202 protein-coding genes, 5 tRNA genes and 13 pseudogenes (2 of these 220 running past the window's edge) are annotated in these 224,667 nt (G+C 70.0%); 71 read left to right on the top strand and 149 right to left on the bottom strand.

The window, feature by feature from the left end; all coding sequences use genetic code 11:
• The 9 genes from typA to RDV84_RS14130 form a co-directional block, all read left to right on the top strand.
• On the top strand, positions 1-635 hold the 3' portion of the coding sequence (typA, locus tag RDV84_RS14165; protein WP_057948524.1) for a translational GTPase TypA. The gene continues 1,216 nt to the left of window position 1, outside the view; the window shows 635 of its 1,851 coding nt (coding positions 1,217-1,851); its start codon lies beyond the left edge, outside the window; its stop codon occupies positions 633-635.
• A gap of 249 nt (positions 636-884) precedes the next feature.
• A complete protein-coding gene (locus RDV84_RS14160) occupies positions 885-1,421 on the top strand; it encodes a hypothetical protein (RefSeq protein WP_309150702.1) in 537 nt (178 codons plus the stop codon).
• Positions 1,418-1,891, top strand: coding sequence for a DUF2127 domain-containing protein (locus tag RDV84_RS14155; RefSeq protein ID WP_250449447.1), 474 nt, complete (start codon positions 1,418-1,420; stop codon positions 1,889-1,891). Before RDV84_RS14160 ends, RDV84_RS14155 begins: the two co-directional genes overlap by 4 nt.
• 354 nt (positions 1,892-2,245) lie before the next feature.
• Positions 2,246-2,329, top strand: a complete 84-nt coding sequence (gene pqqA, locus RDV84_RS26510) for a pyrroloquinoline quinone precursor peptide PqqA (RefSeq protein ID WP_057948527.1) — start codon at positions 2,246-2,248, stop codon at positions 2,327-2,329.
• Between the two features lie 79 nt (positions 2,330-2,408).
• Positions 2,409-3,338 carry a pyrroloquinoline quinone biosynthesis protein PqqB gene (pqqB, locus tag RDV84_RS14150; protein WP_057950223.1) on the top strand — a complete coding sequence of 310 codons (930 nt, stop codon included), beginning with the start codon at positions 2,409-2,411 and terminating at the stop codon, positions 3,336-3,338.
• Positions 3,335-4,138 carry a pyrroloquinoline-quinone synthase PqqC gene (gene pqqC, locus RDV84_RS14145; protein WP_309150701.1) on the top strand — a complete coding sequence of 268 codons (804 nt, stop codon included), beginning with the start codon at positions 3,335-3,337 and terminating at the stop codon, positions 4,136-4,138. The genes pqqB and pqqC overlap by 4 nt, the downstream gene beginning before the upstream one ends.
• Positions 4,135-4,431, top strand: coding sequence for a pyrroloquinoline quinone biosynthesis peptide chaperone PqqD (gene pqqD / locus RDV84_RS14140; protein WP_057948528.1), 297 nt, complete (start codon positions 4,135-4,137; stop codon positions 4,429-4,431). Before pqqC ends, pqqD begins: the two co-directional genes overlap by 4 nt.
• A 121-nt stretch (positions 4,432-4,552) precedes the next feature.
• Positions 4,553-5,662: a pyrroloquinoline quinone biosynthesis protein PqqE gene (pqqE, locus tag RDV84_RS14135; protein WP_309150700.1), complete on the top strand. Its 1,110-nt coding sequence runs from the start codon at positions 4,553-4,555 to the stop codon at positions 5,660-5,662.
• Between the two features lie 780 nt (positions 5,663-6,442).
• Positions 6,443-7,894 (top strand): amidase, encoded by a 1,452-nt coding sequence (locus tag RDV84_RS14130; RefSeq protein WP_309153734.1) that lies wholly within the window; start codon positions 6,443-6,445, stop codon positions 7,892-7,894.
• A gap of 83 nt (positions 7,895-7,977) precedes the next feature.
• Here RDV84_RS14130 and RDV84_RS14125 read toward each other — a convergent pair whose 3' ends face one another.
• The 55 genes from RDV84_RS14125 to RDV84_RS13855 form a co-directional block, all read right to left on the bottom strand.
• Entirely contained in the window at positions 7,978-8,391 is a 414-nt protein-coding gene (locus RDV84_RS14125) for a hypothetical protein (RefSeq protein WP_309150699.1), read from the bottom strand.
• A gap of 58 nt (positions 8,392-8,449) precedes the next feature.
• A complete protein-coding gene (locus RDV84_RS14120; RefSeq protein WP_057948530.1) occupies positions 8,450-9,841 on the bottom strand; it encodes a class II 3-deoxy-7-phosphoheptulonate synthase in 1,392 nt (463 codons plus the stop codon).
• An 84-nt stretch (positions 9,842-9,925) separates the two neighbouring features.
• Positions 9,926-10,435 (bottom strand): disulfide bond formation protein B, encoded by a 510-nt coding sequence (locus tag RDV84_RS14115; protein ID WP_057948531.1) that lies wholly within the window; start codon positions 10,433-10,435, stop codon positions 9,926-9,928.
• 393 nt (positions 10,436-10,828) lie between these two features.
• A complete protein-coding gene (rplQ, locus tag RDV84_RS14110; protein WP_057948532.1) occupies positions 10,829-11,203 on the bottom strand; it encodes a 50S ribosomal protein L17 in 375 nt (124 codons plus the stop codon).
• A gap of 292 nt (positions 11,204-11,495) precedes the next feature.
• Positions 11,496-12,494: a DNA-directed RNA polymerase subunit alpha gene (locus tag RDV84_RS14105; protein WP_057948533.1), complete on the bottom strand. Its 999-nt coding sequence runs from the start codon at positions 12,492-12,494 to the stop codon at positions 11,496-11,498.
• Positions 12,495-12,652: 158 nt separating this feature from the next.
• Positions 12,653-13,282 carry a 30S ribosomal protein S4 gene (gene rpsD / locus RDV84_RS14100; RefSeq protein WP_057948534.1) on the bottom strand — a complete coding sequence of 210 codons (630 nt, stop codon included), beginning with the start codon at positions 13,280-13,282 and terminating at the stop codon, positions 12,653-12,655.
• A gap of 14 nt (positions 13,283-13,296) precedes the next feature.
• Complete coding sequence (gene rpsK / locus RDV84_RS14095) at positions 13,297-13,689, bottom strand: 30S ribosomal protein S11 (RefSeq protein ID WP_057948535.1); 393 nt, start codon at positions 13,687-13,689, stop codon at positions 13,297-13,299.
• Between the two features lie 13 nt (positions 13,690-13,702).
• Positions 13,703-14,059 carry a 30S ribosomal protein S13 gene (gene rpsM, locus RDV84_RS14090; protein ID WP_057948536.1) on the bottom strand — a complete coding sequence of 119 codons (357 nt, stop codon included), beginning with the start codon at positions 14,057-14,059 and terminating at the stop codon, positions 13,703-13,705.
• 231 nt (positions 14,060-14,290) lie between these two features.
• A complete protein-coding gene (gene secY / locus RDV84_RS14085) occupies positions 14,291-15,643 on the bottom strand; it encodes a preprotein translocase subunit SecY (RefSeq protein ID WP_394540476.1) in 1,353 nt (450 codons plus the stop codon).
• Positions 15,644-15,671: 28 nt separating this feature from the next.
• On the bottom strand, positions 15,672-16,115 hold the full coding sequence (rplO, locus tag RDV84_RS14080) for a 50S ribosomal protein L15 (protein ID WP_309153733.1): 444 nt from the start codon (positions 16,113-16,115) through the stop codon (positions 15,672-15,674).
• Positions 16,115-16,312: a 50S ribosomal protein L30 gene (gene rpmD, locus RDV84_RS14075; protein ID WP_057948539.1), complete on the bottom strand. Its 198-nt coding sequence runs from the start codon at positions 16,310-16,312 to the stop codon at positions 16,115-16,117. Before rpmD ends, rplO begins: the two co-directional genes overlap by 1 nt.
• The gene (rpsE, locus tag RDV84_RS14070) at positions 16,305-16,844 is read right to left on the bottom strand and encodes a 30S ribosomal protein S5 (protein WP_057948540.1); all 540 of its coding nucleotides are present in this window, start codon (positions 16,842-16,844) and stop codon (positions 16,305-16,307) included. The genes rpmD and rpsE overlap by 8 nt, the downstream gene beginning before the upstream one ends.
• 190 nt (positions 16,845-17,034) lie before the next feature.
• Positions 17,035-17,388, bottom strand: coding sequence for a 50S ribosomal protein L18 (rplR, locus tag RDV84_RS14065; protein WP_057948541.1), 354 nt, complete (start codon positions 17,386-17,388; stop codon positions 17,035-17,037).
• 66 nt (positions 17,389-17,454) lie between these two features.
• Positions 17,455-17,982, bottom strand: a complete 528-nt coding sequence (gene rplF, locus RDV84_RS14060; RefSeq protein ID WP_057948542.1) for a 50S ribosomal protein L6 — start codon at positions 17,980-17,982, stop codon at positions 17,455-17,457.
• Between the two features lie 15 nt (positions 17,983-17,997).
• Positions 17,998-18,396, bottom strand: a complete 399-nt coding sequence (rpsH, locus tag RDV84_RS14055) for a 30S ribosomal protein S8 (RefSeq protein WP_057948543.1) — start codon at positions 18,394-18,396, stop codon at positions 17,998-18,000.
• Positions 18,397-18,587: 191 nt separating this feature from the next.
• Positions 18,588-18,893: a 30S ribosomal protein S14 gene (gene rpsN / locus RDV84_RS14050; protein WP_057948544.1), complete on the bottom strand. Its 306-nt coding sequence runs from the start codon at positions 18,891-18,893 to the stop codon at positions 18,588-18,590.
• A gap of 15 nt (positions 18,894-18,908) precedes the next feature.
• On the bottom strand, positions 18,909-19,451 hold the full coding sequence (gene rplE, locus RDV84_RS14045) for a 50S ribosomal protein L5 (protein WP_057948545.1): 543 nt from the start codon (positions 19,449-19,451) through the stop codon (positions 18,909-18,911).
• An 11-nt stretch (positions 19,452-19,462) separates the two neighbouring features.
• Positions 19,463-19,777 (bottom strand): 50S ribosomal protein L24, encoded by a 315-nt coding sequence (gene rplX / locus RDV84_RS14040; protein WP_057948546.1) that lies wholly within the window; start codon positions 19,775-19,777, stop codon positions 19,463-19,465.
• Positions 19,778-19,793: 16 nt separating this feature from the next.
• The gene (gene rplN, locus RDV84_RS14035) at positions 19,794-20,162 is read right to left on the bottom strand and encodes a 50S ribosomal protein L14 (RefSeq protein ID WP_031373826.1); all 369 of its coding nucleotides are present in this window, start codon (positions 20,160-20,162) and stop codon (positions 19,794-19,796) included.
• 14 nt (positions 20,163-20,176) lie between these two features.
• Positions 20,177-20,446, bottom strand: coding sequence for a 30S ribosomal protein S17 (gene rpsQ / locus RDV84_RS14030; protein ID WP_057948547.1), 270 nt, complete (start codon positions 20,444-20,446; stop codon positions 20,177-20,179).
• A gap of 10 nt (positions 20,447-20,456) precedes the next feature.
• Complete coding sequence (gene rpmC / locus RDV84_RS14025; RefSeq protein ID WP_057948548.1) at positions 20,457-20,642, bottom strand: 50S ribosomal protein L29; 186 nt, start codon at positions 20,640-20,642, stop codon at positions 20,457-20,459.
• Complete coding sequence (gene rplP, locus RDV84_RS14020) at positions 20,642-21,055, bottom strand: 50S ribosomal protein L16 (protein WP_057948549.1); 414 nt, start codon at positions 21,053-21,055, stop codon at positions 20,642-20,644. The genes rpmC and rplP overlap by 1 nt, the downstream gene beginning before the upstream one ends.
• Before the next feature lie 6 nt (positions 21,056-21,061).
• On the bottom strand, positions 21,062-21,823 hold the full coding sequence (rpsC, locus tag RDV84_RS14015; RefSeq protein WP_057948550.1) for a 30S ribosomal protein S3: 762 nt from the start codon (positions 21,821-21,823) through the stop codon (positions 21,062-21,064).
• Between the two features lie 13 nt (positions 21,824-21,836).
• Positions 21,837-22,172, bottom strand: coding sequence for a 50S ribosomal protein L22 (gene rplV, locus RDV84_RS14010; RefSeq protein WP_055902442.1), 336 nt, complete (start codon positions 22,170-22,172; stop codon positions 21,837-21,839).
• Between the two features lie 10 nt (positions 22,173-22,182).
• The gene (gene rpsS, locus RDV84_RS14005; RefSeq protein WP_057948551.1) at positions 22,183-22,452 is read right to left on the bottom strand and encodes a 30S ribosomal protein S19; all 270 of its coding nucleotides are present in this window, start codon (positions 22,450-22,452) and stop codon (positions 22,183-22,185) included.
• A gap of 6 nt (positions 22,453-22,458) precedes the next feature.
• Positions 22,459-23,286 (bottom strand): 50S ribosomal protein L2, encoded by an 828-nt coding sequence (gene rplB / locus RDV84_RS14000; RefSeq protein ID WP_057948552.1) that lies wholly within the window; start codon positions 23,284-23,286, stop codon positions 22,459-22,461.
• Between the two features lie 10 nt (positions 23,287-23,296).
• Positions 23,297-23,593 (bottom strand): 50S ribosomal protein L23, encoded by a 297-nt coding sequence (gene rplW, locus RDV84_RS13995; RefSeq protein WP_057948553.1) that lies wholly within the window; start codon positions 23,591-23,593, stop codon positions 23,297-23,299.
• Positions 23,590-24,195, bottom strand: a complete 606-nt coding sequence (gene rplD, locus RDV84_RS13990; protein WP_057948554.1) for a 50S ribosomal protein L4 — start codon at positions 24,193-24,195, stop codon at positions 23,590-23,592. Before rplD ends, rplW begins: the two co-directional genes overlap by 4 nt.
• A gap of 12 nt (positions 24,196-24,207) precedes the next feature.
• Positions 24,208-24,861 carry a 50S ribosomal protein L3 gene (gene rplC / locus RDV84_RS13985; RefSeq protein ID WP_057948555.1) on the bottom strand — a complete coding sequence of 218 codons (654 nt, stop codon included), beginning with the start codon at positions 24,859-24,861 and terminating at the stop codon, positions 24,208-24,210.
• A 10-nt stretch (positions 24,862-24,871) separates the two neighbouring features.
• On the bottom strand, positions 24,872-25,183 hold the full coding sequence (gene rpsJ, locus RDV84_RS13980; protein WP_022968186.1) for a 30S ribosomal protein S10: 312 nt from the start codon (positions 25,181-25,183) through the stop codon (positions 24,872-24,874).
• A gap of 553 nt (positions 25,184-25,736) precedes the next feature.
• A complete protein-coding gene (gene tuf, locus RDV84_RS13975) occupies positions 25,737-26,927 on the bottom strand; it encodes an elongation factor Tu (protein WP_057948556.1) in 1,191 nt (396 codons plus the stop codon).
• A 92-nt stretch (positions 26,928-27,019) separates the two neighbouring features.
• Complete coding sequence (fusA, locus tag RDV84_RS13970) at positions 27,020-29,140, bottom strand: elongation factor G (RefSeq protein WP_057948557.1); 2,121 nt, start codon at positions 29,138-29,140, stop codon at positions 27,020-27,022.
• 141 nt (positions 29,141-29,281) lie between these two features.
• The gene (gene rpsG, locus RDV84_RS13965; protein ID WP_057948558.1) at positions 29,282-29,749 is read right to left on the bottom strand and encodes a 30S ribosomal protein S7; all 468 of its coding nucleotides are present in this window, start codon (positions 29,747-29,749) and stop codon (positions 29,282-29,284) included.
• 80 nt (positions 29,750-29,829) lie between these two features.
• Entirely contained in the window at positions 29,830-30,204 is a 375-nt protein-coding gene (gene rpsL / locus RDV84_RS13960; protein ID WP_057948559.1) for a 30S ribosomal protein S12, read from the bottom strand.
• Between the two features lie 451 nt (positions 30,205-30,655).
• On the bottom strand, positions 30,656-34,879 hold the full coding sequence (gene rpoC, locus RDV84_RS13955; RefSeq protein WP_057948560.1) for a DNA-directed RNA polymerase subunit beta': 4,224 nt from the start codon (positions 34,877-34,879) through the stop codon (positions 30,656-30,658).
• A 142-nt stretch (positions 34,880-35,021) separates the two neighbouring features.
• On the bottom strand, positions 35,022-39,185 hold the full coding sequence (gene rpoB, locus RDV84_RS13950) for a DNA-directed RNA polymerase subunit beta (protein WP_057948561.1): 4,164 nt from the start codon (positions 39,183-39,185) through the stop codon (positions 35,022-35,024).
• 318 nt (positions 39,186-39,503) lie between these two features.
• Positions 39,504-39,875, bottom strand: a complete 372-nt coding sequence (rplL, locus tag RDV84_RS13945; protein WP_057948562.1) for a 50S ribosomal protein L7/L12 — start codon at positions 39,873-39,875, stop codon at positions 39,504-39,506.
• A 72-nt stretch (positions 39,876-39,947) separates the two neighbouring features.
• Complete coding sequence (gene rplJ, locus RDV84_RS13940) at positions 39,948-40,481, bottom strand: 50S ribosomal protein L10 (RefSeq protein WP_309150697.1); 534 nt, start codon at positions 40,479-40,481, stop codon at positions 39,948-39,950.
• A gap of 568 nt (positions 40,482-41,049) precedes the next feature.
• On the bottom strand, positions 41,050-41,748 hold the full coding sequence (rplA, locus tag RDV84_RS13935; protein ID WP_057948564.1) for a 50S ribosomal protein L1: 699 nt from the start codon (positions 41,746-41,748) through the stop codon (positions 41,050-41,052).
• A gap of 3 nt (positions 41,749-41,751) precedes the next feature.
• The gene (gene rplK / locus RDV84_RS13930) at positions 41,752-42,180 is read right to left on the bottom strand and encodes a 50S ribosomal protein L11 (RefSeq protein WP_057948565.1); all 429 of its coding nucleotides are present in this window, start codon (positions 42,178-42,180) and stop codon (positions 41,752-41,754) included.
• 233 nt (positions 42,181-42,413) lie between these two features.
• Positions 42,414-42,998: a transcription termination/antitermination protein NusG gene (nusG, locus tag RDV84_RS13925; RefSeq protein ID WP_057948566.1), complete on the bottom strand. Its 585-nt coding sequence runs from the start codon at positions 42,996-42,998 to the stop codon at positions 42,414-42,416.
• Positions 42,999-43,011: 13 nt separating this feature from the next.
• Positions 43,012-43,395, bottom strand: coding sequence for a preprotein translocase subunit SecE (secE, locus tag RDV84_RS13920; protein WP_057948567.1), 384 nt, complete (start codon positions 43,393-43,395; stop codon positions 43,012-43,014).
• 96 nt (positions 43,396-43,491) lie between these two features.
• Positions 43,492-43,567: transfer RNA gene (locus RDV84_RS13915), tRNA-Trp, on the bottom strand.
• 178 nt (positions 43,568-43,745) lie between these two features.
• Positions 43,746-44,936: an elongation factor Tu gene (gene tuf / locus RDV84_RS13910; protein ID WP_057948556.1), complete on the bottom strand. Its 1,191-nt coding sequence runs from the start codon at positions 44,934-44,936 to the stop codon at positions 43,746-43,748.
• A 72-nt stretch (positions 44,937-45,008) separates the two neighbouring features.
• Positions 45,009-45,084 (bottom strand) — tRNA-Thr (locus RDV84_RS13905).
• A gap of 35 nt (positions 45,085-45,119) precedes the next feature.
• A tRNA-Gly gene (locus tag RDV84_RS13900) sits at positions 45,120-45,193 on the bottom strand.
• Between the two features lie 115 nt (positions 45,194-45,308).
• Positions 45,309-45,394: transfer RNA gene (locus tag RDV84_RS13895), tRNA-Tyr, on the bottom strand.
• 125 nt (positions 45,395-45,519) lie between these two features.
• On the bottom strand, positions 45,520-46,611 hold the full coding sequence (gene ychF, locus RDV84_RS13890) for a redox-regulated ATPase YchF (protein WP_057948568.1): 1,092 nt from the start codon (positions 46,609-46,611) through the stop codon (positions 45,520-45,522).
• 156 nt (positions 46,612-46,767) lie between these two features.
• Entirely contained in the window at positions 46,768-47,346 is a 579-nt protein-coding gene (gene pth, locus RDV84_RS13885) for an aminoacyl-tRNA hydrolase (RefSeq protein ID WP_057948569.1), read from the bottom strand.
• A gap of 60 nt (positions 47,347-47,406) precedes the next feature.
• A complete protein-coding gene (locus RDV84_RS13880) occupies positions 47,407-48,066 on the bottom strand; it encodes a 50S ribosomal protein L25/general stress protein Ctc (RefSeq protein WP_057948570.1) in 660 nt (219 codons plus the stop codon).
• 95 nt (positions 48,067-48,161) lie between these two features.
• Positions 48,162-49,121, bottom strand: coding sequence for a ribose-phosphate diphosphokinase (locus RDV84_RS13875; protein WP_057948571.1), 960 nt, complete (start codon positions 49,119-49,121; stop codon positions 48,162-48,164).
• Positions 49,122-49,227: 106 nt separating this feature from the next.
• Positions 49,228-49,304, bottom strand: a tRNA-Gln gene (locus tag RDV84_RS13870).
• A 66-nt stretch (positions 49,305-49,370) separates the two neighbouring features.
• Positions 49,371-50,258: a 4-(cytidine 5'-diphospho)-2-C-methyl-D-erythritol kinase gene (gene ispE, locus RDV84_RS13865; protein WP_309150696.1), complete on the bottom strand. Its 888-nt coding sequence runs from the start codon at positions 50,256-50,258 to the stop codon at positions 49,371-49,373.
• Between the two features lie 58 nt (positions 50,259-50,316).
• Positions 50,317-50,988 carry a lipoprotein insertase outer membrane protein LolB gene (lolB, locus tag RDV84_RS13860; protein WP_309150695.1) on the bottom strand — a complete coding sequence of 224 codons (672 nt, stop codon included), beginning with the start codon at positions 50,986-50,988 and terminating at the stop codon, positions 50,317-50,319.
• On the bottom strand, positions 50,985-52,679 hold the full coding sequence (locus RDV84_RS13855) for a tetratricopeptide repeat protein (protein ID WP_425606389.1): 1,695 nt from the start codon (positions 52,677-52,679) through the stop codon (positions 50,985-50,987). Before RDV84_RS13855 ends, lolB begins: the two co-directional genes overlap by 4 nt.
• A 266-nt stretch (positions 52,680-52,945) precedes the next feature.
• On the opposite strand from RDV84_RS13855, the gene hemA reads away from it, so the two are divergent.
• The 10 genes from hemA to RDV84_RS13805 all read left to right on the top strand — a co-directional run bounded on the left by hemA (position 52,946) and on the right by RDV84_RS13805 (position 62,672).
• Entirely contained in the window at positions 52,946-54,268 is a 1,323-nt protein-coding gene (gene hemA, locus RDV84_RS13850; RefSeq protein ID WP_309150694.1) for a glutamyl-tRNA reductase, read from the top strand.
• 67 nt (positions 54,269-54,335) lie between these two features.
• On the top strand, positions 54,336-55,421 hold the full coding sequence (gene prfA / locus RDV84_RS13845) for a peptide chain release factor 1 (protein WP_309150693.1): 1,086 nt from the start codon (positions 54,336-54,338) through the stop codon (positions 55,419-55,421).
• Between the two features lie 334 nt (positions 55,422-55,755).
• Positions 55,756-56,214 (top strand): GNAT family N-acetyltransferase, encoded by a 459-nt coding sequence (locus RDV84_RS13840; RefSeq protein WP_078999560.1) that lies wholly within the window; start codon positions 55,756-55,758, stop codon positions 56,212-56,214.
• Positions 56,211-57,947: an O-linked N-acetylglucosamine transferase, SPINDLY family protein gene (locus RDV84_RS13835; RefSeq protein WP_425606390.1), complete on the top strand. Its 1,737-nt coding sequence runs from the start codon at positions 56,211-56,213 to the stop codon at positions 57,945-57,947. Before RDV84_RS13840 ends, RDV84_RS13835 begins: the two co-directional genes overlap by 4 nt.
• A gap of 176 nt (positions 57,948-58,123) precedes the next feature.
• Positions 58,124-58,669: a biliverdin-producing heme oxygenase gene (locus tag RDV84_RS13830; RefSeq protein WP_250449439.1), complete on the top strand. Its 546-nt coding sequence runs from the start codon at positions 58,124-58,126 to the stop codon at positions 58,667-58,669.
• Entirely contained in the window at positions 58,666-60,366 is a 1,701-nt protein-coding gene (locus RDV84_RS13825) for a GAF domain-containing protein (protein WP_309150691.1), read from the top strand. Before RDV84_RS13830 ends, RDV84_RS13825 begins: the two co-directional genes overlap by 4 nt.
• Before the next feature lie 282 nt (positions 60,367-60,648).
• Positions 60,649-61,167 (top strand): molybdenum cofactor biosynthesis protein B, encoded by a 519-nt coding sequence (moaB, locus tag RDV84_RS13820; protein WP_309150690.1) that lies wholly within the window; start codon positions 60,649-60,651, stop codon positions 61,165-61,167.
• Positions 61,168-61,172: 5 nt separating this feature from the next.
• Positions 61,173-61,565 (top strand): helix-turn-helix domain-containing protein, encoded by a 393-nt coding sequence (locus RDV84_RS13815; protein WP_309150689.1) that lies wholly within the window; start codon positions 61,173-61,175, stop codon positions 61,563-61,565.
• The gene (gene ppk2, locus RDV84_RS13810; RefSeq protein WP_309150688.1) at positions 61,562-62,359 is read left to right on the top strand and encodes a polyphosphate kinase 2; all 798 of its coding nucleotides are present in this window, start codon (positions 61,562-61,564) and stop codon (positions 62,357-62,359) included. Before RDV84_RS13815 ends, ppk2 begins: the two co-directional genes overlap by 4 nt.
• Positions 62,360-62,378: 19 nt before the next feature.
• A complete protein-coding gene (locus RDV84_RS13805; RefSeq protein ID WP_057948578.1) occupies positions 62,379-62,672 on the top strand; it encodes a hypothetical protein in 294 nt (97 codons plus the stop codon).
• 147 nt (positions 62,673-62,819) lie between these two features.
• Here RDV84_RS13805 and RDV84_RS13800 read toward each other — a convergent pair whose 3' ends face one another.
• Positions 62,820-63,560, bottom strand: coding sequence for a helix-turn-helix domain-containing protein (locus tag RDV84_RS13800; RefSeq protein ID WP_057948579.1), 741 nt, complete (start codon positions 63,558-63,560; stop codon positions 62,820-62,822).
• 203 nt (positions 63,561-63,763) lie between these two features.
• Between RDV84_RS13800 and RDV84_RS13795 the strand changes: the two genes are divergently transcribed.
• A complete protein-coding gene (locus RDV84_RS13795; protein ID WP_078999573.1) occupies positions 63,764-64,114 on the top strand; it encodes a hypothetical protein in 351 nt (116 codons plus the stop codon).
• A 148-nt stretch (positions 64,115-64,262) separates the two neighbouring features.
• Complete coding sequence (locus RDV84_RS13790; protein ID WP_309150687.1) at positions 64,263-65,099, top strand: DUF2145 domain-containing protein; 837 nt, start codon at positions 64,263-64,265, stop codon at positions 65,097-65,099.
• A 183-nt stretch (positions 65,100-65,282) separates the two neighbouring features.
• Here RDV84_RS13790 and RDV84_RS13785 read toward each other — a convergent pair whose 3' ends face one another.
• The 4 genes and pseudogenes from RDV84_RS13785 to RDV84_RS13770 form a co-directional block, all read right to left on the bottom strand.
• Positions 65,283-66,362, bottom strand: coding sequence for a hypothetical protein (locus RDV84_RS13785; RefSeq protein ID WP_057948582.1), 1,080 nt, complete (start codon positions 66,360-66,362; stop codon positions 65,283-65,285).
• A gap of 232 nt (positions 66,363-66,594) precedes the next feature.
• Positions 66,595-66,864, bottom strand: coding sequence for an acylphosphatase (locus RDV84_RS13780; RefSeq protein WP_309150686.1), 270 nt, complete (start codon positions 66,862-66,864; stop codon positions 66,595-66,597).
• Between the two features lie 98 nt (positions 66,865-66,962).
• Positions 66,963-67,486 (bottom strand): annotated as a pseudogene (locus RDV84_RS13775) (TlpA family protein disulfide reductase); the annotation flags it as partial.
• A gap of 78 nt (positions 67,487-67,564) precedes the next feature.
• Positions 67,565-68,836: a YihY family inner membrane protein gene (locus RDV84_RS13770; protein ID WP_057948585.1), complete on the bottom strand. Its 1,272-nt coding sequence runs from the start codon at positions 68,834-68,836 to the stop codon at positions 67,565-67,567.
• 220 nt (positions 68,837-69,056) lie between these two features.
• On the opposite strand from RDV84_RS13770, the gene wrbA reads away from it, so the two are divergent.
• From wrbA to RDV84_RS13750, 5 genes and pseudogenes are all read left to right on the top strand, one after another.
• Entirely contained in the window at positions 69,057-69,650 is a 594-nt protein-coding gene (gene wrbA / locus RDV84_RS13765) for an NAD(P)H:quinone oxidoreductase (RefSeq protein WP_309150685.1), read from the top strand.
• Positions 69,647-70,177, top strand: coding sequence for a DUF2069 domain-containing protein (locus RDV84_RS26505; RefSeq protein WP_425606261.1), 531 nt, complete (start codon positions 69,647-69,649; stop codon positions 70,175-70,177). Before wrbA ends, RDV84_RS26505 begins: the two co-directional genes overlap by 4 nt.
• Before the next feature lie 7 nt (positions 70,178-70,184).
• A pseudogene (locus RDV84_RS26500) lies at positions 70,185-70,268 on the top strand (DUF6053 domain-containing protein); the annotation flags it as partial.
• 121 nt (positions 70,269-70,389) lie between these two features.
• Positions 70,390-70,875 carry an asparaginase domain-containing protein gene (locus tag RDV84_RS13755; protein WP_057948587.1) on the top strand — a complete coding sequence of 162 codons (486 nt, stop codon included), beginning with the start codon at positions 70,390-70,392 and terminating at the stop codon, positions 70,873-70,875.
• Between the two features lie 280 nt (positions 70,876-71,155).
• Entirely contained in the window at positions 71,156-71,824 is a 669-nt protein-coding gene (locus RDV84_RS13750) for a hypothetical protein (protein WP_139382084.1), read from the top strand.
• 153 nt (positions 71,825-71,977) lie between these two features.
• Here RDV84_RS13750 and RDV84_RS13745 read toward each other — a convergent pair whose 3' ends face one another.
• Positions 71,978-73,228, bottom strand: coding sequence for a M20/M25/M40 family metallo-hydrolase (locus RDV84_RS13745; protein WP_309150684.1), 1,251 nt, complete (start codon positions 73,226-73,228; stop codon positions 71,978-71,980).
• Positions 73,229-73,667: 439 nt separating this feature from the next.
• The gene (locus RDV84_RS13740; protein ID WP_309150683.1) at positions 73,668-75,344 is read right to left on the bottom strand and encodes a M20/M25/M40 family metallo-hydrolase; all 1,677 of its coding nucleotides are present in this window, start codon (positions 75,342-75,344) and stop codon (positions 73,668-73,670) included.
• Positions 75,345-75,811: 467 nt separating this feature from the next.
• Here RDV84_RS13740 and RDV84_RS26495 point away from each other — a divergent pair, with 467 nt between their 5' ends.
• A complete protein-coding gene (locus RDV84_RS26495; protein ID WP_425606391.1) occupies positions 75,812-76,060 on the top strand; it encodes a DUF6053 domain-containing protein in 249 nt (82 codons plus the stop codon).
• Positions 76,061-76,130: 70 nt separating this feature from the next.
• Here the strand turns inward: RDV84_RS26495 and RDV84_RS13735 are convergent, their stop codons facing one another.
• From RDV84_RS13735 to RDV84_RS26490, 3 genes are all read right to left on the bottom strand, one after another.
• Complete coding sequence (locus RDV84_RS13735; RefSeq protein ID WP_309150682.1) at positions 76,131-78,416, bottom strand: M14 family zinc carboxypeptidase; 2,286 nt, start codon at positions 78,414-78,416, stop codon at positions 76,131-76,133.
• Positions 78,417-78,825: 409 nt separating this feature from the next.
• Positions 78,826-80,841: a proprotein convertase P-domain-containing protein gene (locus RDV84_RS13730; protein WP_078999591.1), complete on the bottom strand. Its 2,016-nt coding sequence runs from the start codon at positions 80,839-80,841 to the stop codon at positions 78,826-78,828.
• A gap of 446 nt (positions 80,842-81,287) precedes the next feature.
• Complete coding sequence (locus RDV84_RS26490; protein WP_425606262.1) at positions 81,288-81,740, bottom strand: DUF6053 domain-containing protein; 453 nt, start codon at positions 81,738-81,740, stop codon at positions 81,288-81,290.
• A 50-nt stretch (positions 81,741-81,790) separates the two neighbouring features.
• Between RDV84_RS26490 and RDV84_RS27350 the strand changes: the two are divergent.
• Positions 81,791-81,880: pseudogene (locus RDV84_RS27350) on the top strand (DUF6053 domain-containing protein); the annotation flags it as partial.
• A gap of 102 nt (positions 81,881-81,982) precedes the next feature.
• Here the strand turns inward: RDV84_RS27350 and RDV84_RS13725 are convergent.
• The 12 genes and pseudogenes from RDV84_RS13725 to sufT all read right to left on the bottom strand — a co-directional run bounded on the left by RDV84_RS13725 (position 81,983) and on the right by sufT (position 102,248).
• Positions 81,983-84,019 (bottom strand): PKD domain-containing protein, encoded by a 2,037-nt coding sequence (locus tag RDV84_RS13725; RefSeq protein WP_309150681.1) that lies wholly within the window; start codon positions 84,017-84,019, stop codon positions 81,983-81,985.
• A gap of 510 nt (positions 84,020-84,529) precedes the next feature.
• The gene (locus RDV84_RS13720) at positions 84,530-86,458 is read right to left on the bottom strand and encodes a M12 family metallo-peptidase (RefSeq protein ID WP_267272082.1); all 1,929 of its coding nucleotides are present in this window, start codon (positions 86,456-86,458) and stop codon (positions 84,530-84,532) included.
• A gap of 344 nt (positions 86,459-86,802) precedes the next feature.
• Positions 86,803-87,360, bottom strand: a complete 558-nt coding sequence (locus RDV84_RS13715) for a hypothetical protein (protein ID WP_309150680.1) — start codon at positions 87,358-87,360, stop codon at positions 86,803-86,805.
• A gap of 260 nt (positions 87,361-87,620) precedes the next feature.
• The gene (locus RDV84_RS13710; RefSeq protein WP_309150679.1) at positions 87,621-89,495 is read right to left on the bottom strand and encodes a S8 family serine peptidase; all 1,875 of its coding nucleotides are present in this window, start codon (positions 89,493-89,495) and stop codon (positions 87,621-87,623) included.
• A gap of 454 nt (positions 89,496-89,949) precedes the next feature.
• Positions 89,950-91,341 carry a S8 family serine peptidase gene (locus tag RDV84_RS13705; protein ID WP_309150678.1) on the bottom strand — a complete coding sequence of 464 codons (1,392 nt, stop codon included), beginning with the start codon at positions 91,339-91,341 and terminating at the stop codon, positions 89,950-89,952.
• Between the two features lie 523 nt (positions 91,342-91,864).
• Positions 91,865-92,095: pseudogene (locus RDV84_RS26480) on the bottom strand (proprotein convertase P-domain-containing protein); the annotation flags it as partial.
• Positions 92,096-92,239: 144 nt separating this feature from the next.
• Positions 92,240-93,925 (bottom strand): annotated as a pseudogene (locus RDV84_RS13700) (S8 family serine peptidase); the annotation flags it as partial.
• Between the two features lie 125 nt (positions 93,926-94,050).
• Positions 94,051-94,389: a hypothetical protein gene (locus RDV84_RS13695; RefSeq protein WP_309150676.1), complete on the bottom strand. Its 339-nt coding sequence runs from the start codon at positions 94,387-94,389 to the stop codon at positions 94,051-94,053.
• A gap of 85 nt (positions 94,390-94,474) precedes the next feature.
• Entirely contained in the window at positions 94,475-96,253 is a 1,779-nt protein-coding gene (locus RDV84_RS13690; protein ID WP_057948596.1) for a S8 family peptidase, read from the bottom strand.
• Between the two features lie 355 nt (positions 96,254-96,608).
• A complete protein-coding gene (locus RDV84_RS13685) occupies positions 96,609-98,606 on the bottom strand; it encodes a S8 family serine peptidase (RefSeq protein ID WP_309150675.1) in 1,998 nt (665 codons plus the stop codon).
• 518 nt (positions 98,607-99,124) lie between these two features.
• Complete coding sequence (locus RDV84_RS13680; protein ID WP_309150674.1) at positions 99,125-100,936, bottom strand: S8 family peptidase; 1,812 nt, start codon at positions 100,934-100,936, stop codon at positions 99,125-99,127.
• Positions 100,937-101,696: 760 nt separating this feature from the next.
• Positions 101,697-102,248 (bottom strand): putative Fe-S cluster assembly protein SufT, encoded by a 552-nt coding sequence (gene sufT, locus RDV84_RS13675; RefSeq protein WP_057948599.1) that lies wholly within the window; start codon positions 102,246-102,248, stop codon positions 101,697-101,699.
• A gap of 102 nt (positions 102,249-102,350) precedes the next feature.
• Between sufT and RDV84_RS13670 the strand changes: the two genes are divergently transcribed.
• On the top strand, positions 102,351-102,791 hold the full coding sequence (locus RDV84_RS13670; protein ID WP_309150673.1) for a hypothetical protein: 441 nt from the start codon (positions 102,351-102,353) through the stop codon (positions 102,789-102,791).
• Positions 102,792-103,130: 339 nt separating this feature from the next.
• Here RDV84_RS13670 and pdxR read toward each other — a convergent pair whose 3' ends face one another.
• Positions 103,131-104,588 (bottom strand): MocR-like pyridoxine biosynthesis transcription factor PdxR, encoded by a 1,458-nt coding sequence (gene pdxR, locus RDV84_RS13665; RefSeq protein WP_078997799.1) that lies wholly within the window; start codon positions 104,586-104,588, stop codon positions 103,131-103,133.
• Positions 104,589-104,889: 301 nt separating this feature from the next.
• On the opposite strand from pdxR, the gene RDV84_RS13660 reads away from it, so the two are divergent.
• From RDV84_RS13660 to RDV84_RS13645, 4 genes are all read left to right on the top strand, one after another.
• A complete protein-coding gene (locus RDV84_RS13660; protein ID WP_309150672.1) occupies positions 104,890-105,819 on the top strand; it encodes a helix-turn-helix domain-containing protein in 930 nt (309 codons plus the stop codon).
• A gap of 95 nt (positions 105,820-105,914) precedes the next feature.
• Positions 105,915-106,421 carry a hypothetical protein gene (locus RDV84_RS13655; protein WP_309150671.1) on the top strand — a complete coding sequence of 169 codons (507 nt, stop codon included), beginning with the start codon at positions 105,915-105,917 and terminating at the stop codon, positions 106,419-106,421.
• Positions 106,358-106,681 (top strand): hypothetical protein, encoded by a 324-nt coding sequence (locus RDV84_RS13650; protein WP_309150670.1) that lies wholly within the window; start codon positions 106,358-106,360, stop codon positions 106,679-106,681. The genes RDV84_RS13655 and RDV84_RS13650 overlap by 64 nt, the downstream gene beginning before the upstream one ends.
• 348 nt (positions 106,682-107,029) lie before the next feature.
• Positions 107,030-107,503 (top strand): YehS family protein, encoded by a 474-nt coding sequence (locus RDV84_RS13645; protein ID WP_309150669.1) that lies wholly within the window; start codon positions 107,030-107,032, stop codon positions 107,501-107,503.
• Between the two features lie 69 nt (positions 107,504-107,572).
• Here the strand turns inward: RDV84_RS13645 and RDV84_RS13640 are convergent, their stop codons facing one another.
• Positions 107,573-109,006, bottom strand: a complete 1,434-nt coding sequence (locus RDV84_RS13640) for an NAD(P)(+) transhydrogenase (Re/Si-specific) subunit beta (RefSeq protein ID WP_057950231.1) — start codon at positions 109,004-109,006, stop codon at positions 107,573-107,575.
• 140 nt (positions 109,007-109,146) lie between these two features.
• A complete protein-coding gene (locus RDV84_RS13635; RefSeq protein WP_057948605.1) occupies positions 109,147-109,452 on the bottom strand; it encodes an NAD(P) transhydrogenase subunit alpha part 2 in 306 nt (101 codons plus the stop codon).
• Positions 109,453-109,894: 442 nt separating this feature from the next.
• Here RDV84_RS13635 and RDV84_RS13630 point away from each other — a divergent pair, with 442 nt between their 5' ends.
• The 4 genes from RDV84_RS13630 to RDV84_RS26475 all read left to right on the top strand — a co-directional run bounded on the left by RDV84_RS13630 (position 109,895) and on the right by RDV84_RS26475 (position 111,837).
• Positions 109,895-110,443: an RNA polymerase sigma factor gene (locus tag RDV84_RS13630; protein WP_309153731.1), complete on the top strand. Its 549-nt coding sequence runs from the start codon at positions 109,895-109,897 to the stop codon at positions 110,441-110,443.
• Entirely contained in the window at positions 110,440-110,907 is a 468-nt protein-coding gene (locus RDV84_RS13625; RefSeq protein WP_309150668.1) for a hypothetical protein, read from the top strand. Before RDV84_RS13630 ends, RDV84_RS13625 begins: the two co-directional genes overlap by 4 nt.
• 6 nt (positions 110,908-110,913) lie before the next feature.
• A complete protein-coding gene (locus tag RDV84_RS13620; RefSeq protein WP_309150667.1) occupies positions 110,914-111,411 on the top strand; it encodes a DUF3106 domain-containing protein in 498 nt (165 codons plus the stop codon).
• Between the two features lie 324 nt (positions 111,412-111,735).
• Positions 111,736-111,837 (top strand): DUF6053 domain-containing protein, encoded by a 102-nt coding sequence (locus RDV84_RS26475; protein ID WP_425606263.1) that lies wholly within the window; start codon positions 111,736-111,738, stop codon positions 111,835-111,837.
• 48 nt (positions 111,838-111,885) lie between these two features.
• Here RDV84_RS26475 and RDV84_RS13615 read toward each other — a convergent pair whose 3' ends face one another.
• Together RDV84_RS13615 and RDV84_RS13610 are read right to left on the bottom strand one after the other, a co-directional pair.
• The gene (locus RDV84_RS13615; protein ID WP_309150666.1) at positions 111,886-113,004 is read right to left on the bottom strand and encodes an NAD(P) transhydrogenase subunit alpha; all 1,119 of its coding nucleotides are present in this window, start codon (positions 113,002-113,004) and stop codon (positions 111,886-111,888) included.
• Positions 113,005-113,146: 142 nt separating this feature from the next.
• A complete protein-coding gene (locus RDV84_RS13610) occupies positions 113,147-115,432 on the bottom strand; it encodes a DUF1631 family protein (protein WP_309150664.1) in 2,286 nt (761 codons plus the stop codon).
• 121 nt (positions 115,433-115,553) lie between these two features.
• On the opposite strand from RDV84_RS13610, the gene RDV84_RS13605 reads away from it, so the two are divergent.
• From RDV84_RS13605 to RDV84_RS13595, 3 genes are all read left to right on the top strand, one after another.
• Complete coding sequence (locus RDV84_RS13605; RefSeq protein ID WP_057948610.1) at positions 115,554-116,135, top strand: nitroreductase family protein; 582 nt, start codon at positions 115,554-115,556, stop codon at positions 116,133-116,135.
• Between the two features lie 73 nt (positions 116,136-116,208).
• The gene (locus RDV84_RS13600) at positions 116,209-117,150 is read left to right on the top strand and encodes a 5'-3' exonuclease (RefSeq protein ID WP_309150663.1); all 942 of its coding nucleotides are present in this window, start codon (positions 116,209-116,211) and stop codon (positions 117,148-117,150) included.
• Between the two features lie 136 nt (positions 117,151-117,286).
• Positions 117,287-117,874, top strand: a complete 588-nt coding sequence (locus tag RDV84_RS13595) for an NUDIX hydrolase (protein ID WP_309150662.1) — start codon at positions 117,287-117,289, stop codon at positions 117,872-117,874.
• A gap of 16 nt (positions 117,875-117,890) precedes the next feature.
• Here the strand turns inward: RDV84_RS13595 and galE are convergent, their stop codons facing one another.
• The 8 genes from galE to prmC form a co-directional block, all read right to left on the bottom strand.
• Entirely contained in the window at positions 117,891-118,907 is a 1,017-nt protein-coding gene (galE, locus tag RDV84_RS13590; protein WP_309150661.1) for a UDP-glucose 4-epimerase GalE, read from the bottom strand.
• Positions 118,904-120,181, bottom strand: a complete 1,278-nt coding sequence (locus RDV84_RS13585) for a polysaccharide pyruvyl transferase family protein (protein WP_309150660.1) — start codon at positions 120,179-120,181, stop codon at positions 118,904-118,906. Before RDV84_RS13585 ends, galE begins: the two co-directional genes overlap by 4 nt.
• 22 nt (positions 120,182-120,203) lie before the next feature.
• A complete protein-coding gene (locus RDV84_RS13580; protein WP_309153730.1) occupies positions 120,204-123,026 on the bottom strand; it encodes a glycosyltransferase in 2,823 nt (940 codons plus the stop codon).
• A gap of 87 nt (positions 123,027-123,113) precedes the next feature.
• On the bottom strand, positions 123,114-124,202 hold the full coding sequence (locus tag RDV84_RS13575) for an ABC transporter ATP-binding protein (RefSeq protein ID WP_425608214.1): 1,089 nt from the start codon (positions 124,200-124,202) through the stop codon (positions 123,114-123,116).
• Between the two features lie 62 nt (positions 124,203-124,264).
• Positions 124,265-125,050, bottom strand: coding sequence for an ABC transporter permease (locus RDV84_RS13570; protein ID WP_309150658.1), 786 nt, complete (start codon positions 125,048-125,050; stop codon positions 124,265-124,267).
• 25 nt (positions 125,051-125,075) lie between these two features.
• Complete coding sequence (locus RDV84_RS13565; protein WP_309150657.1) at positions 125,076-127,388, bottom strand: glycosyltransferase family 2 protein; 2,313 nt, start codon at positions 127,386-127,388, stop codon at positions 125,076-125,078.
• 625 nt (positions 127,389-128,013) lie between these two features.
• Positions 128,014-128,955 carry a prolyl aminopeptidase gene (gene pip / locus RDV84_RS13560; RefSeq protein WP_057948619.1) on the bottom strand — a complete coding sequence of 314 codons (942 nt, stop codon included), beginning with the start codon at positions 128,953-128,955 and terminating at the stop codon, positions 128,014-128,016.
• 241 nt (positions 128,956-129,196) lie between these two features.
• Positions 129,197-130,045: a peptide chain release factor N(5)-glutamine methyltransferase gene (gene prmC / locus RDV84_RS13555; protein ID WP_309150656.1), complete on the bottom strand. Its 849-nt coding sequence runs from the start codon at positions 130,043-130,045 to the stop codon at positions 129,197-129,199.
• Between the two features lie 613 nt (positions 130,046-130,658).
• On the opposite strand from prmC, the gene RDV84_RS13550 reads away from it, so the two are divergent.
• Complete coding sequence (locus RDV84_RS13550; protein ID WP_309150655.1) at positions 130,659-132,278, top strand: PKD domain-containing protein; 1,620 nt, start codon at positions 130,659-130,661, stop codon at positions 132,276-132,278.
• A 312-nt stretch (positions 132,279-132,590) separates the two neighbouring features.
• Here the strand turns inward: RDV84_RS13550 and ahpD are convergent, their stop codons facing one another.
• Complete coding sequence (gene ahpD, locus RDV84_RS13545; RefSeq protein ID WP_057948622.1) at positions 132,591-133,118, bottom strand: alkylhydroperoxidase, AhpD family; 528 nt, start codon at positions 133,116-133,118, stop codon at positions 132,591-132,593.
• Positions 133,119-133,494: 376 nt separating this feature from the next.
• A complete protein-coding gene (locus tag RDV84_RS13540) occupies positions 133,495-134,034 on the bottom strand; it encodes a peroxiredoxin (RefSeq protein WP_057948623.1) in 540 nt (179 codons plus the stop codon).
• 165 nt (positions 134,035-134,199) lie between these two features.
• Between RDV84_RS13540 and oxyR the strand changes: the two genes are divergently transcribed.
• A complete protein-coding gene (gene oxyR, locus RDV84_RS13535; protein ID WP_309150654.1) occupies positions 134,200-135,144 on the top strand; it encodes a DNA-binding transcriptional regulator OxyR in 945 nt (314 codons plus the stop codon).
• Positions 135,145-135,395: 251 nt separating this feature from the next.
• A complete protein-coding gene (locus RDV84_RS13530) occupies positions 135,396-135,968 on the top strand; it encodes a DJ-1/PfpI family protein (protein WP_309150653.1) in 573 nt (190 codons plus the stop codon).
• A 164-nt stretch (positions 135,969-136,132) separates the two neighbouring features.
• Here RDV84_RS13530 and msrA read toward each other — a convergent pair whose 3' ends face one another.
• Positions 136,133-136,783, bottom strand: a complete 651-nt coding sequence (gene msrA, locus RDV84_RS13525; RefSeq protein ID WP_309153729.1) for a peptide-methionine (S)-S-oxide reductase MsrA — start codon at positions 136,781-136,783, stop codon at positions 136,133-136,135.
• Between the two features lie 206 nt (positions 136,784-136,989).
• On the opposite strand from msrA, the gene RDV84_RS13520 reads away from it, so the two are divergent.
• Positions 136,990-138,687, top strand: a complete 1,698-nt coding sequence (locus RDV84_RS13520; protein WP_309150652.1) for a peptide-N4-asparagine amidase — start codon at positions 136,990-136,992, stop codon at positions 138,685-138,687.
• 188 nt (positions 138,688-138,875) lie between these two features.
• Here the strand turns inward: RDV84_RS13520 and RDV84_RS13515 are convergent, their stop codons facing one another.
• From RDV84_RS13515 to RDV84_RS13505, 3 genes are all read right to left on the bottom strand, one after another.
• Positions 138,876-139,406 (bottom strand): adenine phosphoribosyltransferase, encoded by a 531-nt coding sequence (locus tag RDV84_RS13515; protein WP_057948626.1) that lies wholly within the window; start codon positions 139,404-139,406, stop codon positions 138,876-138,878.
• 59 nt (positions 139,407-139,465) lie between these two features.
• Positions 139,466-140,416, bottom strand: a complete 951-nt coding sequence (locus RDV84_RS13510; protein ID WP_309150651.1) for an EamA family transporter — start codon at positions 140,414-140,416, stop codon at positions 139,466-139,468.
• A gap of 320 nt (positions 140,417-140,736) precedes the next feature.
• The gene (locus RDV84_RS13505; protein WP_309150650.1) at positions 140,737-141,009 is read right to left on the bottom strand and encodes a putative signal transducing protein; all 273 of its coding nucleotides are present in this window, start codon (positions 141,007-141,009) and stop codon (positions 140,737-140,739) included.
• Positions 141,010-141,253: 244 nt separating this feature from the next.
• On the opposite strand from RDV84_RS13505, the gene RDV84_RS13500 reads away from it, so the two are divergent.
• The 4 genes from RDV84_RS13500 (at position 141,254) to RDV84_RS13485 (ending at position 146,061) form a co-directional block, all read left to right on the top strand.
• Positions 141,254-143,017: a glutamine--tRNA ligase/YqeY domain fusion protein gene (locus RDV84_RS13500; RefSeq protein ID WP_057950235.1), complete on the top strand. Its 1,764-nt coding sequence runs from the start codon at positions 141,254-141,256 to the stop codon at positions 143,015-143,017.
• 10 nt (positions 143,018-143,027) lie between these two features.
• A complete protein-coding gene (locus tag RDV84_RS13495) occupies positions 143,028-143,603 on the top strand; it encodes a nucleoside deaminase (RefSeq protein WP_078998235.1) in 576 nt (191 codons plus the stop codon).
• Positions 143,604-144,009: 406 nt separating this feature from the next.
• Positions 144,010-145,068 (top strand): 23S rRNA (cytidine(2498)-2'-O)-methyltransferase RlmM, encoded by a 1,059-nt coding sequence (gene rlmM / locus RDV84_RS13490; protein WP_309150649.1) that lies wholly within the window; start codon positions 144,010-144,012, stop codon positions 145,066-145,068.
• Positions 145,069-145,371: 303 nt separating this feature from the next.
• The gene (locus RDV84_RS13485; RefSeq protein ID WP_078998237.1) at positions 145,372-146,061 is read left to right on the top strand and encodes an EF-hand domain-containing protein; all 690 of its coding nucleotides are present in this window, start codon (positions 145,372-145,374) and stop codon (positions 146,059-146,061) included.
• A 457-nt stretch (positions 146,062-146,518) separates the two neighbouring features.
• On the opposite strand, the gene RDV84_RS13480 is transcribed toward RDV84_RS13485, so the two are convergent.
• Entirely contained in the window at positions 146,519-148,444 is a 1,926-nt protein-coding gene (locus RDV84_RS13480; protein ID WP_309150648.1) for a DUF1302 domain-containing protein, read from the bottom strand.
• A gap of 173 nt (positions 148,445-148,617) precedes the next feature.
• Here RDV84_RS13480 and RDV84_RS13475 point away from each other — a divergent pair, with 173 nt between their 5' ends.
• Positions 148,618-149,934: an MFS transporter gene (locus RDV84_RS13475; protein ID WP_101943961.1), complete on the top strand. Its 1,317-nt coding sequence runs from the start codon at positions 148,618-148,620 to the stop codon at positions 149,932-149,934.
• 7 nt (positions 149,935-149,941) lie between these two features.
• On the opposite strand, the gene RDV84_RS13470 is transcribed toward RDV84_RS13475, so the two are convergent.
• The 3 genes from RDV84_RS13470 to ubiH all read right to left on the bottom strand — a co-directional run bounded on the left by RDV84_RS13470 (position 149,942) and on the right by ubiH (position 152,861).
• Positions 149,942-150,319 (bottom strand): hypothetical protein, encoded by a 378-nt coding sequence (locus RDV84_RS13470; protein ID WP_309150647.1) that lies wholly within the window; start codon positions 150,317-150,319, stop codon positions 149,942-149,944.
• A gap of 86 nt (positions 150,320-150,405) precedes the next feature.
• Positions 150,406-151,605, bottom strand: a complete 1,200-nt coding sequence (locus tag RDV84_RS13465; protein ID WP_309150646.1) for an FAD-dependent oxidoreductase — start codon at positions 151,603-151,605, stop codon at positions 150,406-150,408.
• The gene (gene ubiH / locus RDV84_RS13460; RefSeq protein WP_309153728.1) at positions 151,602-152,861 is read right to left on the bottom strand and encodes a 2-octaprenyl-6-methoxyphenyl hydroxylase; all 1,260 of its coding nucleotides are present in this window, start codon (positions 152,859-152,861) and stop codon (positions 151,602-151,604) included. The genes RDV84_RS13465 and ubiH overlap by 4 nt, the downstream gene beginning before the upstream one ends.
• Before the next feature lie 350 nt (positions 152,862-153,211).
• Here ubiH and RDV84_RS13455 point away from each other — a divergent pair, with 350 nt between their 5' ends.
• From RDV84_RS13455 to RDV84_RS13445, 3 genes are read left to right on the top strand one after another with little or no spacing between them, the layout of a single operon-like run.
• On the top strand, positions 153,212-153,802 hold the full coding sequence (locus RDV84_RS13455) for a hypothetical protein (protein WP_309150645.1): 591 nt from the start codon (positions 153,212-153,214) through the stop codon (positions 153,800-153,802).
• A gap of 28 nt (positions 153,803-153,830) precedes the next feature.
• A complete protein-coding gene (locus RDV84_RS13450) occupies positions 153,831-154,385 on the top strand; it encodes a cob(I)yrinic acid a,c-diamide adenosyltransferase (protein WP_309150644.1) in 555 nt (184 codons plus the stop codon).
• 7 nt (positions 154,386-154,392) lie between these two features.
• Positions 154,393-155,307, top strand: a complete 915-nt coding sequence (locus RDV84_RS13445) for a histone deacetylase family protein (RefSeq protein WP_309150643.1) — start codon at positions 154,393-154,395, stop codon at positions 155,305-155,307.
• A 114-nt stretch (positions 155,308-155,421) separates the two neighbouring features.
• Here RDV84_RS13445 and msrB read toward each other — a convergent pair whose 3' ends face one another.
• A complete protein-coding gene (msrB, locus tag RDV84_RS13440) occupies positions 155,422-155,850 on the bottom strand; it encodes a peptide-methionine (R)-S-oxide reductase MsrB (RefSeq protein WP_078998257.1) in 429 nt (142 codons plus the stop codon).
• Positions 155,851-156,025: 175 nt separating this feature from the next.
• Here msrB and lptD point away from each other — a divergent pair, with 175 nt between their 5' ends.
• From lptD to RDV84_RS13400, 8 genes and pseudogenes are all read left to right on the top strand, one after another.
• Positions 156,026-158,587 (top strand): LPS assembly protein LptD, encoded by a 2,562-nt coding sequence (lptD, locus tag RDV84_RS13435; protein ID WP_309150642.1) that lies wholly within the window; start codon positions 156,026-156,028, stop codon positions 158,585-158,587.
• Positions 158,584-159,942 carry a peptidylprolyl isomerase gene (locus RDV84_RS13430; protein WP_057948640.1) on the top strand — a complete coding sequence of 453 codons (1,359 nt, stop codon included), beginning with the start codon at positions 158,584-158,586 and terminating at the stop codon, positions 159,940-159,942. The genes lptD and RDV84_RS13430 overlap by 4 nt, the downstream gene beginning before the upstream one ends.
• Before the next feature lies 1 nt (position 159,943).
• Entirely contained in the window at positions 159,944-160,951 is a 1,008-nt protein-coding gene (gene pdxA, locus RDV84_RS13425; protein WP_309150641.1) for a 4-hydroxythreonine-4-phosphate dehydrogenase PdxA, read from the top strand.
• The gene (rsmA, locus tag RDV84_RS13420; protein ID WP_078998245.1) at positions 160,948-161,793 is read left to right on the top strand and encodes a 16S rRNA (adenine(1518)-N(6)/adenine(1519)-N(6))-dimethyltransferase RsmA; all 846 of its coding nucleotides are present in this window, start codon (positions 160,948-160,950) and stop codon (positions 161,791-161,793) included. Before pdxA ends, rsmA begins: the two co-directional genes overlap by 4 nt.
• A 138-nt stretch (positions 161,794-161,931) precedes the next feature.
• Entirely contained in the window at positions 161,932-162,315 is a 384-nt protein-coding gene (gene apaG / locus RDV84_RS13415; RefSeq protein ID WP_057948643.1) for a Co2+/Mg2+ efflux protein ApaG, read from the top strand.
• 13 nt (positions 162,316-162,328) lie between these two features.
• Positions 162,329-163,306 (top strand): annotated as a pseudogene (locus RDV84_RS13410) (symmetrical bis(5'-nucleosyl)-tetraphosphatase).
• Positions 163,307-163,389: 83 nt separating this feature from the next.
• Positions 163,390-164,031, top strand: coding sequence for a DUF1287 domain-containing protein (locus tag RDV84_RS13405; RefSeq protein WP_309150640.1), 642 nt, complete (start codon positions 163,390-163,392; stop codon positions 164,029-164,031).
• The gene (locus tag RDV84_RS13400) at positions 164,028-164,705 is read left to right on the top strand and encodes a hypothetical protein (protein ID WP_309150639.1); all 678 of its coding nucleotides are present in this window, start codon (positions 164,028-164,030) and stop codon (positions 164,703-164,705) included. Before RDV84_RS13405 ends, RDV84_RS13400 begins: the two co-directional genes overlap by 4 nt.
• Positions 164,706-164,726: 21 nt before the next feature.
• Here the strand turns inward: RDV84_RS13400 and RDV84_RS13395 are convergent, their stop codons facing one another.
• The 9 genes from RDV84_RS13395 to RDV84_RS13355 all read right to left on the bottom strand — a co-directional run bounded on the left by RDV84_RS13395 (position 164,727) and on the right by RDV84_RS13355 (position 172,387).
• On the bottom strand, positions 164,727-165,230 hold the full coding sequence (locus RDV84_RS13395; RefSeq protein ID WP_309153727.1) for a dihydrofolate reductase: 504 nt from the start codon (positions 165,228-165,230) through the stop codon (positions 164,727-164,729).
• A gap of 121 nt (positions 165,231-165,351) precedes the next feature.
• Positions 165,352-165,879 (bottom strand): YqhG/Tai3 family protein, encoded by a 528-nt coding sequence (locus RDV84_RS13390; protein ID WP_157490421.1) that lies wholly within the window; start codon positions 165,877-165,879, stop codon positions 165,352-165,354.
• A gap of 155 nt (positions 165,880-166,034) precedes the next feature.
• Entirely contained in the window at positions 166,035-166,829 is a 795-nt protein-coding gene (locus RDV84_RS13385; protein ID WP_309150638.1) for a thymidylate synthase, read from the bottom strand.
• A 3-nt stretch (positions 166,830-166,832) separates the two neighbouring features.
• On the bottom strand, positions 166,833-167,726 hold the full coding sequence (lgt, locus tag RDV84_RS13380; RefSeq protein ID WP_057948648.1) for a prolipoprotein diacylglyceryl transferase: 894 nt from the start codon (positions 167,724-167,726) through the stop codon (positions 166,833-166,835).
• A gap of 193 nt (positions 167,727-167,919) precedes the next feature.
• The gene (locus tag RDV84_RS13375; protein WP_057948649.1) at positions 167,920-168,405 is read right to left on the bottom strand and encodes a TPM domain-containing protein; all 486 of its coding nucleotides are present in this window, start codon (positions 168,403-168,405) and stop codon (positions 167,920-167,922) included.
• The gene (locus tag RDV84_RS13370; protein WP_425606265.1) at positions 168,405-169,316 is read right to left on the bottom strand and encodes a TPM domain-containing protein; all 912 of its coding nucleotides are present in this window, start codon (positions 169,314-169,316) and stop codon (positions 168,405-168,407) included. Before RDV84_RS13370 ends, RDV84_RS13375 begins: the two co-directional genes overlap by 1 nt.
• Positions 169,310-170,635, bottom strand: a complete 1,326-nt coding sequence (locus RDV84_RS13365; RefSeq protein ID WP_309150637.1) for a TPM domain-containing protein — start codon at positions 170,633-170,635, stop codon at positions 169,310-169,312. Before RDV84_RS13365 ends, RDV84_RS13370 begins: the two co-directional genes overlap by 7 nt.
• A gap of 50 nt (positions 170,636-170,685) precedes the next feature.
• Entirely contained in the window at positions 170,686-171,714 is a 1,029-nt protein-coding gene (locus tag RDV84_RS13360) for a TPM domain-containing protein (RefSeq protein ID WP_309150636.1), read from the bottom strand.
• Between the two features lie 16 nt (positions 171,715-171,730).
• Entirely contained in the window at positions 171,731-172,387 is a 657-nt protein-coding gene (locus RDV84_RS13355; RefSeq protein ID WP_309150635.1) for a LemA family protein, read from the bottom strand.
• On the opposite strand from RDV84_RS13355, the pseudogene RDV84_RS26460 reads away from it, so the two are divergent.
• A pseudogene (locus RDV84_RS26460) lies at positions 172,386-172,577 on the top strand (DUF6053 domain-containing protein); the annotation flags it as partial. The gene RDV84_RS13355 and the pseudogene RDV84_RS26460 sit on opposite strands and share 2 nt — an antisense overlap.
• Here RDV84_RS26460 and RDV84_RS26455 read toward each other — a convergent pair.
• The 7 genes and pseudogenes from RDV84_RS26455 to RDV84_RS13325 form a co-directional block, all read right to left on the bottom strand.
• Positions 172,496-172,708, bottom strand: a pseudogene (locus RDV84_RS26455) (DUF6053 domain-containing protein); the annotation flags it as partial. The pseudogenes RDV84_RS26460 and RDV84_RS26455 overlap by 82 nt on opposite strands.
• Positions 172,654-173,397: a TerC family protein gene (locus RDV84_RS13350; RefSeq protein ID WP_231736179.1), complete on the bottom strand. Its 744-nt coding sequence runs from the start codon at positions 173,395-173,397 to the stop codon at positions 172,654-172,656. The gene RDV84_RS13350 and the pseudogene RDV84_RS26455, both read right to left, overlap by 55 nt.
• Positions 173,398-173,527: 130 nt before the next feature.
• Positions 173,528-173,923 (bottom strand): diacylglycerol kinase, encoded by a 396-nt coding sequence (locus RDV84_RS13345; protein WP_057948653.1) that lies wholly within the window; start codon positions 173,921-173,923, stop codon positions 173,528-173,530.
• A gap of 393 nt (positions 173,924-174,316) precedes the next feature.
• Positions 174,317-175,528 (bottom strand): hypothetical protein, encoded by a 1,212-nt coding sequence (locus RDV84_RS13340; RefSeq protein ID WP_309150634.1) that lies wholly within the window; start codon positions 175,526-175,528, stop codon positions 174,317-174,319.
• Between the two features lie 348 nt (positions 175,529-175,876).
• Positions 175,877-177,115 (bottom strand): ABC transporter permease, encoded by a 1,239-nt coding sequence (locus RDV84_RS13335; protein ID WP_250449371.1) that lies wholly within the window; start codon positions 177,113-177,115, stop codon positions 175,877-175,879.
• Positions 177,112-177,855: an ABC transporter ATP-binding protein gene (locus RDV84_RS13330; protein ID WP_057948656.1), complete on the bottom strand. Its 744-nt coding sequence runs from the start codon at positions 177,853-177,855 to the stop codon at positions 177,112-177,114. The genes RDV84_RS13335 and RDV84_RS13330 overlap by 4 nt, the downstream gene beginning before the upstream one ends.
• Positions 177,852-179,444, bottom strand: a complete 1,593-nt coding sequence (locus tag RDV84_RS13325; protein ID WP_309150633.1) for an efflux RND transporter periplasmic adaptor subunit — start codon at positions 179,442-179,444, stop codon at positions 177,852-177,854. The genes RDV84_RS13330 and RDV84_RS13325 overlap by 4 nt, the downstream gene beginning before the upstream one ends.
• A 45-nt stretch (positions 179,445-179,489) precedes the next feature.
• Between RDV84_RS13325 and RDV84_RS26450 the strand changes: the two genes are divergently transcribed.
• Complete coding sequence (locus tag RDV84_RS26450) at positions 179,490-179,822, top strand: DUF6053 domain-containing protein (protein ID WP_425608173.1); 333 nt, start codon at positions 179,490-179,492, stop codon at positions 179,820-179,822.
• On the opposite strand, the gene RDV84_RS13320 is transcribed toward RDV84_RS26450, so the two are convergent.
• Positions 179,749-181,086: a sensor histidine kinase gene (locus RDV84_RS13320; RefSeq protein ID WP_078997600.1), complete on the bottom strand. Its 1,338-nt coding sequence runs from the start codon at positions 181,084-181,086 to the stop codon at positions 179,749-179,751. The two genes, RDV84_RS26450 and RDV84_RS13320, sit on opposite strands and share 74 nt — an antisense overlap.
• A gap of 24 nt (positions 181,087-181,110) precedes the next feature.
• Positions 181,111-181,821, bottom strand: coding sequence for a response regulator transcription factor (locus RDV84_RS13315; protein WP_057948657.1), 711 nt, complete (start codon positions 181,819-181,821; stop codon positions 181,111-181,113).
• A gap of 109 nt (positions 181,822-181,930) precedes the next feature.
• On the opposite strand from RDV84_RS13315, the gene RDV84_RS13310 reads away from it, so the two are divergent.
• The 3 genes from RDV84_RS13310 (at position 181,931) to RDV84_RS13300 (ending at position 183,672) form a co-directional block, all read left to right on the top strand.
• Positions 181,931-182,284: a DMT family protein gene (locus RDV84_RS13310; RefSeq protein ID WP_057948658.1), complete on the top strand. Its 354-nt coding sequence runs from the start codon at positions 181,931-181,933 to the stop codon at positions 182,282-182,284.
• Positions 182,285-182,362: 78 nt separating this feature from the next.
• Complete coding sequence (locus RDV84_RS13305; RefSeq protein ID WP_309150632.1) at positions 182,363-183,016, top strand: hypothetical protein; 654 nt, start codon at positions 182,363-182,365, stop codon at positions 183,014-183,016.
• The gene (locus RDV84_RS13300; protein WP_078997578.1) at positions 183,013-183,672 is read left to right on the top strand and encodes a hypothetical protein; all 660 of its coding nucleotides are present in this window, start codon (positions 183,013-183,015) and stop codon (positions 183,670-183,672) included. The genes RDV84_RS13305 and RDV84_RS13300 overlap by 4 nt, the downstream gene beginning before the upstream one ends.
• A 43-nt stretch (positions 183,673-183,715) precedes the next feature.
• On the opposite strand, the gene RDV84_RS13295 is transcribed toward RDV84_RS13300, so the two are convergent.
• From RDV84_RS13295 to nudE, 8 genes and pseudogenes are all read right to left on the bottom strand, one after another.
• Positions 183,716-184,327 carry a hypothetical protein gene (locus RDV84_RS13295; protein ID WP_309150631.1) on the bottom strand — a complete coding sequence of 204 codons (612 nt, stop codon included), beginning with the start codon at positions 184,325-184,327 and terminating at the stop codon, positions 183,716-183,718.
• Positions 184,328-184,379: 52 nt separating this feature from the next.
• A complete protein-coding gene (locus RDV84_RS13290) occupies positions 184,380-184,685 on the bottom strand; it encodes an Mpo1-like protein (protein WP_309150630.1) in 306 nt (101 codons plus the stop codon).
• A 188-nt stretch (positions 184,686-184,873) separates the two neighbouring features.
• The gene (locus tag RDV84_RS13285; RefSeq protein ID WP_309150629.1) at positions 184,874-185,530 is read right to left on the bottom strand and encodes a hypothetical protein; all 657 of its coding nucleotides are present in this window, start codon (positions 185,528-185,530) and stop codon (positions 184,874-184,876) included.
• A 70-nt stretch (positions 185,531-185,600) separates the two neighbouring features.
• Positions 185,601-185,873 (bottom strand): annotated as a pseudogene (locus tag RDV84_RS26445) (DUF6053 domain-containing protein); the annotation flags it as partial.
• Positions 185,801-186,127 carry a YnfA family protein gene (locus RDV84_RS13280; RefSeq protein ID WP_078997581.1) on the bottom strand — a complete coding sequence of 109 codons (327 nt, stop codon included), beginning with the start codon at positions 186,125-186,127 and terminating at the stop codon, positions 185,801-185,803. The pseudogene RDV84_RS26445 and the gene RDV84_RS13280, both read right to left, overlap by 73 nt.
• 203 nt (positions 186,128-186,330) lie before the next feature.
• Positions 186,331-187,167 carry a nucleoside triphosphate pyrophosphohydrolase gene (gene mazG / locus RDV84_RS13275; protein ID WP_078997582.1) on the bottom strand — a complete coding sequence of 279 codons (837 nt, stop codon included), beginning with the start codon at positions 187,165-187,167 and terminating at the stop codon, positions 186,331-186,333.
• On the bottom strand, positions 187,160-187,999 hold the full coding sequence (gene cysQ, locus RDV84_RS13270; protein ID WP_078997583.1) for a 3'(2'),5'-bisphosphate nucleotidase CysQ: 840 nt from the start codon (positions 187,997-187,999) through the stop codon (positions 187,160-187,162). The genes mazG and cysQ overlap by 8 nt, the downstream gene beginning before the upstream one ends.
• 68 nt (positions 188,000-188,067) lie before the next feature.
• Positions 188,068-188,613, bottom strand: a pseudogene (nudE, locus tag RDV84_RS13265) (ADP compounds hydrolase NudE); the annotation flags it as partial.
• 101 nt (positions 188,614-188,714) lie between these two features.
• Between nudE and bioA the strand changes: the two are divergent.
• Both bioA and RDV84_RS13255 read left to right on the top strand, forming a co-directional pair.
• A complete protein-coding gene (gene bioA / locus RDV84_RS13260) occupies positions 188,715-190,109 on the top strand; it encodes an adenosylmethionine--8-amino-7-oxononanoate transaminase (protein ID WP_309153725.1) in 1,395 nt (464 codons plus the stop codon).
• Positions 190,106-190,843: a 16S rRNA (uracil(1498)-N(3))-methyltransferase gene (locus RDV84_RS13255; RefSeq protein WP_309150628.1), complete on the top strand. Its 738-nt coding sequence runs from the start codon at positions 190,106-190,108 to the stop codon at positions 190,841-190,843. Before bioA ends, RDV84_RS13255 begins: the two co-directional genes overlap by 4 nt.
• 274 nt (positions 190,844-191,117) lie before the next feature.
• Here the strand turns inward: RDV84_RS13255 and RDV84_RS13250 are convergent, their stop codons facing one another.
• From RDV84_RS13250 to RDV84_RS26440, 9 genes and pseudogenes are all read right to left on the bottom strand, one after another.
• Positions 191,118-192,836, bottom strand: coding sequence for an ATP-binding protein (locus tag RDV84_RS13250; protein WP_309150627.1), 1,719 nt, complete (start codon positions 192,834-192,836; stop codon positions 191,118-191,120).
• Positions 192,837-193,784: 948 nt separating this feature from the next.
• A complete protein-coding gene (locus tag RDV84_RS13245; protein ID WP_057948670.1) occupies positions 193,785-194,246 on the bottom strand; it encodes a chemotaxis protein CheX in 462 nt (153 codons plus the stop codon).
• On the bottom strand, positions 194,243-194,611 hold the full coding sequence (locus RDV84_RS13240) for a response regulator (protein WP_078997588.1): 369 nt from the start codon (positions 194,609-194,611) through the stop codon (positions 194,243-194,245). Before RDV84_RS13240 ends, RDV84_RS13245 begins: the two co-directional genes overlap by 4 nt.
• A 13-nt stretch (positions 194,612-194,624) precedes the next feature.
• Positions 194,625-196,769 carry an ATP-binding protein gene (locus RDV84_RS13235; protein WP_309150626.1) on the bottom strand — a complete coding sequence of 715 codons (2,145 nt, stop codon included), beginning with the start codon at positions 196,767-196,769 and terminating at the stop codon, positions 194,625-194,627.
• A 65-nt stretch (positions 196,770-196,834) separates the two neighbouring features.
• Complete coding sequence (locus RDV84_RS13230) at positions 196,835-197,977, bottom strand: OprO/OprP family phosphate-selective porin (protein WP_158229858.1); 1,143 nt, start codon at positions 197,975-197,977, stop codon at positions 196,835-196,837.
• Positions 197,978-198,660: 683 nt separating this feature from the next.
• Positions 198,661-199,779, bottom strand: a complete 1,119-nt coding sequence (locus tag RDV84_RS13225) for an acyltransferase family protein (RefSeq protein ID WP_309150625.1) — start codon at positions 199,777-199,779, stop codon at positions 198,661-198,663.
• The gene (locus RDV84_RS13220; protein WP_123647086.1) at positions 199,776-200,216 is read right to left on the bottom strand and encodes a chemotaxis protein CheW; all 441 of its coding nucleotides are present in this window, start codon (positions 200,214-200,216) and stop codon (positions 199,776-199,778) included. The genes RDV84_RS13225 and RDV84_RS13220 overlap by 4 nt, the downstream gene beginning before the upstream one ends.
• Before the next feature lie 387 nt (positions 200,217-200,603).
• Positions 200,604-202,952: a chemotaxis protein CheB gene (locus RDV84_RS13215; protein WP_309150624.1), complete on the bottom strand. Its 2,349-nt coding sequence runs from the start codon at positions 202,950-202,952 to the stop codon at positions 200,604-200,606.
• Positions 202,945-205,218 (bottom strand): annotated as a pseudogene (locus RDV84_RS26440) (response regulator); the annotation flags it as partial. The gene RDV84_RS13215 and the pseudogene RDV84_RS26440, both read right to left, overlap by 8 nt.
• Positions 205,219-205,535: 317 nt before the next feature.
• Between RDV84_RS26440 and RDV84_RS26435 the strand changes: the two are divergent.
• The gene (locus RDV84_RS26435; RefSeq protein WP_425608213.1) at positions 205,536-206,765 is read left to right on the top strand and encodes a pentapeptide repeat-containing protein; all 1,230 of its coding nucleotides are present in this window, start codon (positions 205,536-205,538) and stop codon (positions 206,763-206,765) included.
• Positions 206,766-207,558: 793 nt separating this feature from the next.
• On the opposite strand, the pseudogene RDV84_RS26430 reads toward RDV84_RS26435, so the two are convergent.
• The 5 genes and pseudogenes from RDV84_RS26430 to pilG form a co-directional block, all read right to left on the bottom strand.
• Positions 207,559-209,886: pseudogene (locus tag RDV84_RS26430) on the bottom strand (FimL-related protein); the annotation flags it as partial.
• A gap of 166 nt (positions 209,887-210,052) precedes the next feature.
• Positions 210,053-212,071, bottom strand: a complete 2,019-nt coding sequence (locus tag RDV84_RS13205; RefSeq protein WP_057948676.1) for a methyl-accepting chemotaxis protein — start codon at positions 212,069-212,071, stop codon at positions 210,053-210,055.
• 55 nt (positions 212,072-212,126) lie between these two features.
• Entirely contained in the window at positions 212,127-212,666 is a 540-nt protein-coding gene (locus RDV84_RS13200) for a chemotaxis protein CheW (protein WP_057950245.1), read from the bottom strand.
• A 10-nt stretch (positions 212,667-212,676) separates the two neighbouring features.
• A complete protein-coding gene (locus tag RDV84_RS13195; protein ID WP_057948677.1) occupies positions 212,677-213,042 on the bottom strand; it encodes a response regulator in 366 nt (121 codons plus the stop codon).
• Between the two features lie 17 nt (positions 213,043-213,059).
• A complete protein-coding gene (gene pilG / locus RDV84_RS13190) occupies positions 213,060-213,458 on the bottom strand; it encodes a twitching motility response regulator PilG (RefSeq protein ID WP_057948678.1) in 399 nt (132 codons plus the stop codon).
• A 334-nt stretch (positions 213,459-213,792) separates the two neighbouring features.
• On the opposite strand from pilG, the gene gshB reads away from it, so the two are divergent.
• Both gshB and RDV84_RS13180 read left to right on the top strand, forming a co-directional pair.
• On the top strand, positions 213,793-214,746 hold the full coding sequence (gene gshB, locus RDV84_RS13185) for a glutathione synthase (RefSeq protein WP_057948679.1): 954 nt from the start codon (positions 213,793-213,795) through the stop codon (positions 214,744-214,746).
• The gene (locus RDV84_RS13180; protein WP_057948680.1) at positions 214,743-215,624 is read left to right on the top strand and encodes an energy transducer TonB; all 882 of its coding nucleotides are present in this window, start codon (positions 214,743-214,745) and stop codon (positions 215,622-215,624) included. Before gshB ends, RDV84_RS13180 begins: the two co-directional genes overlap by 4 nt.
• 12 nt (positions 215,625-215,636) lie before the next feature.
• Here RDV84_RS13180 and RDV84_RS13175 read toward each other — a convergent pair whose 3' ends face one another.
• From RDV84_RS13175 to tsaB, 3 genes are read right to left on the bottom strand one after another with little or no spacing between them, the layout of a single operon-like run.
• Entirely contained in the window at positions 215,637-216,131 is a 495-nt protein-coding gene (locus RDV84_RS13175) for a hypothetical protein (protein WP_309150622.1), read from the bottom strand.
• Positions 216,128-217,273 carry a hypothetical protein gene (locus RDV84_RS13170; RefSeq protein ID WP_309150621.1) on the bottom strand — a complete coding sequence of 382 codons (1,146 nt, stop codon included), beginning with the start codon at positions 217,271-217,273 and terminating at the stop codon, positions 216,128-216,130. The genes RDV84_RS13175 and RDV84_RS13170 overlap by 4 nt, the downstream gene beginning before the upstream one ends.
• A 55-nt stretch (positions 217,274-217,328) precedes the next feature.
• On the bottom strand, positions 217,329-218,057 hold the full coding sequence (gene tsaB, locus RDV84_RS13165; RefSeq protein ID WP_309150620.1) for a tRNA (adenosine(37)-N6)-threonylcarbamoyltransferase complex dimerization subunit type 1 TsaB: 729 nt from the start codon (positions 218,055-218,057) through the stop codon (positions 217,329-217,331).
• Positions 218,058-218,076: 19 nt separating this feature from the next.
• Here tsaB and RDV84_RS26425 point away from each other — a divergent pair.
• A pseudogene (locus tag RDV84_RS26425) lies at positions 218,077-218,193 on the top strand (DUF6053 domain-containing protein); the annotation flags it as partial.
• A 13-nt stretch (positions 218,194-218,206) separates the two neighbouring features.
• On the opposite strand, the gene RDV84_RS13160 reads toward RDV84_RS26425, so the two are convergent.
• The 5 genes from RDV84_RS13160 to RDV84_RS13140 form a co-directional block, all read right to left on the bottom strand.
• A complete protein-coding gene (locus RDV84_RS13160; RefSeq protein WP_057948684.1) occupies positions 218,207-218,614 on the bottom strand; it encodes a VOC family protein in 408 nt (135 codons plus the stop codon).
• Between the two features lie 27 nt (positions 218,615-218,641).
• Complete coding sequence (gene yoaA / locus RDV84_RS13155) at positions 218,642-220,783, bottom strand: DNA repair helicase YoaA (RefSeq protein WP_309150619.1); 2,142 nt, start codon at positions 220,781-220,783, stop codon at positions 218,642-218,644.
• Positions 220,784-220,790: 7 nt separating this feature from the next.
• Positions 220,791-221,417, bottom strand: coding sequence for a hypothetical protein (locus RDV84_RS13150; RefSeq protein WP_309150618.1), 627 nt, complete (start codon positions 221,415-221,417; stop codon positions 220,791-220,793).
• 3 nt (positions 221,418-221,420) lie between these two features.
• Positions 221,421-223,820, bottom strand: coding sequence for a penicillin-binding protein 1B (gene mrcB, locus RDV84_RS13145; RefSeq protein ID WP_101943847.1), 2,400 nt, complete (start codon positions 223,818-223,820; stop codon positions 221,421-221,423).
• 720 nt (positions 223,821-224,540) lie between these two features.
• Positions 224,541-224,667, bottom strand: partial view of a glycosyltransferase family 2 protein gene (locus RDV84_RS13140; protein ID WP_309150617.1) — the final stretch only. 806 nt of this gene lie beyond the right edge of the window; the window shows 127 of its 933 coding nt (coding positions 807-933); its start codon lies off the right edge, out of view; its stop codon occupies positions 224,541-224,543.

Raw genomic sequence — 224,667 nt, 5'->3', positions numbered from 1 at the left:
GCATCATGCAGGAGCCGTACGAGTCCCTCGTCGTCGACATGGAAGAGCAGTTCCAGGGCGGCGTGATGGGCCGCCTCGGCGAGCGCAAGGCGCTGCTGCAGAACATGGAACCCGACGGCAAGGGCCGCGTGCGCCTGGACTACATCATCCCGGCGCGCGGCCTGATCGGCTTCCAGACCGAGTTCCGCACCCTCACCGCCGGCACCGGCCTGCTGTTCCACGTGTTCGACCATTACGGCCCGAAGGCCGACGGCCAGATCGGCCAGCGCCAGAACGGCGTGCTGATCTCCAACGGCACCGGCCCGTCGCCGGCCTACGCGCAGATCGCCATGCAGGAGCGCGGCCGCTTGTTCATCGAGCCGGGCGAGGAGATCTACGAAGGCCAGATCGTCGGCATCAACAGCAAGGACAACGACCTCACCGTCAACGCCCTGCGCGGCAAGCAGCTGACCAACTTCCGCGCGTCCGGCAAGGACGACGACGAAGGCCTGATCCCGCCGATCAAGTTCTCGCTGGAGCAGGCGCTGGAGTTCATCGACGACGACGAACTGGTCGAGATCACCCCCAAGGCGATCCGCCTGCGCAAGAAGTTCCGCAGCGAGACCGACCGCAAGCGCGCCTCGCGCGCGGCCTGATCGCGATGAGGGCGCGGACCGCAACCGCCGGTCCGCGTCCCGCTCCGCACGCCGCGCAACGCGGCGTCGCGCGTCGGTTCCGAGTCTTTTCCGCCTCGCCCCCCGCTTCGATCTTCGATTCCGGCCGCGCCGTCGCAGTTGCGCCGCGCCGCCGCGTGCCTGGGCGGTTGCAAAAATGTCCGCGCACGGGGAACCTGCGCGCGTGAGCGAGATCGAAGCGAAATGGACTTGCATTCCCTGATCTGGTGGTTGGCCGGCCTGGTGCCGGGACTGGCCTTGGGCTGGTGGCTGCGCGCGCGCATCGCGGCGAAGCAACCGATCCGGCAAATCTCCGACGCGCCCGCGCCGCAGCCGCTGCGGCCCGCATCCGAACCGGCGCCACAGCCGGTCGCGGCGCCCTCGACGCCGGCAGCGGTGTCCGCGCCTGCACCCGCCGATTCCACGCCGACGGCGTCACCCCTTGAGCCTGTGCCGACCGAGCCTGCACCAGCCGAGCCAGCGCCGCCGGCGTGGCCCGAAGCCGTGCAGGAACTGTTCGACCGCGGCCAGGCGGTCGAGGCGATCGTGCTGATCCGCCGCACCCTCGGCGCCCCGCTCGCGCGCAAGGCCGCGCGCGAGCGGTTCGCCGACCCCGGCGCGTCCGCGCCGCTGCCCGCCGAGGTGCGCAAGCTCGCCGACGACGGCAAGAAGCTCGACGCGATCCGGCGGCTGTGCGATCTCACCCACATGGACCTGCCGCTCGCGCAGCGGCTGGTCGAACACTACGTCGCCCACCCGCGTCGATGACCGATCCCGGCCCGCACTACGACACCGATCCCAATGCCCACCCCGGACTGCACGCGATCGCCGCGGTCGAAGCCGGCAAGGGCCTGCTCGCGCTGTCGGCGGCCAGCGGCCTGGAACTGCTCGGCCCGGCGCCGCTGCAGCGCTGGATCGAGCTGCTGATCCACCGCTTCCACCTCGATCCCGAGCACGGCTCGATGGCCTGGCTCGCGCACAGCATCAGCCCCGGCTCGGTGCACCTGGCGGCCGGCATCGTGTTCGCCTACGCCGCGCTGCACCTGCTGGAAGCCTGGGGCCTGTGGAAGGCCAAGGCCTGGGCGTCGTGGTTGGGCTGCCTCGGCGCGGCGCTGTACCTGCCGTTCGATCTCTACGCCCTGGCGCGCCATCCCGGCTGGCTCGCGATCGCCGTTCTCATAATCAACGTGATCGTGGTTTGGGTTCTCGCCCGCGACATCCTCAAGCGCCGGCGCTAGGCCGCGCGCCGGTGCATCGATGACAGCGGCAACCGCGTGCAAGGCGCGTGCGGCAACGCTGTACGCTTGGCATGCGTCGCCGCCGCCGAACGACGCGCGCGACCGCGCACGCCGTCTCATGCGCATTGCGCAATAGCGATCACGGCCGCGCCGCGCCCGCCCGCGCGGAACCCGCATCCGCGCCGGACAACGCGCGCATCCGTGGCGCGTTTCGCGTCCGTACCGGTCTCCAATCACAGGCCGCGCGGCGCGGGCCGGTGTATCGTGGTCCGGTCGCGGCCGCACGCCGCGACGGCGTCGACGATACGGGCGGTTCGTCCGCTATCGACGCCCTCCCCAGCCAGAGGAACGCTCATGAAGACCTGGTCCAAGCCTCAGATCCGCGAAATCCCGTGCGGCTGCGAAATCAATTCGTACTCGTCCGGCGACCTGTTCTGAGCATGCCCGCTTCCGCCGTCGCCACGCGCGCGCGGCCGCGCCCCGCCTCGACGGACCGTCGTCCGACGGAACCTCGATGATGCGCATCCTCGTGCTCGGAGCGGCGGCCGGAGGCGGCTATCCGCAGTGGAACTGCAACACGCCCGGCAGCCGCCGGGCGTGGCGCGGGGAAGACGGCGCCAAGCGCCGCAGCCAGGCCAGCATCGCGGTCAGCGCCGACGGCGAACGCTGGCTGCTGGTCAACGCCTCGCCCGACTTCCGCCAGCAGGTGCTGGCGTTGCCGCCGCTGTGGCCGCGCCACGGCCTGCGCCACTCGCCGATCGAGGCGGTGCTGCTCAGCAGCGGCGAGATCGACCACATCGCCGGCCTGCTGTCGATGCGCGAACGCCAGCGCTTCGACCTGTGGGCCAGCGCGCGCGTGCACGCGCTGCTCGCGCAGAACCCCATCTTCGACGCCCTGCATCCCGACTACGTCACGCGCAAGCCGCTGGCGCTGGACACGCCGACCGATATCGTCGGCCTGGACTCGCTGCTGGGCCTGCGGGTGACCGCGTTCTCCGTGCCCGGCAAGGTGCCGTTGTTCATGGAATCGCGCAGCCCGGACCTGCGCGGCGGCGACGAGGAAACCCTGGGCCTGGAGATCACCGACGGCCGCGAGCGCTTCTATTACATTCCCGGCTGCGCGGCGCTGACCCAGTCGCTGCGCGAGCGCCTGCGCGGCGCGGCGCTGGTGTTCTTCGACGGCACCTTGTGGCGCGACGACGAAATGCAGCGCGCCGGCGTCGGTGGCAAGACCGGCGCGCGCATGGGCCACATGAGCATCGCCGGCGGCAACGGCGCCGACGACGCCGGCACGCTCGCCGCGTTCGCCGGCCTGGATGTGCGGCGCAAGCTGTTCATCCACCTCAACACCACCAACCCCGTGCTCGACGAGGCCTCGCCCGAGCGCGCGCAGGTGCGCGCGCAGGGCTGGGAAGTCGCCGAGGACGGCATGGAACTGACGATATGAACGCCGCCACCGCGCCGGACGCGCGCGCCGCCCAGGCCGAACGCGCGCCGCGCATCGACGCCGACGCGCCGCTGTCGCCCGACGAACTCGAAGCGCGGCTGCGCGCGATCGGCGCCGAGCGCTACCACGACAAGCATCCCTTCCACATCCTGCTGCACGGCGGCCGCCTCGGCCGCGCCCAGGTCCAGGCCTGGGCGTTGAACCGGTTCGAGTACCAGCGCTGCATCCCGCTCAAGGACGCCGCCCTGCTCGCCCGCATCGAGGACCCGCAACTGCGCCGGGTGTGGCGCCAGCGCATCGTCGACCACGACGGCGAGCGCGAGGGCGAGGGCGGCATCGCCCGCTGGCTGCGCCTGACCGACGCGCTGGGCCTGGACCGCGAACTGGTCGAATCCGGGCGCGCGCTGCTGCCGGCCACGCGCTTCGCGGTGCAGGCCTACCTGCAGTTCGTGCGCGAGCGCAGCCTGCTGGAAGCCATCGCCTCCTCGCTGACCGAACTGTTCGCGCCGGCGATCATCGGCCAGCGCGTGGCCGGCATGCTCGCCAACTACGACTTCGTGTCCCGGGACGCGCTGGCCTATTTCGATTCGCGCCTGCAGCAGGCGCCGCAGGACGCGGACTTCGCCCTGGACTACGTCAAGCGCCACGCCGCCACGCGCGCGCAGCAGGAATCGGTATTGGCCGCGCTGCGCTTCAAGTGCGACGTGCTGTGGTCGATGCTCGACGCGCTGCACCTGGCCTATGTCGAGCCGCGCCTGGTCCCGCCGGGCGCGTTCCATCCCGCGCAGGCGCGGCCATGAGCGCGACCATCGACGCCGGCAGCGTGCTGCGCTTTCCGGTCGGCGTGCGCCTGCAGCACGACCGCGCGCGCGAACGCTGGGTGTTGCAGGCGCCGGAGCGGGTGGTCGAACTCGACGAGATCGCGCATGCGGTGCTGACCCACGTCGACGGCCGCTGCGACGTCGAGGCCATCGTCGCCGCGCTCGCCGCCGAGTACGGCGCCGACGCCGGCGAGATCTACGGCGATGTGATCGAGCTGTTCTCCAGCCTGCTGGAGAAACGCATGCTGGCGTTCGCGCCCAGGCTGTCGTGAGCGCGCGCCGCGAGCGCGGCGCGAACGCGCCGGCGGCGAGGGCGTTCGCCGCGACCGCCTCGACCACCGCCTCGACCACCGCATCGCGCCGCCGCGCCGCGGCCTCCGCGATCGCGCCGCGATGAACGCGCAGCCAGCCGCCGTCGTCGCGCCCGAACCGCCGCTGGCGGTGCTGCTCGAACTCACCCATCGCTGCCCGCTGGCCTGTCCGTACTGCTCCAACCCGCTGCAACTGGTCGGCCTGCGCCAGGAACTGGACACCGCGCAGTGGCAGCGCGTGCTCGAACAGGCGGCCGAACTCGGCGTGCTGCAAGCGCATTTCTCCGGCGGCGAACCGACCCTGCGCAAGGACCTGGCCGACCTGCTCAGGCACGCCCGCGACCACGGCCTGTACTGCAACCTGATCACCTCCGGCGTCGGCGTGACCCGCGAGCGCCTGCAGGAATTGCAGCGCGCCGGCCTCGATCACCTGCAGCTGAGCCTGCAGGACAGCCGCGCCGACGGCGCCGACCGCATCGCCGGTTACGCCGGCGCGCACGCGCGCAAGCTCGCCCTGGCGCGCTGGTGCGGCGAGCTGGAACTGCCGCTGACCCTCAACGCGGTGATCCACCGCCACAACGCCGAACGCGTCGGCGAGATGATCGAGTTGGCGGTCGAACTCGGCGCCGGCCGGCTCGAGGTCGCCCACACCCAGTACTACGGCTGGGGCCTGAAGAACCGCGCCGCGCTGCTGCCGACGCGCGCGCAGTTCGACGCGGCCAGCGCCGCGGTCGCCGCCGCGCGCGAACGCCTGCGCGGACGCCTGACCATCGACTACGTCACCCCCGACTACTACGCGCGCCGGCCCAAGCCGTGCATGGGCGGCTGGGCACAGCGCTTCGTCAACATCACCCCCGAAGGCAAGGTGTTGCCTTGCCACGCCGCCGAGACCATCGACGGACTGCAGTTCGACAGCGTGCTGGAACGCGGCCTGGGCGAGATCTGGCGCGACTCCGACGCCTTCAACCGCTACCGCGGCACCGCCTGGATGCCCGACCCCTGCCGCGGCTGCGAACACCGCGAACGCGACTGGGGCGGCTGCCGCTGCCAGGCGCTGGCGCTGAGCGGACGCGCCGACACGCTCGATCCGGTGTGCGAGAAATCGCCCGACCACGCCGGCCTGCGCGCGCTGGCCGAACGCGAATCGCAGGCCCCCGCGCCGGAATTCGTCTACCGCCGCCCCGGGCGCTGACGCCGGAACTCCGGCGGCATCCCCTCTCTCTGTAGGAGCGGCGCGAGCCGCGACCGCGCCGCCTCCGTTCGCCGCGCGAGCCCGATTCGCGCCGACTCGCGGATCGATTCGCACCGATTCGCACCGACTCGCGGATCGATTCGCACCGATTCGCACCGATTCGCACCGACTCGCGGATCGACTCGATTCGGCGAGTCCGACGCGGCCGCTCCGACATCGGCCGGCTCTTGTGGGAGGGGCTTCAGCCCCGACGCTGTCCGCTCAGGTCGCCATGCGGCATCGCATCGCATCGCATCGCATCGGATCGGATCGGATCGGATCGGATCGGATCGGATCGGATCGGAAAGCGTCGGGCCTGAAGGCCCTCCCACAAAGCACCGCGACCGCCGACGCCACGCGATCCCCCGTCCACGCCGCGACCGGCTTCCGCCCGCCAGCGCCGCAGGCATACTCGCCTCGCCCTGCCTTCTCGACCGGAACCGGCCATGCCCGCCCTGCCTCCCGCGCCGCGCCCGAGCGCGCCCGTCCGCGTCCATGCCCTGCTCCGCAGCGCCCAGCGTTACGGCGCACAGCGCTGCAGGGCCCGGCTTTACGGAACCCAGCTATACAGGGCGCTCTGCAGCACCCTCGCCTGCCTAGTCCTCGCCGGCTGCGCCGGCGGGCGCCGCGCCGCGGCCGCCGCAGCCCATCGCCGCCACCGCCGCGGCCGCGCCGCGCGATTTCGTGCCCGGCGACCCGTTGCGCATCGCCGAGGCCGACACCGCCTCGCTGGCCGCGCGCATGGCCGGCGGCGAACTCACCAGCGCGCGCCTGACCCAGGCCTACCTCGACCGCATCGCCGCGCTCGACGACGCCGGCCCGCAGCTCAACGCGGTGATCGAACTCAATCCCAATGCGCTCAGCGAGGCGCGCGCGCGCGACGAGGAACGCAAGGCCGGACGCGTGCGCGGCCCGCTGCACGGCATCGCGGTGCTGATCAAGGACAACATCGACGCGGTGCCGATGGTCAACTCGGCCGGCTCGCTGGCGCTGGCCGCGCACCGGCCCAAGCAGGACGCGCCGCTGGTGGCCGCGCTGCGCGACGCCGGCGCGGTGATCCTGGGCAAGACCAACCTCAGCGAATGGGCGAACTTCCGCTCCGACCGCTCGATTTCCGGCTGGAGCGGGCGCGGCGGCCTGACCCGCAATCCCTACGCGCTCGACCGCAGCGCCTGCGGCTCCAGCAGCGGCACCGGCGCCGCCATCGCCGCCAGCCTGGCCGCGGTCGGCGTGGGCACCGAGACCGACGGCAGCATCCTGTGCCCGGCGGCGATGAACGGCCTGGTCGGGTTCAAGCCCAGCGTCGGCCTGGTCAGCCGCGCCGGCATCATCCCGATCTCGCACAGCCAGGACACCGCCGGGCCGATGGCGCGCAGCGTCGCCGACGCGGCGCAGTTGCTCAACGTCCTGGCTGCGGCCGAGGCCGGCGGCGACGCGGCGGCGCAGGCGGCCGCCGGCAAGCGCGCGCAGGACTTCGCCGCCGCGCTCGACGCCGACGCCCTGCACGGCGCGCGCCTGGGCCTGCTGCGCGACACCGGGGTCAAGACCCATCCCGACCAGGACGCGGCGCTGCAACGCGCGCTCAAGTCCATGCGCGACGCCGGCGCCACCGTGGTCGAGGTGCGCATGCCGACCGAAGGCAAATGGAACGCGGCCGAGTTCCAGGTGCTGCTGTACGAATTCAAGGACGGCCTGCAGCGCTATCTGCAAAACAGCGACGCGCCGGTGAAGAGCCTGGACGAACTGATCGCCTTCAACCGCGCCAACGCTGCGCGCGAGATGCCGTTCTTCGGCCAGGAACTGCTGGAGCAGGCGGCCAGGAAAGGTCCGCTGACCGATCCCGCTTACCGCAAGGCCGCCGCGCAGGCGCGCCAGCTCGCCGGCGCGCAAGGCATCGACGCGCTGATGAAGAAACACAAGCTCGATGCGCTGATCGCCCCGGCCACCGCGCCGGCGTTCATGGTCGACCCGGTCAACGGCGATCAATTCGGCGGTTCCAGCTGGGGCGCCGCGGCGGTCGCCGGTTACCCGAGCCTGACCGTGCCGATGGGCGAAGCCCACGGCCTGCCGGTCGGCCTGGTGTTCATGGCGCGGCGCTGGGACGACGCCAAGCTGCTGTCGCTGGGCTACGCATTCGAACAGCTCACCCAGGCGCGCACGGCGCCGAAGTATCGGGTGACGTTGAGCCCGTAAGTGGGCCCGCAAGTTGGGCCCGTAAGTTGAGCCTGCAAGCGCGCGCGACGACTACGCCGCGAAGACCTGCGCCGTCGCCGCGCTCAGCGGCGGCGCAGCGAGGGCCAGGCCTGGATCAGGCCGGCCAGATGGACCAGCCCGATCGCCAGACAGATGCCCGAACTCCACCACCAGAACGCCGTGCTGCGTCCCGGGAACGCCGCCATCACCGGCGCCACGACCAGTCCGCGGGCCAGATACACCGCGGTGATCGCGCACAACGCCGTGCGCAGCAACGGCAAGCGCCGCACCGCGCCGGCCGCGGAGAGCGCGTACAGCGACCAGAGCGCCAACACCGCCGCGATGGCCAGCGCCATCGACGCAGGATAAAGATGGCCGGCGGCCGCGGCCCGGGCCATCGGCTCGCCGGCGCCGAGCGCGCGATACCACGGCGCGCCGAACGCGATGCACCCCAGGTGCGCAAGCGCGGCGAGCGCGCTGAGCGCGCCCGCCGCCATCAAAGTCCGATTGACGCGCCGGGATTCCGGCGCTGTCGCGTCTGTGCGGTGCACCCGATCAAGCCGGCGCCGCGATCTGCGCCTGCTTGCGCACGATCAGCATCGCCACTTCCAGCGCCTGCTCGTAGTTCAGGCGCGGATCGACGGTCGAACGGTACGCGCGTTCCAGATCGCTCTCGGTCAACTCGCGCGCGCCGCCCAGGCATTCGGTCACGTCCTCGCCGGTCAGCTCCAGGTGCACGCCGCCCAGGCGGGTGCCGGCCGCGGCGTGCAGTTCGAAGCTCTGCTCGATCTCGGCGCGGATGTTGCGGAAGCGGCGGGTCTTGTAGCCGTTGCTGGTGCTCTCGGTGTTGCCGTGCATCGGATCGCACACCCACAACACGCGGCGGCCGTCGCGGCGCATCGCGTCGAGCAGCGGCGGCAGCTTGTCGGCGACCGTGCTCGCGCCCATGCGGTGGATGAAGGTCAACCGGCCCGGCTCGTCCTCCGGATTGAGCAGGTCGATCGTGCGCAGCAGTTGGTCCGGCGTCACCGACGGGCCGACCTTGAGCGCGATCGGGTTGCGGATGCCGCGGAAGTATTCGGCGTGGGCGCCGTCCACCGCCGCGGTGCGCATGCCGATCCACGGGTAATGGGTGCTGAGGTTGAAGTGGCCCCAGTGGCGCGGCACCTGCCGGGTCAGCGACTCCTCGTACGGCAGCAGCAGCGCTTCGTGCGAGGTGTAGAAGTCGACCCGGTTGAGGTTGTGCACCTCGGCGCCCGACAGCGTCTCCATGAAGCGCACCGCATCGCCGATGGCGTTGACCATGCGCCGGTACTCGTCGGCCAGCGGCGAGTGGCCGACCCAGCTGAGGTTCCAGTACTCGGGATGGTGCAGGTCGGCGAAACCGCCGTCGATCAACGCGCGCACGAAGTTCATCGTCATCGACGAACGCGCGTGCGCCTTGATCATGCGGCGCGGGTCGGGCTTGCGCGCGACCTCGGTGAAGGCCGGGCCGTTGACCATGTCGCCGCGGTAGCTCGGCAGGGTCACCCCGTCGATGGTCTCGGTGTCGGCCGAGCGCGGCTTGGCGTACTGGCCGGCGAAGCGGCCCACGCGCACCACCGGCTTGCGCATGCCGTGCACCAGCACCAGGCTCATCTGCAGCAGCACCTTGAGCCGGTTGGAGATGACGTCGGAGGAGCACTGGTCGAAGCTCTCCGCGCAATCGCCGCCCTGCAGCAAAAATCGCTTGCCTTCCTGCGCCTCGGCCAACTGTTGCTTGAGCGAGAGGATCTCCCACGACGTCACCAGCGGCGGCAGATGGCGCAGCTCGGCCAATGCGCTCTCGAGCTCGGCCTGGTCCGGATAAGTCGGCAGCTGCAGTGCGGTGCGCTCGCGCCAGGAGGTCGGGCTCCAGTCGGCGGGCAGGTTGACGGCACGGAGGTTGCTGCGATCGGAGGCGCTCATTTGCTTGGTTCCGTTGGGTGTCGCGGTGTGTGGGAGGTTTGCGGTGGATGGGAAGGGTGGCGAAGCGGGAGTGCGGTGCGGCGCTTACTTGGGCGAACGGGCGCGGAACGCGGCATAGGCCGCCCACAGCGCCAGCACGATGAAACAGATCAGGCTCCAGGCCGGCATCGCCAGGCCGAGGAAGCTCCAGTCGACGTTGGCGCATTCGCCCGAGCCGGTCATGACCTTGCGGATCACGCCGCCGATCGGCATCGCCTGCATCATGTAATCGAGGCCGGGACCGCAGGCCGGAACCTGGTCCGGCGGCAGGTGCTGCAAGCGCACGTGGTTGCCGGCCACGGCCATGCCGGCGCCGGCGGCGATCAGGGCGAGCACGCCCCAGATCCTGCGGCCCAGCGGCTTGCCCGGGCCGTGGATCGCGCCGAGCAGGAACATCAGGCCCAGCGCGGCGAACGCCACGCGCTGGAAGATGCACAACGGGCAGGGTTCGAGGTGCTGATAGAACTGCAGGTAGAGCGCATACGCGAGCAAGCCCGCGCAGGCCAGGAAGCCGAGCAGGAACTGGATCCGGAAGGAGGCTTTGAAGGGGTTCATGTACACACCATACGGGGCGGGGTTGGGTCGTGCCAATGTCGAATCGGCATGTGGTCGGGCAACGCTGCATCGCGTCGCAGCCCACATGGACTGCGCCGGCGACGCGAAAGTTGCCGCCCTGCGACGATTCGTCTGCGCGACGATCTCAAGACTCCTGCCGGTCCCGGTTCGTACCGGTCCGACCTCGCTGCCCGCCCGCGTCCTCCTCGATGCCTGGGCCCGACCCTACCGGTTCGGGACGTTTACCGCGGTAACCGTTGCCGGCGTAACCGTCGCCGGAAAGCAAAAACCCCGACCTCTCGGCCGGGGTTTCGCTCGCAGGGACCCCGACCGCGAAGGCCGAGACCCAGTGTGCTGGCTGTCCGTCGCGCCGGTTGCGGCGCGAACGGGGAATTACTCGGCCGCCGCTTCCGGACGGTCCACCAGCTCGACGTAGGCCATCGGCGCATTGTCGCCGGCGCGGAAACCGCACTTGAGGATGCGCAGGTAGCCGCCCGGACGGGTCGCATAGCGCGGGCCCAGGGTGGTGAACAGGGTGCCGACGGCTTCCTTGTCGCGCAGGCGCGAGAAGGCCAGGCGGCGGTTGGCGACGCCATCGACCTTGGCCAGGGTGATCAGCGGCTCGGCGACGCGGCGCAGTTCCTTGGCCTTGGGCAGGGTGGTGCGGATGAGGCCGTGCTTGATCAGCGAGGCGGCCATGTTGGTGAACATGGCATCGCGGTGGGCGCTGGTACGGCTGAACTTACGACCGGCTTTCTGGTGGCGCATGACGGTGATTCCTGTGAATGTTGTGACGGTTGGGTTTCGCTGTCGCCATCCAGGCGTTGGAGCATTGGACTGCGGATGGTCCGAACCGGGCTTCCTTGACCGGTTGGCCGCGGACCTTGGGGGCCGTCGGCTGGGTGTTGCGTGGAGCGAGTGTTGCGGGTTGCATCAGTACGGGTGAATCAAGAGCCCACGCCTCGGCTGACTTCGGCGTGGACTCTTTTCGCCCCCTGCCCGGCGCAGCGCGCCGGGCGTTCGCCCAAGCGCGCGGCAGTGCCGCGCAAGCGGCTTGGGCTCACCCCATCATCCCGTGCGAGGCGATGCCGGCCGGCGGCCAGTTTTCGAGCTTCATGCCGAGGGACAGGCCGCGCTGAGCCAGCACTTCCTTGATCTCGGTGAGCGACTTCTTGCCCAGGTTCGGGGTCTTGAGCAGCTCGACCTCGGTCTTCTGGATCAGGTCGCCGACGTAGTAGATGCTCTCGGCCTTGAGGCAGTTGGCCGAACGCACGGTCAGCTCCAGATCGTCGATCGGGCGCAGCAGGATCGGATCGATGCCGCTGGTGGCCGGCTTCTGCGCGCCGCGGTCGCGGTGGGTGAAGTCGCCGAACACCGACAGCTGGTCGGTGAGGATGTCGGCGGCGGTGCGCACGGCTTCCTCGGCGTCGATCGTGCCGTTGGTCTCGATGTCCAGGACCAGCTTGTCCAGGTCGGTGCGCTGCTCGACGCGCGCGGCTTCCACGGCGTAGGCGACGCGGCGGACCGGCGAGAAGCTGGCGTCCAGGACCAGGCGGCCGATCGCGCGGCTCTCTTCGTCCGGACGACGGCGCGAGGCCGCCGGCTGGTAGCCGAAGCCGCGCTCGATCTTCAGACGCATGTTGATCGCCGTGTCCTTGGTCAGGTGGCAGATCACGTGGTCGGTGTTGAGGATTTCGACGTTGTGGTCGGTCTTGATGTCGCCGGCGGTGACGATGCCGGGGCCCTGCTTGGCCAGCGACAGCGTCGACGACTCGCCGGTGTGCATGCGGATGGCCACGTCCTTAAGGTTCAGCAGGACTTCCAGCACGTCCTCTTCCAGACCTTCGACCGTGGTGTACTCATGCAGCACGCCGTCGATTTCGACCTCGGTGATGGCGAAACCCGGGATCGACGACAGCAGCACGCGGCGCAGCGCGTTGCCCAGCGTGTGGCCGTAACCGCGCTCCAACGGCTCGATCACGACTTTGGCGCGATTGCCGGCGAGGCGTTCGATCTGCGGGCCACGCGGGCGCAGTACCTGGTTGGCGGTAACCGTCATGTTTCGGTGTCTCCAATGACCTTCGCCGGGGGGCGACGGAAGGCTTTAGCTCTTGGAGCCCCCTCGAATCGAGGGAGCGGCCGCCGCGGCTGGCGCCACGGCGGCCTGGGGTGCACAGCGCGCCGGCCTCGCGAAAGACCGGCGCCGGGCTTGCACTATTACTTGCTGTACAACTCGACGATCAGCGCTTCGTTGATGTCGGCCGGCAGATCCGCGCGGTCCGGGATCGCCTTGAACACGCCGCTGAACTTCTTGCTGTCGACTTCGACCCACGACGGCGACAGGTCCATCTGCGACGAGACGGTCAGCGACTCCTGCACGCGCAGCTGCTTCTGGGCGCGTTCGGACAGGGCGATGATGTCGCCGGCCTTGACCTGGTACGACGGCAGGTTGACCGACTTGCCGTTGACGGTGACGCCGCGGTGCGAGACCAGCTGGCGGGCGGCGGGACGGGTCACGGCGAAGCCCATGCGGTAGACGACGTTGTCCAGGCGGGTTTCGAGGAACTGCAGCAGGTTCTCGCCGGTGTTGCCCTTCTTGGTCGAGGCCTTCTTGTAGTAGTTGCGGAACTGACGTTCCAGCAGACCGTAGATGCGCTTGACCTTCTGCTTCTCGCGCAGCTGGGTGGCATAGTCCGACAGCTTGCCCTTGCGGGCGGTCGGGCCGTGCTGGCCGGGCTTCTGCTCGAGCTTGCACTTGGAGTCGAGGGCGCGGGCCGACGACTTCAGGCTGAGGTCGGCGCCTTCGCGACGGGCGAGCTTACAGGTGGGACCGATATAACGAGCCATGTTCTTTCAGCTCCTCAGACGCGACGCTTCTTCGGCGGACGGCACCCGTTGTGCGGGATCGGCGTCACGTCGATGATGTTGATGATCTTGTATCCGACGTTGTTCAGCGAACGCACGGCGGACTCACGGCCCGGACCCGGACCCTTGATGCGCACTTCCAGCGACTTGACGCCGTAGTCGAGCGCAGCACGGCCGGCCTTTTCGGCGGCGACCTGGGCGGCGAACGGGGTCGACTTGCGCGAGCCGCGGAAACCGGCGCCGCCCGAAGTCGCCCACGACAGCGCATTGCCCTGGCGGTCGGTGATCGTGATGATGGTGTTGTTGAAAGAAGCGTGGACGTGGGCGATGCCGTCGGTGACGACGCGCTTGATCTTCTTCTTGGTCTTGACTGCTGCCGGCTTGGCCATGGTCTAGGTCCCCTTACTTCTTGATGGCCTTGCGCGGACCCTTGCGGGTACGAGCATTGGTCCGGGTACGCTGACCACGCAGCGGCAGGCCGCGACGGTGACGCAGGCCGCGGTAGCAGCCCAAGTCCATCAGACGCTTGATGGCGATGCCGATTTCGCGGCGCAGATCGCCTTCGACCACGAACTTGCCGACCTCGGCGCGCAGGCGCTCGACTTCCGGTTCGGACAAGTCACGGATCTTGGTGCTCGAAGTCACACCTGCGGTTTCGCAGATCTGCTTCGAACGGGTACGGCCGATGCCGTAGATGCTCTGGAGCCCAACCCAGACATGCTTCTGGGCAGGCAGATTGACGCCCGCAATACGCGCCATAACGCGATCTCCAACTGGTTTGGCGGCCGAGACGGATTAATCCCGGCGGAGTGAACTGGAAATTGTATCTAGGTCTCGGGTTAATAGGAAGCCCCGCGGCACCCGAAGGTGCCACGGCGCTCCGGCATGGGGAGTGTGCCCATGCTCCGGCGACGAGTCGGAACTGGCTGAACGGGCGATGCCCTGCCCCTCAGCCCCGCGCGCTACTCTGGCGCGCGTACTGGTTCTGACTCACCCGCGCGCGAGACCGCCGCGCGAGCCGCCCTTCAGGTTCGCTTTCTTCAACAGGCTTTCGTACTGATGCGACATCAGATGCGCCTGGATTTGAGCGATGAAATCCATCACCACGACCACCACGATCAGCAGCGAAGTGCCGCCGAAGTAGAACGAGGTGCCCAGTTGGGTCCGCATGACCTCCGGAAGGAGGCAGACGATCACCAGGTAAATCGCGCCGGCCGCCGTCAGGCGGGTCAGCACGCCATCCACATAATCCGCCGTGGCCTTGCCCGGACGGATGCCCGGAATCAGCGCGCCCGACTTCTTGAGGTTGTCGGCGGTTTCCTGCGAGTTGAACACCAGCGCCGTGTAGAAGAACGCGAAGCCGATGATCAAACCAGCATACAGGATCATGTGCACCGGCTCGCCCGGGGCCAGCCACTGGCTGAGCCGCTGGAGGAAGCCGGAGAAACCCGAACCGCTGTTGCTCTGGGCGAACCAGGTCGCGGCGGTGGCGGGGAACATCACGATGCTCGAGGCGAAGATCGCGGGGATCACGCCCGACATGTTGAGCTTCAGGGGCAGGAACGACGCCTGGTTCATATAGGCGTTGCGACCGCCCTGACGGCGCGCGTAGTTGACCGTGATCCGGCGCTGGCCGCGTTCGACGAAGACCACCAGGTAGGTGAAGCCGAACACCAGCAGGATCACCACGATCGCCGCGATCGCGCTCATGTCGCCGTTGCGGATCTGCTCGAACATGTGCAGGACCGCGGCCGGCAACCCGGCGACGATGCCGGCGAAGATGATCAGCGACACGCCGTTGCCGACGCCACGCTCGGTGATCTGCTCGCCCAGCCACATCAGGAACATGGTGCCCGCGGTCAACGCGATCACCGCGGTCAGGATGAAGCCCATGCCCGGCGCGTACACCACCGGCACGCCATCGGGCGCCACGCTGGACTGCAGGCCGGCGGCGATGCCCCAGGCCTGGAATACCGCCAGCGGAATGGCGCCCATGCGCGACCACTGGTTGATCTTGCGCCGGCCCGACTCGCCTTCCTTCTGGATGGCCTTCAGGCTGGGCACGATCTGCACCAGCAACTGCACGATGATCGATGCCGAAATGTACGGCATCACGTTCAGGGCGAACAGGCTGAAGCGATGCAGGGCGCCGCCGGTGAACATGTTGAACATGTCCACGATGGTGCCCTGCTTGGTCTCCATGAACTTGACCATCGCCTCCGGGTTGATACCCGGCACCGGGATGTAGCTGCCGATGCGGTAGACGATCAACGCGCCGATGACGAACAGCAGACGCTGGCGCAACTCGGTGAACTTACCGAGCCCGCCGCCGATACCAGCCATTGCGTTGCCGCTGCGCGCCATTCGTCAGTTACTCCTCGACCTTGCCGCCGGCCGCTTCGACCGCGGCCTTGGCGCCGGCGGTAGCCAGCACGCCCTTGAGCACGAACTTCTTGGTCAGCTCGCCCTTCTTCACGATCTTGGCCTGCTTGGCCGTGCTCGGAACGAGCTTGGCGGCCTTCAGCGCGGCGAAATCGATGTCGCCGGCGTCCAGCTTGTCCAGCTGGTACAGCAGCACTTCGGCGGTGTCCTTGGCCAGCTTCGAACGGAAGCCGATCTTGGGCAGGCGACGCTGCATGGGCATCTGGCCGCCTTCGAAACCGGCCTTGATCTTGCCCTTGCCCGAGCGCGCGAACGAGCCCTTGTGGCCGCGACCGGCGGTCTTACCCAGGCCGGAACCGATGCCGCGACCGACGCGGGTACGTTCCTGGCGGGCGCCGTCGGCGGGCTTGAGAGTGTTGAGACGCATGGTGATTACTCCTCGACCTGGACGAGGTAGTGAACCTTGTTGATCAGGCCGCGAACCTGCGGGCTGTCCTTGAGTTCACGCACATCGTTGAGCTTGTTCAGGCCCAGCGCGCGCACCGACAGGCGGTGACGCGACTGGGTGCCACGCAGACCCTTGACCAGACGCACCTTGACGGTGCCGGTACCGGCTTCGTTCTTAGCCATTGAGGAGGTCCTCCACCTTCTTGCCGCGCTTGGCCGCGATCTTGGCCGGCGAGTGCATGTCGGTCAGGCCCTTCACGGTGGCGCGGACCAGGTTGATCGGATTGCGCGAACCGGTGGCCTTGGCCAGCACGTTCTTCACGCCCACCGCTTCCAGCACGGCGCGCATCGCGCCGCCGGCGATCACACCGGTACCTTCCGAGGCCGGCTGCATGAACACATGCGCCGCGCCGTGGCCGGACTTGACCGCGTGCCACAGGGTGCCGTTGTTGAGCTCGACGGTGTTCATCGCCTTGCGGGCGTATTCCATCGACTTCTGGATCGCGACCGGCACTTCGCGCGCCTTGCCGTAGCCGAAGCCGACCTTGCCGTTGCCGTCGCCCACCACCGTCAGCGCGGTGAAGGTGAACTGGCGACCGCCCTTGACGGTCTTGCTGACGCGGTTGACCGCGATCAGCTTCTCGATCATGCCGTCGTCGATTTCTTCGCGGTTGCGATCGCGATCGCGGCCCCGCGGCGCTCTGTCGTCTGCCATTTCGATATCTCGTTGATTGAAGGGATTTGCGGCCTGGCCGCTTATGATTGTGAAGTGCTTCGGATGCAGCATCGACCGCGGCAACCCGCGATCGCGCCCGACGCAACCCGCGTCGGCGGGTGAAACGGTTCGGCGCGTAAAGCGTGGAGACGGATCTCCACGCTTTCAACCCTGAATACGGCGAGCCGTATCAGAACTGCAGGCCGCCTTCGCGCGCGGCGTCGGCGAGGGCCTTGATGCGGCCGTGGTAGCGGTAACCCGACCGGTCGAACGCGACCTTCTCGATGCCGGCGGCCTTGGCGCGCTCGGCGATCATCTTGCCGACCTTGACGGCGGCATCGGCGTTCTTGCCGTTCTTCAGACCTTCCTTGACGTCGGCCTGCACGGTCGAGGCGGTGGCCAGGACCTTGGAGCCGTCGGCGGTGAAGATCTGGGCGTACAGGTGCTGACCGGTGCGCAGCACGGTCAGACGGGCGACGCCGAGGTTGCGGATGTGCGAGCGGGTCGACTTGGCGCGACGCAGGCGAGCGGTGTTCTTGTTCATGTTCTGGTCTCCGAAAGCTGAAAGCCTGGTGATCCGGGGCCGGCACGCGGGCCGGCGCCCTACCCGTTAGGCCTTCTTGGCTTCCTTACGGATGATGACTTCGCCGGCGTACTTCACACCCTTGCCCTTGTAGGGCTCCGGCGGACGGAAACCGCGGATCTTGGCGGCGACTTCGCCCACGCGCTGCTTGTCCGCGCCCTGGACCAGGATCTCGGTCTGGGTCGGAGCGGCGAGGGTGATGCCTTCGGGGGCCTGGAACACGACCGGGTGCGAGAAACCCAGCGACAGGCTGAGGTCCTTGCCCTGCATCGCGGCGCGGTAGCCGACGCCGACCAGCTCGAGCTTGCGCTCGAAGCCTTCCGACACGCCCTTGACCATGTTGGCCAGGATCGCGCGCAGGGTGCCGGTCAGCGGGATCAGCGCGGCGTCTTCGGTAGCGAAGACGGCCTCGTTGTTCTCGACCTTGAGGTTGATGGCGGCCGGCTTGGCGATGCTCAGCGAGCCCTTCGGGCCCTTGGCGACGATCGCGTCGGCCTGCACGTTGATTTCGACGCCCTTCGGCAGGGCGATCGGCTTCTTGGCAACTCGGGACATGGTTCGTTTACTCCCTTAAGCCACGAAGCACAGGACTTCACCGCCGACGCCCTGCTGGCGCGCCTGCGCATCGGTCATGATGCCCTTGGAGGTGGAGATGATGGCCACGCCGAGGCCGCCGAGGACCTTGGGCAGCGCGTCCTTGCCGCGGTACTGGCGCAGGCCCGAACGGGAGTAGCGCTCCAGGCGCTCGATCACCGGCTTGCCTTCGTAGTACTTCAGCGAGATTTCGAGTTCGGACTTGCCGGCGGACGTGGGGGTCACGCGCGAGTCCAGGATGTAACCCTCTTCCTTCAGCACGGCGGCGATGGCCACCTTCACCTTGGACGAAGGCATCTTCACCGTCTGCTTGCGCACAGCGGCCGCATTCTTGATGCGGACCAGCATGTCGGCGATGGGATCAGTCATGCTCATTAAAAGTCACCTATGAGTAGCACCGATATCCGCGGGATTGCGAATTTCAGTTGTATTCGACGCTTTACAACAACGCCAGCGCGGCCCGAAGGCCGCGCTGGGAACCCGGGCCGAGGCCCGGGGAGCCGGCAACTATAACAGACTTTGAAGCCATGAGCTCCCAAGCCTGGCCGGTTGCCGGCGTGGACCGCTTACCAGCTGGCCTTGCGCAGGCCCGGCACGTCGCCGCGCATGGTGGCTTCGCGCAGCTTGTTGCGGCCGAGGCCGAACTTCTGGTACACGCCGCGCGAACGGCCGGTCAGGGCGCAACGGTTGCGCTGGCGGCTCGGCGACGAGTCGCGCGGCAGCTTCTGCAGCTTGACCACGGCGTCCATCTTGTCCTCGTAGGAGGACGCGTCGGACGAGATGATCTTCTTCAGCGCGTCGCGCTTGGCCGCGAACTTCTTCGCCAGCTTGGCCCGCTTGAGGTCGCGGTTGACCATGGAGGTCTTAGCCATTGTTCAATCCTAGCCTCAGTTACGGAACGGGAAGCGGAAGGCTTCGAGCAGGGCCTTGGCCTCGGCGTCGGTCTTCGCGGTCGTGGTGATCGCGATGTCCATGCCGCGCAGGGCGTCGACCTGGTCGAAGTCGATTTCCGGGAAGATGATCTGTTCCTTGACGCCCATGTTGTAGTTGCCGCGGCCGTCGAACGAACGGCCCGACACGCCGCGGAAGTCGCGGACGCGCGGCAGCGAGATGTTGATCAGGCGGTCCAGGAACTCGAACATCTTGGCGCGGCGCAGGGTGACCTTGGCGCCGATCGGCCAGCCGTCGCGGATCTTGAACGAAGCCACCGACACGCGGGACTTGGTCACGATCGGCTTCTGGCCGGCGATCTTGGTCATGTCCGCAACGGCATTTTCCAGGATCTTCTTGTTGGTGGCGGCTTCGCCCACGCCCATGTTCAGCGTGATCTTGACGAGGCGCGGCACTTCCATCGGGTTCTTGTAACCGAACTTCTCGGTCAGCGCGGGAACCACTTCTTTCTTGTAAAACTCTTCGAGCCGGGTGGTCATCTCAGCATTCCTCAGGCGTCGACCGCCTCACCGCTGGAGCGGAACACACGCAGTTTGCGTCCATCCTCCAGCACCTTGAAACCGATGCGTTCGCCCTTGCCGGTGGCCGGGTTGAACAGCATGACGTTGGAAATGTGGATCGGCGCTTCGCGCTCCACCACGCCGCCCGGCTGGTTGGCCTGCGGATTCGGCTTGGTGTGGCGCTTGACGATGTTGATGTTCGACACGACGACCTTGTCGCCGAGCACGCGCACCACATCGCCCTTCTTGCCCTTGTCCTTGCCGGCGGTGACGATCACCTGATCGCCCTTCTTGATACGGTTCATGGTCTAGTTCCTCCGCTCAGAGCACTTCGGGCGCGAGCGAAACGATCTTCATGAACTTCTCCGAGCGCAGCTCGCGAGTCACGGGCCCGAAGATACGGGTGCCGATCGGCTCATGCTTGTTGTTGAGCAACACCGCAGCGTTGCCGTCGAAGCGGATCAGCGAGCCGTCCGGACGGCGCACGCCCTTGCGGGTGCGCACCACGACGGCGTCGTAGACGTCGCCCTTCTTGACCTTGCCGCGCGGAATCGCATCCTTCACGGTGACCTTGATGATGTCGCCAATGTGCGCGTAACGGCGCTTGGAGCCGCCGAGCACTTTGATGCACATCACTTCCTTGGCACCGGAGTTGTCGGCCACGCCGAGGTAGCTTTGCATCTGGATCATGGTTCAGCCTCCTCTTATTCGGCCACGCGGCTGACGATCTCAACCACGCTCCAGTTCTTGGTCTTGGAAAGGGGAGCAATCTCCTTCACGCGCACGATGTCGCCTTCCTTGCAGGCGTTGTCGGCGTCGTGGGCGTGGAGCTTGGTCGAGCGGCGGATGTACTTGCCGTACAGCGCGTGCTTGACCTGGCGCTCGACGAGCACGGTGACGGTCTTGTCCATCTTGTTGCTGACGACCCGGCCTTCAACCGTGCGCACAGCCTTCTCTGTCTTGTTGTCGGTCATGGCAGGGTCCTTACTTCTTCTCGCCCAGCAGCATGTTCACGCGAGCGATCTCGCGGCGAACGCGGCGGGCGTCGTGGGTCTTGGCGAGCTGGCCGGTGGCCTTCTGCATGCGCAGGGCGAAGCCCTCCTTGTGCAGTTCGACCAGATGAGCCTTGAGCTCATCGGCAGACTTCTCGCGCAGTTGCTTGAGTTCCATTAGCGCACCGTCCGGGTAACGAAAGTGGTGGTCACCGAGAGCTTGGCGGCGGCCAGACGGAACGCTTCGCGCGCCACGTCTTCCGGAACGCCCTCGATCTCGTAAATCATGCGACCGGGCTGGATCTGCGCGACCCAGTACTCGACGTTGCCCTTACCGGAGCCCATTCGGACTTCGATCGGCTTCTTGGTGATCGGCTTGTCCGGGAACACGCGGATCCACATCTTGCCGCCGCGCTTGACGTAGCGGCTGATCGAGCGGCGGGCCGCTTCGATCTGGCGAGCGGTCAGCTGGCCGTGCGCGGTCGCCTTGAGGCCGTACTCGCCGAAGCTGACGGCGTTGCCGCTCCAGCTCAGGCCCTCGTTACGGCCCTTGTGTACCTTGCGGTACTTGGTTCGCTTGGGTTGCAGCATGGCGGATTACCTCTGTTCGCGGGCAGGACGGCCCGAGCGGTCGTTGCGATCGCCGCGGTCGCCGCGATCGCCGCGGTCGCCACGGTCACCACGCTCGTTGCGCGGCGAGTCGTCCTGCTTCTCCTGGCCGACCTGGGCGAAATCGAACACCTCGCCCTTGTAGATCCAGGTCTTGATGCCGATGATGCCGTAGGTCGTCTTGGCTTCGGCGAAGCCGTAGTCGATGTCGGCGCGCAGGGTATGCAGCGGCACGCGGCCTTCGCGATACCACTCCGAACGCGCGATCTCGGCGCCGTTGAGGCGGCCGGCGACGTTGACCTTGATGCCCAGCGCGCCGAGGCGCATCGCGTTGCCGACCGCGCGCTTCATCGCGCGGCGGAACATGATGCGGCGCTCGAGCTGCTGCGCGATCGATTCGGCGACCAGCTGCGCGTCGAGTTCCGGCTTGCGGACCTCGGTCACGTTGATGTGCGCCGGAACGCCCATCAGGTTGCTGACTTCCTTACGCAGCTTCTCGATGTCCTCGCCGCGCTTGCCGATCACCACGCCCGGACGGGCGGTGTGGATCGTCACGCGGGCGTTGTTCGCCGGACGTTCGATGAAGATCTTCGAGATGCCGGCCTGAGCCAGCTTCTTGCGAAGCATCTCGCGAACCTTCAGGTCGGCCGCCAGGTACTCGGCGTACTGCTTCTTGTTGGCGAACCACTTGGAATTCCAATCCTTGGCGATGCCCAGGCGGATTCCGGTCGGATGAACTTTATGACCCATTGTCTACTCCGCCTTACTTGCCGGCGCCCACAACCACAGTGATGTGGCTGGTGCGCTTGAGGATGCGGGTGCCGCGGCCCTTCGCACGCGCCATGAAGCGCTTCAGTGCGGGACCCTCGTCAACCATGATGGTCTTGACCTTGAGATCGTCGACGTCGGCGCCCTGGTTGTTCTCGGCGTTGGCGATGGCGGACTCCACGACCTTGCGGATCAGTGCAGCAGCCTTCTTGTCCGAGAACTTCAGCAGGTTGACGGCGCGCTCGGCGGACAGACCGCGCACCTGGTCGGCGACCAGGCGGGCCTTCTGCGGGGAGATGCGCGCGGTGCGCAGGATGGCTTTCGCTTCCATGGTCATCTCCTTACTTGCCCGACTTCTTGTCGCCGCCGTGACCCTTGAACGTACGGGTCAGGGCGAATTCGCCAAGCTTGTGGCCGACCATGTTCTCGTTGACCAGCACCGGGATGTGGTTCTTGCCGTTGTGGATGGCGATCGTGAAACCGACCATCTCCGGCAGGACCATCGAGCGGCGCGACCAGGTCTTGATCGGCTTCTTGTTGTTGCCCGCGGTCTCCACCTTCTTGATCAGATGGTGGTCGACGAAGGGACCTTTCTTCAGTGAACGTGCCATGGCCGATTAACCCCTGCGATCGCGCACGATGAATTGCGTGGTGCGCTTGTTCTTGCGCGTCTTGTAACCCTTGGTCGGAACACCCCACGGGGTGACCGGATGCGGGTTGCCCTGGCCGGCCTTCGCCTCGCCACCACCGTGCGGGTGGTCGACGGGGTTCATGGCGGCGCCGCGGACGGTCGGCTTGATGCCGCGCCAACGCTTGGCGCCGGCCTTGCCGAGCTTCTCGAGGTTGTGCTCGTCGTTGCCGACTTCGCCGACGGTGGCGCGGCACTCGACCGGCACCTTGCGCATTTCGCCGGAGCGAAGGCGCAGCGTGGCGTAGCCCTGCTCGCGAGCCACCAGGTAGGCGCTGGCGCCGGCCGCGCGGGCCAGCTGGGCGCCCTTGCCCGGCTTCATCTCGACGCAGCACACGGTGGTGCCGACCGGGACGTTGCTCAGCGGCAGCGTGTTGCCGACGCGGATCGGGGCGTCGCGGCCCGCGATCACCTGGTCGCCGTCCTTCAGGCCCTTGGGGGCGATGATGTAACGGCGCTCGCCATCGACGTAGCACAGCAGCGCGATGTGCGCGGTGCGGTTGGGATCGTATTCGATCCGCTCCACGCGCGCCGGAATGCCTTCCTTGTCGCGCTTGAAGTCGATGATGCGGTAGTGCTGCTTGTGACCGCCGCCGATGTGGCGGGTGGTGATGCGGCCGTGGTGGTTACGGCCGCCGGTCTTGCCCTGCTTTTCGATCAGGGCCGCGTGCGGCGCGCCCTTGTGCAGGCCCGGGGTCACGACGCGGACCGCGTTGCGGCGGCCGGCGGAGGTGGGCTTGAAAGTCATCAATGCCATGGGTCTTTCCTCAGGCCTTGGCCATCACGTCGATCGACTGGCCTTCGGCCAGCGTCACGTACGCCTTGCGCCAGTCGCCGCGGCGGCCCATGCGGTTGCGGAAGGCCTTGTTCTTGCCCTTCACGTTGACCACATTGACAGCCTCGACCTTGACGTCGAACAGCTTCTCAACGGCGACCTTGATGTCGCCCTTGGTCGCTTCGTTCGAAACTTCGAAGACGTATTGGTTGGAAACTTCCTGCAGGCGCGCGGTCTTTTCGGACACGCGCGGCGCGCGGATGATGCTGTAGAGCTTGGCGTCGTTCATGCCAGCCACTCCTCGATCTTCTTGACCGCGTCGCTGGTGAGCACGACCGAGTCGGCGCCGACGAGGGCGACCGGATCCAGGCCCTGGACATCACGGACTTCGACGTACGGCAGGTTGCGGGCCGAGAGGTACAGATTCTCGGTGGCCTCTTCGGTCACGATCAGCGGACGACGGCCGACTTCCAGGCTCTTGAGCTTTTCGATCAGGCCCTTGGTCTTCGGCGCGTCGATGTCGAAGCTCTCGACGACCGTGATGCGGCCCTGGCGGTTGAGCTCGGACAGGATCGCGGCGATCGCGGCGCGGTACATCTTGCGGTTGACCTTCTGCGCGAAGCTGCGCGGCTTGGCCGCGAAGGTCACGCCGCCGCCGACGAAGATCGGAGCGGTGAGCGCGCCGTGACGGGCGCCGCCGCCCTTCTGCTTCTTCGACTTCTTGGTCGTGCCGTTGACTTCCGAACGGGTCTTCTGCGCCTTGGTGCCGGCGCGACCGGCGTTGCGATAGGCGACGACGACCTGATGGACCAGGTCTTCGCTGAATTCGCGGCCGAAGATCTCGTCGGAGACCGACAGCGTCTTGCTGCTGTTATTGATGGCGAGTTCCATCGTCATCTCTCCTTATGCCTTGCTCGAGGGACGGACGATCACGTCGCCACCCGGCGCGCCCGGCACGGCGCCCTTGATCGCGATCAGGCCGCGCTCGGCGTCGACCTTGACCACTTCAAGACGCTGGGTGCTCTGCTGGACGGCGCCCATGTGGCCCGACATCTTCTTGCCCGGAAACACGCGGCCCGGCGTCTGGCGCTGGCCGATGGAGCCCGGCGAACGGTGCGACAGCGAGTTGCCGTGCGTCGCGTCGCCCATGCGGAAGTTCCAGCGCTTGATCGTGCCCTGGAAGCCCTTGCCCTTGGTCACGCCCTGGACGTCGACCAGCTGGCCGGCGCTGAAGATGTCGGCCTTGATCTCGCCGCCGACTTCGAACGCGCCGATCTGGTCGGCTTCCACGCGCAGCTCCCACAGGCCGCGACCGGCTTCGACCTTCGCCTTGGCGAGGTGACCGGCTTCGGGCTTGTTGACGAGCGCGGCGCGGCGCACGCCGACCGTCACCTGCACGGCGCTGTAGCCGTCGGTGTCTTCGGTCTTGATCTGGGTGATGCGGTTCGGGGTCGCCTCGATGAGGGTCACCGGAACCGACTTGCCGTCTTCGGTGAAGAAACGGCTCATGCCGGCCTTGCGACCGACGATGCCCAACGAATACTTCTTCGCGGTCATGGTGGTCGCCTCAGGTCAGCTTGATCTGGACATCGACGCCAGCCGCGAGTTCGAGCTTCATCAGCGCGTCCACGGTCTTGTCGTTGGGGTCCACGATATCGAGCACGCGCTTGTGCGTGCGGGTCTCGTACTGGTCGCGCGCGTCCTTGTCGACGTGCGGGGAGACGAGAACGGTGTAACGCTCGATCTTGGTCGGCAGCGGGATCGGGCCGCGCACTTGCGCGCCGGTCCGCTTGGCCGTCTCGACGATCTCGCTGGCCGAGCGGTCGATCAGACGATGATCGTACGCCTTGAGCCGGATCCGGATCTTTTGGTCCGCCATGAACGGAATTCCTTGGTTGAAAGAGCGACGGGACGGCTTCTGGGTGCGCCGGCCCCACGAAAACGCAAACACTCCAGGGCAACACCCTCGCCCCGGAGCTTCCTTGCCTGGAAAAGCTAAGGCGGCCCGGCTTCCCGGCCCGCCCCAGACTGAGCAGAACGCACGAAGGGCCCCGTTACTGTTCCTTGGATGCCTTGTGGGCCCGGAACGTACGGAGCTGCCGTGCGACATATCCCTGTCTGGCGAATACGAGGGACGTCCTGTTCCTCATTTCGCTGGTTGTGCCGGCTCGAAAACCGAGCCTGGCACGGTGGTCGCGCATTCTAGCCGTATTGGCGGGGGCGATGCAACACCCCTGCCTTGCGGGATTGCGGACCGGGCCTGAGCTCTGTTCACAGAGCCGGCGACCCTGAAAAAGCCGCGGCGGCCGGGAGGCCGCCGCGGGATCTTTCGCCGGAGACTTCGGAGTCGAGTCCTCGTCTCTGGATCCCCGCTTTCGCGGGGATGACGATTCGGCAAAGCCGTGCGCGCTATGCGCGCACGGGCCGAATCGTCACTTGACGATCTTCGACACCACGCCGGCGCCGACGGTGCGGCCGCCTTCGCGGATCGCGAAGCGCAGGCCTTCGTCCATCGCCACCGGGTTGATCAGCGTGACCACCATCTTCACGTTGTCGCCCGGCATCACCATCTCGACGCCTTCCGGCAGCTGGCACGCGCCGGTGATGTCGGTGGTGCGGAAGTAGAACTGCGGACGGTAGCCCTTGAAGAACGGGGTGTGGCGGCCGCCTTCGTCCTTCGACAGCACGTACACCTCGCCCTCGAACTCGGTGTGCGGGGTGATCGAACCCGGCTTCGCCAGCACCTGGCCGCGCTCCACGTCGTCGCGCTTGGTGCCGCGCAGCAGCAGGCCCGCGTTGTCGCCCGCCTGGCCCTGGTCCAGCAGCTTGCGGAACATCTCGACGCCGGTGACCGTGGTCTTCTGGGTCGGACGGATGCCGACGATTTCGATTTCGTCGCCCACCTTGATGATGCCGCGCTCGATACGGCCGGTCACCACGGTGCCGCGGCCCGAGATCGAGAACACGTCTTCCACCGGCATCAGGAACGGCTTGTCGATCGCGCGCTCCGGCTCCGGAATGAAGCTGTCCAGCGCCTCGACCAGCTTGATGATCGCCGGCACGCCGATGTCGCTCTGGTCGCCTTCCAGCGCCAGACGGGCCGAACCGTGGATGATCGGGGTGTCGTCGCCCGGGAACTCGTACTTCGACAGCAGCTCGCGCACTTCCATCTCGACCAGCTCGAGCAACTCGGCGTCGTCCACCATGTCGGCCTTGTTCAGGAACACGACGATGTACGGCACGCCGACCTGACGCGACAGCAGGATGTGTTCGCGCGTCTGCGGCATCGGGCCGTCAGCGGCCGAGCACACCAGGATCGCGCCGTCCATCTGCGCCGCACCCGTGATCATGTTCTTCACGTAGTCGGCGTGGCCCGGGCAGTCCACGTGGGCGTAGTGACGGTTCGGGCTTTCGTACTCGACGTGAGCCGTCGAGATCGTGATGCCGCGAGCCTTCTCTTCCGGCGCCGCGTCGATCGCGTCGTACGCCTTGAACTCGCCACCGAAACGCTCGGCGCCGACCTTGGTCAGAGCGGCCGTCAGCGTGGTCTTGCCGTGGTCGACGTGACCGATCGTGCCGACGTTCACGTGCGGCTTGGTGCGCTCGAATTTACCCTTAGCCATGATTGTCTCTCTTTAATTAATGCAGTGATTCGTTATTCGGAGCGGACGGAAGCCGCGAGCGGCGGCTCCCATCCGGGGGCGCAAGCATCGGCTTAGCCGCCCTTCTTGATGACCGTCTCGGCGATGTTGGTCGGCGCCTCGGCGTAATGGTCGAATTCCATCGTGAAGGTCGCGCGGCCCTGGGTCAGCGAACGGATCGTGGTCGCGTAACCGAACATCTCGCCCAGCGGCACCATCGCGTTGATGGTCTTGCCCGACGGCGTGTCGTCCTGGCCCTGCAGCAAGCCGCGACGACGGCTCAAGTCGCCCATCACGTCGCCGACGTACTCTTCCGGGGTCACCACTTCGACCTTCATCATCGGCTCCAGCAGGACCGGATCGGCCTTGCGGAAGCCTTCCTTGAAGGCCATCGACGCGGCGAGCTTGAACGCCATTTCCGACGAGTCGACGTCGTGGTACGAACCGAACACGAGCTTGACCTTCACGCCCACGACCGGGAAGCCGGCCAGCGGACCGCTGGTGATGGTCTCGCGCAGGCCCTTCTCGACCGCCGGGATGAATTCCTTCGGAATCACGCCGCCGGTGATGTCGTTGACGAACAGGAAATCGTTCTCGACGTCCTCGTTGGCGCGGTCGGCTTCGTTCATCGGCGACAGCTCGATCACGACGTGACCGTACTGGCCCTTACCGCCGGACTGCTTGGCGTGCTTGTAGTCCGACTTGACGTCCGACTTGCGGATGGTCTCGCGGTACGCCACCTGCGGCTTGCCGACGTTGGCCTCGACGTTGAACTCGCGACGCATGCGGTCGACGATGATGTCCAGGTGCAGCTCGCCCATGCCCGAGATGATGGTCTGGCCGGACTCTTCGTCGGTACGCACGCGGAACGAGGGATCTTCCTGAGCCAGGCGGCCCAGCGCGATGCCCATCTTTTCCTGGTCCGACTTGGTCTTCGGCTCGACCGCCATCGAGATGACGGGCTCCGGGAACACCATGCGCTCGAGGGTGATGACGTGGTCCTGGGCGCACAGGGTGTCGCCGGTGGTCACGTCCTTCAGGCCCACGGCCGCGGCGATGTCGCCGGCGCGGACTTCCTTGATTTCGTCGCGCTGGTTGGCGTGCATCTGCAGGATGCGGCCGATGCGCTCCTTCTTCATCTTGACCGGGTTGTAGACCTGGTCGCCCGAGTTCAGCACGCCCGAGTAGACGCGGAAGAAGGTCAGCGCGCCCACGAACGGGTCGGTCATGATCTTGAACGCCAGCGCCGAGAACGGCTCGGAATCCGAAGCCTTGCGGCTGTCTTCCTTTTCGTTCTCGTCGATGCCCTGCACCGGCGGACGGTCGGCCGGCGACGGCAGCAGGTTGATGACGCCGTCGAGCATGGCCTGCACGCCCTTGTTCTTGAACGCAGAGCCGCAGAACACCGGCACGATCTCGACCTTCAGGGTGCGCGCGCGCAGACCGGAGACGATCTCTTCCTCGGTCAGCTCTTCGCCGCCCAGGTACTTCTCCATCAGTTCTTCGGTCGCTTCGGCGGCGGCTTCGATCATGAAGCTGCGCGCTTCCTCGGCCTTGGACTGCAGCTCGGCCGGGATGTCCTTGTATTCGAACTTGGTGCCCTGCGAGGCGACGTCCCAATGGATCGCCTTCATCTTGAGCAGGTCGACCACGCCCTCGAAGCCGTCTTCGGCGCCGATCGGCACCTGCATCGGAACGGCGTACGCGCCCAGGCGCGCCTTCAGCTGTTCGACGACCTTATCGAAGTTGGCGCCGGTGCGATCCATCTTGTTGACGAACGCCATGCGCGGCACCGAGTACTTGTTGGCCTGGCGCCAAACGGTCTCGGACTGCGGCTGCACGCCGCCCACGGCGCACAGCACGAACACCGCGCCGTCGAGCACGCGCAGCGAACGCTCCACTTCGATGGTGAAGTCGACGTGGCCGGGGGTGTCGATGATGTTGAAGCGGTGCTCGGGCAGCGACTTGTCCATGCCCTTCCAGAACGCGGTGGTCGCGGCGGAAGTGATGGTGATGCCGCGCTCCTGCTCCTGCTCCATCCAGTCCATCGTCGCGGCACCTTCGTGCACTTCGCCGATCTTGTGGCTGACGCCGGTGTAGAACAGGATGCGTTCGGACGTGGTGGTCTTGCCGGCATCGATGTGGGCCATGATGCCGAAGTTGCGGTAACGCTCGATGGGAGTGGTGCGAGCCACGGGACCCTCTCGTAAGTTTTCGAATTCCAGATGGCCGGACGCCGCCTTATCGGCGGCCTCCGGTTCGCAAGGCGGCTGTCACGCCGCCGCGGCAACATCACATGCGGATGTTGCGAAGACCCTGTCGCCAGGGCGACTAGATCACCAGCGGTAGTGCGCGAACGCGCGGTTCGCTTCCGCCATGCGATGAGTCTCTTCGCGCTTCTTGATCGCCGCGCCGCGGTTCTCGGAAGCGTCCAGCAGCTCGGCGGCCAGCTTGCGCGGCATCGAGCTCTCGCCGCGCTTGCGCGCGGAGTCGATCAGCCAGCGCATCGCCAGGGCGACGCGGCGCGAGGAGCGCACTTCGACCGGCACCTGGTAGGTGGCGCCGCCGACGCGGCGGGACTTCACCTCGACCGACGGGGAAACGTTGGTCAGGGCCTTCTCGACCAGTTCCAGGGCGTTGGGATTCTTCTCGCCGATGACGTCCATCGCGCCGTAGACGATCTTCTCGGCGACCGACTTCTTGCCGCTCTGCATGACCATATTGATGAAACGCGCGATCGTTTCGCTGCCGTGCTTGGGATCGGGCAGGATCGAACGCTGCGGGGCGGAGCCTTTACGCGACATGGTGCGTACCTATTCTCGTGATTCTTGAACGTGCGTGGTTGCGGGTGGCGGCGCCTTGGGCGCGCCGGGCATCGACGCGATTAGGACTTCGGACGCTTGGCGCCGTACTTGGAACGGCTCTGGCGACGCTTGGCGACGCCGGCGGCGTCGAGCGAGCCGCGCACGGTGTGGTAGCGCACGCCCGGCAGGTCCTTCACGCGGCCGCCGCGGATCAGCACGACCGAGTGCTCCTGCAGGTTGTGGCCTTCGCCGCCGATGTACGAAATGACTTCGTAACCGTTGGTCAGGCGCACCTTGGCGACCTTGCGCAGAGCCGAGTTCGGCTTCTTCGGGGTGGTGGTGTACACGCGGGTGCAGACGCCGCGGCGCTGCGGGCAGTTGGCGAGCGCCGGCGAGGTGCTCTTGTAGGTAGCTGCCTGCCGCGGCTTGCGGACGAGCTGATTGATGGTTGCCATCTGGAACTCTTGTTTAAGGGCCGGGCGGCCGCTTCGTGAGAAACGAACGGCAAGCCGATAGCACCCGACCTGCCGAGACGAAAAAGCATAGCCCGCGCTTAACGTTTCCGTCAACGCAGGCAGCGCGAACAGGCGGAACCAACGCCGGAGGCGTCAGTTTCGTTTCCTTATTCGATGATCCCGCCCTACCCTGGGCCGAACACTAGGCGCTCCCTGCGCCTAATTTCGTGATCTGGGATGCGACCCATACGGGCCCAATCCGATCCGCGAGTCTAGCATGTTTTGCCGGACTTGCCAGCCCCGACCCGCCTGGCCCGCCGTCATGTCCACGCGGGCGACGCGCGACGCGCGGGCAAAAAACAAGGCGGGCATCGCTGCCCGCCTTGCCTGGAACCTCGTTGCCGGCCCCGATCCGGCCTGACGGCCGGACCGGGATGCGGCGGACGCTTGCTTACTCGGCGTCGTCGCCGGCGACCGTCTCGGCCGCGGCCGGAGCCTCGACCGCCACGCTCACCGGACCGGCCAGCGCTTCCATCTCCGAGTCGGTCAGGCCCGACGCGTTCTTGCGGCGCTGGGTGTGGTACGCCAGGCCGGTACCGGCCGGGATCAGGCGACCGACGATCACGTTCTCCTTGAGGCCGCGCAGGCTGTCGCGGGTACCGCGCACGGCGGCCTCGGTCAGCACGCGGGTGGTCTCCTGGAACGAGGCCGCCGAGATGAACGACTCGGTCGCCAGCGAGGCCTTGGTGATGCCGAGCAGGACCGGATCGAACTTGGCCAGGATCTCGCTGCGGGCCTGCAGGCGCACGTTCTCCTCGATCAGGCGCTGACGCTCGACCTGCTCGCCGTTGAGGAACTTGCTGTCGCCGCCGTCGACGATCTCGACCTTGCGCAGCATCTGGCGAACGATCACCTCGATGTGCTTGTCGTTGATCTTCACGCCCTGCAGGCGGTAGACGTCCTGGATTTCCTTGGTCAGGTACACGGCCAAGGGCTCCACGCCCAGCAGGCGCAGGATGTCCTGCGGGCTCGGCTCGCCGTCCACGACCGTCTCGCCCTTCTCCACGTGTTCGCCTTCGAACACGATGATCTGGCGGTACTTCGGGATCAGCTCTTCGTGCTCCTCGCCGTCGGCCTGCTTGATGATCAAGCGCTGCTTGCCCTTGGTGTCCTTGCCGAAGCTGACGATGCCGGAGACCTCGGCCAGGACCGCCGGGTCCTTGGGCTTGCGGGCTTCGAACAGGTCGGCCACGCGCGGCAGACCGCCGGTGATGTCGCGGGTCTTCGACGCTTCCTGCGGGATCTTGGCGACCACGTCGCCCACGCCGACCGGCGCGCCGTCCTGCAGGTTGACGATCGAGCGCGGCGGCAGCAGGTACTGCGCCGGCAGGTCGGTACCCGGGATCGACAGGTCCTTGCCGTTCTTGTCGACGATGCGCACGATCGGACGCAGGTCCTTGCCCTGCGAGCCGCGACGCTTGGGATCGGTGATCTCGCGCGAGGCCAGGCCGGTCAGGTCGTCGGTCTTCTCGATCACGGTCACGCCATCGACGAAGTCGATGAAGCGAACGAAACCGGCGACTTCCGAAACGATCGGGTGGTTGTGCGGATCCCAGTTCGCGACCGTGTTGCCGGCCTTGATCTCGGCGCCGTCGCGGAAGTTGATGGTCGCGCCGTAGGGCACCTTGTAGCGCTCGCGCTCGCGGCCGTGCGGGTCGAGCACCGACAGTTCGCCCGAACGCGAGACCGCGACCAGGTGGCCGCCGGCGTGCGCGACGTGCTTGAGGTTGTTGAACTTCAGCGAACCGGTGGTCTTGACGGTGACGTTGTCGATCGCCGCCGCTCGCGACGCCGCGCCGCCGATGTGGAAGGTACGCATGGTCAGCTGCGTGCCCGGCTCGCCGATCGACTGCGCGGCGACGACACCGACCGCTTCGCCGTGGTTGACCAGGTGGCCGCGGCCGAGGTCGCGGCCGTAGCAGCGCGCGCACACGCCGAAGCTGCTGGCGCAGGTGATGGTCGAACGCACCTTGATCGACTGGACGCTGGCGTCCTCGAGCTTCTGCACCCAGGCTTCGTCGAGCAGGGTGTTGCGGGTGACGATCGGTTCCTCGTCGTTGCCCGGCAGGAACACGTCCTCGGCCACGACGCGGCCCAGCACTCGGTCGCGCAGCGGCTCGACCACGTCGCCGCCTTCGACGATCGGGGTCATGGTCAGACCCTCGACGGTGCCGCAGTCGGTTTCGGTGATGACCACGTCCTGCGCGACGTCGACCAGACGGCGGGTCAGGTAACCCGAGTTCGCGGTCTTCAGCGCGGTATCCGCCAGGCCCTTACGGGCGCCGTGGGTCGAGATGAAGTACTGCAGAACGTTGAGGCCTTCGCGGAAGTTCGCGGTGATCGGCGTCTCGATGATCGAGCCGTCCGGACGCGCCATCAGGCCGCGCATGCCGGCGAGCTGACGGATCTGCGCCTGCGAACCGCGCGCGCCGGAGTCGGCCATGATGTAGATCGAGTTCATCGACTTCTGCGGGACCTGGTCGCCCTTGGCGTTGGTCACGGTGTCGGTGCCGATCGCGTCCATCATCGCCTTGGCCACGCGCTCGTTGGTGCGCGACCAGATGTCGACGACCTTGTTGTAGCGCTCGCCCGCGGTGACCAGGCCGGACTGGTACTGCTGCTGGATTTCCAGCACTTCCGACTCGGCCTCGGCCAGGATGCCCTTCTTCTCGCCCGGGATGATCATGTCGTCGATGCCGATCGACACGCCGGCGCGGGTCGCGTAACCGAAGCCGGTGTACATCAGGCGGTCGGCGAACACGACGGTGTCCTTCAGCCCCAGCATGCGGTAGCAGGAGTTGATCAGGCGGCTGATGTTCTTCTTGGTCAGCTCGGTGTTGGCCAGCGCGTACGGCAGGCCTTCCGGCAGGATCTCGCGCAGTAGGGCGCGGCCGACGGTGGTGTCGACCACCGAGGTCTTCTGCGAACGGGTGCCGTCCTCGGCGATCACGGTCTCGGTGATGCGGACCTTGACCTTGGCGTGCAGCTGCACGGCGCGGTTGTCGTAGGCGCGCTTGACCTCGGCCACGTTGGCGAACGCCATGCCCTCGCCCGCCTTGTTCTCCAGGGCGCGGGTCATGTAGTACAGGCCGAGCACGACGTCCTGCGACGGCACGATGATCGGCTCGCCGTTGGCCGGCGACAGGATGTTGTTCGACGCCATCATCAGCGCGCGCGCTTCCAGCTGGGCCTCGAGGCTCAGCGGGACGTGCACGGCCATCTGGTCGCCGTCGAAGTCGGCGTTGAACGCGGTGCAGACCAGCGGGTGCAGCTGGATTGCCTTGCCTTCGATCAGCACCGGTTCGAACGCCTGGATGCCCAGGCGGTGCAGGGTCGGGGCGCGGTTCAGCAGCACCGGGTGCTCGCGGATCACCTCTTCGAGGATGTCCCACACCTCGGCTTCTTCGCGCTCGACCAGCTTCTTGGCGGCCTTGATCGTGGTCGCGAGACCGCGGCGCTGCAGCTTGGCGAAGATGAAGGGCTTGAACAGCTCCAGCGCCATCTTCTTCGGCAGGCCGCACTCGTGCAGGCGCAGGGTCGGGCCGACCACGATGACCGAACGGCCCGAGTAGTCCACGCGCTTGCCGAGCAGGTTCTGGCGGAACCGGCCCTGCTTGCCCTTGATCATGTCGGCCAGCGACTTGAGCGGGCGCTTGTTGGTGCCGGTGATGGCGCGGCCGCGGCGGCCGTTGTCCATCAGGGCGTCGACCGATTCCTGCAGCATGCGCTTCTCGTTGCGCACGATGATGTCGGGCGCGTTGAGTTCGAGCAGGCGGCGCAGGCGGTTGTTGCGGTTGATGACGCGGCGGTACAGATCGTTCAGATCCGAGGTCGCGAAGCGGCCGCCTTCCAGCGGCACCAGCGGACGCAGGTCCGGCGGCAGCACCGGCAGCACGGTCATGACCATCCACTCCGGACGGTTGCCGGATTCGAGGAAGGCTTCGACCAGCTTGATCCGCTTGGTCAGGCGCTTGAGCTTGGTCTCGCTGTTGGTCGAGGCGATCTCTTCCTTCAGCTGCAGCATCTCGGCCTGCAGGTCGATGGTGCGCAGCAGGTCGTAGACCGCCTCGGCGCCCATCGCGGCCTCGAAGTCGTCGCCGTGCTCCTGGCGCGCCTGCAGGTACTGCTCTTCGGTCAGCAGGTTGCCGCGTTCCATCGGGGTCAGGCCCGGCTCGGTCACGACGTACGCTTCGAAGTACAGGATGCGCTCGATGTCGCGCAGGGTCATGTCCAGCATCAGGCCGATGCGCGAGGGCAGCGACTTGAGGAACCAGATGTGCGCGACCGGCGAGGCCAGGTCGATGTGGCCCATGCGCTCGCGGCGGACCTTGGCCAGGGTGACCTCGGTGCCGCACTTCTCGCACACCACGCCGCGGTGCTTCATGCGCTTGTACTTGCCGCACAGGCACTCGTAGTCCTTGATCGGACCGAAGATCGCGGCGCAGAACAGGCCGTCGCGCTCGGGCTTGAAGGTGCGGTAGTTGATGGTTTCCGGCTTCTTCACTTCGCCGAACGACCACGAGCGCACCAGGTCCGGGGAGGCCAGGGCGATCTTGATGGCGTCGAAGTCCAGCGCGGGACGCTGCTGGTTGAAGAGATTGAGCAAGTCTTTCATTTCTTTACTCCAATCGGAGGAATTCGTCGGGGAGAAGCGAGGGAAAAACCAGGGCGGGAGAGAGGGAGCCGGGAGGAGCGGAGGGATCGCGCGTTACGCCGCCATTCCCTTCGCCGCCGGCTCTCTGTCGCCTGCGCTTGCCTCAGTTCTCTTCCAGCTCCATGTTGATCGCGAGCGAGCGGATTTCCTTGACCAGCACGTTGAAGGACTCCGGCATGCCGGCGACCATTTCGTACTCGCCGTCGACGATGTTCTTGTACATCTGGTTGCGGCCCTGCACGTCGTCGGACTTCACCGTCAGCATTTCCTGCAGGGTGTAGGCCGCGCCGTAGGCTTCCAGCGCCCATACTTCCATTTCGCCGAAACGCTGGCCGCCGAACTGCGCCTTGCCGCCCAGCGGCTGCTGGGTGACGAGCGAGTACGGACCGGTCGAGCGCGCGTGCATCTTGTCGTCGACCAGGTGGTTCAGCTTCAGCATGTGCATGTAGCCGATGGTCACCGGACGCTCGAACGCCTCGCCGGTGCGGCCGTCGTGCAGCACGGTCTGGCCGCTGCTCGGCAGTTCCGCGAGTTCGAGCATGCGCTTGATCTCGGACTCGGCCGCGCCGTCGAACACCGGCGTCGCCATCGGCACGCCGTCGGTCAGGTTGCGCGCCAGACGCAGCAGTTCCTCATCGGTGAACTGCTTCAGGTCGACGCGCTGGCCGTGCACCTTGGTGTCGTGGTTGTAGACGTCGTCGAGGAACTTGCGCAGATCGGCGATCTTCTGCTGCGCCTCCAGCATGCGCTGGATCTTCTGGCCCAGGCCCTTGGCGGCCCAGCCCAGATGCACTTCGAGGATCTGGCCGATGTTCATACGCGACGGCACGCCGAGCGGGTTCAGCACGATGTCGACGGTCTGGCCGTCGGCCGCGTACGGCATGTCCTCGACCGGAACGATGGTCGAGACCACGCCCTTGTTGCCGTGACGGCCGGCCATCTTGTCGCCCGGCTGGATGCGGCGCTTGACCGCCAGGAACACCTTGACCGTCTTGAGGATGCCCGGAGCCAGGTCGTCGCCCTGGGTGATCTTGGCGCGCTTGTCGGCGAAACGGCGTTCGAATTCCTTGGCGTGAACGTCGATCTGCTTCTGCGCGCGCTCGATCGCCTCGATCGCTTCCTCGTCCTTCATGCGCAGGGTGAACCAGTCGGTCTTCTTCAGGCCGTCCAGCACCAGCGAGGTGACGGTGTCGCCCTTCTTCAGGCCGGCGCCGCCGTTGGCGGTCTTGCCGATCAGCTGCGAGCGCAGGCGGTCGTAGATCGCCGCTTCGAGGATGCGGAACTGGTCGTCGAAGTCCTTCTTGACCCGGCGGATTTCCGACTCTTCGATCTGGCGGGCGCGCTTGTCCTTCTCGATGCCGTCGCGGGTGAAGACCTGCACGTCGATGACGGTGCCGTCCATGCCCGGCGGCACGCGCAGCGAGCTGTCCTTAACGTCGGACGCCTTCTCGCCGAAGATCGCGCGCAGCAGCTTCTCTTCCGGAGTCAGCTGCGACTCGCCCTTCGGGGTGACCTTGCCGACCAGGATGTCGCCGGCGCGGACCTCGGCGCCGATGTACACCACGCCCGACTCGTCGAGGCGGTTCAGCGCCTGCTCGGAGACGTTCGGGATGTCGGCGGAGATCTCTTCCGGCCCCAGCTTGGTGTCGCGCGCCGAACAGGTCAGCTCTTCGATGTGGATCGTGGTGTAGCGATCCTCTTCGACCACGCGCTCGGAGAGCAGGATCGAGTCTTCGAAGTTGTAGCCGTTCCACGGCATGAACGCGACCAGCATGTTCTGGCCGAGCGCGAGCTCGCCGATGTCGGTCGAGGGACCGTCGGCCAGCACGTCGCCGCGCGCGATCACGTCGCCCACCTTCACCAGCGGACGCTGGTTGATGCAGGTGTTCTGGTTCGAACGCGTGTACTTGATCAGGTTGTAGATGTCGACGCCGGCGTCGGTCACCGCGGAGATCTCCTCCTCGTTGACCTTGACCACGATGCGGCCCGCGTCGACCTGCTCGATCACGCCGCCGCGCAGCGCGTTGACGGTCACGCCCGAGTCGCGCGCCACGGCGCGCTCGATGCCGGTGCCGACCAGCGGCTTCTGCGAACGCAGGGTCGGAACGGCCTGGCGCTGCATGTTCGCGCCCATCAGCGCGCGGTTGGCGTCGTCGTGCTCCAGGAACGGAACCAGCGCGGCCGCGACCGACACGGTCTGCATCGGCGAGACGTCCATGAAGTGGATCTCGCTCGGCGGCTTCAGCAGGGTTTCGCCCTGGAAGCGGCAGGCGACGAACTGGGCGGTGATCATGCCCTTGTCGTCCTGCGGCGCGTTGGCCTGGGCGATGACGTACTCGTTCTCTTCGATCGCCGACAGGAACTCGACGTCCTCGGTGACCTTGCCGTCCACGACCTTGCGGTACGGCGTCTCGAGGAAGCCGTACTTGTTGGTGCGGGCGAACACCGCCAGCGAGTTGATCAGGCCGATGTTCGGGCCTTCCGGCGTTTCGATGGTGCAGACGCGGCCGTAGTGGGTCGGGTGCACGTCGCGCACTTCGAAGCCGGCGCGCTCGCGGGTCAGGCCGCCCGGGCCCAGCGCGGAGACGCGGCGCTTGTGGGTGACTTCCGACAGCGGGTTGTTCTGGTCCATGAACTGCGACAGCTGCGAAGAGCCGAAGAACTCCTTGATCGCGGCGGCCACCGGCTTGGCGTTGATCAGCTCCTGCGGGGTCAGGCCTTCGGACTCGGCCATCGACAGGCGCTCCTTGACCGCGCGCTCGACGCGGACCAGGCCGACGCGGAAGGTGTTCTCGGCCATTTCGCCGACCGAACGCACGCGGCGGTTGCCGAGGTGGTCGATGTCGTCGACTACGCCGCGACCGTTGCGGATCTCGGTCAGGGTGCGGATGACGTCGAGGATGTCGGAGGTGTCGCCCAGCTCGTTGCGCAGGCGCGCGGACTCGTCGTCCTTGCGATCGGCGAAGTACTTCGCGTCGTACAGCACCGAGGCGCCGATGGTTTCCTTGCGGCCGATGCGGCGGTTGAACTTCATCCGGCCCACGGCCGAGAGGTCGTAGCGCTCGAAGGTGAAGAACAGGTTGTGGAACAGGTTCTGCGCGGCGTCCTTGGTCGGCGGCTCGCCCGGACGCATCATGCGGTAGATCTCGACCAGGGCCTCGAGCTGGGTCTTGGTCGGGTCGATGCGCAGGGTGTTGGAGATGTACGGACCGCGGTCGAGGTCGTTGACCCAGATCGTGCCGATCTGGTCGATGCCGGCCTTACGGAAGGCCTGCAGGTGGTCTTCGTTGATCTCGTCGTTGGCCGAGGCCAGCGGCTCGCCGGTCTTGGTGTCGACGACGTCGTGCGACAGGATGCGGCCCATCAGGTAGCTGTCCGGCACGGCCAGGGCGGAGATGCCCGACTGCTCCATCTGCTTGACGTGGCGCGCGGTCACGCGCTTGCCGGCCTCGACGATCACGCGGTCGCCGTCGGCCAGGTCGAAGTCCAGGGTTTCGCCGCGCAGGCGCTCGGAGACCAGCTCCCACTGCACGCCCTCGGGCATGATGTGGAAGGTGTTGATCTCGAAGAACTTGTTCAGCATCTCCTCGTTGCCGTAACCGAGCGCGCGCAGCAGCACGGTGACCGGCAGCTTGCGGCGGCGGTCGATACGGGTGAACACCGCGTCCTTCGGGTCGAACTCGAAGTCCAGCCAGGAGCCGCGGTAGGGGATGATTCGGGCGCTGTACAGCAGCTTGCCCGAGCTGTGGGTCTTGCCGCGGTCGTGGTCGAAGAACACGCCCGGCGAACGGTGCAGCTGCGAGACGATGACGCGCTCGGTGCCGTTGACGATGAAGGTGCCGTTGTCGGTCATGAGCGGGATCTCGCCCATGTAGACCTCTTGCTCCTTGACGTACTTGATCGCCTTGGTCGAGGACTCGCGGTCGTAGATCACCAGGCGCACGGTCACGCGCAGCGGAGCGCCGTAGGACAGCCCGCGGTTGCGGCATTCGCGCTCGTCGAACACCGGGTCGCCGAGCTTGTAGCCCACGTACTCGAGCGCGGCGTTGCCGCTGTAGCTGGAGATCGGGAACACCGACTTCAGCGCGGCGTGCAGGCCGCGGTCGGCGCGCTTGGCCGGGTCGGTGTGCTCTTGCAGGAATTCGCGATAGGAATCGACCTGGATCGCGAGCAGGAAGGGTACTTCGAGGATGGACTTGCGCTTGCCGAAGTCCTTGCGGATGCGCTTCTTTTCGGTGAACGAATAGTTCTGGGAAGCTGTGGTCATGGTGAGCTACCGCCTCGATTAGCTAATGGGCCGGGAAAGCCGCTTGCCGGCGCCTTCCGGGCGAACCGCGCGTCCGCGGTTCGGGGGACTAATGACTGAAAAGCAAAAATTGCCAGTGGGAAGTCGCTGGTATTGCCGGCACCAGCACGCCTTCTCCCGCTACTTCCGACTGACAACTCACGACGACGGGACGCGGATCGCGGAAAAAAACCCGAACCGATCCGGAATGCGCGATCCCGCTACAACGGCCAAAGGCCGGGGGCTTTCGCCCCCAGCCTTCGGTTGGTCGCCAATACGAACCGGCGACGCAAGTACGGCTTACTTGACTTCGACGGTCGCACCAGCGGCTTCGAGGTCCTTCTTCATCTTGGCAGCGTCGTCCTTGGAGACGGCTTCCTTGACGTTCTGCGGAGCGCCTTCGACCAGGTCCTTGGCTTCCTTCAGGCCCAGGCCGGTGATGGCGCGGACGGCCTTGATGACTTCGACCTTCTTCTCGCCGGCGGCCTTCAGCACGACGGTGAACTCGGTCTGCTCTTCGACCGGCGCGGCGGCTTCGGCGGCGACGCCGGCGACGACCGGAGCGGCGGCGGAGACGCCGAACTTCTCTTCGATCGCGCGGACGAGTTCCATGACTTCCATCAGGCTCTTTTCGGCGATGGCGTCGACGATCTGTTCGTTGGACAGGGACATTGTGTTTAACCTCAGGAAAATTTGATCTTACGAATCGGGTTCAGTGAAGCGGTCGCGAAGACGGTGCGGCGATTACGCCGGTTCCGCTTCGGCCGGAGCTTCGGCTGCGACTTCGCCGCCGCCCTGCTGGTCGGCCACGGCCTTGACGGCGCGGGCGAACATCGCGGCGGGTTCGGACAGCACGCGGGCGAGCATCGCCAGCGCCTGGTCCAGGGTCGGCAGCGAGGCCAGGACTTCGACGTGGCTGGCCGGATAGACCTGACCGCCCACGGCGACGACCTGAGCCTTGAGCTTGTCGTTGCCCTTGGCGAATTCCTTGATCAGACGGCCGGCGGCGCCGGGTTCGTCCACCGAGAACGCATACAGCAGCGGACCGACGAGCTTGTCTTGGACGCACTCGAATTCGGTACCGGCGACGGCGCGCGAGGCCAGGGTGTTCTTGACGACACGCAAGTACACACCGGTTTCGCGAGCCTTCTTGCGCATCGCGGTCAGCTGGCCGACCGTGATGCCCGCGTACTCGGCTGCAATCAAGGAGTGGGCCTTCGCGGCGACTTCTGCCAGCTCGGCGACTACTTCTTGCTTCTGAGACAGATTGAGAGCCATTGCACTCCTCCGAAAGCCGGGAATCGAGGGCGGGAGCCGGACGCCGGGGACTGAGCTTTCGCTCCGCCCGACGTCCCGATCCGTGTTCCCCATTCCCAGCCTTATTGACTCCGCTCGCGGCTCCTGCCGCTTGCGGTCCTGGGCGGCGACCGTCCTTGTCGCCGGGGACGCCCGCAGGCGTCCCGGGTGGTGGCCTTTCCTGAAAAAATTCCAGTAAGGGGCACCATCTGCGCCGGCCCGGCTCCGAAGAGTCCGAATTAAGCGGTCTCGCTTGCACCGACGGCGACTCCTTGCCGTGTCGAGCTTCCGTGCCCGTCGTCGGTACGCGCTGACCGCGCCTGCGGTCTTTGACGGCTATCGCTTCGGGTTGCCCCGAGGCGATGCCCTCAAAATTTCGGCTAACGGCGGTGATGCGGCCGGTCGCCTGTGTTTCGGTCGGGGGCCGCGGTGAGGCGGGCCCCGGGTATTCGTCGCTTGCTACCAGAGTTCGGCGGCTCTGGATCCCCGCTTTCGCGGGGATGACGCAATGGCAAAGGCGCTCGCGCTTATGCGCGAGCGCGCCATTGCGTCACTTGAGCGTCAGCGAAGCCTGGTCGACGATCACGCCCGGACCCATGGTCGAGCTGATCGAGACCTTCTGCAGGTACTGGCCCTTGGAGGTCGACGGCTTGGCCTTGATCAGGTCCATCAGCAGCGCCTGCAGGTTGTCCTTCAGCGAACCGTCTTCGAACGAGACCTTGCCGATGGTGCAGTGGATGATGCCGGCCTTGTCGGTGCGGTAACGGACCTGGCCGCCCTTGGCGTTCTTGACCGCCTCGGCCGGGTTCGGCGACACGGTGCCGACCTTCGGGTTCGGCATCAGGCCGCGCGGGCCGAGCACCTGGCCGAGCTTACCGACCACGCGCATCGCGTCCGGGGTGGCGATGACCACGTCGTAGTTCAGGTCGCCGGCCTGCATCTTCTCGGCCAGGTCGTCCATGCCGACGGCTTCGGCGCCCGCGGCCAGGGCCTCGTCGGCCTTGGCGCCGGCGGGCGCGAACACCGCCACGCGCACGGTCTTGCCGGTGCCGGCCGGCAGCACGGTCGAACCGCGCACCTGCTGGTCGGACTTCTTCGCATCCACGCCCAGGCGCACGGCGACGTCGACGGACTCGACGAACTTGGCCTTGGTGGTGGTCTTGACGATCTTCACCGCGTCTTCGAAGGCGTACGCCTTACCCGGAACGACGGCTGCCTTGATGGCCTTTTCGCGCTTGTTCATTGCCATGTCTTAACCCTCCACCACCAGGCCCATGCTGCGGGCCGAGCCCGCGATCGTCTTCACCGCGGCATCCAGGTCGGCCGCCGTCAGGTCGGCTTCCTTCTGCTTGGCGATGGCTTCCAGCTGGGCGCGGGTGACCTTGCCCACCTTGTCGGTGTTCGGGCGCTTGGAGCCGGAGGTGATGCCGGCGGCCTTCTTCAGCAGCACCGAAGCCGGGGTCGACTTGGTGACGAAGGTGAAGGTACGGTCCGAGTAGGCCGTGATGATGACCGGGGTCGGCAGACCCGGCTCGAGCTTGGAGGTCGCGGCGTTGAACGCCTTGCAGAACTCCATGATGTTCAGGCCGCGCTGACCCAGCGCAGGACCGACCGGCGGCGAGGGGTTGGCCTGACCGGCCTTGACCTGCAGCTTGATGTAGCCGACTACTTTCTTTGCCATTGATGTGCTCTCCGGGTGCTAGCGCCTTAAGACCCCAGGCTCCCCATCGGGCCGGAAATCGCGCGTTCCGGCATCGCGTTTTCTGTCGCGCGAACAGCCGCCCGTGGATTGATCCGGGGCGGCTGGTCGGTTGAGGCTGCCACCCTGCCGGGTAGCGAGCCGCACACTATATCAGGTTTTGGGGGCGTGGGGCGCAGCCGGCCGGCGGGGCCGGCGCAGGCACCCCACCCGGCTCAGGTGGCTTTTTCGACCTGGCCGAATTCCAGCTCGACCGGGGTCGAGCGGCCGAAAATGAGCACCGCGACGCGCAGGCGGCTCTTTTCGTAGTTGATCTCTTCGACCACGCCGTTGAAGTCGACGAACGGGCCGTCGATGACGCGGACCATCTCGCCCGGCTCGAACAGCACCTTCGGACGCGGCTTCTCGACGCCTTCCTGAACGCGCTGCAGGATGCGGTCGGCCTCGACGTCCTGGATCGGCAGCGGGCGGTCGGCGGTGCCGCCGATGAAGCCCATGACCTTCGGGGTTTCCTTGATCAGGTGCCAGCTCTCGCTGTCGATGCGGGGAATGCCCGCCTCGTCGTGGGTGGCGATCTGGACCAGGACATAGCCCGGGAAGAACTTGCGCTCGGAGCGGCGCTTCTGGCCGGAGCGCATTTCCACGACCTCTTCGGTCGGGACCAGCACTTCGCCGAAGCGGTCGGTCATCTCGAAGCGGACGATGCGGTCGCGCAGGGCCTGGGCCACCGACTTCTCGAAGCCGGAATAGGCGTGGACCACGTACCAGCGCTTGTTTTCTTGCGTATTCAACTCGGTCATCTCCTCAGCGTCCTCAGCGCGCCAGCAGGAACTTGACCGCCGCCTGGATCACCCAGTCGAAACCGGACAGGATCAGGCTCAGGATCAGCACCGCAACCATGACCACCCAGGTGGTCTTAAGGGCCTCGTCGCGGGTCGGCCAGACCACCTTGCGCAGCTCGAAGCGCGACTCGGACAGGAACTCGCGGGTCTGGGCGCCCTTGGCCGACAGCATGAACACCGCGGCGCCCGCGACCAGACCGGCCACGACCACGGCGGCGCGCAGCGGGCCGCTCCAGTTCTCGAACCAGATATAAGCGAACACCCCGCCGGCGGCCAGCGCGAGGGCCAGCACGTACTTGACGAGGTCGCCGGCGTTGCCGCCGCTGGATTTGTGCTGTTCGGCCTTGCTGTTCATTCTCGGGGCGATTCCCTCGCGAAAGCCCGCCCATCCTGCGCGGCCCTTTCAATGGCTTGCCAGTCGCCGGGTCGTCCGAACCGGCTCGGTAATAGGTGGCACGCCAGGAGGGACTCGAACCCCCAACCTGCGGTTTTGGAGACCGCTGCTCTGCCAATTGAGCTACTGGCGTACGTCTGAAATCTCGGGTCCGGATCGGCGCCCTTCAAGGGGCAGAGCCGCCGGCCGGCCATTGTCATCGAAAACCGGTCGCCACGAAACAGGGCGCCCTAAACAACGAAGGCGGACCGGGTTGCCGGCCCGCCGTTCGCGGCCTGCGGCGACCCTGAGGCCGCCGCGGGGTGCAACGATTACTTGACGATCTTCGACACCACGCCGGCGCCGACGGTGCGGCCGCCTTCGCGGATCGCGAAGCGCAGGCCTTCGTCCATCGCCACCGGGTTGATCAGCGTGACCACCATCTTCACGTTGTCGCCCGGCATCACCATCTCGACGCCTTCCGGCAGCTGGCACGCGCCGGTGATGTCGGTGGTGCGGAAGTAGAACTGCGGACGGTAGCCCTTGAAGAACGGGGTGTGGCGGCCGCCTTCGTCCTTCGACAGCACGTACACCTCGCCCTCGAACTCGGTGTGCGGGGTGATCGAACCCGGCTTCGCCAGCACCTGGCCGCGCTCCACGTCGTCGCGCTTGGTGCCGCGCAGCAGCAGGCCCGCGTTGTCGCCCGCCTGGCCCTGGTCCAGCAGCTTGCGGAACATCTCGACGCCGGTGACCGTGGTCTTCTGGGTCGGACGGATGCCGACGATTTCGATTTCGTCGCCCACCTTGATGATGCCGCGCTCGATACGGCCGGTCACCACGGTGCCGCGGCCCGAGATCGAGAACACGTCTTCCACCGGCATCAGGAACGGCTTGTCGATCGCGCGCTCCGGCTCCGGAATGAAGCTGTCCAGCGCCTCGACCAGCTTGATGATCGCCGGCACGCCGATGTCGCTCTGGTCGCCTTCCAGCGCCAGACGGGCCGAACCGTGGATGATCGGGGTGTCGTCGCCCGGGAACTCGTACTTCGACAGCAGCTCGCGCACTTCCATCTCGACCAGCTCGAGCAACTCGGCGTCGTCCACCATGTCGGCCTTGTTCAGGAACACGACGATGTACGGCACGCCGACCTGACGCGACAGCAGGATGTGTTCGCGCGTCTGCGGCATCGGGCCGTCAGCGGCCGAGCACACCAGGATCGCGCCGTCCATCTGCGCCGCACCCGTGATCATGTTCTTCACGTAGTCGGCGTGGCCCGGGCAGTCCACGTGGGCGTAGTGACGGTTCGGGCTTTCGTACTCGACGTGAGCCGTCGAGATCGTGATGCCGCGAGCCTTCTCTTCCGGCGCCGCGTCGATCGCGTCGTACGCCTTGAACTCGCCACCGAAACGCTCGGCGCCGACCTTGGTCAGAGCGGCCGTCAGCGTGGTCTTGCCGTGGTCGACGTGACCGATCGTGCCGACGTTCACGTGCGGCTTGGTGCGCTCGAACTTACCCTTGGCCATGGCTATCGCTTCTCGTGTTTGGTCTATGTGTCGCGTTGGCTGCCGGTAAAGCAGCCGGGTACCGCTTGAAGATGGTGCTCACGAAAGGAATCGAACCTTCGACCTCCTCCTTACCAAGGAGGTGCTCTACCGACTGAGCTACGTGAGCGAAACTTGTTGCTGCGCTGGACGGCGTTGATTCAATGGAGCGGGAGACGGGGATCGAACCCGCACCATCAGCTTGGAAGGCTGAGGTTCTACCATTGAACTACTCCCGCGCCGCGTACAGCCATTACAGCGTTGGAACTTGCAATCTTGGAGCTTGCAACCTTGAAACTTTACCGCTTTGCCTGAGCGCCGCATCGATGAAACCGATCGTCGCACCGGCCAACCTGGTGGAGGGAGGTGGATTCGAACCACCGAAGGCGTAAGCCAGCAGATTTACAGTCTGCCCCCGTTGGCCGCTTGGGTATCCCTCCGAAGAGCCCGTAATTTTGAAGTGCGATCTTCAGCTTGTCAACGCACTTTCACGAAATCTTGCGGGATTTTTTTCGCCCCCGCCGTCGGCGCGTTCCAGCCGTCGGCAGCGGGGCGCGTAGTCTACTCAAACATTGAACCGGAAGTGCAAGACATCGCCTTCCTGGACGCGATATTCCTTGCCTTCCAGGCGCAGACGGCCGGCGTCGCGGGCGCCGGACTCGCCCTTGTACTTGATGAAATCGTCGTAGGCGATGGTTTCGGCGCGGATGAAGCCCTTCTCGAAGTCGGTGTGGATGACCGCGGCGGCCTGCGGCGCGGTCGAACCGGCCCGGACCGTCCAGGCGCGCACTTCCTTGACCCCGGCGGTGAAGTAGGTCTGCAGGCCCAGCAGGGCGTAGCCGGCGCGGATCAGGCGGTTGAGGCCCGGCTCTTCCAGGCCCAGGTCGGCCAGGAAGGCGTCGCGGTCGGCGTCGTCGAGCTGGCTCAGCTCCTCCTCAATGGCCGCCGAGACCGGCACCACCTGGGCGCCCTCGGTCACGGCGCGGGCGCGCACGGCGTCGAGGTGCGGATTGTTCTCAAAGCCGTCCTCGAGCACGTTGGCCACGTACATAACCGGCTTGAGGGTCAGCAGGAACAGGTCGCGCAGCGCGGCCTTGTCGTCCTCGGACAGGTCCAGCGCGCGCGCCGGCTTGCCGGCGTCCAAGCCGACGCGGACGCGGCCGAGGATGTCCTTGCGCGCAATCGCTTCCTTGTCGCCGGTCTTGGCCGAGCGCTCGGCGCGCTGCAGGGCCTTCTCGACGCTTTCCAGGTCGGCCAGGGCCAGCTCGGTGTCGATGGTCTCGATGTCGGCGATCGGATCGACCTTGTTATTGACGTGGATCACGTCCGGGTGCTCGAAGCAGCGCACCACGTGGGTGATCGCGTCGACCTCGCGGATGTGGGCCAGGAACTTGTTGCCCAGGCCCTGCCCGCTGGCGGCGCCGGCGACCAGGCCGGCGATGTCGACGAACTCGACCGCGGTCGGGATCAGCTTCTGCGGCTTGACGATCTCGGCCAGCGCGTTGAGCCGCGGATCCGGCACCGGCACCGCGCCGACGTTGGGCTCGATCGTGCAGAACGGGAAGTTGGCCGCGGCGATGCCCGCCTTGGTCAGCGCGTTGAACAGGGTCGACTTGCCGACGTTAGGCAGGCCGACGATGCCGCATTTGATGCCCATGGGTGCTGAGTCCGGGAATAGAGAGAAGGATTGGGGAGTGGGAGCCGCGCGAGGAACCGCGCGTATCGCTGCGAGCGCGCAGCTCCCGCCAGGAAATCTTGTGGGCGAGGCCGGGAACCGGGGAGCCTGCGCTCCGCGCCCTGCCCCGCGCCCGCTTCATTTCGCGGTGTGCAACCGCGTCATCGCATCCATGAAGTTGCCCTGCGCCGCCAGCGGCATGACGTCGATGGCCTCGTCGATGGCGCGAAGGATCGTGGCCTCGTCGTCCTTGCCGGGACGGCCGAGCACCCACGGGGTGACCTTGTCCTTGTGGCCGGGATGGCCGATGCCCAGGCGCAGGCGGTGGAACTTGCCGTGGCCGAGCAACTGGATGGTGTCGCGCAGGCCGTTCTGGCCGCCGTGGCCGCCGTCGAACTTGAGCCGGGCGGTGCCGGGCGCGAGGTCGAGCTCGTCGTGCGCCAGCAGCGCTTCCTCGGGCTCGATCTTCCAGTAGCGCAGCGCGGCGGTGACCGACTTGCCGGAGAGGTTCATGAAGGTGGCCGGCTTCAGCAGCCACACCGGCTTGCCGGCGATCTCGATCTTCGAGGTCTCGCCGAACAGCTTGGACTCCAGGCCGAAGCGGCCGCCGAACTTCTCGTTCAGGGCGTCCACAAACCAGAACCCGGCGTTGTGCCGGGTCCGGGTGTATTCGGCACCGGGGTTGCCCAGGCCGACGATCAGGCGCAATCCCGCCATGAACTCAGGACAGTCCGCAAACGCGGACCGGCGCGCCGGCTACGGCGCGCCGGCCGGCGATCACTTCTTGTCTTCGTCCTTCTTGGCGACCTTGGCGGCCGGCACGTCCGCGGCCGGCGCGTCTTCGGCCGGCTCGGCCTCTTCCTTGCCGTGCTTGGCGATGACGATGGCGACGTCGTGTTCCTTGCCCAGCTTCAGCTCGGGGATCTCGACGCCCTTCGGCAGCTTGAGGTCCGACAGGTGGACGATGTCGCCGACCTTCAGCTCGGACAGGTCGATCTCGATGAACTCCGGCAGGTCCTTCGGCAGGCAGGACACTTCGACTTCGTTGAGCTCGTGGGTGACCACGACGTCGGCGGACTTGCCGGCCGGCGACTTGTCTTCGTTGAGGAAGTGCAGCGGCACCGCCACGCGCAGCGCCTGGTTGGCGTCCACGCGCTGGAAGTCCAGGTGCATGATGATCTGCTTGAACGGGTGGCGCTGCATGTCGCGCAGCAGGACCTGCTCGACCTTGCCGTCGACGTCGAGGTTCAGGATCGACGAGTAGAACCACTCGTGCTGGCTGGCCAGCCAGATCTTCTCGTGCTCAAGCTGGATCGGCTGCGGCGCGGCGCTGCCGCCGTAGACGATGGCCGGGATGCTGGCGGCATGACGCAGGCGGCGGCTCGCACCCTTCCCCTCGACATTGCGGCCAGTGGCCTTGATGGTGTGTTCGGACATTTGCGTGTACTCGGTGTTTACAGCGTTGGAACCGCCTCGCGGCGGCGGGGAAGCTCATCCGCGACCAGATGAGCCTTGAAACGAATCGGGGTGGATCAGTCGACGTAGAGCGAGCTGACCGACTCGCCGAAGGCGATGCGGCGGATCGTCTCGGCCAGCAGCTCGGCCACGCTGAGCTGGCGGATGCGGCCGGTGGCCCGGGCCGCGGCGGTCAGCGGGATGGTGTCGGTCACCACCAGCTCGTCCAGCTGCGACTTGGTCACGTTGTCGATGGCCGCGCCCGACAGCACCGGGTGGGTGCAGTAGGCCACGACCTTCTGCGCGCCCTGCGCCTTGAGCGCCGCCGCGGCGGCGCACAGGGTGCCGGCGGTGTCGACGATGTCGTCGACCAGCACGCAGGTCTTGCCCGACACGTCGCCGATGATGTTCATCACCGTGGCGACGTTGGCGCGCGGGCGGCGCTTGTCGATGATCGCCAGGTCCGCGTCGTCCAGGCGCTTGGCGATCGCTCGCGCGCGCACCACGCCGCCGACGTCCGGGGACACCACGATCAGGTTGTCGGTACCGTGCGCGCGCCAGATGTCGGCGAGCAGCAGCGGCGAGGCGTAGACGTTGTCGACCGGGATGTCGAAGAAGCCCTGGATCTGATCCGCATGCAGATCGACCGTGAGCACCCGGTCGGCGCCGACCGCGCCGAACATCTTGGCCGCGACCTTGGCGGTGATCGGCACGCGCGAGGAGCGCGGGCGGCGATCCTGGCGGGCGTAGCCGAAGTACGGCACCACCGCGGTCACGCTGGCCACCGAGGCGCGCTTGAGCGCGTCGATCAGGACCAGCAGTTCCATGAAATTCTCGGCCGTCGGCGCGTTCGTCGGCTGGATGACGAACACTTCCTGGCGGCGCACGTTCTCTTCGATCTCGACCTGCACTTCGCCGTCGGAGAAGCGCCCGACCAGGGCCTTGCCGAGCCGGATGCCCAGCTCCTTGCACACGGCTTGCGCGAGCGGGCGGTTGGCGTTGCCGCTGAAAACCAGCAGGTTGCGATCGTTTTGCACTGTCTTGAGACCGGGACTCGGGATTTGGGATTCGGGATTCGTAGCGGCGGCTGCGAGGTCCTGCCTTTTACGAATCGCGAATCCCAAATCTCCAATCCCTTGTGTGTGGCAGGGGCGGTAGGATTCGAACCTACGAATGCCGGGATCAAAACCCGGTGCCTTGGGCCTCTTGGCGACGCCCCTGCGGAAACCTGATTTGCAACGCGAGCTGGAACCGAACGTGCCGCGCGACGGGAGCGAACCTGCGGTTCAGCCGCGCCGGCGGGCTTCGAGCGCGATGCGCAGCGGCGAACGCTGCGCCCCGGCCGCCGTCCAGGCGCGCAGGCCCGGCGGCAGTTCCGCCAGCGCCGCTTCGGCGGATTCGCGCGTGGCGAACTCGACGAAACAGCCGCTGCCGGACCCGGTCAGGCGTGGCGAGCCGATCCGCGCCAAAGCGGCGAAGGCGGCCTCGACGGCGGCCTCGCGCTGGCGCAGCACCAGCTCGAACGCATTCCCGAGCGGTCTACCCGAAACGAAGTCCGACATTGTCGCGGGCGCGGCATCGCGCGTCAATTCAGGGGATCGAAAAAGCGCCGCGGTCGGGGCGTGGACGCCGGGGTCGGCGAGCACATACCAGGCCGGGGCCAGCGCGACCGGGCGCAGGTCTTCGCCCACGCCCTCGGCCCAGGCATTGTCGCCGCGCACGAACACCGGCACATCGGCGCCCAGGCGCAGGCCCAGTTCGGCCAGCGTTTCGACGCCCAGATCGGTGCCCCAGAGCACGTCCAGGGCCACCAGGACGGTCGCAGCATCGGACGAACCGCCACCAAAACCACCCCCAGCCGGAATGCGCTTTTCGATGACGATGTCGACACCTTGTCCGCAATTAGACGCCGTTTGCAACGCCAGTGCGGCGCGCACGGTGAGATCGTCGGCCTCGGCCACGCCGGCCACCGAGCCGCCGTGGCGGACGATGCGGCCATCGCTGCGCGGACGCAGGCGGATGGTGTCGCCCCAGTCGAGGAGACGGAACACGGTCTGCAGCAGGTGGTAGCCGTCGGCGCGGCGGCCGACGATGCGCAGGAACAGGTTCAGCTTGGCCGGAGCCGGCCAGGCCGACCAGGCGGGATCGTTGAAATCGTGGGGCATCGTCGGCATCGCTGGGACGGCCGCGCCGTCCGGGTTCGGTTCAGTAAGTCGCCGCCGCGGCGGCGGCTCAGGGCGTCGCGGCTTCGGCCGCCCCGCCCTGCCATCGATCGACGATCAGCCGCACCCGCGCCGAGTCGCGGCGCGCGTCCAGGCGCGTGGGCAGGTCGCCGGTGGCGGGCCATTCGTAGGCGATGGTCCAGCCGCCCTGGGCGATCGATTGCGGACGGCCGTCGGGGCCGGGAACGATGCGGGCATCGCCGCCGTCGCCGCCCGCGGGCAGGCCGCGCAGCCAATCGCCGAGCGCGGCGACCGGAATGTCCCAGCCGGTGGCCTGGAACAGCAGCTCGGCCGCATCCGCGCCTTCGCGCGGGCCGCCGTCGAGACCTTCCAGGCGGGCACCGCCGGGCGCGCCGCTCAGGCGCCAGCTCTGACGGGTGACCGGCGCGCTCAGGGCGACATCGAAGCCGGCGCCGCGCTGGCTCCATTCGATCCGGCCGCTGCCGCCCTTGCCGGCGTTGGACACCGCGATGCGGCCGGTCAGCGACCAGTCGGCCGCGGCGCGCACGCGGGCCGAGCGCGCGGCCTCGCGTTCGGCCGCGTCCGCGGCCGGCACCACCTGCCCCGCCGGCGCGCCGGGACGAACGCCCGGCCCGGCGCAGGCCGCCAGCACGGCGGTCAGCAGCAGTCCCGCGACCAGGCGGACGCGGGCGGCGACCGCCGTCTCTGCCATCGCACTCATACCCCGTACTTCTTCAGCGCCCGCTGCAGCGAGCGGTTTTCGGCATCGATCTTGCGGCCCTGCTCGAAGTACTTGCGCGCTTCGTCGCGGCGGCCGGTCTCCCACAGCAGTTCGGCCAGGTGCGCGGCGATCTCGGCGTCCTTCTGCATGGTCAGGGCGCGGCGCAGTTCGACTTCGGCCTCCTTGACCCGGCCCAGGCGATACAGCACCCAGCCGTAGCTGTCGACGATGGCGGCGTTGTCCGGCTCGGCGGCGCGCGCGCGCTCGATCAATTCCAGCGCTTCCTGGTAACGGTTGGTGCGGTCGGCCAGGGTGTAGCCGAGCGCGTTGAGCGCGGCGACGCTGTCGGGCTCGGCGACCAGGATGCGGCGGAAATCGGCTTCGGCGCGGGCGACGTCGTCGCGGCGTTCCCAGCTCAGGGCGCGCGCGTAGAGGATCTCCGGCTCGTCCGGGAACGCGGCCAGGCCGCGGGCGAAGGCCTCGTTCTCGCCGCCGATGTTCTTGTCCTCGGCGCGCAGGTTGGCTTCCAGGATGTAGGCGTCGCGGCGGGTGTCGTCCTCGGCCGAGGCGTCGGACTGGATCGCGCGCAGCGCGCCGTAGGCTTCGTCGGCGCGCTTGAGCTTGTGCAGCATGTTGGCCGCGCGCAGCCGCGCCAGCTCGCGCTGCGGGCCGCCGGGCACGCCGCGGTACCAGCCCAGCGCTTCGTCGTAGCGCTCCAGGTACTCGGCCAGCTGGCCCAGCAGCAGGCGCCGGGCCGGGTCGGGCTTGGTCGCGCTGGCGCTGAGTTCGTCGTACAGCGCGGTCAGGGTCGGCTTGTCGTCGGCGCGGGCCAGGTAGGACGCGCGCAGGGCGTAGGTCTGGTCGTCCTGCGGGCCGCGCGCGAGCACCGCGGCGACGTTCTGGAAATCGTTGAGGCCTTCGTACTGCTCGGCGATCAGCGCGCGCAGGTTGTTGTCGCCGTCGGCCAGCGGCACCAGGGTCGCCAGCAGTTTGGCGGCCTCGTCGCTCTTGCCTTCGTCGCGCATCTGGCTGACCCGCAGCAGCGCCACCCGCGGCTCGCCGGGGAAGCGCTTGACCACTTCCTCGACGATGCGGTCGGTGAGCTTGGGCTGGTCCAGGCGCTGGGACAGGCCGCCGAAGGCGACCCAGGCCATCAGGTTGCGCGGCGGCAGGCGCCCGCCCGCGACGATCTTCTCGACCATCCGCGCGGTCTGCTTGGGGTCCTTGGAACCGGCGGTGAGCACGCCCAGCGCCTGGCGCCAGCCGGTCTCGGGCTCGGAGGTCATCAGCGCGTTGAGCTGGCGCAGCGCGGCGCGTTCGTCGCCGCGGCGCAGCGACAGGGTCGCCTCGGCCGCGGCGTAGACCGAGCCCTGGCCGCCGAGCTTGCGCCACAGCGCCAGCGAATCGGCGGCCACCGCGTCCTGGCGCGCGACCAGGGCGATGGTGGTGGCGCGTTCGGCCAGGACCGGGTCGGCTGCCGCGCGCGCGGCCTGCAGGTAGGACTCGGCGGCTTCGTTCAACCGGCCCGCCTGCAGCGCGAACTCGCCGGCCAGCAGCGGCTCCAGCGAGGCGCCGACCGGGTCCTTGGCGGCCTGCGCCTGGACCGTGGCGCGGGTCGCGGCCAGCGCCGCGGCACTGGGCTCGGCGGCCGGCGCCGCGGCGGACGCGGCGCCGGCGCTCCAGCCGCACACGGCCAGCAACAGCGCCGCGGCGAGGCGGCCGGCGCGGCCGTGCTGGGGTCTGTCTTCGGCGCTGCCTATCGGACCGATCGAGCAAATCGAATCGTGGGAAGACACGGGGGGACCAGTGGGCCGGTAGAATGGCGGCCTTCAGCAGCCCGCAGCTTATCGCAAGCGCCTGAACCGATGTCCCGCGCACGCCGCCGTCCGATGGAACTTTCCCGCCGCCGCGGGACGGCCGCGCGCGCGTGCGCCCCGGTAGCGCGACGCCCCCGTCCATGAGCCTGTTCGTCCTCGGCCTCAACCACCAGACCGCGCCGGTCAGCCTGCGCGAACGGGTGGCGTTCGCCGGCGACGCGGTGCCGGCGGCGCTGGCGTCGCTGCGCGCGCTGGCGCCGGTGCGCGAGGTGGCGCTGTTGTCGACCTGCAACCGCACCGAGATCTACGCGGTCGCCGAGGACGACGGCCGTGCCCTGGCCGACTGGCTGGCCCGTCATCCCGACGATGCCGGCGACCTGCACGGCTACCTCTACCGCCATCGCGACGCCGAGGCCGTGCGCCATCTGTTCCGGGTCGCCACCGGCCTGGATTCGCTGGTGCTCGGCGAGCCGCAGATCCTCGGCCAGGTCAAGGACGCCTGGGCCGCCGCGCGCGGCGCAGGCACCCTCGGCGGCCAACTCGACCGGCTGTTCCAGCAGGCGTTCTCGACCGCCAAGCGCGCGCGCACCGACACCCGCATCGGCGCCAATCCGGTGTCGGTGGCCTCGGCCGCGGTGCGGCTGGCGCAGGAATCGTTCGCGCGCCTGGAAGATTCCAGCGTGCTGCTGGTCGGCGCCGGCGAGACCGTCGAACTGGCCGCGCGCCACTTGGTCCAGGCCAAGGCGAAGCGCCTGCTGATCGCCAACCGCACCCTCGCCCACGCCCAGGACCTGGCCACCCGCCACGGCGGCGTGGCGCTGCCGCTGAGCGAACTCGAACGCCATCTGGCCGAGGCCGACATCGTGTTGTCGGCCACCGCCAGCCGCGAACCGATCCTGCGCAAGCCGCAGGTCGCCGCGGCGCTGGCCGCGCGCAAGCACCGGCCGATGCTGCTGCTGGACCTGGCCGTGCCGCGCGACATCGCCGCCGACGTGGCCGAGTTGAAGGACGTGTTCCTGTACACCGTGGACGACCTGGAACGCGCGATCGAGGACAACCGCCGCAGCCGCCGCGAGGCGGCGACCGAGGCCGAGGCCATCGTCGAGCTGCAGGTGGCGCGCTTCGTCGAGACCCTGGCGGCGAGCACCCGCACCGCGCCGATCAAGCGCCTGCGCGACCACGGCGAGGCCGCGCGCGAGGAAGTGCTGGCCAAGGCGCAGGCGCAGCTCGCCGCGGGCCAGGACCCCGGCGAAGTGCTCAACTTCCTCGCCCATACCCTGACCAACCGCTTGCTGCACGCGCCGACGATCGCGCTGCGCGAAGCGGCGCTGACCGGCAATCCGGAACTCGCGCGCGCGGCCGACAAACTGTTCCCCGCGGCCGGCGGGATGGGAATCCGGAGCCAGGAACCGGGAACCGGAGACAGCGAAACGGCGCAAGCCGAATCGCTGCGCGATCGTTAGCGACTTCCAGTCGCCGACGTCCGCGTTGTTTCTGTTTCCTATCTCCTGCTCCCTATCTCCTGCCCCAATGACTCCCAGCCTGCGCCGCAAACTCGAAGCCCTGGCCGAGCGCCGCGAAGAGCTCGAACGCCTGCTCGCCGACCCCGGCGTGATCGGCGACAACGAGCGCTTCCGCAAATGCTCGCGCGAGTTCGCCCAGCTCGAACCGGTGGCGCTGGCGCTGGCCGCCGAGGCGCAGGCCAAGGCCGACCTCGCCGCGGCCGAAGCGATGCGCGCCGACCCGGAACTGCGCGAGCTGGCCGAGGAAGAAATCGCCTCCGCGCAGGAACGGCTGCAACGGCTCGACGTCGAGCTGATGGCGCACCTGATCCCCAGGGACCCGCGCGACGACGGCGACCTGTACCTGGAAGTGCGCGCCGGCACCGGCGGCGACGAGGCGGCGATCTTCGCCGGCGACCTGTTCCGGATGTATTCGCGTTACGCCGAACGCCAGGGCTGGAAGGTCGAGGTCGAGTCGACCAATCCCGGCGAGCACGGCGGCTACAAGGAAGTCATTGCCCGGGTCGAAGGCCGCGGCGCGTATTCCAGGCTCAAGTTCGAATCCGGCACCCACCGCGTGCAGCGCGTGCCGGAGACCGAATCGCAGGGCCGCATCCACACCTCGGCCGCGACCGTGGCGATCATCGCGGTGGAGCCGGAAGGCGAGCCGATCGAGATCAACCCGGCCGACCTGAAAATCGACACCTTCCGTTCCTCCGGCGCCGGCGGCCAGCACGTCAACAAGACCGAATCGGCGATCCGCATCACCCACGTCCCCAGCGGCGTGGTGGTCGAGAACCAGACCGAGCGCAGCCAGCACGCCAACCGCGACAAGGCGCTCAAGCGCCTGCAGGCGATGCTCGCCGACGCCGCCGCGGCCAAGGCCGCCGCCGCGCAGGCGCAGGACCGACGCCTGCAGGTCGGCAGCGGCGACCGCAGCCAGCGCATCCGCACCTACAACTTCCCGCAGGGCCGGATCACCGACCACCGGGTCGAGGGGCTGACCTTGTACGACCTGCCGAATGTGATCGCCGGCGACCTGGACGGCCTGATCGGACGCTTGCTGCACGAGCACCAGGCCGACGAACTGGCGCGGCTGTCGGCCAACACGTAATCCCGGCGTCCACCTGTAGGAGCGGCGCGAGCCGCGACCGCGACAACACAACCACATCGAAACCTGCGCAGCAGTCGCGGAGCGGCCACGCCTCATCCGCCGACCGACACTGCGGCGCCCCCCCTGCAGGAGCGGCGCGACCGCGACCGCGACAACGCAAGCATTGCGCAGGCTTCGGCGTAATTGCATTGTCGCGGTCGCGGCTCGCGCCGCTCCTACAGGTAGATCGCGCGCATCGACGGCGCCCGGGCCGCCGCGACCGGCCGTCGCAAGTCATGACGCTGCCCCCGGCCTGCGGCCATAATCGGCCCTTCCCCGCCGCGCCGACGTCCGCATGAGCCTCGCCATCCGCCGCGCCCGTTCCGCCGATCTCGACCTGGTCGCGCCGCTGTTCGACCGCTACCGGCATTTCTATACCCGGCGCGACGACGCCGCGGTCTCGCGCGCCTTCATCGGCGAACGCCTGCAGCGCGGCGATTCGGTGCTGCTGCTGGCCGCGCTCGACGGCGCCGACGGCGCCGGCTTCGTCCAGCTGTATCCGACCTTCTCCTCGGTGCGCGCGGCGCGGGTGTGGGTGCTCAACGATCTGTTCGTCGAGCCGCACGCGCGCCGCCGCGGCGTCGCCCGCGCCCTGCTCGACGCCGCCGCCGCGTTCGCGCGCGCCGACGGCGCCGCGCGCCTGGAACTGGAAACCGACCACGACAACGCCCAGGCCCAGGCGCTGTACGACGCCGCCGGCTGGCGGCGCTTCGACGGCACCCAGCGTTACCAGCTGCCGCTGGCGCAGGCCTGAGCGCCGTGACCGATCCGCGCCCCGCCCTGCGCCAGGCCCTGCGCGCGCGTCCCGACGACGCGATGGGCTGGGTGATGCTGGCCGAGCATGAACTCGACGCCGGCGACGCCGCCTCCGGCGAAGCCGCCGCGCGGCGCGCGCTGGCGCTGCGTCCCGGCCATCCCGAGGCGCTCGCGCGGCTGGGCCGCGCGCACTGGATGCTCGGCCGCCGCGAGGACGCGGTGCAGAGCCTGCGCGCAGCCGCGCGCGCGGCGCCGCAGCATCCCGGCATCGCAGTGTGGCTGGCGCACGCGCTGGAAGACATCGGCGACGCCGAGGGCGCACTCGCCGCCTACGCCCACGCCTATGCACTGGCGCCGCAGGAGCCGCAGCTGGCGTCCTATCTGTTGGCCTGGCGCCGGCGCCTGTGCGATTGGCGCGATCTCGACCGCCTCGCGCGCCAGGTGCGCGACGCGGTGGCGCGCGCGCAGGCCTCGGTGGAGCCGTTCGCGTTCCTCAGCGAAGACGCCAGCGCCGCCGAACAGCGCCGCTGCGCCGCGCTGCGCGCCGCGGTGATCGCGCGCGCGGTGCGGCCGCTGCCGCCGGCGCCCGCGCGCGACGCGCAAGCGCCGGTGCGCGCCGGCTTCCTGTCCAACGGCTTCGGCAACCATCCCACCGGCTTGCTGACGGTGGCCCTGTTCGAAGCGCTGCGCCGCCGCGGCGGCCTGGAGCTGCACCTGTTCGCGCTCAACCGCGACGACGGCAGCGCGATCCGGCGCCGCCTCGGCGCCGCCGCCGACGTCCTGCACGAGGTCGCGCAACAGCCGCACGCCATGGTCGCCGACGCGATCCGCCGCGCCGGCGTCGACGTGCTGTTCGACCTGCGCGGCTGGGGCGGCGGCGGCGCGCCGGAGGTGCTGGCGATGCGGCCGGCGCCGGTGCAGGTCAACTGGCTGGCCTACCCCGGCACCAGCGCGGCGCCGTGGATCGACTACGTGCTGGCCGACCGCTTCGTCCTGCCCGACGCGCTGGCCGCCGATTTCAGCGAGACCGCGGCGTGGCTGCCGCGCTGCTTCCAGCCCTCCGACACCGCCCGCGTCGTCGCCGAACCGCCCGGGCGCGCCGCCTGCGGCCTGCCGGCGCAGGACGTGGTGTTCTGCTGCTTCAACAACAGCTACAAACTCAACCCGCGCAGCGTGGCGCGCGCGCTGGAGGTATTGCGCGGCGTGCCCGGCAGCGTGCTGTGGCTGCTGTCGGGCCCCGGCAACGCCGATGCGCGGCTGCGCGAGTTCGCCGCCGGCCGCGGCCTCGATCCGGCGCGGCTGGTGTTCATGCGCAAGCAGCCGCATCCGGACTATCTGGCGCGCCTGCGCCACGCCGACCTGTTCCTCGACACCGATCCCTACAACGCCCACACCACCGCCTCCGACGCGCTGTGGGCCGGCTGCCCGGTGTTGACCGTGCCCGGCGCGACCTTCGCCGCGCGCGTGGCCGGCAGCCTCAACCACCACCTCGGCCTGGCCCACATGAACGTCGCCGACGACGCCGCCTTCGTCGCCCGCGCGATCGCGCTCGGCAACGACCGCGCCGCGCTGGCGGCGCTGCGCGCGGAGCTGGCGGCGCGGCGCGCGGACAGCGGCGTGTTCGACATGGACGGCTTCGCGGTCGACTTCGCCGCGATGACCCTGGCGATGGCGCGGCGCCAGCGCAAGGGCGAAGCGCCGGCGCCGCTGCAGGGGCCGGCCCGTCCCTAGCTGCGCTTGTTAACGCCGCCTGGACCTCGCGTTCACCTGCGCCGTGCGCAAACGCGGCTAACGTCGCGGCTTGCAACTTAACGATTCAGCGACCGCGCGCGCCGCCGCGCGCGGTCCTGGCACGGAGGAGCGCAATGCGTAGACTGGCCGTCTTTTCGCCGTTCGCAGGACCGTCCTTGGATACGCTGCACCAGCAACTGCGTAGCGCCACCGCCGCCCAGCACCGCGACCTCGACGCCATGCTGGCCGACAGCCTCGACGATCGGCGCGGCTATCTGCGCTACCTGCTCGGCATGCTGTCGCTGGTGGAACTGCTGGCGCCGCCGCCGGCCGCGGTCGACGCGCGCTCGGCCTGGACCGAATGGTTCGATCCGCAACGCCGCGCGCTGTTGCACCAGGACCTGCGCGAGCTGGGCCTGCTGCCGCTGGCGTACCGCCCGGCGGCGCTGCCGGCGTCGTGCTGGATGGGCGCCAACTACGTGCTGGAAGGATCCGCGCTCGGCGCGCGGGTGCTGCTGCGCGCGGCCGAGCGCCTGCGCCTGCGCGATCCGCGCGTGCCGCTCGCGTTCCTGCGCCACCATGCCCGGCCCGGCGACCGCTGGCCGCGCTTTCTCGACGAACTGCAAACGCTCGACGGCGGCTTGCGCGACGACGCCGCGCGCGGCGCGCGGCATGCGTTCGCCCTGGTCGCCGATGCGCTGATCGAAAAGGAGTCCGCGTGACCGATCCGAAGCTGCAGGCCGCCTACGACGCTTGCGCGCGCGAGCCGATCCACCTCAGCGGCGCGATCCAGCCGCACGGCGTCCTGCTGGCGTTCGCGCCGCGCAGCGGCGAGATCGTGGCGGCGTCCGACAATGCCGGCGAACTGTTCGCGACCGACGCGCAGGCGCTGCTCGGCCAGGCCATCGACGAATTGTTCGACTCGCACGCGCTGGAACTGGTCCGGGCCAATGCCGCGGCCTCGCAGCCCGGCGACTTCCCGCGCCTGGCCGGCCTGGTCAACGCCGGCGCCTGGGGCGAACTGCACTATCTGTCGGTGCATGTGCGCGCGCAGCTGATCCACGTCGAACTGGAACCGGCCGCGCGCGACAGCGGCGAACCGCTCGACGCGCACGCGATGATCGCCCGGCTCGAGACCGGCGCGCAGGCCGCGTCCTTCTTCCAGGCCGTCGCCACGCAGGTGCGCGAGCTCACCGGCTACGACCGGGTCATGGTCTACGCGTTCCGCCGCGACCATTCCGGCGAAGTCGTGGCGCAGGCGCTCGGCGGGGAACTCAGCTCCTACCTGGGCCTGCGCTTTCCCGCGTCCGACATCCCGCCGCAGGCGCGCGCGCTGTACCTGGCCAACCGCGTGCGGGTGATCCCCGACGCCGGCTACGCGCCGGTGCCGGTGCATACCGCGGCGCACGCAGCGCCGCTGGACATGAGCTTCGACCTGCTGCGCAGCGTCTCGCCGATCCATCTGGAGTACCTGCGCAACATGGGCGTGCGCGCGTCGATGTCGATCTCGCTGATCGTCGACGGCCGGCTGTGGGGGCTGATCGCCTGCCACCATCCGCAGCCGCGTCCGGTCGGGCCGCGCGAGCGCATCGCCGCCGACGTGTTCGGCCGTTACGTGTCGCTGCTGCTGGGCACCCGCAACCTCAAGCAGATCGGCGCCGCCGAGGCGGCCGCGCGCCTGCATCGCGACCGCCTGGAGCAGGCGCTGGCGCGTTCGCCGTCGCCGTGGGCGACGCTGCGCGAACAGTCCGAGGCGCTGCTCGGCGCGCTCGGCGCCGACGCCGCGGCGCTGGTCTCCGGCGACGGCGCGCTGCTGGCCGGGGCCGACTTCGATCCGGCGGCGCTGGCGCCGGCCCTGGCCTGGGCGCGGACGCACGCGCGCCACGCCCCCGCCGGCACCGCCGAGCGCGCCGACTGGAACGACACCGGGCACGGGCCGGCCGGCCTGTTCGCGACGCCGCTCGACGCCGGCACCGGCGGCTGGCTGCTGCTGTTGCGCAACGAACAGATCGAACACGTGCGCTGGGCCGGCTCGCCGGACGATGCCTACCAGCTCGACGCCGGCCGCCTGACCATCGGCCCGCGCACCAGCTTCGCCGAATGGAACCAGACCGTCAGCGGCACCGCCGAGCCGTGGTCGGAGGAAGACGCCGAGCGCGCCGAACGCGTGCGCCTGCTGCTGTCTCGCCACTTGGACGCCGGCGCGCAGCGCGAGGCCGCGCACGGCGAAGCCGGCGGGCGCCTGGTGCGGCTGGACCTGCACGGCCACCGCCGGCGCCTGGTGCGGCTGGCCAACCTGCTGACGGATGCGGCCGATCACCTGGATGCGTCGCGGCGCGCGCAGCTCGAGGACGCGATCGCGGCGATGGAAGCCGCGCTGGCATCGCCCGCCGACACGGAGCGACGCGCGGCCGGTTGAGCGGATCGGGACGCCGGACCGCGGCCGCGCGGATTGACGCCGGTGCGTGCCTACCGATCCGTACCGACAGACCCGTGCCGACAGATCCGTGCTGATCGACACGCGCCGACCGGCCCGTGCCGACTCAGCCCGATCGGGGCCGATCCGCTCCTGGCCGCCCGATCCGCACCGGTCGCCCGATGCGCGCGGATCCGTGCCCGCGCGCGCAATCGCGTTCGCGGCGCGCGCGCCTTCGCTGCGCCGCAACCCCGGCCGGCCGCGGTTTGCGCTAGTCTCGGCGGCATGACCGCAGAACGCGATTTCATCCCCCTGAACCTGTGCGTGCTGACCGTCTCCGACAGCCGCACCCTCGCCAACGACAGCTCCGGCGACTACCTGATCCAGTCGCTGACCGACGCCGGCCACCGCCTGGTCGAACGCAAGCTGCTGCCGGACGATCGCTACAAGCTGCGCGCGGCGGTGTCGCAGTGGATCGCCGACGACGGCGTCGACGGCATCCTGGTCACCGGCGGCACCGGCTTCACCGGCCGCGATTCCACCCCCGAGGCGCTGCTGCCGCTGCTGGACAAGGAAATGCCGGGCTTCGGCGAACTGTTCCGCGCGATCAGCTTCGACGAGATCGGCACCTCGACCCTGCAGTCGCGCGCCTTCGCCGGGCTGGCCAACGCCACGTTCCTGTTCTGCCTGCCGGGTTCGACCTCGGCCTGCCGCACCGCCTGGGAAAAGATCGTCGGCGCGCAGCTCGACGCGCGCACCCGGCCGTGCAACCTCGCCACTTTGCGTCCCCGCCTCAAGGAGTGATGCGCATGTCGCTGGACACCACCCTGCGCCTGCTGGCCAAGGCCAGCGGCCTCAGCGTGACCGACCTGGCCACCGCAATCCCGCGCGCCGGCGCCAGCACCGTCAGCGCCTGGCTGCGCGGCGAGAAGCTGCCCGGCCGCGACCAGCTCGACGCGCTCGCGCGCGCCTTCGGCGTCCCCGCCGGCGCGTTGCTGGCCGAACTGGCCAGCACCCTCGACCCGGCCCGCACCCAGGGCGAGCACGACCTGCTCGCCGCCTACCGCGCGCTCGACACCCGCCAGCAGGGCGCCCTGCTCGAAGTCGCCGCGAGCATGGCCGGCACCCGCCGCGCCGCGCCGGCGCGCGCGCGCAAGGCCCCGGCGAAGAAGGCTTCCGCCCGCAAGAAGGCCGCCCGATGAGCAAGCTCAAGCGCAAGGACTACGAAGCGCAGCTGGAACCGCTGCAACTGGAACTGGCGGCGATGGGCCGCTGGCTGCAGCACAGCGGCAAGCGGCTGATGGTGATCTTCGAAGGCCGCGACACCGCCGGCAAGGGCGGCGCGATCGGCTCGATCTCGGAGAACCTCAACCCGCGCCAATGCCACATCGCCGCCCTGTCCAAGCCGAGCGAACGCGAAGCCGGGCAATGGTATTTCCAGCGCTACGTGCCGCACCTGCCGGCGGCCGGCGAGATCGTCCTGTTCGACCGCAGCTGGTACAACCGCGCCGGCGTCGAGCAGGTCATGGGCTTCGCCAAGCCCGAGCAGGTCAAGGCCTTCCTCAAGCAGGCGCCGGTGTTCGAGAAGCTGCTGGTCGACGACGGCATCCTGCTGTTCAAGTACTGGCTGTGCTGCGACCAGGCGCAACAGGAAGAGCGTTTCGCCGAGCGCCTCAACGATCCGCTCAAGCGCTGGAAACTCTCGCCGATCGACCTGCAGGCGCGCGCCCATTACGACGACTACACCCGCGCCCGCGAGGCGATGCTCGAAGCCACCCACACCAAGCATGCGCCGTGGACGCTGGTGGACTTCAACGACCAGCGCCAGGGCCGGCTGAGCTTGATCCGCGACCTGCTCTCGCGCCTGCCCGACACCGAGGTGGCGCCGGCCAAGCTCGACTTCCCGCCGCTCAAGGGCAAGCCGGCGAAGGAGAGGTTCGGCGTGCTGAAACCCATCGGCGGCAAGTCGGGCGGCAAGTCGGGCGACAAGGGCTGACCAGCACACGGGAGGCGATATGGACCGCGAACAGGCCGAGCGCACCAGCCTGTTGTTGGCGAGCATGAACGCCACGCTCAACCGACACCTGCTGCAACTGCAGCCGCAGCTGCCGCACGACGAATTCCGCGCCCTGTGCGAGGACATCGGCCGGGTGACCGGCGAACTGCTGAGCGTGACCGCCCCGCTCTACCGGCAGTTCCCGCAGCTCAAGCCCGAAGAGCTCGGCGGGCCGTACCGGATGGAATTCGTCGAAGTCCCCGAGGCGATGTTCGCGCGCAAGGCGATCGCGCCGAGCGCCGAGTTCGGCTGAGCGCGACTATCGGTCGCCCCCTGTAGGAGCGACGCGAGTCGCGACCGCGACAACGCAACTACGCCGAACCTTTCGATGCAGTTGCGTTGTCGCGGTCGCGGCTCGCGCCGCTCCTACAAGAAGCCGGGTCGCGCGTTCGAAAGGACCTCAGCCCTGCGAGCGCCGGTACGGCTGGAACAACTGCAGCAACCACGGCTTCTGCGCCAGCACCAGGCTCACGCCGACCCGCTCCTGCGCGGTCAGCGCGGCATCGCGCGCCAGCAGGGCGTCGAATTCGCGCGCGACCTCGCCCAGCCGCTGCTTGAGCTGGCGGATGCCGGCCGGGCTCAGCGAGCCGCTGAGCAGCAGCAACACGTCCTGCTCGCCGTCGAACGGATCGGCGAAGTAGTCCTGCAGCAGCTTGAGCCGGAAATAGCGCTCCATCGGCCCGTCGGCGCGCCAGCGGAAGTTGCGCGCGGTCAGCGGGCGGCCGCGGTTACCGGGCATCAGTTCGATGATGCCGAGCCGGTCCAGCCGCACCAGCAAGCCGGTCCAGCGCGCGTTGTCGAAGTTGAAGTGGGCCTGCACGTCGGCCTGCTTCCAGCGGTTCAAGGTCAGGAACAAGGCCAGCAGCAGCGCCGGCTCGTCGACCAGGGCCTGCTCCTGGGCTTCGCTGAGCGTGGCCATCGGCGCGCGACCGCGGCCGGCCTCGGCGCTGAGTTCGGCCAGGCCGATGTCGAGCACATCGCAGATCTCTTCCAGCCGCGCCAGGCTCATCGCCCGCCGCGAGAACATGCGCTTGACCGCCGCCTCGCTGAGCTTGAGCCGGCCGGCGAGGTCGCGGTAGGTGAGGTCCTGGGCACGCAGGAAGCGCTTCAGGGCGTCGACGAGTTCGAGTGACAGGGCCATGGGTAGCAAAATACGCTACCTAGCAGGGAAATCCGAGACACCTTGTCGATGATCGTTGCCAGCCCGCGGAACCGTCGGGAAGGTAGCCCGCAGGTCCCGACGAGGTGGCACGAATGCCAAGGAATGCCGAACGCCTGCTCCTCCTCGCCGCGGCCTGCGTCGCCGCCATCGCGCTGCCGGCAGGGAGGCCGGCACGCGCGGCGGTGCAATCCGACGCCGCCAGCCGGCAATCGGCGACCAGCCTGGACGCCTCGGTCGAGGTGCCGGTGGCCGCCGCCCACGCCCTGTCGCAGGGCGCCAAATTTTCCGTCACCGCGATCCAGGCCAGCGGCAACGCCGTCGCGGTGACCGTGTCCGCGGTCGGCGCGGGCACCTCGCTGGTGGTCAAGCTCTCGGCCGAACAGGCACGCGACCTGGGCTTGTCGGTCGGCGCTTCGGTGGCGATCACCGCGGTCGCCGCCGGTTGGCTGATCAGCGACGCCGCCGGCCACGTGTTCTGCTTCGTGCCCGACGAACGCGCGCGCCGGCATGTGCACAGCCGCAAGTTGAGCTGAGGACGGCGCGGCCATGGACAGGCAGGGTTCGCAGCGCGCGCGATCGGAACAACGGGGGTCGCGAAAGCAGTGGTTGGGAAGGCAGTGGTTGCAGGGGCAGACGGTGGGCAAGGACCCGGCGCAGGGATGCGCCGCGCGAACGAGCGCCATGGCATCGACCGCGTTCGGCAGGACGCTGGCGGCGGCGATGTTGGCGGCGATGCTGGGGCTGCTGCCCGCACAGGGACGTGCGGGCACCGGGTGCGGCAGCGAACCGCTGGCGCCGCGCAAGCTCGCCGACGCCGCGCAGACCGCGCTGATCGTGGCCGACGCGCTCGACCGCCGCGACGCGCCGCTGGCGCTGGTGGCGCGGGTCGGCAGCGACCTGTCGGCGCAGGGCCTGGTCTACAGCCACGTCGGCTTCGTCGTGCGCGACCACCCCGCCGGCCGCTGGACCGCGGTGCACCTGCTCAACGAATGCGGCAGCGACCGCTCCAATCTCTACAGCCAGGGCCTGGTCAATTTCTTCGCCGACGACCTGGTCAACCAGGACGCGCGCATCGTCTGGCTCGAACCCGAACTCGCCCAGCGCCTGGCCGAACGGCTGCGCGCGCTGCCAAGCGGCGCGCTGCACCAGCCCCGCTACAACCTGATCGCGCGGCCGGGCAGCGCCGATTACCAGAACTCGACCGCGTGGGTGCTGGAAACCCTCGGCGCCGCGCTGACGCAGGCGCAGGCGCCCAGCCGCAACGCCGCGTTCGCGGCCGCGCAGCGCGACGGCTTCCGCGCCGACCGCGTGCACATCCCCTATTCCAAGCGCGTGCTCGGCGGTCTGTTCAGCGCCAATGTCGCCTTCACCGACCACCCGATCTCGACCCGGCTCGGCGGCGACTATCCGGTGGTGACGGTGCGCTCGATCGTCGAGTACCTCGACCGCAGCGGCCATGTGCAGGCGCAGAGCGAGTGGCGCAACGGCCGCGCGATGCGGACGCCGGGCGCGCTGTAGTCCGCGTCGGCGCGCCCGCGAAACAGGTTCCGCTTTGTGTAGGAGCGGCGCGAGCCGCGACCGCGACAATGCAACCGCGCCGGAGCTTGCGCCGTAGTTGCGTTGTCGCGGTCGCGGCTTGCGCCGCTCCTGCAGGGAGCATCCGGTGTTCGCCGCGGCCCGCCGAGGATGGCGGGCGGGCGCTCAGAACACGAAGTCGATGACGTCGCCGACCTTGTCGGCGGTGGCGCTGATGCCGTCGCCGACCGCGTCGGTGACATCGCGCACCACGCCGCCGCCGGGAATGCCGGCCCAGTCCATGAAGTCGCCGGCCCAGCCGCCCCAGTGGTCGATGGTCTCGTTGGCCAGTTCGCCGCCGCTGTCGAGCAGCACGTCGCCGGCGCGGCCGGGATCGGCGGCGATGTTGAGCAGCATCTGGCCCCAACCCTTGATCAGTTCCGGGCTCACCGCCGAGGTGCCGATGCCGGTGTAGTCCTGGTCGCCGTTGAACTGGCCGTAGATCTCGCGGTGCGCGTTCTGCCAGGCGTTGTGCTGGCCGGCCGACACCGAGGCCAGTTCCTGGATGTCGCCGACCAGCGGCGTGCTGCCCTGGAAGCTCGCGTCCTGGGTCAGGGTGGTGCCGCCGCTGCAGTTGTCGGTGAAGGTGAAGGTCTGGGTGCCGCGCAGGACGTGGCCGTCGAGGGTGTTGATGGTGATGGCGCGGTTGTCCGCATCCAGGCGGATCTCGACCGGCAGCCAGGTCGGCGGCGGGCCGCCGGTTTCGAGCATGTAGCGGCCGCCGTCTTCCAGGTTCTGCGTCGGCGGGCGGATTTCCATGCCGCCGGCGCCGAACACTTCGCCCGGGTTCTGCACGAAGTGGTCGTAGGCTTCCTGCGGCGTGGCGTTGGGAATGTCGCTCTGGTACACGGCGCGGGTGACCTCGCGGCCGACTTCGCCGATCGGCGGGTTCGGCTGCAAGTCCTGCAGGATGTTGCGCACGTCGCCGTCGCCGGGATAGCGCGGGGTGCCGGGCGTGTGTCCGGTCAGGTAGCTGGCGAAGCCGCGGCTGGCCAGGGCGAGCATGAAGTCGCGCTGGCTTTCCTGCTGGTCGTGGCTGCCGCCGACGGCGAGGTCGGGATCGGGGCCCTGCACGCCGATCTCGAAATCGTTGGGGCCGGAGTCGGCCTGGACCGGCTTGAGTTCCGGCGCGCGCGGATCGGCCGGAGGGGGCGTCGGCGTGCAGACGGGGAAGTTGGTCGGGCGGTAGGCGTCGATCGGCAGCACGGGAGAACTCCTTTTCCGCGGGGGCCGGGCCATTGCACTCCCAAGCCGCGCGCGCGCCAATCCGGGGCGTCCCGAGCTAGGGGTTGCCCTAGGCCGCTTCAGGCGTTGGGCAGGAGCGGCGCGAGCCGCGACCGCGACAACGCAACTGCGCCGCCGGTTTCGCCGTGGTTGCGTTGTCGCGGTCGCGGCTCGCGCCGCTCCTACCTAAGCCTGGCGGGTAGTGGCTGGCCCTTCAGCCGCAGACGAAGCCGTCGCCTGCCTCGTTCTCGCCGGCCGGTTCGCGCTCGATGCGGTCGATCCGCGCATTCGGCGGCCCCTGCCGCAACCACTGCGCGAGGCGCTCGATCGCCGCCGCGTCGCCGACCGCGAGCACCTCCACCCGGCCGTCGCGCAGGTTGTTGGCGTAGCCGCGCAAGTCCAGCGCCAACGCCTGTTCGCGGGCGCTCGCGCGGAACCACACGCCTTGCACCTTGCCGGCGACGTAGAAGCGCGCGGCGCTCAAGTGTTGCCGCCGCTCGGACCGCCCTTGCTCGAATCGTCCTTGTTCGAACCGTTCTTGCCTGCGCCGCCCTGGCCCGCCGGCTCGCCCGGCTTCGGTCCACCGGCCTTGGCGATGGCGTCCTCGAGCTTCTTCGCGTCGACCGGGCCGAGGAACTTCTCCACCACCTTGCCGTCCGGCCCGATCAGGTAGGTCATCGGCAGGCCCTTGGGCGTGTCGAAGGACTTCGGCGGATCGGTCACGTCGAGCACCGCGATCGGGTACGACACCGGATGTTGCTTGAGGAAGGCCTGCATGTCGGCCTTGTCGATTTCCTCGTAGGCCAGGCCGATCACTTCGATGTGCTCGCGCATCGCGTCCAGCGCCGACAGCTCGGGCATTTCCTTGATGCACGGCGCGCACCAGGTGGCCCAGAAGTTCACCACCACCCACTTGCCGCGGTGCTCGGCCAGATCGTAGGTCTTGCCGTCGAGAGTGGCGATGCGCAGTTCGGGAACATCGGACGCGGCGTGCGCCTCGGCCGGCTTGTCGGCGGGCGCCGGCGCGGCGGCTTGCGCGGCGATGCGCTCGGCGTCGGCGCGCTTGATCTCGTCGGTCCGGTCGATCGACCGGGGGTCGTCGGACTTCTGGCAGGCGCCGAGCAGGGTCGCGGCGATCGCGACGGCGAGCAGCGGCAGCGCGCGGCGGGTGCGGGCGGTGGAAATCATGGTGCGTCCTCTTCGGCATGAATGCTGGACACGCGCCGTTTCATCAGCGCGCGCAGCGGTACGCGCAGTTCGTCCATCGCCGCCACCGCCGACTGGCCGAGCGAGTCGTCGCGGCAGGGCAGCATTGCCTCGGCGATGGGGATGCGCAGGTTGCAGGCTTCGTACAGTTCGCCCAGCGAGAGTTCGTCGAGATCGCGCGAGAGCAGCCATTCGCCGCTCTCGGCGCGGCTCACCACCTGGATCTCGCCGAGCTGTTCGAGCATCTGCTGGACCAGCGAGTCGGTCAGCATCGGTTCGAGCTGCTGGATGTCGTCGATGTGCAGCCCGCGCCCGCGCTTGCGCGCCTGGGCGAAGCGCGCGAGCAGGCGCAGCAGGCCGTACATCTCGAAGCCCAGCGGCAGGCGCATCGCCGCGGGCTGGTAGCGGAACGCGGCGATGGACGAGGCCAGCGAGGCGCCCAGCAGCACCGCGATCCAGCTCAGGTAGATCCACAGCAGGAAGATCGGCACGAACGCCAGGGTGCCGTAGATCTTGGAATACGAGCCGAAGCTGCCCAGGTACAGGCCGATGCCGCCCTTGATCACCTCGAACAGCACCATCGCCAGGAACGCGCCGGCCACGGCGTGGCGCCACTTCACCGTGCGGTGCGGCACTACGACATAAATCGCCGCGAACGCCAGCCACTCCAGCGCCATCGGTGCGCCGCGTAGCAGCAGGCTTTCCAACCAGCGTCCGGGCTGGGTGGCGAACACGTCCAGGGCGAAAAAGCGCGCCGAGATCGCCAGGCTGGCCGCGGCCAGCAGCGCGCCGAGGGTCAGCACGGTCCAGTAGATCAGGAAGCGGCCGATGCGCGGGCGCGCGGAGTGCACGCGCCAGATCTGGTTGAACGCCGACTCCACCCCGTTGAGGGTGATCAGCAGCGACACCACCAGCGCGATCACGCCGGCGGCGGTGAGCTGGCCGGCGTTGGCCGAGAACTGCTTGAGGTAGGACTCCACCGAGCGCGCCGCCGAAGGCACGAAGTTGGAGAAGATGTAGTCGCTGAGCTTGTCGCTCCATTCGCCGAACATCGGGAACGCCGAGAGCACGCCGAACACCACCATCGACAGCGGCACCAGCGCGAACACCGTGGTGTACGACAACGCGCCGGCGGCCTGGAACAGGTTGTCGTCGAGGAAGCGGCGGGCGAGGAAGCGGAAGAACGTGCCCACGCGCGCGCGGTCGCGCACGCGGTCGCTCCAGCGATAGATCGAATCCAATGGCTCCATCGGGCGCAGGGTAACCGATGGGGCGTTAGGCGGCATGCATAGTCCTCGTTCGGCCCTTCGGGGCGCCTTCTTCAGCAAGCGGGTGAGCGGCCGCGCTTGCGAGCCATCGGCTCGCGCGGCCGCGAACGCCCGGACGCTCTGCGCCCGGGCCGGGGAACGCGCCCGCAAAAGGCCGCGCCGCGCGCATTCCTCTATCCTGTCCAGCGCAAAGGAGACCCCGATGACCGAAGTGTTGGTGCTCTACTACAGCCGCGGCGGTTCCGTCGCCCGCCTCGCCCGCCAGATCGCGCGCGGCATCGGCGAGGTCGAGGGCGTTAGCGCGCGGCTGCGCACGGTGCCGCCGGTGGCCGCGATCACCCAGACCGCGGCGCCGCCGGTGCCCGAGGACGGCGCGCCCTACGTCGAGCCGCGCGACCTGGACGAATGCGCCGGCCTGGTGCTCGGCAGCCCGACCCGCTTCGGCAACATGGCCGCGCCGGTCAAGCACTGGCTCGACGGCCTCGGCGCGCAGTGGGCCAGCGGCGCCCTGGTCGGCAAGCCGGCGGCGGTGTTCACCTCCACCGCCAGCATGCACGGCGGCCAGGAATCGACCCTGCTGAGCATGATGGTGCCGCTGCTGCACCACGGCTGCGTGATCCTCGGCATTCCCTACACCGAGCCGGCGCTGAGCCGCACCCGCGGCGGCGGCACGCCGTACGGCGCCAGCCACGTCGCCGGGGCGCAGGACGATCCCGAACTCAGCGACGACGAGGCCGCGCTGGCGCGCGCGCTGGGGCGCCGGGTCGCGGCGCTGACCGCGAAGGTGAACCGTTGAGCGCGTCGGGCCCCGGTGCCCACGGTCCCGGCCGCGACGCAGCCGGGCCCGACGAAGCAGGCCCCGACAACGCCGGCCCGGGCGAGCGCGCGCCGGCCGCGCGCGTCGCGGACGGCGGCGCCCACGAGCGCAGCGTTATCGATGACGGCACTGCGCAAGGCCACGCCGGGCATGGCGCGACGACCGCGCGGCCGGGCTCGCAATGGGTGCTGCTGGTCTGCCTGCTCGCCCTGGCCGCGCTGTTCGCGCTGTGGTACCTGCTGCCGGGCCGGCACTGGATCGCCGGGCTGACCGTGTTCGTGCTGCCGCCGGCGCTGCTGGCCGCCGGCGTGGCCCTGCGCAGCCGCCTGGCCGGGTACTGGGCTGGGGTGCTGGCGCTGTTCTGGTTCTGCCACGGGGTGATGCTGGCGTGGTCCTCGCCGGGCGAGCGGCTGTACGCCTGGATCGAGGTGGTGCTGGCGCTGGCGGTGATCTTCTCGGCCAACCTGGCCGGGTTGAAGGCGCGGTTGGGGCGCAAGCGCGGGTAAAGCCCTTGTGGGAGGGCCTTCAGGCCCGACGCCCTGCGTTCGGATCGCCGCGCCCTGGCACGAAAGCGTCGGGCCTGAAGTCCCTCCCACAACAGCCGCGGCCCCGTTGCGGCGGCGGCCGGGCCGCGCAACGCCAAGCCCCGGCCGGGAACTCCCCGCCCAGGGGTCCTATAATCGACCCCCCTCCCACCCGACCACGCGACCCACCCGAGATGGACAAGCTCTGCATCGTCACCACCGGCGGCACGATCGACAAGATCTACTTCGACGACAAGTCGGACTACCAGATCGGCGAACCGCAGATCGGCCATATCCTCGAAGAGCTCGGCGTGGGCTTCCGCTACAACGTCATTCCGATCATCCGCAAGGACTCGCTGCACATCAGCGCGCAGGACCGCGAACTGATCCGCGCCACCATCGCCGCCCAGGACGCGCGCCACGTGCTGGTCACCCACGGCACCGACAGCATGGTCGAGACCGCCAAGGTGCTGGCGACCATCGCCGACAAGACCATCGTCCTGACCGGCGCGCTGAATCCGGCGCGGTTCCGCGGCTCGGACGCCGAGTTCAACATCGGCACCGCGGTCGGCGCGGTGCAGTCGCTGCCGCCGGGCGTGTACATCGCGATGAACGGGCGGATCTGGGATCCGGCCAAGGTGCGCAAGAACGTCGAGGCCAATCGCTTCGAAGCCCTCTGATCCGGGCGGCCGGCGCGGCGGGACGATCCCGCCGCGATGCGGGCGCGAGAACGAGGCCCGGTCCGCATGCGGACCGGGCCTCGTCGTTTCGGCGCCCGGCCGCGCCGCGCCGAATCGCCCGCCGGCCGGACGCGGCGTGCGCGCCGGCGCGTCCGCAGCGTGACCGGGTTCGCGAACCCGGTCCGGATTTCGATCCACACCCGATGTGGAAACCGCCCTTGCGCCGCCGCCCGATCGATTAGCATCGGCGCTTCGTCCCGAAAACCAGCGGTGATCCAAGATGCGTCGATCCGTTCCGGCCCTGGCGGCTTCCGCGTTGGCGTTGCTCGTCCTGGCGGCCTGCCAGAAACCCGCCGAGCCGGCCCAGTCCGCGCAGGCGGCGGCCGCCGACACCGGCAAGGCGCCCGCCGCGGGCGCGGCCGCGAGCGACAATCCGCTGGAACCGCCGGAGCGCGCGGTGCGCGGCGACGCGATCGGCTACGACGGCTTCAGCGGCGGCGCCGAGCCCGGCGGCCCGGTCACCGCGCGCTTCGGCGCCGACGCCGCCAGCGTGCGCGGCGCCTGGGGCGGGGAAATGAAGGACAACAACGGCCAGCGCCCGGACGCCCACTGCTTCCTGCTGTACCCGGTGCGCGGCGCGATCACCCACCAGTACGGCTTCCTGATGGGCAAGGACGGCCTGGCCGGCATCGACGTCTACGATCCCAAGGCGCAGGCGCCGGGCGGCGGCCGCATCGGCCTGAGCATCGACGAGATCAACAAGGCATACGCCGGCAAGGTCAAGCAGGTGCCGAACCCGACCTTCGAAGGCGCCGCGTTCCTGGAAGTGGAAGCGCCGCAGGGCAAGGACACCCAGCTGACCTTCGAGACCGACGCGCTCGGCAACGTCACCAACTGGCGCATCGCCCGCAAGGGTGCGATGGCGCACGAGGAAAGCTGCACGCGCTGAGGCCGTTGCGGCCGCAGCCGGCGACATCGCGGGCCTGAAAGCCCCCGCATCGCGGGAGGCCTTCAGGCCCGAAGCTTTTCGAGTCGGAGGACCTTCAGGCCCGATGCTTTCCGACCGGCTCGCGGCGCTCCCGCATGCGGGCCCGCTGCGACATCACATCCCCGAGGTCTTGCCCAGCTCGCCCAGGAACGCCAGCCCGAGCTTGGCGAACGGCACGCTGTTGGCCGCCGAGTTGCCCATGTTGGCCAGGGTGTCGTTGCGGGTGTGGATGTGCGGCGAGTAGCCGCCGGTCGCGGTGCCTCCCTCGAACAGCATCGCCGCCGGATAGCCGGCCGAGGTCCACGACGCGTGGTCGGAGCAGCCGTAGCCGCAACGGTACTCGGCCAAGGTGCCGCCGCCGAGGTAGCGCGAGTACAACTGGCGCACCAGCCCCTGCAGCCCGGCGTTGGAATTGTCGCTGATCAGGCGCAGGTCGGCCGCGCCCGCGGTGCGGTAGTTGGTCATGTCCAGCTGCAGCACGCCGACCACGTTGACGCCGCGGTTGCGGTGATCGACGGCGATGGCGTTGGAGCCGCGCAGGCCGATCTCCTCGGCCGCATAGGCCATGAACTTGACCGTGCGGCGCGGCTTCCAGCCGCTGCCCAGAGCGACCCGCAGCACCTCGGTCAGCGTGGCCACGCCCGAGGCGTCGTCGTCCGCGCCCGGCGCGCTCGCGCTGCTGCCGCCGCTGGCGATCGAATCCATGTGCGCGCCCAGCACCGCCACTTCGTCGGGCAGTTCGTTGCCGCGCACGGTCAGCACCACCGACGGCTGCTGGCCGCAGTTGCTACAGGCCACCTGTTCGACGCTGACGTCCGCGCGGTTGGCGGCGAGGCGCTTCCAGCTGTCGCGGATCCAGTCCGATGCGGCGCGGCCGCTGGCGGTGGCGGCGTGGCGCGTGGTCCAGTTGCCCGACAGGCTGCGGATCGTGGCGCGGATGTCGGCCTCCCTGACCTGCCCCAGCCATGGCGTCACCGTGGCCTGATTGTCGACCGTGTACTCGACCGCCTGCGCCGACACCGCCAATGCGCTGAGATCGTCGCGGACGAACGCCTCGGCCTGCTCGCGACTGTCGAAGGCGAAGAACCCGCCGCAGCGCTTTTCCTTTTCGTGCACGTGCCGCACCAGTTCGGGCAGGCGCCCGGCCGGCACGCGGGAAATCGCCAGCGCTTCGCCGTCGCGGCCCGCGAGCGTGCGCAGGCGGGTCCCGGCGTCGGCGAGCGCGGCGCGATGGGTGCGCTCGGCGGCGACCACGTACACCGGCTTGAGCGGATCGTCGCCGGCGGCGGCCGGACCGGAGGCGATGGCGGGAGCCGCGACGGACGCGGCCAGGGACAGCAGCAATTGCGGAGCGAAGCGGGACACGGCGATCTCCAGGAACGGCGCCTCGCGGCGCGGGACGGGCGGCGCGCGGCGGACGCCGCGGCGGAAACGGCCGATCGCACGCACGCGATCGGCCGTGCCTCCACGCTAAGCCGCGGCCGCGGCGGCCTGGCGCGCGACGCGCACGGCCTCGACGCCGACGCGCGTGACCGGGGTCATGCAACGCGCCGAATCGGACGCGTCCCAAGCGAATCGGTATCGCGTTCGCGCGTCCGCCGTCCTGGCCTGCGTGCCGCATGCGAAAAAGAAAACCCCGGCCGGGGCCGGGGCGCGAACGTCTTCGCCAAGTTGGGAAGCGTCGCCGCGCGACGCATGCCCGCGCGGCGAAGCGGTGCGGCGAGCTACGGCCCGGCCAGCGCCGGCGCGAAACGCACCGGATCGCGACAGGCCGGGCCGCAACCGCCGGTTCGGCGGCGCACCGTCAGAACGTGATGCTCCACTTGACGATGCGGCCGGTGTCGCCCGGGCCGTTGTCGTTGACCCGCAGCTTCCACTGGCCGTTGAGCGCCTCGCTCGACACGTCCACGGTGTAGGTCTGCTCCAGGTTGTCGGCGCTGCCGCCGCTGCGGTTGTGCAGGTTGTAGAGCGAGCCGTCCGGCGCGACCAGGTCGACCTTCAGATCGCCGCGATAGGTGTGCACGATGCTGACGTACACCTGCGCGTTGGCCGGCCCGTTGCCGGTGCGGCCGGACACCGGGATCGGGCTGTCGACGGTGGCGTTGTCGTTGATCGCATACGCGGTGGCGTTGCTGTAGGTCTGGGTGCCCGGCCCCGGCCCGGGGCCGCTGCCGGCGGTCTTGCCGAGTTCGCCGACGAAGGCCAGGCCGAGCTTGGCGAACGGCACGCTGTTGGCCGCCGAGTTACCCATATTGGCCAGCGTGTCCGAGGGCGAGTGGATGTACGGCGAGTAGCCGCCGCCGGAGGTGCCGCTCTCGAAGTAGATCGCCGCCGGGAAACCGGACGAGGTCCACGACGCGTGGTCGGAGCAACCGTAGCCGCAGGTGTAGCTGCCCAGCGTGCCGCCGAGGTAGGTCGCGTGCAGGTCGCGCAGGAACTGCTGCAGCGCCGAGTTGGAGTAGTCGGTGACCAGACGCACCGGGTTGGCGCCGCCGTTGCGGTAGTTGGTCATGTCCAGCTGCAGCACGCCGACCACGTTGACGCCGCGGTTCTTGAAATCGGTGGCGATCGCCTTGGAACCGCGCAGGCCCACTTCCTCGGCGGCGTAGCCCATGAACTTGATCGTGCGCTTGGGCTTGTAGCCGCTGGCCAGTGCCACGCGCAGCACTTCGGTCAGGGTGGCGATGCCGGAGGCGTCGTCGTCGGCGCCCGGCGCGTTCATCGCATCGCCGCTGCCGCTGCTGGAGATCGAGTCCAGGTGCGCGCCGAGCACGACCACTTCGTTGGGCAGTTCGCTGCCCTGGATGGTCAGGATCGCCGAGGGCTGGGTCGAGCAGTTGGTGCAGCCGGTGTAGAGCTCGGCGCTGACATCGCTGCGGCCGTTGGCCAGCGCCAGCCAGGTGTCCTTGATCCAGGTCGCCGAGGTGCGGCCGTGGGTGGAGGCGTAGTAGCGGTTCGGATACTGCGTGGACAGATGGTTGATGGTGCCGCGGATGTTCGCCTCGCTGACCTGGCTCAACCACGGATTGACCGTGGCCTGGTTGTCGACGGTGTAGGTCGCGAACAGGGTCTCGATGGCCTCGCGGCTGCGGTCGGCCTTGACGAAGTCCTCGGCCTCGCGACGGCTGTCGAAGGCGAAATAGCCGCCGCAGCGCTTCTCGTTTTCGTGGACGTGGCGGATCAGGTCCGGCAACTGGTGGGTCTTGAGTTCGGCGATCACCAGCGGCTTGCCGATCGCGTTGCTCAGGCCGCTAGCGTTCTTGGCCAGGCTCTGCACGCCGGCGTCGAAGGTCTGGCGCGAGGTGACGATGTAGACCGGCTTGAACGGATCGTCGCTGGCGTCGGCGGGGCGCGCATGGTCGTGGCCATGGTTTTGCGCGTACGCCGGCGGGAGCGCGGCGGCGAGCGCCAGCGCGAGCGCGACGGGTGCGAGGCGGAAGCAGGCGGACCGGGCGTACGGGGAAGCGGATTGCGGTTTCACGGAAAACGCTCCTGGATCGGGCGTCTGCGGCGGATGCTCCGGCATCGGCGCGCGACGCGGTGGACGGAACGGCGTGCGCGTCGCGCACGTCGCGAGGACTTGCTGCGCGTGAAAGCGCGTTCGAGCCGTACGGGGGAGAACGATCCGATGCGCCCGGGATTCGACGCTAAGCGCGCGGGCGCGCAGCGACAAGCGACAAGCGAAGCGAACGCACATTCGCGATCGTGACTGGGGTCATGCAACCGCGCAGTAAACGCTTACGGCTTGCGTTCGCCGGCATATGCATGCAGGAAATCCCTATATTTTCAGTGTTTCGCCGACTGAAACTCCGTGCCGATGCCGAAGCGGCGTTCGCGGCGGCGCGGTTGCATGCGAGGCGGTATGGACAGAAGACCTCGTAATTCCAGCCCCTTTCTGCATCGACAGCGCTCGCATCGTGGGAGGGGCTTCAGCCCCGATGCTTTTCGATCCGAGGCGGCGCCGCAACCGGAAACAAGAGCATCGGGCCTGAAGGCCCTCCCACAAAAGCAAAAAGCCTCGGCGCTCGTGGTATCGGTTCTTGTGGGCCAGTTCGTGCGCCGCCGGCTCTCGCAACAGCCGCTCTTGTGAGAGCAGCACCAGCTCTTGAAGACCCGCTCTTGTGGGAGGGGCTTCAGCCCCGACGCTTTCCGATCCGATGCGACAACCGCGACAACAAACAAGAGCCGCGGACCTGAAACCCTTTCCGGAAAAACGAAGCCCCGGCATGCGCCGGGGCTTCGCAAGCGCAGCATCCGCAACGATCGATCAGAAGGTGAGGCTCCAGCTGTCGATCCGCCCGGTGTCGCCGTTGGCGTTGTCGTTGACCCGCAGCTTCCAGGTGCCGTTGAGCGCCTCGCTCGACAGGTCCTTGTTGAAGGTGCCGATGACGTTGTCGGCGCTGCCGCCGGTACGGTTGTGGATGTTGTAGACGGTACCGTCCGGCGCGACCAGATCGACCTTCAGGTCGCTCTTGTAGGTGTGGTAGATGGTCACCTGCACCGGCGTGCTGGCCGCGCCGTTGCCGCTGCGGCCGGACACCACGATCGGGCTTTCCACCGTGGCGCTGTCGGCGATCGCCACGTCGGTGTCGTTGCGATAGGTCTGCGCGCCGCCGCTGCTCACCGTCACCGAGGCGGTCTTGGTGTTGGTGCTGCCGTCGTCGTCGGTCACGGTCAGGGCGACGCTGTAGGTGCCGGCGGCCGCATACGTCTTGCTCGGATTGGTCGCGGTCGATGTGCTGCCGTCGCCGAAGCTCCAGCTGCGCGAGACGATGGTCCCGTCGCTGTCGCTGGAGGTGTCGGTGAAGCTCGCGCTGAGCCCGCTGGTGGTGCTGCTGAAGTTCGCCACCGGCGGATTGTTGGTACCGGGGCCGCCACCGGTCACGGTGAAGCGCGCGGCGTTGGGCGTGCCCGGCTTGCCCGAGGCGTCGGTGCCCTGCACATAGACCGTATGCACGCCGGCGGCGAGGCCGCTGGTGGGAATCGAGCCGGTGACGTTCTCGTTGCTGCTGTTGAAGCTGCCGTCGCTCGCGCTCAGCGCGATGCCGACCGCCCCGCTCGCCCACGGCGGCGTGTCGATGTAGGCGCGCGCCGAGGCGATGTTCTGCACCGGCTCGCTGCCGTTGCTCTGGTTGAACACGCCATCGTTGACGTTGGCGGTGACCGTCACCGGGGTGCCCGCCGGCACCGAGGCCGACGAGACGCCGACCGAGGTGGTGTCCGGGCCGCTCGGCAGCGTGTAAGGCGCCCACAAGGCGCGGGCGACATAGCGCAGCGTCCTGAGGTTGTTCGGCAAGGTAGTGCCGGTGAAGCTGCTGCAGCTTTCGAAGAAGCTGCCGCCCAGTTCGATGGTGTAGCCCGGCACGCCGAGCAGACCGTACATGGTGTCGTCGGTGGTGCCGTCGGTCCCGTACAGTTCGTTGGACTGCTGCGGCCGGTAGCCGTTGAAGTAGGCCATGCGCCGGCCGAAGGTCTGCAGCGCGTCGCGGTTCGGCGCCGGGTTGACGGTGTCGCCCCACGACCACAGCACCAGATCGGCCGCGCTGTGGATGTCGATGAACACGCCTTGATAGTCCGCCGGCGCCGGCGTGGTCACGTCGTCGCTGCGGCGGTCGGGGAAGATGCCGCCGCTGTAGACGCCGTTGCTGCCGCGGGTGCCGGCGACCAGGCGCATCAGGTTCTGGGTTTCCGGGTCCGAGCTCGGGGTCGGGCCGCGATAGGTCTCGGCGCACTGGTTGCCGCTGGAGCCGCCGGACACGGTATTCCAGTGATACGGGAAGTTGCGGTTGAGGTCGGTGCCGTAGCTGCTCGCGCTGCAGCTGCCGCCGTTGCTGTTGTTGACGTTCTTGCGCCACGACGAGCCGGCCTCGGCTTTCTTGCGTCCGTCGGGATTGGCGTTGAGCACCAGCTGGAAGGCGAAGTTGTCGAGCAGCCAGGTCGCTTCGGCGTCGGTACCGTAGCCATTGACCAAACCTTCGGCGAAGCGGGTGACCAGTTCCGCCGGCGCGTATTCGCGCGCGTGGATCGAACCGAACAGCACCAGGGTCGGCTTGTTCGGCAGCGCCGCGTCGGTAGCCGAGTTGGTGATCTTGAACACCTTCATGTCGTAGCCGGTGCCGGCGTTCTGGGTCTTCTGCCAGCTCGGGCCGATCACGCGCACGCTGGCCAGGTTCGGCTTGCTCGCCGCCAGCTGGTCCATGGTCTGGTAGGTCTCTTCGACCGTGCGGAAGCAAGCGTAGCCGGGGATGCTCTTGGCGCCGGGGAGCGCGGACTTCAGCGCGCTTTGCAGGCGCTGCATCTGCGCGGTGGACTCCTGGTCGAGCTCGTACTTGAAGCCGGCGGCGCGCAGCGCGGCCAGATCCTCGGGCATGGCCTCGACTTTCACGGTCCTGGCCTGGCGGTCGACGATCAAGTGCTGGAAGCGCGATGCGATGCGCTGCAGTTGCTTGGGGTTGTCGTACTTGGCGGTGACGAACACGGGTTGCTCGTCGGCGGCCGCGGCGCTGGCGGACAGGGCCAGCAACAGCGGCAGCGCGGCAATTTGGAAGCGCATTGGGAGACTCTCCATGGACCGGTGCGGTGTGGGCAGCGACGCGGAGGCGTGCCGGAGTCATGCTTGGATGCGGCGTGCGCGCTGGCAAGCGCCGTGCGGCGCGCAATGGCAGCGCTTTCGTGAAGCAGACCAGCAGAATGCAGCTGTGCGAATCAGCGCACAGTTCCGTGCGTTGCGACGAAGCCGTCCCTGCAGGAGCGGCGCGAGCCGCGGCCGCGAATCCACAATGAGAGCGCAAGCATCCGCGGCCCGCGACAGCGGCAGTCGTCGCGCACCAGTGCCGGGTTCGTCGCAGGCGCGGATTCGCGGTCGCGGCTCGCGCCGCTCCTACAGGGGGAACCGAAACTTCATCGCCGCAAAAAAGCCGCGGCCCGAAGGCCGCGGCGTGGTGCGGGTCAAACCGGCTGCATCAGAAGGTGATGCTCCACTTGTCGATGCGGCCGGTATCGGCAGTGGCGTTGTCGTTCACCCGCAGCTTCCAGGTGCCGTTGAGCGCCTCGCTCGACAGGTCCTTGGTGTAGGTCTGGATGATGTTGTCGGCGCTGCCGCCGGTGCGGTTGTGCAGGTTGTAGACCGTGCCGTCCGGCGCGACCAGGTCGACCTTCAGGTCGCTGCGGTAGGTGTGGTAGATCGTCACCTGGATCGGCGTGGTCGCCGAACCGTTGCCGCTGCGGCCGGACACGGTGATCGGGCTTTCCACCGTCGCGTTGTCGGTGATCGCCACATCGGTGTCGTTGGTGTAGGTCTGCGCACCCGGGCCGCCGGACACCGTGACCGAACCGGTCTTGGTGTTGGTGGCGCCGCCGTTGTCGGTCACCGTCAGGGTGACGGTGTAGGTGCCCGCCGCGGCGTAAGTGCGGGTCGGGTTGGTCGCGGTCGAGGTACTGCCGTCGCCGAAGTTCCAGCTGCGCGAGGCGATCGAGCCGTCGCTGTCGGTGGAGCTGTCGGTGAAGGTCGCGGTCAGGCCGCTGGTGGTGGAGGTGAAGTTCGCCACCGGCGGGTTGTTCGGGGTGCCGCCGCCCGAATCCACGCCGTCGATGAACTGCGCGCCGGTGCCGGCCGGGTCGAGCCAGTCGCTCAGGCGCGAGGCCGCGGCGCCGCCGCCGGTCCACGAGGTGAACACGCGGCCGTAGTAGTCGCTGCGGTTGGTGCCGGTGGCGCTGCAGCTCGACGGACCGCCGTGCAGCTGGCCCAGCACGCGCTTATCGGGGCTGTAGATCGGCGAACCCGAGGAACCCGGCTCGGTCACGCCGCCGGTCGGCTGCCACTGCACGCGCAGGTGGGTGGTGCCGGCGCCGCCGCCCCAGGCCACGAACGACGTCGGCTCGGTGACGTTGCTGATGCGCTTCTCGGCGACGTTGGGATGGTGGATGCCGATCGCGCCGGGATAGTTCTGGTCGCGACGGTCCCAACCGGCCCAGAACAGGTTGAACGCCGGATTGGCCGGGGTGTTCAGTTCGAGCAGGGTGAAGTCGGAGGTGGCGTAGGTCGCCTTGACCGTCGAACCGGTCTGGGTCTGGCTCATCGAGCCGTCGCCGTTGGCGCCGCTGGCCGGCGTGTTGGGCGCGCGGCAGGTCGAGTTCTGGTAGTTCCAGTAGACCACGATGCTGGCCGCGGTCGACGCCGTACCCATGCCGCAGTGGTGCGCGGTCAGGAAGTACATCTTCTTGTCGTTGGCGGTGTTGTTGACCAGCGAACCGGTGCACGCCAGGGTGCCGTTCTTCGAGTACGCGCCGACCGAGCGGATGATGTCGCGGCGGCCGTCGCCCTCGGGGCAGACCACGTCGATGTTGCACGAACCCGACACGCCCTTCTCGCCGGACGCGGCGGCCAGGCGGCGCGCGAGCGGACCGAAGCCGACGTAGTCGTGGTTGACCTTGGTCAGGCGCAGCTTGAGTTCGCCGACCTTGTCGCGCGGCACCACCACTTCGATGACCGCCTCGGCGCCCGGCACCACGGCCGTCCACAGCTGGTTCATCGGGTTGTTGTTGCTGGCGTCGTACTGGCTGATCAGGCCGCGATCGCCGGCCGGCGCCTGGGTCGCCGGATACACCAGCAGGCGGCCGCCCGCGGGCATGTGGTAGTCGGTGAAGCCGAAGTTCAGCGACAGCGCCTTCTCCGAGCGCACGCGCTGGCGCCACACGGCGAACTGGCCGTCGGCGGTGTATTCCCACGCGCCGGAATTCTGCGGCGTCATGTCCACGTCCATCGCCAGGGCGAAGCGCGGAATGTCGCCGCGCTTGTCGCGCTTCAGGTCTTCGGCCTTGGCCTTGGCGACGTCGACCGCCGGCATGGTGCGCAAGGCGACCTTGTCGACGCTGGAAAGATTGGCGTTATCGAACGCCGCCGGGCGCGAGGCCGGCGCGGCGAGCGCGGCGCTGATCGACAAACCAAGCAACACCAGGGAACCACAAATGCGTTTCATTGCGTCTCTCCGTCCGTGATGTGGGCATGACCGCGACGCCCGGCTTGGCCGGTGCTGGATGGCGAACGACGTCGGGTCAGGCGGTGGGAACTGGATGCTCCAGTGAGTGAGGCGGGCGTTGCCGCATGCTTCCCCCTACAGCGTGCGTGTACGGCAGGCTTGCGTGTACGGCGGCTTGCGCGACCGAATGCATGCCTTTGAAGCGCTTCGTCGTAGCGATTGCGGTGTTACGCCGCAGTGCCCTGCCGGCGTGTCGTTGCGCGTGGCGTCGGAGTTCGTCGAAGTGGCCACGGCGCGACTGTGAATCACCCTCGTCGCGCACAACAAGACGCAAATCCGCCAGTTCCACATCGCATCCGTGCATCGCGTCACGCATACGACGAAGATTTGTTGCGGATGAAATCGGTGGCCGAAACGGGAAATCGGAATTGAGAACGCGCGCGAATTCAGAATGGGTTGAAGCGCACGGGATGCCGGAACTTCGGGGTGGGGAGGTGGCGATGGCGCGTTTTTCGGCGGGGCGGCAGGCGCGTCGGGGCTTCGATGTTGTTGTTTCGGGCGGGGTCGTCGCGACCTGAGCGCAAAGCGTCGGGACTGAAGTCCCTCCCACAGAAGCCGGAGATCCAAGTTGCGGAATCGAACGGGCAGTCGGCTTTTGCGATGCCCGCTGTTGTGGGAGGGGCTTCAGCCCCGATGCCTTTGTATCCGCTCGCCGCGACCTGAGCGGAAATCATCGGGACTGAAATCCCTCCTACAAGACACGAAGACCGTGCTGCGGAATCTGACGAGCGGTCGGCATTTGCGGTGCTTGTCATTGTGGGAGGGGCTTCAGCCCCGACGCCTTTGTATCCGGTCGCAGCGATCTGATCGGAAAGCGTCGGGACTGAAGTCCCTCCCACATAAGCCGAAGACCTGCGCTGGGGGATCGAACGAGCGGTCGGCGTTTTCGGTGCTTGCTGTTGTGGGAGGGGGGGCTTCAGCCCCGACGCTTCTGTATCAGCTCGCCGCGATCCGATCGAAAAGCATCGGGACTGAAGTCCCTCCCACGCGGCTTCCGCTGCAACGATCGCCACAAAAAACCCCGGCCGAAGCCGGGGTTTGGGGTCTTCATCGCAAGACGGCGCGAATCAGACGGCGCGCATCAGAAGGTGACGCTCCAGCTGTCGATCTTGCCGGTGTCCTGCCCGGCGCGGTCGGCGACGCGCAGCTTCCAGGCGCCGTTGAGCGCTTCGCTCGACAGGTTCTTGGTGTAGGTCTGGTCGATGTTGTCGGTGCTCGAACCGCTGCGGTTGTGCAGGTTGTAGACCGAACCGTCCGGCGCGACCAGGTCGACGATCAAATCGCCCTTGTAGGTGTGGACGATCTTGACCGCGATCTGCGCATTGCTCGGCGCGTTGCCGCTACGGCCGGACACATTGATCGTGCTGGTGACGCCGGTGGCGTTGTTGTCCGGGATGTTGACGTCGGTGCCGTTGGTGTAGGTCTGCACGCCGCTGGCATTAACGGTGACGGTCGCGGTCTTGGTGTTGCTGGCGCCGCCGTTGTCGGTGACCGTCAGCTTGACCGTATAGGTGCCCGCCGCGCTGTAGGTCTTGCTCGGATTGGTCGCGGTCGAGGTGGTGCCGTCGCCGAAGTCCCAGCTGCGCGAGGCGATCGAACCGTCGCTGTCGCTCGACGAATCGGTGAAGCTCACCGTCAGCCCGCTCGCCGACGACGCGAAGTTCGCCACCGGCGGCTGGTTGCCCGGAGTGCCGCCCGAATCCAGGCCGTTGACGAACTGCGCGCCGGTGCCGGAAGCGTCGAGCCAGTCGCTCAGGCGCGTGGCCGCGGTGCCGCCGCCGGTCCACGAGGTGAACACGCGACCGTAGTAGTCGGCCTTCTGCTCCTGCGGCACGGTGCAGCTCGACGGGCCGCCGTGCAGCTGGCCGATCACGCGCTTGTCCGGGCTGTACAGCGGCGAGCCCGAGGAACCCGGCTCGGTCACGCCGCGGTTGACGCCCCACTTCACGAACAGATGGGTGCCGTTGGCCACCGTCGGCGGGTTGTAGTCGGCGCCGCCGTAGCCGGTCTTGCGCGAGGCGCTGTCGGAGAAGCTGATGCGCTTGTCGGCGACGTTGGGATGGTGGATGGCGATCGAGCTCGGATAGTCCTGGTCGCGGCGGTCCCAGCCGGCCCAGTACAGGTTGAACGCCGAGTTGGCCGGGGTGTTGAGTTCGAGCAGGGTGAAGTCGGAAGCGGCGTTGGTCGCGCGCAGGGTCGCGCCGGTCTGGGTTTGCGTCAGCGAACCGTCGCCGTTGCTGCCGTTGGCGGCGGAACCCGGCGCGCGGCAGGTGGAGTTTTGGTAGTTCCAGTACACCACCATCGAATTGTTGGCCGCGGCGCTGGTCATGCCGCAGTGGTTGGCGGTGAGGAAGTACATCTTCTTGTCGTTCGCGGTGTTGTTCACCAGCGAACCGGTGCACCACATCGTGCCTTCCTTGGAATAGGCGCCGACCGCGCGGATGATGTCGCGGAAGCCGTTGCCCTCGGGGCAGACCACGTCGATCTCGCAGCTGCCCGAAGCGCCCGGCGTGCCGCCCGGCCGCTTGACCGCATTGACCAGATCGCTGAAGCCGACGTAGTCGTGGTTGACCTTGGCCAGGTGCAGCTTGAGCTCGCCGAGCTTGGCCTTCGGCACCACCACTTCGATCACCGCTTCGTCGCCCAGCACCACCGGCGTCCACAGCTCGCCGCGGGCGTTGTTGTCGGCGCTGGTGAAGCTGCGCACGCGGCCGGCGGCCGAGGCCGGCGCCTGGTCGGCCGGGTAGATCAGCATGCGCGCGCCGTCGGGCAGCTTGAACTTGTCGAAATGGAAGTTCAGCGAAAACGCGTCCTTGGACTCGATGCGGGTGCGCCAGATCGCGGTGTTGGCGTCGAGGTCTTCCCACACGCCGTCCTTGAGCGTGTCGATGTCGGCGCTCAGCGCGGTGGCGAAGCGCGGGATCTCGCGGCGCTGCTCGCGCTTGGCGTCCTCGACGCGCAGCTTGGCGACGTCCACCGCCGGCATGCTGCGCAGGGCGATGCGGTCGACGCGCGACAGGCGCGCGTGGTCGAACGCGGCCGGACGCAGGTTGGGGGCGGCCAGCGCGCTGCCGATGGACAGCGCGAGCAGGCCGAGAGCGAGGCAGGTACGTTTCATGTCGATCTCCATCGAAGTGGAATGCGGGCGAGGTGGAATGCGAGCAGGGTGGAAGGCCGGGCGTCGCGCAGGGCGACGGGCAGGCGGTGCGGCGTAACGGTGCGGCGGACGGTTGCAAGCGACTCACGGGCGCGAACGGCGGGGGAACCGGCGCTGCGCGGAAAACGGCAAAACAAATCGATGCGCGGTTCGAAGCGGCGACGCGCGATGACGCCCGCCACCGGCGACGCAGCGGAGCGGCGACGCGCGGTCCGAGGCGGAACCGCGCGCGGCCGCGCCCGCGACGGTCCGCGTCCGGACCGCCTGGCGTCGTCGCGTCTGCGTCGTGGCGCCGCAAGCCTGCAGGTTCGTACCGACACATGCAGCCGCGGCCGACGCGGTGGCGTTGCGCTCCCCTCGGCGCTGGAACCCGGCGACGCGCGCCTCCGGGCGGTCGGACCGGCCTTGCGGCCGTGAAGCGAACGCTTGCCGGGCCCGCGCGTCGCGATCGCGACGCGCGGGCGGACGGCATCAGAAGGTGACGCTCCAGCTGTCGATCTTGCCGGTGTCCTGCCCGGCGCGGTCGGCGACGCGCAGCTTCCAGGCGCCGTTGAGCGCTTCGCTCGACAGGTTCTTGGTGTAGGTCTGGTCGATGTTGTCGGCGCTGCCGCCGCTGCGGTTGTGCAGGTTGTAGACCGAGCCGTCCGGCGCGACCAGGTCGACGATCAGGTCGCCCTTGTAGGTGTGGACGATCTTGACCGCGATCTGCGCATTGCTCGGCGCGTTGCCGCTGCGGCCGGACACGTTGATCGTGCTGGTGACGCCGGTGGCGTTGTTGTCCGGGATGTTGACGTCGGTGCCGTTGGTGTAGGTCTGCACGCCGCTGGCGTTGACGGTGACGGTCGCGGTCTTGGTGTTGCTGGCGCCGCCGTTGTCGGTGACCGTCAGCTTGACCGTGTAGGTGCCCGCCGCGCTGTAGGTCTTGCTCGGGTTGGTCGCAGTCGAGGTGGTGCCGTCGCCGAAGTCCCAGCTGCGCGAGGCGATCGAGCCGTCGCTGTCGGTCGACGAATCGGTGAAGCTCACCGTCAACCCGCTCGCCGACGACGCGAAGTTCGCCACCGGCGCGGTGTTGCCGCCCGGCGCGCCGCGGAACGCCGCCACCGCGGCCTTGGTCTGCACCAGCACGCGCTGGTTGTGGTTGCGGTCGGCCGTGCCCATGGCGATGCCGTTGTAGGTCACGTCCGGGTTCGACCAGTAGTTCAGGCGCGGGCAACCGCCGCTGCAGGCGTAGGCCATGATCGTGCGCCACTTGCTGCCGCCGGCCGGCTCGTAGCGGTAGCCGTGGCCGTAGGCGTAGGGCGTGTTGGTCGGATCGGCGGCGGGATCGTGGCGTGCCGACAGGAGGTGGCCGATCTCGTGGGCGAAGCTGTAGTAGCCGGTGGCGCAGTCGTAATGCACGGTCGCGAACGCGGTCGCCGCGGTCGAGCCGATCGAATGGGCCAGGCCGCAGTTGCCGGCGTCGTCGATGATCAGCACGCTGACGTCGGCGGCGTTGGCGTCGCGCGAGGCGTGGATGTCGTCCATGTAGCCGTCGGCGGGATCGGCGAAGCGCTCTTCGTCGGTGAAGTGGCCATCGCCGGCCGAGGTGTACTCGACGGTGCGGTAGTTGGCCAGTTCCAGCTGGATGCCGACGTTGGAGTTGGCGTAGCCCTGGTTGCTCTCGGCGATGGCCAGGTCGACCAGCGCGCGCATGTCGCCGCCGTAGGCGGTCACCGCCTGGTTGGTGGCGACCACCTGCACGCGGATGGTCGCGGTCGCGCCGGGATCGACCGCGGCGGGACCGACCGCGGCGAGCGCGGCGCGGCTGGCGGCGCGCATGTCGATCTGCGGCAGGTCCGAATCGCGATAGCCCTGCGGATGGTCCGGCGGCATGCGGCTCTCGTCGACCTCGACCACCGCGTGGGTGCCGTCGGCGAGCGGACGGATGCGGTAGAGCCTGCCGTCCACGCGCACGTTGCCGGTGACGCCGTCGCCGCGGCGCACCAGCGCGACCGAGTTGCGCTCGTCGCGGCGTACTTCGCGCGCGTCGTGGCCGACAGACTTGGCATTCTCTTTCAAATGCCCCAACCACACCGTAGCGCCGTCGCCGGTATCGCGCGCGCTGTCGAGCACGGCATCGACGAGCCTGGAACCCAGGCGCAGTTCGATCTCGCGCGTGGCCTTGGACACCACGGCCGCATCGGCGCGCTTGAGCTGCAGCGACATCGTCGCCGGCGCGGCGGCGAGTCGGTTGGCGCCGGCCACGGCGGCGGATTGCGCGCCGGCGAGGCTCGCTCGTGCGGCGGGCGCATCGGCGACGAACAACGGCTGGGCGGCGAAAGCCGGGAATACCGAGACGGCGGACAACAGTACGGCGGCACGCGCGGCGTTGCGCGCGCGCAGGCGAGTGATGGTGCGCATTTTGTTCAACCCCCGAGGTCGAAGGCCGCGGACGCGGCCGAAAGGATGGCTATAGCGCCGGTGCGTCGTCCGCGCATGCGTCGGGCTGCGCGGACGCGACCGGTCTTGCTGCGGATCGGTTCGTCGTTCCGGCCGCATCACGAAGCTAGCGGCATCGCACCGGCAGCGGCAACGGTTGGCAAGCGATTGCCGGGCTCACCTTCGTGATGCCGGTCATGCATCGTAAAACTGCTTCGGAAGTGTGATTTCGCGCGTCTCACGCGGCGATACGCACACAATAAAAAACCCCGGACAAGCCGGGGTTTTTCGTAATTCCTGGCGCGACGCGCGCCGGCGCTACGCGATCACTTGTCGACCGGCGCGGGGCTGCGAATGATCGGCCCGAGCGAGATGTGGTTGTCCGGTTCGATGAACTGCACATCGGGATCGGCGGCGAAGGCTTGCATCAACGCGACCGCCTCGGCGCGATCGAGCGCGGGCGCGACGCTGAAGACATCGGCGTTGATGCCCATGCGGTGCTTCCAGGTCAGCTTGAGCCCGCGCTTGCCCAACTGCCCGGCGGTGCGGTCCAGGCGCGGCTGCACCGCGCCGAGCTGCTTGAGCGGCTGCGAATCGTCGCGGTACTTGACGATGAACTGGCCGAACGGGCCGGCGCCGGCCGGTTCGCCGACCTCGGCCTTGGGCTTGCGGGGATCGGCGGCGCGATCGGACGGCATGGGCTGGGGCTCCGGCGTGGGGACGGCATCGACCGAGGCTTCGCTCGGCGGGTTAGGCGCGGACTCCGGCGTGGGCGACGCGGCGGCATCCGACGAGGCGCTGCCGGAGGCCATGCAGGCGCCGACCGCCAGGCACAGCGAGACCGCGATGACCGAGGGGACGAAGCGGCGGGACAGAGGCGACATGCGGGCGGCTCCTTCGAGGTACGGAATAATCTGCAACGCGCCAGCGCGCGCGCCGGGGTCGATGGGGGTCGCGGGAACCCCGCGGTCGGACTTGGACCGGCCGCCGCTGTGCATTCTCCCACGCCCGCGACGCTCGGGGGTGCGCAGCCCCGCCTGCCTCGCGCCCTGCAAGCGAAAGGCCCCGGCCGAAGCCGGGGCCCTGATTCAGCCGGGAAACTCGCAACGGCGGCAGCGCCCGCGGCCGCCGAAGTTCATCCGAGTCAGAAGTTCAGGCTCCAGCTCTGGATCTGGCCGGTATCCTGCGCGGCGCGATCCGCCGCGCGCAGCCGCCAAGTGCCGTTGAGCGCTTCGCTGGACAGATTCACGGTGAACGTGCCGGTCACATTGTCCGCACCGGCGCCGCTGCGGTTGTGCAAGTTGTAGACCGAACCGTCCGGTGCGAGCAGATCGACGATCAGGTCGCCGCGATAGCTGTGGACGATGTTCAACGTCACCTTCGAATCGCTGGGCGCATTGCCGCTGCGGCCGGAGACCACGATGCTGCTGGTGGCGCCAGCGGCATTGTTGTCCGGAATCGCGACCGCCCCGGTGCTGTTGTAGGTCTGCGCGCCAGTGCCCGGGCCGGGACCGGTGGAACCGGCCGCCGCGACGACCGCGGCCGCTGCGTCGACCAGGCCGGGGCCGCAACCGCCCGGGCACTGGCCGGCCGGGATCGGACGCGCGGTGCTGGCGAGGAGTTGGCGCACCTGCTCGAACGTCTTGGGCGTGGGCGACGCGGCCTGGATCAGCGCCACCACGCCGGCGACGTGCGGGGCCGCCATCGAGGTGCCCTGCATGAAGCCATAACCGTTGCCGTTCACCGTCGACAGGATGCCCTGGGCGGGATGGCTGCGCGTGCAGCTCGGCGCGGCGCCCAACGGCAGGAACTCGGTGTCCGGCGAGCAGGTCTCGCCGCCCGGCGCGGTGATGTCGATCGCGCCGCCGTAGCTGGAATAGAACGCGCGGTTGCCGGCCTGGTCGCTGGCCGCCACGCCGATGACGTTGTTGCAGCCGACCGGAGTGGCGCCGGCGGAGTCGATGTTGCTGTTGCCGGCCGCGGCGACCACGATCGCGCCGTTGGCGGTCGCGGTGTTGATCGCCTGCTGGTACGCCGGCATCTGCGAACACGGCAGGTCGAGACCGAGCGAAAGATTGATCACTTCGGCCGGATTCGCGTTGGCCGGCGCACCGGGCACGCTGCCGCCGGAGGCCCACACGATGGCGTCGACGATATCCGAGGTGGCACCCGAACCGTACTTGCCCAGGGCGCGAATCGGCACCACGCGCGCGCCATAGGCGACGCCGGCGACGCCGGTGGCGTTGTTGGTCACGGCACCGACGGTGCCGGCCACGTGGGTGCCGTGCACGCTGCTGGTCGCGGCCGAACTATCGAGCGGATCGCCGTCGCGGCCGTTGCCGTCCTCGGAGGCGCCGCAGTCCGATCCCCTCGAACAGGCCCCGCCGGCGATCGAGCTGACGAAGTCGTAGCCCGGCAAAACGTTGCCGTTGAGATCGGTGTGGGAAACGATGCCGCTGTCGACGACCGCGACCACCACGCCCGTGCCGGTCGTGGTGTTCCAGGCCGTGGGCGCGCGGATGCCGGCAGCGCTGTCGGCATAATGCCACTGCTCGCCGAAACGGGTGTCGTTGGGCACCGCCCAGGCCTGCATGATGTAGTCCGGCTGCACCCAGTCCACGCTCGAATCGCTGGCGAGCTGCTGGATCAGCGCGCGCGCTTCCTCGCTGTTCATGCCCTGGTCGGTGACGATCACGTCGGCGCCCAGCGTCATGCGGCGCAAACGCTGCAAGCCCAGCTTCTTGCCCTTGGATGCGGCCGGCAGGACGACGCGCGCGGCGGCGCGGTCCAGCACCGCGTCGATCGCGCCCAGCGCCGAAGCCGAGCGCGCGACGGACGCCGTCGCAGGCGCGGAATCCTTGAACTTGACTATCAGCCGACCATAGGACTGCCCGGCCTTGAGCCCGGCGACCTCGGCTTGGCCGGCGAAGGCCGGCGCGGCGGCGATGGCACCCAGAGCGAACGCGGTGGCGGCCGCGAGCACATGCACACGGTGGCGGCGGTTGGAATGCAACGACATGTTGGTGATTACCCCTTTGAACGCCGCAATGCGGCTGAAGAGGCGATGCCCGACGCGCCAACGTACGTTGTCGGCGCCTGCGCGCATCGCCATTCGCTGCGAACACCCCCTGCAGCGCAGCCTTTAAGCTGCAGCGACCGCACCGATCGCAACAAGCGCCGCTCCGACTCGAAAAGGTCGAGCTTGTGTGATTCGTATCACGAAAAAATAGAACTAGGACGCGTCCTAATCGATAACGATCAGCGGGATTTCCCCCTGCTCGCCACGATCGAGCACGCGGCCGAATACACCGTTTGTATTCCTTGAATATGCAGTCCTCACTGATCCGATCACCCTAGCCTGTCGACGGGATCGCATCGCCGCGCGCCATGATCGGTAGCGATCCACGCCGGGAGCGCAGCGCGTGGCTGCGCATCCCGGCGTTGCGACCGGCCTGCGCGCGGCCGCGCCGCGCTCAGCGAGACGACTGCGCCGCCGCGACCGCCGCGGCCGCGTCCACCAGACCGGCGCCGCAACCGCGCGAGCACTTGCTCGCCGGGATCGGCCGCGCCGTGCTCTTGAGCAACGCCTCGACCTGCGCCGGCGTCTTGCCCGGCGCCAGCGAGCGCACCAGCGCGGCGACGCCGGCGACGTGCGGGCTGGCCATCGAGGTGCCCGACATCGCGCCGTAGCCGTTGTTGGCGACGGTGGACTGCACCTGGTTGAACAAGCCGTCGCCGCCCGGCGCGGCGAGGTCGATCTTCGCGCCCCAGGCCGAGAACGAGGACTTCGCGCCGTTCTTGTCGGTCGCGGCGACCGCGACGACGTTGTTGCAGCCGGCCGGCACGTTGCCGCTCACGTCGTTGTTGCCGTTGCCGGCCGCGACCACCACCAGTGCGCCGTTCGCCGCCGCCGCATCGACGCCGGCCTGCCACGCCGGCGTGCAGGCGATGTCGCTGCCGAGCGAGACGTTGATGACTTCGGCCGGATTGAGGTTGTCCGGCACGCCGGCGACATGCCCGCCGGAGGCCCAGACGATCGCGTCGATGGTGTCGGAATGGGCGTTGTAGCCCTGCGAACCGGCGGCGCGCACCGGCACGATCTTGGCGGCGTGGGCGATGCCGGCCACGCCGAGGCCGTTGTTGGTCACCGCGGCGATGGTGCCGGCGACGTGGTTGCCGTGCGGGATGTTGCCGGCGTCGTGCGGGTTGGCGTCGCGGCCGTCGCCGTCGAGCGACTTGCCGCAGCCGGCCGAGAGGCCGTCGATCGCGCATTCGGCGGCGTTGCGGCCGTTGACCGCGCTGACGAAGTCGTAGCCCGGCAGCACGTTGGCGTTGAGGTCGGTGTGCGACAGGATGCCGCTGTCGACCACCGCCACCACCACGCCGGCGCCGGCGGTGGCGTTCCAGGCGGTCGGCGCGCGGATGCCGGCGGCGGTGTCGGCGTAATGCCACTGGCGCGAGAACTGCGGATCGTTCGGGGTCATCTTCACCGTCACCCCGCCGTCGACCTGGACGAATTCGACGTTCGGATCGGCGGCGAGCTGGCGCATCAGCGCCGTCGCCTGCGCGCGCTTGAGCGGCCCCGGCGTCGCCACCACGCGCATGCCCGGCAGGGCCATCGCGCGCAGCGCGCTGAGCGTCGGCGCGCCGGCGCGGACGGCGGCGGCGTCCAGCGCCGCCTTCATCGCCGCGACCTCGCGCGACGGCGCGCTGCCGCCGCGGAACTTGACGATGTACTGGTGGTTGCCGTCGTCGCCGAGGCCGGCGAGGTGGGCCTGGCCGGCGCAGGCGGGCGCGGCCGCGCCGAGCAGCGCGAGCGCGGTGGCGGCGGCGAGTGCGTTCAGACGATGGGACGATGCGGGCATGGTCTGGCTCCTGGGAGGTGGCATAGCGGCTACGGGGCGCCGTGCGCGCATCCAACGGCGACGATGCGGCGGCGGCGTGGCGACGACCGAACAGCGAGCCGCGACGGCCCGACCGCTTCAATCTAGGCAAGAACGCCGCGGAAACAGCCCCGGAATGAGCGATGCGACCGGTGCAAACTGCGATTGCCGCTAAAGATCCGGATTGTTTAGGTCGCGTCCGAGTACGGGTTCTGCCTACGGGTTCCGCGTCGCCGAAGCCGCGGCCGCGGGATACGCCGCCCGCCCCCGCGGCCGCCACGCGATCTACCTGTAGGAGCGGCGCGAGCCGCGACCGCGGGCGCGCCGCTCGCATCGAAGGTTCGTCGCAAGCGCGTTGTCGCGGTCGCGGCTCGCGCCGCTCCTACAGTCGCTTCGGCCGCAACGCGTTCCATCCGTGGCGACGACGCACACAACGAAAAAGCCCCGGCCGAAGCCGGGGCTGAGTTCGCATCGGCGCCTGCGGCCTCGCGGCCGCGGCGGGCGATCAGAAGGTAACGCTCCAGCTGTTGATGTAGCCGGTGTCTACCGCCGCGCGATCGGCCGCACGCAGCTTCCAGCTGCCGTTGAGCGCCTCGCTCGACAGGTTCACCGTATAGGTCTTCTTGATGTTGTCGGTGCTCGAACCGGTGCGGTTGTGCAGGTTGTAGACCGAACCGTCCGGCGCGATCAGATCGACGATCAGGTCGCCCTGGTAGGTGTGGACGATGTCGACCGCGACCTGGGCATTGCTCGGAGCATTGCCGCTACGGCCGGTCACGCTGATCGAGCTGGTGATGCCGGTGGCGTTGTTGTCGGGGATGTTGGCATCGGTGCCGTTGGTGTAGGTCTGCACGCCGCCGCTGCTGCCGACGGTGACGGTCGCGGTCTTGGTGTTGCTCGCGCCGGCGTTGTCGACGACCGTCAGCTTGACCGTGTAGGTGCCGGCCGCGCTGTAGGTCTTGCTCGGGCTGGTCGCGGTCGAAGTGGTGCCGTCGCCGAAGTCCCAGCTGCGCGAGGCGATGGAGCCGTCGCTGTCGGTCGACGAATCGGTGAAGCTCACCGTCAGCCCGTTCGCCGACGACGCGAAGTTCGCCACCGGCGCCTGGTTGCCCGGCGTGCCGCCGCCGGCCGCGGCCACCGCCGCCGCTGCGTCGACCAGGCCCGAACCGCAACCGCCGGAGCACTTGTTGGCGGCGATCGGGCGCGCGGTGCTCTGCAGGATCTGCAGGATCTGCGCCGGCGTGCGCGGGCTCGACGCCGCGGCCTGGATCAGCGCGGCGATGCCGGCCACGTGCGGCGCCGCCATCGAGGTGCCGGCCATCGGGCCATAGGCGTTGCCGGACACGGTCGAGATGATGCCCTCGGTCGAGCTCGGCCCGAAGATGCCGTTCTCGCCGCCCGGCGCGGTGACGTGGATGGTCGCGCCGTAGTTCGAGTACGACGCGCGCGAGCCGGCCTTGTTGCTGGCGGCGACGCGGATCACGCCGTTGCAGCTGGCCGGGGTGAAGCCGGCGACATCGATATTGCTGTTGCCGGCAGCGACCACCACGGTCGAGCCGTTGGCGATCGCGGCGTCGATCGCCGCCTGCCACGCCGGCGTGTCGGTGCACGGCGCCGGGCCGCCGAGCGAGAGATTGATGATCTCGGCCGGGTTGGCGTTGGCCGGCACGCCGGCGACGGTGCCGCCGGAGGCCCACACCACCGCGTCGGCGATGTCCGAATCCGAACCGAAGCCCTGGTTGCCGAGCGTGCGGATCGGAACGACCTTGGCGTTGTAGGCCACGCCGGCGCCGCCGGCGCCGTTGTTGGTCACCGCCGCGATCGTGCCGGCGACGTGAGTGCCGTGGACGATGTTGGACGAGTCGTTGGGATTGGAATCGCGGCCGTCGCCGTCGTCGGACTTGCCGCAGCCCGGCGACCCGCCGGCTTCGCGGCACTCGGCGTCGGAGAAGCCGGTGGTCGAGCTGATCATGTCGTAGCCGGGCAGGATGTTGGCGTTGAGATCGGTGTGCGACAGGATGCCGCTGTCGATCACCGCGACCACGATGCCGGTGCCGGTGCTGCTGTTCCACGCGGTCGGCGCGCGGATGCCGACGGCGCTGTCGGCGTAATGCCACTGATTGCTGAAGGTGGGATCGTTCGGCGTCGCCAGCGCGCGGCGGAGGCCGTCGACCTGGACGAACTGCACGTTCGGATCGGCGGCGATCTGGCGCATCACCGCGGCGGCCTCGTCGCGGCCGAGCGCGCGGTCGGAGGCGATCACGCTGGCGCCGGGCACCAGCATGCGGCGGACCTGGCGCAGGCCCACGCGCGCGCCCTTGGACGCGGCCGGCAGCGCGAGCTTGGCCGCGGCGGCGTCGAGCGAACGCGTCAGCGCCGCGCCGCCGGACGCGGCGGCGCTGTCGTTCTTGTACTTGACGATGAAGCGGCTGTAGCTGCCGTCGGCTTTCAACGCGCCCAGGTGGGCTTCGCCGGCGAACGAAGGCGCGGCCAGCGAGGCCAGGGCCAGCGCGGTGGCGGCGGCGAGCAGGTGCGGGCGGTGACGGATGGCGGAACGCAACGACATGGTGGACCCCTCAAAAGATAAGCGCCGCAATGCGACGAAAAGAGCGCCGGCGCGCCGCCGTGGCGGGTGCGGGACACAAGACGCGGCTGGAAGGACGCGTGTGGGGTTCGCGTCCGGACCACACGCTAGCCGTCGGGGAAAAGCCTGGACAAGATGCCGCCGCCATCGATCGCGTGCGAGTAATCGATGTCGATCACAGTACGCGCATTGGTAATGAGCATCGTGCGGAGGGCGGGATTCTCGCTCACTGAGGCTTGCTCGTATTTTTTATGTGTTTTTTGTGATTGATTCTGGCAGTCGGATACGCATCGATCGTCTGCATCGCGGGGTTCGTCGTGGTCGACGCTTCGCGGTCGCGGCTTGCGCCGCTCCTGCAGGGAGATCGCGCGACCGCCGTAGCGACCGTGGGGCGGCACGAGCCGCGACCGCGCCGCGCCCTCACCGACCGCGGCGCCCTTCCCCATCCGTCGTCCCCGCAACGAAAAGCCCCGGCCGAAGCCGGGGCTGTGCTTGCATCCGCTCACGCGGCCCGCGGGCCGCGCCGCAGGATCAGAACGTGAGGCTCCAGCTGTTGATGTAGCCGGTATCGAGCGACGCGCGATCGGACACGCGCAGCTTCCAGGTGCCGTTCAACGGTTCGCTCGACAGGTTCACCGTGTAGGTCTGGACGATGTTGTCGGCACCGCCGCCGGCGCGGTTGTGCAGGTTGTAGACCGAACCGTCCGGCGCGATCAGATCGACCACGAGGTCGCCCTGGTAGGTGTGGACGATGTTGACCGCGACCTGGGCGCTGCTGGTGGCGTTGCCGGAACGGCCGGAGACCACGATGCTGCTGGTCACGCCGACCGAGCTGTTGTCCGGGATGCTGACGTCGCCGGCGTTGCTGTAGGTCTGCGTGCCCGGGTTCGGGGTGCCGCCGCCGAGCGAGTCCAGCGCCGCCTTGGCGTCGACGATGCCCACGCCGATCGGCTGGTCCGGGGTGGTCGGGAACGCGCGTGCGGTGGTCTTGAGGATGCTCTCGATCTGCGCCGGGGTCTTCGGCGTCGCCGACTTGGCCTGCAGCAGCGCGACCACGCCGGCCACGTGCGGCGTCGCCATCGAGGTGCCGCCGTAGGACGCATAGCTCTCCGAACCCGGCGTGGTGGTGCCCGAGTTGAGCGTGGACAGGATGTTCGAACCCGGCGCGGCCACATCGACCACGGTACCGTAGTTCGACTTCTGCGTGCTGCTCCACACCGAACGCTTGCCGGCGCTGTCGACCGCGCCGACGGTGATCACGTTGTTGCAGTTGGCCGGACGCGCGTTGGAGGCGTTGCCGTTGTTGTTGCCGGCCGCCACCACCACGGTCACGCCGCGCGAGACCGCGCCGTCGATCGCCGCCTGGTAGGTCGAGCCGCAGGCGCCGCTGCCGCCGAGCGACATGTTGATCACTTCGGCCGGGTTGGCGTTGGCCGGAATGCCCGACACGGTGCCGCCCGAGGCCCAGGTGATCGCGTCGGCGATGTCGGCCAGGGTGCCGCCGCACTTGCCGAGCACGCGCACCGGCACGACCTTGGCGTTGTACGCGGTGCCGGCCACGCCCTTGGCGTTGTTGGTCACCGCCGCCACCGTGCCGGCGACGTGGGTGCCGTGCCAGCTGGAGTTGCTGCTGTAGCTCACGCCGCATTCGCCGGCGGCGAACCAGTCGCCCTGATCGGCCGGGTTGGAATCGCGGCCGTTGCTGTCGCGCGCGGCGGTCGAATCGCTGATGAAGTCGTAGCCGGGCAGGATGTTGCCGTTGAGGTCGCTGTGGCTGGCGATGCCGGTGTCGATCACCGCGACGACCACGCCGGTACCGGTGCTGACGTCCCAGGCCTGGGTGGCGTTGACGCCCGAGGCGCCGTAGCCCCACTGCTCGCCGAAGCGGGTGTCGTTGGGGGTGAAGAACGCGGTCATGCGCGCGTTCTCTTCCACGTATTCCACGTTCGGGTCGAGCGCGATCTGCTGCATCAACGACTGCGCCTCGGCGCGGTCGAGCTTGCGCCCGGCCTGGACCACGTCGGCGCCGGTGCCGATGCGGCGCAGGTGCTTGAGGCCCAGCGCGCGGCCCTTGCCGGAGAAACCGGCGGCGGCGCTGTCGAGCGAGCGGCTCAGGTTGGCGGGGTTGCTGCGCGCGGCGCTGCCGTCGCGGTACTTGACGATGAACTGGTCGTGCGCGTCGGCATTCGCCAGCGCGGCCAGATTGACGCGGTCGGCGGCGGACGCCGACATCGCCACGCACGACAGCGCGGCCAGGGTGGCGGCGGCAAGCGCGTGCTGGCGCGGAGCGCCCTTGAAGCGATAGGACATGGTGAAACCCCCAAAATCGAAGTGCCGCGTCGCGGCGTATCAACGCGTGGTGGTCTGGCGGCCACGTCCTTGTCTGCACACCCAGCGTCCACGCTGTTTGTGTACGGACTCGTTGCTGCCCGGTCCGCCATAACACGCTACGTGTGTAACTGAACCGTCAACAAGGTGGATGAAAGCCTCAGCAACGCGCAGAGTCGCGAGCGGTATCACAGTTCTGGATTTCCATCGGTCTCGCAGGGGTGGGAACCGCGCCCTGTTGCGTCGTCGTAAGCCGACGCGGCCGGGCGTGGCGGACGGCAAAGAAAAACCCCGGCCGAAGCCGGGGTTTTTCGTGACGCTTATAGCAAATCAAGATTTAGAACGTGACACTCCAGCTGTCGATGCGGCCGACGTCCTGCGCCGCGCGGTCGGCGGCGCGCAGCTTCCAGGTGCCGTTGAGCGCTTCGCTCGACAGGTTCACGGTGAAGGTCTGGTTGATGTTGTCGGTGCTCGAACCGGTGCGGTTGTGCAGGTTGTAGACCGAGCCGTCCGGGGCGACCAGATCGACGATCAGGTCGCCCTTGTAGCTGTGGACGATGTTGACCGCGACCTGGGCGTTGCTCGGCGCGTTGCCGCTGCGGCCGGTCACGCTGATCGAGCTGGTGATGCCGGTGGCGTTGTTGTCGGGGATGTTGGCGTCGGTGCCGTTGGTGTAGGTCTGCACGCCGCCGCTGCTGCCGACGGTGACGGTCGCGGTCTTGGTGTTGCTGGCGCCGGCGTTGTCGACGACCGTCAGCTTGACCGTGTAGGTGCCGGCCGCGGCGTAGGTCTTGCTCGGGTTGGCCGCGGTCGAGGTGGTGCCGTCGCCGAAGTCCCAGCTGCGCGAGGCGATCGAGCCGTCGCTGTCGCTCGACGAATCGGTGAAGCTCACCGTCAGCCCGTTCGCCGACGACGCGAAGTTCGCCACCGGCGCCTGGTTGCCCGGCGTGCCGCCGCCGGCCGCGAGCACCGCCGCGTTGGCGTCGACGATGCCGGCGCCGATCGGGCGATCCGGCGTGACCGGGAACGCGCGCGCGGTGTTCTTCAGCAGGGTCGACATCTGCGCCTGGGTCAGCGGCGTCGACGCCGCCGACTGCACCAGCGCGGCGACGCCGGCGACGTGCGGCGAGGCCATCGAGGTGCCGCTCAACGACTGGTACAGGTTGTTGGCGCCGTTGAAGCCGTTGGAGGTCGAGACGATGTCCGAACCCGGCGCGGCCACGTCGACGCGCGTGCCGTGGTTGGAGAAGCTCGAACGCGCGCCGGTGTTGGTGACCGAGCCGACCGAGATCACCGGGGCGCAGTTGTTGAGCGTGTAGCTGTTGGCGTCGCCGTTGCTGTTGCCGGCGGCCACCACCACGATGGTGCCGCGGCTGATCGCGAAGTTCAGCGCGTCGCGGGTGGCGTTGTCGCAGGTCGCCGGAAAGCGGCTGCCCAGGCTCAGGTTGATGACGTCGGCCGGATTGGCGTTGGCCGGCACGCCCGGTACCGAGCCGCCGACCGCCCAGGTGATGCCGTTGACGATGGCCGAAGTGCTGCCGCTGGGGCCGTTGAACACGCGCACCGGCAGGATCTTGGCGCCCGGCGCGGTGCCGGCCACGCCGAGGCTGTTGTTGGTCACCGCGGCGACGGTGCCGGCGACATGGGTGCCGTGGAAGCTCGCGGCATCGGTCGGATCGCTGGGATCGTTGTCGTTCTGGGCGAAATCCCAGCCCGCCACCAGGTTGGCGGCGAGGTCGGCATGGCGATTGACGCCGGAGTCGATCACGCCGACCACCACGCCGGCGCCGGTGCTGCGGTCCCAGGCCTGTCCGGCGCGGATGCCGCCGGGGCCGGTGCCGTAGCCGTACTGGCGCGGGAATTCGGGATCGTTGGGGGTCATGTACAGCACCATCTCCCGATCCACTTCGACGTACTCCACGTTCGGGTTCTCGGCGATCCGGCGCATCAGCGCCTCGGCTTCGGCCGGGGCCAGCTTGCGGTTGGCGGTCACCAGTTCGGCGCCCAGCGCCAGCGCCTGCGCGCGGCGCAGGCCGATCGCCGGCGCGGCCTTGGCGCCGGCGCCGTTCGCTCCGAGCGTGCGCGCAGCGGCGTTGGCGGCCGCGCTCAGCGAACGCTGCAACTCGCCGGCGTCGCGGCGCTCGACGCTGTCGCTGCGGTACTTGACGATGAAACGGTCGGTGGACGCGCCCGAATCCAGCGCGCTGGTGTTGACGCGCACGTACTGGATCGGACCGGCGGCGGAGGCGGCGGTGGCGAACACGGAAGCGACGACGAAGGCGGTGGCGGCGGACAGCGCGCACAGGCGTGGGTGACGCGACGAAATACGATGCATCGGGCTTTTCTCTCCAACAGGCAACGGCCGCACAGCGCGGCGAGTGCGGCGCGCGGCGGCGCGGTCCCTGTCCGCGCCGGCGTGCGCGTATCCGTCGGATAGGCGCGCGCATGGCGCTGGATCGACCTGCCGGCGGCGACGCGGCGGTTGCGCGACCTTGCGGCGGCGCAAGCGGCAGTCTGGGTTCCGGGCCGAACGCTTCGTTGGTCGAATCCGGACGCGGTCACGCTTGTTCCTGCCTGCGGATGTCCGCTTTTCCGGATTTTCAGACAAGTCCTAAATCACTCGCCGTGCCTGCTCACTCCCCGCCCGCTGATGCCGTCGAGCGTCCCTGGCCGCGACTCGACGGGTCGGCCGTCGCTGGCGCGAGGCCCGGCGCACGTCCGATAGCCGCCGGCATCGCCCGACCGCCGGGGCTGGCGCGCATAAAAAAACCGCCGCCCGGCAAGCCGGGCGGCGGCGGTGTAGCGCTCTGTTGCGCCGCTAGCTGCGCGGCGCTCGGGTCGCGATGCGGCCGCTCAGAAGGTGATGCTCCAGGTATCGATCCGGCCGACGTCCAGCGGCCCCAGGTCGCGCGCGCGCAGGCGCCAGTTGCCGTTGAGCGCTTCGGTCGACAGGTTGCGGGTGAAGGTGCCGGTGACGTTGTCGGCGCTGCCGCCGCTGCGGTTGTGCAGGTTGTAGACCGAGCCGTCCGGCGCGATCAGGTCGACGATCAGGTCGCCCTTGTACGGATGCACGATGTTGACCGAGATCTGCGCGTTGCTCGGCGCGTTGCCGGTGCGGCCGGACACCGCGATCGCGCTGCTGGCGCCGGTGGCGTTGTTGTCGGGAATCGCGACGTCGGTGCCGTTGGTGTAGGTCTGCGCGCCGCCGCTGCCGACCGTGACGGTCGCGGTCTTGGTGTTGCTCGCGCCGTCGTCGTCGGTGACGGTCAGGGTGACGGTGTAGGTGCCGGCCGCGGCGTAAGTCTTGCTCGGGTTGGTCGCGGTCGAGCTGGTGCCGTCGCCGAAGTTCCAGCTGCGCGAGGCGATGGTGCCGTCGCTGTCGCTGGAGCTGTCGGTGAAATTGACCGTCAAGCCGCTGGCGCTGGAGCTGAAGTTCGCCGTCGGCGCCTGGTTGCCCGGGCCGGGGCCGCCGGAGAACAGCGTGTACAGCAGCCGGTTCGGCGAGCCGCGCAGGTCGGTGATCTTGCCCGGGGTGCTGTTGTCGACGATGGCGGCGTGCACTTCGTCCGGCGTGGCCGCCGGATGGGTCGCCAGGTACAGCGCGGCGGCGCCGGCCACGTGCGGCGAGGCCATCGAGGTGCCGCTGTTGGGCGCCGACGCGGTCGCGCTGCCGATGCCGGCCGAAACGATGTCGGTGCCCGGCGCGAACAGATCCAGGCAGGCGCCCCAGCTCGAGGCCTGGCCGAACTGCCAGATCGAACGCGCGTCGTTGCGGTCGCTGGCACCGACGGTGATCGCGCGCGGCACCCGCGACGGCGACTCGGTGCAGGCGTCGATGTTGCCGTTGCCGGCCGCGACCACCGCGACCACGCCGGCGTTGATGAGGTTGGTGACCGCGGTGTCGGTCGCGGCCGAGGCCGGGCCGCCCAGGCTCATGTTGGCGACCGCGGGCTTGACGTGGTTCGCCGTCACCCAATCGATGCCGGCGATGATCTGCGAATTGGGCGCGCTGGAACCGCAGCCGAACACGCGCACCGGGTGCACGGTGGCCTTCTTGGCGATGCCCCAGGTGGTGCCGGCGACGGTACCGGCGACGTGGGTGCCGTGGCCGTGGCAGTCGGTGGTGCTGCTGTCGTTGGGCACCGAGGAATAACCGTTGCCGATGCGGCCGGTGAATTCGGTGTGATCGGCGCGCAGGCCGGTGTCGACGACGTAGGCGTGCACGCCGGTGGCGTCGGTGTCGTAGGTGTAGGTCGTGCTCAGCGGCAGGTTGCGCTGGTCGGCGCGGTCCAGGCCCCAGGTGGCGTTGTTCTGGGTCGCCTCGACCGACATGTAGCCGTCTTCTTCGACGAAGGCCACGCGCGGGTCCTTGAGCAATCCGCTCAGGGCCGCGTCGTCGGCCTCGACCACGAAGCCGCGCAATGCGTGCTGGTAGCTGCGCACCACCGTGGCGCGATGCTGGCCGGCGATGCCGCGCGCGACCGCGGGCACGTCGGCGACGCCGCGTGCGTTTTCGGCCGACAAGCGCGCGGCCTGTTCCTTCAGCACGACGATGTAGCGTCCTTCGATCGGCCGGTCCACGGTCAACAACTCCGCGGCCAGGCCCGGCAGCGCGGTGCAGACGAGGGAAGCACCGATGGCTACCGACAAGATACGACGATTCATGCGCGTCTCCTGAGTGAGATTGCGGAACCGTTCGCGACGACCGCGGTGCGCGGCGGGGCGCTGCGCGCAACGCATGGCCCCCCGGCCTGCGCGCAGCCCCGACACCGGCGCCGGCCGCGCGCACTGTCGCCGCGCGCAGCCGTCCGCCGCCGATGCCTGTACGGCACCGACTGTCGTTCGCGATACGAATTCCAACCCGAGCGATGCCGCGTTGTGCGGCGGATACCGTGGCGTCTCGCGCGTGGCGTTGCGTGCAGTGCGCGAGCCGTGCGGTGTTCGCGGCCGCTGCGTTCGTTGTGGCCGCGGTCAACAACCTATGCAGGCGCCTACGCGAAGTCCATGCGATGGAAACGGTTAATTCGTGGGCAAAGCGTGAACCCGACTGGCACTTTCGTGATCGCGCCGCGACACCGCGCGCGTGACAGCCAGATAGCACGAGCGTGCAGGTGATTCGATGCGTCGGCGTACTGCGCGCACGCGCGCCGCGCCGTTGCGCGCGTGGCGAACGTTCGTGCCGGATGGGGTTTCATGTCGCGCGCGGTGCGGGATCGCGTGTGCGCGGCGGCGCGTCCGGGCGGCCTCGACGACACCGGCCGATCCGCTGCGCCCGCTCCGCGTTCGGCGTCGCGCATCGCGCGGCGACGCTTCCGCGCAGGTCGCGCGCAAACGAAAAACCCCGGCCGGGGCCGGGGTTCGATGCGCCGCGGTCGCGGCGGTGCGGCCGCGGCGGTGCGGCGACCGCGATGGCGGATGCCGTCGCTTACAACATTCCGGTTTCGAGCCGCGCCGCCTCGGACATCATGTTGCGGTTCCACGGCGGGTCGAACACCAGCTCGACGTCGGCCTCGGCCACGGTCGGGATCATCTCCAGCTTGCTGCGCACGTCGTCGACCAGGATGTCGCCCATGCCGCAGCCCGGCGCGGTCAGGGTCATGCGCACCTCGACCGTGCGCTGGCCGTCGTCGCGGTGCTTGACCGCGGCCTCGTAGACCAGGCCCAGCTCGACCACGTTGATCGGGATCTCCGGATCGAAGCAGGTGCGCAGCTGCTGCCACACCAGCCGCTCGACGGCTTCGTCGTCGGCGCCCTCGGGCAGCTCCAGCGGCTCCGGCGGCTCCTTGCCGATGGCGTCGGCGTCGCGGCCGTGGATGCGGAACAGGTTGCCTTCGACGAAGACGGTGTAACTGCCGCCCAGGGCCTGGGTGATGTAGCCGACACTGCCGGCCGGCAGGGTCACCTGCTCGCCTTGCGGCACCATGACCACGGCGCAATCGCGCTCGAAACGGACGGGTTCGCTGCTGCGGGAATACATGCGGGAGAAATGGGGGTGCCGTGCCGCAGCACAAGACCGGCGATTGTACCGGGCCCGGCCGGCTATGCTGTAGGGCTTGCCCCCGTCCACAGTGTTCCGCCGATGACCGTCGCCGCCCCGCCCGACCGCCCCGCTCCGCCCGTCGCGGGCCGCGTCCGCCTGTACTCCTGGCTGCTGCTGGCCCTGGGCACGTTCGGCTTCGCCGCGTTCTGGACCCTGGCGGCGGTGAGCCTGGACCGGCAACTGGCCTGGCTGGCGGTGCTGGGAGCGCTGGACATCGCCTGGATGCTGCGCCTGGGCGGCTGGCGCCGCGGCTGGACCCGCGCCGCCCTGGGCCTGATCGCGACCGCGCTGATCGTGCTGGTCGCCAACTGGGGCATCGTCGCCGGCCAGCTCAGCGGCCCGTTCGGCCTGGACCTGGCCAGTTCGGCGACCAAGCTCGGCCCGAACCTGTTCTGGACCCTGTTCCACCTCGCCAACGCCGGACCGGAACTGATCTGGATCGCGATCGGCCTGGTGGTCGCGGCGGTGGCGTCGCGCTGATCGGCCGCCCGCGTCGGAAGGCCCGCCGCAGCTGAATTGTCGCGGTCGCAGCTCCCACAGCCGCCCCGGCCGCCACGCGATCTATCTGTAGGAGCGGCGCAAGCCGCGACCGCGGGGTAACCGCTCGCACCGAAAGCCTCGCCGTAGCCGCATTGTCGCGGTCGCAGCTCGCGCAGCTCCTACAGGGGCTCGGCCGCCACGCGACCTACCTGTAGGAGCGGCGCAAGCCGCGACCGCGGGGCTGCCGCTCGCGCCGAAAGCTTCGTCGTAGCCGCATTGCCGCGGTCGCAGCTCGCGCCGCTCCTACAGGAGGCTTCGGCTGCCGCCCGCGCATCCGGCTCACGCCGCCGGCGCGGCGGCGAACTCCATCTCGTCCAGGCAGGCCGCGAACAGCCGCGCCGCTTCTTCGATCTCGGCCACCGACAGCGCGCCGTAGCCGAACAGCAGACCCGCGCGCACGGGCGCCTGCATGTAGCACGGCGCGACCGAGTACAGCCCCAGCCCGCGCGCCTGGGCATGGGCGACGAACGCGTCGCCCTGCGCCGGGGTGCAGCCGCGCAGCCACACCAGCAGGTGCATGCCGGCGCGCGAATCCTGGATCTCCAGCGCGTCGCCGGCGAGCCGGCGCAGCGCCGCCAGCAGGGCCTCGCGGCGCTGGCGCAGGGTCTTGGCGGTGCGGCGCAGGTGGCGCTCGAAGCCGCCGTCGGCGAGGAAGTGGGCCAGCGCCGCCTGCTCGATCCCCGGCGAGCCGAAATCGTCGGCCCACTTGGCCGAGACGAAGTCCTCGCGCAGCCCCGGCGGCACCACCAGGTAGCCCAGCCGCAGCGAGGGGAACAGCACTTTCGAGAACGTGCCCACGTACAGGGTGCGGCGCGCGTCGTCGAGGCCGTACAGCGCCGCGTGCGGCTGCGCGTCGAAGCGGAACTCGCCGTCGTAGTCGTCCTCGAAGATCCAGCACTCGTGGCGGCGCGCGTAGTCCAGCAGCGCGCGCCGGCGCGGCAGCGACATCAGCGCGCCGGTCGGGAACTGGTGCGAGGGCGTCACGCAGATCAGCCGCGGCGGCCGCTCGGGCAGCAGGTCGGTGCGCAGGCCTTCGCGGTCGACCGGGATCGGCAGCAGCCGCGCGCCGTGGATCTGCAGCGCTTCGCGCACGGCGAAGTACTGCGGGTCCTCGAGCGCGACCTCGTCGCCTTCGTCGAGCAGCACCCGCGCGGCGAGGCTGATCGCCTGCTGGGTGCCGGCGACGATCACCACGTCCTCGGGCGCGGCGCGCACGCCGCGGCGCAGCGACAGGTACTCGCACACCGCCGCGCGCAACGCCGGCAGGCCCTGCGCGGCCGGGTAGTTCGGCGGCGTATAGGCGGCCGCGTGCGACAGCGCGCGCGCCCAGGCCGAGGTCAGCAGCGGATTGGTGAACGGCACTCCGTACTGGAAGCTGTGCACGGTGCCGGGCAGGCGCCGGCCGGGGATGTTGGCGTGGTCGTGGTAGCGGCGCAGGCGGCGCGCGTAGTCGCTCTGCGCCGGGATCCGCGCCGGCGGCTCGCTGCGCGGCTGCGCCGGCGCGCCGGGCAGGACCACGAAACTGCCCGAACCGACCCGCGCCTGCATGAAGCCCTCCGCGCGCAGTTGCTCGTAGGCGGCCAGCACGGTGTTGCGCGACAGCCCCAGCTCCTGGGCCAGCAGCCGGCTCGGCGGGAAGCGCATCCCGGCCGGCAGCCGGCCGGCCAGCACCGCGTCCTTGAGCGAGCGGACCAATTGGCCGTGCAACGGACCGCGGCCATCCAACGGCAGGTACATCCGCGCACTCCCGATTGGCCCCCTCGGGCCGCGCTCGCCGCGAGTGTGCCAAGCCCACCGCCGGCTGGCGAGCCGTCGGCGCGGCCTGCCGGTCGCGGCACATCGAGCCCGCGCTGGCCGCGCAACCGCGGCCGTCCCAGGCCCCGAATCCGTTGCCGGGCGCGTCGGCGCAGGCACCGGTCTCGTCGGATTGGCTCCTTCGTCGCCCTGGAAATTGGCCCTCCTGATGGACGACCGAGGTGGCTAGCTTAGGAACCAACCGCGGCATTCACGCCGCACCGCGACGACGCCGAGGGCCGCAATGAGCGTGCACCATCACCGCATCCGTTTCGCCGAGCATCTGGACCTGGGAGCGGGCGCGAACCCGGGCACGCCACTGGACCTGAACAGGCCGTGGTCGCCCACGCCCGCCGGCTTGCACCTGGTCTGCGCGTCCGGCCGCGCCGTGCAGCTGGACCTGCCGCCGGGCTGGCTGTCGCTGTGGCTGCCGCTGCAGGGTCCGCTGCGGCTGGAAGCGGCCGACAGCGCCTGGGACCTCGCCCCCGGCCATCTGCAGGTCTGGCGCGACGGCCGCGTGCGCAGCGGCGCGCGCGGCCCGTGCTGGTGGCTGTGCCTGTGCGGCCCGGAAGCGGCCTGGAAACCGCACCTGGCCGGGGCGCCGCAGGCGCTGGGCAGCGAACTGTTCCCCTGGGAAGGCGTCGCCGCGCGCGACGCGCGCCGGCTGCTGGTGCGGTTGGCGCGACTGGGCGCGCGGCCGACCGAACTGGCCGCCAGCGGCCCGACCTTGCTGCGCACCCTCGCCGAGTTGCTGCGCGAAGAACAGCGCGAATTGCTGGAACGGCTGGCGCGCTGCAGCGGCCGCACCCTGCGCCGGCGCCAGCAGACCCTGCTGCGGCTGCTGCGCGTGCAACACCTGATCCGCCGCCATCCCGACGTGCGCCTGGACCTGGGCCGGCTCGCGCGCAGCGCCAGCTACTCGCCCTGCCACCTGATCCGGATCTACCGCGACGTGTTCGACGAGACCCCGACCGAATACGCCGCGCGGCTGCGCTCGGACCGCGCCTGGCGCATGGTCCGCGACACCCGCATGCCGGTGTGCGAGATCACCGAGGCGCTCGGCTTCGAAAGCCAGAGCGCGTTCTGCCGCGCGTTCAAGAACTCGTTCGGCGTCACCGCGACCCAGGCGCGGCGCGCGGAAGGCGCGCGCCTCGCCCGCGGCCGCGCGGCGTGAGCGCCGTATCTTCGCGCGCCGACGCCGCGTAGCGCCGGCAATCCCTTCCGCCGCAGCGGCCCCGCCGGCGCGGCCCACCCGCCACCGAGCCCGCCATGACCGCCGCCCTCCGCTCCGCCCGCTCCTTGCCGCTGTGGACCCTGATCGGCGGGCTTATCGCCGCCATCCTCGATATCGGTTATGCGATCGGTTACTGGGGCCTGACCAAGGGCGTGCCGGCCGAACGCGTGCTGCACAGCGTCGCTTCCGGCCTGATCGGGCGCGAGGCCGCGCTCGCCGGCGGCGCCGGCACCGCCGCGTTGGGGCTGTTGTTGCACTGCTTCATCGCGGTGCTGATGGCCGCGGCCTATGCCATCGGCGCGAGCCGGCTGGCGTGGATGCGGCGCAGCCCGTGGCGGGCAGCGACCTTGTACGGCCTGTGGCTGTTCGTGGCGATGAACTTCATCGTCGTGCCGCTCTCGCGCGCCGGCATGAAGGGGCTGCCGCCGGATCCGGTATGGATCGGGCTGAGCATCCTGGTCCATGTCGTGTTCGTGGCTTGGCCGATCGCCTGGGCGGTCAACCGCGCCCTGAACGCGAAGGGCGGCCGGCATGCGCGCTGATTCCGGCAAGACCCGCCTGCCGCGTCTACGCCAATCCGGCCGTGTTGCGGGGCCTGCGCGGCGGCGCCTATCCCGACGCCGCGGCGCTCGTCTACGACCTGTTCGAAACCCGCGACAACGCCGGCATCGTCGAGCCCGGCATCGTCGAGCAAGGCTCGCGCAGGCGTATCGACGTGACGGCAGGGACAGCGCGCGCTTCAAGCACTGCGGCGGCCGGGGTTACACCGGATTCGCCGCGGGCGAGCGCAGCGATCGGCTGAACAGCGTCGAGTGCGACGGCTGCGCGGCCTGCCATGCGAGCCGGTGCAAGCGCGGCGATGCGTTCAGCGAACGGGGCCATGCCGGCGAGGGCGATGCTTCAAGCCCGTCAGCGCTCGTTGCCGCTGATCGGAAAGCGTCGGGGCTGAAGCCCCTCCCACAAAATCCGCGCCTGGGCCGGTTTCGACCGCTGCGCGTCTCGTCGCGGGGCCGGAAAACCCGATCCGCCCAAGCCTCGCCCCGCCCGAAATGCGAGAATCCGTCCTCGCCCCCCTACCGTCCCGGCCGCCGCATGCGGCGCCGGCACGGCACTATCGCCGCGCTCCGCCAAGCGGCCGGCAGGACAGACCATGATCGCCAACGACGTACTGCGCAGCATCCGTTACATGCTCGACCTGAGCGACCAGAAGGTGGTCGATCTCGTCCATCTGGCCGACCCGGCGTTCGCGATCGAGAAAGCCGACGTGCAGGCCTTCCTCAAGAAAGACGAGGACGAAGGCTACGCGCCGTGCGACGACGCCGTGCTCGCGCGCTTCCTCGACGGCCTGGTGTTCCACTATCGCGGCCGCGACGAAAGCCTGCCGCCGCGCCCGCTGGAAAAGCGCGTCAGCAACAATCTGGTGCTGAAGAAATTGCGCGTCGCCTTCGAGCTCAAGGACCTCGACATGCATCAGGCCTTCGCCGATGCCGGCTTCCCGGTTTCGAAACCGGAGTTGAGCGCGCTGTTCCGCCAGAGCGACCACAAGAACTTCCGCCTCTGCGGCGATCAGATGCTGCGCAATTTCCTCAAAGGCTTGACCTTGCGGATTCGCGGCGGCCATTGAGCCGCGGCGCTGTCCGCCGCGATGCGGGCGCGTGCGTGATCGCGCCCGCTTCCGCTCGCGAAAGACGGCTCAATGCCCGCCGTCGAGCGCCTTGAGCTCCGACACCAGCGCGCTCGCCATCTCCGCGCCGTCGCCGTACAGCATGCGCGTGTTGTCGGCGTAGAACAGCGCGTTCTCGATGCCGGCGAAACCCGTGCCCTTGCCGCGCTTGATCACGATGGTGTTGCGCGAGTTGATCACGTCGAGGATCGGCATGCCGTAGATCGGCGAGGCCGGGTCGGTCTTGGCGACCGGGTTGACCACGTCGTTGGCGCCGATCACCAGCGACACGTCGGTGGTGGCGAACTCGGGGTTGATGTCGTCCATGTCGGCGATCATGTCGTACGGCACGCCGGCCTCGGCCAGCAGCACGTTCATATGGCCGGGCATGCGCCCGGCGACCGGGTGGATCGCGAACTTCACCTTGACCCCGCGCTCGGTCAGCTTCTGGGTCAGCTCCCAGATCTTGTGCTGCGCCTGCGCCACCGCCAGGCCGTAGCCGGGCACGATCACCACGCGCTCGGCGAAGGCCATCATTGCGGCGACGTCGCCGGCTTCGATCGGCTTCTGGGTGCCGGCGATCTCCTGCGCCTGGCCGCCGCCGCCGAAGTTGGAGAACAGCACGCCGCTGATCGGCCGGTTCATCGCCTTGGCCATCAGGCGGGTCAGCAGCATGCCGGCCGCGCCGACCATGGTGCCGGCGATGATCAGCGCCTCGTTGCCGAGCACATAGCCTTCGAACGCCACCGCCAGGCCGGTGAAGGCGTTGTACAGCGAGATCACCACCGGCATGTCGGCGCCGCCGATCGGCAGGGTCATCAGTACGCCCAGCGCCAGCGCCACCAGGATGAAGGCGATGATGATGCCGCTGTTCAAGGTCATCACCGCGGCCACGCCCAGCACCACCATCGCCAGCGCGACCAGGGCGTTGAACGCCTGCTGGCCGGGGAACACCACGCGCTTGTCCAGGCGGCCGTCGAGCTTGGCCCAGGCGATCACCGAACCCGACAGCGACACCGCGCCGATCGCCGCGCCGACCATCGCCAGCACCAGCGCGATGCTCGGCGTGTGCATCGCGACCACGCCGTGCTCGAGCTGCGCCTGCAGCGGGTCGGCCGGCAGCTTCCACGACAGCCGCAGCAGTTCCACCGCGCCGATCGCCGCGGCCGAGCCGCCGCCCATGCCGTTGTACAGCGCGACCATCTGCGGCATGTCGGTGATCGCCACCTTCTTGCCCGAGACCCACGCCGCCGCCGTGCCCAGCAGCACCGCCGTCGCGATCAGGCCGAGGTTGTGCAGGCCCGGCAGGAAGAACGTCGCCACGGTGGCGATGATCATGCCCGCGCCGGCCCAGCGGATGCCGCTGCGCGCGGTCACCGGCGAGGCCATGCGCTGCAGGCCGAGCAGGAACAGGGTCGCCGCGACCAGATAGCTGGCCTTCACCAAAGTCGAAAGAACGTCCATCAGCGCGCGCGCTCCATAGAACGACAGCTGCCCCACGGGCAGCGCCCAGCCGAGAAAAGCGAGGAGGAAAGGAACGGCGAGCAGGGCCGCGCCGAAGACGGCGGCCACGGCCGCCGCGAGGTACCGCAGGTGCGGCGCATTCAGCCGCCCGCCTTGCCGGCGGGCTTCTTGCTGGACTTGAACATCTCCAGCATGCGCTCGGTCACCACGTAGCCGCCGGCGGCGTTGCCGGCGCCGAGCAGCACCGCGACGAAGCCGATGACCTTCTCCGTCAGGTTGTCGGCGTGGCCCAGGACGATGATCGCGCCGATCAGCACGATGCCGTGGATGAAGTTGGAGCCGGACATCAGCGGGGTGTGCAGGATCACCGGCACCCGCGAGATGATCACGTGGCCGGCGATGGCCGCCAGCATGAAGATATACAGCGCCACAAAACCGTCGTTCATCCGGATCTGTCCCCATGCGTTGTCCGCGCCATCATAACCGTCCGTGAATGCAGCGCCACCGTTGTCAACCGATCCCGGGGGCGGACGTTTGCGGATTGTGTAAGCGCCGCACATTCCGGTGCAGGAACCGTCCGCATGCCCAAGCCCGCCCATGCCCATCGCCGCCACCGCCGGCCGGCCGCGCGCGGCTGAGGGCGCGCGCGTGCTGCAACCGCCCGCCACCCGTATGCTGGACGCCGTGAGCGTCGAGTCCGAGCCGCTGCCGCCGAACGATCCGCTGGAGCATCGCTACGACGCCCGCCAGCCCGCGCGCCCGGCCGGTGCCGGCGCGGCGGCCGCGGCCGGGCCGGATTCGGCTGGGCCCACGCCACCCGGGCCGAACGCGCCCGCACCCGCGGCGACGGCCGGCGAGCACGAGGACGACTTCGACGCCGCGACCGCGCTGCCGCCGCCGGAGCGCGACCCGGCCCCGGCGCGGCTGCCGGCCAGCCTGGAGGAATTCCTCGCCGGCCTGGGCACGCGCGCGTTCCGCTTCGCCGAACTGGGCCTGCGCCACCGCGAGGACGCGCTCGACGCGGTGCAGGACGCGATGATGAAGATGCTCGGTTACCGCGACCGCCCGCCGCAGGAATGGACGCCGCTGTTCTGGAGCATCCTGCGCAGCCGCATCGTCGATGTGCAGCGGCGGCGCGCGTTCCGCCTGCGCTGGCTGCTGCCGGCCGCACGCGGCGAGGACGACGCGCCGGCCGACTGGGCCGACGACGGCCCCGACCCGCAACGCACCCACGACGGGCGCGAGGCCTACGGCCGACTGGCACAGGCGCTGCAAACACTGCCGCGGCGGCAACGCGAGGCGTTCTCGCTGCGGATACTGGAAGAACTCGACGTCGCCACGACCGCGCGGGCGATGGGCTGCAGCGAAGGCGCGGTGAAGACGCATCTGTCGCGGGCGCGCGAAGCGCTGCAGCGGCAATTGGAGGAATGGCGATGAACACCGACCCGCGCAGCGCCGACGGCCGCACCCCGGCGCCGCACCGCGCAAGCCCGGCGGACGAAGCGGACGCGCGTTTCGACGCGACCCTGCGCGATCTGCACGCGCAGTCGCTCGAACGGCTGAGCCCGCAGGTCCGCCAGCGGCTGCGCACGATCCGCAGCGAGGCCGCCGCCCAGCCCCGACGGGGCCGCGGCGGCCTCCTCGGCTGGACCCTGGCCAGTTCCGGCGTGGCCGCGGTCGCGCTGGCGCTGGGCCTGCAGTTCGCCGGCGGCGGCGCGCCGCTGCCGGCGGCCGCGCCGGCGCAGGTCGCGCAGCAGCCGGTAATGGCCGCGCCGTCCGCGGTCGCGGCCGAGGCGAGCTACGACCCGGACACCGCCGTGGCCGCGCTCGACGAGAATCCCGATCTGTACCTGTGGCTGGCGTCCAACACCGACGCGCTGCCGCAGACCCACCTGGAGTAACCCGCCATGCGCCGCCCCTTCTTCCGCCGCGCCGAACCGCTGCTGGCCCTGGCCCTCGCCGTGGCCGCGCTGGCCGCGCCCGCGCTCGCCGCCGCGCAAACCGCTCCGGCCGGCGCCGCCCTGCCCAGCTGGGACCAACTCAGCCAGGCCCAGCGCGAACAGTTGATCGCGCCGATGCGCGACCGCTGGAACACCCAGCCCGAAGAGCGCCAGCGCATGCTCGACCGCGCGCGCCGCTGGCAGCAGATGACCCCGGACGAACGCCGCGAGGCGCGCAACGGGATGAAGCGCTGGGAAGGCCTGAATCCGGAGGAGCGCGGGCAGATGCGCGCGCTGTACGGCAAGATGCGCGGCCTCGACGAGAACGGCAAGCGCGCGCTGATGGAGAAGTGGCGGACGATGACGCCCGACCAACGCCGCGCCTGGGCCGAGTCCAACCCGCCGCCGCCGAAACAGCGCGGCGACCACCATTTCCCGCCGCCTCCGCCGCCGCCGCGCAATTGACGACGAGTCGCCGCGAAAGCCGCGCCGGCTCCCTGTAGGAGCGACGCGAGTCGCGACCGCGAAACCGCAACAACGACGCAACGAGCCGCAGGCCTGCGCAATCGATCGCAGTGACGACGTGATTGAGGTTGCGCGGTCGCGACTTGCGTCGCTCCTACAGGGCGCGGCCGACTGTTCGCTGCAGGACTCAGCCTCCGCGCGAACGCGGAGATCCAATGCTGCGGGGCAGGAACCTGAGCAGCGTTCGGATCTCCGCGTTCGCCGGTTCTGTTTCACCGGCGATGCGATCCGTACCGCCATGCCATGGCAGGACTTTGAGGCCCGATGCCCGCCGTTGTGGGAGGGCCTTCAGGCCCGACGCTTTTCTCTCAGGTCACCGCGATCCGAAACCAGAGCATCGGGCCTGAAGGCCCTCCCACAAAATAGCCCTCTCACCGAAAGGGTCCGCAAAAGCGGCCCTTTCAAAGAACGCGGCTACGCGGCCGCGCTCTGCGCCTGCGCCTTGCGCTCCGGCCACACCGTCTTGGCCAGCAACTCGTCGTCCCAGTCGTACTTGAGCTCGCCGCCGTCGACGAACAGGCTGACGAAGTTGAGCACGTTGCGCGCGAACATCTCGCTGGCATGGACCGCGCCGGCGCTGGCGAGGTTCAGCGGGCCGGCGATGGTCACGCCGTTGGCGTCGACGGTCTCGCCCGGGCGGGTCAGTTCGCAGTTGCCGCCGGTCTCGGCGGCGAGGTCGACCAGCACGCTGCCGGGCTTCATCCCGGCGATCATCGCCGCGGTCACGATCTTCGGCGCCGGACGGCCCGGCACCGCGGCGGTGCAGACGATCACGTCGACGTTCTTGAGGTGCTCGCCGAGCCGGCGCTGTTGTTCGGCGCGCTCTTCGTCGGTGAGCTGGCGGGCGTAGCCTCCCTCGCCCGCGGCGCTGACGCCGAGGTCGAGGAACTTGCCGCCGAGCGATTCGATCTGCTCGCGCGTCTCCGGCCGCACGTCGAAGCCTTCGACCTGCGCGCCCAGGCGCTTGGCCGTCGCCACCGCCTGCAGGCCGGCCACGCCGGCGCCGACGATCAGCACGCGCGAGGGCCGGATGGTGCCGGCGGCGGTGGTCAGCATCGGGAAGAAGCGCGGCGCCAGTTGGGCGGCGATCAGCACCGCCTTGTAGCCGGCCATGCCGGCCTGCGAGCTGAGCACGTCCATGGCCTGGGCGCGGGTGGTGCGCGGCAGGCGCTCCAGCGGGAACGCCAACAGCTGGCGCGCGACGATGGCCTCGGCGCGCGCGGCCTCGGCCTGCGGCTGCAGCAGGCCGACCAGGGCCGCGCCTTCGCGCAGCAGGTTCAGCCGCTCGCCGTCGGGCGCCTGCACGCACAGCACCACGTCGGCCTGGGCGGTGGCGCCGGCGGCGTCGTCGGCCAGTTCGGCGCCGGCCTGGACGTAGGCCTCGTCGGTGAAGCTCGCGCCGCGTCCGGCCCCGCGCTGGATGCGCACGCGCGCACCGCGGGCGATCAGTTTCTTGCAGGTCTCCGGCGTCAGCGCCACGCGCTGTTCGCCGGCCGCGGTCTCGCTGGCCACGCCAATCGTGATGCCCGACATGCTCTGCTCCGTGCCCGGTTTGGCTGATCGTAGCGGATGCCGGGGGCAGGAGCGAGAAGTGAGCGTGGAGGAGTGAGAAGTGAGCAAAGGCGGTTAGCGCCGCTCTTTCTCACTTCTCACTCCTCTGCGCTCGCTTCTCGCTTCAAATAACGCGATCCAGATGCCGCCGCACCTGCCGCATCGCCTCATCGAACGCGGTGCGCTCGGCGCCGACCACCAGCCGGCCGGAGGCGGCCAGCATCGCCAGCTCCTCGGCCGAGGCGACCAGGGCGCGCACGCCGCGGCGGTTGACCAGCAGCAGGCGCGAGGTCAGCGGGCTGAGCCAGGCCACCTTCACCGCGACGGTCTCGCCCTGCAGGCTGGTCAGGCGCAGCCAGTCGCCGGGTTCGAGCTGGCGCATGCGTTCGGCCAGCAGCGGGTCGTGGCCGCCCTGGGCGGCGTCGTCGGCGAGGTAGCGGCGGCGTTCCTCGGCCACGTCCTCCTCGACTTCGGCAGCGCTGGGCTGCGGATGATCGGCGCGCTCCTTGTCCGGCGTCGCCAGCGCCCGCACCAGCCCGGCCATGGCGTGCTGGGCGGCGCTTTCGTCCAGGCCCGAGGACGACAGGCACTGGATGATGATCGGCTGCAACGCCAGCAACTGATCGGCGAGCTCGCGGCCGCGGTTCTCGGCGGCGAGCTTGTCGGCCATCACCAACGCGTCGCCCAGCGCCATCGCCTGGGCGCGGCGCTTGGGGTCTTCGTTCTCGCGCAGCAGCACCTGCACCAGGTGGTGGCGCCACGGCGTGGAAATGAAATCGGCCACCGCCGAGGTCAGCTTGCCGTCGGCGATGCGCTCGCGCACCGCCTGGTCGGCCTGGCTGCGCGCGGCGCCGAGGCGCTCGCGGCCGTAGGTGGCCTTGGCCGCGCGCTGTTCCTGCAATTCGATCCGGCGGCGGTGCTGGGCCAGCATCGCGTCGAGCTCGGCGTGGGCCAGCTCGAACACCGCCAAGTCTTCGTTGTAGTCGGAAACGATGCGCTGGGAGATGTCGGACGCGCGTTCGAGCAGGTCGCGGTCCTGCGGCGTCTCGCCGTCGTTGCCTTCGCAGGCCTCGGTGATCGCGTCGAGCAGGCGCCGCGCGGGATGTTCGCGCTTGACGAACACCGCGTTGTCGGTCAGCGCGACCTTGACGTAGGGCATCACCAGCCGCGCGTAGACGCGGCGGGCGCGGTCCTGCAGGGCGTGGTTGCGGAACAGCGAGTCGAACAGCAGCGCGACCAGGTCGATCGCGTCGTCTTCCTCGGGACTGAAGCAGGTCTGGTCGGGATTGAAGCCGAGCCGGCGCGCGCCGTCGAAGAGCTGGTCGCGGATGGTCTCGCCCAAACGCCCGGACACCGCCAGCGCGCGCGCGAACGCGTCCGGCGGCTCGGGTTGCAGCAGCGAGGCCATGCCGACCACTTCGTCCACGCGCAGCTCGCGGCGCTGGGCCATGGTGCGCTGCGGCTGCTGTCCGGGCGGCAGGCCGCCGCCCTTGATCAGCCCCTCGCGCCAGGCATGCAGTTGGGTGCGCAGTTCGGCCAGTTCGGCCGCCATCGCCGCCACTTCCACCTGCGACACCGCCCCGCCCTGCGCCGCGTAGCCGGAGCCCTGGCCCGGTGCGGGCGGATACGATCCTTGTTGATAGTCGTGCGGCACGGACGCTGCGGCCTCGCGATGCGGAACGGTGTCGAACACGCCGTCGAGCGTGTTGCGGTCGCGGCGCTCTTCGGCCGCCGCGCGCGCCGGGCCGGCCGGCGGCGCGCCGGTGGCCATGCCGTAGCCGGCGGTGGCGAGCACCTGGTTGAGGCGCGCGTACATGTCGCCGAGCAGGCGCGCCAGCTCCTGTTCGTATTGGCGGAACAGCCGCATGCGCAGGCTTTCGGTGACCTGGGCTTCGGTGTAGACCGAGGTGAAGGCCTTGATCAGGCGATACGGGCCGACCGGGTTGACGCCTTCCGGCGCGCCCATCGCCTGGGCCAGCATCTGCAGGCGCGCGCGCACCATTTCCAGCGGACGCTGGTAGCGCTGCTCCAGCAGTTCGACCAGGCGCTCGCCGTCGAGATCGAACGCCAGTTGCTGCTCGCCGACCAGTTGCAGCGGCGAACCGCCGACCCCGCCGACCGCCGCGCCGGGCGCGCGGAACGCCTCGAAGCCCTGGCCGATCTGCTGGCGGAACGCCATGACATGGCTGGCCTGTTGCTGGCGCAGGATCCACAATGCGGCCTGGTCTTCGAACTGGTGGTTGCGGCCGTCGCCCTTGAGCGAATCGGCCTTGAGGGCATCCTCGATCGGTCCGTACAGGGAACCGGGCAGCCCCCCGAGTTGCTCGAGCGTCTGTCGTTTGAGTTCTTCGAGCACGCGTGCAGGATCTGCCCGCGTGTTGTGAACGACGCCGTGCAAGTGACCGGACACTCGCGTTCCCCCTGATGATTGCGGCTACGTCTTTTTGCGACCGCGAACGTCAGGATAGTGCCTAGATGCGACCATTCATGTGTCGCCGTTCATTTTTGTGACCGACATTCAGATTCCTTAAATGCCTACCTCCGACCCCGCCCTCCTCGCCGCCCTCGACCGCCGCCGTTCGGTGCCCGCCAAGCAGTTGTCCGAGCCCGGACCGGACGAATCCGACCTCCAGCGTATGTTGGCGGCGGCAGTGCGCGTGCCCGACCACGGCAAGCGCGTGCCGTTCCGCTTCCTGACCCTGCAAGGCGACGCCCGCCATGTGCTCGGCGAGCGCGTCGCCGCGCGCGGCATCGAGCGTTTTCCCGATGCCGGCCCGGCCGCGGTGGAGAAAGACCGCGGCCGTTTCTCGTACGCGCCGCTGATCGTCGCCGTCATCGCCCAGCTCGGCCCGGACGAGAAGATCCCCGAGCTCGAACGCACCCTCACCGCCGGCTGCGTCTGCTTCGCCCTGCTGCAGGCCGCGCAGGCCCTCGGTTACGGCGCGGTGTGGCTGACCGGCTGGCCGGCCTACGACGAACAAGTCGAGCGCTGGCTCGGCGTGCAGGCGCACGAGCGCATCGTCGGCTTCATCCACATCGGCACCGCCAAGCTCGAAGCGCCCGAGCGCGAACGTCCGGACCCGCTCGCGCTGACCCAGGCCTGGTCGCCGTGAGCGCGCCCGCCGCGTCCGCCGCGCGCTACCGCCGGCGGTATCCGCGCGGCGCCGCGCGTGCTGGAATGCGGGCATGACTTCCCCGCCCGCCCCGGCCGCGCAAACGCCGGTCTACCTCGTCGACGCCAGCCTGTACGTGTTCCGCGCCTGGCATTCGATCCCCGACGACTTCCAGGACGCCGAAGGCTGGCCGAGCAACGCCGTGCACGGCTTCGCCCGCTTCCTGCTGGAGCTGATCGAGCGCGAACGGCCGCAGCACATCGCCGTCGCGTTCGACGAGGCGCTGGATTCGTGCTTCCGCAACGCGCTCTATCCGGCCTACAAGGCCAACCGCGAGCCGGCGCCGGACGCGCTCAAGCGCCAGTTCGGCCACTGCAAGGCGCTGTGCTCGGCGCTGGGCCTGAGCGTGCTGGCCGACGCGCAGTACGAGGCCGACGACCTGATCGGCAGCGCGCTGCTGCGCATGCGCGGCTACGGCTACCGCGGGGTGATCGTGTCCGCCGACAAGGATCTCTCGCAGTTGCTCGACGCCGCCGACGAGCAATGGGACTTCGCCCGCGGCGTGCGCTGGACCGCCGCCGGCGTGCCCGAGCGCCACGGCGTGCAGGCGACCCAGATCGCCGACTATCTGGCGCTGTGCGGCGACGCGGTCGACAACATCCCCGGCGTGCCAGGCATCGGCGCCAAGACCGCGGCCGCGCTGCTCGGCCACTTCGGCAGCCTCGACGCGCTGCTGGCGCGGGTCGAGGAAGTCCCGTTCCTGCGCCTGCGCGGCGCCGCCAGCGCCGCGGCCAAGCTGCGCGCGCACCGCGATCAGGCGCTGCTGTGCCGGCAGCTGACCACGATCGCGCTGGACGCGCCGCTGGCCGACGACGGCGGCCGCTACCGCCGCGGCGGCGCCGACGCCGACACCCTGCAAGCGCTGTGCGACCGTCTGCGCTTCGGCCCGATGACCCGGCGCCGGCTGTACGCCGCGGTCGGGCTCGACTTCGCTGCGTCACAGGTTCCGTCGTAGCATCGTTGCCATCCCACGGGAACGCGCGACGCGCGTCCCGCCGCCGCGCCGCCGCGGACCTCGCGCGGCCCGGCGCCACCGCATCCCATCACACCGCCCGCCGCCGTAGCGGCCGCGGGCACCGGCGAGGAACCCCATGACCGCAGATCGAGATCATTCCGCCCAGCACGAACCCGTGGAAACCATCTACAACGGCCAGTGGCTGCGGATGATGCGGCGCGGCCATTGGGAGTACGCCGAGCGCACCCACGGCAAGGGCATGGCGGTGATCATCATCGCGGTCACTCCCGACGACAACATCCTGTTCGTCGAACAGTTCCGCGTCCCGCTCAACGCCCGCACCATCGAAATGCCGGCCGGCCTGGTCGGCGACGACCACGCCCACGACACCCTGGAATCGGCCGCCGCGCGCGAATTGATCGAGGAAACCGGCTGGGAACCGCGCCGGGTCGAAGTCCTGCTGACCGGCCCGACCTCGGCCGGCATGAGCAGCGAACGCATCGCCTTCGTCCGCGCCAGCGACCTGCACCGCGTCGGCCCCGGCGGCGGCGTCGCCGGCGAGGACATCGTCGTCCACGAAGTCCCGCGCGCGGACGCGCCGGCCTGGCTGATGGCGCGGCAGGCCGAGGGGTATGAGTTGGATCTGAAGCTGTGGGCGGGGCTTTGGATGATCGAGCGCAATCCGGATGGGTCGGCGGCGGCGGCGCCGCCCGCGGCCGGGTAAGACCGGCGAAGGCGCCTCAGCGATAGCCCTGCGGGTTGTCGCGCTGCCAACGCCAGCTGTCTTCGCACATCTGCGCCAGCGAGCGCCGCGCCTGCCAGCCCAGCAGGCTGCGCGCCAGCGCGACCTCGGCCCAGCATTGGGCCACGTCGCCGGCGCGGCGCGGCGCGACCTGGAACGCGATCGTCCGACCGCTGGCGCGTTCGTATTCGCGCAGCATTTCCAGCACCGATACGCCGCGCCCGGTGCCGAGATTGATGGCCGCGTGGCCACCTGCGCGCTGCAGGTAGTCCAAGGCCTTGACGTGGCCTTCGGCCACGTCGAGCACGTGCACATAGTCGCGCACGCCGGTGCCGTCGAGGGTGTCGTAGTCGGCGCCGAACACGCTCAGGCGCTCGCGCTGCCCGACCGCGACCTGAGCGATGTAAGGCATCAGGTTGTTCGGCACGCCGCGCGGACTTTCGCCGATGCGCGCGCTGGGATGGGCGCCGACCGGATTGAAGTAGCGCAGGCAGGCGACCGCCCAGGCCGGATCGGAACCGCACAGGTCGGCCAGCATGTGCTCGACGAACAGCTTGCTGCGGCCGTACGGACTGGACGCGCCGAGCGCCGCGGACTCGGCCAGCGGCATGCGCCCGGACTGCGCGTACACGGTCGCCGACGAGGAGAAGATCAGGGTCCGCACGCCGGTCGCGGCCATCGCCGCCAGCAGCGCCATGCTGCCGCCGACGTTGTTGTCGTAGTACGACAGCGGCCGCCCGACCGATTCGCCGACGGCCTTGCTGCCGGCGAAATGGATCACGCTGCCGACCTCGTGCTCGCGCATGGTCGCGGCGAGCAAGCCGACGTCGCGGATGTCGCCATGCACGAACGCCGGCGCGCGGCCGGTCAGCCCGGCGATGCGGTCGAGCACCGCGCTGGAACTGTTGGCCAGGTTGTCGACGACGACCACGTCGCGGCCGGCTTCGGCCAGAGCCACGCAGGTATGCGCGCCGATATAGCCCAACCCGCCGGTGACCAGCACCGTCGCGCTCATGCCGCCGGCTCCTCGCCTGCGCCGTCGCGCAGGTCGAACCGGCCGCTTTCGGCGAGCTTCATGACCCGCTCGCTGCGGTCGTCAGCGAGCCGCAAGGCCAATTCGCGTTGCCACACACGCCGGTCCACGGCCTCAGGCGCGGCCGAACGCAACAGTTCGGCCGCCGATGCCGCCCGCACCCGGCCGACCACGTCCGTATCGGCAACCGCACCGTCGCCGAGCCGATGGCGCAGCCCGTTTCGCTCCAGGAAGCCGCGATAACGGTCGTACTTGCGCGCGAATCCGGCATTGAACACAGAGAAGTCGGTCGATTCGTAGAGTTCCGCGGCGCTGGCGCGTCCGTCGAAATCCTGCAGCAACGCATAGGGCAGGTTGAGGTACTCGCACAGCTCTCTCGTGCGCGAATCGCAGGCCAGGTTCAATGCCGGCACGCCGGCCTGCAGCGCCGCCATGCTGCCGTGGAAACGGGCGCCGACGGAAAACTCCATGCCGGCCATGTAGTCCAGCCACGAATCCATGTCGAAGAACCAGCGCGCATGCCCGCGCATCCAGCCCTCCAGTTCCGCATCGGAACGATCGCCGTTGTTGTAGTAGTGGAAGAAATACGCGCGCGCCGCCGCGCTTTCCTCGTCGAACAACAGCTGGGTCTCGCTTTGCGCGATGTAGGCCTCGCATTCGCGCACGGCGAAACTCAGCAGATGGCCGACGGCGTCGCGATAATTGCCGTAGGGCGTGCAATGCGCCACCGTGCGCGGCCGGCGCCCGCCCAGGTCGGGCTTGTCGATGCGGAAGCCGCGGTCGCAGGCGTAGAACAGCGACGGACAGCCGATCACCTCGACATTGCGCACACCGATGCGGGCGAGCACCTCGGCGGTGAAGTGGCCGCGCACGCCGATCGAATCGCTGCGGTGCGACAGCAGCGAAACGAAACGCCGGGTACCCTCGCTCAACTCGACCGGATGTGCATAGGACTCGGCTTGCGCGCCCGCGCCGATCATCACCACCCTGGGCACCGCCAAGCGTTCCAGCAGGTCGGCCAGCCAGCCCAGGTCGGTGGACGGACTGATGAAGTTCGACATCGACAGCACCAGCGTCTCGGCGTCGGGCGGCAAGGCCTCGAGGGCGTGACACTCGCGATGGTCGTCGAGCTGGCGCGCCACCGCCTGTTCGAAAAAGAAGTTGCCGGTATTGCGGACCGAGGCCTCCAGACGCTCGCGCCCGCTCGCGCCGGTCGCAGGGGCGGCATGGACGGTGCGCAGGAAATAAGTGCTCATGCGGGGTCCCTTCGCGCGGTGCTCATGCCGCGCGCGCCGCGTCGATCAGGTCTGCGACTTCGACGTCGATGCCGTTCGCCTGAAGGATCGAGGCGAGCCGACCGAGCGCCACGAAGCCCGCACGGCCTTCGCGCAGGCCGAACGCGGCGTAATGTTCGACGCCGCGCGCCAGCGAGCCGGATTCGACCGCCCTGGCAACATCAGCATGCAGGGACAGATAAGCCTCTTCCTCGGCGGCGACGATCTCGCCCAGCAGCGCCGCCGGCACCGTCGTCGCCGACAGGTACTCCAGCGCCGCCAGCAACACCCTGCCCTCCGCGGCCTCGCTGCGCGGCATGCGCTTGCCCGCGAGCGCGACGCTCAACGCACGGCAGCGCGCCTGCTGCCGCTGCGGCTCGCAGCGCCGCAGCACCGCCAGCGCCACCGCGCAAAACTCCGGCGGTACGCTGGCGGCCGCTTGCGCCAGTGCGATCAGCTTGTCCAGTGCGATCTCGCCGCGGCCCAGTTCGGCCTCCAGCCGGACGTCGGCCAGGCGCGGATCGTAGAGCCGCGCCGTCGCCGCCGGCACCGCCGCCGGCGCGGCATGCAACGCGATCAGATCTTCATCGCCCGACGACGCGTCGGGCGGCGTCGACGCCGAGCGCAGATCCTCGGCGAACGCCAGCGCCATGCGCTGGTTGCCTTCGGCCAGCGCCAGCTTGATCAACAACGCCAGCATGTCCTCGCGCGACAGCCCCTGCGCCATCGTCTGGTGCCTGAGCGCCGCGGTCGGCAGCAGCGAGTACTGCCACCACAGCCGGTTGTGCGCGTCGATGGCGACTTTCTTGCCCAACGCCAGCGACAGCAGGTCGCGCGAAGCCGCGCCGTCGGCGGGCAGCCGGCAGGCGTCGAAGCAGCGGCGGAAATTGCGCACCAGGCTGGTCCGCGAGAGCATGCTCGGCCGGCCGACCTCGTACAGGTACAACGGCCGCGGCACGATCTCCAGGCGCATGCCGGCCTGCAGCAGGCGCAGGAACAGTTCGTAGTCCTCGTGGCCGACGCCGCGCAGTTCGGTGTAGCCGCCGACCGCGCGCAGGGCGTCGGTACGGATCAGCGCGGTCGCCGCGCCGAGGCAGTTCTCCATCGCCGCCACCGATTGCGGGCCACCGATGGGCACATAGCAGACCTTGGCGTGGCGCCCGCCGCCCTGGGCGATCGTTTCGGCCCGGTTCGCCTCGGGCATGAACACATTGAGGCAGTTGACGACTTCGGCGCCGGTCGCGAGCGCGGCCGTTACCAGGGTCTGGACCAGTTCGGGCAACGCATAATCGTCGTCGTCGAGGAAGCAGATGTAGGGCGCGTCGGTCGCCGCCAGCGCGGTGTTGCGCGCCGCGCCGAGATAGCCGTTCTCGCGCCGGATCAGGCGCCCGCCGATCCGCTCGATGAACGGCTCGAGCTGGGCCAGCGCCTGGCGTGCGGACTCGCTGGCCGAGCCGTCGTCGACGACGATGACCTCCAGGTTCGGATAGGTCTGCCGCGCCGCCGAGATCAGTGCATCGACCAGCTTGCCCGGCCGTTCGTAGTGGGTGATGGCGAACGCCACCTTCGGCAACGGCGTCGCGGGCGCCGCCGGCTCCGGCTGCGTCCGCGCCGGCGCGCACTGGCGATGGAAATCCAGCCAGGCCCGCTCGATCTCCTCCAGCGATTGCGCCGGACGCGGCGGCGGCAACGCGTTCTCCACCGCCCAGCGGATCTTGTCGGCCAGGGCTTGCGCCTGCATCGGGCAAGTACCCGGATAACCCGGCTCCAGCAGTTCCGGCCCGCCGCCCTCGACCGAGGACACCAGCGGCATCCCCAGCGCCGCCGCTTCCAGCACCGTGTAGGGGCTGTTCTCGGCCGGCGACGGCACCACCACCAGCGGCGAGTCGAGGCCGGTCAGGTAATCGGCCGCGCCGGAGCGGTCCAGCCCGGTCCGCAGCTTGCATTCCACCCGCCAGCCGCGGCTGCGGTCGGCGAGGTAGGGGCCGGACGGCTGCGCGTCGACCAGACCGAACTTGCCCAGGAAGGTGACCGCGATGTTGCGCTTGGCCAGGAACCCGTCGAGGCGGTCCAGCGCATCGCAGAACACCGCGAAACCCTTGCGGTCCTCGTGGCGGGCGAACATCACCAGGTCGGTGACCGGCCCGCGTTCCGCCGCCGCTGCATCGCGGCCGTCGCGCAACTCGCGCACGATCTGCGAGCAGACGTTCTTGATCACCCGGCTGCGCCCGGGCGGCAGCTCGAAGCCGTGGGCGTCCAGCCATTCCAGCAGATACGCGCTGGGGCTGACTGCGTGGTCGGCGCCGCGGATCGACTCGCGCTCCAGATGATCGATCTTGAGCTGGTCCTCGTGCACGAAAAAGGTCTGGTTGGCCTCGATCGTCCAGCGCGTGGGCCCGTGCAGTTGCACCACCAGCGCCGTATCGGCGAACGCCAGGCCCTGCCGCTTGGCGTTGACGCAGAAGAACCCGAGCCCTTTGTAGTCGTGGAAATGCACGAAGTCGTAGCCGCGCGCCGCCTCCAGATGGCGGAACACCGCATACGCGCGGCGTTCGGGCGACTCGGCGCCTTCGACATGACGGCCGACCTCGAGCACGTCGAGCTTGATCGAACGCTCGCGCAGGCGCGCGCGCAGCCGCTCGCTGTCCGCCTGCGCCAACGGCGCCAGCGGACAGAACAGCAGGTCCACCACCGCACCCTGCGCGGCCAGCAGCAACGCCAACTCGTAGAAGGCCGCGCCGATGCCGCCGCAGCCGCCCACGCCGGGCAGTTCCTCCGTCACCAGGCACACGTTCGGACGCTGCAGGCGCAGGTCGCTGTCTTGCATTGCGTTCACGCTTTTCCCCATCTCGCCGGATCGGCCGGCGCCCTAGCCCCAGTGGTGTTCTTCATCGCCGTTCCGCCCCTGCCTTGCTCAGGCGAGCACCGGCGCCTCGTCTTCCAGCGCATTGGCCAGGCGCTGCAGCGGAGCGCCCAACCGTTCGCGCTCCATGCCGGCCGAAACCAGCATGGTCTGCAGCGATTCGCGTTCGCGGCCGGCCGGATCGGCGAAGGCGAAGCGGAAACCGTATCGGCCCGAACGCTTGGCCAGCGCGCGCAGCACGTCCTCGCGCTCGACCCGGTCGAAGCCCTCGATGAAACGACGTTGGCCGTCGACTTCCACGCACAGCACCTCGATCTCGCGGCCGCGATCGCCTATCGCCCAGCCTTCGATCTCGATCCGGCCCTCGCAGATGCGGACCTTCTCGACGAAACCGCTGGCGTTGCCGAACAGCAGCGGGTCCTGCGCGGCCAGTTGCTGGCGCAGGCGGCCGTCGGCCGCCGAGACCAGGTCGCGATAGCAGGCCAGTCCGTCTTCGATGGCGCCGAAAAACCGCATCCGGCCGGCGTCCAGCACCAAGGCCTTGTTGCAAAGCCGGCGATGCAGTTCGGTGCTGTGCCCGGCCATGACCACGATGCGGCTGCCGTGGAAGCGGTCGGTCATCCGCTCCTGGGCGCGGTGCAGGAACGCGCTGTCGCCGGTGGCGATCCATTCGTCCATCAACAGGATGTCGGGCTGCACCGCGGTGGAAATCGCGAAGCCCAGGCGCGTCCGCTGTCCGGCCGACAGCGTGTGCAGGCGATGGCTGGCGCGGTCGCCGAGGTTGGCGAACTCCAGGATGTCGCCCAATGCCGACTGCAACTGCGCGCGCCGCAGCCCCATCGCGGTGCCGCGCAAATAGACGTTCTCGGCCACCGAGGCCTGTTCGGCGAAGCCCAGCATCGGCGTCAGCAGCGACTGCGTGCGGCCGTGCCGGCGGACCCAGCCGCGGGTGGGTTGGAACGCGCCATTGAGCACCCGCAGCAAGGTGGTCTTGCCCGCGCCGTTGAGCCCGATCACCGCGATCCGGTCGCCGTCGGCGGCGGCGAAGTCGATGCCCGACAGCACGCTGACGTAGCGCCGGGTGCTGCCGCTGAGGCTGGAGCGCAGGCCGAGCTTGCGGCCGACCGGCGTGTTCTGCATGTCCAGCGGCAGTTCCAGCGCCACTTGCTCGGCGCGCAAATGCACGTCCATCGCCATGCCCCTCACAGCCAGGCCGCCACGCGGCGCGCGCAGCCGCGGTACGCCAGCGCCGCCGCGGCCAAGCCGGCCACGGTCAGTATCGGCAGGTACAACCAGCTCGCCGGATCGATGGTTTCGCCGAGCAGGGGCGCGCGCACCGCGACGAGCAGGTGGTGGAAAGGATTGGCGCGCATCAGCAGGCCGGCCGTCGAGTCGGCCGGCACCGCGCCCGGATACCAGACCACCGGCGTCACCAGGAACGCCGCCATCATCACGCTGCCCATCAGCTCGCCCAGGTCGGGGTAGCGCGCCCCGGCGAGGCCCAGCAGCACCGAGAACGAGAACAGATTGACCAGCACCACCGCCAACCCGAGCGTCGCCAGCGGCAGGCCGGCGGGCGTGAAATCCGGCGAGGCGATCGCCGCGGCCAACACCAGCGGCAAGCTCAGCAGGAAGTAGTAGAACGAGCGCGCCAGATTGCGCAGGATGTAGTCGGTCAGGCGCAGATGGCCGTCGTAGATGAAGTACTGGAAGCCGGAAAACACCGAGGTCGAATCGGTCATCACCGCCGAGACCATGCGGAACACCGCGAATCCGAGCGCGACGTGGGCGAGGAAACGCGACGCGTCCAGGCCGGGCTGCATCGAGGCCAGGAACCCGCCGATGCCCCAGATGTAGACCGCCGTGGGCACCAACAGCCACAGCAATCCCAGCCGCATCCGCCGGTAGCGGATCGCGGTGTCCAGCCAACTGCCGTACAGCCAGTGATCCGGTTGGCGCAGGCTTTGGATGAGATGGTTCAACAGCATGAGCGGCTCTTCACGGGGATTGCGGTCATAGGGATTGCGGCAGCGCGCTGCCGATGCGGCTGGCGCGCCCGCGCGGCGGGAACGCGAGATCGAAGTGCAGGCTGTCCAGCGACAGGTTGGGGTTGTAGGCCGGATCGTTGAGCAGCAGCTCGCCCCAGCGGCCGCGCATGATCGCGACCTCGCCGAGGAAGCGCGCGCGTTTCTCGCAGGTATCCTCCGGCCCCCGCGACGCCGACTCGTGGTGATACAGCTCCGCATGCGGCGTCCACACGTTGCGGTAGCCGCGCGCGTGCAGGCGCAGGCACAGGTCGATGTCGTTGAACGCCACCGCCAGGGTCTCGTCCATGCCGCCGACTTCGGCGTACACCCGCCGTCGCAACGCCAGGCAGGCGCCGGTCACGGCGCTGAGGTTCTGGACCACGCCGGCGCGGCCGAGGTAGCCGTTGCTGCCGCGGCGCAGGTGGCCGTGGGCGTGGCCGGCGACGCCGCCGATGCCGAGGATCACGCCGGCGTGCTGGATGGTGTCGCCGGGGTAGTACAGCATCCCGCCGACCGCGCCGACGTCCTCGCGCAGCGCGTGCGAGACCAGTTCGTCGAGCCAGTCCGAGGCGATCACCTCGGTGTCGTTGTTGAGCAGGCACAGCACCTCGCCGCGCGCCTGCGCGGCGGCGTGGTTGACGATGGCGGAGAAGTTGAACGCATGCGGCCAGTCGAGCACCCGCACGTGTTCGCGCCGACGCAGTTCGCCGAGATAGCGCAGCGCCTCCGGCTCGCTGGAGCCGTTGTCCACCACCAGCAATTCCAGCGGCCGGTACGCGGTGCGCTGCAGCACGCTTTCCACGCAGGTGCGCAGCAGCCCGGCGCGGTCGCGGGTGGGCACGATCAGCGAGGCCAGCGGCCGTTCGCGCAGGCTGCGCACGCTGCGGTAATAACCGTGCTCGGTCACCTCGACCCGCGCGCGCACGCCGCTGCGCGCGTGGTGCTCTTCGACGGCGCGGCGCCCGGCCTCCAGCGCATAAGGCTTGGCGCCGCCGGACAGCGCGGTGGACTCGGGCAGCACCCGCCAGTGGTACAGCACCTGCGGGATGTGCACGATCTGCGCGTCGTCCAGCCGCTCGGCGCAGCGCAGCAGCAGGTCGTGGTCCTGCGCGCCCTCGAAGCCCGCGCGCAGCCCGCCCAGTTCGCGCACCAGCGCCGCCTCGATCGCGACGAAGTGGCAGATGTAGTTCTGGGTGCGCAGCAGGTCCGGGTTCCAGGCCGGCTTGAAGTTGGGTTCGAAGCGGCGGCCGCTCTCGTCGATCTTGTCTTCGTCGCTATAGAACAGCCGCGCTTGCGGATGCTCGGCGATCGCGCGCGCCATCTCGGCCAGCGCCTGCGGCGCGAGTTCGTCGTCGTGGTCGAGGAAACCGATGTGGCTGCCGCTCGCCATCTCGATCGCGCTGTTGCTGGCTTCGCAGATATGGCCGTGGTTCTCGCGCAGGCGCAGGGCGATGCGCGGATCGCGCGCGGCGTAGTCGCGCAGCAGCCGGCGCACCGCGCCGGAGCGCGAGGCGTCGTCGGCGATGCACAACTGCCAGTGCGGCCAGGTCTGCGCCAGCACGCTGTCCAGGCAGCGCCGCAGCCACGGCAGCGGCGGGTCGCGCACCGGCAGGACGATCGAGATCGTGGGCCCCGCCGGTGCTGGCGCGGTCGCGGCCGCCTCGACCCCCGCCGCGGCCGCGCGCTCGTAGCGCGACAGCCAGTGCGGATAGGAATGCGCGCCGTGGCGCAATGCGCGGCGGTAATGCTGCAGCAGGGTCTTGCCGCCGTCGGCGATGCGCCCGCGCAGCGCGGCGCGCAGGAAGCGCAGACCGGCGCCCACGGCGTCCTCGCACAACACGTCGCGGCGCGCGCGCTGGATGCCGCACATCAATTCCCACACCGCGCGCAGCCGCGAGATGCGGCGCAGACGAAACCCGTCCAACGCGAAGCGCGCTTCGCTCTCGCTGGGATCGAAACGCAGCCGATGCAGGCGCGTCCCGAACAGGACCACGCTGCGCGAGCGTCCGTCGCGCCCGGGCTCGGCCAGGGCGATGCGCAACGCCTCGCTCACTCCCGCGCCGTAATCGGGATACAGACAGGGCGCGAGGATGCGCCCCTCGTCGAGCCCCAGGCGCAGATCCAGCAGATACCAGCCGGGCGGCGGCAGCTCGCCCTGCAGGCTCTCGACTTCGAACTGGGGGTCTTCGCCCTGCGTCTGATAACGCGGGTGCGCCGACGAGGCGTCCGGGCACAACTGACTGATCGGCGTCAGCCGCAACTGCCGTCCCTGCGTATAGGTCCTTCGTGCCCTGAACATCGCCCCTCGCCGCGCGGCGCGGCCGTAGCCGTCGCATGCGTCTGTCGCTGCCATCGTCGCGGACGTGCCGCATGCATCGGCCGCGCCCCTTCCATTACGGCGGGCGATTGGATGCGTCCTGGCAGGACGAGTCAAGCGGGGGAAGTGCAGGGTTTTTCTGGCGTTTTTTCAGCGAATCCAACGCAAGGCATTGATGCGGATCGTTGCCGCGGGAATGCTCTACACGCTTTTTATGCCATTAACAGCGAAGCAAATAATTTTTCCGGTGCCCAGGCGAGTAGCGGGTTACTGACTGTCCCGGCGCATGTCGCTGCGAACTGCGCGAAGATGCGCACGGAGCGCGTCGCGCGAAGCGGCGGGCATGACGCAAAATCTGTGTCCATTGAACACAAACCCAGCGTCTTCGGCGCTCACCGGCAGGTGCGCGATGCCGACGTCGCCGCCGGCATAGAGACCGGCGGCGTCATCGCTGCCGCCGATCGTGGCCGGATCGACGCAGCGCCGATCCGGCCGTCGCGGCCCGGGTGGTGGACCCGCCACCCGCGACCGCCCGGCGGCGTCGCGCGCCACCGGGCCTCATTCGCCGGGGTCGCGCGCCGGCGAGTCCCGCGTCGGGCTTTCCGGCTCAGGCGAACCGGTCGGTCGCCCGCACCAGCGCATCCACGTTCTCGGCCTCGAACGCCGAATGGCCCGACGCCGGGGTGATGGTCAGCTCGGCCTTCGGCCAGGCCTTCTTCAGCTCCCACGCGTTCTGCACCGGGCAGACCACGTCGTAGCGGCCGTGCACGATCGCGCCGGGGATGTCGGCGATCTTGTGCGCGTCGCGCAGCAGTTGCTCTTCGACCTCGAAAAAGCCGCCGTTGACGAAGTAGTGGTTCTCGATGCGGGCGAAGGCCAGGGCGAACTTGGCGTCCTCGTGGCCGCTGACGAAGTCGTCGTCGACGTGCAGGAAGCTAGTCGCGCCTTCCCACACGCTCCAGGCGCGCGCGGCGTCGAGGCGGGTCTTCTCGTCGGAACTGGTCAGGCGGCGGTGGAAGGCGCTGATCAGGTCGTGGCGCTCGACCGCCGGGATCGCGTTGACGTAGTGCTCCCAGGCATCGGGGAACAGGCGCGAGGCGCCTTCCTGGTAGAACCATTCCAGTTCCCAGCGGCGCAACATGAAGATGCCGCGCAGCACCAGCTCGGTCACGCGCTGCGGATGGGTCTGCGCGTACGCCAGCGCCAGGGTCGAGCCCCAGGAACCGCCGAACACCTGCCAACGCTCGATGCCGAGCTTGGCGCGCAGCTTTTCGATGTCGGCGACCAGGTCCCAGGTGGTGTTGTCCGTCAGGTCCGCGTGCGGGGTGGAGCGGCCGCTGCCGCGCTGGTCGAACAGGACGATGCGGTACTTGGCCGGGTCGTGGAAGCGGCGCATCTTGGCGCTGCAGCCGGCGCCGGGGCCGCCGTGCAGCAGCACCACCGGCTTGCCGTCGGGATTGCCGCACTGTTCGTAGTGCAGGGTGTGGCGCTCGTCGACCTGGAGCGTGCCGGTATCGAAGGGTTCGAGTTCGGGATAGAGCGTGCGCATCGGGGACCTCGCAGTCGGGATGCGCGCAGTTTAGCCGCCCCGGGCCGGCGCTTTCGGTGCCCGCCGCGGCGGTTCGGCCGGCCACGCGGTGCGCGCGGCCGCATTTCACGCGGGCAGAAGCCGGCTGCGGCGACGCGGGCGCGGGCGTTGCGCGCCGTGGGGCTTGCCGATGCGGGCCCGTGGAACGGCCGTGCTCGCAGCGAACCGGTGCGACGCTCGCATGGCCCGTGCCGCGGCGGCCCTAGCCGGCCCAGCGCCCCAGGCTGACCCGATCGCGCTGCTCCCAATCGCGCTCGGTCGCCACCTCGGCGAAACCGGCCTGCGCCAGCAGCGCGCGCACCGCCGCGCCCTGCTCCCAACCGTGCTCGATCAGCAGCCAGCCGCCGCGCCGCAGGTGCGCGGGCGCGTCGCGCGCGATGATCCGGATCGCGTCGAGGCCGTCGGCGCCGGAGGCCAGCGCGTCCGCCGGTTCGAAGCGCAGGTCGCCCTGCGCCAGGTGCGGGTCGGCCGCCTCGATATAGGGCGGATTGCTGGCGATCAGGTCGAAGCGCTCGCCGGCCAGCGGCGCGAACCAATCGCCGTGGCGGAAGGCCACGTTCGCCAGGCCCAGTTCGGCGGCGTTGGCGCGCGCCACCGCCAGAGCCTGTTCGCTCAGGTCCACGGCCAGCACCTGCGCCTGCGGGCGCTCCAGCGCCAGCGCCAGCGCGATCGCGCCGCTGCCGGTGCCGAGGTCGGCCACGCGCGATTCGGTATCCGGCGGCAACCGTTCCAGCGCCAGCTCGACCAGGCGTTCGGTCTCGGGGCGAGGGATCAGCGTGGCCGGGCTCACTTGCAGGTCGAAGCGCCAAAAACCGCGGCGGCCGAGCAGGTAGGCGACCGGCTCGCCGGCGGCGCGGCGTTCGAGCAGTTCGGCGAAACGCGCCCGTGCCTTGGGCTCGGGCGCGTGGTCGTCGTGGGCGAACAGCCAGCTGCGCGAGCGTTGCAGCGCATCGGCGAGCAACAGTTCGGCTTCGGCCGGCTCGATCCGCGTGCGCGCGGCGCGCAGCAGTGCGGCGACGGTCGGCGGCGGAGCGGAGTCGTTCGAGTTCATCGCTCGTATTGTAAGGCGGGCGCTGTGGGAGGGCTGCCTGCTGGGTTCGCGGCGACCTGAAAGAAAAGCGTCGGGCCTGAAGGCCCTCCCACAACAACTAGGCATGCCGCTGAGTTCGCGGCGATCTGAAGTAAAAGCATCGGGTCTGAGAGCACTCCTACAACGACAAAGCCTGCCGCTGGGTTCGCCGCGACCTGAAACAAGTGCATCGGGCCTGAAGGCCCTCCCACGACGACAGGGCCGGCCGCTGGGTTCGCGGCGACCTGAAACAAGAGCATCGGGCCCGAAGGCCCTGCTACAGCGACCGGCCGCAGCCGCTTCACGCGCGGCCGTGCTGCGGCGCAACGCAATCGCGCGGACTTATGTGCGCGGTGTCGGATTCGTCATGGACCGCAGCCGCGAACGCAGCCCGTTGATTGCCCGGGAAAATCTCCGCCGCGCGCTCGGTTTTAAACGTTTTAGCCTTATTTAAATCGATCCAAACGTTGACACCGGGAAATCCCCGCTCGCACTGTCGGCGCGTCGCCGCCGTGGCGACCGCAACGCGCGCACCGTCGCTCCAACGTCCCGCCGCGACCGCGCCGCCGCCGACCATCACTCCAGGGGATCGCCCATGACCGTGCCGCGCCAGCCTTCGACTCCCGCCATTCGCCGTACCGTCCCGGCGCTCGCCGCTCCGGCCCTGGCCGCGCTCGCGCTGGCCCTCGCCGCGCCGGCCGCGTCGGCCGCCGAGTCGGCGATCTTCGGCGGCGGCCCGTTCTATTCCGGCGGGCAGACCGTGATCAACGACCTCAAGGCCTCCGGCTTCACCACCGTGTTCCTGTGGAGCATCCACATCGAGGACAACGGCGACCTGGTCTACAACGACATCCCCATCGTCAAGAACGGCGCCTACACCGGCAGCGACTCCGACTGGCCGGCGCGACTGGCCTCGCTGAAGACCGCGCCGACCTCGGTCAAGCGGGTGGAAGTCTCGATCGGCGCCTGGGGCGTGCCCGACTTCGAACGCATGGCCAAGCTCGCCAACGGCACCGCCGCCGGTTGCGGCAGCACCATCGTCTGCGGCACCGGCAGCAACAGCATCCTGTACCGCAATTTCCAGGCGCTGAAGACCGTCACCGGCGCCGACGCGGTCAACTTCGACGACGAGAGCCACTACAACGTCGCCGACACCACCACCTTCGGCAATATGCTGGTCGGGCTCGGCTACAAGATCACCTTCGCGCCGTACACCAACCAGAGCTTCTGGAGAGGGGTGAAGGACAACCTCGGCGCCTCGGTCGACCGCATCTACCTGCAGGTCTACGACGGCGGCGCCGGCAACAACCCGGCGACGTGGAACACCGCGATGGGCATGACCGTCATGCCGGGCCTGTGGACCAAGCACGGCAGCGGCTGCAGCGCCGGCGACAGCCCGGCTTCGGTGCAGAGCCGCATGGCCGGCTGGAAGACCAGCGCCGGCATCAACGGCGGCTTCCTGTGGCTGTACGACGACATCCAGAAGTGCTGGGCGCAGGGCACCAGCGCGCAGTACGCGGCGGCGATCAACAACGCGCTCAGCGGCAATACCGCGCCGGTGGCGAATTTCGGCGTCAGCGTCAGCGGCCTGACCGCGAACTTCAGCGACTCCTCCAGCGACGCCGACGGCAGCATCGCCTCGCGCAGCTGGAGCTTCGGCGACGGTTCCAACTCGACCGCGACCAACCCGTCGCACACCTACGCCAGCGCCGGCAACTACACCGTCGGCCTGACCGTGACCGACAACGGCGGCGCCAGCAACACCAAGACTTCGACCGTTTCGGTCGGCGCCGGCAACGTCAATCTCGCGCTCAACAAGCCCACCACCAGCTCGGCCGCGTGCAACAGCAACGAAAGCGCGGCCAAGGCGATCAACGGCAGCGTGTCCGGCGGCACCACCGACAAGTTCTGCTCGCTGGCCTCGCCGGCCTGGCTGCAGGTCGACCTGGGCTCGGCGCAGACGGTCGGCGGCTTCACCGTCAAGCACGCCGGCGCCGGCGGCGAGTCGGCGAACTGGAACAGCAAGACCTTCACCATCCAGACCTCGACCAACGGCAGCACCTGGAGCACCCCGGTGTCGGTGACGGCGAACACCGGCAACACCTCGACCCATGCGATAAGCGCGACCTCGGCGCGCTACATCAAGCTCAACGTGACCACGCCGACGCAGAACGGCGATCCGGCTACGCGGATCTACGAGTTCGAGGTGCGTTGAGCGCGAGGCGCCGCCGCGGGTCTTTCCCGCGGCGGCGGCGCTTCAACGCCTCCCTGTAGGAGCGGCGCGAGCCGCGACCAACCGAAGCGTCGAACGAAAGCGAAACCATCCGAAGCCCAGGACACCGCACGACGAGCGCACCCATGTTCGTGGAACGCCGGCTTCGGAAACGCAAGTGGCATGACGTCGCTTCGGTTGGTCGCGGCTTGCGCCGCTCCTACAGGTAGCGAACCGATTTCACGCGCAAAAAAAGATCGCCGGTGTTGCCACCGGCGATCCCCTACCACCATCCAACTTTTAAGCGTTCGTCGCTCAGGCCTGCTCGAGCGCCACCGCGACCGCGTGCACCACCGCGCCGATCTTGAGCGCGCTCTGCACGCCCTGTGCGCTGATCTCGTGCTTGCGCAGCACTTTCTCGTGCGAGTCCATGCAGGCGCCGCAGCCGTTGATGGCCGACACCGCCAGCGAGGCCAGTTCGAAGGTCATCTTGTCGATGCCCGGGTTGGCCATGACGTTCATGCGCAGGCCGGCGCGCAACTGGCCGTACTCTTCGTTCTGGATCAGGTGGGTGGCGCGGTAATAGATGTTGTTCATGCCCATCACCGCCGCCGCGGCCTTGGCGCCGGCGATTTCCTCGGCCGACAGCTTCTCGGCGGCGAACGCTTCCACCGCTTGCGTCAGCGGCTTGTAGCGCGAGGCGATCGCGCACGACAGGGCGATGGCGCGGATCTGCTTGGCGTCCAGGCCCTGCGAGCCGGCGTCGCTGAGCACGCTGTCGAGGTTGAGCTTGAGGTCCTTGGCGTAGTCGGGCAGCGAATTGCGAAGATCGGTGAGGCTCATCGGGAAGCTCCTGAATTCTCGGATCGGGGGACGGCCGCGCAGCGGGCGCGCGCGAGCGCCTGGCGGGCGTGCGCAGGCGCACGGCTGGCTGGGAACTCGTCGAGGGCGTAGCGCAGCGGCGCGATGCAGCGGTGTAAAAAACAGCCGGGGCGAACCCCGGCTGCAGGCACCCGCACGGAGGGGAGGGAGGCCGGTGCGACCGGCCGCATGCGGGGTGGTGCCGAAGAAGACTGCGCGGCCGGCGAGCCGGCGGCGCAGGTGGAACCAGGTGGGCGCCGGGTCACGGAATCCGGCGCCGCGGGCACGCGCCCGAAGGTCGAGAGGCTGCGGAGCGGGCCGCCGTTTCGGGGGCGGCCCGCGCCGTCGGCTCAGTGGATCAAGCGACCTTCAGGGTGTTGTCGCCCTGGTTCCAGTTGCACGGGCACAGCTCGTCGGTCTGCAGGGCGTCCAGCACGCGCAGCACTTCCTGCGGGTTGCGGCCGACCGAACCGTCGGTGACGTAGACGAAGCGGATGATGCCTTCCGGGTCGACCAGGAAGGTGGCGCGCTGGGCGACGCCGTCTTCGCTGAGGATGCCCAGGGCCGAGGTCAGGTCCTTCTTGATGTCGGCCAGCATGGGGAACGGCAGGTCGCGCAGGTCCTTGTGGTCCTTGCGCCACGCCAGGTGGACGAACTCGCTGTCGGTGGACGCGGCCAGCACCTGGCAGTCGCGGTCCAGGAACTGCTGGTTCAGGTCGCCGAAGCCCTTGATCTCGGTCGGGCAGACGAAGGTGAAGTCCTTCGGATAGAAGAACACCAGCAGCCACTTGCCCTTGTAGGTGTCGTTGTCGATGTCCGCGAAGGCGGTGTCGAGGTTGTCGATGCCGACGGTGGCCTTGACCTTGAATTTCGGGAACTTCTCGCCGATCGAAAGCATGCGGGTATCTCCTGGATGGGATGGGATGGGTGGTAAAGGGGGGCGCGACAGGATCAACACGTCGCTAGGCACAACCTATGCTGCGTATGTTGCGCTACAGCAATTGATTACTGAAATGAATTGTTCCTATTATGCCGATAGCCATCCTCAATTGACAGCCCGGCCATGAACCTTCGAGACCTCAAATATCTGGTCGCGCTCGCCGATCACAAGCACTTCGGCCGCGCCGCCGCGGCCAGCTTCGTGAGCCAGCCCACGCTTTCGACCCAGATCAAGAAGCTTGAGGACGAACTGGGCGTGTCGCTGGTCGAACGCGCGCCGCGGCGGGTGATGCTGACCCCGGTCGGGCGCGACATCGCCGAGCGCGCGCGCAAGGTCATCGCCGACGTCGAACAGATGAGCGAGATCGCGCGCCGCAGCCAGGACCCGGAGGCCGGCACGGTGCGGCTGGGCCTGTTCCCGACCCTCGGCCCGTACCTGCTGCCGCACGTGGTGCCGAACCTGCGCAAGCGCTTCCCGCGCCTGGAGCTGCTGCTGGTCGAGGAGAAGACCGACCAGATCCTCGCCCGCCTGCGCGACGGCCGCCTCGACGCCGGCCTGCTGGCGCTGCCGATCCACGACGACCAGCTCCACGTCGAGCCGCTGTTCGACGAACCCTTCATCCTGGCGGTGCCGCAGCAGCATCCGATGGCCGCGCGCGACAGCCTCGACCTGCACGATCTCGACGACCAGCACCTGCTGCTGCTCGAAGAGGGCCACTGCCTGCGCGACCAGGCCCTGGACGTGTGCCGCCTGGCCGGCGCCGACGAGCGCGACGGTTTCCGCGCCACCAGCCTGGAAACGCTGCGGCAGATGGTCGCCGCCGGCGTCGGCATCACCCTGCTGCCGACCCTGGCGGTGCAGCCGCCGGTGCCGAACTCGCCCGACATCCGCCTGCTGCGCTTCAGCGGCACGCCGCCGCACCGGCAGATCGGCATGCTGTGGCGGCGCAGTTCGGCGATGTCGGACTTCCTGCTGCAGTTGGCCGACGAACTGCGCAAGCTGCCGGCCTCGCTGCTGCAGCCGCCGGTCGCCGGCGGCAAGCGCAAGCCGGCGCGCGAGGTGCGCTGAGCGGGCGCGGTTTCGCTAGCGCGGGTGTCCGGCAACGCCCCGTTCGAGCCGGCGCCGGCCCTGCCATCCAAGGCGTTCGAGCACGGGGCGGCGTGGACAAGCGCGGCGTCCGCCGGCGCGGCCCCGAGCGAACCACGCGCCGACCGGGCGAGCCCTCGCCACGACGCGATCTTCGCGTTGCCTGACGGGCGTCACTGGCAGCGCGCGGCGACCGCGGGGACGATGGGCGCCCCATTCCGGAGCCTTCGCGCATGACCCAGCGCATCGTCCTGCTGATGATCGACCGTCCCGCCGATTGGGAATACGGGCCGCTCGCCGGCGCCGCGCATGCCTGGTTCGGCATCGACGTGATCAGCGCCAGCATCGACGCCGCGCCGCTGACCACGATGGGCGGGCTGAGCCTGCAGCCGCAGCGGCGCCTGGCCGAACTCGATCCGGGCGACGGCGAGCTGTGGGTCGTGCCCGGCAGCCCGTTGTGGGACGAAGCGCCCGCGCCGGCGCCGATCGTCCAGGCCTTGCGCGAGCGCGCCGCGCGCGGCGGCGCCATCGCCGGCATCTGCGGCGGCACCCGCGCGCTGGCCGCGGCGGGGCTGCTCAACGAGCGCGCGCACACCAGCAACGAACCCGGCTATCTCGACGCGGTGCCCGGCTACAGCGGGCAGGCGCATTACCGCGAACAGGCCTGCGTCAGCACCGGCGGAATCGTAACCGCGCCGGGCACCTCGCCGGTGTCCTTCGCCGAAGCCTGCCTGTGGCTGGTCGCGCCGGAGCAGGCCGACGGCATCGCCCAGATGCGGGCGATGTTCGCGCGCGATTTCGCTTGAGGCCGCGTACGCGAGCGGGAATGCGAAACGGAGAATCGGTTCGGGCGCCAGCCAGTCGCGCGGGCGCGGATCGCGACGCCCGCGTTTTCGCCGTTGCCTAATCGCGCCGTTTCGTAGCCGCGCCGTTGCCTAGCCGCGCCGTTGCCTAGCCGCGACTCCCGGCTTCACGCCACGCCGATCGGACAACTCACGCCGGTGCCGCCCAGGCCGCAGTAACCGGCCGGATTCTTCGCCAGGTACTGCTGGTGGTCGTCCTCGGCGTAATAGAACTCCGGCGCCGGCGGGGCCGTGATCTCGGTGGTGATTTCGCCGAAGCCGGCCTCGCGCAACCTGGCCTGGAACGCGTCGCGGCTGGCCAGGGCGGCGCGGTACTGGCTGTCGTCCTCGCAATAGATCGCCGAACGGTACTGGGTGCCGGCGTCGTTGCCCTGGCGCATGCCCTGGGTCGGATCGTGGCTTTCCCAGAACACCTTGAGCAGGTCGTCGAACGCGATCTTGGCCGGGTCGTAGACCACCAGCACGGTCTCGGCGTGGCCGGTCTGGCCGCTGCAGACTTCGCGGTAGGTCGGGTTCGGGGTGTAGCCGCCGGAATAGCCGACCGCGGTGACCGCCACGCCCGGCAGCGACCAGAACTTGCGCTCCGCGCCCCAGAAGCAACCCAGCCCGAACTGCACCCGCGCCAGCCCGGGATACGCATCGCGCAGCTTGGCGCCGCTGAGGTAATGGGCGTTGTGCAGCGGCAGCGGCGTGTCGCGGCCCGGCAGCGCGTCTTCGCGCTGCGGCATGCGCTGCTTGAACGCGCCAATACCGGGAATGAAGGAACCGGTCATCGTCTGCCTCCGTGTGCGGGCTGTGGCGGTATCGCCGCCGTGGCAATGAAATGCGGCGCAGGTCGCAGGATTCAAGGCCGGCGAGCGGCGGCGCGGCTTGTCCGCGCCCGCGCGCGGCGGGAAGCTCGACACTGCGCCGGCGCTCGCCGGCCGCCGCGCCCTGCCCCCGCCTGCCGCAAAGGATGCCCGCGATGCCCGCACGCCCCGCCGTCCGCCCGAATCCCGGCCTCGCTACGGTCGCGAACCCGCCCTCCCGCAGCGCCCGCTGGCGCGGGTGCGCCCTGGCGCTCGCCCTGCTCGGCCTGAACGCCGCGCCGGCGCTAGCCGCCGACGAATTCGGCAGCGACTGGGACGACCCGCGCACCGCGGATCCGGCGGTGGCGCGGCCGGATACGCGCAGCTGCACGGTGCCGATCCTCGACACCGCGTTCGCCGATTTCGAATGGCACCTGGGCCAGATCGCCCCGCCCGCGGCCTGCCCCGGCCCGTGGAGCAAGGTGGTGCTGGAGATGGACGGACAGGTCAAGGGCGTGCAGTACGACCGCCTCGGCCATATGGAAATCGGCGGCGTCACCGTGTTCTCCACCAGCACCCCGGAGCCGTCGCGCGACGGCATCGCCTGGCACGTGGAGAAGGACCTCAGCGACTACGCCGCCCTGCTCAAGACCCCGCAGCAGGTGCGCATGGCGCTCGGCAACGTGGTCAACGACACCTACACCGGGGTGATCTACGTGCAGGCGCGGGTGGTGTTCTACAACGCCGACCGCCGCCATCCCGCGGTCGCCAGCGCCGACCGGGTCGCGCCGCTGGCGAACGCGCGCCGCGACGGCGGCGACCTGGTCGGCGACTACACCCTGCCGGCCAACGCCACGCGCTGGCTCGGCGAGGTCTACGCCACCGGTTCCGGCGGCGGTTGCGAGGAGTTCTGGTACTTCACCGCGCCGCCGGAAGCGAACTACTCCTGCCCGGCCCAGCACGGCTCCTACCGCGAAGTGCAGGTGCTGATCGACGGCCGCGTCGCCGGCATCGCCATGCCGTATCCACACATCTACACCGGCGGCTGGTCGAACCCGTTCCTGTGGTACGTGCTGCCGGCGCCGCGCGCGTTCAACATCGAACCGATCCGCTACGACCTCACCCCGTTCATCGGCCTGGTCAACGACGGCCGCGCGCACGAGGTGCGCTTCCGCGTCGCCAACCTGCCCGACGGCGCCTCCGGCTGGACCTTGCAACCGAACCTGCAGGCCTGGACCGACCCGCGCCGCGGCGCCACCGGCGGGCGCCTGCTGAGCTACGAGCTGACCCCGTTGGCGGCGCGTTCGAACTACAGCGCGAAGCCCGACGGCACCTTCCAGGTCGACACCCGCGGCGGCCACCGCCTGCGCGCGACCGGCTATGTCGATACCGCCAAGGGCCGCGAATACACCACGGTCGAGCGCATCGTCGGCAACGACGGCCTGCACACCTGGGGCGCGGACGAGAATCCCGACGGGATCAAGGCGCAGTGGAACGACACCCAGACCGTGACCCGGCTCGGCCGCGGCCTGCCGACGGTGTCGACGCTGGCCCAGCGCTTCGGCTTCGACGGCGCGATCCGCGTGGTCCCGTCCGGCAGCGCCCAGCGCATCGTCACCACGATGAAGATCTTCGACGACGCCGACCTGCTGCAGAGCCCGGGCCGCGGCCAACCGGCGGCGGCGCAGGTCAAGCGCAACCGCTTCGAAGGCGAAGCCGGCTGGAACTACGGCGTGCCGCGGCCGGAGCGGCACGCGACCGGGCATTCGACCCAGCGCCACCGCAGCTACGGCACGCAGGGCTGCTACGACCGCGAGATCTCGCAGCGCAATGGATTCATCGAAACGGATCGGTATCGCTGCGGGACGCCTTGAGCGTCGCGGCCGCGTTTCTTCGCGCTTCGGCGTGGAGAAACGCGGCGGGTCGCGGATGGCGCCGGCCAGTGCGGTGGCGCGGTCGCGGCTCGCGCCGCTCCTACAGGGGCGGTGGGTGCGTCGGCCGCTCCCTGTAGGAGCGGCGCGAGTCGCGACCCCGGGCTTTCGCGCCCGCGCCGCAACCTCGATCAATAACGCAGCAACGAATGCACCGGCGCCTCGCCGCTCCAGCGCGCGCGTCCGTTCAGCGCCGGCAGTTCGATCAGCACGCTGGCGCCGACCAACACCGCGTCCAGGCGCTCGACCAACTCGCGCGCCGCCGCCAGGGTGCCGCCGGTGGCCAGCACGTCGTCGACGATCAGGGTGCGCTCGCCGGGCTTGAGCGCGTCGCTGCGCGCCTGCAGGCTGTCGCGGCCGTATTCCAGCTCGTACTCCACCGTCACCAGCGGCGGCGGCAGCTTGCCCGGCTTGCGCAGCGGCACGAAGCCGGCGTGCAGCTTCTGCGCCAGCGCCGCGCCGAAGATGAAGCCGCGCGACTCGATCCCGCACACCGCCTGCACGCCGCTGCCCTGCCAGGGCTCGGCCAGCGCGTCGATGCAGCGGGCGAAGCCGCCGGCATCGGCCAGCAGCGGGGTGACGTCGCGGAAGGTGACGCCGGGCTTGGGAAAATCCGCGACGCTGCGGATCAGGCGCTGGATCGGGACGAGGGAATCGGTCATCGGGGCATGGGCAACTGAAGGAATGACGGGATTGTGCGCGCCGGCGGCGTCGGCGCGCGTCAACGCGGCTTGCGCGCGAACAGCGGCTGGTCGCCGCGCGCCAGTCCCAGGAAGATGCCGGCCAGCGACAGGCCGATGCCGAGCAGCTCCAGCCCGCCGAGCCGCTTGTGGAAGATCAGCACGTCCCAGACATAGGCCAGCAGCGGCTGCAGCAGCAGGCACAGGCCGACGATGCCGGCCGGCAGCAGCGGCATCGCCCGGCCGATCACCAGCCAGCCCAGCACCTGGGCGATGGCGGCGTAGGCGGCCAGGATCAGCCAGTCGTGCGCGCTTTGCGGCCACATGCTCTCGCCGCCGAGCGGCACGGTCAGCCCGAGCACCAGCACGCAGCCCAGGCACAGCCACCACTGCAGCGCCTCGTTCGGAGTGTCGCCGCGGCGCGCCTGGGCGGCGCGGAAGGCCAGCAGGAAACCGCCGTAGGCCAGCGCCGCGGCCAGGCCGAAGAACACGCCGAGACGGAAGCGCGCGTCCATGTGCTCCCAGCCCGGCGCCAGCAGCAGCGCCAGCCCGACCAGGCCCAGGCTCAGGCCGACCCACAGCTTCCAGCCGGCGCGCTCGCCGAGGAACAGCGCGCCGGCGCCGGCGAGCACGAACACCTGGAAATTGGCCAGCAGGGTCGACAGGCCGACCCCGACATAGACGATCGAGCGGTGCCACATCCACAGGTCGAAGGCCATGAACACCGCGCTCAGCATCACCAGGCCCAGCACCCGCGGCTGCGGCCGCCACAGCCGCAGGCGTTCGCGCCGCCACGGCTGGCCCAGCAACAGCAGCAGGATGATCGCGGCCAGGCCCATGCGCCAGAACGCCGAGGCGCCCGGGCCGATGTCGACCCAGCGCACGAACACCGCCGAACTGCTGATCACGCTGGCGCCGAGCAGCATCTGCAGCAGCGGCGCGCCGGAGCCGGCGGCGGGGGCGGACGACGAGGCGGACGACGAGGCGCTCATGCGCGCCTCCGGGCGCCGCGGCGGTGCGCGGCCGCGGGCGCGAGGGTCGGCGATGCGAATGCGATAGGTGCGAATGCGATAGGTGCGAAGGCGATAGGTGCGAATGCGATAGCCAGGAACATGGCGAAACTCCGATGGTCCATCCGCGGCACGCCGCGGACGGAGCGTCCGGCGCGGGCCGGCCGGCGCTCGCCGGCCGCGCCGCAGCGAGCGCGAGGGGGTCGGGAAGGGGGTGGTGGACGCCGGAACGGCACCGGCGCGGCCGCGATCCGGGCCGCGGCAGGCGTCTCAGGCGCCCAAGCGAGCGGCGCCGGCGCCGCTCAGGCCGGCAGCCACGCCGGCGGCGGCATCGCCGCCTGCGGCTCCGGCTCGGGCGGCGGCGGGTCGCCCAGGGCGAGCGCCTGGACCACCTCGTCCGCCTGCGGCCAGGCCGCGTCCGGCACGCACACCTGCACCGCGCCGAACAGCGGCAGCTCGCCCATGCCGCCGATCAGGGCCTCGCCGCGCAGGAACACCGGGATTCCGGCGTCTTCCAGCGCATGGCGGACCAGATGGGCGTCGATCAGGTGGGCGGCTTCGTAGACGACTCGCATCGTCGCGTCCTTCGGCCGGCAGGCCAGGCGGGTCTGCGGCCAGCATACGCCGCAACCGCGCGCCGCACGCACCCACTTTCGTCATGTCCGCGCGCTGAAAGCGTCCCGGTCGCGCAACGATCGGCGAGCCGGCACGACCGGCAAACCGGCCCGCCGGCGCGGCGCGCATGGCCGGCCGCCCAGGCACGCCGGCGCCGCACCGGCTAAACTCCCGTTTCTCCCTTTTCCGAAGATGCCGCGCCGCATGTCCGCCGATCCGTCCCGCCTTGCCCCCGAAACCCCGACCGATGCCGCCCCGGCGCAGAAGCAGGATTTCGTCCGCCAGATCGTTCGCGACGACCTGGCCAGCGGCAAGCACCAAGCGGTGCGCACGCGCTTCCCGCCCGAACCCAACGGCTACCTGCACATCGGCCACGCCAAGGCGATCTGCCTGGACTTCGGCGTCGCCCGCGAGTTCGGCGGCCGCTGCAACCTGCGCTTCGACGACACCAACCCGGCCAAGGAAGACCCCGAGTACGTCGAGGCGATCCAGGACGACGTGCGCTGGCTCGGCTTCGACTGGGCCGAACTGCGCCACGCCTCGGATTATTTCGAAGTGTTCTACCTGGCCGCGCAGAAGCTGATCCGCCAGGGCGACGCGTTCGTCTGCGACCTCAGCGCCGAGGAAGTGCGCGCCTACCGCGGCAACCTCACCGAGCCGGGCCGCAATTCGCCGTACCGCGACCGCAGCGTCGAGGAAAACCTCGACCTGTTCGCGCGCATGCGCGCCGGCGAGTTCGCCGACGGCGCGCGCACCCTGCGCGCGAAGATCGACATGGCCTCGGGCAACATCAACCTGCGCGACCCGGCGCTGTACCGGATCAAGAAGGTCGCCCACCAGAACACCGGCGACGCCTGGCCGATCTACCCGATGTACGACTTCGCCCATTCGCTCAGCGATTCCTGCGAAGGCATCACCCATTCGCTGTGCACGCTGGAGTTCGAGGACCACCGCCCGCTGTACGACTGGTGCGTGGCCAAGGTCGACCTGCCGAACTCGCCGGAACTGCTGGCGCCGCTGCTGGCCAAGGGCCTGCCGAACGAAGCCGCGATCCCGCGCCAGATCGAGTTCTCGCGCGCCAACCTCAACTACACCGTGATGAGCAAGCGCAAGCTCATGGTGCTGGTGCAGGAACAGCTCGTCGACGGCTGGGACGACCCGCGCATGCCGACCCTGCAGGGCATCCGCCGCCGCGGCTACACCCCGGCCGCGATCCGGCTGTGGGCCGAGCGCCTCGGCGTGAGCAAGCAGAACTCGGTGATCGACTACTCGGTGCTGGAAGGCTGCCTGCGCGAAGACCTCGACGCGGCCGCGGCGCGGCGCATGGCGGTGATCGATCCGCTCAAGCTCGTCATCACCAATCTGGACGATGCGCACGAAGAGTCGCTGCACTTCTCCAACCACCCGAAGGACGAGCGCTTCGGCGCGCGCCAGGTGCCGTTCTCGAACCAGCTGTGGATCGAGCGCGAGGACTTCGAGGAAGTCCCGCCGAAGGGCTTCAAGCGCCTGATCCCGGGCGGCGAAGTGCGCCTGCGCGGCGCCGGCATCCTGCGCTGCGACGAAGTGATCAAGGACGAGGCGGGTCGCGTGACGGAACTGCGCGGCACGCTCGACCCCGAGTCGCGCCCCGGCATGGCCGGCGCCGACCGCAAGATCAAGGGCACGATCCACTGGGTCAGCGCGCGCCACGCGGTCCAGGCCGAGATCCGCCTGTACGACCGCCTGTTCGACGTCGCCGCGCCGGACGACGACAGCGACGGCAAGACCTACAAGGATCACCTGAATCCGAACTCGCGCCGCAGCGTCGTCGGCTACGTCGAGCCGTCGGCCGCGCAGGCCGCGCCGGAGCAGGCGTTCCAGTTCGAGCGCGTCGGCTATTTCGTCGCGGACCGCTACGACCACCGCAGCGATGCGCCGGTGTTCAACCGCAGCGTGACCCTGCGCGACACCTGGGCGAGCAAGGAATGAGCGCGCAGCCATGAGCACGAAGATCCAGAACCCGCTGACCCGCCAGGTGCAGCTGCTGCTGCCGGACTGGATCGACGAAGCCGTCGACCGCAGCCGCGTCTACGCCAGCGACGAGGACAAGGTCGCGCTGGCGGTGGAACTGTCGCGGCGCAACGTCGAACTGCGCACCGGCGGCCCGTTCGGCGCGGCGGTGTTCGACGGCCACGGTCGCGTGGTCGGCGTCGGCGTCAACCGGGTGGTGCCGCAGAACTGCTCGGTGGCCCACGCCGAGATGATGGCCTTCATGTGCGCGCAGACCGCGGTCAGCCAGTTCCGCCTCAACGAGCTGGGGCCGATGACCCTGGCGACCTCGGCGCAACCGTGCTGCATGTGCTACGGCGCCAGCTTCTGGGCCGGCATCAACAACCTGCTGATCGGCGCGCGCTCGGAAGACGTGATGCGCCTGACCGAGTTCGACGAAGGCCCGCTGCCGGCGGACTGGATCGGCGAACTCGAACGCCGCGGCATCGCCGTGCGCCGCGACCTGCAACGCGAGGCCGCGTGCGAGGTGCTGCGCAAGTACGGCGAGAGCGGCGTTTCGTATTGAACGACGGCGGCTGCGGTCGCTGCGGCCGACGCCGTAATCGCGCAGCCGCAACCTGTAATCGCTTAGCCGTAGCCACCCCAAGCGTCGCCGAAAGCCCCAAAACACCGTCATTCCGGCGAAAGCCGGAACCCATTTTGATTTTGCTCTTGCGGTCCCAATCGAAAGCCAAAGCAACGGCAAAATGGGTTCCGGCTTTCGCCGGAATGACGGTGTCGAAAAGACCGAGCCGAAAGAACCCGGAATGACGGTGTCGAAAAGACCGAGCCGAAAGAACCCGGAATGACGGGGTCGAAAAGACCGGAATGACGGCGCCGAGCGCATCTCCTCCAAGCCGCCCCTAGCGCCGTCCACCCGACGGCCGCCGCCTGTGCTTCACTTCCCCCCACCCGCCCCCGAGCCGCGCCCCATGACCGATTCCGCCCTGTTCTGCCTGTGCCGCGCCGGGTTCGAACCCGAGCTCGCCGCCGAACTGAGCGAGCGCGCCGCCAACGCCGGCCATCCCGGCTACGCGCGTACCCAGCGCAACAGCGGCTACGTCGAATTCATCGTCGAGGACGCGGCCGCCGCCTCGCGCGCGCTGCCGTGGTCGGCGCTGATCTTCGCCCGGCAGAAGCTGGTGCGGCTGGCCAACCTGAGCGGGCTCGACCCGAGCGACCGCATCGCCCCGATCCTCGCCGCGCTCGACGCTTACGGCGAGCCGGTCGCGTTCGGCGAACTGTGGGTCGAGCACCCCGATTCCGACGAGGGCAAACCGCTGGCCGGCCTCGCCCGCAGCTTCGGCAACGCGCTGCGCCCGGCGCTGCGCAAGGCCGGCTGGCTGAGCAAGCACGACGATCCGCGCAAGCCGCGCCTGCACGTGGTCTTCCTCGCCGGCGACCACGCCGTGCTGGCCCAGGCCGATCCCGACGACGGCGCGCCGTGGCCGCTCGGCATCCCGCGGCTGAAGATGCATCCCGACGCGCCCAGCCGCTCCGCGCTGAAGCTCGAGGAAGCGCTGCTGACCCTGCTGACCCCGGACGAGCGCGAGCGCCGCGTGCGCGACAACATGCAGGCCGCCGACCTCGGCGCCGCGCCGGGCGGCTGGACCTGGGTGCTGATGCGCAACGGCATGAAGGTCACCTCGGTCGACAACGGCCCGCTGCGCCAGGCCCTGCTAGACAGCGGCCGGGTCGACCACCTGCGCGCCGACGGCTTCACCTGGCAACCCAAGCGCACGCTCGACTGGATGGTCTGCGACATGGTCGAGTCGCCGGCGCGGGTGGCCGAGCGCATGGCCACGTGGTTCCGCGAGAACTGGTGCCGGCACGCGATCTTCAACCTCAAGCTGCCGATGAAGAAGCGCTGGGAAGAAACCCGCGTGTGCCTGGAAGCGTTCGAATACCAGACCCACCGGCCGATGATCGTGCGTGCGCGCCAGCTCTATCACGACCGCGAAGAAATCACCGTATTCGCCGCGCCGCGCTGAGCGCGCGGCCTGTCGCTGCAGGAACAATCGCGATCCCGCGCCGTCGCGGGACGGCGGCCGGCGCGCCGCTCGGAGACGCTCGCGCCGCACGCCGCGACGTTCATGCCGCCGCGACATTGCTGAGCGCCGCCGCAACGCCGGCGCGCAACCGCCGATCCGGCGTTTCCGTGCGGATGCGCGCGCTACGGACGCTCGCACGCATGCGCGCGCGGCGTTGCGTTCATCGCCGGTTGCGCCGATTAACGCGGGTTTGATCGCGCCGGGTTTAGCGTCGCCCCGTCCCCACAAACGCGAGGCCTTCCCATGCGACAGCACGCGATCCAGCGACAGACCCTGCTCGCCCTGGCCCTGACCGCGACCTTCGCCCTCGGCGCCGCCAACGCGCAGGTGCCGGGCAAGGTGCAGTCCAAGCACGATGCGGTCGAGAAGGCCGACGTCGCCGCCGGCAGCGCGATGCAGGCGCGCGACAGCGCCGCCAGCGCCGAGTTGGCCGCGGAAGCCGCGGTGCAGACCCGCGAGCAAGGCGCGACCAGCGCGCGCGGCGCGATCGCCGCGCAGGCCACCACGCAACAGGCCGAGCGCGCCGCCGCCGATGCCCGCAGCGCCGCCCAACAGGCGATCCGCGCCGCCGACGAAGCGCGTTCGGCGCAGGCCGCGGCGGTCTCCGGCAGCAACCCCGCCGGCGCCGCGGTGCAGGCGCGCGCGGCCATGAACCAGGCGCGCACCGCCAACGCCGTCGCCGCCGATGCCGGCAGCGTCGCCCGCGCCGCCGCCGCGGCCACCGCCGAAGCCAACCGCCTGCCCGACCGCGTCGTCGCCCCGCCCAGCGACGGCCGCAGCGTCGATTTCGCCGCGCTCGACCTCGACGGCGACGGCGCGATCAGCCGCGAAGAATCGCGCGCGCACGGCGCGCTGAGCGCGAACTTCCTGGCCGTGGACGTCAACGCCGACGGCCGCATCAGCGTCGACGAAGTCAACGCCTGGCGCCGTTGATTCCCCGCGACCGCCGCGGCCCGTTCCTGTAGGAGCGGCGCGAGCCGCGGCCGCGGCAATGCAGCTGCGCCGCAATTACCACCGTGCGCCGACAAGGCCGGGATCCAGGGCTTCGAACGTTCCCGCACGAGAAGCCCTGGATTCCCGCTTTCGCGGGAATGACGGCAAAAAACACACAAGCGCCAGCGCAGCCCCGGCCGCTCCCTGTAGGAGCGGCGCAAGCCGCGACTGCGACAACACAACCACCTCGCAACCATCGCATCGCCGTCTCTGCGGCAGCGGGAGTTCAGGACTTCGGACCTTCTCGCACGAGAACCCCCGGTTCCCGCTTTCGCGGGAATGACGGCAAAAAGCGCAACGCATCGATGTACTCGCGCCCATCAAATCCAGGCTGCCGTGGACCAACGAAGCCACACGCCCCACACCGCAAAACCCGCATCGCCTCAGCGCACCACGCTCAAAACATCGCCCCCACCGCCACGCTCGCATAATCGTGATCCGCCAACGGATCGTAATGCGCGCTGCCCGCGTAATCCGTGTAACCGAAACTCGCGAAGTAGCGCTGCCCGTACTTCGCCGTCACGCCGAGCGTCAGCTGTCGCCGGTCCTCAACCAACTGATTGTCGATCGCGAATCCGCGCACGTCGTGGCCGAAGCTCATCATCGGCGACACCGTCCAATCCGCGCCGACCGCGTAATCGAGCTGCGCGCGCAAGCGGTAGCCCCAGGCATTGCGGGTGTAGAAGCCCTTGTCGAGGCAGCCGCGCGGATTCTGGATCGGCGGGCATGCGCCGCCGTAGCCCTGCGGCGAGAAGCCCCAATGGAAGCCGCGGCCGTAGCGCGCCTGGTCCAGTCCCGGCAAGTCCGCGCGGCTGTACATGGCCTCGCCCGCCAGCGTCGCCTGCTTCGCGCCGAACACGCCGGCGAACGCACGCTGGACGTTCAACATCGCTTGGTCTTTGTCGACCCGGTCGTAGCCGCGCAGCACCGCGCCCGGCGCCAGCGCCGCGTTGCGCGCGCCGATCGGTCCGCCGTTGCTGGTCAGCGCGCGGAACATGTCGGCGGTGTTGAGTTGCACCGGTTGGCCGCGCGTGTGCGAAAGCTCGGCGCCGAGCTGCCAGCCGCGCCAACGGGCCTGCGCGCTCAAGCCGAGGATGCGGATGTCGTCGGGGTATTCCCAGATCTCGCGGATCGTCGACAGCCGCGCCGACAACTGCGCGTACGCCTCGGGCACGCCAGCCGCGATCAGGCGCGGCGCCAGGGTCGGATCGGTGCGCGCCGGGTCGATGACGGTCGCGTCCAAGTACGGCGCGCGCGAGTTGATCCGCAGGTAGTAGGCGCCCCAACCGCGGCCGCTGGCCTCGTCGCGATAGCGCAGCGACAGCCCGTACTGGCCGCGGTCGCTGCCGTAACGGTCGCGGTCGCGCGGCAGGATCGCGCCCATCGATTGCATGAAGCCGTCGCTGAGCCACGGCCCCGCGCCCGCCGACGCGGTGTTGAGCGGGTAATAGGCGTTGGACTGGATGCCGGCGCAGCCACGCTCGATGCCCAGGTCGCTGCCGGAGAAGAAGGTGCCGCAGGGGTCGTACTCCGACGGCCGCCAGTTCCATTGCCAGAAACCTTCCAGGCTCAGCTTCGAATCCAGCGTCCATTTCGCCCACAGCATCTCCACCGGGATTTGCGCTTCGCTGGCGGCGTCGGTGCCGGGCCGGCGCAAGCTGGTGTAGTCGACCGGATTGATCTGGTTGACGCCGCTGAAGAACACGCCGCCGCCCCACTTCACCGCCTGCTTGCCGACGCGCAGGTCCAGCGCGCTGTCGTCGTCGAGCTTGAAGTGTCCGTACGCATACGCGTTGAGCCACAGGAACCCGGAGAACCGGTTCGAACGCGAGAATCCGGCGTCGCTGAGCGGCGCGGATGGATCGAAGCCGTTGGGCACGTTGCCCTGGCGCACCTCGCTACGATCCAGGGTCGCGTCGTACCAGGTGCGCGCGCTGAGGTTGAGGCCGACCTCGCGGTACTTCAGGTCCACCGACTGCACGATCTTGAACAGGCTGGAAAACGCGTCGCCGCGGTCGAAATTGAGATTGCCGTCGTCGGCGGTGTCGGCGCCGGTGCCGCCCTTGGGCCGGCCGTCGGACGCGTAGCCCTTGCCGAGCAAGTGCGGCTGCGCCTTGCCCGTGCGCACGGCGGTGCCGGCGACGATGCGGGTGTTCCATTGCCCCTGGATGCGGCCGTCGGCCAACTCGAAATCGGCAGCCCGTGCGGGCGCGACGGCCAGTGCGCAGGCCAGCGCCGCGACGACCGATGCGGTCAAAACACACACTCGATACGTCAACGAACGACGCGAAAAATCACCGGAAAACAGCTGAAAACCCGACATGCGAACCGATCCTGCAGAACTGCTGCAGGGTTTCTAGCACCGCCGCGGCGAAACCCGCACTACTACTTTAGGCTGTGTTCCGCCGCGCCCCGTTTGTGCGCGCGCGCAGTTGCGGCATAGTGCGATGCCAGTCCCGCCCGAGTCCGCCGCAGTCCATGAATCCGCCGCCGCCGATGCATTCCGACGCCGTCGCCGCCGCGCCCGCCGGCGCCCCGCCGCTGAGCCGCAAGGACACCCGCACGCTGCTGTTGTCGGCGTTGGGCGGCGCGCTGGAGTTCTACGATTTCGTGATCTTCGTCTTCCTGACCGAGACGCTGCGCAAGCTGTTCTTCCCGGTCGGCACGCCCGAGTGGCTGGGCACGCTGCAGGTCTACGGGATCTTCGCCGCCGGCTATCTGGTGCGGCCGATCGGCGGGGTGATCATGGCCCACTTCGGCGACCGCTCCGGGCGCAAGCGCATGTTCACCCTGAGCGTGTTCCTGATGGCGCTGCCGACGCTGTTCATCGGCCTGCTGCCGACCTACGCGCAGATCGGCATCGCCGCGCCGCTGCTGTTGCTGGCGCTGCGCATCGTCCAGGGCATCGCCATCGGCGGCGAAGTGCCCGGCGCGTGGACCTTCGTCGCCGAACACGCGCCGCGCGGCCGGGTCGGCTTCGCCTGCGCCTCGCTGTCGGCCGGGCTCACCGCCGGCATTCTGATCGGCTCGCTGGTCTCCACCGCGGTCAACACCTGGCTGGCGCCGGCCCAGGTGCTGGACTGGGGCTGGCGCGCGCCGTTCGTGCTCGGCGGCGTGTTCGGCTTCCTCGCCGTGTACCTGCGCCGCTGGCTCAGCGAGACGCCGGTGTTCACCGCGATGCGCGAGAGCCGCCAGTTGGTACGCGAACTGCCGCTCAAGCAGGTGCTGCGCGAGCACCGCGCCGGCGTCGTGCTGTCGATGCTGGTGACCTGGCTGCTGACCGCGGCGATCGTGGTGATCATTTTGATGACCCCGACCATCGCGCAGCAGGCGTTCAAGATGGAACCCTCGCGCGCCTTCCTCGGCAACAGCCTGGCGGCGTTCTTCCTGACCTTGAGCGCGATCGGCGGCGGCTGGCTGGTCGACCGCATCGGCCGCGGCCGCGCGCTGTTGATCGGTTCGCTCGGCGTGCTGGTCAGCAGCTTCGCGCTGTACTACGACCTCAACCACGGCGCGCACAACTTCCTGCTGCTGTACGCGCTGGCCGGGGTGTTCGTCGGCGTGGTCGGGGTGATCCCGGCGGTGATGGTGGCCGCGTTCCCGGCGCCGGTGCGGTTCTCGGGGCTGTCGTTTTCCTACAACGTCGCCTACGCGGTGTTCGGCGCGGCCACGCCGCCGCTGATCGGCGGTTACCTCGCCCCGCATTTCGGCGGCATGGCGCCGGCCTACTACGTGATGGCGGTGGCCCTGGTCGGGGTAGCGGTGTCGGCGTACCTGCTGAGCAATCCGCGCCAGCAGTTCCACGAAGACTGAGCGCGCGTCAGCACACCATCACGAAGTACACGCCGAAGATCGACAATCCGGCGATCCAGCAGCCCAGCATCGCCAGACAGGCGAGCAGTATCCAGGCCGCGCGCAGCCAGCCGCCGCGGCCGAGCGTGCTGCGCACGGCGACGACGGGCAAGGCCAGACCGAGCAGCGCGAACAGGCCCAACACGGTCCAGCCGAGCGCCCAGAACGCGAGCGATTTCTCGCCGTATTCCGGCGGGCATTGGGTCGTGGCCAGCGACAACGCAGGCCACAGCGCGCAGGCGAGCGCTGCGCAGCGCTTCGTGCGGCGTTTCCAGGGGCCAGCGGGCGCAAAATCAAAATGGATTCCGGCTTTCGCCGGAACGACGGCAGGAGGGAGTCGTTTCATTCCACGTCGGGCGCGCAACTTCCCAGTCGTCGTTCCGGCGAAAGCCGGAATCCATTTTGACTTTGACTTCACCGCCGCCAACCCACTCATACCCCCGCCGCGCGGCGCCAGAAGAAATGCGCCAGCGGCGGCAGCTTGCCGGCCAGCCCCAGCAGCGGCCCGCGCGCCAGGGTGGCGGCGAGGTCGTCGTTGGAGAACAGCTTGTTCAAGCCGTCGAAGCCGTAGGCCGCCAGCGCGTTTTCGCTGCGCCGCTCGCGCGCCCAACGCGCCAGCCGGTGCGGCGAACCCGGATCGGCGCCGTGGCGGCGCGCCTGCCGCAGGCTCGCGCGCAGCCCGGCGACATCGCGTAGGCCGAGGTTGACGCCCTGCCCCGCCAGCGGATGCACGACGTGGGCGGCATCGCCGATCACCGCCACCCGCCCGGACACGTAGCGCTGGGCCAGTTGTCGGCGCAGCGGGAACGCGGCGCGCGGCGACACTTTCGTCAGCGCGCCCAGGCGGCCGGCGAAGGCGCGTTCGAGTTCGCCCAGGAACGCGGCGTCGTCCGCCGCCAACAGCCGCTCGGCTTCGGCGTCGGGCAGGGTCCAGACGATGGAACTGCGCCGGTCGCGCGCGCCGTCGTCGCCCTGCGTCGGCAGGAACGCGACCGGCCCACCCGGCAGGAAGCGCTGCCAGCAGGTCGCCTCGTGGCTGCGTTCGCTGTCGACATAGGCGACCAGGCCGCGCTGGCCGTAGTCGTGCGCGGGCGCCTCGATCCCGGCCAGCCGGCGCAGCTTCGACTCGGCGCCGTCGGCGGCGACCACCAGCCGCGCGCGCAGGCGCCGGCCGCCGGCCAGGGCCACGCCGACGCTGTCGCTGCCATCGCGCTCCAGCGCCTCGACGTGTTCGGGGCAATGCAGTTGCACGCCGGCCTGCGGCAGCGCCGCCCACAGCCGGTCGACCAGCAGGCCGTTCTCGACGATCCAGCCCAGTTCGCGGCGGCCGAACGCGTCGGCGTCGAAGGCGATCTCGCCGCCGCCGGCCGCGTCCCACACCCGCATCGCGCGATACGGCTGCGCGCGCGCGTCGCGCACCGCGCTCCACACGCCAAGGTCCTGCAGCAGCGCGGCGTTGTCGGGCGCGAACGCATACACGCGCAGGTCCGGCCGCAGCGGCGACCACGGCGCGGGTTCGCGCGCTTCGACCAGGGCGACGTCGAAACCGTCGCGGGCGAACGCCAGCGCCGCGGCCGCGCCGACCACGCCGGCGCCGACCACCGCCACGTCGAGAATCTCGCGCCGGCTCATGCGCGGCCTCCGCGTTCGCCACCGGAAACCGCGGCGGCGCGGTCGTTGCGGCATAGCGCGGGCACGTCGCCGCGGTAGCCCATCGCGCCGCCGACCAGGAACGACTGCGCGCTGGCCAGGCGGTCGAACGCGAACAGGCCGAGGCTGCGCAGCGGCCGCATCAGCTCGGTGTCGTTGGCGCTGAGCCGCGCCAGCCCGTCGGAGAAACCGACGGTGCGTTCGCGGTCCTCGCGCCGACGTTCCAGATAACGCGCCAGCAGCGCGTCGCTGCCGCAATCGCCGTCGCCGGCGCGGCGCCGGTCTTCGATCAGTTCGGCCAGGGTCATCGCATCGCGCAGGCCCAGGTTGAAGCCCTGCGCGCCGATCGGGTGGATGGTCTGGGCGGCGTTGCCGACCAGCACCGCGCGCGCCGCGACGGTGCGCTGCGCCAGCACCCGGATCGCCGGATACAGGCTGCGCGCGCCGCAACTGAGCAAGCGCCCGGCGCGCCAGCCGAACGCGTCCTGCACGCGGGCCAGGAAACCGGCTTCGTCGAGCCCGGCGACCGCGTCGGCATCGTCGCTGGCGACGCCGTGGATCAGGCCGTAATGGCGGTCGCCGCGCGGCAGCAGCGCGGTCGGGCCATCGCGGCCGAGGCGCTCGTAGGCGGTGCCGTCGGGCGCGCGCTCGCCGCGCAGGCGCGCGACGAACAGGGTCTGGCCGTAGTCGTGTTCCTCGGTGCCGATCCCCAGCGCCTCGCGCACGCCGCTGCGGGTGCCGTCGGCGGCGACCAGCAGGCGCGCGCGCACGGTCCGCTCCCCCGCCCCGTCGGCCAGCCGCACCGCGCGCCAGCCGTCGCCGCCGTCGGCCAGGCCGACGAACCGCACCGGCCGGTAGCGCAGCAGCCGCGGCAGTTCGGCCAGGCGCGCTTCCAGCGCTTCGCCGAAGTCGCGCGCCACCACCACCCGGCCGAACTCCTCGCGGCCGTAGCGTTGCGCTTCGAGCACGGTGCGGCCGAAATCGCCGCGGCGGCTGATGTGGATGCGCCGGATCGGCCCGGTCGGCGCGCGCAGCCGGGCCAGCACGCCGAGCGCGTCGAGGGCGTTGAGGGTGGCTTCGGCGAAGCTGAGGTTGCGTTCGTCGAATACCGCCGGCAGCGCGCCGGGCGGGGCGGCCTCGACCAGGCCCACGTCGAGGCCGATGCGGTCCAGGGCGATGGCGAGACTGGCGCCGACCAGGCCGCCGCCGACGATCAGGACATCGTGGCTGGCGTGAATGGCGGGGTCGGGCGCGCCGGCGGAAGAATGCGGCGTGGCGTCGGAAGTCATGGGGTTCATGATACTGGCGCGGTCGCTAAGCGGGTGTTCGCGGATGTCGCAGCGCCGCGATCGGGCACAAAAGCATTGGGCGGCCTGAAGGCCCTCCCACCACAGCCCGGGCTTCGGGCGACGGCACGGTGCCCAGCGCCAGCCTGCAAGGCGCTTGTGGGAGGGCCTTCAGGCCCGACGCTTTCCGACCAGCCCACCGGAATCAATCACTTAGCCCCAAGCCCCGACCCAGTCGGCACATTCGCCCCCAGCTTCTTTAGAATGGCCGCATCGACGCCGCCGCGTCCGGAGCCCGATCCATGAAGCCGAACACCCGCAACAGCCTGATCCTCGCCCTGCTGGCCGTGTTGATGGTCGCCACCCGCGTCAATCACTGGACGCCGATCCCCGACGCGTCGTGGGCGGTGTTCTTCATCGGCGGCTTCTACCTGCGCAACTGGACCCGCTGGGCGTTCCCGGCGCTGATGGCGCTGGCGGTGCTGATCGACTACGCGGTGATCAGCCGCATGGGCATCAGCTTCTGGGACCACTACTGCGTCTCGGCCGCGTACTGGTTCCTGGTCCCGGCGTACTTCGCGATGTGGGCCGGCGGCCTGTTCGTCGCGCGCAACTACAAGCGCAGCTGGAGCACGCTCGCCACCGCCGCGGTCGCGCTGCTGGCCTCGGTCGCGGTGTGCCAGCTGCTGAGCCAGGGCAGCTTCTACTGGATCTCCGATTCGGTGCAGAACAAGAGCGTCGCCGGCTGGGCCGCCAATTACTTCGAATGGCTGCTGCCGTACCTGCGCACCACCGCGACCTACGTCGGCATCGCCGCGGTGGTCCAGGCGATCGCGGCCTCGGCCAGCAAGACCGCGCTGCCGGCGCAGTCCGACGACGCGCGCAAGCGCTGATCGGCCGCGCGCCGGACCGACCGACCCGATGGGCAACCGCCTCTCCAAGATCTACACCCGCACCGGCGACGACGGCTCCACCGGCCTCGGCGACGGCAGCCGCACCGGCAAGGACTCCGCCCGCGTCGGCGCCTACGGCACGGTCGACGAAGCCAATTCGACCATCGGCCTGATCCTCGCCGCCGAACTGCCGGACGAGGTGCGCGAACAACTGGTGTCGATCCAGCACCAGATGTTCGACCTCGGCGCCGAGCTGTGCATCCCGGGCCACGCGGCGATCTTCGCCGCCGACATCGACCGGCTCGAACACTGGCTCGACGCGCACAACGAGCACTTGCCGCCGCTGAAGGAGTTCATCCTCCCGGCCGGCGGCGAGGCCGCGGCGCGCTGCCACATCGCCCGCACCGTGGTCCGCCGCGCCGAGCGCGAGGCCGTGGCGTTGGCGCGGGTCGAGGACATCCGCTCCGAGGCCGTGCGTTATCTCAACCGCCTGTCCGACCTGCTGTTCGTGATCGCGCGCGTGCTGGCCCGCGCCGGCGGCCACGGCGAGGTCACCTGGAACCACGAGCGCCGCAAGGCCTGACCGCACCGTGCGCGTCTACACGCATCCGGCCTGCACGCGCCACGACCCGGGTCCGGGTCACGCCGAGCGGCCGCTGCGTCTGGTGGCGGTGACCGAATCCCTGCGCGAAGCCTTCGCCGAGCGCCTGCACTGGTGCGAGGCGCCGGCGGCGAGCCGCGGCCAGTTGCTGCGCGCGCATTCCGACGAACTGCTGGCGCTGGTGCTCGACACGCCGGTCGACGGCCCGGTCCAGCTCGATCCCGACACCGTGCTCGCGCCGGGCTCGGCCGAAGCCGCGCTGCGCGCCGCCGGCGCCGGCGTGGCCGCGGTCGACAGCGTGCTCAAGGGCGAGGACCGCCGCGCGTTCTGCGCGGTGCGCCCGCCCGGCCACCACGCCACCGTGCATGCGGCGATGGGCTTTTGTCTGTTCAACAACATCGCCGTCGCCGCCGCCCACGCCTGCGACAAGCACGGGCTGGCGCGGGTCGCGGTGATCGACTTCGACGTCCACCACGGCAACGGCACCCAGGCGATCTTCGACAGCGATCCGCGGGTGCTGTACGTCAGCTCGCACCAGTTGCCGCTGTATCCCGACACCGGCTACGCGCACGAGCGCGGCATCGGCAACATCGTCAACGCGCCGCTGCCGACGGGCACCGGCAGCGACGGCTTCCGCCGGGTCTGGCGCGAGCGCCTGCTGCCGATCGTCGACGGCTTCCGTCCGCAGCTGGTGCTGATCTCGGCCGGCTTCGACGCGCACAAGCGCGACCCGCTGGCGCAGATCGAACTCGACGGCGAGGACTTCGCCTGGCTCACCGCCGAACTGGTCGCCATCGCCGAGCGCCATGCGGCCGGGCGGGTGGTGTCGATGCTGGAAGGCGGCTACGACCTGGCCGCGCTGCGCGAAAGCGCGGTCGCCCACGTCGGCGCGATGCTGGCCTGAGCGGCGCGCCCCGGTGAGGGCGGGTCGCGGCCGCGATAACTCGGCTTGCGGCGCGAACGGCCACCCCGCGGTCGCGGCTTGCGCCGCTCCTACAGGGGGCTTCGGCCGGCTCGATCAGGCTTCGGGCTTGGCTTCGAAATCCAGCGACGCCGAATTGATGCAATAACGCAACCCGGTCGGGCGCGGGCCGTCCGGAAATACGTGCCCCAGGTGCGACTGGCAACGCGCACATTTGACTTCGATCCGGCGCATTCCGTGACTCTCGTCGGCATGCTCGCTGACCGCTTCGGGCCGGATCGGCTGGTAGTAGCTCGGCCAGCCGCTGCCCGAGTCGTACTTGGTGTCCGAGGCGAACAGCGGCTCGCCGCAGGCCACGCAGGTGTAGGTGCCGGCGTCCTTGTGGTTCCAGAAGCGGCCGGTGAACGCCCGCTCGGTGGCCGAGCAGCGGCAGATCGCGTACTGCTCCGGCGACAGTTGCTCGCGCCATTCAGCTTCGGTCTTCTCGACCGGGACGTCGGGGCCGGGGACGGGGTGCTGGCTCATGATCTCCTCCTGGGTGGACGGCGCCGCGTTGCCGGCGCGATCGGCGGGGAATCCCGGCCGGTCCGGCGAAACTTGCAAGATGAACGCCGATGACTCCCAGATGGCGTTCGCGTTGCCCGCTTGCAAGGGATGGGGCAAGCTAACCGCCGTTTTTCCCCGTCTGCCGGATGCTCGCGTGCGCAAACCCCTCCGCCTGCTCCCGTTGTCGCTCTGCATCGCCATCGCCCTGCCCGCGTACGCGGCGGACGACAACGAGAACTGGGGACTGTGCCCGCTGATCGATGCGGTCCCGTCCTTCAACGACGCCCCCGCCCCGACCGGCACCGCCGACCAGCGCGCCAGCCAGCCGACCGCGATCGACGGCGGCACCCTGGAGCGCGCCGGCGACGAGCAGAACATCGTCGTCCAGGACAACGTCCGCCTCAGCCGCGGCGACCAGTTCCTCGGCACCGACAAGCTCAGCTACAACCAGGAAAGCGGCAAGTACACGGCCGAGGGCCACGTCCGCTACCAGGACTCGAGCATGCGCCTGGTCGCCGAGCACGCCGAGGGCGACCAGAACGCCGACAAGCACCAGATCGACGACGTCGAGTACCAGCTGACCTCGCGCCGCGGCAACGGCGGCGCCGAGCGGATCGAACTCAACGGCGCCAAGGGTTCGCTGCTGAGCTCGACCTATTCCACCTGCGCGCCGAACCAGCGCGCCTGGGAACTGCGCGCCCACCGCATCGACATCGACACCGAGGAAGGCATGGGCGTGGCGCGCAACGCCACCCTGCGCATCGGCAAGGTGCCGGTGCTGTACGTGCCGTGGTTCATGTTCCCGGTCGACGACCGCCGCCGCACCGGCCTGCTGTATCCGAACATCGGCATGTCCGGCAAGAACGGCTTCGACTGGCGCCAGCCGATCTACCTCAACCTGGCGCCGAACTACGACGCGACCCTGTTCCCGCGCTACATGAGCCGGCGCGGCGCGAGCCTGGGCGTGGAGTTCCGCTGGCTGTACGAGAACGGTTCGGGCGAGACCTACGTCAACTGGATGCCGCGCGACGATCTCTCGCGCAAGGATCCGGACCGCTACACCTACTACATCCGCAGCGGCGACCCGTTGCCGACCATCCCCAAGGACGACATGCCGCGCGACAACCGCGGCGAGTTCGCGTTCAAGGGCGTGCACCGCTTCGACGGCACCTGGTACGCCGGCGCCAACCTGGCCTGGGTCAGCGACAAGTACTACCTGCAGGACTTCAGCAACAGCCTGTACAGCCAGTCGACGATCTCGCTGCGCAGCGAAGTCGGCCTGTATGGCCGCGGCCGCTACTGGGACGCGAGCATCATCGCCGACCACAACCAGCTCGCCGACTTCACCCTGCGCGAGAACTCGCTGGCCTTCGACCGCCTGCCGCGCGCGACCTTCCACTGGGCGCAGCCGGTGCAGCCGTGGCTGGAAACCGGCGTGGACACCGAGGCGGTGCGATTCCAGCACGCCGACCTCAAGTTCGTCGCCAACGACCCCACCCCCGGGATCCCGGAGAGCCGGCGCCAGAGCATCCCCGGCGGCAGCCGCTTCGACGTCAAGCCCTACATCAGCTTCCCGCTGGAAGGCGCGGCCTGGTTCATCCGGCCCAAGCTGGCCTGGCGCTACACCGCCTACGAGCTCGACGGCGAGATGGCCGCGCAGATGGCCGACGCCCGCGCCAACAGCTTCATCGCCAACAACCCCGGCACGGTCAAGACGCCGGAGCTGGTGCGCAGCTTCTACGACAAGTCGCCGACCCGCAGCCTGCCGATCACCTCGATCGACGCCGGCCTGTACTTCGACCGCGAGACGGTGATCCGCGGCGACAACTACGTGCACACCCTGGAGCCGCGCGTGTTCTACCTGCGCGCGCCCTACCGCGACCAGGACGCGATCCCGCTGTTCGACACCAACCCGATGTCGTTCAGCTGGGGCGCGCTGTTCCGCGACAACCGCTACTCCGGCGCCGACCGCCAGACCGACGCCAACCAGCTGACCACCGCGCTGACCACCCGCCTGATCAACTCCGAGGACGGCCGCGAACGGCTGGCCGCGAGCATCGGCCAGATCCAGTACTTCGACGACATCCGCGTGGTCGCCGGCGCCGAAACGCCGATCAAGCAGGGCAAGTCGGCCTGGGTCGCCGACGTCAGCGTCTCGCCGACCGACCGCTGGACCATCAACGCCACCTACCAGTGGGACCCGCGCCTGCGCAGCGAGGACGTCGCGACCCTGCGCGCGCGCTACCTGTTCCGCAACAGCGGCGTGGTCAACTTCGCCTACCGCTACCGCCGCAACCTCGCCGCGCCGCCGGGCTCGCCGAGCGACATCGCCGACCAGTACGAGCAGGCCGACGTGTCGTTCCTGTACCCGATCAACGACAACTGGAGCGTGGTCGGCCGCTACTACTACTCGATCAAGGACAGCCGTCCGCTCGAGCAGATCGCCGGCGTGCAGTGGGAAAGCTGCTGCCTGGCGGTGCGCGCGATCGCCCGTCGCTACCAGCGCAACCGCTCCGAAGACCTGAACAGCTCGTTTCAGGTGGAGTTCGAACTCAAGGGCCTAGGCTCGGCGGGCCAGAACACGGAGCGGGTATTGCGCCGTGCTATTCTCGGCTACAACCGCGACGACCTCTATTTGACGCCTCCGTCCCCCTCGATCAGCCGCGAAAACCGCGGTCCGGGCGGCGACGAGGCCATCCTCGACCCGACCCTATGAACAATCGTTTTGCCCGCGCCCTGACCGCTGGCGTCCTGGCCACCGGCCTGCTGATCGGCGTCGCCCAGGCCCAGGAGCTGCAGCCGATCGACCGCATCGCCGCGGTCGTGGACGAGGACGTCATCCTCAAGACCGAGCTCGATCGCGCGGTCGCCAACATCCTCGGCCAGTACGCCGGCCGCAGCGAGCAATTGCCGCCGCGCGACGTGCTCGAACGGCAGGTGCTCGAGCGCCTGATCCTGCTCAAGCTGCAGGTCGCCCAGGCCCAGGGCACCGGCGTGCGCGTGACCGACCAGGAGATCGAGCAGGCCATCGCCGGCATCGCCCAGTCCAACCGCCTCAGCGTCGACCAGCTGCGCCAGCAGCTGGCCCGCGACGGCAGCTCCTACGCCGACTTCCGCAATTCGATCCGCGACGAGCTGCTGGTCCAGCGCTTGCGCCAGCGCTTCGCCCAGACCCGGGTCTCGGTCAGCGACGCCGAAATCGACGCCGCCCTGGCCGCGCAGGCCAACACCGGCACCCAGTACCACCTGGCCCACATCCTGATCGCCCTGCCCGAAGGCGCCACCGCCGAGCAGATCGCCACCGCGCAGAAGAAGGTCGACGGCGTCAAGGCGCTGATCGACAAGGGCGAGATGGACTTCAACGCCGCCGCCGTGCGCTATTCCGACAGCCCCAACGCACTGGAAGGCGGCGACCTGGGCTGGCGCAGCGTGGACGAGATCCCGGCCGCGTTCGCCGACATGATGAAGGCGATGAAGGCCGGCCAGGTCACCGCGCCGCTGCGCGGGCCGAGCGGCTTCCAGCTGCTCAAGCTGGTCGAAGTGCGCGACGCCTCGCAGTCCGGCCCGCAGATGGTCACCCAGTACCACGCCCGCCACATCCTGGTGCGCGTCAACGACCAGACCACCGAAGCCCAGGCCAAGGCCAAGGCCGAGACCCTGCGCGCGCGCATCGCCGGCGGGGCCAAGTTCGAGGACGTGGTCAAGGAAAGCAGCGAAGACCTCGGCACCCAGTCCAAGGGCGGCGACCTGGGCTGGTTCATGCGCGACGAATTCGGCCCCGAGTTCGGCGGCGCGGTCGCGGCCCTGGCCGACAACGAAGTCTCGCAGCCGATCCACACCACCGCCGGCTACCACGTGGTCCAGCGCCTGGGCACGCGCGAGAGCGACGTGTCCAACCAGAGCAAGCGCGCGCAGGTCCAGGAGACCATCGGCCGGCGCAAGCTGGAAGAGGAATGGAACCGCTTCCTGCGCGAGAAGCGCAGCGAGGCCTACGTCGACTTCCGCATGGGCAAGGGCTCGGAAGGCAACCAACCGGGTACCGAGACCACGCTGCCCACCAAGGGCGGCTGACGTGACCCCGCCCCGGCTCGCGCTGGTGCCGGGCGAGCCGGCCGGCGTCGGGCCGGAGCTGTGCGTGCGGCTGCTGCAGCGGCCGCGCGACTACGACCTGATCTGCTACGCCGACCCGCGCAGCCTGCGCGCCGCGGCCGACGCGCTCGCCTTGCCGCTGACCCTGCTGCCGCCGGACCGCCCCTCGCGGGCGCCGGGCGAAGTGGCCGTGGTCGAGATCCCCAATCCCGTACCGCCGGCCTTCGGCGCGCCCGAGCCGGGCAACGCCGCGGCGGTGATCCAGGCCCTGCGCGACGCCGCCCAGGCCTGCCTGGACGGGCGCCTGGACGGCGTGATCACCGGCCCGGTGCACAAGGCGGTCATCAACGAGGGCGGCATCGCCTACACCGGCACCACCGAGCTGCTGGCGCAACAGGCCGGCTGCGAGGTGGTGATGATGCTCGCCAACGACATCGTCCGGGTCGGCCTGGCCACCACCCACCTGCCGCTGCGCGACGTCGCCGACGCGATCGCGCCGGAGCCGCTGGCGCGCACCCTGCGCATCGTCGATGCCGCCCTGCGCGGCGACTTCGGCCTGGCGCGCCCGCGCATCGCCGTGCTCGGCCTCAACCCGCACGCCGGCGAAGCCGGGCACCTGGGGCGCGAGGAGATCGAAGTGATCGAACCGGTCCTGGCCGCGCTGCGCGGCGAAGGCCTGGACCTGATCGGCCCGCTGCCCGCCGACACCGCGTTCCTGCCGGCCAAACTGCAGGGTTTCGACGCCGTGGTCGCCATGTACCACGACCAGGGCCTGCCGGTGCTCAAGTACAGCGGCTTCGAGCGCGCGGTGAACCTGACCCTGGGCCTGCCCTACCCGCGCGTCGCCGTCGACCACGGCACCGCGCTCGACCTGGCCGGGCGCGGCCTGGCCGATCCATCCAGCCTGATCGCCGCGGCCGACGCCTGCGCGCGCATCGCCCACATCCGCTCGACCCGCAGCGACCGCAACCCGCCCGGAGGCTCGCCATGACCGGCACCGCCAAGACCCACGCCAAGGGCTTCAAGCCCGAGGCGAAAAAGCATCTGGGCCAGCACTTCCTGCACGACGCCAACGTCATCGCGATGATCGTGCACGCAGTGGACCCCAAGCCCGGCGACCGCCTGGTCGAGATCGGCCCCGGCCAGGGCGCGATCACCTTCCCGCTGCTGGACCGCCACGGCGAACTGACCGTGATCGAGTTCGACCGCGACCTGATCTTCCCGCTGACCGAGACCGCGCGCGCGCACGGCACGCTGGAAGTGATCCATCGCGACGTGCTCACCGTCGATTTCAGCGCGCTGGCGCACAACGGCGGCCCGATCCGGCTGGTCGGCAACCTGCCCTACAACCTGTCCTCGCCGATCCTGTTCCATGCCCTGGAACACGCCGCGGCGATCCGCGACATGCATTTCATGCTGCAGAAGGAAGTCGTCGACCGCATGGCCGCCGCACCCGGCAGCAAGGTCTACGGCCGCCTCAGCGTGATGCTGCAGGCCTATTGCCAGGTGATCGCGCTGTTCGACGTGCCGCCGGCCGCGTTCCGGCCGCCGCCGAAGGTCGATTCGGCGGTGGTGCGGATGATTCCGCTGGCGCCGGAGCGGATCGGCATCGACGACCACGCCCTGTTCGCGCGCCTGGTCCGCGACGCCTTCGGCCAGCGCCGCAAGACCCTGCGCAACGCGCTCTCGCTGGTCTGCGACGGCGCCTCGATCGAGGCCGCCGGCGTGCGTCCCGACGCGCGCGCCGAGCAACTGGAAGTGGCGCAGTTCGTGCGCCTGGCCAATTGGCTGCGCGCCCACGACAAGGTCCTGCCCGATCCCTCCGCGAGCTAGCGGACCGCCATCGCCGCGGCCCGGCGGCGCCTGCCCGCGCGGCGCCGCCGCGGTCGCGTTTTTTCGTCCGTCCGCGCCATCGCGCGCCGCCGCGACGGCTCATTCCCGCTTCATCCCCGCTTTGCTTAAACTGCCGCCATGAACCGCCCCACCGAATACGTCTTCGACATCGACGTGGCGACCCGCTACCTGGACGACCAATCCGCTCCGGAGCAGGATCGCTACGTGTTCGCCTACACCATCCACATCCGCAACGCCGGCACCGTGCCCGCGCGCCTCATCTCGCGCCATTGGGTGATCACCGACGCGAACGGCAAGGTGCAGGAAGTGCGCGGCGACGGCGTGGTCGGCGAGCAGCCGTGGCTGCGTCCGGGCGACGACTTCGAATACACCTCCGGCGCCGTGCTGGAGACCAGTCTGGGAACGATGGAAGGCACGTACGCGATGGTCGCCGACGACGGCACCCGCTTCGACGCGCCGGTGCCGACGTTCACCCTGACCATCCCGCGTACCCTGCACTGAGCGCGGACGGCACATGAGCGTTTGGGCAATCGGCGACCTGCAAGGCTGTTACGACGCCACCCAGCGGCTGCTGGAACGGCTGAAGTTCGACCCGGCGCAGGACAAACTCTGGTTCTGCGGCGACCTGGTCAACCGCGGCGGCCAATCCCTGGAAACCCTGCGGCTGGTGCACTCGCTGCGCGAGCACAGCACCGTGGTGCTCGGCAACCACGACCTGTCGCTGCTGGCGATCGGCCAGCGCACCGAGGAAGAGAAGCGCAAGGTCAACCCCGACCTGCAGCGCATCGTCCTGGCCGACGACGGCGAAGCGCTGCTGGACTGGCTGCGCATGCAGAAACTCGTGCACGCCGACCGCGCGCTCGGCTGGATGATGGTGCACGCCGGCATGGCGCCGAAGTGGACCACCTCGATGGCCGAGCGCCACGCGCGCGAGGTCGAGGAACGGTTGCACGGCGACCAGTACCGGCGCCTGCTCAAGAACATGTACGGCGACCGCCCGGCCTGGAATCCCAAGCTGGCCGGCATCGACCGCCACCGCGCGATCATCAACATCTTCACCCGCCTGCGCTATTGCACGCCGCGCGGCCGCATCGCGTTCGAGGACAAGGGCGCGCCGGGCACCCAGCCGGTGGGGCTGTATCCCTGGTACGAAGTGCCGGGCCGGGCCGAGCGCGACCTGAAGATCGTGTGCGGGCATTGGTCGACGCTGGGCTTGTTCATCGGCCACGGCGTGCACGCCATCGACACCGGCGCGGTCTGGGGCGGCAAGCTCACCGCGCTGCAGCTGGACACCGACGAACTGCGGCTGGTGCAGGTGCCCGGCCGCGACGTGCCGGCGAATCCGCCGCGGCCGCGGCCGCCGCGCCAGCCGGGCTGACGGAGACCCGCATGCGCCACGGACGGCCGCGAACGCAGCAATCGCCACCGCCCGCGCTCGTCGCGGGGGCCGGTCGCGCCAACGCGCCCGGGCCGGCGCGTGCGGAGTCGCTAGAAGCCGCGACGCGGCCGTTCGCATCGCCGGCGCGCGCGCGCGCCGGCGGCGAATCCGCAGCGTGGCGTGGCGCCGTCGCGACGTTGCTCATCGCCGCGCTCGCCGCCGGCTGCTCGCAACCCGCCTCGCCGCCGGCCGAACGCTCGGCCGCCGACGCTACGCCGCCTGCCGCCGCCGAGCCCGCGAAGCCGTCGCCGCCGTTGGTCGCCGCCGCGCGCGCGCAAGTCGGCGTGGTGCGCCTGTACGACCCGGCCTACGTGCGGCTCGGCTACCCCGGCGGCGACGTCGCGCCCGACCGCGGCGTCTGCACCGACGTGGTGATCCGCGCCCTGCGCGTGCAGGGCCTGGACCTGCAGCAGCGCGTGCACGAGGACATGCGCGCGAACTTCGCCGCCTACCCGTCGCTGTGGCGGGCGAGCGCGACCGACCGCAGCATCGACCACCGCCGCGTGCCGAACCTGCGCCGCTGGTTCGAACGCCAGGGCTGGTCGCTGCCGGTCAGCGCCGACGCCGCCGACTACCGCGCCGGCGACGTGGTGACCTGGGATCTCGGCCGCGGCCAGACCCATATCGGCATCGTCTCCGACCGCCGCTCCCGGGACCGCCGCCGGCCGCTGATCCTGCACAACATCGCGCGCGGCACGCAGGAGGAAGACGTGCTGTTCGCCTATGCCGTCACCGGCCGTTATCGCCCGCGGCTGCCGCCGGCGGTCGCCAGCCGATGAACTCGCCCGAGACGCCCGCGCCGGGCCAGGGCGGCCCCAATCGCCGGCTCGCGGCCGAGATCGATGCGCGCGAGTACCGCCGGCGCAGGCCCGGCCCGATCCTGCTGATGGGCGCCGCGGTCATCGCGGCGCTGGTGTTGACCGACATCGTGCGCACCAACCTGCGCCAGTCGCAGATCGAGGCCGAGGCCGCCGCGCGGGCGACCGCGCAACGCGCCGCGGCCGCCGCGGACACCGCCGCTGCTGCCGCGACCGCGACCGGCCCGAGCGCCAGCGACCGCATCGTCGGGCGCGCCTTCGACACGATGCTGGCCGAGCTGCGCGCGCGAAGCGCCGCCAGCGCCGAGGCGCGCGAGCGCACGGCGCGCTACCGTTCGCTGCTGCAACGGACCGTCGCCGCGTCCCGGCTCGAACTCGAGATCGAGCGGTTCGAGTGCGGCCCGCACCTGTGCATCGGCTCGCTGTCCGGCGACGCCGCGGCCTATGCCCGCTTCGGCGACGCGGCCCGCAAGGCGCAGCCGCCGCTGTCCGCGTTCGCCGACTGGTCCGCCGCCGCGGACGCAGGCACGGACGCGGGCGCGACGCAGCACCGCTTCCTGCTGCCGTTGAACGCGGACGACGATGCGGACGGCGCGCCCGCGCCGGCCCGCGAAGAACCCGGCGCCCGGCCCTGAGCGAGGCCGGCGCCGCGCGGGTCAATCCATGCCCAGGCGGACGTAATCCACGTACTCGAAATCGAATTCGTTGCGCTCGTCGGCGCGATGGCGCTCGCGCGCGGTCTCGCGCCATTCGGCCGGGTCCAGGCGCGGGAAGAACGCGTCGGCGCCGGCGACTTCGGTGTCGACCCGGGTGAGATACAACCGCGTCGCCGACGGCAGGCACAGCGCGTAGACCTCGCCGCCGCCGATCACGCACAGCTCGGCGGCGCCGTCGGCCGCGGCGAGTTTCAGCGCCTGTTCGGTCGAACCCACCGCCTCGATGCCGGCGAACGGCACCTCGCCGGACCGGGTCAGCACCAGATTGCGCCGGCCCGGCAGCGCGCGGCCGAGCGATTGCGCGGTCTTGCGGCCCATCAGCAACGGCTTGCCCAGGGTCAGCGCCTTGAACCGCTTGAGGTCGTCGGACAGGCGCCAGGGCAGCACGTTGTCGCGGCCGATGGCGTGGTTGCGGTCGAGCGCGGCGATCAGGCTGAGCTGCAGGGTCATGCGGAACTCCTTGCGTTGCGGCGGCTTGCGTTGTGGCGGCTTGCGTTGTGGCGGCTTGCGTTGCGGCGGCGCGCGCAGGCGCGCGGTGTGCGCCGCCGGGCCGCCCGGCGGACGCTCATTCGAACCAATCCGCCAAGCGTCCGCTGCGCACGAATTCGCCGGTCGTGCCGGCGTCGAAATCGCCGTACTCGACGTCGTCGAGCTTCCAGCGGTCGTCCTCGCGCAGCATCAGCGCGCGGCCGCGCCAGCGCACCGGCGGCTCGGAACGGTCGTAGACGAATTCGAGTTCGACGCTTTCGCGGCCCGGTCCCAGCGCAGTGCGCGCGCCGACCCGGTAGCCGGTCGCGCCCTCGTCCAGGCCGGTGAACATGTCGCCTTCGAGGTAGGGCGGCTTGAGCCCGGGCTGCTCGGCGATCATCCGGTCGCGCTCGCGCGCGGCCGGCGCCATCAACGCCAGCAAATGCCGCGACAAATAGGGCCGGTAGCGCGCGAGGTCCTCGCCGACCGGCAGGCCGCTGGCCCGCAGCTGCATGTGCAGGTCGTAGAGCCCGCGCACCGCGTCGGTCGCGCTGCCGTCGGGCAGGGAGCCGACGGCTTCGGGCTCGGCGCGCACGCCCGGTTCGGGCACGGGGGGCGGCGCCATGGGCGGATCAGGCGGCCGCGGCGAAACGGTTGCGGTCGCGGGCGCGGGGCGTTCGTCCTTGGCGGCCGGCGCGGCCGGGCGCGCGCAGGCGGTCAGGCCCAGCGACAACAGCAGCCACGCCGCCAGCCGCGGACCGACGCGCGCCATCGCCGCGCTCAGACCGCGACCGGCGCCTTGATCGCCGGCGCCGGGTCGTAGCCTTCGATGGCGATGTCGTCGTAGCCGAACGCGAACAGGTCGGTCACCGTCGGATCGAGCTTCAGCCGCGGCAGCGCGCGCGGCGCGCGCGCGAGCTGTTCGCGCGCTTGCTCGAAGTGGTTCGAATACAGGTGCGCATCGCCGAGCGTGTGGACGAAATCGCCGACGCCCAGCCCGCACACCTGCGCGACCATGTGGGTCAGCAGCGCGTAGCTGGCGATGTTGAACGGCACGCCGAGGAAGATGTCGCCGCTGCGCTGGTACAACTGGCAGCTGAGCTTGCCGTCGACCACATAGAACTGGAACAGCGCGTGGCACGGCATCAGCGCCATCTTCGGCAGGTCGGCGACGTTCCAGGCGCTGACGATCAGCCGGCGCGAATCGGGATTGCGCTTGATCTCCTCGACCACCCAGCGGATCTGGTCGATCTCGCCGCCGGCGCCGTCGCTCCAGCTCCGCCACTGCTTGCCGTAGACCGGGCCGAGCTCGCCGTCGGCATCGGCCCATTCGTCCCAGATGCTGACCTTGTTGTCCTTGAGGTAGGCGATGTTGGTCGCGCCCTGCAGGAACCACAGCAGCTCGTGCACGATCGAGCGCAGGTGCAGTTTCTTGGTGGTGACCAGCGGGAAGCCCTGGTTCAAGTCGAAGCGCATCTGCCAGCCGAACACGCTGCGCGTGCCGGTGCCGGTGCGGTCGGACTTCTCCGCGCCGTGTTCGAGTACGTGCCGCAGCAGGTCGAGGTATTGGCGCACGGCTCAGCCCTTGGCCGGCTCGGCCGCCGGCGGTTGCGGTTGCAGGGTCGGCGAACGGGTCGACAGCCACAGCCAGAACAGGCCGAGCACGATCAGCGGCACGCTCAGCACTTGGCCCATCGTCAACCAGCCGAAGGCGAGATAGCCGTGGTCGCCGAGCTGTTGGTCGGGCACGCGCACGAATTCGACCAGGAAGCGGAACGCGCCGTACAGCAGCGCGAACAGGCCCGAGACCGCATAGCGCGGACGCGGCTTGCGCGAGAACCACCACAGCAGCGCGAACATGGTCAGCCCCTCCAGCGCCGCCTGGTACAGCTGCGAGGGATGGCGCGCGTAGCGCTCCAGCGCGCCGGCGGCGAACTGGGTCTGCAGCTGCTGCGCGCTCCAGTTGGCGAACTCCGGCGCGCGCGGGAACACCACGCCCCAGCCGCCGTCGGTGAACTTGCCCCACAACTCGCCGCCGATGTAGTTGCCGAGCCGGCCGAAGCCCAGCCCCGGCGGCACCAATGGAGCGATGAAGTCGGCGGTGTCGAAGAAATGGGTGCGATGGCTGCGCGACCACCACCACATCGCCGCGACCACGCCGAGCAGGCCGCCGTGGAAGCTCATGCCGCCTTCCCAGATGCGCAGCAGCATCAGCGGATCGCGCATCAGGTCGGCGAAGCCGTAGAACAGCACGTAGCCGATGCGGCCGCCCAGGACCACGCCGAGCATGGCGTAGAACAGCAGGTCGCCGTAGGCCTGCTCGCCGACCCCGGGCAAGCGCCCGGCGCGGACCCGTTGCCGCCCCAGCCACCACGCGGTGACGAAGCCCAGCAGGTACATGATTCCGTACCAGTGGACTTGCAGCGGGCCGAGGGAGATCGCGATCGGATCGATCTGGTGCAGGATGATCATGCGGCGGGACGGGCTCGGAAAGACGCTCGACGGAGCGGGAGACCGACCTATTGTGCCCCAGCGCGCCCGCGCGCAGGGTGCGGGCTGCGGCCGCTGGAGCGCGGGCCGCGTCGCGTTCGGGCGGCGTTCGGGCAGCGCCTGCTAGAGGCCGTCGGGCGCGCGCCGACCGGCGCCCGCCGCGGACCGCACCGCGTTACAGCAGTACCGGCGCGTCCGCCAGTTCGTTGCCGGCGCCTGCGCCGCTGCGCGGGAAGGCCTGGGCCATGATCTCGTTCAACGCGGCGATGCCGCCGAGCACCGCCGCCTCGGCCTCGCCGGCCGCCAACGCGCGCTGGATGCCGTCGCACACCGCCTGCCAGCGCTCGTCGCCGATCCGGCGCGCGTAGCCGCGGTCGGCGACGATCTCGATGCGGTGATCGGCGAGCAGCAGATACAACAGCACGCCGTTGTTGCCGGCGGTGTCCCACACCCCGAGCTGGGCGAACGCGGCGCGCGCGGCCTGGCGCGCGTCGCGCCCGGCCAGCAAGTCGCGCCAGCCCAGCCGCGATTCCACCGCGAAGCGCAGCTGGCCGGCATGGTGCGCTTCGCCGGCGGCGATCGCCTCGGCGATGCGGCGCAGGCTGGCCGGCGGGAAACGCCAGCGCGCCGACGGCGCGAACAGATGCCTGAGCGCGCGCATTACCAACTCCCCGAGGCGCCGCCGCCTCCGCTCGAACCGCCGCCGCCGGACCAACCGCCGCCGCCTCCACCACCGCCGCCACCGCCCCAGCCGCCGCCGTACCCGCCCCAGCCGCCGCTGCTGACGTAGTGCCCGCCGCCGCGGCCGAACAGGGAAAAGAAGAAGCCCGCCGCCACCGCCAGCGCGACCAGCCCCCACGACATCGACAGCAGCCACGCGACCACGCCCGCGCCCGCGCCGCCGATCAGCGCGCGCAACAGCGCCGGCGCGCCGCCGAGCACGCCGCGGACCAGGGCCGAACCGATCATCGCCAGCACCAGCACCATCACCCAGTTGCCGCCGCCGTCGCCGCCGCCCTGGGCGCCCTGCCCGCCGGCGCCCATCGGTTCGGGCAGCGGTTCGCCGTCGATCAGCCGCGCCAGCATCGCGGTGGCGTCGATCAGGCCGCCGGCGTAGTCGCCGGTGCGGAACTTGGGCCCGAGGTATTCCTGGATGATGCGGCCGGACTGGGCGTCGGTGATCGCGCCTTCCAGGCCGTAGCCGACTTCGATGCGCACGCGCCGGTCGTCCTTGGCCACCACCACCAGCACGCCGTCGTCGACGCCCTTGCGGCCGAGCTTGAACTGCTCGAACGCGCGCACGGCGTATTGCTCGATCTCCTCGGGCCGCGTCGTCGCCACCATCAGCACCTGCAGCTGGCTGCCCTTGCGCTGCTGCAGCGCGCGCGCCTGCGCATCCAGCTGCGCGCGCGCGGTGGCGTCGAGGGTGCCGGTGGTGTCGACCACCGGCGAGTCCAGCGGCGGGATCGGCGCGAGCTGTTGCGCGAACGCGGTCGCGGCCAGCAAGCACAGTCCCAGCGCCAACAGCACGCGGCGCAGGTTCGGTCCGACCACCGCGCCCAGGCTCACCATGATCCGCTCGCTCCGCCGCCGCCGCTGCGTCCGCCGCCGCCGGACCAGCCGGTGTCGCCGGCGCCCGAGTCGCTCGATTCAGAACGGCTCGGTCCCGAATGGCTCGGTCCCGCGCCGCCGGAACGCTGCCCGCGTTCGCTATCGCCGTTGCGCCGGCGCCCGCCACGACCGTCGCGCTTGCGCGAACGCCCGCCCCAGATCTCGCCGTTGAGCAGGAACACCAGCACCCAGGCGAGGTAAGCGAACAGGCCGACGCCGAGCCAGCCGCCGCCGCCGAGGCCGGACAGGTCGCCGTCGGTCATGCGCAGCAGCACGCGCCACGCCAGCCAGGCGATGGCGGCCAACGCGCCGACGCGCAACGCGAAGCCGAGCCGGCCGCGCTCCTGCCAGGCGATCATCGGCGGCGCGATCGCGCCGACCAGCAACGGCGTGGCGAACAGCACCGCCACCGCGCCCAGACCGATGTCGCCGGGCGCGGGCACGCCGCGCCGCACCAGCGCCGCGCCGAGCGCCGCGACCGCCAGGCCGACCGCCGCCGCGCCGGCCACGCTGCGCAACCAGCGCCAGCGCGGCAAGGCCAGGCCAAGCGCGCCGGCGACCGCGCCGCACAGCAGCGGCAACCACAGCCACGCCGGCCCGCTCCACACCCAGGCCGCCACCGCGGGCGGCAACAACGCCGCCGGCGCGGCCCATGCCAGCGGCCAGCCGCGCCGCTGCGCGCACCAACCCAGCACCAAAGCGAACGCGGCGCCCAGCGCGCAGATCCGCGCAAGCGGGCTCCATGCCGACGCGGCGGCCGCATACGCGTCCGCCGCCGGCGCCGGCAGCGGCTCTTGTTCGACCAACGCGGCCAATGCGGCGCTGGCCGCGTCCACGCCCGCGTCGTACTCGCCGCGCGCCAGGTGCGGCAGCAGGTAGGCGGACAGCACGTCGCGCGCGGCCGCGTCGGGAATGCGCCCTTCCAATCCGTAGCCGACCTGGATGCGCGCGCGGCGGTCGTCGCGCGCGACCACCAGCAGCACGCCGTCGTCGATACCGCGACGGCCGAGCACCCAAGCGTCGAACACCCGCTGGGCATAGGCGTCGATGGATTCCGGCGCGGTGCTGGCGACGATCAGCACTTGCAGTTGCGCGCCCTTGCGTTCGCGCAACTCGTGCGCGCGCGTCTCCAATTTTTCGCGGGTGTCGGGCCGCAACGCGCCGGCCATATCCTGCACCGGCGCATCCAGCACTGGAGCCGCGTTCGCCGGCGCGGGCGCGCGGGCCTGCGCCGATAGCGCCAACGCCCAGGCGAACAGGCACAGCAATGCGACGATCATCGCGCCGCATTGAAGCGGCCGCGCGCGTAGCGATGCGCCGTCGGCCGCCATCACCAACGCCCCGAGGCGCCGCCGCCGTCGCTGCTCCCGCCGCCGCCCGAGTAGCTGCTGGAATCGCTCGAGCTGGACGAACTCGACGACGACCGGCGCCGCCGGCGCTGTTCTTCGTCGCGATCGTCCCAGGGCCGGCCGCGTCCGCCGTCGCTGCCGGCGAACGCGCTGACCCAGGCGAAGGCCGACGCGATGTAGGTCAGCAGCGCCATCGGCATCCACCGCTGCCACTCGGGCAGGTCCGGCGCGAGCTTCGGCACGGTGATGAAATAGGCGGCCACCGCCACCACGGCGATCAGCGCCCAGCGGCCGAAGAACGCCGCCGGCCCTGTGCGCCACGCCGCGCGCATGCCGAACAGCGGGATCAGCACGAACGGCGAGACCATGACGCCGGCGAAGATCAGCAACGGCCACGGCAGACGGTCGGGCTCGGGCTCCGGCAGCGGCGTGCCGTCGACCAAGCCGATCAAGGCGTCGTAGGCGCGTTCCAGCCCGCCGGGGTAATCCTCGTCGCGGAACGCCGGCGCCAGGATTTCGTCGATCACGCGCTGCGCGGTGGCGTCCGGGATCGTCGCTTCCAGCCCGCGGCCCAGATGGATGCGCATCTGCCGGTCGCGTTTGGCGACCACGATCAGCACGCCGTCGTCGACGCCAGCGCGGCCGGGCCGCCACTGCGCGAACACCCGACCGGCGTAGGCGGCGATGTCTTCGCCGCCGGTGCTGTCGAGGATCAGCAACATCAACTGCGCGCCCTTGCGCCGCTGCAGTTCCAGCGAGCGCTCGCTCAGGCGCGACGACGCGGCCGCGTCGAGCGTGCCGGTGAGGTCGACGACCGGGCCGGTCAGTTTCGGCACCGGCGCGCCGCGCGCGTCGGCTGCTTCCGCCGCGTCGGTTGCGACGGTCTCAACGCCCTCGGCCGGCCGCGCTGCCGTGGTCGGCGCCGGCTCGCGCGCGGCCAGCGGCGCGGCGCACAGCCACAGCGCGGCCAGCAGCGCCGCCCACGGCCGCGAGGGTCGGCGCGGAGCCATGCTCATCGCCGCGCGGTCAATGCTGCGGGGCGGGCGGTTGCGAAGCCGGCGGTTGCGAAGCCGGCTGCTGCGGCGCCGCCGGTTGCGCGGCCGGCGGCGCCGCGCCGAAGTCCACCGTCGGCGCCTGCTGGATCTGCGCCTCGTTCTCGACGGTGAAGTTCGGCTTGGTCGCGTAGCCGAACATTTTCGCGGTGAGGTTGGTCGGGAACTGGCGGATGTAGGTGTTGTAGTCCTGCACCGAGGCGATGTAGCGCTGGCGCTCCACGGCGATGCGGTTCTCGGTGCCTTCCAGCTGGGTCTGCAGGCTCAGGAAGCTCTGGTCGGCCTTGAGCTGGGGATAGTTCTCGCTGACCACCAGCAACCGGCCGATCGCGCCGCGCAGTTCGCCCTGGGCCTGTTCGAACTGCTGCAGCGAACCCGGATCATCGGCGTTGACGTTGATGCTGCCGACCTTGGCGCGCGCCTCGGTGACCTGGGTCAGCACCTGCTGTTCGTGGCTGGCGTAGCCCTTGACCGTGGCGACCAGGTTCGGCACCAGGTCGGCGCGGCGCTTGTAGACGTTGAGCACCTGCGACCAGGCCGCCTTCACCGACTCGTCCTTCTGCTGGATGGTGTTGTAGCCGCAGCCGCTCAGCAGCACGGCCAGGGCGAGCACGATCAGGGGACGGAACATGGCGACGGCACTCCGGCGGGATGACGGCCGCATTGCAGCACCGGGCGCGGGGCGGCGCAATGGACGGCGCGTGATGAAGCTCGCGACCGGGACTGCGGCTTCTGCCTGTGTGGGAGGGACTTCAGTCCCGACGCTCTTCGGCCGGATCGCTGCGACCCGGCCGAAGAGCGTCGGGACTGAAGTCCCTCCCACAAAAGCGGCCCCTCGCACAAACGAAAAGGCCGGCGATCGCTCGCCGGCCTTCGCGGTCTGGCGCGACCTCGCGCTTACTCGGCGGTGAGCCGCCGCGCCGCGCGCTTCTTCGCCCACAGGTTCAGGCATTCCACCAGCGCCGAGAAACCCATCGCCGCGTAGATGTAGCCCTTCGGGATGTGGATGCCCAGGCCGTCGAGGATCAGGAACGCGCCGACCAGGACGATGAAGGCCAGCGCCAGCATCTTGATGGTCGGGTTGGAATCGATGAACTGGCCCAGCGGACGCGCCGCCAGCAGCATCACGCCGACCGCCAGCAGGATCGCGGCGACCATCACCGGGGTGTGGCTGGCCATGCCGACCGCGGCGATCACCGAGTCCAGCGAGAACACGATGTCGATCACCGCGATCTGCGCGATGACCATCATGAACGACGCCGCCGGCTTGGTGTGGACGTCGTCGGCGTCTTCCTCGCCGACGATCAGGTCCTTGATCTCCATCGAGCCCTTCACCAGCAAGAACGCGCCGCCGAGGATCAGCACCAGGTCGCGGATCGAGACGCCGATGCCGGCGACGGTGAACAGGTCGGCGGTCAGGCCGGCCAGCCAGGCCAGGGTCAGCAGCAGCGCGATGCGGGTGATGCAGGCCACGGCGATGCCGAACTTGCGCGCTTTCTCGCGCTGGTCGAACGGCAGCTTGCTGACCGCGATCGAGATGAAGACGAGGTTGTCGATGCCCAGCACGATCTCGATCGCGCTCAGGGTGAACAAGGTGATCCAGACTTGCGGATCGGTCAGCATTTCCATCACGTGCGGCATACCTCTAAGAGTGTTGGGTGTAGCGCCCGCGGCGAGGCCGCGGGCACGGGCGCGCCGCGTCGGGCGGCCCGGGACGGACGGCGCGGGGGCGCCGTCCTGGCGATGCGCGATGCGCTCCCCGCGGGGGCGATCAGCCCATCAGGTGGTGCCACAGGCGCGGGCCGAGGATCGCGGCCCACACCAGCAGCACGTTCATCAGCAAAACGAACACCGCGGCCGAGCCCATGTCCTTGGCGCGGCCGGCGAGTTCGTGGAATTCCGGGCCGTAGCGCTCGATCACCGCCTCGACCGCGGAGTTGAGCAGTTCCACGCTCAGCACCAGCAGGATCGAGCCGATCAGCAGGGCGCGCTCGACCCCGGTCTCGCCGAACCACCAGCCGACCGGCGCCAGCACCAGGAACAGGTAGACCTCCAGCCGGAACGAGGACTCGTGCAGCCAGGCCGCGCGCAGGCCCTGCATGGACCAGGTCGCGGCCTTGAGGATGCGGCCCGGGCCGCGCGGCAGGTGCCCGTATTCGTCAGCCATGCCGGCGCTCCTGGCCGCAGACGGGGGCCGCGGCGCGCACGGCGCGCGCGGTCGGGGACGACGGGGTGGTCGGCATGGGCGGGCGTTCTCGGTCCTGAAGCCGGGACCGGCCCGGCGACGGCGGCCGACGGCCGCCACAAGCCCGCGATTTTGCCACAAGCCCGGCCCGGCCGCCCCGGCGGCGGGGGCGCGGGTGGTCCCACCGTGGCGGTTGCGGGGCAGCGACTGGACCTGTCGAACCGGTGCCGCCGGCCACTGCGGTTCAGGTAGCTGGCCAGCCCGGCCAGGGCTGCGGTCGCTCCCTGTAGGAGCGGCGCGAGCCGCGACCGCGACACCGCACCTGCGTCGCAGGCGTTGTTTCGCGGTCGCGGCTCGCGCCGCTCCTACAAAAGCTTACGACCGCTCGCGCGGTTCGATGTCGCGCCGCCAGTAGCCGCGCAGTTGTTCCTGCTGGCGCGGACTCAACCCGGCCGCGCACTGATCCAGCAAGACCGAGGCCGCCGCCGCATCGCCCTGTGCCAAGGTCTCGCGCGCCGCCTCCAGCAAGGCCCGCCGGCGCACGTCGAGATTGCCGAACGGATCGAACCACGAATCCACCCGGCCCGCGTCCTTGACCCCGGTCCAGCCGAACCGCGCCGCGCCGGCCTCGGCGGCGATGGCGCGGTAACGGGCGATCGCCTCGGCGCGGGCGATCCGCCCCTGCCGCAGTTCCAGCCGCACCCGCAGCAGCCGCGTCTGCGGCGTGGCGCCGCCCGCTTCCAGCGCCGCCAGCGCGCGGCCGACGAAGGCGTAGTCCACCGCCCCGCTGGCCGCCTGCACGCCGAGCAGATTGAAGCCGGCGATCGCCGCCTGGTATTCGGGCCGGTCGTGCGCGGCGGCCTCGGCCTCGCTCGGCCGGCCGAGGCTGGACGGCTGGACCAGGCGCAGGCCCGGCTCGTCGGCGAGGATCGCCTCGATGTCGCGCTTGTGGAACTCGCCGACCACCACGACCACCCGCCCGCCCGGATGCGCGCGCGCCGCCGCGGCGACGCGCTGGGCCTGCAGGTAGGTGCGGTACAGATACAGCCGGCGCGGCAGGTCGTGCCGGGCCTTGGCCGCGGGCGTCGCCGCCCAGTTCGTCACTTTTTCCAGCTTGGCCGGATCGTCGGCGTGGAACAGGTCGCGTTGCAGCGACGGCGCGGCGAAGCTCAGGAAACCGAACATGCCGTTCAGCGGCCGCAGTTCCGGCGGCGCATCCAGCGCCAGGCCGAACCCGAGGCGCTGGTCTTCCACCGGCGGTTCCCAATCGATCGGACACAGCTCGATTCCGCGCCGGCGCGCGAACGGCACCGCGACGTCCTGCGCTTCGTAGGTGAACTCGTAGAAATCGCCGCGGGCGAAGGCCTCGGGCGTGCGCTCGATGCAGATCGCATCGGGCTTCGCGCGGTCGAGGAAGGCGTCGAGCAAGGCCGGCCGGTCGCGTTCGGACACCAACTGCGCGGCGTGGTCGACGCCGAGCACGATCACCGTGGTCGGCGCGGCCGCCGCGGCGTCCGCTGCGGCGAACGCCGCGGGCGCGCCGAGCGCGGACATTGCCAGCAATAGTCCCAGCCACTCTCTCTTCATGCCCGCTCCGCTGCGCCGTCCGACGCCGCCACGATGGCACGGCCGGTGCTGTCTTGCCCGTGCCTGTGGTTGTAGTCAGGCGGCCCAGGGCGTTGTTTCGGGGGAGGCAAGCGACGTCGTGCGGCTTGGCCGCCGCTCCTGGGCCGGACTCTCCACACTCGTCATTCCGGCGAAACCCTCACCCGTCATTCCGACGAAACCCCCACTCGTCATTCCGGCGAAAGCCGGAATCCATTTTGCAGTTGCTGCTGCCTGCCGCAGGAAGGCAGACGCAAAGGCAAGATCAAGATGGATTCCGGCTTTCGCCGGAATGACGGGGTGAGGTTTCGTCGAGCGCCGTCGCGCGGCCTACTGCTGCCGCAGCGCCTCGATCGGATCCAGCTGCGAGGCCTTGCGCGCCGGGTAGTAGCCGAAGAACAGGCCGGTGGCGATCGAGAACCCCGCCGCCAGCGCGATCACCTGCCCGTTCAAGGCCACCGGCAGCGCGCCGATGCGGCCGACCAGCAAGGTGCCGACGATACCGATGGCGATGCCGAGCGCGCCGCCGATCAGCGAGATCAGCATCGCCTCGGCCAGGAACTGGCGCTGGATGTCGCCCGGCCCGGCGCCGACCGCCATGCGCAGGCCGATCTCGCGGATGCGCTCGGTCACCGACACCAGCATGATGTTCATGATGCCGATGCCGCCGACGATCAGCGAGATCGTCGCCACCGCGCCGAGCAGCAGCGACATCAGCCGCGTGGTCTGGGTGCGGGTGGCCACCACTTCGGCGATGTTGCGCACGCTGAAGTCGTCGTCGCTGCCGGGCTGGATCTTGTGGCGCTGGCGCAGCAGCCCCTCGATCTGCTCCTGCGCGTAGGACACGTCCTCGGCACGGCCGACGCCGACCGCGATCTGCATCACCGCGCCGTTGGGCAGGCCCATCGCACCGAGCATGCGCCGGCGCCCGGTTTCCAGCGGCACCAGCACGACGTCGTCCTGGTCCTGGCCGAAGCCGCCCTGCCCTTTCGGGTTGAGCGTGCCGATCACCGTGTACGGCACCCGGCCCAGGCGCACGGTCTGGCCGATCGCGTCCTCGTCGCCGAACAGCGAGCGGCGCACGGTCTCGCCGAGGATCACCGACTTGGCGCCGCTGCCGTAGTCGCGCGCCTCGAAGTTCGAGCCCGAACCGATCGTCCAGCCGTTGATGTCGAAGAAATCCGGCTGCACGCCCTGCCACTGGGTCGACCAGTTGTTCTCCGCGTACACCGCCTGGGTGCCGCCGCGCAGCGAGGCGGCGACGTACTGCACTTCCGGCACTTCGTTGCGGATCGCCTCGGCGTCGGCCTCGGTCAGGGTGAAGAAGCTCGACGAACTCAGGCGCACGCCGCCGGTGCCGCGCCCCCCGCCGCCGGAACTGATGTCCAGCCGGTTGGAGCCCAGGCCCGAGACCAGCTTGTCGATTTCCGACTGGGTGCCCTGGCCGACCGAGACCATCACGATCACCGCGGCGATGCCGATGATCACGCCGAGCGAGGTCAACGCGCTGCGCAGCCAGTTGCCTCGCAGAGCGAACACCGCCGTGCGCAGCACTTCGAAGAAGTTCATCGCTCCAGGTCTCGCTTTTGCTGTTGCTCCGGCTCCCGCTCCTGCTCGTGCAGTTCGCCGTCGCGCATCACGAAGATGCGGTCGGCGTGCGCGGCCACGTCGGGATCGTGGGTGATCAGCACCACGGTGTGGTCGCGCGCCTGCAGGCTCTTGAACAGCGCCAGGATCTCCTCGCCGGTGCGGGTGTCGAGCGCGCCGGTGGGTTCGTCGGCGAGCAGGATCGGCGGGCGGTTGATCAGCGCGCGCGCGATCGCCACGCGCTGCTGCTGGCCGCCGGACAGCTCGCTCGGCCGATGCCCGGCGCGCTGGCCCAGGCCGACCGCTTCGAGCGCCTCTTGCGCGCGCTGCGCGCGTTCGTCGTGGCGCACGTTGGCGTAGCCCATCGGCATCGCCACGTTCTCCAGCGCGTTCATCCGCGGCAGCAGGTTGAAGCCCTGGAACACGAAGCCGATCTTGTCGCGGCGCAGGATCGCGCGCTCTTCCTTGTCGAGCGTGGCGACATCGACGCCGTCGCACAGGTACACGCCGCTGGTGGGCGTGTCGAGGCAGCCGATCAGGTTCATCAGGGTCGACTTGCCCGAGCCCGACGGGCCCATGATCGCGACGAACTCGCCGCGCGCGATGCGCAGGTCGACGCCGTGCAGCGCGATCACTTCGGCCTCGCTGCCGGGCGAATAGACCTTGCCCAGCGCGCGCGTCTCGATGACCGCGGCGGCCGGCGTGGCGGCCACGGCGCTCATTTCGCGCCGCGTCCGGTGCCGACGACGACCTCGTCGCCTTCCTTGATGTTGCCCGAGACCTCGGTCCAGCTGCCGTCGCTGGCGCCGACCCGCACCGTCACCGCCTCGGGCTTGCCGCCGACCAGCTTGTACAGCGGCGCGCGGCGCGCGCTGACCAGGGCGCCGACTTCGCTGTCCCACTTCTGCTTCTGTTCGTCGCTGAGCAGCGCGCGGAACGCGCCGAACTGCTGGTTGAAGCGCTCCAGCATGCGCTGGCGCGCGGCGCCGGAGACCGCTCCGGCGGCGCGGTTGCGGTTGTTGTTGTTGCCGCCGCCACCGCCCGGTCCGCGCCCGCCCATGATGATGTTGGGCGCGCCGCCCGCCGGCGGGCCGCCACTGGCGCCGCCCGCGGCCGCGCCGCCGGCGCGCGCGGCCATGCGCTGCTTCATCTGCTCCAGCGCGGCGTCGAAGGCGGCGCGCTGGTTGGCGTCGAGCTTGAGCTGTTCGGCCACGCGCGGCAGGTCGCCGCCCAGGCCGCCGCGCTGTCCGCCGGCGCCGCCGGCGGGCGCGCCGGGCGCGGCCGCGACATCGTCGTCGGGCTTGTAGCGCAGCGCGGCGTTGCCGACCCGCAGCACGTCGTCGCGGTGGCTGACCTCGATCTCGGCGTTGGCGGTCATGCCCGGCAGCAACACGCCGTCGGCGTTGTCGACCGCGACCACCACCGGATAGGTGATCACGTTGCTGGTGTTGGTCGCCGACAGCCGCACCTGCTGCACGGCGCCGCGGAACTTGCGGTCGGGGAAGGAATCGACGGTGAAGTTGACCGCCTGGCCCGGCTTGACCTGGCCGATGTCGGCCTCGTCGATGGCCAGCACGATCTCCATCTTCGACAGGTCTTCGGCGATCTGGAACAGCACCGGCGCCTGCAGGCTCGCGGCCACGGTCTGGCCGGGCTCGATGCTGCGGGTCAGCACCACGCCGTCGACCGGCGCGCGGATCACCGTGCGCTGCAGGTTCAGGCGCGAGGTCTGGGTCGAGGCCAGTTGCTGCTCGATCTGCGCCTGCGCGCCGTTGAGCTGGGCGCGGGCCTGGTCGAGCGCGGCCCGGGCCAGGTCGGCGTCGCTGCGTGCGATCAGTTGGTCCTTCACCAGCGAGGACTTGCGCTGGTAATCGAGCTCGGCGTTGCGCAGCGTCGCCTGCGCGGTGGCGAGCGAGGCGCGGGCGTTGGCGACCTGGGCGTTGCCCTGGTTGATCTGCGCCTCGTAGGTGCTCGGATCGATGCGCGCGATCACCTGGCCCTTGGTGACGTGGTCGTTGTAGTCGGCCAGCACGTCGATGACCTGGCCCGAGATCTGGCTGCCGACGTCCACGGTGGAGATCGCCGACAGCGCGCCGGTGGCGGAGATGGTCACGCGGATGTCGCCGCGCTCGATCTTGGCGGTGCGGTACGCGCCGGCCGCTTCCTCGGCGCTGCGCTGGCTGTAGAAATGCCAGCCGGCTCCGGCCAGGACCAGCACCGCCACGGCGATGGCGGCGCGCTTGGGCCAGGGCGACTTGCGCGGGCGCAGGGAAGACGCGGGGCGGGGCGTGGACGGCTGGGCTGCGCTCATGGCTTCGGGACAGTGGGCTTTGCGGGTGCGAACGCGCGGGACTGAATGGGGTTGACAGCGAATGCGGCGGTTTCGCGGGGCGCGCTGCCGATGTTCAGTTTGAGCGCGGGCGCGAAGCGGCGGCAAGCAGCGTCGGTTCATGGATGCCGCGGCGAAGCGGAGCGTCGCATCGCTCTTGTGGGAGGGCCTTCAGGCCCGATGCTTTTGTGTCGGATCGCCGCGATCTGGGCGGAAAGCATCGGGCCTGAAGGCCCTCCCACCACAGCCGGCTGCGGCAGGCGGCGTCCCGTGCCCGCGCCCGAACTCAGGCCTCAGGCACCCGCGGCACCGGCGCGGGCGGCGTCATCGGCGCCAGCGGCGGCGGCAAGCCCGGCTTGAACCGGATCACCGCGGTCGTGCCCTGCCCCGGCGCGCTGGTCAGGGTCACCGGCCAGCCGAAGCGCTCGCCGAGCCGGCGCACGATCGACAGGCCCATGCCCTTGCCGTCGCCGGCGGAAAAATCGGCGCGGTAGAACGGGGTGAAGGCCTTGGTCAGGGTTTCCACCGACATGCCGATGCCGGTGTCGCGGATTTCGATGCCGTCGCGGCTCAGGCGCACGTCGATGCGGCCGCTGTCGGTGAAGCGCACCGCGTTGCTGAGCAGGTTGCCGATCATCACCCCCAGCGCGTGCGGCGGCGCGGTCAGGCGCGGGCCGCCCTCGTCGTAGAGGTGCAGTTCCACCGGCTTGCCGTTGAGCAGCGGCAGGATGCGTTCCATCTCGTTGTCGACGATGTCGCGCACCGCGAACTCCTCCGACTGCGGCTCGACATCGGATTCGCGCGCCAGGATCAGGAAGGCGTCGATGACCGCCTCCATGTCGCGGCCGGCGCGCTGCACCCGCAGCAGCGAGCGTTGCGCGCGCACCGGCGTGTCCGGGTCGGCTAGCATCAGGTCGGTGGCGACCCGGATCACGGTCAGCGGCGTGCGCAGTTCGTGGCTGGCGTCGCGGGTGAAATCGCGCTCGCGCTGGACGAAGTCGCTGACGCGTTCGGCCAGGCCGCTGAGCGCGCTCGACAGCCGGCGCACTTCGCTGCCGGGGTCGTAGGGAAACTTGATCGGCTCGATCAGGCTGGTGTCGGGATCGCGCGGGTCCCATTGCGAGACCACGTTGGCCAGCCAGCTCACCGGCGACACCAGCCGCTTGGAGGTGCGGTAGGTATGCCAGGAGATCAGGTACGTGGTCAGCAGCGAGAACAGCAGCGAGAACAGGCCGGTGTAGAGGATCGCCTCGTCGATCAGCGAGGTCGCATAGACGAGATAGAAGCTGCCGGCCTCGCGCCGGTCCACCAGCACCACCTTGCCGCCGCCGGGCAGGTTGTGCAGCCCCGAGCCGACCGCGCGCATCTGCGCCGGCAGCACCGAGTCGCTGGCGCCGGTGGGGACGAAGTGGCCGCGCGTGGTCGAGGTGCGCGGCAATGGGTACTCCGGGTCGCGCTTGCGCCCGTCCCAGTAGTCGTCGGCTTCGCGCTGCATGCGCTGTTCGAGGACGACATGGCGCACCGCCAGACCCGCCAGGAGGATGCCCAGCGTGATCGCTATGCTGCCGATCAAGGCCTGCAGAATGAACGCAAGCTTGATCTTGCGCGGTAGCCCTTGCGGCATGGCGGTGGCGGCGAACCGGTCCAATCAGTCCGGCGGCTGCGAAATATCCGCTACCCGGTACCCGGCGCTCTGCACGGTGTGCAGCAGCTGCTTGTCGAAGGGCTTGTCGATGGTCTTGCGCAGGTTGTAGAGGTGGCTGCGCAAGGTGTCCGAATCGGGCAGGCCGTTGCCCCAGATCTCGCGCTCGATCTCCTGGCGGCTGACCACGCGCGGCGATTCGCGCATCAGGATGGTCAGCAGGCGCAGGCCGATCGGCGAGAGCTGCAGTTCGCTGCCGCCGCGGGTGACCCGCAGGCTGGCCGGGTCGAGCACCAGATCGGCGACCTTGAGCACTTCGCCGCCGACCTGGCGGCGCTCGCGCCGGATCAGGGCGCGCAGGCGCGCTTCCAGTTCCTGGATCGCGAACGGCTTGGTCAGGTAGTCGTCGGCGCCGGCGCTCAGGCCGGTGAGCTTCTCGTCGAGGGTGTCGCGCGCGGTCAGCATCAGCACCGGGGTCGACTTGCGGGCCTCTTCGCGCAGCTTCTTGCACACCTCGATGCCGTCCATGCGCGGCAGCATCAGGTCGAGCACGACCACGTCGTAGCTGTTCTCCGTCGCCAACCGGTATCCGTCCAGGCCGTCGGCGGCGTAATCGACCTCGAAGCCGCGGCTTTCCAGGTACTCGCCGACCATCTCGGAGATATTGCGGTTGTCTTCGACGATGAGGACCAGGCCCCCGTCTCTCGTACCCTGCATGCAGCCCCTCCGGCGTCCTTCAGTTTTGTGAAGAGTGCCCTCCACAAGGTGGACGGTTCGTGAAGGCGATACTGTAGGGCCATCACACACCACCCCTTCCGGCCCTTGCATGCCCGCCGATCGCCTGTCCGCCCTGGTCTACCCCGTCCTGCTCCTGCTCGGCTCCAACATCTTCATGACCTTCGCCTGGTACGGGCATCTGAAGTACAAATCCGCCCCGTTGACGGTCGCCATCGGCGTCAGCTGGGGCATCGCCCTGTTCGAATACTGCCTGCAGGTGCCGGCCAACCGGCTCGGCAGCGCGGTCTACTCGGCGCCGCAGCTCAAGGGCATGCAGGAGGTCATCACCCTGCTGGTGTTCGCCTGCTTCTCGATCTGGTACCTGGGCCAGCCGCTGAAGTGGAACCACTGGGCCGGGTTCGGGCTGATCGTGGTCGCGGCCTGGCTGATCTTCCTGGAATGACCTTCCTGTATTGATCGCCTGGATCGACCGTTCCGGATCGATCTTCCCGCGTTCCAACCCGGACGGACCCAGCCGACGATGGCCCACAAGGACGCTTCCATCCCGCCGCTGCGCACCGGCCTGAGCCTGCAGGCGGTGATCGAGGAATACCTGCAGCACGGCTGCCTGCGCTCGACCGCCGCGTTCGGGTTCGCCCCGGACCAGTCCCTGCAAGAGCTGGTCGCCGGCGATTTCAAGCATGCCGCGATGCGCCCGGCCGCTTACGAACAAATCGAACGCGACGTCCTGCTGCGCCATCGTGGCGGGGTGGTGCCGGCCAGCCTGCGCTCGACCTACCTGCGCGGCCGCTACCTCAACAGCGAACTGGACCTGTTGCCCGGCCCGCCGCTGGCCACGATCCTGCGCTGGCTGTCGCGGCGCCGGCCGGCGCCGCGGGTGGAACTGTTCGAAACCTTCAACGCCGAGTACGGCGCGGTGCTGGTCGACCGGTCGGTGAAGTTCTGCTTCACCCGCAACGGCGACCGCTATCGGGTGACCTCGCTGATGCCGCGCATCGTCGGCAGCGGCGACGACCGGGTAGCGCTGGAGGAACTGGACTGCACCCTGGTCGGCATGCAGCCCTGCGAGCGCTCGGCCGACTGGCTCGCGCGGGCCGCGCAGAATCCCAAAGGCCGGCAGCGGCGCGCGGCGTTGCGGGCGGTCGAGGGGATCGCGACCTTATTGCCGCCGTGACCGTGCCCCATTCGACCGCGCCGCCATCGCCGATCCCGCTGAGCCTGCACGCGCTGCTCGCCGAATTCGTCGACCACGGCCGGCTGCTCTCGACCGCCTCGTTCGGGCTCGACCCGCAGTGGGATCTCGACGCCGCCCTCGCCCACGGCTGGCAGCGTTCGAGCCTGCAGCCCGGGCCGGTCCAGCAACTCGAACGCGACGCCCGACTGCCGCATCGCGGCGGCTGGCAGGCGCTGACCCTGAAGCCGTTCTATCTGCGCGGGGCGTACCTGGCGGCCAGTCTCGCGCCGTGGCCGCGCACGCTGCCGCTCGCCACCGTGCTGCGCTGGCGGGCACGGCGGCGGCCGGCGCTGCGGATCGAGTGGTTCGAGTTCGGCGGCGCCGACCAGGGCGCGGTGTTGCTCGGCGGCCGGGTCGGCGTGCATTTCCTGCGCCGCGGCCGGCGCTACTTCGTCGAATCCGTCGAGGCCTGCGCCGCCGCGGCGGCCGACGATCCCGACCTGCCCGGCGGCTTGGACGCGGCGCGCTGGCTGCGTCGCCTGATGGCGCCGTGCGACGGCCTCGCCCGCTGGCGCGCGCTGGCCGCGCAGGATCGCCACCCGCGCGCCGCCGCGCAGGCGCTGCGCGAGATCGCACGCCATCTGCCGCAACGCTGAGCGCGGCGGTTCGGCGCGCGCTGCCGCGCAACCGGCCGCGCGGTCATGGGCCGCAGATCGAGACCACCTCGACTTCGCGCTCCCAGCGGCGGCCGCGCAGGTCCAGGCTGAGCCGGCCCTTCCAGACCGTGCGGGTCGGATCCTCGCCCTGGCGCGCCTGCGCGGCCCGCCCGGGCGGCACCGGCCGCCAACCCTCGCCGGTTTCGACGTACAGACGCGGCGCCTGCAACAACAACCGCGCCGAAACCCGCTCCGCCGGCGCCGACCAGCGCAGCGCCGGGCCGCGGCGATCGCGCAGCGACTGCGCTTCGACGTCGGTGGCCGCGCCTTCGCGGCGCAGCGCCAGCGGCCGCCCGCCCAGCGACAGATACAGCGCAGGCCACGCGGACGGATCCGCTGCGTCGTCCTCGCGCGCGAGCCAGACGGTCGCCACGCGCGCGGACGGCGCGTTTGCGGCGCGTCCCGCCTGTCCGGCGGCGTCGACCCGCACATCGACCAGCGGACAGGTCTTGCTGTCCATCGCCTGCTCCAGCCACGGCGAAACGCGCAGCGGCAGGTCGGGCGCCGCCGGCGCGACCGCGCCGGCCGGCCCGAAAGCGGGGAACAGGCCGGCGAGCAGGCCGGCGAACGCGAGGTTCTTCAGTGCGGCTTTCACGCGCGAGCGTCCTTGCATCGGAACCGGCTCCGCGCGGGCGCCGCCGGCGGGCTCAAAACTTGATCTTGCCGGTGAGGATGTCCTTGAACATCACCCAATCCCCGGCGAAGGAATACAGCGGATGCTTGAAGGTCGCCGGCCGGTTCTTCTCGAAGAAGAAATGCCCGATCCAGGCGAAGCCGTAACCGCACACCAGCGCGGCCAGCAACAGCCACGGCCGCCCCTGCGCGATCGCCAGCGCCAGCAGCGCCAGCACCCCGCAACTGCCGATGAAATGCAGGCGCCGGCTGGTGCGGTTGCTGTGTTCGCTGAGATAGAACGGGTAGAACTCGCGGAAGCTGGCGAAGCGGTTGGACATGGCCGAATCTCCCTGATCGCTGCGCGCCTCGCGGCACGGCCTTGCGCACCTTAGCCGGCGGCGCCGGCGCGGAATGTCGCCCTCGCGACACTCCGACCGCCCCGGTCGCGGCGATGCGCTCCAGACCTGCGATCCTCGCGCCGTTGCCGGCGCCGATCAAGCCGGCGGGCGGCACGGCCGCGCCGGCGTCAGCGCGAGCCGGGCGCCGCGCCGTTCCCGCCGAACCATCCCTCATCTTTCAGCGCCGCCTGCTTCTTGAGCTCGAACAGCTCGCGCAGGGAGCTGCCGGTGAGGCAATACGCGCGGTCGCCTTCGATACGGAAATCCCGACGCGGATAGCTCTTCGCATCGAGTTCGCGCGGGCGCTCCGGGGACAACCGCAGATAGGCCTCCTCGGCGAACGCGACCGGCTGCGCCTTGGCGAGGTAGCTACGGCCTTGGTCGTCGCGATTGCGTACCGGGCCGCAGCCGTTCCATTCGCCGCTGCGGGTCCGGAACACCGGCACGTACTGGTACTTCAGCTGCACGAACCCATCGTCTTGTCGCAAGACGAACAACAGCGAATGCGGGTACTCGGCGAATCCGGGGACGCCGAAATGATCGTAGGCGTCGAACTCGATGACCCCATCGTCGTAGCGGCCGTAGACCACCTGGCGCACGCGGAACTTCGCCTTGAACACGGCATCCATCATCACCGTGTTCGGCGGCAGTTCGGGCTTGAACTCGGCGACCGAGATCTTTTCGCCGACGAAGACGAGCAGGCGTTCCTCTTCGCCCGCGTGCGCGGAGCCGAAGCCAAGAAGCACCAGGGTCAACACGGCGATCCATCCGTTGAGCTTGCGCATGTCCGCCTCCTGCGTGCGATGCGCCATGCTGCAACGGCGCGACGGGCGCTTCAACTGGGGGAGGGGCTTCAGCCCCGACGCTTTCGGGTCCGGTCGCCGCGGACTGAAACAAGAGCGTCGGGGCTGAAGCCCCTCCCACAGGGCTCCGGTTGCAGCGACCTGGAGCGACAGCAGCGGGGCTGAAGCCCTCCCGCAGGGCTCCGGTCGCAGCGACCTGGAGCGACGGCAGCGGGGCTGAAGCCCGTCCCGCAACCACCCAGGCCGTGCGCGTCAGGCGGTGCGCGGCGCGAACATGATCACCGCCATGCCGGCCAGGCACAGCGCGGCGCCGAGCAGGTCCCATCGGCTCGGCTTGACCGCATCGACCCACCACAGCCAGAAGATCGCGACGGTCACGTAGACGCCGCCGTAAGCGGCATACACCCGGCCCGAGGCGGTGGGATGCAAGGTCAGCAGCCAGGCGAACAAGGCCAGGCTGGCCGCGGCCGGCAACAGCAGCCAGATGCTGCCGCCTTTGCGCAGCCACAGGTACGGCAGATAACAGCCGACGATTTCGGCGACGGCGGTCAGCAAGAACAGCAACAGCGTCTTGAGCATGGCGGCGACCGGAAAGGAAAGCGTCGGGCCTGAAGGCCCTCCCACGAAAGCGCAGCCCCGAGGAATGCGTGAACAGGACTGTCGTCGGCCTGAAGGCCCTCTCATAAAAGCGCGGCCCCGCGGGAAATGCACGAACCGGGCGGTTGTGGGAGGGCCTTCAGGCCCGACGCCTTTCGCTCAGGTCGCCGGCCGCCGCGCCGCGCTCACTCGCCGCGCTCGGCGCGCTTGGCCTGTTCCCAATAGTCGTCCTGCCGCTCCAGCGGCAGTTCGGCCAGCGCCATGCCGTCCTGCGCGGCCTGCAGTTCCATCGCACGGAAACGGCGCTCGAACTTGAGGTTGGCGCGGCGCAGCGCGGCGCCGACGTCGACCTTGGCGTGGCGGGCGAGGTTGGCGCAGACGAACAGCACGTCGCCGATCTCTTCCTCCAAGCGGTCGCGCGCGGCCGCATCGTCGGGCGCGGCGGCGACCGCGTCGAATTCGACCCGCACTTCCTCGATCTCTTCGTGCAGCTTGGCGATCACCGGCGTCGGCGCCGGCCAGTCGAAGCCGACCGTGGCGGCGCGCTTTTGCAGCTTCACCGCACGCTGCCATTCCGGCAGGCCGCGGGCGATGCCGGCCAGGGCCGAGGCGTCGGCCTCGCCGGCGGCCTCGCGCTCGCGCCGCTTGAGTTCTTCCCAGGCCGCGGTCTGCGCCTGCGCGTCCTCGACGCTGGCCTCGCCGAACACGTGCGGATGCCGGCGCACCATCTTGTCGCTGATCGCCGCGACCACGTCATCGAACCCGAACGCGCCCTCTTCCTGGGCCATGCGCGCGTGGAACACCACCTGCAGCAGCAGGTCGCCGAGTTCGTCCTTGAGCGCGTCGCGGTCGCCGCGGTCGACCGCGTCGGCGACTTCGTAGGCTTCCTCGATGGTGTACGGCACGATCGTGGCGAAGGTCTGCTCGACGTCCCACGGGCAGCCGCGCTGCGGATCGCGCAGCCGCGCCATGATCTCGAGCAGGCCGGCGATGCCGGGCGGCAGGTTCAGCACCTCAGCCATCCTGCCAGGCCCTCCACGGCAGCGAGGCGTCGCCCAGGGCGATGAAGTCGCCGTTGAGCAGGCTGTCGCGCTGGTTGTAGCGGAACGGCCGGCCTTGCGGGTCCAGCAGTTCGCCGCCGGCGGCTTCGAGCACGCACTGGCCGGCCGCGGTGTCCCACTCGCTGGTCGGGCCGAAGCGCGGATACAGGTCGAGCGAGCCCTCGGCGATGCGGCAGAACTTCAGCGACGAACCCAGGCTGACCATGGCGATGCCGCCGGGCGCCTCGCGGTGGGCGCGGGCGAGGAAGTCGTCGCTGCGCTGGCTGTGGTGCGAGCGGCTGGCGGCCACCCGCAGCGGCTGCGCCGGCGGCGCCTGCACCTGGATGCGACGCTCCTGCTCGCCGTCGCGGCGATAGGCGTGGCCGCCGCGCGCACCGTGCCACAGCGCGCCGCCGACCGGCGCCAGCACGACTCCGAACACCGGTTCGCCGCGTTCGATCAAGGCCAGGTTGACCGAGAACTCGCCGTTGCGCTTGACGAATTCGCGGGTGCCGTCGAGCGGATCGACCAGCCACAGCCGTTCCCAGCCGCGGCGTTGTTCGACGCCGACTTCGTCGGCCGATTCCTCCGACAGTACCGGGATGTCCGGGGTCAGCCGGGCCAGGCCGGCGAGGATGGCGTGGTGCGCGGCCAGGTCGGCGGCGGTCAGCGGCGAGGCGTCGGCCTTGCGCTCGACCGCGAATTCGCCGTCGTAGATGTCCAGGATCGCCGCGGCCGCGACGCGGGCGATGGCGATGGCGCCTTCGACCAGGGCGGCGTCGGCATGGAAGGCGGGAGCGGCCGGCGCGTTCATGGCGCGATCTCCGCGCCGGCCGCCGGATCGACGGTCTCGGCCGGCGGCGGCGCGGGCTCGCCGTGGCGGAGCCACTCGCGGGCGATGAACAGCGCGGCGATGCTGCGGCCTTCGGAGAAGTCCTCGCGCAGGATCAGTTCGTGCAAGCGGTCGAGCTTCCACGGAATCACGTCCAGTTCCTCCGGTTCGTCGCCGGGCAGGCGCTCGGGATAAAGATCGCGCGCCAGCACCAGATAGGCCTGGTGGATCATGTAGGTCGGCGCCAGGCTCAGCGAACGCAGCACGGTCAGCGAACGCGCGCCGTAGCCGGCCTCTTCCTTGAGCTCGCGGTCGGCGGCCTCGACGGCGCTCTCGCCGGCGTCGATCCGGCCCTTGACCAGGCCCAGCTCGTAGCGGTGCACGCCGGCGGCGTACTCGCGCACCAGCAGCACGGTCTCATCGTCGAGCATCGGCACCACGATCACCGCGCCGGGGCCGGCCGCGCGCGGGCGGCCGAGCAGGCGCTCGTAGCGGCGGCGTTCGCCGTTGGAGAACTCCAGGTCGAGCGATTCCATCCGGTAGCCGGAGGCGTCGTGCTCGACGACGTTGTGGACGATCGGCAGCCGCCGGCTCATGGCGCGGCTCCGGGCCCGGACGGCGCGCACGGGCGCGCGATGAGCGGAAGGCGAAAAGGCACGATAATGGGAGGATGCGAGAGATCACTCACGACCCCCAGATGCTAGCAGAGCCCGGCAACGCTGCGGCGGACGCCTGGCGCGAACGCGACTTGAACGTGCTGTGGCACCCGTGCACGCAAATGCGCGAACACCCGCACACCTTGCCCTTGCTGCCGGTCGCCAGCGGCCGCGGGCCCTGGCTGATCGGCCAGGACGGCCACCGCTACCTGGACGCGATTTCCAGTTGGTGGACCAATATCTTCGGCCACGCCGAGCCGCGCATCGCCGCGGCCATCGCCGAGCAGGCGCGGACCCTGGAACACGTGATCCTGGCCGGCGTCTCGCACCCGCCTGCGGTGGAACTGGCCGAACGCCTGCTCGCCATCGCCCCGCGCCAGGCCGGGCGCGCGCCGCTGGCCAAGGTGTTCTACGCCGACAACGGCTCGGCCGGGGTCGAGGTGGCGCTGAAGATGGCGTTCCACTGGTTCCGCAACCGCGGCGAGGACCGCCGGACCAAATTCGTCGCCCTGGAGAACGGCTACCACGGCGAAACCCTCGGCGCGCTGGCGGTCGGCGACATCCCGCTGTACCGGCGCGTCTACGCGCCTTTGCTGATCGAGTCGCTGTTCGCGCCCTCGCCCGACGCCTACGAGTGCGAACCGGGCCAGAGCCCGGCCGAGCGCGCGCGCCAGGCCGCCCAGGCTTTGCGCGAACTGCTCGAACGCCATGCCGGACAGGTCTGCGCGATGATCCTGGAGCCGCGCGTGCAGTGCGCCGGCGGCATGCGCATGCACGATCCCGAATACCTGCGGCTGGCGCGCGAGATCTGCGACGAACACGGCGTGTTCCTGATCGCCGACGAAATCGCGGTCGGCTTCGGCCGCACCGGCACGATGTTCGCCAGCGAGCAGGCCGGGGTCATGCCCGACCTGCTGTGCCTGTCCAAGGGCCTGACCGGCGGCTCGCTGCCGCTGGCGGCGGTGCTGGCGACCCAATCCATCTACGACGGCTTCCTCGACGACTCGCGCGAACGCGCGTTCCTGCATTCGCACAGCTACACCGGCAACCCGCTGGCGTGCGCGGCGGCGCTGGCGAGCCTGTCGATCTTCGCCGAAGACGATGTGATCGCGCGCAACCGCGCCACCGGCGCGCGCATGGCCGAACTGGCCGCGCCGCTGGGCGCGCACGCGCACGTGGCCGAACTGCGCCAGGCCGGGATGATCGTCGCGTTCGAACTGACCCGCGGCGGCGACAAGCGCACGCCGTTCGATCCGGCCGCGCGTATCGGCCTGCGCGCCTACCGCGCCGCGCTGCAGCGCGGCGTGCTGCTGCGCCCGCTTGGCGACGTGCTGTACTGGATGCCGCCGTACTGCGTCGACGAAGACGCCCTGCAACTGCTCGCGCGGACCACGCGCGAGGCCATCGACCACGCCATCGCCGAGGCCGACGCATGAGACTGACCCGCGTGCACGTCGAAACCGATCTGGCGCCCGGGCGCGAGGTGGCGTTGCCGGAAGGCCCGGCCACCCACCTGGCGCGGGTGCTGCGCCACGAAGTCGGCGACGCCTGCGTGCTGTTCAACGGCGACGGGCGCGATTACCACGGCCGGATCAGCGTGATCGGCAAGCGCGAGGTGCGGGTGGCGATCGACTCGGCGCACGAGATCGCGCGCGAATCGCCGCTGCGGCTGGTGCTGCTGCAGGGCGTGGCGCGCGGCGAGAAGATGGACCTGATCCTGCAGAAGGCGACCGAACTGGGCGCGAGCGCGTTCCATCCGCTGTGGTCGCAACGCAGCGAGGTCAAGCTCGACGCCGCGCGCGCCGACAAGCGCCTGGCGCACTGGCGCAGCGTGGTCGCCTCGGCCTGCGAGCAGAGCGGGCGCGCGGCGGTGCCCGAGGTGGCCGCGCCGCTGGCGCTGGCGGCGGCGTTGACGGCGCTGGCGCCGGGCGGACTGCGGCTGATCCTCGACCCGGACGGCGAACTGGCGTTCTCGACCCTGCAGGCGGACGCGGCCGCGCCGGTGCTGCTGGCGATCGGGCCGGAAGGCGGCTGGTCGCCGCTCGACCGCGAACAATTGCGCGCCGCGGGGTTCCAGGGCTTGCGCCTGGGGCCGCGGATCCTGCGCACCGAGACCGCGGGGCTGGCGGCGATCGCGGCGTTGCAGGCGCGGTTCGGCGATCTGGCTTGAGGGGCTGTCGCGGCTGACAGGAAAGCGTCGGGCCTGAAGGCCCTCCCACCAAGCGTGGGACGTCAGCTCGTCGCTGGGCTCGGCCGCGCCTGCGGGCTGGATGGCTGCATGGTGGGAGGGCCTTTGGGCCCGCCACGAACGCATGTAACTCGAAGGCCCACGAAGCATTGGGCCTTGAGGTCGTCGCTGGGCGCGGCACCGCCCCGTGGACGCGAGTATCGCTTGGTGGGAGGGCCTTCAGGCCCGACGCTCTTCGCTCAGCTCTCCGCGAACCTCACCCCGGCGGCCACGCGATCCGCACCTCGGTCGAACGCCCCGGCACGGTCACCAGCGACACCCTCGCCTGCAGGCCGCGCAGCCGCTCGACCGCGTTCGGCAGTCCCAGGCCGTGCCCGCGCGCGCCCTCGGCCTGCATCGCCGTGGTGACGCCGGGTTCGAATACTTTCACGATCGCCTCGCGTTCGCTCAGCCGCGCCGCTTCGGCCGGCGTGCAGGCGCCGCTGCGGACCAGCGCGTCGCGCAGCCGCGCCAAGTCGACGCCGCGACCGTCGTCGCGCACGCAAAACAGCCAACCCTCGCGTTCGTCGAAGCCCAACGTCAGGCGGACCGCGCCGACCGGGTCCTTGCCGAGCCGGCGCCGCGCCGACATCGGCTCGATCCCGTGCAGCACCGCGTTGGCGACCAGTTCCATGCCGACATCGCGCAGCATCGCCGCCCGCTCCGGCGGTAGGCGCGGGAACGGATCGAGCACGGCCTCCACCCGCACCGCCTTGCCCTGTTCGCCGGCGAGGCGCCGCGCCAGCGCGGCCCAATCGACGAAGGCGGCCCGGTCGGCCGGCAGCGCGGCCTCGCCGTCGCCCGACAAAGCCAGCAACGGCACCAGCGCGAACGGATCGGCGGCATCGGTCGAAGCGGCGGCGAGCGCGTCCATGGACATGGATGGCGATGCGGGAGGGCCTTCAGGCCCGATATTGTTCGGCCCGCTCGCATCGCGATTGCCGCTGCGATTCGAAACGTGCGCGCGCATTTGCGCTGCTTCGCTGCGCTGCGGCGAAAGCACCAGCGCAGCGATGGCCGCATCGGCAAGCCGTGCAGGCGGCGGCGAGATCGAAACAGGAACCGGTGCGGCGATCTTGCGTTCAGCGACCGGCGCCGGCGCGATCCCGGCGGCCGGCGCGGACGCAGGCCGCGGCGTCGCCGTTGTCGGCGCGGCTGCGCTTGGCCGCATCGCGAGGGCGGGGGCGTCCGTCGTCGGCATCCGCCCGGTCGCCGGCGTCGTGTCGGCCTTCGCCACGTCCGCCGTAGCGACCGCCGATGCCGACGCCGTCGTCGCGGCCGCCACACGTGCATCGTGCGCGACCGCCTGCGATCCCGGTTCGTCGGCGGGCCGACGCAGACGTGCCACGAACGCGGCCGCCGGCCCAGGTTCGGCTACCGCCGCCGGCGCTGTCGGCGCAGGCAGCGCCGCGGCCGTCCTCGGCGCCGGCCGGGCGAGCGCCGCGCCGCCCGCGGCGCTGCCTGCGCCGCCGTCCACTGCACCGCCGTGCGCGCGCTCGCCACCGGCTTCGCCCGTGCGTTCCTCGGCATTCTTGCGCGCGGCGCGCGCGTCGAGGCCGACCACGAAATCGCGCACCATCGCGATGCGCTCGACCAACAGTTCCAGGTGCCCGGTCAGGCGCGCGCCCTCGTCGCCGGCTCGCGCCGCGGCCGCGCTTTCGAGCAGGTCGAGCAGATCCAACTCCAGGTGGTGGGCCGGCGTCTCCAGCAGCTCCAGTTCGATCTCGGCGGCTTCGTGCTTGATCGTGCGCGCCTCCTGCAACAGGCTGCGCAGCGAGGCCTCGCGTTCCGCCGCGCCGACGGCGGCGCACAGGCGCGGCAGGCGCACGCGCGCGCGTTCCAGCGCGGCGTCGGCGTGACCGAGGCAGCTGCGGATCTGCAACCCGTCGCGCAAACAGGCGCGCAGCAAGCCGTCGATCTGCGCGCGCAGGCGCATCCGCGCGCCGGCCAGTTCGCGGGCGATGCGCTGGCGCTCGCCGATGTCGGTCGCGATCACCAACAGGTAAGCGACGCGTTCGCCGTGGCGCACCGGTTCGAAGCGGAACCCCCATTGCGATGGCCGCGACGGCGGCCCCGGAAACGTCGCCTCCTGCAGCGGGTTGCGCCCGGGCGCGGACGCGCCGGCGCGCGCCGCGAAACACTGGCGCAGGTACGCGCGCAGGGCCTCGACGGTCTCGGCGGCGAGCAGCGGCCGCAGCGTCTCGACCAGATCCATGCCCGGCCACAGCTTGCACCGCAGCGCCGCGGACAGCGACGGCGACACCGGTTCGCGTACGATGAAATCCGCATCGATCAGGCACACGCCATCGGGAAAGGCGTGCAGCAGGTCTTCGCAACGCGCGCGCCATTGCGCCCGTTCGGCCTGCTCTTCGCGCTGCCGGCGCAACGGCCCCAGCGCCAGGAACGCGACCGCACCGACCGTCACGGCCGCGCCGGCGAGCGCGGCCAGTCCCAGGCTGTAACGCACCGACGCCAACCGCACCGCGCCCGCCAGGCCCTCGGCCGAGTACGCCGTCAGCGCCGCCGCCGTCAGCGCCAGCCCGAGCGCGGCGACGGCGAAGGCCGCCAGCGGCGGCCGCGAGCCGCCCTCGGGATCGTTCGCATGTTCGCTCATCGCCTGCTCCTTTCGCGCCGCGGCGACCGCGCGACGGCGGCGCGGCGGACGCGAGCGCCGCCGCAGCCGCTCTCCCGCTGCGACGTCCATCGCCGCGGCGCCACCGCCGCGACGCAGTCCACCAAAGCGCTCGCCGCGCCCGCTTCAGATCGCGAAGACCGGCCCCGACCGCACCGCACGTTCCAACCCCGTTCGACGCGGCGCATCAGGGGGGATTCCACCCGCCGACGGGTGTGCGGCCGGAGCCGGCTCCGCGAAACCGCCCGCGGCTTATTCCAGCCGCTCGATATCCACCACCAGCGAAGCGCTGTAGGTCTTCCAGCTCACCATGATCACGTAGGGCCGCTTGCGCGAGCCGGAGCCGCCGATCGCGCCGGCCGCGGTGCGCGGCACCGAAATCTCCATTTCGCCGCCGAAGTGCTTGCGCGCGTTGCCGGCCAGGGTGTTGGCCAGCTCGCCGATGGTGTCGCGCAGGTTGGCGTCGGACTGGTCGCTCTCGTTGAGCGCCAGCAGCAGGTGGCGGATCATCGCCCGCGGCGCCGACACGGTGATGGTGCCGCGGAACTGGCCGCTGACCGCGATCTGGCCGCTGTAGTCGAACACCGGAGCGGTGCCGCCGTTGTCGTCGAGGAACGCGCCGCGCACGTTCGCCGGTTCCTGGGTCAGCTGGTTGAAGTAGTTGGTGACCGCGTCGATGAAGACCTTGATCTCGGTTTCGTTGAGGTCGCTCATGTAGGCAGCATCTCCAGCAGGGCCTCGACCAGTTGGTCTTCGGTGAAAGGTTTGTAGAGGAATCCGCGCGCGCCTTTCTTGAGCGCGGTGATCGCGGTGGATTTGTCGCTCAGCGCCGACACCACCAGGATGTTGACGTTGTCGTCGATGGCGACGATCTGTTCGGTGCATTCCACGCCGCCCAGCTCCGGCATGGTCAAGTCCATGGTCACCACGTTGGGGCGGTGGCGCACGAACAGGCTCAGCGCCTCGGCGCCGTTGCGGGCCTGGCCGACGATCTCCAGGTTCGGCAGCCGCGCATCGCCCGCCAGTCGCGCGATGCGTTGGCGGATTACGTTGGAGTCGTCGACGATCAGCAGTTTCATCAAGTTCTCCCGGTCAGAAAGTCAGCTGGAAGTCGCCGCCGTCGGCGGCGGCGGCCGGCGCCGGCTTGGCCTCGGCCACCGGCAGGCGGATGCGGAACTCGGTGTAGGCGCCGACCTTGGTCGACATGGAAATGGTCCCGGCCATCGCCCGCACCTGCTTCATCACCACATCCATGCCGACGCCGTGGCCGGCGTCGCGGTCGCCGCCGTCGGCCGCGGTCGACACGCCGGGCTCGAAGATCTTCATCATCGCGTCGCGGTCGCTCAGCGCTTCGATCTGCTCCTGGGTGTAGCGCCCCGACGCCGCCAGCGCCGCGCGCACCCGCGCCACGTCGATGCCGCGGCCGTCGTCGCGCACGCTGAGCTCGATCTGGCGGCTGCCGGCGTCGGCGCTGCGGAAGGCGATCGCCCCGGCCGCCGGCTTGCCCAGCGCGGCGCGCTCCTGCGCGGGCTCGATCCCGTGCGCCACCGCGTTGCGCAGCAGTTGCAGGCCGATCGCGCGCAAGGCGGTAAGGGTTTCCGCCGGCACCCGTTCCAGGCCCTCGAGCTGCATCTGCAACCGCACTTGCTTGCCCTGGTCGTGGGCGATGCGTTCGGCCAGCCCGCTCCAGCCTTCGACCAGGCGCTGCGCCGGCGTCGTCGCGGCCGGCGCGCGCGCGGCGTCGCCGCCGATGCGGTCGAGGAACTCGCGGATCGTCGCCGCGCACTCGAACATGTCGTCCAGGTGCACGGTCATCTTGACCATGTCGGAACCCTCGACCTCGCCGCGGTCGCGCAGGCCGATCAAGTCGACCTCGAAGTTGTGCGCCAGCGCCTCCAGCATCTCCAGATTCAGCGCCGCCGCCTCGCTCTTGAGCGAATGCACGTCGCGGAAGATCGCATGCACCAGTTCCAGGTAGTCGGTGCCGCCGCGGCGCGCCGCGGCCTGGCGCAGATCGTCGTTGATGCGTTCGAGCACCACGCCGATGCGGTGCAGGAAGAAGCGCACCTCGGCCGAATCGCGGCTGAGCACGCGCAACAGGCTTTCCATCTCCTCGCGGGTGCGGGTCTTGGCGGCGGCGATTTCCTGGGTCAGGCGCACCCGTTCGGTCGCATCCGACACCGTCACCAGCAAGTGCACGGTGCCCTCGCCTTCCTGCACGCGGTTGAACTGGAAATTGAGGTAGCGCGGCTGGGCCTGGCCGCGTCCGTCGCTGCCGCCGGCCACCGGCACTTCCGACAGCGGGTTGAGGCTGGCGACCAGGTTTTCCTTGACCCGCTTGCCGAACAGCAGGCCGAGGTAGTCTCGGGTGGCTTCCAGGGTCGAGGCCGCGACCATCGGGCGCAGCACTTCGATCAGGCTCATGCCCGGCTCGATCCGGCGCTGCATGACCTCCGGCAACGCCCGCGACATCTGCGCGCCGATGGAAAAGTCGCTGGACACCAGGAACAGGCCTTCCTTCACCGTCGCCAGGATGTCGTCGGTCTGCTTGTGCGACTGGGCGACCGCGCGGTCGCCAGCGCGCAGGCGGCCCAGGGCGACGAAGATGGTGAACAGGAAGTTCAGCAGCAGCAGGCCCGCGCCCACGTTCTGGACCAGGGTCAAGTCGTGGCTGTCGACTTCGTTCTGGGTCTGGGTCTTGTCGACCAGGGTGGTGAACTTGCTCTGCAGTTCGACGATCGCGGTGCGGCCGTAGCTGATCGCCTCGGCGAGCAGCGCCGGATCCGGGGCCGGCGCTGCGAGCACGCGCTGGATGCGTTCGTTGTAAGGCCGCCAGATCTTGTCGATCTCCTGGTTGGTCCTGACGATCTCGTCGGAGAATCCATCGGGCTCCAGCGGCTTCTTGCCCTTCTCTTCCGGGATCGTACCGCCCTTGTAGAAGGCGTTGATCGTGTTGTTGATGCGCGTGGTCCTGTCGCGCAGTTCCTTCATCAGGTCGGGCGAAGGAACCTCGCCGTTGCGCAGATCGCGCTCCATTTCCAGCATCACGCGCAAACCGATCTGCGACGCGGTACGCTGCTTGCCGCCGACGTCGCGGATCACCACGCCCTGGCCGATGCGCTCGCCCAGGCGCACGCTCAGCACCGTCATCACCGCCGCGATCAGCAGCGATACCGCGAGCGCGGCCAGCAACGCCGAATAACGCTTCCAGAAGCTGTCAGCATTCTTGTCTTTCATAGCCTCATCCCCCTGTGAATGCGCGTCGGCGGAGCCGGCGCGATAGCGCGCGACTCCCCGTCGGCTCAGAAATAGACTTGTGCGCGCAACTGCGCGATTTCCGGATCCAGCTCGACGCCGCGCCGCGCCGCGTCGGTCCACACGTAGTTGAACTGCAGCCTGAAGTGCTGGCCGATGTACCAGTTGGCGCCGAAGGTCCAGTCGCTCTGGCGGCCGCCGAGGGCGACGCCGGCGTCGTCGAGATCGATGCGCGAATAACGCGCGGCCAGTTCCACCGCGCCCCAGGCGCGGCTCGGCTTGACGTTGCCGAACGCGCCGCTCTTGTAGCCGCGCTTCTCGCCGGTCGCCACCCACGAGGCGGCGAGGTAGTAACCGTCGGCGCTGTAGTCGGCCACGCCGTAGCGGTCGACGCCGATGCGCAGGTATTCGCTCTGCAGCAGCAGCGGGCCGCGCTGCCAGATCGCTTCCAGCCCGTACCGCGAAATGCCTTCGACCCGGTTCAACGCACCGGTGTCGACCAGCCGGCGCGCGGTCAGGAACGCTTCCGGGCGCACCTGCAGGCGCAGGGTGTCGTCGTCGCGCTTCTCGTTGGAGGCCGACAGGCCCAGGTGCAACACCTGGGCGTCGTCCTTGACCGGATTGAACACCGCGCGCGCGCCGAGGGTGCGCCCGTGGTTGTCGCCGAGCAGATCGCCGCCCGCCTGGACGGCGGCGTTGAGATACCAGTTCGGGATCTTCTCGTACGTCCAGTCCACGCCGAGGCGGCGGCCGGCGTAGAACGCGGTCACCGGCAGCGCGCGCTCCATGAACGTGGTCGCGGTGGTGCCGACCGCGCTTTCCTCGTAGCCCACCGGAGTCTTGAACTGGCCGATGCGCAGGTCGCCGGCGGCGCCGGAGACGCGCACGAAGTTGTCGAGCCAGACCTCGTTGTGCAGGTCGTAGCCCAGGGTCAGCTCGAACACGCCCGGCTTGCGCACGTAGGCGTTGAGTTCCTGGCGGCGCCAGGCGTCGCCGTCGGCGAAGCCGGGCGCACCGTCGAAGCGCGCGACGTCGTAGCTGAAATTGCCCTTGAGCCCGGCTTCGATCCCGGATTCGCTCACCACCTTGACCGGCCAGTCGCCCAGCACGCTGTAGCCGCCGTCGGCGGCCCACGCGGGCGATAGCGCCAACCACGACAGCGCGCCCCAACACACTCGTTCGAATCGCATGCAGCCTCCCGGGCCGTAACTGGAAATCGAAGCCGGCGGGCTGGAACGATCGCGTCGGGCGCCGCGTCGACCGGATCGACGCGGCGCCTTTCGCACGGTGCGGCCGACGTCCGTCGCCTGTGCGCCGTCGCCGTGCCGCTCCCCCTCCCCTTGCCCCCTGTGTTTCGCGATGCGTTCCGTGCTCCCCGTCGCATCGCGAGACATTTGCTTGCGGGTCTTCGATAGCGAGACGAAAACGCCTTGTCCAGCAGGAAAAAATCGCGATGCGCTGCGGATACGCAGGGTTGGCATCGTTTACGCGTGCGCGTACGGCATGCGTGGTGCCATCGGCACAGCGGCGGCGTCGCGTCGGACTTGCATACTGCGGCGTGCGGTCGAGCGCGCGAAAAAAGGCCGAGCCTCAATGCGCCACCGCATCGATGCCGGACACCGCCACGGCGCCGTGGCACACGGGCCCAACGCGGCCGCAGCGTATGCGGCACCCACGAATCCGCCGCCCGGCACGCGAAAGCGGTTAGGACGTGTTCGAGCGAAAAAATCTCTCGGCAATGGTTGCAGCGACAACCAAAGCGTGACGAACATCACTCAGCGTTCATCTTGAGCGCGGGCTTCCGTGCCCGATTGCTCGCCTTAGGGCACTCGCGATCAGTAGATTCGCCGCAGGCTGCGGCGAGGCGCGCGGCCTAGATCTTGAAGTAGATCCGCCGCGCATCCAGCGCGCGCACCACCAGCCACCACAGCGCGACGAACGCGAGCGCGAACGCCAGCGACGGCAGGTAGGGGCCGAACCGCGGCGTCATCCAGTCGGCGAAGCCGTGGCGGTAGAGCGGCTCCAGCCAGCCCAGCGCCATCAGCAGGTACAGCAGCAGCGCCGAACCGGCGTACGCGGCGATGGCGTTGACGCCGAACGCGCGCCCCAGCGGCGGCCAGCCCCTGCGGTCGACCAGCACGTGGCACAGCGCCAGGATCCAGCACGACCAGCCGCCGGCCCACAGCACGTAGGCGGGCGTCCACAGGTTCTTGTTGATCGGCTGCAGCAGGCCGAGCGCCCAGCCCGCGCCGAGGCAGATCGCGCCGGCGACCCACAACGCGCGCATCCGGCCGCGGCGCAGCCAATCGCCGGCGCGCAAACCGAGCAGCGTGGTCGCGAGCGCGCCGAGCGTGGAGACCAGTCCTTCCGGATCGTGGCCGCGGCCGCTGGCGGGGTCGATCTGGTAGACGTGCGCGCCGAAGATCGCGAAATCGATGCGGCTGGCGATGTTGACGAACGGTTCGTAGCTGCCGCCCGCGGCGAGCAGGCCGAAATAGCCCAACAGCAGCGCGCCCCACAACGCCCATTGCGCGCGCGCCGGCAGGTACAGGGCGATGCACGCGGCCGCGGCGAAGCACAGGCCGATGCGTTGCAGCACGCCGGGCACGCGCAGGAACTCGCGATCGACGACCCACATCGCGATCAGGTGCAGCAGCAGGCCCAGGCCGAAGATGCGCAGCGCGCGCCACAGCGCCGGTCGCAGCAGCGCCGGCCTCGGCGTGCCGGCGTCGAGACGCGGCAGCATCGCCAGTGCGATCGACACGCCGACGATGAACAAGAACATCGGGAAGACCAGGTCGGTCGGAGTGAAGCCGTGCCAGTCCGAATGCAGCAGCGGCGCGTAGACGTGGCTCCAGTCGCCGGGATCGTTGACCAGCAGCATCGCCGCGACGGTCAGCCCGCGCAGGGCGTCGACCGAGGCGTAGCGTTTGGGCGACGGCGCGCGCGGCGCGGCGGCGGACGCCGGGCCCTGCGCCGGCGCCGCGCTCACGCGGCTTGCGCGAGGGCTTCGCCGATCATCGCCTCGACCGCTTCCAGATCCGGCAGCAGCGCGGCGTCGTCGTTGAGCCGCACCCGCGCCTGCACGCCCAGCGGCAGCGCTTCGTCCTCGCGGCTCTGCAGGTACAGGCCGGACGCGGACACGGTGACCAGGCGCGGGAAGCCCTGGGTCAGCATCGCGAAGTACGGCAGGCGCGAGGCGGCGCTGAGCGCCTTGAGCACGACCACCTTGCTGCCCAGGCCGCCGGGTTCGCGCGCCAGACCCGACAGTTCGCCGAAGGCGATCATCGGCAGGCTCCAGCCGCGCCAGCGGATCTGGCCGAGCAGCCAGCGCGGCGCGTTGGCGATCGGCGCCGGCGGCGCGTAGGACAGCACCTCGGCGATGGTGGCGTTGGGCAGCAGCAGGCGCGCGCCGGCCACCTGGATCATGACCCCGCGGATGTCGTTGGCGGCGCCCTGGGCGAGCGCGCCGTCGTCGGGCGCGCCGTCGTGGGCCACGGCCTGCGCGACCTCGTTCGTGGCGGCCGGGTCGGCCGCGGCGTCGTCGCGATCGGGAGTTTCGTTGGACATCGCGCGGTTCCTCGCCGCGTCGCGCGCGGCCGTGTGGCTGAAGCTCCGCCGGGCGGAGCCGTGTGGACGGTAGCGGCGCGCGCGCGCCGCCGGGGTGTCGCCCGCGCGCCGCATCGCTGCGGCGGCGGTGAAGGCCGCAACGCGGGACGCGCGTCCCGCGTGGATCGCCGGTGGCGATCGCGGCCGGCGATGCCGGGCCCGCGCATCCGCGCGCCCGTCAGCCGGCGCGCAAACCCGCGCCCGCGATCACTGGCGCGACCAGCGCGCCGCCAACCGCGCCGCCAGTTCGGCCGGCTGGCCGCTGCCGGCGCCGCGCGCGATCGCGGCGCTGGCCGCGGCCGCGTCGTAGCAACCGTCCGGCGCCTGTCCGGCGACCATCGCGCCGTTCGCCGCCAGCGCCATCGCCGCGTCGACCTGGGCCGGTTCGGCGCCGCTGAACAACAGTACCGCGCTGTCGCCGGCCGGCAGGACCTCGAGCACTTCGCCGCCTTCGGCGAACTGGATGCCGCTGTCGGAGACCTCGATGCCGATCCCGGCGGGCAGGATGTAGATCACCCCGGCGATGGTGCGCGCACCGGCTTCGGCCAGCTTCACCAGCACCGGCGTGGCGCGCTGCATCTGCGCCACCAGCTTGTCGTAACGGCCGCCGTCCAGGCGCTGTTGCACCAGCACCGGACGGTCGAAGTTGTCCGGCAGCGCGCCGAGCAGCTGGCGCACTGCGTCCGGGCCGCCGATGCCGGCCAGCACCAGCACCGCGCCGCCGCGGCCGCCGCTGGCGACGGCGTCGGCTTCGGCCGGGCCGTCGGCGACCAGCTCCAGGCCGGAGATGCGCCGTTCGATCTCTTCCAGGTCGTGCCGCGGCCCCGGCGGCGCATGCGCACCGCTCTGGCCGGTCGCGGCTTCGACCAGGCTGGTTTCGTCGGCGAACGACCAATCCGGCACCGACGGCGCGACCGGGGCGGGACCCTTGGGCTGCGCCGGCGCGGGTTCGTCGCTGGCGAACTCCAGCGTGCTGTCGAAGCTACGGGCGGGCGTCGCCGGCGGCAACGGCGGCGGCACGCTGCCGTCGTCGAAGTCCAGGCCGGCGCCGGCCTCGTTGCCACTCGCGGCGAACGTCGCGTCCAGGTCGACCAGTTCCTGCACCTGGCCGGGCGCCGGCGCGCGCCACATTTCCATCTCGCCCAGACCGGCCTCGTCGAGCGGCGGCAATCCGGCGTCGGCGCCTTCGGCCTGCCAGTCGTGGCGCTGGCCGTTGAACGGCTGCGCTTCGCCCGGCACCTGGGTCGAGTAATCGCCGGCTTCCAGGGTCAGGTTGGAGAAGTCGAATTCCAGATCGTTGCTGTCGCGCGACGCGGCCGGCGCGCTCGCGCCGATGGATTCGTCGCCGGGGCCGAGCGCCTGGCGGGCGAAGAACTCGCGCGCCTCGTCGGGCAGCGGCGGCGGCTCGGTCAGCACGCGGTCGCCGGCCGAACCGGTCGGCGCGACGCGGTCGAGCTCGCCCAGCGATTCGCCGCCGAAGGACAGCGGATCGGCCGGCAATTCGGCCGAAACAGGATCGAAACTGGCGTGCGCCGCGGGCACCGGCGGCGGTTCGTCGCCGGGATCGAACGCGGGCAGCGCTTCGACCGCTTCGATTTCCTCGATCTCGCCGAAATCGGCGGCATCGAAGCGAGCAGCGGCGTGGCTGGAGGGCTCGCTGGCGGGCGCTTCGAAACCGGCGGGCTCGAAGTCGATCGAGTCGAGGCGGGCCGGGTCGAGATCGGCCGCGTCCAGATCGGCCGCATCCAGATCGGCGGCATCCAGATCGGCCGCGTCGAGCGCGGTCGAGTCGAGCGCGCTCGCATCGAGCGCGCCCTGGTCGAAACCGATCGAATCCAGGCCGGCGGCGTCCGGGTCCGGCTGCGCCGCGGCCGCGGGTTCGGCGGCGTCGAACTGCACCCGCGCGGCGCCGTCGTCGAACTCGACGTATTCGGCCGCCGGCTCGGCGATGTCCAGGGTGTATTCGGCGGCCGCGGCATCCTCGCGCGACGACGGCGCATCGACCGAGACCTCGGCCGGTGCCGGCGCGAACTCGGCGGCGGCCAGCGCGGGCGCGGCGCCGGGGCGCACGAACGCCAGCACGTTGTCGCCGGCGGCCGGCGCCTGGGTTTCGGACGGTTCCTGCGCCAGCGGCGAGCCTTCCTGCTGCGGCCGCTGGAATCCCTCGGCCTGCAGCGCAGGCGGCGCCGGCTGCTCGGGCTCGCGGCCCGGCGGCAGCACGTCGCCGTGGCGATGCAGCTTGGCGGTGAGGTGGCGCGCCCAGCGCGCCGCGTCCCAGCCTTCGCGCGCGGCGGCCAGTTCGGCCTCTTCGAAGATCACTTCGATCGAGGGATCGACCAGCAGGTTCTCGAACCGGTCCAGCGCATCCTCGGCGGCCGGATCGAGCACGACCACGACCACGTCGGGGTCGGCCGCATCCAGCGCCTTGGGGTCGAGCACGGTCGGATCGCCTTCCAGGACCAACTGCGCGCCGGCCTCGACCAGCGCATTGCGCAGGCGCTCGCAGGCCACGCCCGCGCGCGCCAACAACACTACACGACGATCGCCGTCAGCCATGGTGACGCGCGATTCCCAACAGTTCGAACACGTTCCGAATCAATTCCGGCTCCTGGTATGGCTTGCCGAGATAGCGTTCGACGCCGATCTCGAACGCGCGCTGGCGGTGTTTCTCGCCGCTGCGCGAGGTGATCATCACGATCGGCACGTTGCGCAGGACCGGATCGGCCTTCATCTGCGTGGCCAATTCGTAGCCGTCCATGCGCGGCATCTCGATGTCGAGCAGCATCAGGTCGGGCACGCGCTCGGCCATGCGCTCGAGCGCGTCGATGCCGTCCTTCGCCGCGACCACTTCGAAGTTGTGGCGCTCCAGCACGCGGCCGGTGACCTTGCGCATGGTGACCGAATCGTCGACCACCATCACCAGCGGCACCTTGCGCGCCTCGACCGGCACCGCCGGCGGCGGCGCGCTCTGGGCGAAGTCCAGCAACTGCGCGGTGCGGCGGCGCACCAGCGGGGCGACGTCGAGGATCACCACCACGCGGCCGTCGCCCATGATGGTGGCGCCGAAGATGCCCGGCACCGAGGCCACCTGCGGGCCGACCGGCTTGACCACGATTTCGCGGTTGCCCACGACCTGGTCCACCGACACCGCCGCGCGCAGGTCGCCCGAGCGGATCAGCAGCAACGGCATCTGCAACTGGCCTTCGGCCTTGGCCGGCGCGTGGCCGACCAGCACGCCGAGGTCGTGCACGTGGTAGTCCTCGCCGCCGTAGCGGTAGGCCACGTCGCCCTGGTCGAGCAAGTCGCGCGAGAGCCGGCCGACGCCGCGCACCGAGGCGATCGGCACGGCGAAGGTGGTGTCGCCGATGCGCACGAACACCGCCTGGGTGACCGCGAGCGTCTGCGGCAGGCGCAGGGTGAAGCGCACGCCCTGGCCGGGCGTGGACTGGATGTCGAGCGCGCCGCCGAGCTGGCGCACTTCGCTGGCGACCACGTCCATGCCGACGCCGCGGCCGGCCAGGCGGCTGACCTCGTCGGCGGTGGAGAAGCCCGGCTCCAGGATCAGCATGTCCAGGTCGGAGTCGGACAGCACCGCGTCGCTGCGGACCAGCCCGCGTTCCTCGCCGCGGCGGCGGATCGCCGCGCGGTCCAGGCCGGCGCCGTCGTCGGCGACTTCCAGCACCACTTCCGAACCTTCGCGGCGCACCGCGATGCGTACCGTGCCTTCGTCGACCTTGCCGGCGGAACGGCGCTTGGCCGGGGTTTCCAGGCCGTGCGCGACCGCGTTGCGCAGCATGTGTTCCAGCGGCGCGGTCATGCGTTCGAGCACGTTGCGGTCGAGTTCGCCCTGGGTGCCTTCCAGCTTCAGCGCGACCTGCTTGCCGAGTTCGCTCGAGGCCTGGCGCACCACGCGGCGCAGGCGCGGCAGCAGCGTATCGAACGGCACCATGCGCGTGCGCATGAGGCCTTCCTGCAGCTCCGAGCTGACGCGCGACTGTTGCAGCAGCAGGGTTTCGTACTGGCGGGTCAGGTCGTCGAGGGTGATCTGCAGGCTGTTCTGGTCGGCCGCCGATTCCGACAGCGCGCGCGAGAGCTGCTGCAGGGTCGAGAAGCGGTCCAGTTCCAGCGGATCGAAGGAATGCTCGCCGGCATCGCCCTCGCGCTGGTAGCGCGCGATGATCTGCGCCTCGGTTTCGATTTCCAGGCGGCGCAGCTGGTCGCGCATGCGCAGGTTGGTCTGCGCCATTTCCGCGATCGCGCCGCGGAACGCGCCGAGCTGCTGTTCCAGGCGGGCGCGGTAGATCGCGACCTCGCCGGCGTAGTTGACCAGGCGGTCGAGCAGGTCGGCGCGGATGCGCACCTGCTCCTGCGGGGCGCGCACGCCGATGTCGTCGTCGTCGGCCAGCGGCGCGGCGTCGACGATCGGCGCGGACAGCGGCTTGAGGCCGGTGTCGTCGACAGTCGCTTGCTCGGGCGCGGCGACGGCGGCGGGCGCCTCGATCGTGCCCAGGTTCAGTTCGCCGCGCGAACGCGCCTCGAACATCGCGATCAACGCCGTCGGCATCGCGATGGCCTTGCGCTGGCCGACCCGGGTGACCATCGCATGCAGGCGGTCGAAGCCGCGCTCGAGCAGGACCACGCTGTCGCGGCCCAGTTCGGTGCGGTGGTCGACCACCGATTCCAGCAGCGACTCCATGACGTGGCCGAGTTCGCCCACGGCCATGATGCCGGCCATGCGCGCGCCGCCCTTGAGCGTGTGCAGGTCGCGCTGCAGGCCGACCAACAGTTCGCGCTCGCCCGGCGTTTCGCGCAACTGCGCGAGCAGGCCGTCGGAGTGGTCGAGCAGGTCGCCGCCTTCTTCGACGAAGATGTCGACCAGTTCGGGATCGAGCTCGCTCAAGTCCAGCGCCTGGTCCGGATCCGGATCGGCGTTGGCGGCCTTGGCGAACGCCGCGGCCAGCGCGGCGGACACGCCGGCGACGGTGCTCGCGGCGATGGCGGGCTCGGCTTCGTCGTTGGCGGCGGGCGCCTGTTCGTCCAGGTGCGCGGCATCGTGCAGGTAGGCCGGCTCCAGCGCATCGGCCTGGGCCTGATCGCGGGCCAGGCGCTCGGCCGCGTACTGCGCTTCCAGGCGTTCGTATTCCTGGCGCTCGGCTTCGGCCTGTTCGGTGGCGAGACGCTCGGCTTCCAGACGTTCGGTTTCGGCCTGCTCGGCGGCGACGCGTTCGGCTTCCAGACGCTCGGCTTCGGCCTGCTCGGCAGCGACGCGCTCGGCTTCCAGGCGTTCGGCTTCGGCCTGTTCGGCAGCGACGCGCTCGGCTTCCAGACGTTCGGCTTCGGCCTGTTCGGCGGCGAGGCGTTCGGCTTCCAGGCGTTCGGCTTCCGCCTGCTCGGCGGCGACGCGTTCGGCTTCCAGGCGTTCGGCTTCCGCCTGCTCGGCGGCGAGGCGCTCAGCTTCTGCTTGCTCCGCCGCGACACGCTCGGCGGCCAGACGTTCGGCCTCCGCCTTTTCGGTCTCGGCGCGTTCGGCTTCCAGACGCGCGGCTTCGGCCTCGGCGGCGTACTGCGCTTCCAGGCGTTCGTATTCCAGGCGTTCTTCTTCGGCGAGGCGGTCGGCCTCGGCCTCGGCCTTCTGCGCCGCGACACGCTCGGCTTCGGCCTGTTCGGCGGCGGTACGCTCGGCTTCCAGGCGTTCGGCTTCGGCCTGCTCAGCGGCAATGCGCTCGGCTTCGAGACGTTCGGTCTCGGCTTGCTCGGCGGCAACGCGTTCGGCTTCGAGACGCTCGGCCTCGGCCTGCTCGGCGGCAACGCGTTCGGCTTCGAGACGCTCGGCTTCGGCCTGCTCGGCGGCAACACGTTCGGCTTCGAGACGCTCGGCTTCGGCTTGCTCGGCGGCAATGCGCTCGGCTTCGAGACGTTCGGCCTCGGCCTGCTCGGCGGCAACGCGCTCGGCTTCGAGACGCTCGGCTTCGGCTTGCTCGGCGGCAACGCGCTCGGCTTCGAGACGTTCGGCTTCGGCCTGCTCGGCGGCAACGCGTTCGGCTTCGAGACGTTCGGCCTCGGCCTGCTCGGCGGCAATGCGCTCGACTTCGAGACGCTCGGCTTCGGCTTGCTCGGCTGCAACGCGCTCGGCTTCGAGACGCTCGGCTTCGGCCTGCACGGCGGCAATACGTTCGGCTTCGAGACGTTCGGCCTCGGCTTGCTCGGCGGCAACGCGTTCGGCTTCAAGACGCTCGGCTTCGGCCTGCTCGGCGGCAATGCGTTCGGCGTCCAGGCGCTCGGCTTCGGCCTTGCGCTGCGCCGCTTCGCGCTCGAGCGTCGCGTCGCTCTGGCCGAGCGACCCGGCGAAGGAGGCGAAGTCGATGGTGAACTCCGACGTGCCGCGGCCGTCGCTGCGGCCCTCCGGCACTTCGGCGCCGCCCGGGCCTTCGCCCTGGAACGCGCTGAGGTCGGTGGCGCTGAGCTCGCCCGCGACTTCGCTCGCCGGCTGGTCGAAGCCCGCGTCGAACTCGTCGGCGATCATCGGCAGGCGCGCGTCCGGCAGGCTGTCGCGCAGCGCGGCGATGCGCTCGGGCAGGCCGAGGAACAGCGGCACGTGCGGCGTCGCCGACTTCAGCGCCTGGATGGTGGTGCGGATCGCCGCGGCGACCGCGTCCATCGCGGCCACGCCCTCGGCGCTGGCCGGCGCGCCGCTGGCGAGCAGGCGCTTGACGTAGGCTTCGGTCGGTCCGGTGACGTCGGTGATGACCGGCACTTCGGTCATCGCGAACGCGCCGTTCATGGTGTGGATGGAGCGCTGCAGCGCGTCGTTGGCCGGCTGCGGGCGCACGCGCGCGGCGGCCAGCCACGATTCGATCGTGACCAGGTGGCCGGCGACTTCGCCGTCGAGGATCTCCAGCAGCACCGGGTCGACCGAGGCCGGCACGTACGGGCCGTCGGCGACCGGCGCCGCGGCGGCTTCCTCGACCGCAGCCTCGACCGGGGGCGCCGGCGGCTGATAGAAGGCTTCCTCGCCGCTGGCGAGCAGGTCGGCGTGCGCTTCCAGGCCGGCGACGTCGACGCTCAGCGGCGCCTCGTTGCGCAGCGCGGCGTAAAACGCCGGCAGCGCACGGTAGGCGTGATCGACCAGGTCCAGCACTTGCGGGCTGGCGACGCGGCCGTGCTCGCGCACGCGGTTGAGCAGGTTTTCGATCTTCCAGCTGAACTCGCCCAGGGTCTTGGCGCCGACCAGGCGGCCGCTGCCCTTGAGGGTGTGGAACACGCGGCGGACCGGCTGCACCCGGGTCAGGTCGTCCGGCGCTTCGCGCCAGGCCGGCAACAGCTGTTCGAGGTTGCCGATCTCTTCCTCGAATTCCTCCAGGAAGATCTCGCGCACTTCGTCGTCGATGTCGTCGACCTGTTCGAAACCGCCGTGGGCGCCTCCGGACGGGGTCAGGAACGACGGCGGCGCCGACGGCACCGCTTCGACCAGCGCGGTGTTGACCAGCCCGCCGGACACGCGTTCGGTGAGGTCGGCCGGTTCGGCCGCCGGCGCCTGCGAGGGCTCGGCGTCGAACGCGGACGCGTACTGGGCGGCGCCGTGTTCGGTATCGATCGACAGCGGCTCGCCGTCGGCGCGCCGCGGCGCTTCGATCTCGGCCAGGCCCCATTCGGGCGCGACCGGAATCTGCGGCGGCAGGGCCTCGGCGTCCGGCGGCTGCGACGCGGCGGCGGACTGCGCCGGCGCGCTCGTGGCCGGCGCGTTCGCGTCTGGCACGCCCGCGGCGGTCTCGGCCGGCGGCTCGATCCGGATCACGTCCGGCAGCGGCCAGTAGCGCAGGGCTTCCAGGCTCTGGCGGGCGATGTCGAGGATGTCGTCGCGGTTCGGGCGCTGCTCGCGCAGCGCTTCGAGGTAGTACTCCAGGCTGGCCAATGCGTCGGCCAGGGTGTCGAGCTGCTGGCCGCTGGGCACGCGGCGGCGGCCGATCAGCTCGACTTCGGTGTAGCGCTTGACCCCGGTGAGGTAATCGGCGGCCAGCGGCAGTTCGATCATGCGCAAGGCGCCGGCGACTTCGTCGAGCACGCGCGGCACTTCGCTGAGTTCCTCGTGGTCCCACTTGGTCTCGACGAAGGCGACGAAGGACTGGCGGGCGTCGCCGAAATTGGCGATGGCTTCGCGCGCGACCACGTCGAGCACCTTGCGCGCCTCGCCGGCGAGCAAGTCCTCTTCGGCCTTGTCCTCGGGCAGGCCGAGACGGCTGACCTGGTCGTCGAGCGAGGCGTCCACGTACAGCAGCGCGCCGGCGACGTCGAGCAGGGTGCCTTCGTCGGCGGCGCGGCGGCCCTCGACGATCTCGTTCATGGCGTCGCGCTGCTGCAGCACGACGGTGCGGGCCATGCCCAGGCCCATCATGCCGAGAGTGTCGCTGACCCGCGCCAGCGCCTCGACCTGCGGACGCAGTTCGCCCGGGTCGGTCTGGTTGGTGCGCAGGTGCAGGTCGAGCGCGTCCTTGACCCGCAGCAGGTCTTCCTTGATCGCCGCGGCGACGGTGTCGAGCAGCGCGCGGTTGCGCCCGCTGAGGCTGCCGCGGGCGTGTTCGAGTTCGGATTCGCTCGGCAGCTGCGAGGCCAGTTCGAAGGTCTGGCGCAGGTCGTCCAGGGCCGGATGACGGCCGTCGCTGTGGGCCACGTGGTAGAGCAGCTGGCGGGTCGGCTCGGCCGCGGGTTCGCCGCGCGGCGCGCTGAAGCCGTCGTCGGACAGCAGTTGGCGCGCTTCGCGCTCGACCCCGCCGAAGGCCTGGCGCAGCGCGCGGGTCGGCGGCAGCGCGCCGTCGCGCACCGCGTGGGCCACGGCCGAAGCCACCCACAGCATGCGCCGCACCGGTTCCAGCACGGCTTCGGCGAGCAGGCCGTCGATGGCCGAAGCCAGCTGCACGACCTTGCCCGGCGCGCCGTCCTCCGGCCACGCAGCCAGGGCTTCGCGCAGCGAGGCCAGGTGCGGCGCGCTGGCGTTGCGGCCGCCGGCCGCGCCGACCGGCAGCGGCGGCGGCAGGTGCGCCGGCAGCGGACGGTCGAGGTTGGGCGCGAACAGCACGCTTTCGTTGAGCCCGGACTCACCGCGGGTGGCGCGCAGCTCGTTGAGCAGCGGCAGCAGCACGATCGGGATGTCGCGGTGACCGCCCTGCAGGCGTTCCAGGTAATCCGGCAGCAGCACCACGCCGCGCATCAGCGCCGCGCAGGCTTCGTCGCGGTCGTGCACGCCGCCCTGCTGCAGCGCCAGCGCCAGCCGCTCCATTTCCTCGGCGACCATCGCCGGGGCGTACAGTTCGACCATGCGCAGGGTGCCGTGCACCTGGTGCAGATGATTCGCGCACACGCGCATGCGCGCGGCGTCGGCGGGATCTTCGGCAAACGCCTCGATCTCCTGCCGCGCCTGGCGCAGGGTTTCGTCCAGCTCGGGCTTGATCCAGCCCAGCGTGGTGGTGTCGATGGCTTCGCGCAAGGCGGTCATGGCGCGCTCCGCCCGTCGGCGCGGCCGCGTCGCGGACGCGGTGCGTGGCTCAGCCAGCGATGTGTCGGACGCTTCATCCTCGGTACAACCCTTTCGTATGTCTGTATCGGAGCCGCTGTCTGCCTTGCAACAACCGTGCCCGCGCTTCCTGCGGCTCCTGCCCGCGTCAGGCCGGCAGCTTGAAGTCGGCCACCGAGCGGCGCAGGTCCGCCGCCAGCTGCGCGAGGTTTCCAATCGACGCGGCGGTCTGGTTGGCGCCCTGCGAGGTCTGCGAGGTGATCTGCTGGATGGTGTTCATCGTCTGGGTGATGTTCGAGGCCGCGCTGGACTGCTGCTGCGCGGCGCTGGAAATGCCCTGAATCAGGTTCGACAGGTCCGACGACACCTTTTCGATCTCGCCCAGCGCGGTGCCCGCGTCCTCGGCCAATCGCGCACCGGCGACCACTTCGGAGGTCGTCTGCTCCATCGAGCTGACAGCTTCGTTGGTGTCGGACTGAATTGTCTGGACCAGCGTCTCGATTCGCTTGGTTGCGTTGGACGCGCGTTCCGCGAGTCGCTGCACTTCGTCGGCCACGACCGCGAAGCCGCGGCCCGCTTCGCCCGCCGATGCCGCCTGGATCGCCGCGTTGAGCGCGAGGATGTTGGTCTGCTCGGAGATGTCGTTGATCAGTTCCACGATCGAGCCGATTTCCTGCGAGCTTTCGCCCAGGCGCTTGATACGCTTCGAGGTCTCCTGGATCTGGTCGCGGATCGAGTCCATGCCCTGGATCGTCTGCCGCACCACGCCCGCGCCCTTGGTCGCGATCTGCACCGAGCGCTGCGCCACGTCGGCCGACTCGGCCGAGTTCTTCGATACCTGGTCGATCGAGGCCGCGATTTCGCTGATGCGGTCCGACGCGGAGTTGATCTCCTGCGCCTGGTGTTCCGCCGCCTCGGCCAGGTGCATCGCGGTGGCCTGGGTTTCCTGGGCGCTGGAGGCCACCTGCACCGAGGTGTCGGTGATCGTCTGCACCAGGCTGCGCAGCTGCTCGACCGCGAAGTTGATCGAGTCGGCGATCGCGCCGGTCATGTCCTCGGTGACGGTGGCCTTCACCGTCAGGTCGCCTTCCGCGAGCGAACCCATTTCGTCCAGCAGGCGCATGATCGCCTCCTGGTTGCGGTCGTTGAGTTCCTTGGTGGTCTGGTAGCGGCGCTGCTGGGCGTAGTTCAGCGAGAACAGCAAGCCGGCGATCGCGACCAGCGCGCCCAGGCCGGAGATGATCGACAGCCAGATATTGCCGAGGAAGCTGGAGTCGCTGAGCGAGCCGAACGAGGTCAGCGCGGTGAACAGCGACTGGCTGTCGGCGAGCATCTTGTCCGAGCCGCCGGTGATCGATTCGGCCGCGGCCTGGGCCTGGAACAGGTCCTTGGAGCTGGCCGAGATCGCGTCGAGGTCCTTCTTCATCTCCAGCCACAGCGCCTCGGCCTGGCCGAGCGCGGCCAGCGCGCCGGAGTTGCCGAGCGCGTTGACGCCGAACGACGAGTCGCCCTTGCGCAGGCCGGTGAGGATGTTGCCGAACACGATCGCGTCGCGGCCGAGCGCCTCGCCGGCCATGCCGGCGCCGCTGCCGCCGGCGCGGATTTCGGTGATGCGGCGGGCCATCGTCGCCGACAGCACCACCTGGCGCAGGGCGATGTAGACCTGCGAGGACGGCGAACCGGAGGCCGACATCGCGCGCACCAGTTCGTCCAGGCGCGCCTGCAGCTGCGGCACGCGGCCGGCGAAGCTGTCGGCGTTGCCGGCCAGCGCCAGCACCGCCTTCTCCGAGGCCAGCACCTGGTCGGCGCTCTTGCCCATCGGCTCCCAGGTCTTGGTCGCGGTCTCGATCGGGGTGGCCACGCCGGTGGTGCCGCCGTAGTTGTCGTTGAGCGACTTGACGTCCTCGTCGATCGCCGCCTTGGTGGTCTTGAACGCGGCGAACGCGTCCTTGTTGCCGCCGACCGCTTCGCGCGCCTGCACCGCGAGCTTCTGCGAGTTCACCTGCAGTCGCGAGGCCGCCGAGCTGGCGCCGCCCAGGCGCGCGGCCTGCCAGGTCGCGTAGCCGGTGTTCACGCCGAACACGAGCACCGATATGCCCAGCACGATCAGCCAGGTATTGGCGCCCAGCATGCGGCTCTTGCCGGCGTTGTCCATCACAGTGCTCATGGTTCGGGAACCTCGGGTGTACGTGCGTGCGGTCTTGTTGGAGGAAGCGGCTGCGTCAGGCCGCTGCTTGTCGGAATTCGGGGGTGCGGGCCAGGCGGTCGAGATTGAACACGCCCCAGGCCTGGTCGTCGACGCGGTAGGCGCGCTCGACGAAATGGGCGTAGCGGCCGTGCACCAGCGCCTCGGCGTCTTCCAGCGCCAGCAGGTTGTGCTCGTGGAAGCTGCGCTGGCCGTAGAGCTCGTCGATCAGCACGGCGACGTCGCCGCCGGGCTGGCGCACCAGCAGGATGCGCTGGCCTTCGTGCAGCACGGTGCGCTCGCCTTCCAGGAACTGCTTGAGGTCGACGATCGGCAGCAGGCTGCCGCGCACGTTGGCCAGCCCGAGCATCCACGGCTGCGCGCCGGGCACCTGGGTGAGCTGCGGCAGCGACAGGATTTCCACCACCTCGGCGAAGGTCGAGGCGAGCCGGCGCGCGCCGATGCGGTAGCCGACCCCGCGCCACAGGCCCGGCGCGTCGAGCTGTTCGGGCAGACCGGCCACGTGCGCCAGCGAACGGCGCTCGTAATCGCTCAGCACATCGAACGGCGTCTTCAAGATCATCGGTTCACTTATCCAGCAGTTCTTTGATCCGCGCGATCAGGTCGTCCTCGCGCGGGGGTTTGACGATGTAATCGCGCGCGCCCTGGCGCATGCCCCAGGCGCGGTCGGTCTCCATGGCCTTGGTGCTGACGATCAGCACCGGGATCTGCTTGGTCTGCTCGTCCCGGCTCAGCGCGCGGGTGGCCTGGAAACCGTTCATGCCCGGCAGCACCACGTCCATCATCACCAGGTCGGGCAACTCGCGCTTGGCCGCCTCGATGCCGTCCTCGGCGCTGCCGGCGGCGAACACCTCGTGACCGTTGCGTTGCAGCAGCTGGGTCAGGACGGCGGTGTCCGTCGCAGAGTCCTCGATAAGCAGGATGCGTGCCATGGTGCCCTACCCCCCGGTCAGGCGTGTACGTGCTTGCGGATCGCGTCGAGGAGTTCCTCGCGCGTGAATGGCTTGGTCAGGTATTGCTCGGAACCGACGATGCGGCCCCGCGCCTTGTCGAACAGGCCGTCCTTCGACGACAGCATGATGACCGGCGTGCCCTTGAACAGATGATTGTTCTTGATGAGCGCGCAGGTCTGATAGCCGTCCAGACGCGGCATCATGATATCCACGAAAATGATTTGCGGCTGTTGGTCGGCGATCTTCGCCAACGCCTCGAATCCGTCGATGGCCGTGACCACCTCGCATCCCTCGCGTTTCAACAGCGTCTCGGCGGTTCGACGGATGGTCTTGGAATCGTCGATCACCATGACCCTGAGACCATCGAGGCTGCCGCTACGAACCTCGTCGAGCATTCTTTGTATCCCCCATTGCAAACGCCTTGAAATCCCCGGGGCGTTGCGAAGCCGTCTTTATTTCAAGCCGCACGCAGGCTGTCAAGCACGCATTCCGCGCCCGGAAACTGAATACGCAAGCCGATCAGATCGCAGGACGAACTTGCCGGCGGTCACGCTGTTGCCGGCGGCCGCTCCCTCGACCTAAGCCATCGTCCCCTTCCGCGCAAGGCGGTCGCCCTGATCGCTGCGTGTCGCAAATGGACGCTGCACGGCCGTTTGCGACCCCTACATCATGACAGATACCGGTGACCTGCCTGCTACCATCCCGTCAATCTTTGAGGATTCCGTTGCCATGCCGTTGGACATCGTCGTCGTGATGGACCCGATCGGGTCGATCAAGATCGCCAAGGACTCCACCTTCGCCATGTTGCTGGAAGGCCAGCGCCGCGGCCACCGCCTTTGGTACGTGAAACCCGGCGGCCTGAGCCTGGACGGCGGCCGCGCGCTGGCGAACGTCGCGCCGCTGCGCGTGCGCGACGATAAAAACGGTTGGCACGAATTGGGAGACTGGTCACAGATCGAACTCGGCAGCGCGCACGTGATCCTGATGCGCAAGGACCCGCCGGTCGACGCCGAGTACCTGCACGACACCCAGATCCTGTCGGTCGCCCAGCGCGCCGGCGCGTTCGTGGTCAACGATCCGCAGGGCCTGCGCGACTACAACGAGAAGCTGGCCGCGCTGCTGTTCCCGCAGTGCTGCATCGACACCCTGGTCAGCCGCGACGCCGGCGAGCTCAAGGCCTTCGTCCAGCGCCACGGCCAGGCCGTGCTGAAGCCGCTGGACGGGATGGGCGGGCGCTCGATCTTCCGCGCCGCGGCAGGCGAGCCCAACCTCAACGTGATCCTGGAAACCCTCGGCGACGGCGGCCGCCACCTGGTGATGGCGCAGAAGTTCCTGCCCGACATCAAGGACGGCGACAAGCGCGTGCTGCTGGTCGACGGCGTGCCGGTCGACTACGCGCTGGCGCGGATCCCGCAGGGCGACGAGTTCCGCGGCAACCTCGCCGCCGGCGGCCGCGGCGAAGGCCGCCCGCTGAGCGAACGCGACCGCTGGATCGCCGCTCAGGTCGGCCCGGAGATGCGCGAGCGCGGCATGCTGTTCGTCGGCCTGGACGTGATCGGCGACTACATGACCGAACTCAACGTCACCAGCCCCACCTGCATCCGCGAACTCGACGAGCAATTCGGCCTCAACATCGCCGGCCTGCTGTTCGACGCCATCGAAGCCCGCCTGTCCGCCGCATGAGCGCCGGCGTTCCGCACCTGCCCGGCGGCGGCCTGGCCGAACCGCAGCGCTTCAGCGCGACCATGGTGCTGTCGGTGCTGGTGCACGGCATCTTCCTGCTCGGCGTCGGCTACACCCTGGAGAGGGCCGCGCCGGTGGTGCCGACGCTCGACGTGATCCTGACCCAGACCCAGACCGCGCTGACGCCGAAGCAGGCCGACTTCCTCGCCCAGGCCAACAACCAGGGCGGCGGCGAGCACGACAAGAGCACCCGCCCGCGCGACAACCAGTCCGGTCCGTCGCCGCAGGCCGAGGCCGGCGTGGCGCAGATGGCGCTGCGCGCGCAATCGCCGGCGGCGCAGCCGCAGCCGACCGCGCGCGTGGTCAGCAGCACCCGCGGCGAGACCACGACCGCGCGCGAGCGCATCGCCCAGACCCCGGCCGAGCGGCCTTTGCCGAACGGCCAGCGCAAGATCGAGCACGACATCGAGATGGCGCGGCTGGCGGCCGAGATCCACATGCGCTCGGAGCGCTACGCCAAGCGCCCGACCCGCAAGTTCGTTTCCGCCAGCACCACCGAGTACGCCTGGGCCGGCTACCTGCGCGAATGGGTCGACCGGGTCGAGCGGGTCGGCAACCTCAACTACCCCGACGAAGCGCGCCGGCGCCGGCTCGCCGGGCAGGTGGTGATCAGCGTGGCGGTGCGCCGCAACGGCAGCGTCGAGCGCGCCGACATCGTGCGCAGCAGCGGCGTCCGGCTGCTCGACGACTCGGCCCTGCGCATCGCCCGGCTGGCCGAGCCCTACCCGCCGCTGCCGAAGACCGAAGAAAACCCGGACATCCTGCACGTGACCCGGACCTGGAACTTCCTGCCGGGCGGGTCGTTGGTCGACGAGTAGGCGCGCGGCGCATCACTGCTGCACCGGCGGTTCCAGCATTTTTTCTTCGAAACGCATCGAGCGGCAGGCCACCAGGATGCACAAGCCGTCGTCGAACTGCAGGAAATGCTCCAGGCATTCGCCGGTGGGGTCCAGGCGCAATTCGTGGCAGAGCAGGTCTTGTGCCGCATCGCCGTCGCGGGGCGGCTGGACGAACGAATACGCGCTCACCTCGTCGTAGCGCAGGCACAGGACTCGATCGTGCCAAGGCCCGAGCAGATCCAGTTCCAGGCCCATGCGCGGCCGCTGCGCGCACGCGTCCGCTGGCGCCAGCGCCAGCCGCTGCAGCCAGGCGTCGTGCAGCGAGCCGCGCGCGTGGAGCCCGTAGCGGTCGGAATCGGCGGCGAAGGCATACAACGCTTCGCCCAGGCGCTGGCGGATGCCGGCCAGGTAGTCGAAGTAGGCCTCGAAACCGCTCCAGCCCAGTTCCTCGTCGTTACGCAGGTAGCGAAAGCTGGGCGACGTCATTTCAGCGCCGGCCCCGGATGCTGTTCGACCAGCTTCCACGGCACCAGCGACCAGTCCGGATATTCGCAGGCGCGCGCGACCCGGGCGAAGTACGGGCCGAGGTAGAGGCCGTCCGGGGTCAGGTACCAGATCGAGGTGCCCCACACGCCAGGGTCGGAGTAATCGCAGCCGTCTTCGTCGTCGCCTTTCGGCGGCATCATCTCGCGCGGGTGCAGGCCGGCCAGGGTCTTGATCGTCCACGGCACCAGGGTCGATTCGCGGTACTGGTCCAGGCGCTTGTAGCCGGGGCTGTCGTAATCGCCCGGACCGGTGCGGCGCGGCGGCGCGCCCTTGCCGAGCCACAGCACGTCTTCCAGCGCGAGTTCGCGGCCCTCGCGCACGTCGATGGTCAACGGCGAGTCGCCGAAGTCCGGATGCGCGCCGCCGCAGTAGTAGCTCGTCATCAGGCTGAGGCTGAGGAAGCGGCGGTCGAACAGGCGCGGGGTGACGGTGAGGTCGAACTCGCTATTGGCCGCGGAGGTGCATTGCAACGCGTCGATGGCGGTATGCCACAGGCGCTGGCTGAGGATGCGGTTGACGCGGGCGCGCGCCGGCTCGTCGAGGCCGGTTTCGACGGTGAACAGTTCCACCCCGGTGCGCGGTTCGCGCCACCATTGCAGGCGATGGCCCTGGAACTGCTGGGTCTTGGCTTTCTCCAGGTTCAATTCGCCGATGCGCAGCGCGTCGAACGCGGACACGTCGTCGCCGGCGCGGCGATAGCGCTCGCCGTCGCGGCCGGCGCGCAGGGCCTCGGCGTCCACCCGCTGCAGGCGTACCGGCAGCGTGCGCTTGCCGGCGCGCCACTGCCCTTCCAGCGCACCGTCCTTTTCGCTCAGCTCCCAGCGCTCGGTGACCGCGTCGTCGCGGCTGCGCACTTCCAGGTGCAGGCCCTGGCCGTCGCGCTTGCCTTGCAGTTCCAGGTCGCGCAGGTGCTTGAGGTAGAAATACTGGCCGTAGACCTCGGCGCCGTCGCCGCGGCTCAGGCTCATCGCCACCGGCAAGGCGCCGACGGTCCCGCGCCAGACCTCGGCCGGCTCAGCGGCGGACGCGAGCGGCGCCAGCACGGCGCAACACAACAGCGAAAGCAGGCGCAGCGATTTCATGGTTCGTCCTCGGGGGCAGGATGCGGCCGGGAAATCCGGGCGACGGCGCGCCGGGTTACGAAGAGCGCGCGCGCAGCGCGGCTTGTTCGGCGATGGTCAGCGCGACGTTGTTGCGCAGGTAGGCCGGTTCGATCCGCTCGGGCGCGATGCTTTCGCCGCGCGCGTACGCGGCGGCGGCCAGGCGGGCGAGATCGGCGGCGTGCGGCAGCGCCTCGGCGTCGATCGCGGCGAAGCGCGCGCCCAGGCGCTGGCGCAGGGCGCCGTCGGCGGCGGCGAAGCCGGTGCCGACGCCGAGCCAGCCGTCGGCGGGCGCGCCGTCGCCGGGCAGTTGCGCGGCGTCGGGCGCGAGCACGGCTTCGCGGTCGAGCGCGAACGGCTCGCCGTCGCGCAGTTCGAAGGCGGCGGTGTAGACCTCGCCCATGCGCGCGTCGATCGCGCTGAGCACGCGCTGCGGACCCGCGCCAGCGGCCAGCGCCTGCGCGCGCAGCGCGAGCACGGCCAGGGTCGAGACCGGGATCGCCGGCACGTCCAGCGCCAGCGCCACGCCCTGGGCCAGGGCGATGGCCAGGCGCACGCCAGTGAACGCGCCCGGGCCGCGGCCCAGCGCCACCGCGTCGAGTTCGCGGCGCTTCACCCCGGCCTCGGCGAGCAACTGTTCGGCCCAGGGCAGCGAGAGTTCGGCATGGCGGCGCGGCGCCAGCTCGAAGCGCTCGCGCACCTCGCCGTCGAGCCACAGGGCGACGGAGCAGGCTTCGGTGGAGGTTTCGAAGGCGAGGAGTTTCATCGCGGCGATTATCGCGCGGATGGGCGCGTGTGGGAGGGCCTTCGCCTGGTGGCTTATTGTGGGAGGGCCTTCGGGCCCGACGCTCTTGTTTCAGGCCGCGGCGATCCGAGACAAAGGCTCCGGGTCTGAAGGCCCTCCCACAAAAGGGCTCAGTACCCCGGCGCCGGCTGCCACAGCTCCAGCAGGCCGCCTTCCGGGTCCAGCGCATAGCCGAACTTGCCCTGCTCGGATTCCTCGTACCGGTCCAGCACCTGGCAGCCCTCCTCGCGCAGCCCCTGCAAGGTCGCCTGCAGGTCGTCGACGCGCAGGTTCAGCATGTAGGGCTTGTCGCTGGGCTTGAAGTACTCGCTGTCCTCGCCGAACGGCGCCCACACCGTGACCGCATCGCTTCCGCTGTCGGCGCGGCGCCAGCGCAGCAGCGCGCCGCCCCAGCCCTGCACGTCCAGGTCCAGATGGCGCTGGTACCACTGCGCCAGCGCGGCGGGATCGCGCGCCTTGAAGAACACTCCGCCCAATCCGTGCACGCGCGGCTTGCGCGCCGGCTCCTGCTCGCTCATGGCCCACCTCGTTGGCGACGACCGCATTCAGCGGTAGTAATAGTCCTCGCCGTCGGCCGGCGCGGACGAGGCCGATTCTAGTGCCAGCGGGCGGCCGGCGAAGAAGTCGGCCACGTCGTCGACCCGGCGCGTGCGCGGCAGCGGCGGCAGCGAGTCGAGGAAGGTGCGGCCGTAGCTCTTGCTGTGCAGGCGCGGGTCGCACAGCACCAGCACGCCGCGGTCGGTCTCGCTGCGGATCAGCCGGCCGGCGCCCTGCTTGAGCGCGATCACCGCCTGCGGCAGCTGTTCGTCGCGGAACGGGTTGCCGCCGCGGCGGCGGATCGCGTCCAGGCGCGCCTCGAACACCGGGTCGTCGGGCGCGGCGAACGGCAGCTTGTCGATCACCACCACGCTCAGCGCCTCGCCGGCCACGTCCACGCCCTCGCGGAAGCTGGCCGCGCCGAGCAGCACGCCGTTGCCCGAAGCGCGGAAGCGCTCCAGCAGCACGTGCCGCGGCGCTTCGCCCTGGACGAACAGCGGCCACGGGCCGTCCTTGAGCAATTCGGCGGTCTCGCGCAAAGCGCGGTGCGAGGCGAACAGGACGAAGGCGCGGCCGCCGGAGGCTTCCAGCACCGGCCGCAGGCGTTCGACCAGGGCCTGGTTGTAGTGGCGCACCGCCGGGTCGGGCAGGCCCGGCGGCAGGTACATCAAGGCCTGCGTGGCCCAGTCGAACGGGCTCGGCGCGAGCAGGGTCTTGGGCTCGAACAGGCCGAGCTTGCGCGCGTAATGCTGGAACTGGCCGCCGACCGCGAGCGTGGCCGAGGTGAACACCCAGGCCGCGCGCGAACGCTCGCGGTGCGCGGCCAGCGGGCCGGCGACGTCGAGCGGGGTGCGGCTGAGGCGGAAGCCGCGCGCGGTCAGTTCGTACCACAGCACGCTGCCGTCGCGGCCTTCCTCCGGGATCGCCGCGGGAGCCGCCTCGGCCTGCGCGTTCGCGTCCTGCGCGGCGGCGACGGCGTCCTGGTTTTCGGCCTCGGCCGCGACCTCGCGCCGCGGCGGCGCGAAATCGTCGTCCTCTTCCGGTTCCGGCGCCGGCCGCGGCACCGCCGCGCCGCGCCAACGGCGCAGCCGCTCGATGAATTCCTCGGCGCGCGCATGGCAACTGTCGAAGCCCGGCGCGGCGCCGCGCAGCGGCTCCAGCGCGTCGCGCAGGTTGGCCAGCGCGGCATCGAGGTTGTCGAACGCGTCCTCCACCGCCGGCACTTCGCCGGCGCGGCGGCGGGTGCCGCGCACCGGCAACTCGTCCATCGCCGTGCGCAGCGCGCGCACCGAATGCTCCAGGTCGCGCGAGGGCACCTGCAGGCTCGCCAACGCGCCGGTCACGCTCTTGCATTCGGCCAGCGCGTCGCGCGCCAGCTCGACCAGCGGGCGCGCGCTGATCGCCTCGCCGAAGAACTGCGCGGCCAGTTCGGGCAGCTGGTGCGCCTCGTCGATCACGAACGCCTGCGCGCCCGGCAGGATCTCGCCGAAGCCTTCCTGCTTGAGCGCGAGATCGGCCAGCAGCAGATGGTGGTTGACCACCACCACGTCGGCCGCCTGCGCGCGTTGGCGCGCCTGGACCACGAAGCAATCGGCGTAGAACGGGCATTCGCTGCCGACGCAGTTCTCGGCGGTGGACGTCACCATCGGCAGCAGCGGCGATTCTTCCGGCAGCGCTTCCAGTTCGGCCAGATCGCCGAGGCGGGTGCGCCCGGACCAGGCGACGATGCGCTGGAACTGCGCGGCGAGGTCGCGCGAAGAGAACTTCGGCTCACCCTTGGCCTGCTCCATGCGATAGCGGCACAGGTAGTTCGCGCGGCCCTTCAGCAACGCGGTCTTGACCCCGACGCCGAGCGCGTCGCGCACCCGCGGCAGATCGCGGTGATAGAGCTGGTCCTGCAGCGCGCGGGTGCCGGTGGAGACGATGGTCTTCAGGCCCGACAGCAGCGCCGGCACCAGGTAGGCGAAGGTCTTGCCGGTGCCGGTGCCGGCCTCGGCCAGCAGGGTTTCGCGGGTTTCGAAGGCGTCGGCGATCGCCGCCGACAGGTCCTGCTGGGCGGGACGCGGGGCGAAGGTTTCGAGCTTGCGCGCGATCTCGCCGCCGTCGCTCAGCGCGGCCCGACTGGCGACGCCGAGGCGACTGGGTTGCATGGAAGCGTCAGTACCTGGCGGGCGCGGCGACGGTGCAGGCGTCGATCTTGTCCTGCGCCTGCTTGCGCGACCTGATCAAACCGTCGCGCTGCGGCACCAGGGCGTCGTAGTGGTCCTGGCGCTTGGCCAGCTTCATCGCCGCGTTGACGCCGTCGAGCCGGCCCTGGCGCGCCTGCGCGATCGCCGCCCAGTGGCGGCGGCACAGCGGGCCGACCTGGGAGCCGCCGTCGTAGGCCTTTTGCGCGAAACGCTCGGCGTCGTCGAGCCGATGCAGCAACAGCGCGGCCTCGGCGCGCTCCTGCAGCAGCGCCGGATCGTCGGCGTTGATCTGCAGCGCCTGGTCGAGCGCGGCCGCGGCCTCGGGGTACTTGCGCGATTTCTCCAGCACCTCGGCCTTCTGCCGCAGGTCCTCGACCTGGCTGTCGCGCAGCGGCTGCACGTCCAGTTCGCGCGCGGCGGCGCCGCCGGCGGCGCGCACCTGCGCCACCGCGGCCTCGCCGTTGAAGTTGGCCTCGGCCAGCGCCGAGGGTTGCGGCGGCGCGACCGAACAGGCCGCGAGGGCGGCCAGGACTGCGGCGGTCAGCGCCGCGAGGACGGCGCCGCGGCGAGCGGCGCGCTGAGTCGTGCGGATCATCGATTACTGCTCCGGGGACGGGGGAGTGGGCGCCGGCTCGCGCGCAGACTCGTCCTTGTCCTTGCCGATGCCGAACCATTCGCGCCAGCCGCCGCCGGATTCCTCGGCCTGCGGCTCCGGCTGCGGGCACGGCGCGTATTGCGGGGCGAAGCCCGCCACGAACGGGAACCGGCGCGCGCCCGGGCAGGCCGCGTCGGTGCTGTTGCTGCCGACCACCGGCTGCCAGTCGATGCCCTTGTCGGTGACCTGCAGCGGCGCGGTCGGCAGCCGCGAGAAGATCGCCGACCACACCCGCATCGCGCCGGTGGCGCCGTACAGGCCGGTGGTCTGGTTCTGGTCGTTGCCGACCCAGATCACCGCCAGGTGGTCGCCGGTCCAGCCGGCGAACCAGCTGTCGCGGCCGTCGTTGCTGGTGCCGGTCTTGCCGGCCGGCTGCAGCTTGCCGAGGCCGTCGCCGATGAGCTGGCGGCCGGTGCCGTTGGTGACGGCCTGTTGCAGCGCGATGGTGATCAGGCGCGCGGCGATCGCGTCGCCTTCCTGCGCCGGCGCGGGTTCCTTGTCGTAGCGCTTGACCGCCTTGCCCTGCGCGTCGAGCACGCCGCGCACCGCGTGCAGCGGCTGCACTTCGCCGCCGGACGCGAGGAACTGGTACAGCTGCGCCATCGCGTACGGGCTTTGATCGACCGCGCCCAAGATCAACGAGGGATTGTTCGGCGCCTGGATGCCGGCCAGCTTCTGGGTCAGCTCGCCGACGGCTTCCGGCGAGACCTGCATGCCGATGCGCACGGTGGCCTGGTTGTAGGACATCGCCAGCGCATCGACCATGCGCACCAGGCCGTGGCTGCGGCCGTCGGAATTGCCCGGGTTCCAGTTGCGGCCGCGGCCGAGCTTGACCGTCACCGGCGAATCGTCGACCCAGGTCGACAGGTTGAACTCGCTCGGCCGCGCCAGCGCCAGCAGGTACACGAACGGCTTGAGCAACGAACCGACCGGACGCTGCGCCTCGACCGCGCGGTTGAAGCCCGGCTGGGTGAACTCGCGGCTGCCGACCACGGCCACCACTTCGCCGTTGTGCACGTCGGTGACCACCAGGCCGGCCTGCAGCGGCGGCCGGCGCTTGTTGTCCAGGCTCTTGAGCGTGCGTGCGACCGCGCCTTCGGCCTGCGCCTGCGCCGAGGGCTGCATCCCGCTCATCACGCTCAGGCCGGCGCCGGCGAGCGCGTCGGCCGGATAGTCGCGGGCGAGCTGGCGGCGGATCAGGTCGACGTAGGCCGGGAAGCGGTTGGCGGCGATGTTGCCCGGGTTCTGGCTGATCTCCAGCGGCGTCTTGATCGCGCGCTGGTATTCGGCTTCGGCGATCAGCCCGGTCTCGTGCATCTCGCCGAGCACGAAGTTGCGCCGCGACAGCGCGCGCTCGGGATTGCGCCGTGGGTCGTAATAGGACGGGCCGCGGACGATGCCGATCAGCAGCGCGATCTGCTCGGTGTTGAGGTCGCGCAGGTCGCGGCCGAACCAGAACTCGGAGGCCGCGGCAACGCCGTGGATGGCCTGCGAGCCGCGCTGGCCGAGATAGACCTGGTTGAAGTACGCCTCCAGGATCGTGCGCTTGTCGTAGCGCGCCTCGATCAGCAGGGCGTAGATGATTTCCTTGCCCTTGCGGGTCAGGGTCTGTTCCTGGCCGATGCCGAGCAGGCCGCTGCGCGCGAGCTGCTGGGTCAGGGTGCTGGCGCCCTGCTTGGCGCGGCCGGCGGCGACGTTCTTGAACGCGGCGCGCGCCATGCCCGACAGGTCGATGCCGAAGTGGTGGTTGAAGTCGCGGTCCTCGACCGCCTGCAAGCCGGTGACCAGCAGCTCGGGCACCTCCTCGATCCGCACCAGCCGCCGCTCTTCCTGCTTCTGGCCGTACAGCGTGGCGATGCGCGCCGGGTCCAGCCGCGCGGTGCGCAGCGCCTTCTTGCTGGTCAGGTCGCGCACCGCGGCGACGCGGCCGCCGGCGATGCTGACTTCGATCCGGCGCGGCTGCACGGTGCCGTCGACGTCGTCGAAGCCGCGGCTGGCGATGGTGAAACGGCCGCCCTCGCGGGCGTAAGTGCCCGGGCGCTCGCCGCCGTCCTCGCGATAGGAGGCGGCGTCGAGTTCGGTCTTGAGCGTGGCCGCATCCAGCGCCGCGCCGGGCGCGACTTCCAGCGGACGCGCGTAGACCCGGGTCGGGATCTGCCACTGCAGCTGGCCGAAGCGCTCGCCGACCTCGTGGTTGAGGTAGAGCGTGTACGGGATCAGGAAGCCCAGGCCCAGACCGCCCGCGGCCAGGGTCCAGGTCACCAGCCGCCGGCGCCAGCCTGGCTTGGCGCCCTGCCCGTCGTTGTCGTCGCGCTCGTCTTCGTCGTAATCGATTCGGGCCACGGAGATGCTGTGTCTTGAGTCGCGGGCAAGTCTAGCGCAGGCGTCCGGAGCGCGCGCCGGCGGCGCCCGGGATGGGCGACCTGGGGTCAGACCCCGCGATTGGGGTTTGGTTCAGGCCAGGAGGCGGAATCGGCAAAGTCGGGGGTGGTCGGCTGCCGGGCGAGACGCATGGGCCGGGTGGCCGTGTGGCCGGTTGCGGCGCTATGGCGATGGCGGCGGCGCCCCTGCGCTCTGGACGGACGCCAGGATCGTCCTTCGCCGCATCGTCGATCAGTGCCGTTGCCTTTGCTGTTGCTGGCGCTCGCCTCCGAGCCGTAACGTCAGCCCCACAGCCCCGGAGGGCGCGCGCATGGATGCGCGCGTGCGCCATGGGACAGGATGTCCCTTATGGCGCAGCCCCGCGTCGGGTACTGGACTTAGTGGCTTTTGACCTTAAACAAGCGTTTTTCTTTGGCTACTTTCTTTTGTCGCGCTGACAAAAGAAAGTAGCTCGGCCGCTTGCGGACGAAAGCTCTTGATGGTGGCTTGTCGTCAGGCGACACATCGGTAACGGCGAAAGCGGCAACAACGTCAACATGGGTTCCGGCTTTCGCCGGAATGACGAAGTAAGGAAACGATCATCGCCTTGGACAGAGGCGTAGCAGCATCGACGCCATGGCTCGCGCAGGCGCGGAAACTCGGACCAAATTTCGCGGCGCCATCGCTCAGCGCCTCAAGCGCTCAATCCCGCGGCATCGGCCCATCGCGCCCGCCGATGCCGTCGCGCAGCCCGCGCAGCATCGCCCGCAGGTAGCCCAGCCGCGGCCGTAGGAACACCGCCGTGCCGACGAACTTCAGCACCAGCCGC

The sequence above is a fragment of the Lysobacter yananisis genome, assembly GCF_031199375.1.
GTDB classification, from domain to species: Bacteria; Pseudomonadota; Gammaproteobacteria; order Xanthomonadales; family Xanthomonadaceae; genus Lysobacter; species Lysobacter yananisis.
Note: the sequence above shows the minus strand (reverse complement) of the source record. Positions and strands in the feature narration are given on the sequence as shown.

Coding starts and splice junctions, on each gene's coding strand:
- RDV84_RS14155 (WP_250449447.1), top strand. CDS start 1,418: ATGACCGATCCCGGCCCGCACTACGACACCGATCCCAATGCCCACCCC.
- pqqA (WP_057948527.1), top strand. CDS start 2,246: ATGAAGACCTGGTCCAAGCCTCAGATCCGCGAAATCCCGTGCGGCTGC.
- pqqB (WP_057950223.1), top strand. CDS start 2,409: ATGCGCATCCTCGTGCTCGGAGCGGCGGCCGGAGGCGGCTATCCGCAG.
- pqqC (WP_309150701.1), top strand. CDS start 3,335: ATGAACGCCGCCACCGCGCCGGACGCGCGCGCCGCCCAGGCCGAACGC.
- pqqD (WP_057948528.1), top strand. CDS start 4,135: ATGAGCGCGACCATCGACGCCGGCAGCGTGCTGCGCTTTCCGGTCGGC.
- pqqE (WP_309150700.1), top strand. CDS start 4,553: ATGAACGCGCAGCCAGCCGCCGTCGTCGCGCCCGAACCGCCGCTGGCG.
- RDV84_RS14130 (WP_309153734.1), top strand. CDS start 6,443: ATGGCCGGCGGCGAACTCACCAGCGCGCGCCTGACCCAGGCCTACCTC.
- RDV84_RS14125 (WP_309150699.1), bottom strand. CDS start 8,391: ATGGCGGCGGGCGCGCTCAGCGCGCTCGCCGCGCTTGCGCACCTGGGG.
- RDV84_RS14120 (WP_057948530.1), bottom strand. CDS start 9,841: ATGAGCGCCTCCGATCGCAGCAACCTCCGTGCCGTCAACCTGCCCGCC.
- RDV84_RS14115 (WP_057948531.1), bottom strand. CDS start 10,435: ATGAACCCCTTCAAAGCCTCCTTCCGGATCCAGTTCCTGCTCGGCTTC.
- rplQ (WP_057948532.1), bottom strand. CDS start 11,203: ATGCGCCACCAGAAAGCCGGTCGTAAGTTCAGCCGTACCAGCGCCCAC.
- RDV84_RS14105 (WP_057948533.1), bottom strand. CDS start 12,494: ATGACGGTTACCGCCAACCAGGTACTGCGCCCGCGTGGCCCGCAGATC.
- rpsD (WP_057948534.1), bottom strand. CDS start 13,282: ATGGCTCGTTATATCGGTCCCACCTGTAAGCTCGCCCGTCGCGAAGGC.
- rpsK (WP_057948535.1), bottom strand. CDS start 13,689: ATGGCCAAGCCGGCAGCAGTCAAGACCAAGAAGAAGATCAAGCGCGTC.
- rpsM (WP_057948536.1), bottom strand. CDS start 14,059: ATGGCGCGTATTGCGGGCGTCAATCTGCCTGCCCAGAAGCATGTCTGG.
- secY (WP_394540476.1), bottom strand. CDS start 15,643: ATGGCTGGTATCGGCGGCGGGCTCGGTAAGTTCACCGAGTTGCGCCAG.
- rpmD (WP_057948539.1), bottom strand. CDS start 16,312: ATGGCTAAGAACGAAGCCGGTACCGGCACCGTCAAGGTGCGTCTGGTC.
- rpsE (WP_057948540.1), bottom strand. CDS start 16,844: ATGGCAGACGACAGAGCGCCGCGGGGCCGCGATCGCGATCGCAACCGC.
- rplR (WP_057948541.1), bottom strand. CDS start 17,388: ATGAACAAGAACACCGCTCGCCTGCGTCGCGCCAAGTCGACCCGCTCG.
- rplF (WP_057948542.1), bottom strand. CDS start 17,982: ATGTCCCGAGTTGCCAAGAAGCCGATCGCCCTGCCGAAGGGCGTCGAA.
- rpsH (WP_057948543.1), bottom strand. CDS start 18,396: ATGAGCATGACTGATCCCATCGCCGACATGCTGGTCCGCATCAAGAAT.
- rpsN (WP_057948544.1), bottom strand. CDS start 18,893: ATGGCTAAGACCTCCATGGTCAACCGCGACCTCAAGCGGGCCAAGCTG.
- rplE (WP_057948545.1), bottom strand. CDS start 19,451: ATGACCACCCGGCTCGAAGAGTTTTACAAGAAAGAAGTGGTTCCCGCG.
- rplX (WP_057948546.1), bottom strand. CDS start 19,777: ATGAACCGTATCAAGAAGGGCGATCAGGTGATCGTCACCGCCGGCAAG.
- rplN (WP_031373826.1), bottom strand. CDS start 20,162: ATGATCCAGATGCAAAGCTACCTCGGCGTGGCCGACAACTCCGGTGCC.
- rpsQ (WP_057948547.1), bottom strand. CDS start 20,446: ATGACCGACAACAAGACAGAGAAGGCTGTGCGCACGGTTGAAGGCCGG.
- rpmC (WP_057948548.1), bottom strand. CDS start 20,642: ATGGAACTCAAGCAACTGCGCGAGAAGTCTGCCGATGAGCTCAAGGCT.
- rplP (WP_057948549.1), bottom strand. CDS start 21,055: ATGCTGCAACCCAAGCGAACCAAGTACCGCAAGGTACACAAGGGCCGT.
- rpsC (WP_057948550.1), bottom strand. CDS start 21,823: ATGGGTCATAAAGTTCATCCGACCGGAATCCGCCTGGGCATCGCCAAG.
- rplV (WP_055902442.1), bottom strand. CDS start 22,172: ATGGAAGCGAAAGCCATCCTGCGCACCGCGCGCATCTCCCCGCAGAAG.
- rpsS (WP_057948551.1), bottom strand. CDS start 22,452: ATGGCACGTTCACTGAAGAAAGGTCCCTTCGTCGACCACCATCTGATC.
- rplB (WP_057948552.1), bottom strand. CDS start 23,286: ATGGCATTGATGACTTTCAAGCCCACCTCCGCCGGCCGCCGCAACGCG.
- rplW (WP_057948553.1), bottom strand. CDS start 23,593: ATGAACGACGCCAAGCTCTACAGCATCATCCGCGCGCCGCGCGTGTCC.
- rplD (WP_057948554.1), bottom strand. CDS start 24,195: ATGGAACTCGCCATCAATAACAGCAGCAAGACGCTGTCGGTCTCCGAC.
- rplC (WP_057948555.1), bottom strand. CDS start 24,861: ATGACCGCGAAGAAGTATTCGTTGGGCATCGTCGGTCGCAAGGCCGGC.
- rpsJ (WP_022968186.1), bottom strand. CDS start 25,183: ATGGCGGACCAAAAGATCCGGATCCGGCTCAAGGCGTACGATCATCGT.
- tuf (WP_057948556.1), bottom strand. CDS start 26,927: ATGGCTAAGGGTAAATTCGAGCGCACCAAGCCGCACGTGAACGTCGGC.
- rpsG (WP_057948558.1), bottom strand. CDS start 29,749: ATGTCGCGTAAAGGCTCCGCCCCGCAGCGTTCGATCCTGCCCGATCCC.
- rpsL (WP_057948559.1), bottom strand. CDS start 30,204: ATGGCAACCATCAATCAGCTCGTCCGCAAGCCGCGGCAGGCAGCTACC.
- rpoC (WP_057948560.1), bottom strand. CDS start 34,879: ATGAAAGACTTGCTCAATCTCTTCAACCAGCAGCGTCCCGCGCTGGAC.
- rpoB (WP_057948561.1), bottom strand. CDS start 39,185: ATGACCACAGCTTCCCAGAACTATTCGTTCACCGAAAAGAAGCGCATC.
- rplL (WP_057948562.1), bottom strand. CDS start 39,875: ATGTCCCTGTCCAACGAACAGATCGTCGACGCCATCGCCGAAAAGAGC.
- rplJ (WP_309150697.1), bottom strand. CDS start 40,481: ATGGCTCTCAATCTGTCTCAGAAGCAAGAAGTAGTCGCCGAGCTGGCA.
- rplA (WP_057948564.1), bottom strand. CDS start 41,748: ATGGCAATGAACAAGCGCGAAAAGGCCATCAAGGCAGCCGTCGTTCCG.
- rplK (WP_057948565.1), bottom strand. CDS start 42,180: ATGGCAAAGAAAGTAGTCGGCTACATCAAGCTGCAGGTCAAGGCCGGT.
- nusG (WP_057948566.1), bottom strand. CDS start 42,998: ATGACCGAGTTGAATACGCAAGAAAACAAGCGCTGGTACGTGGTCCAC.
- secE (WP_057948567.1), bottom strand. CDS start 43,395: ATGAACAGCAAGGCCGAACAGCACAAATCCAGCGGCGGCAACGCCGGC.
- tuf (WP_057948556.1), bottom strand. CDS start 44,936: ATGGCCAAGGGTAAGTTCGAGCGCACCAAGCCGCACGTGAACGTCGGC.
- ychF (WP_057948568.1), bottom strand. CDS start 46,611: ATGGGCATCAAATGCGGCATCGTCGGCCTGCCTAACGTCGGCAAGTCG.
- pth (WP_057948569.1), bottom strand. CDS start 47,346: ATGGCGGGATTGCGCCTGATCGTCGGCCTGGGCAACCCCGGTGCCGAA.
- RDV84_RS13880 (WP_057948570.1), bottom strand. CDS start 48,066: ATGTCCGAACACACCATCAAGGCCACTGGCCGCAATGTCGAGGGGAAG.
- ispE (WP_309150696.1), bottom strand. CDS start 50,258: ATGCCGACGATGCCCCACGATTTCAACGATCCCGCCTGGTCGGCCTGG.
- lolB (WP_309150695.1), bottom strand. CDS start 50,988: ATGAGTGCGATGGCAGAGACGGCGGTCGCCGCCCGCGTCCGCCTGGTC.
- hemA (WP_309150694.1), top strand. CDS start 52,946: ATGAGCCTGTTCGTCCTCGGCCTCAACCACCAGACCGCGCCGGTCAGC.
- prfA (WP_309150693.1), top strand. CDS start 54,336: ATGACTCCCAGCCTGCGCCGCAAACTCGAAGCCCTGGCCGAGCGCCGC.
- RDV84_RS13840 (WP_078999560.1), top strand. CDS start 55,756: ATGAGCCTCGCCATCCGCCGCGCCCGTTCCGCCGATCTCGACCTGGTC.
- moaB (WP_309150690.1), top strand. CDS start 60,649: ATGACCGCAGAACGCGATTTCATCCCCCTGAACCTGTGCGTGCTGACC.
- RDV84_RS13815 (WP_309150689.1), top strand. CDS start 61,173: ATGTCGCTGGACACCACCCTGCGCCTGCTGGCCAAGGCCAGCGGCCTC.
- ppk2 (WP_309150688.1), top strand. CDS start 61,562: ATGAGCAAGCTCAAGCGCAAGGACTACGAAGCGCAGCTGGAACCGCTG.
- RDV84_RS13805 (WP_057948578.1), top strand. CDS start 62,379: ATGGACCGCGAACAGGCCGAGCGCACCAGCCTGTTGTTGGCGAGCATG.
- RDV84_RS13800 (WP_057948579.1), bottom strand. CDS start 63,560: ATGGCCCTGTCACTCGAACTCGTCGACGCCCTGAAGCGCTTCCTGCGT.
- RDV84_RS13790 (WP_309150687.1), top strand. CDS start 64,263: ATGGCATCGACCGCGTTCGGCAGGACGCTGGCGGCGGCGATGTTGGCG.
- RDV84_RS13770 (WP_057948585.1), bottom strand. CDS start 68,836: ATGGAGCCATTGGATTCGATCTATCGCTGGAGCGACCGCGTGCGCGAC.
- wrbA (WP_309150685.1), top strand. CDS start 69,057: ATGACCGAAGTGTTGGTGCTCTACTACAGCCGCGGCGGTTCCGTCGCC.
- RDV84_RS13755 (WP_057948587.1), top strand. CDS start 70,390: ATGGACAAGCTCTGCATCGTCACCACCGGCGGCACGATCGACAAGATC.
- RDV84_RS13750 (WP_139382084.1), top strand. CDS start 71,156: ATGCGTCGATCCGTTCCGGCCCTGGCGGCTTCCGCGTTGGCGTTGCTC.
- RDV84_RS13735 (WP_309150682.1), bottom strand. CDS start 78,416: ATGCGCTTCCAAATTGCCGCGCTGCCGCTGTTGCTGGCCCTGTCCGCC.
- RDV84_RS13730 (WP_078999591.1), bottom strand. CDS start 80,841: ATGAAACGCATTTGTGGTTCCCTGGTGTTGCTTGGTTTGTCGATCAGC.
- RDV84_RS13725 (WP_309150681.1), bottom strand. CDS start 84,019: ATGAAACGTACCTGCCTCGCTCTCGGCCTGCTCGCGCTGTCCATCGGC.
- RDV84_RS13720 (WP_267272082.1), bottom strand. CDS start 86,458: ATGCGCACCATCACTCGCCTGCGCGCGCGCAACGCCGCGCGTGCCGCC.
- RDV84_RS13715 (WP_309150680.1), bottom strand. CDS start 87,360: ATGTCGCCTCTGTCCCGCCGCTTCGTCCCCTCGGTCATCGCGGTCTCG.
- RDV84_RS13710 (WP_309150679.1), bottom strand. CDS start 89,495: ATGTCGTTGCATTCCAACCGCCGCCACCGTGTGCATGTGCTCGCGGCC.
- RDV84_RS13705 (WP_309150678.1), bottom strand. CDS start 91,341: ATGCCCGCATCGTCCCATCGTCTGAACGCACTCGCCGCCGCCACCGCG.
- RDV84_RS13695 (WP_309150676.1), bottom strand. CDS start 94,389: ATGGGGAAGGGCGCCGCGGTCGGTGAGGGCGCGGCGCGGTCGCGGCTC.
- RDV84_RS13690 (WP_057948596.1), bottom strand. CDS start 96,253: ATGTCCTATCGCTTCAAGGGCGCTCCGCGCCAGCACGCGCTTGCCGCC.
- RDV84_RS13685 (WP_309150675.1), bottom strand. CDS start 98,606: ATGCATCGTATTTCGTCGCGTCACCCACGCCTGTGCGCGCTGTCCGCC.
- RDV84_RS13680 (WP_309150674.1), bottom strand. CDS start 100,936: ATGAATCGTCGTATCTTGTCGGTAGCCATCGGTGCTTCCCTCGTCTGC.
- sufT (WP_057948599.1), bottom strand. CDS start 102,248: ATGTATTCCCGCAGCAGCGAACCCGTCCGTTTCGAGCGCGATTGCGCC.
- RDV84_RS13670 (WP_309150673.1), top strand. CDS start 102,351: ATGACCGTCGCCGCCCCGCCCGACCGCCCCGCTCCGCCCGTCGCGGGC.
- pdxR (WP_078997799.1), bottom strand. CDS start 104,588: ATGTACCTGCCGTTGGATGGCCGCGGTCCGTTGCACGGCCAATTGGTC.
- RDV84_RS13660 (WP_309150672.1), top strand. CDS start 104,890: ATGAGCGTGCACCATCACCGCATCCGTTTCGCCGAGCATCTGGACCTG.
- RDV84_RS13655 (WP_309150671.1), top strand. CDS start 105,915: ATGACCGCCGCCCTCCGCTCCGCCCGCTCCTTGCCGCTGTGGACCCTG.
- RDV84_RS13645 (WP_309150669.1), top strand. CDS start 107,030: ATGATCGCCAACGACGTACTGCGCAGCATCCGTTACATGCTCGACCTG.
- RDV84_RS13640 (WP_057950231.1), bottom strand. CDS start 109,006: ATGGACGTTCTTTCGACTTTGGTGAAGGCCAGCTATCTGGTCGCGGCG.
- RDV84_RS13635 (WP_057948605.1), bottom strand. CDS start 109,452: ATGAACGACGGTTTTGTGGCGCTGTATATCTTCATGCTGGCGGCCATC.
- RDV84_RS13625 (WP_309150668.1), top strand. CDS start 110,440: ATGAACACCGACCCGCGCAGCGCCGACGGCCGCACCCCGGCGCCGCAC.
- RDV84_RS13620 (WP_309150667.1), top strand. CDS start 110,914: ATGCGCCGCCCCTTCTTCCGCCGCGCCGAACCGCTGCTGGCCCTGGCC.
- RDV84_RS26475 (WP_425606263.1), top strand. CDS start 111,736: ATGCCCGCCGTTGTGGGAGGGCCTTCAGGCCCGACGCTTTTCTCTCAG.
- RDV84_RS13615 (WP_309150666.1), bottom strand. CDS start 113,004: ATGTCGGGCATCACGATTGGCGTGGCCAGCGAGACCGCGGCCGGCGAA.
- RDV84_RS13605 (WP_057948610.1), top strand. CDS start 115,554: ATGCCTACCTCCGACCCCGCCCTCCTCGCCGCCCTCGACCGCCGCCGT.
- RDV84_RS13600 (WP_309150663.1), top strand. CDS start 116,209: ATGACTTCCCCGCCCGCCCCGGCCGCGCAAACGCCGGTCTACCTCGTC.
- RDV84_RS13595 (WP_309150662.1), top strand. CDS start 117,287: ATGACCGCAGATCGAGATCATTCCGCCCAGCACGAACCCGTGGAAACC.
- galE (WP_309150661.1), bottom strand. CDS start 118,907: ATGAGCGCGACGGTGCTGGTCACCGGCGGGTTGGGCTATATCGGCGCG.
- RDV84_RS13585 (WP_309150660.1), bottom strand. CDS start 120,181: ATGAGCACTTATTTCCTGCGCACCGTCCATGCCGCCCCTGCGACCGGC.
- RDV84_RS13580 (WP_309153730.1), bottom strand. CDS start 123,026: ATGCAAGACAGCGACCTGCGCCTGCAGCGTCCGAACGTGTGCCTGGTG.
- RDV84_RS13575 (WP_425608214.1), bottom strand. CDS start 124,202: ATGCAGAACACGCCGGTCGGCCGCAAGCTCGGCCTGCGCTCCAGCCTC.
- RDV84_RS13570 (WP_309150658.1), bottom strand. CDS start 125,050: ATGCTGTTGAACCATCTCATCCAAAGCCTGCGCCAACCGGATCACTGG.
- RDV84_RS13565 (WP_309150657.1), bottom strand. CDS start 127,388: ATGTTCAGGGCACGAAGGACCTATACGCAGGGACGGCAGTTGCGGCTG.
- pip (WP_057948619.1), bottom strand. CDS start 128,955: ATGCGCACGCTCTATCCCGAACTCGAACCCTTCGATACCGGCACGCTC.
- prmC (WP_309150656.1), bottom strand. CDS start 130,045: ATGAACTCGAACGACTCCGCTCCGCCGCCGACCGTCGCCGCACTGCTG.
- RDV84_RS13550 (WP_309150655.1), top strand. CDS start 130,659: ATGACCGTGCCGCGCCAGCCTTCGACTCCCGCCATTCGCCGTACCGTC.
- ahpD (WP_057948622.1), bottom strand. CDS start 133,118: ATGAGCCTCACCGATCTTCGCAATTCGCTGCCCGACTACGCCAAGGAC.
- RDV84_RS13540 (WP_057948623.1), bottom strand. CDS start 134,034: ATGCTTTCGATCGGCGAGAAGTTCCCGAAATTCAAGGTCAAGGCCACC.
- oxyR (WP_309150654.1), top strand. CDS start 134,200: ATGAACCTTCGAGACCTCAAATATCTGGTCGCGCTCGCCGATCACAAG.
- RDV84_RS13530 (WP_309150653.1), top strand. CDS start 135,396: ATGACCCAGCGCATCGTCCTGCTGATGATCGACCGTCCCGCCGATTGG.
- RDV84_RS13520 (WP_309150652.1), top strand. CDS start 136,990: ATGCCCGCACGCCCCGCCGTCCGCCCGAATCCCGGCCTCGCTACGGTC.
- RDV84_RS13515 (WP_057948626.1), bottom strand. CDS start 139,406: ATGACCGATTCCCTCGTCCCGATCCAGCGCCTGATCCGCAGCGTCGCG.
- RDV84_RS13510 (WP_309150651.1), bottom strand. CDS start 140,416: ATGAGCGCCTCGTCGTCCGCCTCGTCGTCCGCCCCCGCCGCCGGCTCC.
- RDV84_RS13505 (WP_309150650.1), bottom strand. CDS start 141,009: ATGCGAGTCGTCTACGAAGCCGCCCACCTGATCGACGCCCATCTGGTC.
- RDV84_RS13500 (WP_057950235.1), top strand. CDS start 141,254: ATGTCCGCCGATCCGTCCCGCCTTGCCCCCGAAACCCCGACCGATGCC.
- RDV84_RS13495 (WP_078998235.1), top strand. CDS start 143,028: ATGAGCACGAAGATCCAGAACCCGCTGACCCGCCAGGTGCAGCTGCTG.
- rlmM (WP_309150649.1), top strand. CDS start 144,010: ATGACCGATTCCGCCCTGTTCTGCCTGTGCCGCGCCGGGTTCGAACCC.
- RDV84_RS13485 (WP_078998237.1), top strand. CDS start 145,372: ATGCGACAGCACGCGATCCAGCGACAGACCCTGCTCGCCCTGGCCCTG.
- RDV84_RS13480 (WP_309150648.1), bottom strand. CDS start 148,444: ATGTCGGGTTTTCAGCTGTTTTCCGGTGATTTTTCGCGTCGTTCGTTG.
- RDV84_RS13475 (WP_101943961.1), top strand. CDS start 148,618: ATGCATTCCGACGCCGTCGCCGCCGCGCCCGCCGGCGCCCCGCCGCTG.
- RDV84_RS13470 (WP_309150647.1), bottom strand. CDS start 150,319: ATGAAACGACTCCCTCCTGCCGTCGTTCCGGCGAAAGCCGGAATCCAT.
- RDV84_RS13465 (WP_309150646.1), bottom strand. CDS start 151,605: ATGAGCCGGCGCGAGATTCTCGACGTGGCGGTGGTCGGCGCCGGCGTG.
- RDV84_RS13455 (WP_309150645.1), top strand. CDS start 153,212: ATGAAGCCGAACACCCGCAACAGCCTGATCCTCGCCCTGCTGGCCGTG.
- RDV84_RS13450 (WP_309150644.1), top strand. CDS start 153,831: ATGGGCAACCGCCTCTCCAAGATCTACACCCGCACCGGCGACGACGGC.
- msrB (WP_078998257.1), bottom strand. CDS start 155,850: ATGAGCCAGCACCCCGTCCCCGGCCCCGACGTCCCGGTCGAGAAGACC.
- RDV84_RS13430 (WP_057948640.1), top strand. CDS start 158,584: ATGAACAATCGTTTTGCCCGCGCCCTGACCGCTGGCGTCCTGGCCACC.
- rsmA (WP_078998245.1), top strand. CDS start 160,948: ATGACCGGCACCGCCAAGACCCACGCCAAGGGCTTCAAGCCCGAGGCG.
- apaG (WP_057948643.1), top strand. CDS start 161,932: ATGAACCGCCCCACCGAATACGTCTTCGACATCGACGTGGCGACCCGC.
- RDV84_RS13400 (WP_309150639.1), top strand. CDS start 164,028: ATGAACTCGCCCGAGACGCCCGCGCCGGGCCAGGGCGGCCCCAATCGC.
- RDV84_RS13390 (WP_157490421.1), bottom strand. CDS start 165,879: ATGGCGCCGCCCCCCGTGCCCGAACCGGGCGTGCGCGCCGAGCCCGAA.
- lgt (WP_057948648.1), bottom strand. CDS start 167,726: ATGATCATCCTGCACCAGATCGATCCGATCGCGATCTCCCTCGGCCCG.
- RDV84_RS13375 (WP_057948649.1), bottom strand. CDS start 168,405: ATGCGCGCGCTCAGGCATCTGTTCGCGCCGTCGGCGCGCTGGCGTTTC.
- RDV84_RS13370 (WP_425606265.1), bottom strand. CDS start 169,316: ATGGTGAGCCTGGGCGCGGTGGTCGGACCGAACCTGCGCCGCGTGCTG.
- RDV84_RS13365 (WP_309150637.1), bottom strand. CDS start 170,635: ATGATCGTCGCATTGCTGTGCCTGTTCGCCTGGGCGTTGGCGCTATCG.
- RDV84_RS13360 (WP_309150636.1), bottom strand. CDS start 171,714: ATGGCTCCGCGCCGACCCTCGCGGCCGTGGGCGGCGCTGCTGGCCGCG.
- RDV84_RS13355 (WP_309150635.1), bottom strand. CDS start 172,387: ATGTTCCGTCCCCTGATCGTGCTCGCCCTGGCCGTGCTGCTGAGCGGC.
- RDV84_RS13350 (WP_231736179.1), bottom strand. CDS start 173,397: ATGCCGCACGTGATGGAAATGCTGACCGATCCGCAAGTCTGGATCACC.
- RDV84_RS13345 (WP_057948653.1), bottom strand. CDS start 173,923: ATGGCTGACGAATACGGGCACCTGCCGCGCGGCCCGGGCCGCATCCTC.
- RDV84_RS13340 (WP_309150634.1), bottom strand. CDS start 175,528: ATGAAGAGAGAGTGGCTGGGACTATTGCTGGCAATGTCCGCGCTCGGC.
- RDV84_RS13335 (WP_250449371.1), bottom strand. CDS start 177,115: ATGAACTTCTTCGAAGTGCTGCGCACGGCGGTGTTCGCTCTGCGAGGC.
- RDV84_RS13330 (WP_057948656.1), bottom strand. CDS start 177,855: ATGAGCGCCGTGGCCGCCACGCCGGCCGCCGCGGTCATCGAGACGCGC.
- RDV84_RS13325 (WP_309150633.1), bottom strand. CDS start 179,444: ATGAGCGCAGCCCAGCCGTCCACGCCCCGCCCCGCGTCTTCCCTGCGC.
- RDV84_RS26450 (WP_425608173.1), top strand. CDS start 179,490: ATGGGGTTGACAGCGAATGCGGCGGTTTCGCGGGGCGCGCTGCCGATG.
- RDV84_RS13320 (WP_078997600.1), bottom strand. CDS start 181,086: ATGCCGCAAGGGCTACCGCGCAAGATCAAGCTTGCGTTCATTCTGCAG.
- RDV84_RS13315 (WP_057948657.1), bottom strand. CDS start 181,821: ATGCAGGGTACGAGAGACGGGGGCCTGGTCCTCATCGTCGAAGACAAC.
- RDV84_RS13310 (WP_057948658.1), top strand. CDS start 181,931: ATGCCCGCCGATCGCCTGTCCGCCCTGGTCTACCCCGTCCTGCTCCTG.
- RDV84_RS13305 (WP_309150632.1), top strand. CDS start 182,363: ATGGCCCACAAGGACGCTTCCATCCCGCCGCTGCGCACCGGCCTGAGC.
- RDV84_RS13290 (WP_309150630.1), bottom strand. CDS start 184,685: ATGTCCAACCGCTTCGCCAGCTTCCGCGAGTTCTACCCGTTCTATCTC.
- RDV84_RS13285 (WP_309150629.1), bottom strand. CDS start 185,530: ATGCGCAAGCTCAACGGATGGATCGCCGTGTTGACCCTGGTGCTTCTT.
- RDV84_RS13280 (WP_078997581.1), bottom strand. CDS start 186,127: ATGCTCAAGACGCTGTTGCTGTTCTTGCTGACCGCCGTCGCCGAAATC.
- mazG (WP_078997582.1), bottom strand. CDS start 187,167: ATGGCTGAGGTGCTGAACCTGCCGCCCGGCATCGCCGGCCTGCTCGAG.
- cysQ (WP_078997583.1), bottom strand. CDS start 187,999: ATGAACGCGCCGGCCGCTCCCGCCTTCCATGCCGACGCCGCCCTGGTC.
- bioA (WP_309153725.1), top strand. CDS start 188,715: ATGCTAGCAGAGCCCGGCAACGCTGCGGCGGACGCCTGGCGCGAACGC.
- RDV84_RS13255 (WP_309150628.1), top strand. CDS start 190,106: ATGAGACTGACCCGCGTGCACGTCGAAACCGATCTGGCGCCCGGGCGC.
- RDV84_RS13250 (WP_309150627.1), bottom strand. CDS start 192,836: ATGCGCCTGCGCGCGCAGATCGACGGCTTGCTGCGCGCCTGTTTGCGC.
- RDV84_RS13245 (WP_057948670.1), bottom strand. CDS start 194,246: ATGAGCGACCTCAACGAAACCGAGATCAAGGTCTTCATCGACGCGGTC.
- RDV84_RS13240 (WP_078997588.1), bottom strand. CDS start 194,611: ATGAAACTGCTGATCGTCGACGACTCCAACGTAATCCGCCAACGCATC.
- RDV84_RS13235 (WP_309150626.1), bottom strand. CDS start 196,769: ATGAAAGACAAGAATGCTGACAGCTTCTGGAAGCGTTATTCGGCGTTG.
- RDV84_RS13230 (WP_158229858.1), bottom strand. CDS start 197,977: ATGCGATTCGAACGAGTGTGTTGGGGCGCGCTGTCGTGGTTGGCGCTA.
- RDV84_RS13220 (WP_123647086.1), bottom strand. CDS start 200,216: ATGATCCAGGTGGCCGGCGCGCGCCTGCTGCTGCCCAACGCCACCATC.
- RDV84_RS13215 (WP_309150624.1), bottom strand. CDS start 202,952: ATGGCTGACGGCGATCGTCGTGTAGTGTTGTTGGCGCGCGCGGGCGTG.
- RDV84_RS13205 (WP_057948676.1), bottom strand. CDS start 212,071: ATGAGCACTGTGATGGACAACGCCGGCAAGAGCCGCATGCTGGGCGCC.
- RDV84_RS13195 (WP_057948677.1), bottom strand. CDS start 213,042: ATGGCACGCATCCTGCTTATCGAGGACTCTGCGACGGACACCGCCGTC.
- pilG (WP_057948678.1), bottom strand. CDS start 213,458: ATGCTCGACGAGGTTCGTAGCGGCAGCCTCGATGGTCTCAGGGTCATG.
- gshB (WP_057948679.1), top strand. CDS start 213,793: ATGCCGTTGGACATCGTCGTCGTGATGGACCCGATCGGGTCGATCAAG.
- RDV84_RS13180 (WP_057948680.1), top strand. CDS start 214,743: ATGAGCGCCGGCGTTCCGCACCTGCCCGGCGGCGGCCTGGCCGAACCG.
- RDV84_RS13175 (WP_309150622.1), bottom strand. CDS start 216,131: ATGACGTCGCCCAGCTTTCGCTACCTGCGTAACGACGAGGAACTGGGC.
- RDV84_RS13170 (WP_309150621.1), bottom strand. CDS start 217,273: ATGAAATCGCTGCGCCTGCTTTCGCTGTTGTGTTGCGCCGTGCTGGCG.
- tsaB (WP_309150620.1), bottom strand. CDS start 218,057: ATGAAACTCCTCGCCTTCGAAACCTCCACCGAAGCCTGCTCCGTCGCC.
- RDV84_RS13160 (WP_057948684.1), bottom strand. CDS start 218,614: ATGAGCGAGCAGGAGCCGGCGCGCAAGCCGCGCGTGCACGGATTGGGC.
- yoaA (WP_309150619.1), bottom strand. CDS start 220,783: ATGCAACCCAGTCGCCTCGGCGTCGCCAGTCGGGCCGCGCTGAGCGAC.
- RDV84_RS13150 (WP_309150618.1), bottom strand. CDS start 221,417: ATGATCCGCACGACTCAGCGCGCCGCTCGCCGCGGCGCCGTCCTCGCG.